Origin of the sequence: Phyllobacterium sophorae, assembly GCF_003010965.1 — a bacterium.
Taxonomy (GTDB): domain Bacteria; phylum Pseudomonadota; class Alphaproteobacteria; order Rhizobiales; family Rhizobiaceae; genus Phyllobacterium; species Phyllobacterium sophorae.
Map to the genome: position 1 here is coordinate 1 of NZ_PGGM01000013.1, position 212,491 is coordinate 212,491.

Annotated in this window: 193 protein-coding genes, 2 tRNA genes, 1 pseudogene and 1 riboswitch; of the genes and pseudogenes, 123 read left to right on the top strand and 73 right to left on the bottom strand. The window is 57.5% G+C overall.

Going from position 1 to position 212,491, the window contains the following annotated elements:
• The first annotated feature begins 337 nt into the window (after positions 1–337).
• The 5 genes from CU103_RS22865 to CU103_RS22885 all read left to right on the top strand — a co-directional run bounded on the left by CU103_RS22865 (position 338) and on the right by CU103_RS22885 (position 5,519).
• Positions 338–1,627, top strand: a complete 1,290-nt coding sequence (locus CU103_RS22865; RefSeq protein ID WP_106666350.1) for an RsmB/NOP family class I SAM-dependent RNA methyltransferase — start codon at positions 338–340, stop codon at positions 1,625–1,627.
• Between the two features lie 41 nt (positions 1,628–1,668).
• Entirely contained in the window at positions 1,669–2,124 is a 456-nt protein-coding gene (locus CU103_RS22870; protein WP_106666351.1) for a TspO/MBR family protein, read from the top strand.
• Position 2,125: 1 nt separating this feature from the next.
• A complete protein-coding gene (locus CU103_RS22875) occupies positions 2,126–2,764 on the top strand; it encodes a 5'-methylthioadenosine/S-adenosylhomocysteine nucleosidase (protein WP_106666352.1) in 639 nt (212 codons plus the stop codon).
• A 127-nt stretch (positions 2,765–2,891) separates the two neighbouring features.
• Complete coding sequence (gene guaA / locus CU103_RS22880) at positions 2,892–4,454, top strand: glutamine-hydrolyzing GMP synthase (RefSeq protein ID WP_106666353.1); 1,563 nt, start codon at positions 2,892–2,894, stop codon at positions 4,452–4,454.
• A gap of 216 nt (positions 4,455–4,670) precedes the next feature.
• Complete coding sequence (locus CU103_RS22885; protein ID WP_106666354.1) at positions 4,671–5,519, top strand: bifunctional allantoicase/(S)-ureidoglycine aminohydrolase; 849 nt, start codon at positions 4,671–4,673, stop codon at positions 5,517–5,519.
• Between the two features lie 16 nt (positions 5,520–5,535).
• Here the strand turns inward: CU103_RS22885 and CU103_RS22890 are convergent, their stop codons facing one another.
• Positions 5,536–6,054, bottom strand: a complete 519-nt coding sequence (locus CU103_RS22890) for a SixA phosphatase family protein (protein ID WP_106666355.1) — start codon at positions 6,052–6,054, stop codon at positions 5,536–5,538.
• Between the two features lie 22 nt (positions 6,055–6,076).
• The gene (locus tag CU103_RS22895) at positions 6,077–6,364 is read right to left on the bottom strand and encodes an acylphosphatase (protein ID WP_106666356.1); all 288 of its coding nucleotides are present in this window, start codon (positions 6,362–6,364) and stop codon (positions 6,077–6,079) included.
• A 190-nt stretch (positions 6,365–6,554) separates the two neighbouring features.
• On the opposite strand from CU103_RS22895, the gene CU103_RS22900 reads away from it, so the two are divergent.
• Both CU103_RS22900 and CU103_RS22905 read left to right on the top strand, forming a co-directional pair.
• Entirely contained in the window at positions 6,555–8,543 is a 1,989-nt protein-coding gene (locus CU103_RS22900; RefSeq protein WP_106666357.1) for a bifunctional 2',3'-cyclic-nucleotide 2'-phosphodiesterase/3'-nucleotidase, read from the top strand.
• Positions 8,544–8,670: 127 nt separating this feature from the next.
• Positions 8,671–9,777 carry a mandelate racemase/muconate lactonizing enzyme family protein gene (locus tag CU103_RS22905; protein ID WP_106666515.1) on the top strand — a complete coding sequence of 369 codons (1,107 nt, stop codon included), beginning with the start codon at positions 8,671–8,673 and terminating at the stop codon, positions 9,775–9,777.
• Between the two features lie 14 nt (positions 9,778–9,791).
• Here CU103_RS22905 and CU103_RS22910 read toward each other — a convergent pair whose 3' ends face one another.
• Genes CU103_RS22910 through CU103_RS22925 form a run of 4 tightly spaced genes read right to left on the bottom strand, consistent with a single transcriptional unit; the run spans position 9,792 to position 13,922 of the window.
• Entirely contained in the window at positions 9,792–10,547 is a 756-nt protein-coding gene (locus CU103_RS22910; protein ID WP_106666358.1) for an ABC transporter ATP-binding protein, read from the bottom strand.
• The gene (locus CU103_RS22915) at positions 10,541–11,611 is read right to left on the bottom strand and encodes a FecCD family ABC transporter permease (RefSeq protein WP_106666359.1); all 1,071 of its coding nucleotides are present in this window, start codon (positions 11,609–11,611) and stop codon (positions 10,541–10,543) included. The genes CU103_RS22910 and CU103_RS22915 overlap by 7 nt, the downstream gene beginning before the upstream one ends.
• Entirely contained in the window at positions 11,608–12,750 is a 1,143-nt protein-coding gene (locus tag CU103_RS22920) for an ABC transporter substrate-binding protein (protein WP_106666516.1), read from the bottom strand. Before CU103_RS22920 ends, CU103_RS22915 begins: the two co-directional genes overlap by 4 nt.
• Before the next feature lie 38 nt (positions 12,751–12,788).
• Complete coding sequence (locus CU103_RS22925; RefSeq protein WP_106666360.1) at positions 12,789–13,922, bottom strand: ABC transporter substrate-binding protein; 1,134 nt, start codon at positions 13,920–13,922, stop codon at positions 12,789–12,791.
• A gap of 107 nt (positions 13,923–14,029) precedes the next feature.
• Between CU103_RS22925 and CU103_RS22930 the strand changes: the two genes are divergently transcribed.
• From CU103_RS22930 to sbmA, 3 genes are all read left to right on the top strand, one after another.
• Entirely contained in the window at positions 14,030–14,839 is an 810-nt protein-coding gene (locus tag CU103_RS22930) for a class I SAM-dependent methyltransferase (RefSeq protein WP_106666361.1), read from the top strand.
• A gap of 131 nt (positions 14,840–14,970) precedes the next feature.
• Positions 14,971–16,143, top strand: a complete 1,173-nt coding sequence (locus CU103_RS22935) for a YbfB/YjiJ family MFS transporter (protein WP_106666362.1) — start codon at positions 14,971–14,973, stop codon at positions 16,141–16,143.
• A gap of 160 nt (positions 16,144–16,303) precedes the next feature.
• Complete coding sequence (gene sbmA / locus CU103_RS22940) at positions 16,304–17,557, top strand: peptide antibiotic transporter SbmA (RefSeq protein ID WP_106666517.1); 1,254 nt, start codon at positions 16,304–16,306, stop codon at positions 17,555–17,557.
• A gap of 22 nt (positions 17,558–17,579) precedes the next feature.
• Here sbmA and CU103_RS22945 read toward each other — a convergent pair whose 3' ends face one another.
• The gene (locus CU103_RS22945) at positions 17,580–18,617 is read right to left on the bottom strand and encodes a polysaccharide deacetylase family protein (RefSeq protein WP_106666363.1); all 1,038 of its coding nucleotides are present in this window, start codon (positions 18,615–18,617) and stop codon (positions 17,580–17,582) included.
• A 147-nt stretch (positions 18,618–18,764) separates the two neighbouring features.
• Between CU103_RS22945 and CU103_RS22950 the strand changes: the two genes are divergently transcribed.
• The 4 genes from CU103_RS22950 (at position 18,765) to CU103_RS22965 (ending at position 23,104) form a co-directional block, all read left to right on the top strand.
• Positions 18,765–19,346 (top strand): NnrU family protein, encoded by a 582-nt coding sequence (locus CU103_RS22950; protein WP_106666364.1) that lies wholly within the window; start codon positions 18,765–18,767, stop codon positions 19,344–19,346.
• A 159-nt stretch (positions 19,347–19,505) separates the two neighbouring features.
• Positions 19,506–20,186, top strand: a complete 681-nt coding sequence (locus CU103_RS22955; RefSeq protein ID WP_106666518.1) for a tetratricopeptide repeat protein — start codon at positions 19,506–19,508, stop codon at positions 20,184–20,186.
• A 22-nt stretch (positions 20,187–20,208) separates the two neighbouring features.
• Positions 20,209–21,678, top strand: a complete 1,470-nt coding sequence (gene der, locus CU103_RS22960; protein WP_106666365.1) for a ribosome biogenesis GTPase Der — start codon at positions 20,209–20,211, stop codon at positions 21,676–21,678.
• A gap of 148 nt (positions 21,679–21,826) precedes the next feature.
• Positions 21,827–23,104, top strand: a complete 1,278-nt coding sequence (locus tag CU103_RS22965) for a cell wall hydrolase (RefSeq protein ID WP_245448958.1) — start codon at positions 21,827–21,829, stop codon at positions 23,102–23,104.
• A gap of 1 nt (position 23,105) precedes the next feature.
• Here CU103_RS22965 and CU103_RS32565 read toward each other — a convergent pair whose 3' ends face one another.
• Genes CU103_RS32565 through CU103_RS22975 form a run of 3 tightly spaced genes read right to left on the bottom strand, consistent with a single transcriptional unit; the run spans position 23,106 to position 24,389 of the window.
• Positions 23,106–23,228: a hypothetical protein gene (locus CU103_RS32565; protein WP_262259950.1), complete on the bottom strand. Its 123-nt coding sequence runs from the start codon at positions 23,226–23,228 to the stop codon at positions 23,106–23,108.
• Complete coding sequence (locus CU103_RS22970; protein ID WP_106666367.1) at positions 23,221–23,757, bottom strand: GFA family protein; 537 nt, start codon at positions 23,755–23,757, stop codon at positions 23,221–23,223. Before CU103_RS22970 ends, CU103_RS32565 begins: the two co-directional genes overlap by 8 nt.
• Positions 23,754–24,389 carry a TetR/AcrR family transcriptional regulator gene (locus CU103_RS22975; protein ID WP_106666368.1) on the bottom strand — a complete coding sequence of 212 codons (636 nt, stop codon included), beginning with the start codon at positions 24,387–24,389 and terminating at the stop codon, positions 23,754–23,756. Before CU103_RS22975 ends, CU103_RS22970 begins: the two co-directional genes overlap by 4 nt.
• A gap of 314 nt (positions 24,390–24,703) precedes the next feature.
• Between CU103_RS22975 and CU103_RS22980 the strand changes: the two genes are divergently transcribed.
• Positions 24,704–25,372 (top strand): response regulator, encoded by a 669-nt coding sequence (locus CU103_RS22980; protein ID WP_106666369.1) that lies wholly within the window; start codon positions 24,704–24,706, stop codon positions 25,370–25,372.
• A gap of 14 nt (positions 25,373–25,386) precedes the next feature.
• Here the strand turns inward: CU103_RS22980 and CU103_RS22985 are convergent, their stop codons facing one another.
• Positions 25,387–26,850, bottom strand: coding sequence for a sensor histidine kinase (locus tag CU103_RS22985; RefSeq protein WP_106666370.1), 1,464 nt, complete (start codon positions 26,848–26,850; stop codon positions 25,387–25,389).
• A gap of 258 nt (positions 26,851–27,108) precedes the next feature.
• On the opposite strand from CU103_RS22985, the gene CU103_RS32570 reads away from it, so the two are divergent.
• The 10 genes from CU103_RS32570 to CU103_RS23035 all read left to right on the top strand — a co-directional run bounded on the left by CU103_RS32570 (position 27,109) and on the right by CU103_RS23035 (position 44,437).
• On the top strand, positions 27,109–34,659 hold the full coding sequence (locus CU103_RS32570; RefSeq protein ID WP_106666371.1) for a peroxidase family protein: 7,551 nt from the start codon (positions 27,109–27,111) through the stop codon (positions 34,657–34,659).
• A 175-nt stretch (positions 34,660–34,834) separates the two neighbouring features.
• Positions 34,835–35,344, top strand: a complete 510-nt coding sequence (locus CU103_RS22995; protein WP_146147845.1) for a 6TM ABC transporter family protein — start codon at positions 34,835–34,837, stop codon at positions 35,342–35,344.
• 72 nt (positions 35,345–35,416) lie between these two features.
• Positions 35,417–37,183 (top strand): type I secretion system permease/ATPase, encoded by a 1,767-nt coding sequence (locus CU103_RS23000; protein ID WP_106666373.1) that lies wholly within the window; start codon positions 35,417–35,419, stop codon positions 37,181–37,183.
• Complete coding sequence (locus CU103_RS23005) at positions 37,180–39,870, top strand: calcium-binding protein (RefSeq protein ID WP_106666374.1); 2,691 nt, start codon at positions 37,180–37,182, stop codon at positions 39,868–39,870. The genes CU103_RS23000 and CU103_RS23005 overlap by 4 nt, the downstream gene beginning before the upstream one ends.
• A 19-nt stretch (positions 39,871–39,889) precedes the next feature.
• The gene (locus CU103_RS23010; RefSeq protein WP_106666375.1) at positions 39,890–41,224 is read left to right on the top strand and encodes an HlyD family type I secretion periplasmic adaptor subunit; all 1,335 of its coding nucleotides are present in this window, start codon (positions 39,890–39,892) and stop codon (positions 41,222–41,224) included.
• A 334-nt stretch (positions 41,225–41,558) separates the two neighbouring features.
• The gene (locus tag CU103_RS23015; protein ID WP_106666519.1) at positions 41,559–41,969 is read left to right on the top strand and encodes an AtpZ/AtpI family protein; all 411 of its coding nucleotides are present in this window, start codon (positions 41,559–41,561) and stop codon (positions 41,967–41,969) included.
• 50 nt (positions 41,970–42,019) lie between these two features.
• Positions 42,020–42,772 carry a F0F1 ATP synthase subunit A gene (locus tag CU103_RS23020; RefSeq protein ID WP_106666376.1) on the top strand — a complete coding sequence of 251 codons (753 nt, stop codon included), beginning with the start codon at positions 42,020–42,022 and terminating at the stop codon, positions 42,770–42,772.
• Positions 42,773–42,890: 118 nt separating this feature from the next.
• The gene (locus CU103_RS23025) at positions 42,891–43,118 is read left to right on the top strand and encodes a F0F1 ATP synthase subunit C (RefSeq protein WP_008125314.1); all 228 of its coding nucleotides are present in this window, start codon (positions 42,891–42,893) and stop codon (positions 43,116–43,118) included.
• Between the two features lie 75 nt (positions 43,119–43,193).
• Positions 43,194–43,841 carry a F0F1 ATP synthase subunit B gene (locus CU103_RS23030; RefSeq protein WP_106666377.1) on the top strand — a complete coding sequence of 216 codons (648 nt, stop codon included), beginning with the start codon at positions 43,194–43,196 and terminating at the stop codon, positions 43,839–43,841.
• Positions 43,842–43,957: 116 nt separating this feature from the next.
• Complete coding sequence (locus tag CU103_RS23035) at positions 43,958–44,437, top strand: F0F1 ATP synthase subunit B (RefSeq protein ID WP_162707117.1); 480 nt, start codon at positions 43,958–43,960, stop codon at positions 44,435–44,437.
• Between the two features lie 215 nt (positions 44,438–44,652).
• Here CU103_RS23035 and CU103_RS23040 read toward each other — a convergent pair whose 3' ends face one another.
• On the bottom strand, positions 44,653–45,312 hold the full coding sequence (locus tag CU103_RS23040; protein ID WP_106666379.1) for a ribonuclease HII: 660 nt from the start codon (positions 45,310–45,312) through the stop codon (positions 44,653–44,655).
• Positions 45,313–45,455: 143 nt separating this feature from the next.
• Entirely contained in the window at positions 45,456–46,613 is a 1,158-nt protein-coding gene (locus CU103_RS23045; protein ID WP_106666380.1) for a PA0069 family radical SAM protein, read from the bottom strand.
• A gap of 106 nt (positions 46,614–46,719) precedes the next feature.
• Between CU103_RS23045 and CU103_RS23050 the strand changes: the two genes are divergently transcribed.
• On the top strand, positions 46,720–47,262 hold the full coding sequence (locus CU103_RS23050; RefSeq protein WP_106666381.1) for a glycosyltransferase: 543 nt from the start codon (positions 46,720–46,722) through the stop codon (positions 47,260–47,262).
• A 5-nt stretch (positions 47,263–47,267) separates the two neighbouring features.
• Here the strand turns inward: CU103_RS23050 and moaB are convergent, their stop codons facing one another.
• The 6 genes from moaB to CU103_RS23080 form a co-directional block, all read right to left on the bottom strand.
• Positions 47,268–47,822: a molybdenum cofactor biosynthesis protein B gene (gene moaB, locus CU103_RS23055; RefSeq protein ID WP_106666382.1), complete on the bottom strand. Its 555-nt coding sequence runs from the start codon at positions 47,820–47,822 to the stop codon at positions 47,268–47,270.
• A gap of 2 nt (positions 47,823–47,824) precedes the next feature.
• Complete coding sequence (locus CU103_RS23060) at positions 47,825–48,709, bottom strand: 4-(cytidine 5'-diphospho)-2-C-methyl-D-erythritol kinase (protein ID WP_106666383.1); 885 nt, start codon at positions 48,707–48,709, stop codon at positions 47,825–47,827.
• A 5-nt stretch (positions 48,710–48,714) separates the two neighbouring features.
• Positions 48,715–48,900 (bottom strand): hypothetical protein, encoded by a 186-nt coding sequence (locus CU103_RS23065; RefSeq protein ID WP_106666384.1) that lies wholly within the window; start codon positions 48,898–48,900, stop codon positions 48,715–48,717.
• A gap of 85 nt (positions 48,901–48,985) precedes the next feature.
• Entirely contained in the window at positions 48,986–49,843 is an 858-nt protein-coding gene (locus CU103_RS23070) for a S49 family peptidase (RefSeq protein ID WP_106666385.1), read from the bottom strand.
• Between the two features lie 73 nt (positions 49,844–49,916).
• Positions 49,917–50,684 (bottom strand): tRNA1(Val) (adenine(37)-N6)-methyltransferase, encoded by a 768-nt coding sequence (locus CU103_RS23075; protein WP_106666386.1) that lies wholly within the window; start codon positions 50,682–50,684, stop codon positions 49,917–49,919.
• A gap of 3 nt (positions 50,685–50,687) precedes the next feature.
• Positions 50,688–50,909 (bottom strand): putative signal transducing protein, encoded by a 222-nt coding sequence (locus tag CU103_RS23080; RefSeq protein ID WP_106666387.1) that lies wholly within the window; start codon positions 50,907–50,909, stop codon positions 50,688–50,690.
• Positions 50,910–51,086: 177 nt separating this feature from the next.
• Here CU103_RS23080 and CU103_RS23085 point away from each other — a divergent pair, with 177 nt between their 5' ends.
• From CU103_RS23085 to glyS, 4 genes are all read left to right on the top strand, one after another.
• The gene (locus CU103_RS23085; RefSeq protein WP_106666388.1) at positions 51,087–52,103 is read left to right on the top strand and encodes a polyprenyl synthetase family protein; all 1,017 of its coding nucleotides are present in this window, start codon (positions 51,087–51,089) and stop codon (positions 52,101–52,103) included.
• A 149-nt stretch (positions 52,104–52,252) separates the two neighbouring features.
• Positions 52,253–54,055: a tetratricopeptide repeat protein gene (locus CU103_RS23090; protein WP_106666520.1), complete on the top strand. Its 1,803-nt coding sequence runs from the start codon at positions 52,253–52,255 to the stop codon at positions 54,053–54,055.
• A gap of 156 nt (positions 54,056–54,211) precedes the next feature.
• Positions 54,212–55,147, top strand: a complete 936-nt coding sequence (locus CU103_RS23095) for a glycine--tRNA ligase subunit alpha (protein WP_410010372.1) — start codon at positions 54,212–54,214, stop codon at positions 55,145–55,147.
• Entirely contained in the window at positions 55,147–57,441 is a 2,295-nt protein-coding gene (gene glyS / locus CU103_RS23100) for a glycine--tRNA ligase subunit beta (RefSeq protein ID WP_106666390.1), read from the top strand. The genes CU103_RS23095 and glyS overlap by 1 nt, the downstream gene beginning before the upstream one ends.
• A gap of 31 nt (positions 57,442–57,472) precedes the next feature.
• On the opposite strand, the gene CU103_RS23105 is transcribed toward glyS, so the two are convergent.
• Positions 57,473–57,859 carry a hypothetical protein gene (locus CU103_RS23105; protein WP_106666391.1) on the bottom strand — a complete coding sequence of 129 codons (387 nt, stop codon included), beginning with the start codon at positions 57,857–57,859 and terminating at the stop codon, positions 57,473–57,475.
• Between the two features lie 169 nt (positions 57,860–58,028).
• On the opposite strand from CU103_RS23105, the gene CU103_RS23110 reads away from it, so the two are divergent.
• The 3 genes from CU103_RS23110 to CU103_RS23120 all read left to right on the top strand — a co-directional run bounded on the left by CU103_RS23110 (position 58,029) and on the right by CU103_RS23120 (position 61,358).
• Positions 58,029–59,018: an L-threonylcarbamoyladenylate synthase gene (locus CU103_RS23110; protein WP_410010304.1), complete on the top strand. Its 990-nt coding sequence runs from the start codon at positions 58,029–58,031 to the stop codon at positions 59,016–59,018.
• Positions 59,015–60,430, top strand: coding sequence for an FAD-binding oxidoreductase (locus CU103_RS23115; protein ID WP_106666393.1), 1,416 nt, complete (start codon positions 59,015–59,017; stop codon positions 60,428–60,430). The genes CU103_RS23110 and CU103_RS23115 overlap by 4 nt, the downstream gene beginning before the upstream one ends.
• A 355-nt stretch (positions 60,431–60,785) precedes the next feature.
• Positions 60,786–61,358, top strand: a complete 573-nt coding sequence (locus CU103_RS23120) for a DUF6101 family protein (RefSeq protein WP_106666394.1) — start codon at positions 60,786–60,788, stop codon at positions 61,356–61,358.
• 669 nt (positions 61,359–62,027) lie between these two features.
• On the opposite strand, the gene ubiA is transcribed toward CU103_RS23120, so the two are convergent.
• Positions 62,028–63,023 carry a 4-hydroxybenzoate octaprenyltransferase gene (gene ubiA / locus CU103_RS23125; RefSeq protein ID WP_106666521.1) on the bottom strand — a complete coding sequence of 332 codons (996 nt, stop codon included), beginning with the start codon at positions 63,021–63,023 and terminating at the stop codon, positions 62,028–62,030.
• Positions 63,024–63,163: 140 nt separating this feature from the next.
• Between ubiA and purD the strand changes: the two genes are divergently transcribed.
• The gene (gene purD, locus CU103_RS23130) at positions 63,164–64,450 is read left to right on the top strand and encodes a phosphoribosylamine--glycine ligase (RefSeq protein ID WP_106666395.1); all 1,287 of its coding nucleotides are present in this window, start codon (positions 63,164–63,166) and stop codon (positions 64,448–64,450) included.
• Here the strand turns inward: purD and CU103_RS23135 are convergent.
• Positions 64,445–65,623, bottom strand: coding sequence for a glycoside hydrolase family 25 protein (locus CU103_RS23135; protein WP_106666396.1), 1,179 nt, complete (start codon positions 65,621–65,623; stop codon positions 64,445–64,447). The genes purD and CU103_RS23135 overlap by 6 nt on opposite strands.
• A 247-nt stretch (positions 65,624–65,870) precedes the next feature.
• Here CU103_RS23135 and CU103_RS23140 point away from each other — a divergent pair, with 247 nt between their 5' ends.
• Both CU103_RS23140 and CU103_RS23145 read left to right on the top strand, forming a co-directional pair.
• Positions 65,871–67,643, top strand: a complete 1,773-nt coding sequence (locus tag CU103_RS23140; RefSeq protein WP_106666397.1) for an acyl-CoA dehydrogenase family protein — start codon at positions 65,871–65,873, stop codon at positions 67,641–67,643.
• Between the two features lie 10 nt (positions 67,644–67,653).
• Positions 67,654–68,406 (top strand): crotonase/enoyl-CoA hydratase family protein, encoded by a 753-nt coding sequence (locus CU103_RS23145; protein ID WP_106666398.1) that lies wholly within the window; start codon positions 67,654–67,656, stop codon positions 68,404–68,406.
• A gap of 6 nt (positions 68,407–68,412) precedes the next feature.
• On the opposite strand, the gene pdxH is transcribed toward CU103_RS23145, so the two are convergent.
• Entirely contained in the window at positions 68,413–69,024 is a 612-nt protein-coding gene (pdxH, locus tag CU103_RS23150) for a pyridoxamine 5'-phosphate oxidase (RefSeq protein WP_106666399.1), read from the bottom strand.
• A gap of 50 nt (positions 69,025–69,074) precedes the next feature.
• Here pdxH and CU103_RS23155 point away from each other — a divergent pair, with 50 nt between their 5' ends.
• The 4 genes from CU103_RS23155 to CU103_RS23170 all read left to right on the top strand — a co-directional run bounded on the left by CU103_RS23155 (position 69,075) and on the right by CU103_RS23170 (position 72,122).
• Positions 69,075–69,545, top strand: coding sequence for an RT0821/Lpp0805 family surface protein (locus tag CU103_RS23155; RefSeq protein ID WP_315975646.1), 471 nt, complete (start codon positions 69,075–69,077; stop codon positions 69,543–69,545).
• Positions 69,546–69,672: 127 nt separating this feature from the next.
• Positions 69,673–70,608: a DnaJ C-terminal domain-containing protein gene (locus CU103_RS23160; protein ID WP_106666401.1), complete on the top strand. Its 936-nt coding sequence runs from the start codon at positions 69,673–69,675 to the stop codon at positions 70,606–70,608.
• A 91-nt stretch (positions 70,609–70,699) separates the two neighbouring features.
• Positions 70,700–71,518, top strand: coding sequence for an enoyl-ACP reductase FabI (gene fabI / locus CU103_RS23165; RefSeq protein ID WP_106666402.1), 819 nt, complete (start codon positions 70,700–70,702; stop codon positions 71,516–71,518).
• 13 nt (positions 71,519–71,531) lie between these two features.
• Complete coding sequence (locus CU103_RS23170; RefSeq protein WP_106666522.1) at positions 71,532–72,122, top strand: histidine phosphatase family protein; 591 nt, start codon at positions 71,532–71,534, stop codon at positions 72,120–72,122.
• Between the two features lie 14 nt (positions 72,123–72,136).
• Here the strand turns inward: CU103_RS23170 and CU103_RS23175 are convergent, their stop codons facing one another.
• Positions 72,137–72,391, bottom strand: coding sequence for a DUF1344 domain-containing protein (locus tag CU103_RS23175; RefSeq protein WP_106666403.1), 255 nt, complete (start codon positions 72,389–72,391; stop codon positions 72,137–72,139).
• 168 nt (positions 72,392–72,559) lie between these two features.
• On the opposite strand from CU103_RS23175, the gene aroC reads away from it, so the two are divergent.
• From aroC to CU103_RS23220, 9 genes are all read left to right on the top strand, one after another.
• Positions 72,560–73,654, top strand: a complete 1,095-nt coding sequence (aroC, locus tag CU103_RS23180; protein WP_106666404.1) for a chorismate synthase — start codon at positions 72,560–72,562, stop codon at positions 73,652–73,654.
• 15 nt (positions 73,655–73,669) lie between these two features.
• The gene (ribB, locus tag CU103_RS23185) at positions 73,670–74,773 is read left to right on the top strand and encodes a 3,4-dihydroxy-2-butanone-4-phosphate synthase (RefSeq protein ID WP_106666405.1); all 1,104 of its coding nucleotides are present in this window, start codon (positions 73,670–73,672) and stop codon (positions 74,771–74,773) included.
• A 123-nt stretch (positions 74,774–74,896) separates the two neighbouring features.
• Complete coding sequence (locus CU103_RS23190; RefSeq protein ID WP_106666406.1) at positions 74,897–76,180, top strand: cystathionine gamma-synthase family protein; 1,284 nt, start codon at positions 74,897–74,899, stop codon at positions 76,178–76,180.
• A gap of 129 nt (positions 76,181–76,309) precedes the next feature.
• Positions 76,310–77,236 carry a histone deacetylase family protein gene (locus CU103_RS23195; protein WP_106666523.1) on the top strand — a complete coding sequence of 309 codons (927 nt, stop codon included), beginning with the start codon at positions 76,310–76,312 and terminating at the stop codon, positions 77,234–77,236.
• A 3-nt stretch (positions 77,237–77,239) separates the two neighbouring features.
• Positions 77,240–77,494 (top strand): exodeoxyribonuclease VII small subunit, encoded by a 255-nt coding sequence (locus tag CU103_RS23200; RefSeq protein WP_106666407.1) that lies wholly within the window; start codon positions 77,240–77,242, stop codon positions 77,492–77,494.
• 72 nt (positions 77,495–77,566) lie between these two features.
• Positions 77,567–78,490 (top strand): pirin family protein, encoded by a 924-nt coding sequence (locus CU103_RS23205; protein WP_106666408.1) that lies wholly within the window; start codon positions 77,567–77,569, stop codon positions 78,488–78,490.
• 94 nt (positions 78,491–78,584) lie between these two features.
• The gene (gene dxs, locus CU103_RS23210) at positions 78,585–80,504 is read left to right on the top strand and encodes a 1-deoxy-D-xylulose-5-phosphate synthase (RefSeq protein WP_106666409.1); all 1,920 of its coding nucleotides are present in this window, start codon (positions 78,585–78,587) and stop codon (positions 80,502–80,504) included.
• Positions 80,505–80,513: 9 nt separating this feature from the next.
• Complete coding sequence (locus CU103_RS23215; protein ID WP_106666410.1) at positions 80,514–81,251, top strand: TlyA family RNA methyltransferase; 738 nt, start codon at positions 80,514–80,516, stop codon at positions 81,249–81,251.
• Positions 81,252–81,279: 28 nt separating this feature from the next.
• Positions 81,280–82,509, top strand: a complete 1,230-nt coding sequence (locus CU103_RS23220; RefSeq protein ID WP_106666411.1) for a class I SAM-dependent RNA methyltransferase — start codon at positions 81,280–81,282, stop codon at positions 82,507–82,509.
• Between the two features lie 4 nt (positions 82,510–82,513).
• Here the strand turns inward: CU103_RS23220 and tldD are convergent, their stop codons facing one another.
• Positions 82,514–83,926 carry a metalloprotease TldD gene (tldD, locus tag CU103_RS23225; RefSeq protein ID WP_106666412.1) on the bottom strand — a complete coding sequence of 471 codons (1,413 nt, stop codon included), beginning with the start codon at positions 83,924–83,926 and terminating at the stop codon, positions 82,514–82,516.
• A gap of 80 nt (positions 83,927–84,006) precedes the next feature.
• Positions 84,007–84,474 carry an invasion associated locus B family protein gene (locus CU103_RS23230; protein ID WP_245448967.1) on the bottom strand — a complete coding sequence of 156 codons (468 nt, stop codon included), beginning with the start codon at positions 84,472–84,474 and terminating at the stop codon, positions 84,007–84,009.
• A gap of 435 nt (positions 84,475–84,909) precedes the next feature.
• Here CU103_RS23230 and coxB point away from each other — a divergent pair, with 435 nt between their 5' ends.
• From coxB to rnhA, 13 genes are all read left to right on the top strand, one after another.
• The gene (gene coxB / locus CU103_RS23235) at positions 84,910–85,755 is read left to right on the top strand and encodes a cytochrome c oxidase subunit II (RefSeq protein ID WP_106666524.1); all 846 of its coding nucleotides are present in this window, start codon (positions 84,910–84,912) and stop codon (positions 85,753–85,755) included.
• Between the two features lie 39 nt (positions 85,756–85,794).
• A complete protein-coding gene (ctaD, locus tag CU103_RS23240) occupies positions 85,795–87,447 on the top strand; it encodes a cytochrome c oxidase subunit I (protein ID WP_106666414.1) in 1,653 nt (550 codons plus the stop codon).
• Positions 87,448–87,533: 86 nt separating this feature from the next.
• Positions 87,534–88,478, top strand: a complete 945-nt coding sequence (gene cyoE, locus CU103_RS23245) for a heme o synthase (RefSeq protein WP_106666525.1) — start codon at positions 87,534–87,536, stop codon at positions 88,476–88,478.
• A gap of 1 nt (position 88,479) precedes the next feature.
• Positions 88,480–88,635, top strand: coding sequence for a hypothetical protein (locus CU103_RS31565; RefSeq protein WP_170117113.1), 156 nt, complete (start codon positions 88,480–88,482; stop codon positions 88,633–88,635).
• A gap of 8 nt (positions 88,636–88,643) precedes the next feature.
• The gene (locus tag CU103_RS23250) at positions 88,644–89,273 is read left to right on the top strand and encodes a cytochrome c oxidase assembly protein (protein ID WP_106666415.1); all 630 of its coding nucleotides are present in this window, start codon (positions 88,644–88,646) and stop codon (positions 89,271–89,273) included.
• A gap of 57 nt (positions 89,274–89,330) precedes the next feature.
• On the top strand, positions 89,331–90,209 hold the full coding sequence (locus CU103_RS23255; RefSeq protein ID WP_106666416.1) for a cytochrome c oxidase subunit 3: 879 nt from the start codon (positions 89,331–89,333) through the stop codon (positions 90,207–90,209).
• Between the two features lie 80 nt (positions 90,210–90,289).
• A complete protein-coding gene (locus CU103_RS23260; RefSeq protein WP_425350641.1) occupies positions 90,290–90,802 on the top strand; it encodes a L,D-transpeptidase family protein in 513 nt (170 codons plus the stop codon).
• A 12-nt stretch (positions 90,803–90,814) separates the two neighbouring features.
• Entirely contained in the window at positions 90,815–91,210 is a 396-nt protein-coding gene (locus CU103_RS23265; protein WP_106666418.1) for a DUF983 domain-containing protein, read from the top strand.
• Positions 91,203–92,003, top strand: coding sequence for an SURF1 family protein (locus CU103_RS23270; RefSeq protein WP_106666419.1), 801 nt, complete (start codon positions 91,203–91,205; stop codon positions 92,001–92,003). The genes CU103_RS23265 and CU103_RS23270 overlap by 8 nt, the downstream gene beginning before the upstream one ends.
• A gap of 48 nt (positions 92,004–92,051) precedes the next feature.
• Positions 92,052–93,053 carry a 4-hydroxy-3-methylbut-2-enyl diphosphate reductase gene (gene ispH, locus CU103_RS23275; RefSeq protein WP_106666420.1) on the top strand — a complete coding sequence of 334 codons (1,002 nt, stop codon included), beginning with the start codon at positions 92,052–92,054 and terminating at the stop codon, positions 93,051–93,053.
• Between the two features lie 42 nt (positions 93,054–93,095).
• On the top strand, positions 93,096–93,248 hold the full coding sequence (locus CU103_RS31570) for a hypothetical protein (RefSeq protein WP_162707194.1): 153 nt from the start codon (positions 93,096–93,098) through the stop codon (positions 93,246–93,248).
• A complete protein-coding gene (locus tag CU103_RS23280) occupies positions 93,249–94,229 on the top strand; it encodes a homoserine kinase (RefSeq protein WP_106666421.1) in 981 nt (326 codons plus the stop codon).
• Positions 94,226–94,681, top strand: a complete 456-nt coding sequence (gene rnhA / locus CU103_RS23285; protein ID WP_106666422.1) for a ribonuclease HI — start codon at positions 94,226–94,228, stop codon at positions 94,679–94,681. Before CU103_RS23280 ends, rnhA begins: the two co-directional genes overlap by 4 nt.
• A 44-nt stretch (positions 94,682–94,725) precedes the next feature.
• On the opposite strand, the gene CU103_RS23290 is transcribed toward rnhA, so the two are convergent.
• Both CU103_RS23290 and CU103_RS23295 read right to left on the bottom strand, forming a co-directional pair.
• Positions 94,726–95,211, bottom strand: a complete 486-nt coding sequence (locus tag CU103_RS23290) for a peroxiredoxin (RefSeq protein ID WP_106666423.1) — start codon at positions 95,209–95,211, stop codon at positions 94,726–94,728.
• 83 nt (positions 95,212–95,294) lie between these two features.
• Positions 95,295–96,092 (bottom strand): protein-disulfide reductase DsbD domain-containing protein, encoded by a 798-nt coding sequence (locus tag CU103_RS23295; protein WP_162707195.1) that lies wholly within the window; start codon positions 96,090–96,092, stop codon positions 95,295–95,297.
• Between the two features lie 172 nt (positions 96,093–96,264).
• Here CU103_RS23295 and CU103_RS23300 point away from each other — a divergent pair, with 172 nt between their 5' ends.
• Positions 96,265–96,867, top strand: a complete 603-nt coding sequence (locus tag CU103_RS23300; RefSeq protein WP_106666526.1) for a YqgE/AlgH family protein — start codon at positions 96,265–96,267, stop codon at positions 96,865–96,867.
• Between the two features lie 14 nt (positions 96,868–96,881).
• On the opposite strand, the gene CU103_RS23305 is transcribed toward CU103_RS23300, so the two are convergent.
• Genes CU103_RS23305 through thrC form a run of 4 tightly spaced genes read right to left on the bottom strand, consistent with a single transcriptional unit; the run spans position 96,882 to position 103,105 of the window.
• Positions 96,882–99,758 carry a putative bifunctional diguanylate cyclase/phosphodiesterase gene (locus tag CU103_RS23305; protein WP_410010373.1) on the bottom strand — a complete coding sequence of 959 codons (2,877 nt, stop codon included), beginning with the start codon at positions 99,756–99,758 and terminating at the stop codon, positions 96,882–96,884.
• A 43-nt stretch (positions 99,759–99,801) separates the two neighbouring features.
• The gene (locus CU103_RS23310; protein WP_106666425.1) at positions 99,802–100,383 is read right to left on the bottom strand and encodes a GNAT family N-acetyltransferase; all 582 of its coding nucleotides are present in this window, start codon (positions 100,381–100,383) and stop codon (positions 99,802–99,804) included.
• 18 nt (positions 100,384–100,401) lie between these two features.
• Positions 100,402–101,697: a M16 family metallopeptidase gene (locus CU103_RS23315; protein WP_106666426.1), complete on the bottom strand. Its 1,296-nt coding sequence runs from the start codon at positions 101,695–101,697 to the stop codon at positions 100,402–100,404.
• Positions 101,698–101,707: 10 nt separating this feature from the next.
• Positions 101,708–103,105: a threonine synthase gene (thrC, locus tag CU103_RS23320; RefSeq protein WP_106666427.1), complete on the bottom strand. Its 1,398-nt coding sequence runs from the start codon at positions 103,103–103,105 to the stop codon at positions 101,708–101,710.
• A gap of 141 nt (positions 103,106–103,246) precedes the next feature.
• Between thrC and CU103_RS23325 the strand changes: the two genes are divergently transcribed.
• Positions 103,247–103,864 (top strand): hypothetical protein, encoded by a 618-nt coding sequence (locus CU103_RS23325; RefSeq protein WP_106666428.1) that lies wholly within the window; start codon positions 103,247–103,249, stop codon positions 103,862–103,864.
• A gap of 43 nt (positions 103,865–103,907) precedes the next feature.
• Here the strand turns inward: CU103_RS23325 and CU103_RS23330 are convergent, their stop codons facing one another.
• On the bottom strand, positions 103,908–104,594 hold the full coding sequence (locus CU103_RS23330; RefSeq protein ID WP_106666429.1) for an HAD family hydrolase: 687 nt from the start codon (positions 104,592–104,594) through the stop codon (positions 103,908–103,910).
• A gap of 209 nt (positions 104,595–104,803) precedes the next feature.
• On the opposite strand from CU103_RS23330, the gene CU103_RS23335 reads away from it, so the two are divergent.
• Positions 104,804–105,937 (top strand): site-specific DNA-methyltransferase, encoded by a 1,134-nt coding sequence (locus CU103_RS23335; protein WP_106666430.1) that lies wholly within the window; start codon positions 104,804–104,806, stop codon positions 105,935–105,937.
• Positions 105,938–106,024: 87 nt separating this feature from the next.
• On the opposite strand, the gene CU103_RS23340 is transcribed toward CU103_RS23335, so the two are convergent.
• Entirely contained in the window at positions 106,025–106,636 is a 612-nt protein-coding gene (locus tag CU103_RS23340; protein WP_106666431.1) for an HAD family hydrolase, read from the bottom strand.
• Positions 106,633–107,712: an A/G-specific adenine glycosylase gene (mutY, locus tag CU103_RS23345; protein ID WP_106666432.1), complete on the bottom strand. Its 1,080-nt coding sequence runs from the start codon at positions 107,710–107,712 to the stop codon at positions 106,633–106,635. Before mutY ends, CU103_RS23340 begins: the two co-directional genes overlap by 4 nt.
• A gap of 86 nt (positions 107,713–107,798) precedes the next feature.
• On the opposite strand from mutY, the gene CU103_RS23350 reads away from it, so the two are divergent.
• The 9 genes from CU103_RS23350 to CU103_RS23390 all read left to right on the top strand — a co-directional run bounded on the left by CU103_RS23350 (position 107,799) and on the right by CU103_RS23390 (position 121,590).
• Positions 107,799–109,109: an O-antigen ligase family protein gene (locus tag CU103_RS23350; protein ID WP_106666433.1), complete on the top strand. Its 1,311-nt coding sequence runs from the start codon at positions 107,799–107,801 to the stop codon at positions 109,107–109,109.
• A 43-nt stretch (positions 109,110–109,152) separates the two neighbouring features.
• Positions 109,153–110,127 (top strand): NAD-dependent epimerase/dehydratase family protein, encoded by a 975-nt coding sequence (locus CU103_RS23355; RefSeq protein WP_106666434.1) that lies wholly within the window; start codon positions 109,153–109,155, stop codon positions 110,125–110,127.
• A 29-nt stretch (positions 110,128–110,156) separates the two neighbouring features.
• A complete protein-coding gene (locus CU103_RS23360; RefSeq protein ID WP_106666435.1) occupies positions 110,157–110,657 on the top strand; it encodes a DUF721 domain-containing protein in 501 nt (166 codons plus the stop codon).
• A gap of 142 nt (positions 110,658–110,799) precedes the next feature.
• Positions 110,800–111,477 carry a DsbA family protein gene (locus CU103_RS23365; protein WP_106666436.1) on the top strand — a complete coding sequence of 226 codons (678 nt, stop codon included), beginning with the start codon at positions 110,800–110,802 and terminating at the stop codon, positions 111,475–111,477.
• 84 nt (positions 111,478–111,561) lie between these two features.
• Complete coding sequence (smc, locus tag CU103_RS23370; RefSeq protein ID WP_106666437.1) at positions 111,562–115,020, top strand: chromosome segregation protein SMC; 3,459 nt, start codon at positions 111,562–111,564, stop codon at positions 115,018–115,020.
• Positions 115,021–115,165: 145 nt separating this feature from the next.
• Entirely contained in the window at positions 115,166–117,829 is a 2,664-nt protein-coding gene (gene ppdK, locus CU103_RS23375) for a pyruvate, phosphate dikinase (protein WP_106666438.1), read from the top strand.
• An 87-nt stretch (positions 117,830–117,916) separates the two neighbouring features.
• Complete coding sequence (locus tag CU103_RS23380) at positions 117,917–118,666, top strand: polysaccharide deacetylase family protein (protein ID WP_106666528.1); 750 nt, start codon at positions 117,917–117,919, stop codon at positions 118,664–118,666.
• 351 nt (positions 118,667–119,017) lie between these two features.
• Entirely contained in the window at positions 119,018–120,043 is a 1,026-nt protein-coding gene (locus CU103_RS32240) for an alpha-glucosidase domain-containing protein (RefSeq protein WP_162707196.1), read from the top strand.
• Positions 120,010–121,590 carry a glycoside hydrolase family 31 protein gene (locus tag CU103_RS23390; protein WP_245448968.1) on the top strand — a complete coding sequence of 527 codons (1,581 nt, stop codon included), beginning with the start codon at positions 120,010–120,012 and terminating at the stop codon, positions 121,588–121,590. Before CU103_RS32240 ends, CU103_RS23390 begins: the two co-directional genes overlap by 34 nt.
• Before the next feature lie 54 nt (positions 121,591–121,644).
• Here CU103_RS23390 and CU103_RS23395 read toward each other — a convergent pair whose 3' ends face one another.
• Both CU103_RS23395 and CU103_RS23400 read right to left on the bottom strand, forming a co-directional pair.
• On the bottom strand, positions 121,645–123,039 hold the full coding sequence (locus CU103_RS23395; protein ID WP_106666440.1) for an aminotransferase: 1,395 nt from the start codon (positions 123,037–123,039) through the stop codon (positions 121,645–121,647).
• Positions 123,040–123,266: 227 nt separating this feature from the next.
• Positions 123,267–123,608, bottom strand: a complete 342-nt coding sequence (locus tag CU103_RS23400; protein WP_146147847.1) for a hypothetical protein — start codon at positions 123,606–123,608, stop codon at positions 123,267–123,269.
• Positions 123,609–123,970: 362 nt separating this feature from the next.
• Here CU103_RS23400 and CU103_RS23405 point away from each other — a divergent pair, with 362 nt between their 5' ends.
• The 5 genes from CU103_RS23405 to CU103_RS23425 all read left to right on the top strand — a co-directional run bounded on the left by CU103_RS23405 (position 123,971) and on the right by CU103_RS23425 (position 128,366).
• Positions 123,971–124,351, top strand: a complete 381-nt coding sequence (locus CU103_RS23405) for a hypothetical protein (RefSeq protein WP_106666442.1) — start codon at positions 123,971–123,973, stop codon at positions 124,349–124,351.
• Positions 124,352–124,461: 110 nt separating this feature from the next.
• On the top strand, positions 124,462–126,885 hold the full coding sequence (locus CU103_RS23410) for a phosphocholine-specific phospholipase C (RefSeq protein ID WP_106666443.1): 2,424 nt from the start codon (positions 124,462–124,464) through the stop codon (positions 126,883–126,885).
• A gap of 81 nt (positions 126,886–126,966) precedes the next feature.
• On the top strand, positions 126,967–127,179 hold the full coding sequence (locus CU103_RS23415) for an AbrB/MazE/SpoVT family DNA-binding domain-containing protein (RefSeq protein WP_099999768.1): 213 nt from the start codon (positions 126,967–126,969) through the stop codon (positions 127,177–127,179).
• Positions 127,179–127,559 carry a type II toxin-antitoxin system VapC family toxin gene (locus CU103_RS23420; RefSeq protein ID WP_106666444.1) on the top strand — a complete coding sequence of 127 codons (381 nt, stop codon included), beginning with the start codon at positions 127,179–127,181 and terminating at the stop codon, positions 127,557–127,559. Before CU103_RS23415 ends, CU103_RS23420 begins: the two co-directional genes overlap by 1 nt.
• A gap of 9 nt (positions 127,560–127,568) precedes the next feature.
• Positions 127,569–128,366: a DUF1499 domain-containing protein gene (locus CU103_RS23425; protein WP_106666445.1), complete on the top strand. Its 798-nt coding sequence runs from the start codon at positions 127,569–127,571 to the stop codon at positions 128,364–128,366.
• Between the two features lie 18 nt (positions 128,367–128,384).
• Here CU103_RS23425 and CU103_RS23430 read toward each other — a convergent pair whose 3' ends face one another.
• Positions 128,385–129,284, bottom strand: coding sequence for an MBL fold metallo-hydrolase (locus CU103_RS23430; protein WP_106666446.1), 900 nt, complete (start codon positions 129,282–129,284; stop codon positions 128,385–128,387).
• Between the two features lie 121 nt (positions 129,285–129,405).
• Here CU103_RS23430 and CU103_RS23435 point away from each other — a divergent pair, with 121 nt between their 5' ends.
• The 8 genes from CU103_RS23435 (at position 129,406) to uraH (ending at position 136,655) form a co-directional block, all read left to right on the top strand.
• Entirely contained in the window at positions 129,406–129,993 is a 588-nt protein-coding gene (locus CU103_RS23435; protein WP_106666447.1) for a biotin transporter BioY, read from the top strand.
• Positions 129,994–130,068: 75 nt separating this feature from the next.
• Positions 130,069–130,299 (top strand): amino acid transporter, encoded by a 231-nt coding sequence (locus CU103_RS23440; RefSeq protein WP_245448959.1) that lies wholly within the window; start codon positions 130,069–130,071, stop codon positions 130,297–130,299.
• Positions 130,300–130,429: 130 nt separating this feature from the next.
• Entirely contained in the window at positions 130,430–131,356 is a 927-nt protein-coding gene (gene puuE / locus CU103_RS23445) for an allantoinase PuuE (RefSeq protein ID WP_425350638.1), read from the top strand.
• Between the two features lie 116 nt (positions 131,357–131,472).
• Positions 131,473–131,982, top strand: coding sequence for an ureidoglycolate lyase (locus CU103_RS23450; RefSeq protein WP_106666449.1), 510 nt, complete (start codon positions 131,473–131,475; stop codon positions 131,980–131,982).
• A gap of 32 nt (positions 131,983–132,014) precedes the next feature.
• Positions 132,015–133,469: a xanthine dehydrogenase small subunit gene (gene xdhA, locus CU103_RS23455; protein ID WP_106666450.1), complete on the top strand. Its 1,455-nt coding sequence runs from the start codon at positions 132,015–132,017 to the stop codon at positions 133,467–133,469.
• Entirely contained in the window at positions 133,466–135,775 is a 2,310-nt protein-coding gene (xdhB, locus tag CU103_RS23460; RefSeq protein WP_106666451.1) for a xanthine dehydrogenase molybdopterin binding subunit, read from the top strand. The genes xdhA and xdhB overlap by 4 nt, the downstream gene beginning before the upstream one ends.
• 12 nt (positions 135,776–135,787) lie before the next feature.
• A complete protein-coding gene (gene uraD, locus CU103_RS23465; protein ID WP_106666452.1) occupies positions 135,788–136,291 on the top strand; it encodes a 2-oxo-4-hydroxy-4-carboxy-5-ureidoimidazoline decarboxylase in 504 nt (167 codons plus the stop codon).
• Positions 136,292–136,301: 10 nt separating this feature from the next.
• Positions 136,302–136,655 (top strand): hydroxyisourate hydrolase, encoded by a 354-nt coding sequence (gene uraH, locus CU103_RS23470; RefSeq protein WP_106666453.1) that lies wholly within the window; start codon positions 136,302–136,304, stop codon positions 136,653–136,655.
• Positions 136,656–136,830: 175 nt separating this feature from the next.
• On the opposite strand, the gene CU103_RS23475 is transcribed toward uraH, so the two are convergent.
• A complete protein-coding gene (locus CU103_RS23475) occupies positions 136,831–138,021 on the bottom strand; it encodes a DUF2793 domain-containing protein (RefSeq protein WP_106666454.1) in 1,191 nt (396 codons plus the stop codon).
• A 421-nt stretch (positions 138,022–138,442) separates the two neighbouring features.
• Here CU103_RS23475 and CU103_RS23480 point away from each other — a divergent pair, with 421 nt between their 5' ends.
• On the top strand, positions 138,443–140,311 hold the full coding sequence (locus tag CU103_RS23480; protein ID WP_106666455.1) for a polysaccharide biosynthesis protein: 1,869 nt from the start codon (positions 138,443–138,445) through the stop codon (positions 140,309–140,311).
• An 81-nt stretch (positions 140,312–140,392) separates the two neighbouring features.
• Positions 140,393–141,274 carry a glycosyltransferase gene (locus tag CU103_RS23485; RefSeq protein WP_245448960.1) on the top strand — a complete coding sequence of 294 codons (882 nt, stop codon included), beginning with the start codon at positions 140,393–140,395 and terminating at the stop codon, positions 141,272–141,274.
• A 1-nt stretch (position 141,275) separates the two neighbouring features.
• On the opposite strand, the gene CU103_RS23490 is transcribed toward CU103_RS23485, so the two are convergent.
• The gene (locus tag CU103_RS23490) at positions 141,276–142,280 is read right to left on the bottom strand and encodes an MraY family glycosyltransferase (RefSeq protein ID WP_106666531.1); all 1,005 of its coding nucleotides are present in this window, start codon (positions 142,278–142,280) and stop codon (positions 141,276–141,278) included.
• Positions 142,281–142,807: 527 nt separating this feature from the next.
• Between CU103_RS23490 and CU103_RS23500 the strand changes: the two genes are divergently transcribed.
• Positions 142,808–142,882: transfer RNA gene (locus CU103_RS23500), tRNA-Gln, on the top strand.
• Between the two features lie 133 nt (positions 142,883–143,015).
• Positions 143,016–143,945: a ribokinase gene (gene rbsK, locus CU103_RS23505; RefSeq protein WP_106666458.1), complete on the top strand. Its 930-nt coding sequence runs from the start codon at positions 143,016–143,018 to the stop codon at positions 143,943–143,945.
• A gap of 18 nt (positions 143,946–143,963) precedes the next feature.
• Here the strand turns inward: rbsK and CU103_RS23510 are convergent, their stop codons facing one another.
• On the bottom strand, positions 143,964–145,892 hold the full coding sequence (locus CU103_RS23510) for an adenylate/guanylate cyclase domain-containing protein (protein ID WP_106666459.1): 1,929 nt from the start codon (positions 145,890–145,892) through the stop codon (positions 143,964–143,966).
• Positions 145,893–146,083: 191 nt separating this feature from the next.
• Positions 146,084–146,317, bottom strand: a complete 234-nt coding sequence (locus tag CU103_RS23515; protein WP_106666460.1) for a hypothetical protein — start codon at positions 146,315–146,317, stop codon at positions 146,084–146,086.
• Here CU103_RS23515 and cysD point away from each other — a divergent pair.
• The 3 genes from cysD (at position 146,316) to cysQ (ending at position 150,189) form a co-directional block, all read left to right on the top strand.
• Entirely contained in the window at positions 146,316–147,221 is a 906-nt protein-coding gene (gene cysD, locus CU103_RS23520) for a sulfate adenylyltransferase subunit CysD (RefSeq protein ID WP_106666461.1), read from the top strand. The genes CU103_RS23515 and cysD overlap by 2 nt on opposite strands.
• A gap of 35 nt (positions 147,222–147,256) precedes the next feature.
• On the top strand, positions 147,257–149,170 hold the full coding sequence (gene nodQ / locus CU103_RS23525; RefSeq protein ID WP_210203829.1) for a bifunctional sulfate adenylyltransferase/adenylyl-sulfate kinase NodQ: 1,914 nt from the start codon (positions 147,257–147,259) through the stop codon (positions 149,168–149,170).
• 215 nt (positions 149,171–149,385) lie between these two features.
• Positions 149,386–150,189 (top strand): 3'(2'),5'-bisphosphate nucleotidase CysQ, encoded by an 804-nt coding sequence (gene cysQ, locus CU103_RS23530; RefSeq protein ID WP_106666463.1) that lies wholly within the window; start codon positions 149,386–149,388, stop codon positions 150,187–150,189.
• Positions 150,190–150,191: 2 nt separating this feature from the next.
• On the opposite strand, the gene CU103_RS23535 is transcribed toward cysQ, so the two are convergent.
• From CU103_RS23535 to CU103_RS23550, 4 genes are all read right to left on the bottom strand, one after another.
• Complete coding sequence (locus CU103_RS23535; RefSeq protein WP_106666464.1) at positions 150,192–151,214, bottom strand: FecCD family ABC transporter permease; 1,023 nt, start codon at positions 151,212–151,214, stop codon at positions 150,192–150,194.
• Between the two features lie 289 nt (positions 151,215–151,503).
• On the bottom strand, positions 151,504–152,451 hold the full coding sequence (locus CU103_RS23540) for an ABC transporter substrate-binding protein (RefSeq protein ID WP_106666465.1): 948 nt from the start codon (positions 152,449–152,451) through the stop codon (positions 151,504–151,506).
• Positions 152,451–153,251, bottom strand: a complete 801-nt coding sequence (locus tag CU103_RS23545) for an ABC transporter ATP-binding protein (protein ID WP_106666466.1) — start codon at positions 153,249–153,251, stop codon at positions 152,451–152,453. The genes CU103_RS23540 and CU103_RS23545 overlap by 1 nt, the downstream gene beginning before the upstream one ends.
• 282 nt (positions 153,252–153,533) lie before the next feature.
• Positions 153,534–153,747: riboswitch (cobalamin riboswitch) on the bottom strand.
• 103 nt (positions 153,748–153,850) lie between these two features.
• Positions 153,851–154,237 carry an endonuclease domain-containing protein gene (locus tag CU103_RS23550; RefSeq protein WP_106666467.1) on the bottom strand — a complete coding sequence of 129 codons (387 nt, stop codon included), beginning with the start codon at positions 154,235–154,237 and terminating at the stop codon, positions 153,851–153,853.
• A gap of 338 nt (positions 154,238–154,575) precedes the next feature.
• On the opposite strand from CU103_RS23550, the gene CU103_RS23555 reads away from it, so the two are divergent.
• The 5 genes from CU103_RS23555 to CU103_RS23575 all read left to right on the top strand — a co-directional run bounded on the left by CU103_RS23555 (position 154,576) and on the right by CU103_RS23575 (position 164,167).
• The gene (locus tag CU103_RS23555) at positions 154,576–157,917 is read left to right on the top strand and encodes a transglutaminase family protein (protein WP_106666468.1); all 3,342 of its coding nucleotides are present in this window, start codon (positions 154,576–154,578) and stop codon (positions 157,915–157,917) included.
• A 14-nt stretch (positions 157,918–157,931) separates the two neighbouring features.
• Complete coding sequence (locus CU103_RS23560; protein WP_106666469.1) at positions 157,932–160,352, top strand: circularly permuted type 2 ATP-grasp protein; 2,421 nt, start codon at positions 157,932–157,934, stop codon at positions 160,350–160,352.
• A 12-nt stretch (positions 160,353–160,364) separates the two neighbouring features.
• Positions 160,365–161,243, top strand: a complete 879-nt coding sequence (locus CU103_RS23565) for a transglutaminase family protein (protein WP_106666470.1) — start codon at positions 160,365–160,367, stop codon at positions 161,241–161,243.
• 181 nt (positions 161,244–161,424) lie between these two features.
• Positions 161,425–162,537 carry a pyridoxamine--pyruvate transaminase gene (ppaT, locus tag CU103_RS23570; protein WP_245448962.1) on the top strand — a complete coding sequence of 371 codons (1,113 nt, stop codon included), beginning with the start codon at positions 161,425–161,427 and terminating at the stop codon, positions 162,535–162,537.
• Positions 162,538–162,610: 73 nt separating this feature from the next.
• The gene (locus tag CU103_RS23575) at positions 162,611–164,167 is read left to right on the top strand and encodes an ABC transporter substrate-binding protein (RefSeq protein ID WP_425350642.1); all 1,557 of its coding nucleotides are present in this window, start codon (positions 162,611–162,613) and stop codon (positions 164,165–164,167) included.
• 18 nt (positions 164,168–164,185) lie between these two features.
• Here CU103_RS23575 and CU103_RS23580 read toward each other — a convergent pair whose 3' ends face one another.
• Both CU103_RS23580 and CU103_RS23585 read right to left on the bottom strand, forming a co-directional pair.
• Positions 164,186–164,590 (bottom strand): type II toxin-antitoxin system VapC family toxin, encoded by a 405-nt coding sequence (locus CU103_RS23580; RefSeq protein WP_106666472.1) that lies wholly within the window; start codon positions 164,588–164,590, stop codon positions 164,186–164,188.
• Entirely contained in the window at positions 164,587–164,847 is a 261-nt protein-coding gene (locus tag CU103_RS23585) for an antitoxin (protein ID WP_106666473.1), read from the bottom strand. The genes CU103_RS23580 and CU103_RS23585 overlap by 4 nt, the downstream gene beginning before the upstream one ends.
• A 131-nt stretch (positions 164,848–164,978) precedes the next feature.
• Here CU103_RS23585 and CU103_RS23590 point away from each other — a divergent pair, with 131 nt between their 5' ends.
• The 4 genes from CU103_RS23590 to CU103_RS23605 are packed head-to-tail and all read left to right on the top strand — an operon-like array spanning position 164,979 to position 168,335.
• Entirely contained in the window at positions 164,979–165,959 is a 981-nt protein-coding gene (locus tag CU103_RS23590) for an ABC transporter permease (RefSeq protein ID WP_106666474.1), read from the top strand.
• Positions 165,956–166,771 (top strand): ABC transporter permease, encoded by an 816-nt coding sequence (locus CU103_RS23595; protein WP_106666475.1) that lies wholly within the window; start codon positions 165,956–165,958, stop codon positions 166,769–166,771. Before CU103_RS23590 ends, CU103_RS23595 begins: the two co-directional genes overlap by 4 nt.
• Positions 166,768–167,568 carry an ABC transporter ATP-binding protein gene (locus CU103_RS23600; RefSeq protein WP_106666476.1) on the top strand — a complete coding sequence of 267 codons (801 nt, stop codon included), beginning with the start codon at positions 166,768–166,770 and terminating at the stop codon, positions 167,566–167,568. The genes CU103_RS23595 and CU103_RS23600 overlap by 4 nt, the downstream gene beginning before the upstream one ends.
• Complete coding sequence (locus tag CU103_RS23605) at positions 167,565–168,335, top strand: ABC transporter ATP-binding protein (RefSeq protein WP_106666477.1); 771 nt, start codon at positions 167,565–167,567, stop codon at positions 168,333–168,335. Before CU103_RS23600 ends, CU103_RS23605 begins: the two co-directional genes overlap by 4 nt.
• Positions 168,336–168,385: 50 nt before the next feature.
• Here CU103_RS23605 and CU103_RS23610 read toward each other — a convergent pair whose 3' ends face one another.
• From CU103_RS23610 to CU103_RS23620, 3 genes are all read right to left on the bottom strand, one after another.
• On the bottom strand, positions 168,386–168,745 hold the full coding sequence (locus tag CU103_RS23610; protein WP_106666478.1) for an SPW repeat protein: 360 nt from the start codon (positions 168,743–168,745) through the stop codon (positions 168,386–168,388).
• Positions 168,746–168,953: 208 nt separating this feature from the next.
• Positions 168,954–170,825 (bottom strand): hypothetical protein, encoded by a 1,872-nt coding sequence (locus CU103_RS23615; protein ID WP_106666479.1) that lies wholly within the window; start codon positions 170,823–170,825, stop codon positions 168,954–168,956.
• A 430-nt stretch (positions 170,826–171,255) separates the two neighbouring features.
• Positions 171,256–171,332: transfer RNA gene (locus tag CU103_RS23620), tRNA-Pro, on the bottom strand.
• A gap of 192 nt (positions 171,333–171,524) precedes the next feature.
• Here CU103_RS23620 and CU103_RS23625 point away from each other — a divergent pair.
• The 3 genes from CU103_RS23625 (at position 171,525) to CU103_RS23635 (ending at position 174,536) form a co-directional block, all read left to right on the top strand.
• A complete protein-coding gene (locus CU103_RS23625; protein ID WP_106666480.1) occupies positions 171,525–173,774 on the top strand; it encodes an AGE family epimerase/isomerase in 2,250 nt (749 codons plus the stop codon).
• Positions 173,775–173,853: 79 nt separating this feature from the next.
• Entirely contained in the window at positions 173,854–174,099 is a 246-nt protein-coding gene (locus CU103_RS23630; protein ID WP_106666481.1) for a type II toxin-antitoxin system VapB family antitoxin, read from the top strand.
• Entirely contained in the window at positions 174,099–174,536 is a 438-nt protein-coding gene (locus CU103_RS23635) for a type II toxin-antitoxin system VapC family toxin (protein WP_106666482.1), read from the top strand. Before CU103_RS23630 ends, CU103_RS23635 begins: the two co-directional genes overlap by 1 nt.
• Positions 174,537–174,548: 12 nt before the next feature.
• Here the strand turns inward: CU103_RS23635 and betB are convergent, their stop codons facing one another.
• The 4 genes from betB to betI all read right to left on the bottom strand — a co-directional run bounded on the left by betB (position 174,549) and on the right by betI (position 180,027).
• Positions 174,549–176,012 (bottom strand): betaine-aldehyde dehydrogenase, encoded by a 1,464-nt coding sequence (gene betB, locus CU103_RS23640; protein WP_106666533.1) that lies wholly within the window; start codon positions 176,010–176,012, stop codon positions 174,549–174,551.
• A 237-nt stretch (positions 176,013–176,249) separates the two neighbouring features.
• Positions 176,250–177,899 (bottom strand): choline dehydrogenase, encoded by a 1,650-nt coding sequence (gene betA / locus CU103_RS23645; protein WP_106666483.1) that lies wholly within the window; start codon positions 177,897–177,899, stop codon positions 176,250–176,252.
• A gap of 14 nt (positions 177,900–177,913) precedes the next feature.
• On the bottom strand, positions 177,914–179,437 hold the full coding sequence (gene betC, locus CU103_RS23650) for a choline-sulfatase (protein ID WP_106666484.1): 1,524 nt from the start codon (positions 179,435–179,437) through the stop codon (positions 177,914–177,916).
• Positions 179,434–180,027, bottom strand: a complete 594-nt coding sequence (gene betI / locus CU103_RS23655) for a transcriptional regulator BetI (RefSeq protein WP_106666485.1) — start codon at positions 180,025–180,027, stop codon at positions 179,434–179,436. The genes betC and betI overlap by 4 nt, the downstream gene beginning before the upstream one ends.
• A gap of 154 nt (positions 180,028–180,181) precedes the next feature.
• On the opposite strand from betI, the gene CU103_RS23660 reads away from it, so the two are divergent.
• Positions 180,182–181,348: an acetyl-CoA acetyltransferase gene (locus CU103_RS23660; RefSeq protein ID WP_106666486.1), complete on the top strand. Its 1,167-nt coding sequence runs from the start codon at positions 180,182–180,184 to the stop codon at positions 181,346–181,348.
• 3 nt (positions 181,349–181,351) lie between these two features.
• On the opposite strand, the gene CU103_RS23665 is transcribed toward CU103_RS23660, so the two are convergent.
• A complete protein-coding gene (locus tag CU103_RS23665) occupies positions 181,352–182,095 on the bottom strand; it encodes a DUF3750 domain-containing protein (protein ID WP_245448969.1) in 744 nt (247 codons plus the stop codon).
• Positions 182,096–182,187: 92 nt separating this feature from the next.
• Here CU103_RS23665 and CU103_RS23670 point away from each other — a divergent pair, with 92 nt between their 5' ends.
• A complete protein-coding gene (locus tag CU103_RS23670) occupies positions 182,188–183,210 on the top strand; it encodes an asparaginase (protein WP_106666534.1) in 1,023 nt (340 codons plus the stop codon).
• Here the strand turns inward: CU103_RS23670 and CU103_RS23675 are convergent.
• Complete coding sequence (locus CU103_RS23675; RefSeq protein ID WP_106666488.1) at positions 183,203–184,552, bottom strand: TIGR03808 family TAT-translocated repetitive protein; 1,350 nt, start codon at positions 184,550–184,552, stop codon at positions 183,203–183,205. The genes CU103_RS23670 and CU103_RS23675 overlap by 8 nt on opposite strands.
• A gap of 132 nt (positions 184,553–184,684) precedes the next feature.
• On the opposite strand from CU103_RS23675, the gene greA reads away from it, so the two are divergent.
• On the top strand, positions 184,685–185,158 hold the full coding sequence (greA, locus tag CU103_RS23680; RefSeq protein WP_106666489.1) for a transcription elongation factor GreA: 474 nt from the start codon (positions 184,685–184,687) through the stop codon (positions 185,156–185,158).
• A gap of 54 nt (positions 185,159–185,212) precedes the next feature.
• On the opposite strand, the gene CU103_RS23685 is transcribed toward greA, so the two are convergent.
• The 5 genes from CU103_RS23685 to CU103_RS23705 form a co-directional block, all read right to left on the bottom strand.
• A complete protein-coding gene (locus tag CU103_RS23685; RefSeq protein ID WP_106666490.1) occupies positions 185,213–185,596 on the bottom strand; it encodes a type II toxin-antitoxin system death-on-curing family toxin in 384 nt (127 codons plus the stop codon).
• A complete protein-coding gene (locus CU103_RS23690) occupies positions 185,593–185,814 on the bottom strand; it encodes an AbrB/MazE/SpoVT family DNA-binding domain-containing protein (RefSeq protein WP_106666491.1) in 222 nt (73 codons plus the stop codon). Before CU103_RS23690 ends, CU103_RS23685 begins: the two co-directional genes overlap by 4 nt.
• Positions 185,815–185,910: 96 nt before the next feature.
• Positions 185,911–186,900, bottom strand: a complete 990-nt coding sequence (locus CU103_RS23695; protein ID WP_106666492.1) for a magnesium transporter CorA family protein — start codon at positions 186,898–186,900, stop codon at positions 185,911–185,913.
• A gap of 1 nt (position 186,901) precedes the next feature.
• A complete protein-coding gene (scpA, locus tag CU103_RS23700) occupies positions 186,902–189,034 on the bottom strand; it encodes a methylmalonyl-CoA mutase (RefSeq protein WP_106666493.1) in 2,133 nt (710 codons plus the stop codon).
• Position 189,035: 1 nt separating this feature from the next.
• Positions 189,036–190,475, bottom strand: a complete 1,440-nt coding sequence (locus CU103_RS23705; RefSeq protein WP_106666494.1) for a methylmalonyl-CoA mutase subunit beta — start codon at positions 190,473–190,475, stop codon at positions 189,036–189,038.
• Between the two features lie 212 nt (positions 190,476–190,687).
• Here CU103_RS23705 and CU103_RS23710 point away from each other — a divergent pair, with 212 nt between their 5' ends.
• Positions 190,688–191,452 (top strand): SDR family oxidoreductase, encoded by a 765-nt coding sequence (locus tag CU103_RS23710; RefSeq protein ID WP_106666495.1) that lies wholly within the window; start codon positions 190,688–190,690, stop codon positions 191,450–191,452.
• Positions 191,453–191,507: 55 nt separating this feature from the next.
• Here the strand turns inward: CU103_RS23710 and CU103_RS23715 are convergent, their stop codons facing one another.
• A complete protein-coding gene (locus CU103_RS23715) occupies positions 191,508–191,873 on the bottom strand; it encodes a DUF2267 domain-containing protein (protein WP_106666496.1) in 366 nt (121 codons plus the stop codon).
• 334 nt (positions 191,874–192,207) lie between these two features.
• On the opposite strand from CU103_RS23715, the gene CU103_RS23725 reads away from it, so the two are divergent.
• Positions 192,208–193,734: a helicase HerA-like C-terminal domain-containing protein gene (locus CU103_RS23725; RefSeq protein WP_106666498.1), complete on the top strand. Its 1,527-nt coding sequence runs from the start codon at positions 192,208–192,210 to the stop codon at positions 193,732–193,734.
• Between the two features lie 8 nt (positions 193,735–193,742).
• Here the strand turns inward: CU103_RS23725 and CU103_RS23730 are convergent, their stop codons facing one another.
• Positions 193,743–194,438 carry a DUF924 family protein gene (locus CU103_RS23730; RefSeq protein WP_245448963.1) on the bottom strand — a complete coding sequence of 232 codons (696 nt, stop codon included), beginning with the start codon at positions 194,436–194,438 and terminating at the stop codon, positions 193,743–193,745.
• An 86-nt stretch (positions 194,439–194,524) separates the two neighbouring features.
• Here CU103_RS23730 and CU103_RS23735 point away from each other — a divergent pair, with 86 nt between their 5' ends.
• Positions 194,525–195,472, top strand: coding sequence for a LysR family transcriptional regulator (locus tag CU103_RS23735; protein WP_106666499.1), 948 nt, complete (start codon positions 194,525–194,527; stop codon positions 195,470–195,472).
• Positions 195,473–195,594: 122 nt separating this feature from the next.
• Here the strand turns inward: CU103_RS23735 and CU103_RS23740 are convergent, their stop codons facing one another.
• Positions 195,595–196,308 carry a L,D-transpeptidase gene (locus CU103_RS23740; protein ID WP_106666500.1) on the bottom strand — a complete coding sequence of 238 codons (714 nt, stop codon included), beginning with the start codon at positions 196,306–196,308 and terminating at the stop codon, positions 195,595–195,597.
• A 423-nt stretch (positions 196,309–196,731) separates the two neighbouring features.
• On the opposite strand from CU103_RS23740, the gene CU103_RS23745 reads away from it, so the two are divergent.
• Together CU103_RS23745 and CU103_RS23750 are read left to right on the top strand one after the other, a co-directional pair.
• On the top strand, positions 196,732–197,610 hold the full coding sequence (locus CU103_RS23745) for a branched-chain amino acid aminotransferase (RefSeq protein ID WP_106666536.1): 879 nt from the start codon (positions 196,732–196,734) through the stop codon (positions 197,608–197,610).
• A 251-nt stretch (positions 197,611–197,861) separates the two neighbouring features.
• The gene (locus CU103_RS23750; protein ID WP_106666501.1) at positions 197,862–198,461 is read left to right on the top strand and encodes a superoxide dismutase; all 600 of its coding nucleotides are present in this window, start codon (positions 197,862–197,864) and stop codon (positions 198,459–198,461) included.
• Positions 198,462–198,554: 93 nt separating this feature from the next.
• Here the strand turns inward: CU103_RS23750 and CU103_RS23755 are convergent, their stop codons facing one another.
• Complete coding sequence (locus CU103_RS23755) at positions 198,555–199,796, bottom strand: ATP-binding protein (protein WP_162707197.1); 1,242 nt, start codon at positions 199,794–199,796, stop codon at positions 198,555–198,557.
• Entirely contained in the window at positions 199,796–200,347 is a 552-nt protein-coding gene (locus CU103_RS23760) for a putative pterin-binding protein (RefSeq protein WP_106666503.1), read from the bottom strand. The genes CU103_RS23755 and CU103_RS23760 overlap by 1 nt, the downstream gene beginning before the upstream one ends.
• Positions 200,348–200,416: 69 nt before the next feature.
• On the opposite strand from CU103_RS23760, the gene CU103_RS23765 reads away from it, so the two are divergent.
• Positions 200,417–201,145 carry a sulfotransferase-like domain-containing protein gene (locus CU103_RS23765; RefSeq protein ID WP_280954622.1) on the top strand — a complete coding sequence of 243 codons (729 nt, stop codon included), beginning with the start codon at positions 200,417–200,419 and terminating at the stop codon, positions 201,143–201,145.
• Between the two features lie 2 nt (positions 201,146–201,147).
• Here CU103_RS23765 and CU103_RS23770 read toward each other — a convergent pair whose 3' ends face one another.
• Positions 201,148–201,792 carry a DNA-binding response regulator gene (locus tag CU103_RS23770; protein WP_106666505.1) on the bottom strand — a complete coding sequence of 215 codons (645 nt, stop codon included), beginning with the start codon at positions 201,790–201,792 and terminating at the stop codon, positions 201,148–201,150.
• Between the two features lie 177 nt (positions 201,793–201,969).
• Between CU103_RS23770 and CU103_RS23775 the strand changes: the two genes are divergently transcribed.
• The 5 genes from CU103_RS23775 (at position 201,970) to CU103_RS23795 (ending at position 206,500) form a co-directional block, all read left to right on the top strand.
• Positions 201,970–202,281, top strand: coding sequence for a hypothetical protein (locus CU103_RS23775; protein ID WP_106666506.1), 312 nt, complete (start codon positions 201,970–201,972; stop codon positions 202,279–202,281).
• Between the two features lie 1,015 nt (positions 202,282–203,296).
• Positions 203,297–203,677: a hypothetical protein gene (locus CU103_RS23780; RefSeq protein WP_106666507.1), complete on the top strand. Its 381-nt coding sequence runs from the start codon at positions 203,297–203,299 to the stop codon at positions 203,675–203,677.
• A gap of 176 nt (positions 203,678–203,853) precedes the next feature.
• Positions 203,854–204,306, top strand: a complete 453-nt coding sequence (locus CU103_RS23785) for a c-type cytochrome (protein WP_106666508.1) — start codon at positions 203,854–203,856, stop codon at positions 204,304–204,306.
• A gap of 147 nt (positions 204,307–204,453) precedes the next feature.
• Positions 204,454–205,383, top strand: coding sequence for a c-type cytochrome (locus CU103_RS23790; RefSeq protein WP_106666537.1), 930 nt, complete (start codon positions 204,454–204,456; stop codon positions 205,381–205,383).
• A gap of 148 nt (positions 205,384–205,531) precedes the next feature.
• Positions 205,532–206,500 (top strand): aliphatic sulfonate ABC transporter substrate-binding protein, encoded by a 969-nt coding sequence (locus tag CU103_RS23795; RefSeq protein ID WP_106666509.1) that lies wholly within the window; start codon positions 205,532–205,534, stop codon positions 206,498–206,500.
• 45 nt (positions 206,501–206,545) lie between these two features.
• On the opposite strand, the gene CU103_RS23800 is transcribed toward CU103_RS23795, so the two are convergent.
• The 3 genes from CU103_RS23800 to msrB all read right to left on the bottom strand — a co-directional run bounded on the left by CU103_RS23800 (position 206,546) and on the right by msrB (position 209,610).
• Positions 206,546–206,884, bottom strand: coding sequence for a metallophosphoesterase (locus CU103_RS23800; RefSeq protein ID WP_106666510.1), 339 nt, complete (start codon positions 206,882–206,884; stop codon positions 206,546–206,548).
• A 115-nt stretch (positions 206,885–206,999) separates the two neighbouring features.
• A complete protein-coding gene (locus tag CU103_RS23805) occupies positions 207,000–209,105 on the bottom strand; it encodes a S9 family peptidase (RefSeq protein ID WP_106666511.1) in 2,106 nt (701 codons plus the stop codon).
• Positions 209,106–209,205: 100 nt separating this feature from the next.
• Positions 209,206–209,610 (bottom strand): peptide-methionine (R)-S-oxide reductase MsrB, encoded by a 405-nt coding sequence (msrB, locus tag CU103_RS23810; protein ID WP_106666512.1) that lies wholly within the window; start codon positions 209,608–209,610, stop codon positions 209,206–209,208.
• A gap of 403 nt (positions 209,611–210,013) precedes the next feature.
• Here msrB and CU103_RS23815 point away from each other — a divergent pair, with 403 nt between their 5' ends.
• On the top strand, positions 210,014–210,445 hold the full coding sequence (locus CU103_RS23815) for a Ros/MucR family transcriptional regulator (RefSeq protein ID WP_106666538.1): 432 nt from the start codon (positions 210,014–210,016) through the stop codon (positions 210,443–210,445).
• 176 nt (positions 210,446–210,621) lie between these two features.
• Here CU103_RS23815 and CU103_RS23820 read toward each other — a convergent pair whose 3' ends face one another.
• Complete coding sequence (locus CU103_RS23820) at positions 210,622–210,909, bottom strand: cytoplasmic protein (RefSeq protein WP_106666513.1); 288 nt, start codon at positions 210,907–210,909, stop codon at positions 210,622–210,624.
• Between the two features lie 197 nt (positions 210,910–211,106).
• On the opposite strand from CU103_RS23820, the gene CU103_RS23825 reads away from it, so the two are divergent.
• Both CU103_RS23825 and CU103_RS23830 read left to right on the top strand, forming a co-directional pair.
• A complete protein-coding gene (locus CU103_RS23825) occupies positions 211,107–211,562 on the top strand; it encodes a helix-turn-helix domain-containing protein (protein WP_245448964.1) in 456 nt (151 codons plus the stop codon).
• Positions 211,559–212,365 (top strand): DUF6456 domain-containing protein, encoded by an 807-nt coding sequence (locus tag CU103_RS23830; RefSeq protein ID WP_106666514.1) that lies wholly within the window; start codon positions 211,559–211,561, stop codon positions 212,363–212,365. The genes CU103_RS23825 and CU103_RS23830 overlap by 4 nt, the downstream gene beginning before the upstream one ends.
• Positions 212,366–212,379: 14 nt before the next feature.
• Here the strand turns inward: CU103_RS23830 and CU103_RS23835 are convergent.
• Positions 212,380–212,491, bottom strand: a pseudogene (locus CU103_RS23835) (IS110 family transposase); the annotation flags it as partial.

The window sequence follows — 212,491 nt, forward strand, 5'->3', positions numbered from 1 at the left end:
TTGTCATCCAGGGCGAGACCCTGGGTATCCGTTCAGGACGATTGGAAAAGATGGGGGCGATCACACTCTAGCTCGGCCCTTCAGACGGCCTGCACATCCACGATCCATCCCCCATCGCCGGACGAGGTGGCAGCCCTCTCCGGCGCTTCTTTCTCTCACAAGAAGCGCGGACAGTCATAAGACAAGCAATTACCCGCCTGTTTCCGGCAACTGCAGCTGCCGATCAGCGCTCAAACTGTCTGAAATGAAAAATAGGAAAGCCGGGGCTCCATGCTCCGGCTTTCTTTTACTGCCGCAGCCATGTATGCGACACTCAAAGAAAAACAAAGGAATGCACATGCGACTTGGTGGACGCCTGCAGGCGGCAATCGAAGTTCTGGACGATATTGAAAACCGCAAGCGGCCGGCCTCCGACGCTTTGAAGGACTGGGGGTTGTCACACCGCTTTGCCGGTGCCGGGGACCGCGCTGTCATTGGCAATATCGTCTATGATGCCCTCAGGCGGAAACTATCGCTGGGCTGGCGCATGGACAGTGACGCCGCGCGGCATATCGCCTTTGGCGTTTTGCTTTCCGATGCGGAACTCAACATTGACGAGGTCGGCACCGCGCTCGATGGCGACAAGTTTGCCCCCGAACCGCTGGAGGCCGGGCGTATGGCCGCATGGCAATCCCGCGACCTCGCTTCTGCACCCGACCATGTCCGCGCCGATGTGCCGGAATGGTGCGTACCGCATTTCCAGGCCATCTTTAACGACAACTGGGTGGAGGAAGCCGCTGCGCTTAGCGACCGGCCGCCCGTCGACCTTCGCGTCAACACGCTGAAGGCTGATCGCGAGAAAGTGCTGAAGGAGCTCGCCCGTGCGGGTGCCAATCCCGCGCCTTTATTGGAAACCGCAGTGCGCGTGCCGCCGCTGCGCGCCATGGGCCGTCATCCCAACGTCCAGGCAGAGCCGGCCTTCCAGCGTGGGCTGTTCGAAGTCCAGGATCTGGGTTCACAACTCGCTGCAAAACTCAGCAACGCCAAGGCTGGCGAACAGGTGCTCGACTATTGCGCCGGGGCTGGAGGCAAAACTCTGGCTCTCGCTGCGGAGATGGGCAACAAGGGCCAGATCCATGCCTATGATGCCGAACGCGCCCGGCTGGCGCCGATCTTCGATCGGCTGAAGCGCGCAGGGGTGCGCAACGCCCAGGCCCACGCCAATGTTGGCGATCTTGCCCCTTTGGAGGGCCAGATGGATCTGGTTCTCGTCGATGCACCTTGCACGGGTTCCGGTACATGGCGGCGCAGGCCCGATGCCAAGTGGCGCCTGAGCGACCAGCAGCTGGAACGCCGCGAGGTGGAACAGCGCGAGGTGCTGGATGCGGCCAAGACCTATGTGAAGGCCGGCGGACGCCTGGTCTATATTACTTGCTCGCTGTTCGCGCCGGAGAATGGCAACCAGGTTGCGGCTTTCCTTGAAGGCAACCCCGAATACAGCGTCCTCGATACGCAACCGCTCTGGGATCAGGCTGTACCTGCAAAGACCGGATTGCAACCCCTGTTCAAGGATGGAACAGCCATTCTTTCACCCTTGTCCACATCCACTGATGGCTTCTTCATTTCAGTTCTCAGACGGGAAAAATAAAGCTACAAATGTGACCGTATCCTTCGCGTGAGAGAGGTCACATGTCCCGTTCCCAGGCGCTTCTATTGTTTCTTGTATTGGTTGTGGGCGGCGGACTTACCATAGGATATCTCACCCTCCCGGGCGAATGGTACGCCGGTCTCGTCAAGCCTTCGTTCAATCCGCCGAACTGGATTTTCGCCCCCGTCTGGACCGTGCTCTATATCCTCATCGCCATTGCCGGTTGGCGAGTCTGGGACCGGGAATTGACAGCACCCCAACAATTCTGGTGGGCGCAGCTTGTACTGAATTTCCTCTGGTCACCCGCCTTCTTCGGGTTCCAGAAGATGGGCCTCGCGCTGGCCGTCATCGTCCTATTGCTTGTCGCGATCGTTGGCTTCATCAGCGTGACCTGGAATTCCGAGCGGGTATCGGCACTGCTGTTTGTGCCCTATCTTCTCTGGGTGGCCTTCGCGACACTACTCAATGCGTCACTCTGGACCCTCAATGCAGGTTGATATGCTCGCTTATTTGACGCCGGTTGCCGGCAAAAAAGTTCTTTTTGCCATGGCTGTCGATGCGGAATATGGTCCGCATCTGCAGCGTCTGTTCACGCCGCTGATCACCGGCGTTGGCCCGGTGGAGGCTGCTGTCAGTGTCTCGGCGACGTTGGCCAGTCTGGCCGCCAACCAATCTCTGCCAGATCTTGTCGTGTCGCTGGGCTCTGCCGGGTCGCGCACTCTGGAACAGGCGGAAATCTATCAGGCGACCTGTGTCTCCTACCGCGACATGGACGCATCGCCGCTTGGCTTCAAGAAAGGGGCAACGCCCTTCCTCGACCTGCCAGTAACAGTCCCGCTACGCCACCGCATTCCGGGCGTAAAGGAAGCGTCGCTGTCAACCGGCGCCAATATCGTTTCCGGCGGGGCCTATGACACGATCGAAGCCGATATGGTCGAGATGGAAACCTTCGCTGTGTTGCGCGCCTGCCAGCGTTTCGAAATTCCGCTCATTGGTCTGCGCGGCATTTCTGACGGATCGGAGGAATTGCGCCATGTCAGCGACTGGACGGAGTATCTGCACGTGATCGATGAAAAGCTGGCACTGGCCGTTGAGGCTATGGGCTCGGCAATTGCGGACAGGGTGTTGATTCTGTGATCCCTACCGCCGTCTTCTGAATCAAATTCGCAATGGCTTCACCCGCCTTGTGAACAAACGGAATCAGTTTTTCAGTCACTTGCGGTAACCCATTGCGCCGACTCGACAATTGCTTTAAAGGCCCGCCATGAACACACCCACTCATCCCGATACAGTCCTCATTGTCGATTTCGGCAGCCAGGTAACGCAGCTGATTGCGCGACGCGTGCGCGAAGCCGGTGTCTATTCCGAGATCGTTCCCTTTCAATCCGCAGATGAAGCTTTCCGCCGCATCAATCCGAAGGCGGTCATCCTTTCCGGCAGTCCACATTCCACGGTCGATATCGGCAGTCCGCGCGCGCCGCAGCAAATCTTCGAAGCCAATATCCCGGTTCTCGGCATCTGCTACGGCGAACAGACGATGTGCGCCCAGCTCGGAGGCAAGGTGGAGGGCGGGCATCACCGCGAATTCGGTCGCGCTTTCCTCGACATTCAGGAAGAATGCGCGCTGTTTGAAGGCGTCTGGGCCAAGGGAACACGCCACCAGGTGTGGATGAGCCACGGCGACCGCGTTGTCGAAATACCCGATGGCTTCAAGGTTGTTGGCACATCGACAGGCGCGCCCTTTGCGGCGATCGCCAACGAAGCCAGGAAATACTACGCCGTGCAATTCCACCCGGAAGTTGTGCATACGCCAGACGGCGCGAAACTCCTTGAGAATTTCGTCCACCGCATCGCCGGCATCAAGGGCGACTGGACCATGCATGCGTACCGCGAACACGCGGTCGATGCTATCCGCAAGCAGGTCGGCGACAAGAAGGTGATCTGTGCGCTGTCCGGCGGCGTCGATTCGTCCGTCGCGGCATTGCTCATCCACGAGGCGGTCGGCGACCAGCTGACCTGCATCCTTGTCGACCATGGCCTGATGCGCAAGAACGAGGCGGCAGACGTCGTCGCCATGTTCCGCGAACATTACAATCTGCCGCTCATTCTTGTGGACGCATCGGAGCGCTTTATCAGCGCGCTCGAAGGCGAATCCGACCCGGAAAAGAAGCGTAAGACGATTGGCAGGCTCTTCATCGAAGTCTTTGAAGAAGAAGCCAAAAAACTTGGCGGCGCTGACTTCCTTGCGCAAGGGACCCTCTATCCCGACGTCATCGAAAGCGTGTCCTTCACAGGCGGTCCTTCGGTGACGATCAAGTCGCACCACAATGTCGGCGGCCTGCCGGATCGCATGAACATGAAGCTGGTCGAGCCGCTGCGCGAACTCTTCAAGGATGAGGTTCGTGTGCTCGGCAAGGAGCTTGGCCTGCCGGATCATTTCATCGGCCGCCATCCCTTCCCTGGTCCCGGTCTTGCCATTCGCTGCCCTGGCGGTATCACCCGCGCAAAACTGGAGATCCTGCGCGAGGCTGATGCGGTCTATCTCGACGAGATTCGCAAGGCTGGCCTTTACGATGTCATTTGGCAGGCCTTCGCCGTGCTGCTGCCGGTGCAGACCGTTGGCGTCATGGGCGATGGCCGCACCTACGAATTCGTTTGCGCCCTGCGCGCCGTTACGTCGGTCGACGGCATGACTGCCGATTTCTACCACTACGACATGAGTTTCCTCGGTCAGGCGGCCACGCGTATCATCAATGAGGTCAAGGGCATAAATCGCGTTGTCTATGATGTCACGTCAAAGCCGCCCGGCACGATCGAGTGGGAATGAGGCTATTGGGCGATGCCGGTCGGGTCCATTCGGCATTCCTCCGCATTGACCAAGTGGAAATGGCATAATCGCACAAGACTTTCAAAATTTTCGAGGGGAATGAATTCGCCATTCTTTGATTATTGAGTAAGGCGCGGTGACAAAAAACTCTCTGCCAGTTGGCAGAGAATATCACTTTGCCGAGGCGAGAATATCACCCCTCTAAAGGAACTGGAAATGGCTGGACGAACATACTTTGCACCTCGCGGCGGTGCACCCGCACAGACGCAACTCTTGACCGATCGCGCGGTGTTCACCGAAGCCTATGCCATCATCCCAAGGGGGGTGATGATGGACATCGTCACCAGCTACCTGCCATTCTGGGACAATACCAGGCTTTGGGTACTCTCCCGTCCGCTGTCTGGTTTCGCAGAGACTTTCTCGCAATACATCATGGAAGTCGCACCGGGGGGCGGCAGCGACAAACCGGAGCCCGACGCTGGCGCGGAAGGCGTCTTGTTTGTGCTTGAAGGTCAGTTGAGCGTTGTTGTTGACGACCAGAAACATGTCATGCAACCCGGCGGCTTCGCTTTCATTCCTCCATCGAGCAAGTGGACGGTCCGCAATGAGGGTGACAGGCCGGTGCGTTTCCATTGGATACGCAAGGCGTACGAATTCGTGGACGGTATTGGCGTACCCGAAGCCTTCTTCGCCGATGAAGCCAATATCACGCCGACAGCAATGCCTGGCACCGACGGGAAGTGGGCGACAACGCGATTTGTCGATCCCGCTGACTTACGCCATGACATGCATGTGACAATCGTTACGTTCGAACCGGGCGCAGTGATCCCGTTTGCGGAAACGCACGTAATGGAGCACGGGCTGTATGTGCTCGAAGGTAAGGCAGTTTACCGCCTCAATCAGGACTGGGTTGAAGTGGAGGCCGGCGATTTCATGTGGCTGCGGGCGTTCTGTCCGCAAGCTTGCTACGCTGGCGGTCCAGGCAAATTCCGTTATCTCCTTTACAAGGATGTTAACCGCCACATGAAATTGAGCCTGTCCGCAGGCGGGCGCTCTGGCCGCTGATTGAAGGCGCTCCGGGTCAGCGGTGACCTATGGAATTCGGCGTGTCGAATCGTTCAAGCCGGCCGAGGCCGCCGGATATTTCGCGCCAGTGTTTGACATCGAAGTCGATTACAACGAGCCCTGCGGTCGGGTATTTTCGCTGCAGCCGCGAAAGATCGGGTTCGCGTCCCTTTCCAATGAGTTGGAGGGCGAGGTCCTGAAGTCCCGGATTGTGTCCGACGAGCAGCAATGCGTGAATACGATCTGGCGTTTGCTTGACAGTATCGAGGATCGCCTGCGCCCGGGCCTCGTAAATGCGCGGCTCGTCCTTATGCACGATATCCTGCCCAAGAGCGGCATGCACCAGTTTCCAGGTCTCCATGGCACGTCGCGCCGTCGAGACCATGGCAAGATCAGGCAATAGCCCTTTTTCCACCATGAATCTCCCCATCAGCGGGCTCATCCTGCGGCCCCGCTCCGCCAGCGGGCGCTCATGATCCTCGACGCCGTCGGGCCAGTCGGATTTGGCATGCCTGAGAAGCATTAATCTGCGCATGGGGACGTTCCTCTGCCTGGACCTAGCTAGTGGTGATCCTGAACGTGCCGGTGCCCTCGGAAACGTCAACGTTTTCAAACGTGACGTTGGCAACCGAGGCTCCAGGAGGTCCCTGCCAGAATCTCTCCAGCATCTTTGAGATAGCTGGCTCGGGTCCTGCGATGAGGGCGCGTACGGTCCCGTCATCCTCATTGCGAACCCAGCCGCCAAGCCCAAGCTTTTCGGCTTCCATGCGGGTCCAGACGCGAAAACTGACACCCTGTACCCTGCCATGGATACGAACCAGCATAGCCTGCTCTTTAGCTTCCATCGCAGCCTCCATTGAGCGCGACCAACCCTAGTGGAGGATACTATCACCGCGTGCGGCGTGCTGGAATGACGGGGTGCATATCACAATTGGCCGCATGTTTCGCGCTGGTCATTTTACGGATGCGCGGCTCGCAAAATCGTCATAGTCTGCCGCGGGTTGAGCAATGCCGAGTTTCCCGAAGGAGTGTTCCATGTCTTCCAATTTCCATTTGCACCCGATTTCGCGCCGCTCCTTGCTCAGTGGCATGGCGGCCGCATCGGCGCTTGTGCTGTTGCATCCGTTTTCCGCGCGCGCGGCGGCCAACCAGGCCCATTTACGGTTGATGGAAACGACGGACATTCACGTCAATGTTTTCCCCTATGACTATTATGCCGACAAGCCGAACGATACGATGGGTCTCGCCCGCACGGCTGCGATCATTGATTCCATCCGCGCCGAGGCCACGAACTCACTGCTCATCGATAATGGCGACTTCCTGCAGGGCAATCCGATGGGCGATTACATGGCCTATCAGCACGGCATGAAGGAGGGCGACGTCCACCCCGTCATCAAGGCGATGAATGTGCTCGGTTACGATGTCGGCACGCTCGGCAATCACGAGTTCAATTATGGCCTCGACTACATGTTCAAAGTGGTCGGTGGATCGAATTTTCCGTATGTCTGCGCCAATCTGACGAAGGGCCAGCTCGCTTCGGATCCGAAGCAGGACGCTCTCTTTTTCAAACCCTATGTCATCATCGAAACACTGATCAAGGACGGCGCAGGCGCGGAAAGCCCGGTCAAGGTCGGCTTTATCGGTTTTGTTCCGCCGCAGATCATGCTGTGGGATATCAAGAACCTTGAGGGCAAGGCTCAGACCCGCGATATCGTCGAAGCTGCCAAAGCGTGGGTCCCGGCCATGAAGGAGGAGGGCGCCGATATTGTCATAGCGCTGTCTCATTCCGGCATCGACGGAGCCGCCCCGTTGGAGCGCATGGAAAATGCCTCGCTCTATCTCGCAGGTGTCGAAGGTATCGATGCGATCTTCACCGGTCACCAGCATCTGGTCTTCCCCGGTCCGAAGAGCTGGGACGGCATCGCCAATACCGATCCGGTGAAGGGCACTCTCGCCGGCAAGCCCGCGGTCATGGCCGGATTCTGGGGATCGCATCTCGGCCTTATCGACCTGTTGCTGGAGAAGGACGGCAATAGCTGGAAGATCGCCGATTTCACGGCGGAAGCCCGTCCGATCTATCACCGCGATGACAAGAAGAAGGTCGTCGCCGATGTTGCCGACAAGCCGGAAGTGATCGAAGCCGCCAAAGCCGAGCATGAGGCAACATTGACCTATGTCCGCACGCCGGTCGGCAAAACATCCGCGCCGCTATATTCCTATTTCGCACTCGTTGCCGATGATCCTTCCGTGCAAATCGTATCCCAGGCGCAAACCTGGTACATCAAGGACATGCTGAAGGATACCGAGCACAAGGACCTCCCGGTGCTTTCCGCGGCGGCGCCCTTCAAAGCCGGCGGCCGGGGCGGGGCGGATTACTATACTGACGTTCCTGCAGGCGATATCGCCATCAAGAATGTCGCTGATCTCTACCTCTATCCCAACACGGTACAGGCGGTCGTCATCACCGGTGAGCAGGTAAGAAACTGGCTGGAAATGTCGGCGGGCATGTTCAATCACATGGAAGCAGGCGCCAAGGATGCTGCTCTCCTGAATAAAGATTTTCCGTCTTACAATTTTGATATCATCGACGGCGTCACTTACCAGATCGATCTCTCGCAGCCGCGCAGGTTTGATAATGACGGACAGGTCATCAATCACGAGGCAAATCGTATCCAGAATCTGCAATTTGAGGGCAAGCCAATTGATTCGGCACAGAAATTCGTGGTTGTCACTAACAATTACCGCGCCGGCGGTGGCGGCAAGTTCCCGGAGATAGCGTCCGACAAGGTGGTCTTCGTAGCGCCGGATACGAACCGCGATGTTATCGTGCGCTATATCGTCGAGGCAGGTACCGTCAATCCATCCGCCGACAGCAACTGGACCTTCAAGCCTTTGCCGGGCACGACGGCGATTTTTGAGAGCGGCCCGAAGGCAAGGCAGTTTCTTGCCGATGTGAAGAGCGTCAGGATCGAGGATGCCGGCGAAGGCTCGGAGGGCTTCGCCTTGTTCAGGCTCGTTCTCTGAAGGCTGCAGTCAGGCTGAATGGCGGCGCAGCACTAAGTGGCCGGGGCCATTTCCGAATTTTCGAACCAGTCGCAGCGTGAGCCCGCTTCGACACCGTTTCTGTTCTCCAGCCTTGGGATTGTCCATCGTGCATATCGAGACCATAAAAGCCTACCGCCTCATGCAGCCATTCGTTGAGGGTCGCTACAACATGTCGAAGGGGCGTGGCGCCGATGGGTTCGACGCGGTCATCGTGTCAGTCACCTCCAACACCGGGCTGACCGGGTGGGGCGAGATGGCACCGCTCGGCAATTTCTATTCCGCCGCCTTTGCGGCAGGAGCTCAGGCCGGTGTCGCCGAAATCGCACCTCACCTTCTCGGGCAAGATCCGCGCGCGCTGACCCGGCTCAACAGGCTGATGGACACCGTGTTCAAGGGGCACCCCTATATCAAGTCGGCACTCGACATGGCTTGCTCGGATCTGACCGCGCGTGCGGCAGGCGTTCCGCTTGTGACAATGTTCGGCGGCCGGGAAAGCGATATGGCAGATCTTTACAGGGTCGTTACACATGGTCCGGTCGAGACGATGGCGGCCAATGCAAAACAAATAGTCTCGGAGGGCTTTCATCGCCTGCAGGTCAAGGTGGGTGGCATCGTTCACGACGATATTGAACGGGTTGCGGCGGTTGCGGCGTCGGTTCCCAAAGGCACGGTGATCTTCTGCGATGCCAACGCCGGATGGTCCGCCTATCAGGCGCGGCAGTTCGTCGATGCCACGCGTGAAATCGATTACACGATGGAGCAGCCCTGCGTATCCATAGATGATTGTCTTTCGGTCCGGCGTTCCCTCGACAAACCGATGGTGCTGGACGAGTCCGTCACATCGCTCGAGGAGATGCTGGACATTCACCGCAGAGGAGCTGCAGACGGGCTGACCCTGAAGATCTCCCGTCTGGGCGGCGTGACGAAGACCCGCCAGATCCGCGATCTTGCGGTCGATCTTGGTTTCATGGTCACCGTTGAGGATACGGGCGGGGCGGAGGTGGACACGGCCGCCATGGCACATCTCTCGCTATCGACGCCCGAGGAACGGCGGCTGCACGCCATTGCCTTCCATGAATGGGTCACGGTCCGCACCGCCAGAAATGCGCCGCCTGTTATTGGCAGCCGAATGGGCATTCCCGATGGTCCGGGTCTTGGTATCGACGTCGATCTGGAGTTGCTCGGCAAGCCCTTTCTTGACGCGAGCTACTGACCAGATACTGGAGCCTAGACAAGCGAGCCGTCGACGATGACGACTGGCCGCCCTTGGGAGCAGTTTTCGATCCGGGCATCAACGCGATAAATGTCACGCAGCAGATCCTGCGTGATCACTTCGCCGGTCGGCCCGCTGGCAATCATTTTCCCATTGGCAATGACGATCGTATTGTCGCAGTAGCGCAACGCATGGTTGAGATCATGCAGTGCAATCATCACCGCCATGTTCGACCGCGACGAGAGGCTCTTCATGAAGCTGAGAACCTCAATCTGGCGGAAAAGGTCCAGAGCGGATGTCGGCTCGTCCATTAGCAGAATTTCAGGCTTCCGGACCAGTGCCTGGGCGATGGATACAAGCTGCCGCTGGCCCCCGGAGAGTTCGCCGAGACTGCGGAAGGCCAGGTCATCGATCCTGAGCGCCCCGAGGATCCGGTCGATATCCTGCAGCTCGCTATCATGGACCTTCCAGCCCGAACCCTGCTTGGATGCGAGCAGAATGGATTCATAAACGGTAAGCACCGCGTTAGCGCCCGTATCCTGCGGCATGTAGCAGATGGTTTCCGCACCTTTGACCGTGTCGGACAGATGGACGATGCCCGGTCCTGCGGCCAGACCCGCAATGCGCTTGAACAGGGTGGATTTTCCTGCAGCGTTGGGCCCGATGACAGCGGTCATGCCACCGCCGGCCAGCAATCCCGTGTTCACATCGGACAGCACCGTATGCTTGCCATATTTGGCTCCGATATTTTCCAGCGCCAAGCTTACCATGAGCGCCTCCGGTGTGTGAAAATGAGGGCGAAGAAGAATGGTACGCCGACCAGCGCCGTTATGACGCCAATGGGAAGGACCGCGCCCGGAATAAGCGTCTTGCTGACGACAGAGGTGGTCGACAGGAGCAGTGCGCCGCAGATAACCGACGCGGGCAGGAAGAAGCGTTGATCCTCGCCGACCAGCATGCGTGCAATATGCGGACCGACGAGACCGACGAAGCCGATCGTGCCAACGAATGAAACGGGAATGGCGGCAAGAAGGCTCACGGTCAGCATGGTCTCAAGCCGCAGGCGGCGGACATTGATGCCAAAACTGGCCGCCTTGTCTTCGCCGAGCCGCAGGGCCGTCAAAGCCCAGGCGCGGCGGGCAAACAACGGAACGGTGACAATCAAGACGGCAGCAGTGACCCAGACCTTCGGCCAAGTCGCTTTGGTGAGGCTCCCCATGGTCCAGAAGACGACGGCGGCAAGTGCCTGTTCGGAGGCAAGATATTCAAGCAGTGACAGCAGTGCGTTGAACGTAAAGACCAGGGCGATGCCGAGCAGGACGATTGTCTCAACTGTCACCCCGCGCATGGTGGAGGCAAAATGGATGAAGAGCGCCGCCAGCATCGCCATGAGGAAGGCGTTGATGGGCACCATGAACTGCGTTGCGACAGGAAAAACCGCGATCCCGCCAACAAGTGCAAGCGCCGCGCCGAAGCCTGCCGCTGCGGAAATGCCCAGGGTAAATGGACTGGCCAGCGGGTTGGCGAGAATGGTCTGCATCTGCGCGCCCGCCACCGAAAGAGAAGCGCCGACCGTCACCGCCATCAGTGCAATCGGCATGCGGATATCCCAGATCACCACGCGGAGCTGATCGCTGACGGTACCCGGTTGAAACAGGGCTTTCAGCACATCGGCAAGGGCATAATTCGCCGGACCAAGCGCCATGTCGATAGCCACCGAAAGGAACAGCGCAATGCACAACCCGGCGATGAGGAGTATCCGGCGCAAGACAAGGGCACGGTAGCGGCCGTGCCCTTCGATACCTGCCATTTTGTCCACGTCAGCGACCATCATTCGCTGCCTTCCGGAAGAGAAACAAAATATCCCGGGCGGTAGGCTATTGGCAAAAAGCGCTCGTGAAATTCCCGGAACGTCTTATCCGGATCGAGATCAGCAAACAGATCGGGGTGGAACCACTTGGCAAATTGCTGGATAGGTATGAACTCATAGGGAACGCCGTAAAACTGGTGCCAGGCGGCGTGCACGTTGCCATTCTTGACCACGGTGAGGCTGGAAAACGCCGGACGTTCCATCAAGTCGTGGAGCTTGCTGCGGGCATTTGCCGGGTCAGCGCCGCGGCCCACATGGACAAACTGGTCGATGTCGGATTCCGCCGCCCAGTTGGCGCCCGTAACAATGACATGGTCCGGATTGCTTACGATGATCTGCTCGGGATTGAGATCGCCAAAGGTGGTGCTGATCACATCGGTGGCAATGTTGTGGCCACCCGCAAGCTCCACCATTTCACCGAAATTGGCCGGCCCGAAGGTTCTGCAGCAGACATTGTCGCCGGAGATTCCAGGGGAGCGTTCGATGAAGACCTTGGGGCGCACAACATTACCCGCTTTGGCGAGACGTTCGGTGACAAGTGCAATCTGGGCGCGGCGATAGGCGATGAATTCCTCTGCCTTCGCCTTCTCTCCGAAGATGCTGCCAAGCAGTTCGATACTCTTTTCGCTGTTCTTCGCCGGATCAACCCGGAAATCGAGGTAAACGATTGCAATGCCTGCTGCTGCGGCCTTTTCCTCGATGCCGGATTCCTGTGCCGATTTTTGCGCTTCGAGATTGAGCGTGAGAACATCCGGGTTGAGGGCGATGGCGGCCTCAAGGCTGAAGGTCCCGCTGGGTATGTAGCCTGTCTGCGGCAGGCTCTCGAGTGCGGGAAAGCGCTCGCGGTAAGCCTCGTAGGAATCAGGATCCTTCTTGATCATGTCATCGCGCCAGCCAACGATCGTATCGAACAGGTGCTCGCCCTTCAGCGCGGCGATCACGTGAATCTGCCGCGCCTCGCCAATAAGGACGCGCTTGGCTGGAAGTTCAAGTTCCACCTGGCGCCCCGTGACGTCGGTAATGGTTGCCTTTTCAGCGACGGCCGGCGTTGCCGCCAGGAGCAAAGCCACGGTAAGCATCAAAATGGCTTTGTTCAAAATCATCATTTGAAAACCCCGTTAGAGAAAAATTTGAAGGTCAACTAGCCGTCGGCGCGCAGCGATACGAAATAGCCACTCTTATAGGGAAGCGGCAGGAAGCGCTCGTGCAACTCCTTGAATGTTGCTTCGGGATCGAGATCCTTGAACAGATCCGGATGCAGCCACTTGGCAATTTCCTGAATGGCGACAAACTGATAGGGATTGTTGTAGAACTGGTGCCAGATTGCGTGGACATTGCCGTCCCGGACGGCTTTGACGCCGGTAAAGGCCGGGCGCTTCGTCAGATTTTCCAGCTTGCGCAGCGCTTCCGTCTCATCGGCGCCGTAGCCGACACCGACCCAATTGCCGCCGGGCACATAGCCCTGCCAGTTGCCGCCGGTAATGATGATCTGATCTGGATTGGACGCGATGATCTGTTCCGGATTCACCGTGCCGAATGTACCGGGAATGATATCCTTCGCCATATTGGTGCCGCCGGCGAATTCGACCATCTTGCCGAAATTCTCATTGCCGAACGACATGCAGCAATCATCGGAATAACCACCTGCCCGCTCAATGAAGACGAGCGGCTTTGCCGGATTCTTCCTGGCAAGAACGTCAGTGACCTTGGCGATGCTGTCGGCGCGGAACTTGATGAACTCCTCGGCCTTGTCTTCCTTGCCGAAAAGTTTGCCAATGATGCGCATGCTCGGCTCGGTGTTTTCCATCGGCTTCTCGCGGAAGTCGACGTAGACCAGCGGAATACCAACCTTGCCGAGTTTTTCGATGTAACCAGCTTCTTCCGTCGCGGTCTTTGCATCGACATTCATGATGATGACGTCCGGCTTCAGCGCCACCGCCTGTTCCACGTCGAACGTTCCATCCTTCATGCCGCCAAAGGTCGGCAGCTTGGCGATGCCGGGATATTTCGCCAGATAGGCCGCGTAACTCTCCGGATCTGCCTTCGGCAAATCGTCGCGCCAGCCGACGATACGCTTGAACGGTTCATCCCGGTCGAGCACGGCGGCGAAATAAATCTGGCGGCCCTCGCCAAGAATCACATGCTCGACAGGTGCATTTATTTCGACATCGCGCCCGGTCACATCCTTGATGGTAATCTTTTCGGCGAACGCGTTGGCGGAAAAGAAAACGCATAGACCCATGGCGGCTAAAGCTGCCTTGTCAAACAACCGCATTCTTCGTAACTCCAGTGGAAAAGCTGGTGCGTTCTATTATTTGATGACTTTATCAGTCAACATTTATCTTTTAGAACGCTTCCAAGTCAATTCATGGGATAGCCACGATGGACAGCCTAGCTGACGGATCGAACTTTAATCTTCGCGACGAAATCAAAGCCTATTGGTCCGAGCGCGCGGCGGCTTTTGATCAGTCGCCAGGACATGAGATTTTCTCCGAGGCGGAGCGCGACGCATGGCATAAACTCATCCTCAGGCATTTGGGGGAGGGCAAGGGGCGTCCCGCGCTTGATCTCGCCAGCGGCACGGGCGTCGTATCGCACCTGATGGATGATCTCGGCTTCAGCGTGACGGGGATTGATTGGGCCGAGCCAATGCTTGAGCTTGCCCGTGCCAAGGCGAAGGCGCGGGGACGAAAGATTACCTTTCGCCTCGGTGACGCCGAGAACACCATGGAACCATCCAACCATTACGATGTCATCATCAACCGGCATCTGGTCTGGACGCTGGTAGACCCGGAGGCGGCTTTCAGCGAATGGCTGCGTGTGCTCAATCCCGGGGGCACATTACTTATCGTTGATGGCGATTTCGTCAATTCAAACCGGCTGGAGCAGCTGATTGTCCGGTTGTCGGGATTTTGCCAGCGCTTCGGACTTGCGAGCGGCGAACCGGCCAGATCCTCCTATGAACTTTTGGAGACGCACCGCAGCATCCTTTCGCGCGTATATTTCTCGCAAGGCGCGCGTGCCGAAGCAGTGGCGGATCTGCTACGCCGCACCGGTTTTGTCGATATCACGATCGATACGAACATGCGTGCGATCCACCGTGCTCAGGCCAGCAATTTCAGCTTGTTCAAGGGATGGGCAAGGGCGGTTCAACATCGCTACGTGATCAGGGCGCGTAAAGCCGCGCATTGACCGCCAGATGCCGTATCGATGGCTCCGGCCGTGCATCACATCCCTGCAGCGCCATAACCGATCACTCAAAGTAATCAGACGATCAAATTAATTGGTTTGTCACAGCACGGCGCGGCGATAATGTCCCGCGCATGAATCCACCCGCATCCTCTCCGGTCCGCTTCGCCCTCGGCGGTCTCGTGGCAATGGCCATCGGCATGGGCATAGGCCGGTTTATCTTCACCCCGATTCTGCCTGGCATGATGAGTGAACTTGGCCTTACGCCAGCTGATGCGGGCATTATCGCCTCGGCCAATTATGTCGGTTATCTTCTCGGCGCCATCGTTGCCGGCTTTGGCTGGGCCTCGGGAATCGAGCGGCCGTTGGTCTATCTTTCACTCGCGCTGAGCGCTGCCCTGTGCTTTGCCATGAGCATCAGTGACGGCGTCGTCATGTTCTCGATTGTCAGGTTTTTTGCCGGCATGGCCAGTGCCTTCATGCTGGTGTTCACCGCGACGATTGTTTTCAGCCACCTGGCCGCGGCCAACCGTCAGGACTTGCAGGCCCTGCATTTCGGCGGCGTCGGCACCGGCATAGCCATTTCCTCGCTGCTCGTCGCCTTCAGTTCCGCCAATGGCTTCGGCTGGCGCGAAGACTGGATCGGCGCGGCAATTCTTTCGCTGTTGGGCCTGCTGGCTGTATTGATGCTGATCCGCCAGGGCCCGGCCCGCAATGGCTCCGCTGTATCGGAGCCGCCCATCGTCTGGACGCCCGCCTTCGTCAAAATCAACATCGCCTATGGCATCTTCGGCTTTGGCTACATAATTACCGCCACATTCATTATCGCCATTGTCCGTTCCAGTCATGGCGGCGCGTGGATGGAAGCGCTGGTGTGGCTGCTGACCGGTGTTTCCGGCGCCATCTCCGTCTGGTTGTGGACGCCATTGCTCCGCCGGGTCGGTCCCTTCGTCGCCCTGGCACTCGGTTGCGCGGTCCAGGCCGTCGGCGTTGCGGCAAGTGTGGTTCTGCCGTCGCCCGTTGGCCCCTTGCTTGGCGGCGTTCTCCTCGGGCTGACCTTCATCGTCATCACGGCCTTCGGGTTTCAGGCCGGGCGTGTCCTTCTGCCGCATTCGCAGCGCCGGGTCATGGCGGTGATGACAGCGGCATTTGGGATCGGCCAGATCATTGGGCCGCTGATCGCCGGCTACCTCGCCAATATTACCGGCAACTTCACTTCCGCCACGCTGGTTGCCGCGGCGGGTCTCGTCGTGGCGGCGCTTTTCGCGTTTGCGGCAAGACGCCAGGGAGAGCGTGAGACAGTTTGAGAATTCAACCTGATGAGGTCAGCTGGTGCGGTTTTTCGAGGGGTCTCTGAAGATTACAGCAATTTAATTGCTGCGGTTCATGCTTTGCCCTATTCGTGCGTTAAGTTCAATTCCGTGCAAGTTTGCATTGCTGGACTTTTCACTCGAGGAACCTACCACCGTGTTTGTCTCATTTTTCCCCAAGCCAAAGCTCTTCTTTATTTCAGCGGTGCTTTGGTCGCTAGCTGCTGTCCTATTCTGGCTTTACGCCGGTGAACAGTTAGGAGCTTATATTGGCCTGCCGCCAGCAGATCCGAATGCTCCACCAATTGTCGGTGTTTCGGTTTTTGCGACAAAAGCGTTTATCTGGCTCTACATATATTTCGGTGTATGTGTCGGGATATTTGCCGCCTTCTGGATGTGGTATGCGCCGCATCGATGGCAGATGTGGTCCATCTGGGGTTCTGCGCTGATCATTTTCACTACCTATTTCGACGTGCAGCTGAATATTGCGTTGAATACCTGGCGTGGTCCATTCTTCGATCTGTTTCAAAAAGCCATAACGACACCCAATTCTGTCGCGGCATCAGAATTGTATTGGATGCAGTGGCTGTTCGCCGGAATCGGCTTCCTCAGTATAATGTTGTTCGTCTTCTCCAACTATTTTATCAGCCACTACGTCTTCCGATGGCGCTCCGCCATGAACGAATACTACATGGATCACTGGAGCCGCTTGCGCCATATCGAGGGAGCGTCTCAGCGCGTTCAAGAAGATACGATGCGATTTTCCACAACCGTTGAAAGTCTTGGCGTCAATCTGATTCAGGCGGCGATGACTCTGATCGCCTTCTTGCCATTGTTGGCCCAACTCTCTCTTCACATAACGTCGTTGCCGATAATTGGACAAATACCTTATTCGCTGGTTGTTCTTGCAATCGGCTGGTCGCTGCTGGGCACCATTCTTCTCGCTGTGGTCGGTATCAAATTGCCCGGTCTGGAGTTCAAGAACCAGCGCGTCGAGGCCGCCTATCGCAAGGAACTCGTATTTGGTGAGGACGACGAGAAGAGGGCGCAGCCACTCACTGTTACCGAATTGTTCCGGAATGTCCGCCGCAACTATTTTCGACTGTATTTTCACTACACTTATTTCAACGTCGCCAGAGGATTATACGGACAGGCTGACGCGATCTTCCTCAACGTCATGCTCATTCCCACGATTGTCACCGGCAAGATTACACTGGGTCTCTGGCAGCAGATTGCGACGGCGTTTGGTCAGGTCAGCAATTCGTTCCAGTATCTTGTCACCTCGTGGTCAACGATCGTCGAGCTGTTGTCCATCTACAAGCGCCTTCGGGCATTCGAGGCAGTGATCTACGACGAACCCTTGCCGGAGATCGACCAGCGTTATCTGCGGACGCAATCTGAAGAGGTTTGATATTCGAGAAAACGAGTGGCGGTTACATGCCGCCGCTCGTTACCGGTTGCTTGAAGTCCGCGCCGGCGACAGGAATCGCGGCGCCCGTTTCCTTCAAATACGCGCTATAGGTCGTGCAGCGCACATCCGGCTTGGTACAGACTTCGGTGGTAAAGCGTTCCAGCGCCCGCCAATAGGCATCGCCATTCATCAGGGTGAAATGCAGGCCGATCTGGAATGGAATGCGCTTGCCCTGGTATTGCCGGTCAAACGCACCCTTGAATGCATCGTAGGCGCGATTCTCGAATTCATTCAGATGATCGGTACGCTCGAAGCCGCCGGAATGGCGAACGAACAGATTGTAGTCCATGGCGATGACCGGCCGGTTTTGCGGACCTTCATTGATGGTCGGCAATCCGAATTGATAGACGCCATTGGCGTAGACGGGCAGGGCAGGGCCTTTTGAAACGCCGCTCCCGTCAAAGACGTAGCCCATGTCCCTGAGAGCGGCGATCAGCGCGGGACTCTCTGAAAGGTAGGGTGCGCGGAAGCCGCGTATTTCCCTGTCCACGAAACTCTTCCAGCCTTCGGGCTCGGGATCGCTGCCATATCTGCTCCAGGCGTCCCGCAATACGTCCTTGTAGGTGGTCAGTTCGCGCTTCCAGTCCGCCTTGGTCCAGGTCTTGCCATCGAAATGGCCGCAGGCATGGCTGGCGATCTCGTTGCCCTCGTTGCGGGCGCGCCAGATGTTGTCCAGCCGCTTGGCGATATCCTCTTTCGATACGGCAAAGCCGATATTCGAGCGGCCCGGCGCCTCCCCCGGTGCCTGATAGCTCTTGCGGTCGCCATGGTCGATCAGGAACACACACGAGAGAAAATAGGTGAACTTCGCATTGGAACGCTCGGCCAGCGACCGGCTTCGATCCCAAAGCGCGTTGCTGCCGGAATTATCGAACGAGATCAGCACATATTGCGGCTTGGCGTCGATAGAGCCACGCAGCTCCGCGCCGCTGTTTGCCAAGGCGGGAACGGACAGGGAGAAAGCGAGGGATGTAGCGAGAACGGTGCATATCGAACGCATGATGATTGAGACGCGGCTCCGGGAGGGAAGCGATGTCGCTACAGGGCAATTGTGGCGATGATCGGACGCGGCGATCCACCGCAAGCGATCAGCTTGGAACTATTCCAGTCTCGCTATAGTCTGCGCCATCATTCGAGGAGAGCGGTCATGCTGGTACTGATTCTTGGGATCATCGTTTTTCTTGGAGTACACTCGGTGCGCATCGTCGCGCCGGAGTGGCGCCTCGCCAAGATAGCTGAATGGGGCGAGGGCAGATGGAAAGGCTTCTATTCGCTGATATCGCTGATCGGTTTTGTGCTCCTCGTCTGGGGTTACGGCATGGCCCGCGTTGACGCGCCGATCATTTACGAGCCACCGGCGTGGATGAAACACATCACCGAACTGCTGATGCTGTTCGCCTTCATCTTCCTCGGCGTCTTCATTGCCAAGCCCGGCAAGATGAAACCGGCGCTCAAGCATCCAATGCTGATCGCCATCAAGACCTGGGCATTGGCGCATCTCCTTGCCAATGGCGACCTTGCCTCGCTCATCCTGTTTCTATCCTTCCTGGCATGGGCCGTCGTCGACCGCATCGCCATCAAGCGGCAGGAGCGGGCGGGCCTCGCGGCGCCCTATATCGTTGCTGGCCCGGTCTCCAACGACATCATCGCGATTGTCGTCGGCCTGGTGCTCTACGCACTCTTCGTGTGGAAATTGCACGTTCTTTTGATCGGCGTCTCGCCGATGTAAGCGAGAAATCAAACGGTATCCGGGTGCTAATTTTCACTTAGGGCTACCATCCTGTAAGTTTTCCGACTAAAAGCGCCTGAACTCCATTGCGCGGGGCGGCTCCAGCTGCGCCGCGTTTTATCAATTGATCCGATGGCGCAAGCCATCCCAAGAGGCATCATGACTGACGACGGCTTTTTCCGTGAGGTAAATGAGGAACTGCGTTCCGACAAGGTGAAGGCGATCTGGACCCGTTACAGCTCGCTGCTCATCGGCGCCGTGGTCGCCATCGTTGTCGGCACCGCCGTCTTCGCCTTCTACGAATATTGGACGGAAAAGCAGGCGTCGCAGTCGGGTGACCAGTTTCTCGCCGCGCTCAATCTCGTCCGCGACGGTAAGAATGACGAAGCGCTGAAGACACTCGACCAGCTTGAAAAGGATGGCTACGGCGCCTATCCGGTGCTGGCCCGCATGCGGGCGGCAGGTGTCATCGCTCAGAAGGGTGATCTGGCCGGCGCAGTCGCCGCTTTCGACAAAGTGTCCGCGGATACTTCGATTCCGCAAGCCATCCGCGATCTTGCCAAGCTTCGTGCTGCCCTTATCCTTGTCGACACCGGCTCCTACGATGATGTGGCCAGCCGGGTTGAGGCGTTGTCCTCCGATAGCAATCCGATGCGGCATTCCGCTCGCGAAGCGCTTGGCCTTGCCGCATGGAAGGCAGGCCGCGGTGCAGACGCAGCCAAGCTGTTCCAGCAGATTTCCGACGATCAGACGGCGCCGGCCAATATTCGCCAGTTTGCCGACACCATGCTCGATATGCTGAAGAGCACCGGCGCCGCCCCCGCTGCGGCTGCTGGCTGAACAGAATAGGAATTTTGAGCCGATGAGCTTTACTCTCGCGATTATCGGCCGTCCGAATGTCGGTAAGTCCACGCTGTTCAACCGGCTCGTCGGTCGCAAGATTGCCCTTGTGGATGACCTTCCGGGCGTGACCCGCGATCGCCGCGTCAATGCCGCCAAACTTTATGACCTCAAGTTCGATGTCATCGATACTGCGGGTCTGGAGGAGGTTGACAGCGAATCTCTTGAAGGCCGTATGCGCGCCCAGACGGAACTGGCAATCGGCGAGGCCGATCTCATCCTCTTCCTCGTCGATGCCAAGGCGGGTATCACCCCGACCGACGTGACCTTCGCCGACCTGGTTCGCCGCTCGGGCAAGCCGGTCATTCTCGTGGCCAACAAGGCCGAAGCACGCGGCGCCGAATCCGGCATGTATGATTCCTATGCGCTTGGTCTCGGCGAACCATGTCCGATCTCTGCGGAGCATGGGCAGGGGTTTCCCGATCTGCGCGATGCGATCGTGGAAATCATGGGCGAGGAACGCGTCTTTCCCGATGAACACGTAAAGCCTGATGCGGACGATACCGTCGCCGTCACCATTCCGGCAACGCCCCGTTCCATGGATGATCTCATCGGCGACGATATCGATGATCCGGATGCCGAGGAAGTCCCGGCCTATGATTCGTCAAAGCCGCTGCGCATCGCCATTGTCGGCCGCCCGAACGCCGGCAAATCGACGCTGGTCAATACGATGGTGGGGGAGGACCGTCTGCTGACGGGGCCGGAAGCCGGCATCACCCGCGATTCCATCTCTGTCGATTGGGAATGGAATGGCCGCAAGATCAAGCTCTTCGACACGGCCGGTCTGCGCCGAAAGTCGCGCGTTCAGGGCAAGCTGGAAAAGCTGTCCGTCGGCGACGCCTTGCGTGCCATCCGCTTTGCCGAAGTGGTCATCATCGTGCTCGATGCCACGATCCCCTTCGAGAAGCAGGATCTGCAGATTGCCGATCTGATCATTCGCGAAGGCCGTGCTCCGATCATCGCCTTCAACAAATGGGACCTCGTCGAAAATCGGCAGATGGTGCTGGCCGATCTGCGCGAAAAGACCGAGCGGCTGCTGCCGCAGATACGCGGCATCCGGGCCGTGCCGATTTCTGGCGAAAGAAACCAGGGCATCGACAAGCTCATGGCCGCTGTCGCTACTACTGACGAGATCTGGAACCGCCGCATTTCCACTGGCCGGTTGAATCGCTGGATGGAAGGCGTGACGACGCACCATCCGCCACCCGCTGTTGCCGGCCGCCGCCTCAAGATCAAATACATCACGCAGGTCAAGACCCGCCCGCCGGGCTTCGTCATCTCCTGCTCGCGTCCCGAAGCTTTTCCGACGTCCTATGTGCGCTATCTTTCCAATGGTCTGCGCGAGACGTTCGACATGCCCGGCGTGCCGATCCGCCTCGTGCTGCGCACCTCCGACAATCCCTTTGCGGGACGTGCCAAGAAGAAGCGCTAGGAGAATTGGTCAGGCGGTGCGGCCACCCCGCAAGGGGAGGTAAGTTGGCATCGCTCCGTTAAACTTCTCCGGACGCCGTTAACTCTCCATCAAGGTTAATGCTTCATTTTTACGACCAGAATTGTTCGGTTGTGAGTGGGGTATCGGCGTGCGTTTCTCTGAGTTTTTGCGGGCATCGGGCTCCCGGCTGAAGAATCGGACAATTCGGCAGTATATGGGGCCGCTAAGGCAATTCCAGGAAAAGTGCCAGGCGGTTTTCCGTCGGGAATTGCGTCGAGAGCAAGTCCGTGGTTCGAAGAAAAGCGCGATTGCTCTCACGGGTGCGGCAATCTTTCTGTTTTCGCCCACTGTCACCGCCTACCAGGATATGGCCAGCCTTTTGTCGGGTTCCGAATCGGGCCAGGGCCGCTGGACCTCCTATCTCGAAAAATCCCCCGCCGGATCGATCCAGAAAGCCAATATGTCGTTCGTCGACGAGAAGGCGATCACCTCGGGCGTGCCTGCCAGCGGCATTGCGGCCCCCGGCATCGGCTCTATCGCCATCAACGGTTCGCAGAAATCGCCGGATGCGACGCCAGATGAAGACCGCATCAACCGCGCGGAAAAACAGGGCCGCATTGTCTCGATAAGCAAGAAGGCTCCGCCCAAGGCCTTCAGCGCCGGCTCGATCCTGCAGCGTTCCAGCATGCTGATCCGGCCGACCCATGGCGTCGAGGTCGAGATGGCATTTGCCAAGCCGAAGATTGCCGGTAAGGAAATCCAGATTGCACTCGCCTTCCACAATCGCGCGCCCGTGAAAACGACCGACGACGTCCCGCCAATGTTGGCGAGTTTGATCAATAACGACCAGCCCGACGTTCTGGCGCTGGGTTATGCGCCGGCCGCCCCGGATTACTCCAAGACGTCGCCGTTCGACACTATCCTGAACGAACCAAAACAGCCGGGCCGGTTCATTCCACAGCTGGGCAAAGGTGATCATGACTGGCTGGCAACGCCATTGCCCGCGATTGTCTTTACCAGGGAAGAACAGAAATGCCTGGCAACAGGCATTTATTTCGAGGCGCGGAGCGAGAGCATCAAGGGACAGGCTGCGGTCGCGCAGGTCATTCTCAATCGTGTCCGCAATCCGGCATATCCGAAGACCATTTGCAAGGTCGTCTATCAGAACAACGACTGGATCAACCGCTGCCAGTTTTCCTTTGCCTGCGAAGGCCGGAAGCTGAATGTAACCGAACCCAAGCAATGGAAAGTCGCGCAGGAAGTTGCCATGGCTGTCACATCAGGGCGCATTTTCCTGCCCGAAATCGGTTCGGCCACGCATTACCATGCGGTTTATGTCCGGGCCAACTGGGCGCATACGATGAAGCGCATCGACAAGATCGGCCAGCACATCTTCTACCGCACCTATGGCGGCGGCTGGATTTAAGTTAGGGCAGGTTGGAGTGTCGCTCTTCCAGCGCTTTGCGTATTGCCAGGTATTTCGTGCGATCGGCCTGCTGAGTCCGGCCAGGGGTATTGGGGTTCTCGATTGCGATCTTGTCGTCAGGCATCAATTTTCCCCGCGACTTCGATTTTCGGATTGCGGAATCCCATGGCGATCCACGCCCCCAGAAGCTTTGCGTAGAATAACACCGTATGGCTCCTCAGATTGGGGATGTCTTCCGGCAGGTTGGGAGCATCGGGCAGGTCGCCTGCCATCGTTCGCATTTCGGCTCTCGGGCGTGCCTCGTCCGGCCAGAGGTGCAGATAGATACTGAGCCAGTGCGCGCCCTTCAGTTCCAGAAAGACCGGCGTATTGCAGCAGGTCGCGACGACGCGCCGTGAACCCGCATCGGCGGACAGCCGGAATTCACGCAAATGATCCGCGCCGGACAGGATCCGAACCCGATCCTTGCGGTATTCTGCGCAAGGCGTCGAGCCATACGCTGTAAGGATGTTCCTTGCGCCGGGGAGCGTCGCGAGACGATCCGCAGCAGCCCTGCAGCTGTTGCACAGGCATTCGGAAACGAGGATTGGTTCTCCCAGCACCTCCAGACGTGTCCGTCCGCAGACGCATCCGATATTCGTGGTTCCGCTCATTTTGCGCCATCCTCCGTGACGTGAAACAATTGCCGGATGTACCGGTCCAGATGATCGAGACTTTCCCGCGCAAGCTCGGGATTGTCCCCTGCCTTAGCCAGGACGAACCCGCCCTGGATGATCGTTTGCGTGTGGCGTGCAAGACTTTCGGCCGTCCAGCCGCCCGTGATGCCGCGTTCCCGTCGCGCAGTTTCAATGTCCTCCTCCAGCGTGGCCGCATGGCCGAAGATGCTGCGGCCACAGGCATCGCGAATGTCAGGGGAGCTTGCGTAGATCTCCTGCGCCATGGTTCCGGCCAGACAGGTGAACTCGGCGATGTCGCCCGTGATGATCGCCTTGCGGAAAGCGACATAGGCGAGAACGCGTTCCAGGGAATCGGCCGGATCGTGATATGGCGCGGCTTCGAAAAAGCCAGTGGTGGTCTCGGCCCAGAACTCGGCCACGGCGACGCCCAGAGCGTCCTTGCTCGGGAAGTGGTGAAAAAAGGCCCCTTTGGTGACGTCGGCTGCATTGCAGATGTCATCGATTGTCGTGGCGGCGAAGCCTTTCGCGCGAATGATATCCCGCGCCGCCTCGAGAAGCCGGATCCTTGCGCTGCCGCGTTCGGGCGATTGTTTGGTAGGTCTCGACATACACAAACATACCATACGGTCGGTATGTGTCAATGGATTGACTCGACTGAGGGGTCAGGGTCCCGTTGAGGGGGCTCGGCGAATGGAATTCGAACCAGCGGGCCCGCAATCTGCCACCAGAGTTTTCGTCTTTTTGCCGGTATCTCGCTTGGCCAATCAACCGATGTAACGTGAGCAATTTTGCCGGGCGCACGTTGGGTCTTTCATAGGAATCAAGACTTAATCCTAATTGGGTACATGGACAGATTGCGAGAACGGGCGCCTAATATGCCAACAAGTGCCGAAAAGGCATGGGGGGTAGGGGGCAAATAACAATGGGTCGAATTTCAGTCGCGCTGGTCGATGATCATCCGCTAATGCTGGCGGGCGTCGTCAATTTATTCGAGACAAATGATGATTTTGTCGTCGTTGGCAAAGGAGCCACGTCTGAGGATGCACTTCACTTAAATAGGAAGCTTCGCCCGGACGTCATGGTCCTGGACCTGTTCATGCCCGGAAATGTTTTTGATGTGATTTCCGAGATCGTGACGAAATCGTCGGGCACGAAGGTCGTAGCTTTTACCGCCATGACCGGAAGCGACCACGCGGTTCGGGCGCTCAATGCCGGCGCAAGCGGCTACATCCTGAAGGGCAGCAGCGCCGAGGAACTTCTTCAAGGCGTACGCGCCGCCCATTGCGGCGAAACCTATATTACGCCAGGCTTTGCATACAAGGTGATCGAGGCGTTGAGAACAGCATCAATGCGGAAGGTTGCGGCAGGGCCGATCAAGCTCAGCATCCGCGAGGAGCAAATCGTCCGTCTGCTGTTGCGGGGGCGAACCAACCGCGAAATAGCGATCGGTCTGGGAATAGGCGAAAAGACAGTCAAGAATTACATGACGATCCTGATGCAGAAACTGCATGCGCGCAATCGCCTGGAAGTGCTCATTGCCGCCCAGAAACTGGAAGTCGACAATCGCGGGGAGCCAATCTCGCGCCATTAGGTCAGACCTCGCCCTCAGACGCTGTTGCTCTCTAACGGCACTGTGACGATAAGTTGCGTTCCGGCACCTGGTTCCTGCTGGACTTGCATCAAGCCGCCGAATGCTTCAATACGATTGCGGATACCCTGAAGCCCCAGCGGGTGCCTGCGCCCCGTCGCTCCCGTGGTTTGCTCCGAGCCCGCACCCGCATCACTGACAATAACCGTAATCGCACTGTCATCGGCCGAAGCAATTACCCGCTGTTCGCGCGCAGCTGCGTGGCGGAAGGCATTGTTCAGTCCCTCCTGAATCACCCGGTAGAGGCAAATTTTCAAAGGGTGAGCGGCGCGTTCGGGAAGGCCGCTGTAGTTCGCTTCGACAGCTGATCCGGTCGCGTACTCGTGACGTTCGACGGCAACGCGCAGTGCCGCTTCCAGTGACAGGTTTTCGATCTCCGGGAGCACGAGACCGGTTGAGAGTTCGCGCAGTTCCGTAAGCACCTGACCGGCCAGACGCGCGGGTTCAAGTTCAGCCGCTTGCGGGGCTGTGTGATGGGGCTCTTGTTCCTTGCCGACAGACCCGCTACCCAGCCGCAAAATCAACAGGCTCAGCAATTGCACCGGCCCGTCGTGTAAATCCGAGCCGATGCGATTCAGCAGCGTCTCGTTGGACTTGCTCGCATCCATTCGGGCTTTGTCGGCAGTTTTGCGAAGTATCCGGTTTTGATCGGCCAGTGCCTGCGCATTCTTCAGCTGGGTTTTCAATGTCATGCGTTGCGTGCTGATTATGCTGCTTGCCCTTCGGACGATCAGAAAAAGCAGACCCATGATCGTTAAAGTTGTGGCACCGACGATTGCCCACGTCTGGCGTTGAGCCTGGCTGCGTTGTGCAACGAATTCTTCCGCGGCCTCGTAGAGTTCGCCGACGGCAATCACATCATACGTCCCGGGCCGGTAGATGGGGGCGTAAATCTCTATGAGCGGCCGGTCGGAGTGGTGCTCGGCGCCGGCTTCATCGTCGTCATGCCCGATTTCCAACTGGGCGACGACCGTTCCGGAAAATGCCTGTTCGATGTCTTTCGAAGGAAGGCGTTTCCCGATCAAGGATTTGTCCGTGCTGTAGAGCACTGTGCCGTCATGGTCCCAGATCCTGAACCCCTCCACGCGCCGCGCGAGATCCGTCCCGATCAGCAGCTCGTCAAGCTCCTGCTGGCGTTTGGCCGAAACGCTGGGCTTGCCATCGACCTCCTCGATATGGCGGGCCAGAAAGCCTTCCATATAGAGTGCTCCGGATTCCGCCCGGCTTCGCAGCTGGTTGGCGGCGATTTGTGAGCTCAGCCATTCACCGAGCACGGCCATTGATCCGCAGACGATAAGCGCTGCCACGATCAGGAATTGAGCAGTCAGGCTGAGGCTTTGCCAGTGTTGAAAGAAACCCGCCCGGTTTGGAGAATTCCTCACTTCGCTAGGGCCATAGGTCGCATCATCGTCCGGGCCCAAAGTCCCACCCTTCTATCGACAAAAGTCTTTGCATTTGACTGGACCTTCCGAACTATCAAGTTCGCCTTTCCCCCTACACCATCCGACCATCGAAACTCGTGTCGAAGTTCTTTTGTTCCAGTTTGTTCCTTTGTTTTGGGAGCGGTCAAGAGAAACCGGATCACGGGACAACGCATGATGCGTCTGCATGGGCAGGCGCAGGCCGGAATCATCGCCTTAAGCCGGCGATTTCTAGTGTGAGCCCAAAGGGAGAATAAAATGGTCACCTATATTCGTTCTGATCTCGATTTCATCCTTGAACAGATCAAGATTGCCGAGGCCCACGCCGCTGGCCAGCCTCTCTATGGGCCGGGTGGCCTTGTGCCCGCATATAATCTTGCCATGGGTCTGCGCACCGTCGATGGCACCTATAATCACCTGCTTCCCGGCCAGGAGGAGTGGGGCGCGGCCGACAACCAGTTTCCGGGGCTCCTCGATCCGAATTACCGGCCGGCGGAAAATGTTCCGCCTGCATTCTTGCCGCCTGGTTCTCCAGCCGTACCCACATCCTATAACCCATCGAACAATCCCGGTTCGATGGTGTTCGATTCAAGCCTGCGCACGATCTCCAATCTTCTGGTCGACCAGACGCTGGGAAATCCGGCCGCGATCCTGACCGCCCTGCAGCGTGCCGGCGCGGTTAACCAGATGGCGGATCTGGCTTCCGTCACGGCCGTCTATGAAACTTTCAAGCCATTCTCCGACGCTGAGTATCAAGCGCGCGTGGTTATGCAGAATGCCAAGAAGGCAGCCGACGAACTCGGCGATGGCGATCCTCTCACGCCTCCAACGGCGGAAGAGCAGGCCGCCCTTGACATCCTGGCCGATGCCACCGCGGCTCATGCAGTTACGGTGACCGCCTTGGAAGGAGCCCGGGCGGTGCGCGATGCGGCCGTCCTGCCGTTCGGCATTGAAATGGACGGCGATAACGTTCACCTCCCCAACATCGCACCCGACGAAGGCCTGTCGGCCTCATTCAACTCCTGGTTCACGTTGTTCGGCCAGTTCTTCGATCACGGGCTCGATCTCGTCAACAAGGGAGGCAGCGGCACGGTGTTCATTCCGTTGCAGCCGGACGACCCCCTCTATGTCGAGGGCAGCCAGACCAACTTCATGGTTTTGACGCGCGCCACTGTTTCCCCCGGCACAGACGGTGTGTTCGGAACGGATGACGACGTGCGTCCTGTCAACACGACAACATCGTTCGTCGACCAGAACCAGACCTACACGTCCCATTCATCTCATCAGGTGTTCCTGCGCCAGTATGTTCTCAACGCCGCTGGGGATCCGGTCGCGACCGGCAAACTCATCGAAGGCGGTGGAGCGGCGGCCGGGGGCATGGCCACTTGGGGCGAGGTCAAGGCGCAGGCCAGGACTCTGCTCGGGATAGACCTGACCGATAGCGACGTGGGCAGCGTGCCCCTGTTGCGGACTGATCAATACGGCAATTTCATTCCCGGTCCCAACGGCTTCCCGCAGTTGATCACCGGGATCGGCGCCGATGGGATTCCCAACACGGCTGACGATATCGTGGTCGAGGGCAATCCCGCCGCCCCGATTTCGACGGTCGGTGCCCTGCGCACCGGGCACGCCTTCCTCGCCGACATCGCCCACGAAGCCGTCCCGATCGGAAAGATCGCCGATGGCGACATCACGATCGGCCTGGCAAATCCGGGCAATGGCGATACCGAATACGACAACGAGCTGCTCGACGCGCATTTCATCGCCGGCGACGGCCGCGTCAATGAAAATATCGGCCTGACCGCCGTCCACCATGTGTTCCACGCCGAGCACAACCGGCTCGTCGACCACGCCAAGGAAGCGGTCCTGGCGACCGGCGATCTGGCCTTCATCAACGAATGGCTGGCCGACGACCTCGCGGCTCTTCCGACTGCGGCGCAAATCCCCAGCCTGGTCTGGGACGGCGAGCGCCTGTTCCAGGCCGCGAAGTTTGGCACAGAGATGCAATACCAGCACCTGGTATTTGAGGAATTCGCCCGCAAGATCCAACCCAATATCAACGTCTTCCTGGTTCCGGACGGCTTTGACACCACGATCGATCCGTCGATCGTCGCCGAGTTTGCCCATGTGGTCTACCGCTTCGGCCACTCCATGCTGACTGAGTCGATTGATCGCTTCGACCCGAGCTTTGCCGAGAACGACATTGGCCTGATCGAAGGCTTTCTCAATCCGGTCCAGTTCGACTCCAATCATACCATCGAGGACGGTATTGCAGCCGGCGCTATCATTCGCGGCATGACCCGGCAGGTCGGCAATGAAATCGACGAATTCGTGACGAGTGCCCTGCGCAACAACCTGCTCGGATTGCCTCTCGACCTTGCGACAATCAACCTTGCCCGTGGCCGCGACACCGGCGTTCCCTCGCTGAATGCTGCCCGCCGTGATTTTTACGAGGCAACCAATCAGGATGTCTTGCTCAAGCCATACGAAAGCTGGGTCGATTTTGCCGGGCACCTCAAACATGAGGCGTCCATCATCAACTTCATCGCTGCCTACGGTACCCACACGCTGATCACCAGCCAGACCACACTCGAGGGCAAGCGCGACGCAGCACTCACCATCATCACCGGCGTCTCGGCGGACGGCGTGATGGCGGTCCCTGCCGACAGGCTCGATTTCCTCAACGCGACCGGCGCCTATGCGGGCGGTGTACTCGGCGGTCTCGAAAACGTCGATCTTTGGATCGGTGGTCTTGCCGAGGAAATCATGCCCTTCGGCGGCATGCTCGGCTCCACGTTCAACTTCGTCTTCGAAGTGCAGATGGAAAAACTGCAGAACGGCGACCGGTTCTACTATCTGCAGCGGCTGGATGGCCTGCACCTGTTCGGCGAAATGGAAAACAATTCCTTCGCTGCCATGATCATGCGCAACACCGATGCAACACATTTGCCGTCGGATGTCTTCTCGACACCCGGCCTCATTCTCGAAGTCGATCAAACCAAGCAGTACAACCCCGAGCTCGGCACGGCGGATCCGCTCGGCACCAGCCTTCTCACACCGCTTGTCCTGCGCGACAACCCGGCAACCGCGGGCGTAGAAGCAAACTACCTGCGCTATACGGGTGACGAGCATGTCCTCCTCGGCGGTACCGAACAGGCGGATACCCTCATTGCAGGCATCGGTGACGACACGTTGTTCGGCGATGGCGGCAATGACAGGCTCGAGGGCGGCTTCGGCAACGACATCATCAATGGTGGTGATGGAGACGACATCATCAAGGACAGCGGCGGCGACGACAACATCAAGGCCGGCGCCGGCAATGACGTGGTCCATGCAGGACCTGGTCTCGATCTGGTGATGGGCAATTCCGGGCAGGATTTCATCTTCCTCGGTACCGACATGGGCTCGGAAGTCTTCGCGGGTGAGGGCAACGACTTCATCTACGGCAACAAGAACGCCGAGCGCATTCTTGGCAACGAAGGCAATGACTGGATCGAGACCGGCACTTTCGACGGTGCCCCGGGCGACAATTTCGACGAAATCTTTGCCCGTGATGCGATCGACGGACACGATGTGTTCCTGGGCGATGGCGGCTTTGACGAGTTCATCGCCGAGGGCGGCGACGACATCATGGTCGGCAGCGCGGGCCGCGGCAAGATGGCCGGCATGTCCGGCTGGGACTGGGCGACCTACAAGGACAACGCTGCAGGCGTCAATGCCGACTTCACGCGCGGAATCGTGTTCGACGAGAATCCGACACCTCCGGCCAATGCTACGCTTGATGCGTACGAATCGGTGGAAGGCCTGTCAGGATCGGCTTTCAATGATCTTTTGACCGGGTCTGATGTCACAGCGGCGGAGCGCCTTCCATTCGATCCTGATCCTGAGATCAGCGGGACGGAAGGATATACCGGCAGCGCACTCGATGCCGAGGGCATTGCTCTTATCGCCGGATTGCAGGCAGTCCTGGGTGCGGGGGTCACCTCTTTCAGTGCCGGTGAGATCATTCTTGGCGGCGATGGCAGCGACACGATCATGGGCCGCGGCGGCGATGATATCATCGACGGCGACAAGTGGCTGAACGTGCGCATCGGCGTGTATGCGGAGAATGATCTCCTGCACACCGGACCGGTCCTCGAATACCACAACAGCATGACGACCCTGGCTGCGAGAATGTTCTCCGGCGAGATCAATCCTGGCCGGCTCGGAATCGTGCGTGAAATCATGACTGCCGACGGCACTGGCGATATCGATATTGCCAGGTACCAGGGCAACCGCACGGAATACACGTTCGGAAGCGATGCAAACGGCAACGTCACTGTCACGCATGCGATCGAGGACTCCCTGGATGGTTCGGATAAATTGCGGAACATCGAACGAGTGCAATTCCTCGACGGCACGGTTGGATTGATTGTCGGCACAGCCGGCAACGATACGCTCAACGGCACCACGGGTGATGACCTCATTCTGGGGCTCGCAGGCAACGATACGTTGAACGGCAATAACGGCAACGATATCCTCGTTGGCGGCACTGGAAACGACAATCTCAATGGTGGTGCCGGGGATGACACCTACTCTTTCGGTCTCTCCGACGGGGCTGACCGGATTGTCGAGACGAGTGGGAATGACCGGATATCGATTGCCGCAGCTGCTTACACTGACCTCAATTTTAACGAGAATATCGTCGGCACAGGAAACGACGATCTGATAATCGCGTTCAACGGTCAGTCTGTCACGGTCGTCGATCATTTCGATACGGCCGGGGAAGCAGTCGAGTTCGTCAACTTCAATGGCGGCTCCTTTAACGGCTACCTGCTTGATGGCGACTATGCCATCAGCACCGACGACAACGGCGACCGTACGGCGGCGGCACTCGTCAATACCGTACTTTCCGGTACGACGGGCGGCGACGATCTGATCGGCAACACCGGCAATGATCTCCTGTTTGGTCATTCCGGCGGCGATGACCTTGACGGCGGTGCCGGCGACGATCTGCTGGTTGGCGGCTTAGGCAACGATCTGCTTGATGGCGGACTGGATGCCGACACAATGGTCGGTGGCGCTGACTCCGACACATACATTGTCGATGACCTCGCCGACGTGGTGGTGGAGGCCCTGAACGCCGGTACGGACACGGTCGAGACCGAGATGGCAGCACTCTCGATCGAACTCATGGCAAACGTTGAGAACCTTGAATATACCGGCCTTGATGCCGATCCGTTCGTCGGCACCGGCAATGCTCTCAACAATACGATTTCGGGCGGTGACCTGGCCGACACACTGAACGGACTTGCCGGCAACGACACATTGAATGGCGGCCTCGGCGAGGACACCCTCAACGGCGGCGATGGCAACGATACGCTCAACGGCGGCGATGACGACGATACGCTTGTCGGTGGTATTGGCACCGATACGCTCAACGGCGGTGCCGGGGCGGACAACATGGCGGGCGGCGCCGACAATGACATCTACGTTGTCGACAATGCGGGTGACGTTGTGAACGAAACCGGCGGAACGGGCGTGGATCGCGTCGAGGCCTCGATCAGCTACACATTGGCTGCTGGTATCGAAAATCTTACCCTGACCGGCGGCAATGCAATCAACGGTACCGGCAATGCCGGCGCCAACGTCATCACCGGCAATACTGGCAACAACCAGCTTTTCGGCGGCGGCGACAACGACACCGTTGACGGCGGCAATGGCAGCGATCTGATCGATGGCGGTGCCGGCAATGATACGCTGAGCGGCGGCATCGGCAACGATACCGACAACATCATCGGTGGCGCGGGGAACGATACGATCAACCTGCTTGCTGTTGATGGCGGCAATGACATCGTCGTCTATAACGCGAGCGGGTTCGGTGACGATATTCTTACTAACTTCGACGCGACGGGCGGCACGGCGACCACACAGGACCGCATCGATCTGAGTGCACTGGGCATCACGGCGGCGAACCTGGCGACGCGGGTGATCGAATCGACAGTCGGTGGAAACACTCTGCTGACCGTCAGGGATGCAAGTCTTGCGACGATCGGTACAATCCAGATCAACGGTATCGCCAATACCGCTATCGACGTTACGGACTATATCCTCGCTAGCGGCGCTGGCCCCGTCGGCGGGGCAACCAATGGGAACAACACGCTGAACGGCACAGCCGGCAACGATACGATCATCGGCCTCCAGGGGAACGATACGATCAGCGGGGCGGCCGGCGATGACACGATCATCTGGAACGCCAACGCAAGTGGACCGACCGATGGCCGCGACGTTGTTGATGGCGGTACCGAAGGCGGTCCCGGCGATACCTTTGTGGTCAACGGAAATGCGAGCGGTGAAACCTATCGCATCTACACGCGGGCGGCTTTTGATGCGGTCCCCGGCAACACTCTCTTCGGTATCAATGGCGCGACGGAGATCATTATCACGCGCAATGGCACCAATGCCGCCTCGATCATCGCAGAGCTGCGGGAAATTGAGGAAATCCGCATCAACAGCGTCGATCCGACAGGACCGAGCGGTGGTGCGGGGGCAGGCGACAGCTTCCTGGCTATCGGCGACTTCTCAGGCACGAGCCTTCGCCTCAATACCATCACCATCGATGGCAATGCGGGCGACGATACGATCGATATCTCGGCTCTGAGTTCGGCTCACCGCATTGTCTTCAAATCCAATGGCGGCAATGACACCATCCTTGGAACTCTTCGTCCTGAGGACGTGATTGAACTGCCAGACGGCAAGACTGCTGCGGACTATACGACTACGACTGAAAATGGTGTGACGACCATGACCAGTGGTGATCATAGCATCACGTTCACCGCGCCCGACGGCTTGCCGGGTATCGGAGAGAACGAAGATCCTCCGGTCGAAGAAGAAGACGACGACGACACACCGCCGCCAGCGCCTGGTACTGGTTCGTCAACAGGGGCACCGGTTGTCGGTACGGCCAACGCCGATGTGCTTCTTGGCACAGCGAACGGTGAGACAATCGTCGCACTTGGCGGCAATGATGTCGCCATGGGCGGAGGCGGAGCAGACGTCATGCGCGGCGATGATGGCGACGACTTCCTCAGTGCGGACAGCGGCAATGACATGGTCTTCGGCGGTGCCGGCAATGACGATGTTCTCGGCGGCGATGGAAACGACATGCTCTATGGTGATGCAGGAGCAGATCGCATCTTTGGCGACGGTGGAAATGACCTGATCAATTCCGGCGCGGGCAATGACACCGCGCAGGGTGGCGAGGGCAACGACACGTTTGTGACGGACGCCGGCGACGGTGACGACACATACTACGGTGACGCAGGCGGCGACACGCTCGACATGGCGGCAATCACTGCCAACCTGACCGTTGATCTTGGTAATGGCTTCTCTGGCCGGGGTAGTGCTTCGAGCAGTCAATCCGGCCACGATACCCTCTGGAACGTCGAAAATGTCGTGACGGGGTCGGGCAATGACACGATTACCGCAAGTGCGGCCGTGAATGTGATGGACGGCGGTGCCGGCAACGACATCTTCCGCTTTGGATCGGCATCAAATGCTGACGGTGACACCATCGTAAGCTTCCAGCCGGGCGACAAGATCGATCTCAGCGGCATCGACGCCAACAATGGTACGGGTGGAAATGAGGCCTTCACGCTCGTCACTGCGTCGGCACTGAGTGGCGCCGCCCAGCTGATCGTGACCCATGAGACGCGTGCCGATGGCGAGTACACAGTCGTTCAAGGCAGCGTTGACGGGGACAGCTCAACAGAACTGCGGCTCAGCATCAAGGGGACGCACAATCTGACCACCTCGGACTTCAATCTGTAGCCCGAGGCGCGGCGAGCCGGGACTTCCGGCTCGCCGCACACCAACAAGAACAAGAGTGGTGATGACAATGCGTTCCCAAATTTTTGTGAGTAGAACTGGCAAGAAACCCGGCCTTCAACCGCGGGACATTTTCAGAACTTGTCGGATGCGGGTTTTGGCCGCCCTTGGTGAACATTTGAACAGCAGGATTGTACCGGCGGCCACGATCGATATGCCGCGACCCGGATTTGCGACCGCCAGGTCGCTGCAGCGGACGCGTGCGGTCGATGCAGCACGTGAGGTGCCGGCTGTTGGAGGATTGAGTGCTCCTTTCGAGCTGCAGTGCCTGCCTCTTTACCTCCTCGCTGTCTATATTTTCTATCCCTATCCAGGCTTGCTCGCTTTCGCCGTTGCGATGGCGGTCCTGACCATCGGAGCGGAACTGATGACGCGACGCCTGGCAAATGCGGCCTATGAAGCGGTTCTTGTCCGTACGGCGATTGCCGATTCCAACGCCCAAAATCAGCAGATGTTGAAAGCAATGGGATTTGCCGGCGCTACCGCTCACTGGTTCGTAACCTACGAGACACGGCAAGACGGAGCCTACACGGTCATTCGCGGGCGCGTCGAAGGCGACAGCAATGCCGAGATGCGCCTCAGCATCAAGGGGACACACAGCCTCAAGGATCTGAATTTGAAATTGTGAACATCGACCACTTCGAGGCGGCGGTGGATGTCCGTGCGCCAAGTAGCTCAACAACAAAAACGGTAGCGAAAAATGCGTTCCAAGACCCCTTTAACCGGCACCAAGCGGAAAAACGCAGAAAAGCTGACACAAGGCTTTCGCGGGATTTTCATTTTTCTCTTCACCACCTCCGGCGTCATCAACATTCTGGCGCTGACCGGTTCTTTTTATATGCTGCAGATCTATGATCGCGCCTTGACCAGCGGCAGTGTTCCGACATTGCTGGCGCTTTCGGCCCTGGCCATCGGGCTTTATCTGTTCCAGGGGCTTTTCGACATTATCCGCTCACAGGTACTGGTGCGCGTAGGAGCGCGTCTTGACAGCAAGATCGCGCCGATGGCGCATCAGGTTGCGATCGATATGCCGCGTTTCGGCTTTTCGACGGCGGAAGCCTTGGAGCGCGGCCGCGATGTGGATACGGTGCGCGGCTTTCTGGGCAGCCAGGGACCGGTTGCCTTGTTTGATCTGCCCTGGATGCCGCTTTATCTCATTTTTGTTTACATGCTGCACCCCTATCTGGGTGCGCTCACCTTTGGCGGCGCGTTCATTCTGTCCATGCTGACAATCGCAACGGAACTGATGACCCGCCGCTTGGCGAGCGCGACCCATCAGGCCGCGATTGCGCGCAATGCCATAGCGGATTCCAATGCCCGCAACGCCGATATCCTGAAGGCGATGGGTTTCGCCGGAAGGGCGGTCGATCGTTTCAATCGCGCCAACCAGGAGCATCTCGAACTTCAGACCCGCACAAACGACATCAGCGGAACATTCGGCGCACTGTCGCGCGTGCTGCGTATGGTTCTGCAATCGGCCGTTCTGGGCCTTGGTGCATGGCTGACGATTCAGGGTGAACTGTCCGCCGGCGCCATCATAGCAGCGTCGGTGGCTTCGGCCCGCGCGCTCGCGCCCGTTGATTTGGCGATTGGCAACTGGAAGAGCGTCGTCGCGGCGCGTACCGCTTTTCAGCGGTTGAAAGAAACCGTCATCGCGCTATCGGGAAGCGAACCGCCAATGGAATTGCCCGCGCCTGCCGGTTCGCTGAAAGTCGAGAAGATTACAGTTGCGGCGCCAGGCTCGGGCCGTGTTCTCTTGAGCGATGTGAGCTTCGAGATCAAGGCTGGCCAGGCTCTCGGAATCATTGGCCCGAGTGGCGGCGGCAAAACGACGCTCGCGCGCGCCCTGACGGGTATCTGGCCGACGCTGCGCGGCAGCGTCAGGCTGGACGATGCGGAACTGACGCAGTGGTCGGACAGCAATCTCGGTCAATATGTCGGCTATCTTCCACAGGATGTGGCCTTGCTTGACGCAACAGTCGAAGAAAATATCTCGCGGCTTGAACCGCAGGTGGACGCGCGCGCGATCGTGGACGCCGCGCAAACGACGGGCATTCATGAAATGATCGTGCGCATGCCGGATGGCTATCGCACGGCTTTGGGGCCGCAGGGCGCGTCGCTTTCGGCCGGTCAGCGTCAGCGCATCGGACTGGCGCGAGCGCTCTACCGCAACCCGTTCATTGTCATCATGGACGAGCCCAACTCGAATCTCGATGGAGAGGGCGAACTGGCGCTCACCGAGACGATCAAATCAATTCGTGCACGCGGTGGCATCGCCATCGTCATCGCGCACCGGCCAAGCGCACTGGCCGCCGTCGATCTGGTTGCCGTTATCCAGAGCGGCAAGATGGTGGCTTTTGGACCAAAGGACGAGATCCTCAAATCGTCCGTCCCCGCAGAACCGGCCAACAGGCCAGCGCCCGCAGCACAACATGCGCCGCGCGTCACATCGAGAGTTTCAGCATGATGATCGAGGTCAAGGGAACCAAATCGGCCAAACCGGATACCGAGGAATCCTTCGAGCGGTATGTCTTCAAGAATCAGGACAAACGGTCGGCAGCGCCGCTTTTCTTCACGGTCTTTCTGACCGGGCTTGCACTCTATCTGAAGAGTGCTTTCCCGCGTTTGGGCAATGCTGTGCCCGAGGAGGACGCCAAACAAAAGCCGTCAGACGATCAAACCGGCTCGCCCGAGGTATTTCAGGTGTTGGCGCGGGACCCGTCCGCCGAAGTCGGTGAAGAAACGAGGCAGGAAAAAGCAGCAACGGGCTCCGGCGAGCAACTGCTCGTTTCCCGGAAGCCGGATGGCTATGCGCTCACTGATTCGCCAGCATTCAACTTTCAAGACCTCAATCTTCCAGCGTCGGCCCTGCTGCGAAATTTCGGCGGCATGTCTTTTACGTTCCACGCGGCAAATGACAATGCCTGGGCTGGCGGCAAGGTCGCAAATTTTGGCGCGGCAAGGGGCGGCGGTGCCAACGCACCAGCGCTTCCGGACAGTAGTAGCGCACCGAACGAAAATGTCGAAGATGACGATACCGGCGAAGACACCGGCAACGTCAAGACCGTCAATCGCGCACCGCGGACCAGCGGCCCGGTCTATTTGCATGATGTCTATGGCTGCGCCATCGCATTGATCGGACTTTCCGATCTGCTGCGCGGCGCCACCGATCCCGATGGCGATCCTCTTCTTGTCCAGAACATCACTGTTTCATCGGGAACGCTGGTGCAGACCGCCGGCGGGTGGAACTTCGATGCGCAAGCACTTGGACCTGTAACGATCACCTATCGGATCACCGACGGCGAATTCTCCGTGGTCCAGACCGCGCAGTTCTCTGTGCTCAGAAATCCGCCGCTCATTGGCACCGCCGGTGACGATCTGCTGGTTGGCACCGAATGCGCCGACGATATCGATGGACGTGAGGGGAATGACAATATCGACAGCCGCAGCGGCAGCGACACGGTAAATGGCGGTGACGGAGACGACCACATCGTCGCCGGTAGCGGCAATGACATCATCATGGCCGGAGCAGGTGATGACATCGTTCTTGGCGGCTTGGGTGACGACCAGATTTGGGGCGGAAGTGGCAATGACCGCCTGTTTGGCGATGAAGGCCGTGATACGATTTCAGGGGAAAGCGGTAACGACGCCATCAGTGGCGGCGCTGGTGATGACCTGCTGTTTGGCGGCGAAGGCGACGATACCGTGGCTGGCGATCTGGGCAATGACCGGATCCACGGCAATGAAGGAAATGACAAGCTCGACGGCGGCGGCGGTGACGACATCGTGCTTGGACAGGCGGGGATCGACATTGTCGACGGCGGTTCGGGGAACGATTTCCTCGCCGGGGGGGACGGCGAAGATGTGGTGAATGGCGGTGAGGGAACGGACATTGTTGCGGGCGACGCGGATCAGGCGGCTGACCGTTATGATGGCGGCAGCCAAACCGACACGCTCGATTATTCGGCAGTATTGCACGGCACGACCATAGATCTCGAGGCCGGTACCGCGAACGGCACGGAAATCGGACACGATACGATTTCGAGCTTTGAAATTCTTATGGCCGGGGCGGGCAATGACGAGGTTCAGGGTAGTGCCGAGGATGAGGAGATCCACGGCAACAGCGGCGATGATCTGATCGCGGGTGCTGGCGGCGATGACAGCCTGTTCGGTGGCGAGGGCAGTGATCATCTGTCGGGCGGCGATGATGCAGACACGGTTGAGGGCGGCGCCGGAAGCGACACCGTCGTCGGGGACCTTGATCAGGCCACCGACAGTTATGATGGCGGCGCAGGCATCGATACACTTGACTATTCAGCAGCCCTCATGGCGGTCGTCATCGACCTTGTTGCCGCAAACGCAAGCGGTGACGAGATCGGCAGCGACAGCATTACCAATTTCGAGGTGATCAAGACCGGCGCGGGGGCCGATGAAATTATCGGCAGTGGCGGCAACGACACGCTGGTCGGCAGCGGGGGAGACGACATTATCACCGGTGGAGGCGGCGCGGATACCCTGTTGGGCGATGCCGGCAACGACGTGATGAGTGATGGCCTCGGCGCGGATGCGGTGCTTGCCGGGGCTGGTGACGATGTCGTTCATGCCGCGGCCGACATGGCCGATGATTGTTATGAGGGTGATACAGGCTTCGATACGCTCGACTATTCGCAATCGGCGCATGGCGTTCTCATCGACCTCAATACCGGTGCAGCGACGGGATTCGATATCGGCCAGGACATCGTTGACGGCTTCGAAAAAGTCGTCTGCGGAGATGGTGCCGACAAGATCACGGCCGGAGCGGAGGCGGTGGTCGTGCAGGGTGGAGGCGGGGCTGACACCTTCGAATTCCAGATTCCGGCCGGAAGCTCCGGCGCCGAGGTCATTCACCAGATCCTTGATTTCATGGTCGGCGACCGGATCGAGATGTCGAAATACCGGATATTCGAAGAAGTGATCGACACCCTGGAAGACCGGTTCGAAGATGTCTACGGCGATCAGGAGAGCGCCGAAGCGCTCCCTATCCGGGTACGCCATGAGGGAACGGACGAGCTGAAGAAAACACTGATCGAGGTCGATATGGATCAGGATCAACACTACGAAATGACCATCAACCTGACCGGGCATCACGTGCTGATGATCGTCGAGAACGCTTGAGTAAGAATGGGAGTGAGAAATGTTCGGCCGAAATCAAAAAAATGAACGCTCGCCGTTATCCGTAGAGACGGATAGTTCCTTCCCGGTTGCTACCCGCGTTTTCGCTGGCGTTACGCTTGGTGTGTTCCTGTTCGTTGGTGCCGGCGGGTGGGCGGCAACTGCACAGCTCACGGGGGCGGTGATCGCACCGGGCATGGTCAAGGTCGATCAGAACATGAAGTCGATCCAGCATCGCGATGGCGGCATCGTCAGCGAGATTGCCGTGAAGGAGGGGGATTTCGTCGAGAAAGGCCAGATCATGTTGCGGCTCGATGATGCGCAGACACGGGCAGAGCTTTCGATTGTCCGCACACAGCTTGTGGAGTTGATGGCAAGGCAGGCCCGCTTGATGGCCGAACGTGACAACCTTGATGCGATTATTCTCTCGCCGGAACTCGCGCCACGGCTTGACGATTTTCAGCATGTGTTCTTTGGCGAAAACCGCCTCTTTGAAGGCAACCGCCAGAATCGCCAGAGCCAGAAGGGACAGCTGGAACTCGGCATCGATCAGCTCGGCGAAGAGATCAGGGGACTTGAGTCGCAGCGCAATTCGAAGGTCGATGAGATCGCCCTCGTCAAGGTCGAGCATGACAAGATCAAGGGTCTGACCGACAAACGATTGATCGAGACTTCACGCAAATACATTATCGATCGTGAGATGGCGAAACTTGTCGGTGAGAAGGGCGAGGTCGAGGCAAGTATTGCCCGCGCAAAAGCCAAGATGAGTGAAATTCGCATCCAGATCATTGCGATCGATGAAACCGCGCGTACGGAAGCGCAGCGCGAACTGAGTTCCATTGAACCGAAGCTCTCCGAGCTGAGGGAGCGCCGCGTGGCGATCGAAGACCGTCTGGCTCGCACGGACATCCGCGCCCCCCTGTCGGGGACCGTCAACGAACTTGCGATCCACACGATCGGCGGGGTCATTTCACCGGCGGAAAAACTGGTGACGCTCGTGCCTGCCGATGCGGCTTTGAAGATCGAGGCCAAATTATCGCCGACGGACATAGACCAGGTTTTCGTCGGACAGCCGGCCAAGCTGCGCTTCTCGGCATTTAACCAGCGCACCACTCCCGAGTTGCATGGCAGCGTCGCTTATGTGTCTGCGGCGACCAGCAGCGATCCTTCCAGCGGTCAGGTCTATTATCTCGCTGACGTTGTTGTGCCTGCCGATGAACTCGAAAAGCTTGGTGACGCCAAGCTGCTTCCGGGGATGCCGGTCGAGGTGTTCGTATCCACCGAGGAACGTACAGCGATGTCATTCCTCTCCAAGCCGCTTGCCGATCAGTTCAATCGGGCATTCCGGGAACAATGATCCGTTCTTGCCGGCACTTCAGCTTGGCTGTACATGCCAACCGGCATGACGACTCCATTCAGATGAAACTCGCTCGCATCTGAAAAGGATTTGCGGGGTGACGCCAAGTGCAATTGCGGTGCCGGCGCCCCGGAATAGTGGAGATTCGAACACGAATCTCCGCAAAAGAGGTGAGACATAAAGTCATATTTGCCTAACTTATTGAATTTTACCATGAAAATTACCTCGGAGAGTCTAAGGTCTGCGCCTTGACTAGCGGGGATCGTAACAATATGTTGCGCGCGACTTCGAAGCGGGGGTGAAGCCTCGCATTCAGCGTGTAAAGGACATGCCATTGGCCACGGGGAAAGATCCCGACAAGTCAGGTTCTGTCGACAAGGCGCAGGGTGCTGGGAAGATACTGACTTCGGACGAGCTGGAAAGCCGCCGCCGTTCTCTGGAAGCAAAGCTTGCTTCCAAGGGCGCTGGCACGAAAGCCAGCTCGGAAGGCAAGGGGACGGAAACCGCCTCCGGTGTCGCGCAGGCCATGAAGCTGTCGAGCGAGTTTATCGCGGGCGTTCTGGTTGGTGCGGGGTTGGGCTGGTTAGCTGACCGATTTTTGGGTACTTCACCTTGGGGGCTTATCATTCTGCTCCTCCTTGGTTTTTGTGCTGGAACGCTCAATATCCTGCGCTCTGCGGGACGTGTGGCGGAAAACCGTGGTCTGACGTCTGTTAAAGATGCAGATCGCGACAAACCGGAATAAGTCTTGGCGGCAAATGCCGTCACGAATGGAACGAGATAGACGAGGTTAGAGTGTCCAACGATCCGATTCATCAATTCCACATCGCGCAATGGGTTCCCCTGCATGTGGGCGGTGTTGATCTGTCCTTTACCAACTCGTCAGCCTTCATGGTTGCAACGGTTGGCGTAGCTTCGGCATTTCTCTATCTGACCTCGTCCAATCGCGGCCTTATCCCGACTCGCCTGCAGTCGGTTTCCGAGATGGCCTATGAGTTCGTCGCATCAACCTTGCGCGAATCGGCCGGCAGTGCCGGGATGAAGTTCTTTCCTTTCGTGTTCTCGCTGTTCATGTTCGTGCTTGTCGCCAACATGCTCGGCATGTTCCCCTACTTCTTTACGGTTACCAGCCAGATCATCGTCACCTTTGCCCTAGCGGTTTTGGTCATAGGAACGGTGCTTGCTTATGGCTTCGCCAAGCACGGCTTCAAATTTCTCGGTGTTTTCGTGCCGTCTGGCGTTCCCGCGCCGCTGCTGCTGCTTGTGGTGCCGATTGAAATCATCTCGTTCCTTTCTCGTCCGATCAGCCTTTCAGTTCGTCTCTTCGCCAACATGCTGGCTGGTCACATCACGCTGAAAGTCTTTGCAGGTTTCGTTGCTTCACTGAGCGCGCTGGGCGCTATCGGTGTCGGCGGCGCGATCCTGCCGCTCGCCATGACGGTCGCGCTGACCGGCCTCGAGTTCCTGGTGGCTTTCCTTCAGGCCTACGTCTTCACGGTACTGACCTGCATGTACCTGAATGACGCGGTGCATCCCGGCGGTCACTAACCAAGAATTGGGTCGTGACCGGGCTTCGGTGAAGACGGTCACGGTTCAGCAAACGTCACCGGCGGGTTTCCGCCAAATGCAAATCTATCAATAACGATTCTATCCAAAGGAGTTTAATATGGATCCGGTAGCAGCAAAGTACATCGGTGCGGGCCTCGCTTGTTTTGGTATGGCCGGTACGGCCCTCGGCCTTGGCAATATTTTCGGAAGCTATCTCTCCGGTGCGTTGCGCAACCCTTCAGCAGCTGACGGCCAGTTCGGCCGCCTGGTATTCGGCTTCGCCGTTACCGAAGCTTTGGGCATCTTCTCGCTGCTCATCGCTCTTCTGCTTCTCTTCGCTGTTTAATTCAAAGAACAGCTAATACTGGCTGCGCCTTGCGCGGCCGGTATATCGTTTAAAGACTACTCAAGGGGACAACGCATGTTTGTGTCATCGGCCCATGCCGCATCCACAACGGAAACAATCGTCGCTCAGAGCGAAACGCCCGCGCATACCGAAACGGTAGCTCCGGGGACGACGCCTGACGCTCACGCCGCCGAGACTCATACCGAAACCGGTGTGGCTCACGAAAAGGCCGTTTTCCCGCCCTTTGACTCCAGCCATTTTGCATCGCAGATCCTTTGGCTGGCCCTGACATTCGCCGTCTTTTACCTGTTTCTGTCGCGTGTGGTTCTGCCGCGCATCGGCGGTATCATCGAGACACGCCGTGATCGTATCGCCACCGATATTGACCAGGCTGCCCGCATGAAGCAGGAGTCGGACGATGCGCTTGCTGCTTACGAGCAGGATCTCGCTGACGCCAAGAAAAAGGCTGGGAGTATTGCCCAGACGGCCCACGACGAAGCCAAGGCCAAGTCCGATGCCGAACAGGCAAAAATTTCGGCGGAGCTGGAAAAGAAGCTGAGCGACGCGGAAGCCAGCATTTCCGCCATCAAGGACAAGGCAATGAAGGAAGTCGGCACGATTGCCGAGGACACCGCTGCCGAGATCGTCAAGAAAATCGTTGGCGGAACTGTCGACAAGGCAAGCATTTCCGCTGCCGTCAAAGCCGTGCGTAGCCGCGCCTAATTGCTGAAAACCGAAATCCGGTCTTTGAAGAAATTATGCGCAAACTATTAGATTCTACTGCAACCTCGATGCGTCCTTTTGGGCGCATGGCGCAGTAAGGGAGAACTACTATGGAATTGGACGCAACATTCTACGCCCTGGTCGGTCTCGTCATCTTCCTCGCACTGGTTGTCTATCTGAAAGTTCCGGGCGTCGTCGGCAAATCGCTCGATGCCCGTGCTGACCGTATCCGCGACGAGCTTGAAGAGGCACGCCGCCTGCGTGAGGAAGCACAATCCCTGCTTGCAGAATACCAGCGCAAGCGCAAGGAAGCCGAGAAAGAGGCCACCGAGATCGTTGCCATAGCGCAGCGTGAAGCCCATGGCATGCTCGAGGAAGCCAAGAAGAAGACCGAGGAATATGTTGCCCGCCGCAACAGGCTCGCCGAGCAGAAGATCGCTCAGGCCGAGGTCGAGGCAGTCAACGAAGTTCGCGCGTCGGCAGTCGATATCGCTGTCGCCGCTGCCAGCCGTATCCTCGCAGACAAAGTCGATGCCAAGACATCGGCTGATCTCTTCAAGTCATCGCTGACTGAAGTGAAATCCCGCCTCAACTAAGAACGGGAATAATCAAGTTGCATGAAGCCGCCGCAAGGCGGCTTTCTTTTTTGGCGTGTCCCAGGCTCGAACTGGATAGGCACTGCGTTTTGCTCGCAATTGTTTGATTCTTGCCCGGGAGCCCGCAAATCCTGCTCCAACAACAGCGATTTTGGCCCACAATTTTCAACCAATGAGTGAAATTTGAAGGTGATGGGTTGAGATGAGCGCTTTGACTATATCTGGCGGTCTTTGAGCGGCGAAAAGCTGAAGCGATGCAGGCCTGCGACCGGGCCATGCAGCTCCATCGCATTGCGGTGGAACTCGGTTCCATAGCCGGCATGCGATTCCAAACCATAAAGAGGAAAGTATTGCCCGGTTTGAGCCATCATCCGGTCGCGAGTGACCTTGGCAAGGATCGACGCCGCAGCGATCGACACCGAACGCTGGTCGCCCTTGATAAGCGCGGTAGCGGGGCAGGGCAGGCCGGGTGCCACATCGCGCCCGTCAATGAGAGCGTGGCCGGGCAAGATAGCCAAACCGCACACAGCCCGGCGCATAGCCTCAAGTGCAGCTTTCAAAATATCAGTTGCATCGATGGCGGGGGCAGAAACGCTGGCGACAGCGCAGGCAAGCGCTGTATCCGTAATGATATCAAAGAGTTCTTCGCGGCGTTGCGCGGTCAGGCGCTTTGAATCGTCAAGCCCCTCCGGGATTTTCTTCGGGTTCAAAATCACCGCCGCGGCCACCACCGGACCCGCAAGCGGCCCGCGGCCGGCCTCGTCGATACCGACGATAAACTCGACGCCGCTGCGCATGAGTTTCCGCTCGCTGGCATAGTCAGGCTTGCCAGGTTCGATGGGAAGAAGCAGAGAATCAGAACGCGATCGAGTCATGTTGCGACGAAACTCGCATTCGTTCTGATTCTCTGCAAGCCCTTAGGTAGCTGATGGGGCGGGGCTACCCAGGGTCACGTCAGGCGGGATGGGCATTCGGCCTGACGGAATTGTGCTGGCTGGAGCGGCGCATGTTCGCCGCTCTAGAACAAGGACAGCTGTTCGTTTCCGGGCGCCGGCGAGAAAAGGTCGGTTCGCAGCCGCCGCTTGCTCAGGTTGAGGCCTAGGCGTTTGGCCGCTATTTCGAACCGCCGTCCGATCTGCCAGGCATAGGGGCCTTCGCCGCGCATGCGTTTGCCCCATTCCGCGTCATAATCCTTGCCGCCGCGCATGGACCGTACGAGCGACAGGACATGGCGATAGCGGTCCGGATAGTTGCGCAACAGCCATTCCTTGAAGATCGGGCTGACTTCCAGCGGGAGTCGCAAGAGCACATATCCTGCTTCCAGCGCTCCCATTGCACGGGCACTGTCGAGCACGCGCTCGATCTCGTGATCGTTGAGCCCTGGAATGACCGGCGCCACCATCACGCTGACTGGAATACCCGCGTCGGACAGGCTGCGAAGTGCCTGCAAACGCCGCGTTGGCGTCGAAGCACGAGGCTCCATCGTACGCGCCAGCTTTCCATCCAGCGTCGTAACTGACAGGGCGACCTTGGCGAGACCTTTTTCTGCCATGCGCCCCAGAATGTCCTGATCGCGCATCACAAGGGCGGATTTGGTAACAATCCCAACGGGATGCTGGTGCGCCTCCAGAACCTGCAAGATATCACGCATGATGCGCCATTTCTTTTCGATTGGCTGATAGGGGTCGGTATTGGTGCCAATTGCAATGGTTTTTGCCGTATAGCCCGGTCGCGACAGTTCCTTGTCCAGCATCTTGGCAGCGTCTGGCTTGGCGAAAAGCTTCGACTCGAAATCCAATCCTGCTGACAAGCCCATATAGCTGTGGGTGGGGCGAGCAAAACAGTAGATGCAGCCGTGCTCACAGCCGCGATAGGGATTGATCGAGCGGTCGAAACCAATATCGGGCGAGTCATTTCTGGTAATGATGGTGCGCGGCTTCTCGATCTGAACTTCGGTTTTGAACGGCGGCAAATCCTCGATCGTTTCCCAGCCATCGTCGTAGACATGACGGCTTTCCGCTTCGAAACGTCCGGACGGATTCATCCCCGCGCCGCGGCCACGCCGGCGTTCCTGGTCGATCCGCAGACCGGCTTCTTCGATCAGGGCATTGGCATGCTGTGCGCGGCCTTGCCCGAAAGCGGCCCTGTCGGCTTGCACCACAATGTTCATTTGCATTCTCCTTGGCAAGAAGCGAAACGAGTCGCTTGTCACGGCCGCAACATGAATACATTCCTATCAAATTTGGAGAACAAAGCAAGAACAATCTGCGCCAAAAGGAGTGATGGAAATTCATTTAATAATACTATATTGGCTCCTGATGATCTCCGTCCTGATTGAAACGCATAATTCGGATGAACTCCTGGCCAGGACGCTTGGCGCTCTTGTCGGCGGCGCCGTCGAAGGCCTCTTGAGCGACGTCGTTATTATCGACCACGGCTCTACTGACCAAACCCACCGTGTTGCGGATCAGGCGGGTTGTATCTTCCTGCAGGATCAGACTCTGATCGACGGGTTCCGGCGGGCTCGGAGTGACTGGTTGCTTTTTATCGAACCCGGAGCAAGGCTGCTCGACGGATGGATGGAACCGGTGGCTGTCCATGTGGAGCGCATGCAGGGCCCTGCGTGCTTCACGCGGTCTCACACGCACCGCCGGCCATTTCTCAACCGGGTGTTCTCACCCAGCAATCCGCTGGCCGAAGGGCTGCTGATTTCAAAGCGCCAGTCGATGGCTTTGTTCAATCCCGGGAAGACGGCGGTTGATCTCGCGCGTGGGCTCGCCATGAAGCGGCTCAGAGCAGAAATTATTCCAGCAGCGCTGAAATAGTAGCTCTAACTCTTGCCGCCACTGCGCTTCAGATGCTCGTCGAGCCGCGGCATGATCTCGACGAAATTGCACGGCATGTGCCGGTAATCCAGCTGGAATTGCAGAATATTATCCCAGGCATCCTTGCAAGCGCCGGGCGAGCCGGGAATCACAAACACAAAAGTCGCGTTCACCACCCCGCCAGTCGCGCGGGACTGAATCGTCGACGTGCCGATCTTGTCATAGGAAATGCGGTGGAACACTTCGGAAAAGCCGTCCATGCGCTTCTCGAAGATCGGTTCCAGTGCTTCAGGCGTGACATCGCGTCCGGTAAAGCCGGTACCGCCGGTGGTGATTACCACGTCGATCTGCGGATCCTTCGACCAGGAAAGCACGCGGTCGCGAATTTTCTCGCGGTCGTCGGTGACGATGGCGCGCTGCGCCAATGTATGGCCAGCGGCGAGGAGACGCTCGGCCAGTATACTGCCCGATTTGTCGTCCTCCAGCGTGCGCGTATCGGATACCGTCAGGAGGGCGATCTTGACCGGCACAAACGGGCGCGTTTCATCGATGCGGGCCAAGTTCAGTCTCCTTCCATGACGCTATTTGTGGCGACGACGAACCAGTCGGGGTTGCTCTGTTTGAGCTTTGCGGCCGCCGCTTCAGCGTCGGCGTCGCTATCATAAATCGCAAAGCACGTGCCACCGGAACCGGACATGCGCACCAGCCGCGGGGTGGTATTTTGCAGCGCGTTCATCGTATCGCCGATTGCCGGTGTCAGCTTTTCAGCCGCTGAAAACAGGTGATTGCCGGTCTCGGCCAGGTAGGTGCAGACATCGCCAACGGTGAAAAGGTCAGGCATTTCGGGCAGGGGAGGATTGTCGCGTCTTTCCAGCACAGCAAATACCTGCGGCGTTGAAATTGATACGCCGCTGTTGGCGAGAACCATGGGCAAGTGCGGAAAAGCAGCCAGGCGCTCGATATCTTCGCCGATTCCCTTGGCGACGAGCGGCCGGCCCTGCAGGCACATTGGGACATCTGCTCCCAGCGGCAACCCGATTTCGGCCAGTTGCGCCACGTCTGCTTCGACGCGCCAAAGCGCCGCCAGAGCACGCAGCGTCGCGGCAGCGTCACTCGACCCGCCGCCAATGCCAGAGGCGATCGGGAGATATTTCTCAAGGTGTATGGCGACCGGTATGGCCTGCTCGGGAAAGCGTCTGCGCAGCGCATTCCTGGCTTGAAGCACCAGGTTGTCTTCATCGTCCGGCAACCTGCTTCCAAACGTCCCGGACATTTCAAATGTATCGGCCGCGGACCGCTTGACGCTCACCCTGTCGCCAAAGCGAGCAAACACCACGAGACTGTCGAGAAGATGATATCCATCGCTCCGCCGTCCGGTCACATGCAGTGCCAGATTGATCTTCGCCGGAGCAATCAGGCTGATCGTGCCATCGAGACTGTCAAGCATTGCAGTCAGTCTTTGCGCAGATGGTATTCACCCGTCTCGGGATCCTGCACCAGTGTGCCCTGTGCACGGTTCTGCACTTCTTTTTCTGCCTCGCGCACGCGCTGCGATACCCGTTGTGCTTCTCGCTTGAAAGAACGATAACCGTAGTACGCCGCGGCACCGACAAGCGCAAAAAAGATTAACTGTGCCATCGTCTATCCCTCGACTACCGGTATTGTTTCCCTAGGCCTACCATATCACGGACCCGGCCTTAGGCCCAAATACTCTATTGCCCGCTCAAAGTCCGAAACGCGACCAGAGCGCGCGTTCTTCTGCGGCTTCGATGAGCCCGTTGGCAAAACCCGAACCAAGCCCGCCTCCATTGATATCCACTGACGAAACCTTGCGCCCGAACAAACCGCGTGGGGCCGAAATCAGCCTCAACCTGGTTTTCGGACCGTATTGCGATTGGAGATAGGAGCGCATGTCGCCAAGACCATCGACAAGCCCGAGTTCCATCCCACGCGTTCCTGTCCAGAACAGGCCGGTAAACAAATCAGGATTGTCGCTGAGCTTCTCACCGCGCCTTTCCTTGACCAGGTTGATGAAGGTCTCGTGAATTTCGAGCTGCAACGCCTTCAGATGCTCGACGTCTTCCTTGTTTTCGGGCCGGAACGGGTCAAGGGTGGCCTTGTTCCTGCCGGCCGTATGCACCCTTCGTTCAACCCCGATTTTCTTGATGAGATCGGTAAAGCCAAAACTGGCCGAAACGACGCCAATGGAACCGACAATGGACGAGGGGTCCGCGATAATCTCATCGCCGGCGACAGCAATCATGTAACCGCCCGATGCCGCGACATCCTCGACGAACATATAGACTTTCTTGTTCTTTTCCGTCGCCAGATCACGAATACGCCGGTAAATCAGCCGCGATTGTACGGGCGATCCACCGGGAGAATTGATGGAAATGGCCACTGCCGGTGCATCCTTCTCTGCGAATGCCTTCTCCAGAACAGCAGCTGTCGACGCGAGTGACAGGTTTTGCCGGAAGGGACCACCGCCCGTCATGATTACGCCCTGCAGACGAACAACAGGTATCTCCTGATAATCGGGACGCCAGCGGCGAGGTAGTAATTTCCGGATGAATCGGACCAAGCGTCTCTCCTTTTGAAGTGGTGCCGTCAGGACCATGTAGGTGGCGTGCGGAAAATCACAATGCTACTACAGTCTAAAAAAGCGAGGTCAATCCATTGTTGATGGCGATTGCCCGCTCGGTAAATCCATTACCCGCCTCATGATGCATGATCAAAGCCGGGTATAGCGACAGGCCCGCACGGCTCCCGCTAACGCCTTTGATAACAATGCGTATGGCAGCGTCTTGCGGCCTTGGCTGTACGGGAACGATGATCAAACCGCCAAAGCGGCCCCGTAGGGCATCAAGCAGATCGGTGATCGACGCAGGTCGGGCAATGATACCGATTGAGCCGCCGGGCTTGACGATGGCAGCCGCAGTCCTGATCCACCGTTCCATCATGCCGTGCGTCATGACATGGGCTTCCGCCTTGACCGGGTCGGGCGTGGAGCGGTCGGTCGGGAGGTTGAATGGCGGATTCATGATGGCAAAATCAAAACTGTTGTCGCTGAGGCCGGTTGCCGTGCGCGACTTGCCGGTCAGCGTGACATCAGCCTCGATGACCTCGGCCCGGCCGCGAAACGCTTTGTTTTCCTCCAATGCCAGCGAACGCCGGGCGAAATCAGCCATGAATTCCGAGCGTTCTATCAATGTTGCCTGTGCGTCCGGACAGCGGGAAAGCACGGCAAGACCTGCGGCGCCGGCGCCGGCGCCAAGATCGGCGACACGGCCTGAAAATTCATTCGGCACGACACTTGCGAGGACCATGGCATCGACGCCCGAGCGATGTCCTTTCGCCGCTGGCTGCAGCAGATGAAACCTGCCGCGATGAAATGCGTCGATCGTAACGTCGGTAGCAAGCATCGGTCAGTCGCGCAGCTCCTGTGCAATGCCCGCATCCTTGAGAAGTTGCCGTGCTTCCTTTTCAAGGTCGCCGTCCACCATGACCCGGCGTGCGAGAACTCCGAGTGAACCTTCAAGAATGCTCATGTTCGAATCCGCAATGAAATGCCCGATCCCGGCTTCCTTCAACAATGATTCCACAAATGAAATCAGTACCGGATCGTTGGTGCGCATTATTTCAATCATGTCATTCCCGTTATGGCATGGTGCAAAACGCCGTGCCTCATTAGATGAAATTCTGATCAGGCCCTTATCACGAATTTGTAACTCGTGCCATTTTTGCGCGCCAATTCGCCGCTTGCGGGTTATAGGCTGTCTAAATAAGGTGTCGCCGCATCATGCCAGAACCGTAGGAGTTTCGTTTTGGGCGTCGTTGTCAGTCTGGAAGATAAGAAAAACAACACAGGATCAGTGCCACCGCTGATCGACCTGACCAAGGCGGATATGGGCCGCGTCAATGAACTTATCCTGTCGAAGGCCGGTTCTGACGTCGAGATGATTCCGGAAGTTGCCAACCATCTGATCTCATCCGGCGGCAAGCGGCTGCGCCCGATGATCACGCTCGCTGCGGCCCGCATGTTCGGTTACCAGGGCGACGGTCACATCAAGCTGGCGACCAGCGTCGAGTTCATGCACACAGCAACGCTTCTGCACGACGACGTGGTCGATGAGAGCGATCTGCGCCGCGGCAAGCGCACGGCGCGCATGATCTGGGGCAATCAGGCCAGCGTTCTCGTTGGGGATTTCCTGCTTGGCCAGGCCTTCAAGATGATGGTCGATGTCGGTTCTCTGGAAGCACTCGATGTGCTTGCGACATCGGCGTCGGTGATTGCCGAGGGCGAGGTGATGCAGCTGGCGGCGGCCAAGAACCTCGAAACAACCGAAGATGAGTACCTTGCGGTGATCAAGGCCAAGACGGCCGCGCTTTTCTCTGCTGCCGCCGAGGTAGGTCCGATTGTCGCATCCGCATCGCGGACCGATCGGCAGGCGCTACGCTCTTATGGCCTCAATCTCGGGCTGGCATTCCAGCTCGTTGATGACGCTCTGGATTACGGTGGCAATGCCAAGGATCTCGGCAAGAATACGGGCGATGATTTCAGGGAAGGCAAGATCACCCTTCCGGTCGTCTTGACCTATCGTCGCGGCACTTCCGAAGAACGGCTTTTCTGGAAGGATGCGCTGGAAAACGGTGCAAATGACGACAAGGGATTGGAAAAAGCCAAAGGATTGATGACGCGTTACGGCGCACTTGGTGATACAATACAGCGCGCGCGGCATTTCGGCGGCATCGCACGGGACGCGTTGGCTCCGCTCGATAAGTCACCGCAAAAAGATGCACTTCTCGAAGTCATCGATTTTTGCATCAGCCGGGTCAATTGATGGTTCGCGAAGACACGCCCTGTATGGTGCGTGGCCCGGTTTCGATCCAATCTTTCAATGAACCTTGAGAGAAAACCGTAAAAAGGCCATGGTTTCCTTGAGGATTCGGGTAATCATGTCAAATTTGGGCAATGAAGAGGGTTTTTGTTATGCAGCGCAGTAAATTGCTTGGCTCGATCATGGGCGCAACACTTGCTGCGTTTACCGTGGGAGCCGCCGCCGCCGAAGCAGCGACAACCAAAGCGCCGGCCTTGAATGCCGGCACTCTCTCTGGCGCTTTTCTTTCTGCGCGAACTGCGGAGCGCGGCAACGATTTTGCCAGCGCGATTTCCTTCTATCGTCAGGCCCTGGCCTATGACCCGAAGAACACGGAGTTGCGACAGAGCCTGTTGCTGGTGCTTTTGACTGACGGTCAGTTCAAGCAGGCATTGCCAATCGCGGAAGAACTTAAGTCGGTTCCGGAAATCGAACGGTTTTCGCGGTTGGCTCTCGGTATCGATGCCCTCAACAGGAAGCAGTACCAGAAGGTTAACACCCTGATGATGCTGTCGCTCCAGTCGGACCTGGATCGCATGATCACGGGACTTATTTCTGCCTGGGCCAAGGCCGGATCCGGCAAGCCGAATGAAGCCTTGTCCATGATTGACAAGTTGCAGGGGCCGGAAGGCTTTACGCTGTTCAAGACCTATAGTTCCGCACTGATTGCCGATATGGCCGGACAGAAAGACAAGGCGGCCGCCTTCTATCAAAGCGCTCTCAATGACAAGGCCAATGTTTCTGCCGCGCCCGACACCTATGAGCGTCTCGTTGAAGCCTATGCTTCCTTCAAGATACGCACCGGTGATCGGACAGGTGCGGAAGCTTTGGTGAAGGAAGCCTCTGATATGCTTTCGGGGCGCATGGTTCTCGTCGAATTCAACAAGCAGATCGCCGGTGCCAAGACCGTCAAACCCTTGATCCAGACACCGCAGCAGGGCGCCGCGGAAGTACTTTATACACTTGCTACCGCAATCAATCGCAATGGTGGAGAAGCCTTCTCGAAGCTTTATCTGCAGATGTCGCTACCCCTGCGTCCCGACCATGATGCAACGCTGTTTCAGCTCGGTGACATCAGCGCGAAATTGGATCAGTCGGACAAGGCAATCGACTATTTTGGCCAGATCTCAGCCGATTCAGCCTATAGCCGCGATGCGCAAATGCAACTCGCGATAAACTTGGCGATCCTGAAGCGCAACGACGAAGCGATCCAGCACCTGAACGGACTACTGGAGAGCAATCCGCAGGACATGCGCACCTATCTGGCGATCGGCAGCATCTACTCGCAGGACAAGGACTACCGCAAAGCGGCTGATACCTATGACAAGGCCGTGGCAGTCCTCAAGCAGCCGGTGCGCAACGACTGGACGATCTTCTATCAGCGTGGCATTGCCTATGAGCGGCTGAAGGAATGGGACAAGGCGGAGCCGAACTTCCTGAAGGCACTGGAACTTTATCCGGACCAGCCCCAGGTGCTCAATTATCTTGGCTATTCCTGGATCGACATGAACACGAAGCTCGAACAGGGGCTGGATCTCATCAAGAAAGCCGTCGATGCCCGCCCTCAGGACGGTTACATCGTCGATTCGCTCGGCTGGGCCTATTATCGCCTGGGCCGTTACGACGATGCCGTCACCCAGCTTGAACAGGCCGTAAAACTGCGGGCGGAAGATGCGACGATCAACGACCATCTCGGCGATGCCTACTGGCGGGCGGGACGCAAGCTGGAGGCGACGTTCCAGTGGGCGCACGCGCGTGACTCCAAGCCTGAGCCTGAAGATCTCGTGAAGATCGAGGAAAAGCTGAAGAACGGCCTGCCCGATGAAAAGGACCCGGGCGTTGCGAAGAACGGCGTCGACGCGCCGAAGCCACCTGTCGAACCGGCGCCGGTGCCAGCTCCCGACAAGAAGGGTTGAGTTCTCCTTTTGCTTGACCGGCTGGAGTGCAGGTCTTAGAGCATGATCCCGAAAAGTTGCATGACTTTTCGGATCAGATCGTGTCCCGAACAAGATATGCACTCCATTCCTTCTCGTCAAAAAGGCCGTCCGGTGTCCGTTCCACTTCCCGATCATATGCAGCCGACCCGCTCGTTTCAGGGGCTCATTCTGACGCTTCATAATTATTGGGCGCAGCATGGCTGCGTGATCCTGCAGCCCTATGACATGGAAGTGGGCGCCGGTACGTTCCATCCCGCAACCACATTGCGTTCGCTCGGTCCCAAACCGTGGAAGGCAGCCTACGTACAGCCCTCACGCCGCCCGAAGGATGGGCGCTACGGCGAAAACCCCAACCGGCTGCAGCATTACTACCAGTACCAGGTCATCATGAAGCCGTCTCCAGCCAATCTTCAGGAGCTTTACCTCGGCTCGCTGCGGACGATCGGTCTCGACCCGTTGATGCACGATATCCGCTTTGTCGAGGACGACTGGGAAAGCCCGACGCTGGGCGCCTGGGGGCTCGGCTGGGAATGCTGGTGCGACGGCATGGAGGTTTCGCAGTTCACCTATTTCCAGCAGGTCTGCGGCATCGAATGCGCCCCTGTTTCCGGCGAACTGACCTATGGTCTGGAACGCCTCGCCATGTATGTTCAGGGCGTCGACAACGTCTATGATCTCAACTTCAATGGCCTTGAAGGCGATGAGAAGGTCACCTATGGCGAGGTATTTCTGCAGGCCGAGCAGGAATATTCGCGGCACAATTTCGAGCACGCCAATACAACGGCATTGCTCCGCCATTTCGAGGATGCGGAAGCCGAATGTGAAGCACTGTTGAAAGCCGGCGCGCCCAAGGAGGGCGACAACAGCCCGATGCACAAGATGGTGCTCCCGGCCTATGATCAATGCATCAAGGCCTCGCACGCCTTCAACCTCCTCGACGCGCGCGGCGTCATCTCGGTGACCGAGCGGCAGAGCTATATCTTGCGGGTACGCAACCTCGCTCGTCAATGTGGCGAGGCCTTCCTTCTGACGGAAGCCGGCGGAGCCAATTTCAGAAGCGAGTCCGTATAATGCCTGATCTTTTGCTTGAACTCCGCTCGGAAGAAATTCCCGCACGCATGCAGCGCAAGGCCGCGGGAGACCTGAAGAGGCTCGTGACCGACGGTCTGGTGGAGGCCGGCCTGACCTACGAGGCTGCAGGCGATTACTGGACGCCGCGCCGCCTCACTCTCGATATTCGTGGCCTTACCGCACGCTCCAAGGATGTGCATGAGGATCGCAAGGGCCCAAGCGTCAACGCGCCAGAACAGGCGATCGCCGGCTTTCTGCGTTCCGCAGGGCTCTCAGATATCTCCGAGGCCCATATTCATACCGATCCGAAGAAGGGCGATTTCTACGTCGCCCATCTGACCAGGCCCGGCCGCGGCGCCGAAGAGATCATCGCCGAGCTGATGCCGAAGATCATTCGCGAGTTTCCCTGGCCGAAGTCCATGCGCTGGGGTGCTGCGTCATCGAAGCCGGGCAGCCTCCGCTGGGTGCGTCCGCTGCAATCCATCGTCTGCACTTTCGGTCCCGAAACTGAAGAGCCGGTTGTCGTCGACTTCGAAATCGACGGCCTCCGCGCCGGCAATGTAACCTATGGCCATCGCTTCCTGAGCGACGGCCAGCCGATCACGGTTCGCCGTTTCGACGATTATGTGGCGAAGCTCGAAAAGGCCAAGGTTGTTCTCGATGCTGATCGCCGCAAGGAAATGATCCTTTCCGATGCCCAAAATATTGCGTTCGCATCCGGACTTGAGCTGGTCGAGGACGAGGGGCTCCTCGAAGAGGTGTCGGGATTGGTCGAGTGGCCTGTGGTGCTGATGGGCGAGTTCGAGGAAGAATTCCTCGCCATCCCTCCGGAAGTCATTCGCTTGACGATCAAGACCAACCAGAAATGTTTTGTCACGCGCAAGCAGGGCGAGAGCGAAAGCCTGTCGAACAGGTTCATTCTCATTTCCAACATCGAAGCAACCGATGGCGGCCGCGAAATCTCCTATGGCAATGGCAAGGTGGTTCGCGCACGCCTGTCCGATGCGCTGTATTTCTGGAATACCGATCAGCACGACCTGCCTGACATGCACACGCTTGCCGCTGCAGGGATCAAGTTTGACCTCGATCTGAAGAAACCGCTGGATCAGCGCATGGCCCGGCTCGATGCCCTGAACGTCACATTCCACGCCAAGCTTGGAACACAAGGTGAGCGCGTCACCCGCATCAGGGCGCTTGCTCGCGACATTGCCCCATTGGTGGGTGCCGATCCTGCTTTGGCCATGCGAGCGGCTGTGCTGGCCAAGGCCGACCTCACGACGGAAATCGTCGGCGAGTTCCCTGAATTGCAGGGTGGCATGGGCCGCAAATATGCGCTGCTGCAGAAAGAACATCCTTCGGTTGCCGCCGCGATAGAGGAACATTACAAGCCGCAGGGTCCGTCCGATTTCGTGCCAACCGATTCGGTCTCGGTCACGGTCGCGCTTGCGGACAAGCTCGATACGCTTGTCGGTTTCTGGGCGATCGACGAAAAGCCCACCGGTTCGAAGGACCCCTTCGCCCTCCGGCGTGCCGCTCTAGGCGTTATTCGTCTGCTGCTTTCGAGCGATTGGAAAATCGAACTTCTGCCTGTTTTCCTTTCGGCCTTCGCACAGTTGCGCGAAGACAATATCGAACAGCGTGTCGAACAGTTCGAAGATCGCCAGGCCGCGCAGCAGTCCGGCGATGTCGATGGTGAGGAAGACGTCATCAACGCGATCTCCAGCTTCGAAAAGCATGTGCGCGACGAGGTGGCACAACGGGCTCGGCCGGTTCTCTTCGACCTGCTGTCCTTCTTCCATGAGCGTCTGAAAGTGCACCTGCGTGATCTTGGTGCCCGTCACGACCTTATCGATGCGGTCCTCACCGACGGCGCGGACAACCTGTTGCTGATCGCACGCCGCGTCGAAGCGCTGGTGGTCTTCCTCAACACCGAAGACGGCAAGAACCTTCTGGCCGGCACCAAGCGTGCCGCCAATATCTTGAGCGCCGAAGAGAAGAAGGGCACGGTCGTATCCGACGCCGTCGCTCCAGCTCTTTTCAGTCTCGATGAGGAAAAGCAACTCTATGCCGCGGTGAATCAAGCTGAGAGCCAGGCAGCGCAAGCGATTCAAAAAGAAGACTTTTCCGGCGCAATGATCGCGCTTAGCGTTTTGCGCGAACCAGTTGATTCATTCTTTGAGAAAGTACTGGTTAATGACGAGAATCCGGACGTTCGCGCCAACCGTTTGGCACTGCTTTCGCGTATTCGTACCGCGACAAATACGGTAGCGGACTTCTCGAAAATCGTTGGATAATAAGAAGATAGGCGCGAAACTTCGCGCCTTGCTATTGTACCCCCGCGCGAAGCGGCGTTGCCGCCACGTCAACAATTACCTTTTCCTGCGGTGGCTGGCCGGCCGGAACCAGTGGCGCGGCATTGGCGGCGATCAGCGAGTCGGAACTGGCGGGAACTTCCTTGCCCTGCAGGCGCGCCATATATTGCCGGGAGCGTTCTCGCCTTGCCGCATAGGCCTTGAGGCGCGCGGCCTCTTCGGCACGCTTGGCCTGACAGGGTGTGCAAATCGGATTGCCCTCCGCATCGAAACTGTCATAGCCGACATAAGAAACGGAATTCGGCCTTGCCGCAGGTCCCATCACCTCGATGGAATCCCCCGCATGGACGGATACCGTAAACAGCGCAATGGCAGTTGCGGCAATGATCTGGCGAAGCATGGCAATCAGTCCCCGTTCGTTTCTTGACCACTCCTAACAGCCATTCATTGCCAAGCCTTATGCCGGATCGATTCAATTTTAAGCATGACCTCATTCAGTGCGTTCATCAGCTGATACTTGCAGCAGGTTACCACCATCGTGTAGGCAGTGCTCACGATCGGAGATTTCCTTGGCCCGGATCATGGGAACAGATGAGCAGGCAGTACGGACGGCAGCCATTGTGCTCGCCGAGGGCAAACTTGTCGCCATTCCAACTGAAACTGTCTACGGCCTTGCTGCGGATGCCACCAATGGCGAAGCAGTCGCCAGCATTTTCGAGGCGAAGGGCAGGCCGCATTTCAATCCGCTGATCTGCCATGTTTCGGATGTCTCCATGGCGGAACGCTATGCGGTCATCGACCCGCAGTCGCGGCGGCTCATCGACGCGTTCTGGCCGGGGCCACTGACGCTCGTGCTGCCTTTGAAGGCAGACACGGCAATCCATCCACTGGTCGCGGCGGGACTTGATACCATAGCGCTGCGCATGCCGCGCGGCGTTGCCGGAAAGATCATCGCTGCCCTCGACCGCCCCTTGGCGGCCCCCAGCGCCAACACATCCGGCAAGATCAGCGGAACGAGTGCGCCTGCCGTCGAGGATGACCTTGGCGCCAGGATTGCCCTGATCCTCGATGCCGGTCCATCCGAGGTGGGGCTGGAGTCCACGATCGTCAAAGTCGATGGCGATGCGGTTCAGCTGCTCCGTCCCGGCGGCCTGGCGGCGGAAGACATAGAAGCCTTCATCGGCAAAAAGCTTGAACGCATAGATCAGCGTTCTGCCATTGAAGCCCCGGGAATGTTGGCCTCGCATTATGCGCCAGCAGCGGGCGTTCGGCTCAATGTGCATGAGGTGCGGGAAGGCGAGGCCTTGCTTGCCTTCGGGCCGGTGCGCGCGAGTGGCGCTGCCCTTGCCGCGGCAAGCCTCAATCTCAGCGAGGCCGGAAATCTGCGCGAAGCTGCCGCCAACCTCTTTGACTACATGAAACGCCTTGATCGCCTCGGCAGTGCTGTGATCGCCGTAGAGCCGATCCCTTTTAACGGACTTGGCGAGGCCATCAATGACCGGCTTGTCCGTGCTGCCGCGCCGCGGATACCCTCGATGACTGTGGAACAGATAAAATGACCCTGACGCCTGACCTTGTTCAACGCTTCATTGCGATTGTCGGTGAAAAGAATGCGCTGCGCGATCCGCGCGATATCGAGCCTTATCTGATCGAGCCGCGCGAGAAATTCGGTGGCAAGACGTCGATGGTTCTGCGGCCGTCCGAAGTTGAAGAGGTCTCGGCAATTCTCAAGCTGGCGACCGCAACCGGAACGGCTATTATTCCCCAAGGCGGCAATACGGGCCTCGTCGGCGGTCAAATGCCGGATGAAAGCGGTCAGCAGGTTATCCTGTCCCTGTCGCGGTTGAACAGGATCCGCTCGATCGATCCGGCCGGTAATCTCGCCATTGTCGAGGCAGGCGTTGTGTTGAAGACGCTGCAGGACGCTGCCGAGAACGAGGGCAGGCTGTTTCCGCTCTCGCTCGGTTCTGAAGGCTCCTGTCAGATTGGCGGCAATCTCTCTTCCAATGCGGGTGGGACTGCGGTTCTCGCCTACGGCAATACGCGTGAGCTTTGCCTCGGCGTCGAGGTTGTTCTGCCGACGGGCGAGATCCTCAACGATCTGCGTTATGTCAAGAAAGACAATACGGGCTATGATCTGAAGGATTTGTTTGTCGGCGCAGAAGGTACGCTTGGGGTAATCACAGCGGCAGTGGTGAAGCTGTTTCCGCTACCGAGAGGAAAAGGCGTCGCCTATGCTGGCCTCGCCAGTCCGGAAGATGCTTTGAAACTCCTTGGACTGGCGCAGGGTCATGCAGGCCCATCGCTTACCGGTTTCGAACTCATGCCGCGTATTGGCGTGGAGTTCTCCGTCGCTCATACGGACGGCGTGCGTGATCCGCTTGATGCCCCGCATCAATGGTATGTTCTCATCGACATTTCCTCGTCACGATCCGCGGAAGATGCACGCGAAACCATTGAAGCAATTCTGATGGAAGCCTACGAGGCGGGACTTGTAGAAGACGCAGCAATCGCTGACAGCACGGCCCAGGAAAAATCGTTCTGGCATATGCGCGAGGCCATGTCGCTTGCGCAAAGACCGGAAGGCGGATCGATCAAGCACGATATTTCCGTGCCGGTCGCAAAGATCCCGGATTTCATCGCAGAAGCCGATGCGGCTGTGCTCGATCTGATCCCCAGTGCGCGCATCGTTTGCTTCGGGCACATGGGCGATGGCAACTTGCACTACAACATCTCCCAGCCGGTCGGCGCCGACAAGGAGGCTTTTCTTGCCCGCTGGGTAGAAATCAACAAGCGGGTACATGACATTGTCCGTTCCTATAAAGGCTCGATCTCGGCCGAGCACGGCATAGGTCAGTTGAAGCGCAAGGAGCTTTCGGAAACCAAATCGCCCGTGGCATTGGATCTGATGCGCCGGATCAAGAAATCCTTCGATCCTGCGGGCATAATGAATCCGGGCAAAGTGCTCTGAAGTTCTCAGAGCACATTTGGAAAATCACTGCGGAGACTGAGATGGAGTGAGTTCCGGGAACCGGAACGCAGCGGTTGCTGTGAGTACCTGGCGCAGAAAATCACGTCAGATGAATGGCGCAGGAGAGTTCCAGGCTCTCAATCTTTTGTTCATGCCTATTACCAAAATCTTGGGGCTGGTTGGGTTTCGATAACCATCCTTTTTGATCAGAAACAGTTAACCCAGTTCGTTAAGCGGGATTGGGAAAGTTGGCGCCTATTGTTTCCCCATACGAGACCAGAAAATGGTCCGCTCTACAGGGAAATACAAAGAGAAGACCGGAAAACCGGCTCTCAGGATCGACAGAAGGCGTCACATGAAGAAAACCGGAGCCAAGCCGGTTTGGGCAGGTCGGGAGTTCCGGCTTGACCCATTCCATCTACCACAGACGGTCACCTATGCCACGCGCGACGATCGCGGCGACATCACCTTCACGCTGCACGAACGGGGTGCTGTGGTGAAGCGGTTGTTGCCGGCGAGCCATCTGCCAGTCTCGCTCGCCTTGCCGGCCTGCGCTTTTTTAGGCGTGACAGCACGGGCCACTGAAGATGACATCGGGGACATCACCGTAACTCTGGAGCTGATGCACACAGACCCGCATCTTTCGGTGCCGCTGCTGGTCGCGCATGACCTCAATGACATTGCGGCCGATTGGCGCGCCTGGTCGTCACTTTTCAAACTGCCGATGATGCTCGTCGAAGAAGACGGTGTTGCGCGGCAGCTCGATCAGAGCATCGGCCCGGTTGCAGTTTCAGCGCCAAAGGAGCGTCGTCAGGGTCGCGAACCGCGCCGCCGCCGTCCTCGCTTTCTTGCCCGCCGCAAGGTTGGCGATCTTGGCCTGCGTCTTGTGATTGGCGGCGAGGAGATTATTGCTCAGGGCGCGAAGTAGCGGTTCTTAACCCGGCAGCGATGTCGCGCTGGCCAAGTGCCAGAAATCGCAAGAGAGGGATCGTTTCGCGATGATCTCGCCGTGGTTGAAAAGCACCTTCCTCTCCGTCATCCTCGGGTCAAGCCCGAGGATGACGGAGAGGGAGACACCCTGCGATTATTGGAGAAGAAGGTGCCTGTCGACCCTTGCACGATCTCACCGCACGCAAAATAATGCTGCTAACTTATCCAACACCTGCAAACCTCGTTTATCCTAACCCCGTCCTTTCCATGGGGAGCTGCTTCCGGAGCCGTTCGAAAGTGGGGGAGGACGGCGTGTCGATGTGCGGGCAACGGACCCGGGCAGCGGCCGACCTGTTCGTCTTCGGAGGTCAATCTGCCTGACACACAGATATTGCCTGCGTTGTTGATGCCGACGCCAATTGTGCGGACACTGCACCGACGGCGACGATGGGCCCGGACTCCAGGCGCTCATCCACTCGCCCCGCGGAACAGGCAGAAGCCGGCCGGCAGGGGGAAAACGTCAGCGGGCGGTCTTCGGATCGCATATACCTTCTACCAAGACGCGCTTCGACGACCGCCCGTCTTCCCTAACCACTCAATGGCCAGACTCAGAGAATGAGGGCGTGGCGGGGGAAAGCCACACCCGGTTCTTTGACATCGCGATGGTCTAGAAGAGTGGCTTGACGACGGTCCACAGCCCGCCAAATACCAGGCCGAGGAAGATCAGCCAGCCGACGATGGTATTCGACTTGAACAGCCGCAGGCATTCGGTCGGGTTGTCAATGTCGAGGGTCATGATCTGCCGGTACATATGCGCGCCGGCAGCCAGCAGCCCGGCAACGGCGGGCATTTGCACTTCGGCAACGGCAAAAGCCCCTAGGAACAGGCCCAGCGCGCCGCCATAGAGAACCACCAGGGCTTCGCGCGTCCGGCTGCCAAATAGTCTGGCTGTCGAATGTACCCCCACCAGTGCGTCGTCCTCCTTGTCCTGATGGGCATAGATCGTGTCATAGCCGATCACCCACAGGATCGATCCCGCATAGAGCAGGACGGCTGGCCAGTCGAGCGAGCCGAAATGTGCGGACCACCCGACAAGCGAACCCCAGGAAAAGGCAAGGCCAAGAACGAGTTGCGGCCAGTTGGTGATTCGCTTCATGAAGGGATAGATGGCGACAATCACCAGCGATCCGATCGCAAGGACAATTGTGAAGAAGTTGAACTGAAGGACAACCGCCAGTCCTGCCAGTGCTTGCAGGACCAGGAAGATCTTGGCTTGCTTGCGGGTCACCTGACCGGAGGGAAGCGGCCGCGAGCGGGTACGCGCGACCTTGTTATCGATATCCTCGTCGGCAAGATCATTATAGGTGCAACCAGCGCCGCGCATGGCTATGGCGCCAATCAGAAACAGGGCCAGATGATAGGGTGAAGGCAGTACCGACCAGAAAGGGTCGCCGACTTTTGCACCTGCGCTCGCCGAAAGCGCAGTCGCCCACCAGCACGGCCACAACAGGAGCCACCAGCCGATGGGCCGGTCCCAGCGTGCCAGCTGCGCATAGGGCCAGAGCCAGTTCGGCAAGGTGCGATAGACCCAATGGCCCGACGGCGCATCGAAAACACGGCCACGGGTTTCCGTTGACTGGATAATGTCTTTTTCTGGTGTCATGGTTTGACCTTGGCCAGCGGCCAACTCCGCAGTCAAGCACTATACGCGGTTTTTCAGGGCAAATTTGCGATTGTAAGCTTGACCCCTTGGCCTCAAGGCCATACCGACACGGCAAATCTTCTCAATGCGGAGCAATCTCGATGAATGTCTTGCTGATAGGTTCCGGTGGCCGTGAACACGCGCTGGCATGGAAGATCGCAGCTTCGCCAGTTCTGACCAAACTCTACTGCGCGCCGGGCAATCCGGGGATTGCGAGCGTTGCCGACTGTGTCGCTCTCGATCCAGCCAAGCACGCGGAGATCGTTGCGTTCTGCAAGCAGAACTCCATCGACTTCGTGGTCGTTGGCCCCGAGGCTCCGCTGGTTGCCGGGATCGCCGATGATCTGCGGGCGGCGGGCATCTCGGTGTTTGGACCATCCAAGGCGGCGGCACGTCTGGAAGGTTCCAAAGGCTTCACCAAGGATCTCTGCGCCCGCTTCAACATACCGACAGGTGCCTACCAGCGCTTCACTCAAGCGGAAGCGGCCAAAGCCTATGTCCGCCAGCAGGGCGCACCGATTGTCGTCAAGGCCGATGGCCTTGCTGCTGGCAAGGGCGTCGTCGTTGCTTTCGAAATTCAGGAAGCACTCGACGCGGTGGACGCATGCTTCGACGGAGCGTTCGGCGGTGCCGGTGCAGAGGTTGTGGTGGAAGAGTATCTGGATGGTGAAGAAGCCAGCTTCTTCTGCCTGTGCGACGGCAAGACGGCACTGCCCTTCGGGACGGCGCAGGATCACAAGCGCGTTGGTGATGGCGATACGGGAGCGAACACCGGGGGCATGGGCGCCTATTCGCCTGCCCCGGTGATGACGCAGGACATTATCGACCGCACCATGCGCGAACTGATCGAGCCGACCGTGCGCGGCATGGCGGAAATCGGCTCGCGCTTCAGTGGTGTGCTGTTTGCCGGTCTGATGATCACCAAGGATGGTCCGAAGCTCATCGAATACAACACGCGCTTCGGCGATCCGGAAACGCAAGTGCTGATGCTGCGCTTGAAGGACGACGTCCTGTTGTTGTTGAAGGCCGCAGCCGACGGTGCGCTGGACCAGATGTCGGTGCGCTGGAACGACAACCCTGCGCTGACCGTGGTCATGGCGGCGAGAGGCTATCCTGCAGCGCCGGAAAAAGGCAGCGTGATCAGGGGCGTCGATGCAGCCGCTGAGAGCGAAGCGGTCGAGATATTCCATGCGGGAACCGCGGAAAACAATGGCGAACTTGTCGCCAATGGCGGCCGCGTGCTGAACGTAACAGCGAGCGGCAAGACTGTGCAGGAAGCCCAAGACGCAGCCTATGCCGCAATTGCCAGGATCGATTGGCCGCAAGGCTTCTACCGGCACGATATTGGCTGGCGAGCGATCGCGCGTGAGAAGGGCGATAGCCTATAGGAATGGCGTCAGGGCAGGGTGGCGGATGAGGTCTGTCACTTCTAAAGTAGAGCCAACTTTCTTCAGACATGCCGGAGACACCGCAAAAATCGGATAGCGGTTGATATGGTCCATCTGGTGGGCGACGGATCGGCTTAACGAAGCAGACAACGCATCCACAGTCAGTGTCTTGGCGCGAAACCGGCTTATTGGCTGCAGCAGCACGGACGCCGTCATCGTCCCATCAACCGCAGCCTTGCCGCCGGAATTGACAGTGAGCAAAGGTCGCGCAGAGGCCACCAATACATTGGGCTGGCTGACCGGTTTTGTATCGGGCTTTGGCAGATCATTGGGCGGTATGGCTTTGACAAGCTCACCGAAGGGCCAGGCTCTCTTCAGTTCCGGCACCGTCATGTCGGCGATATTGACGTCGATGTCGCGGTTTGTCCCGGGCGGGCGGTAGGGACAGCGCTGCTTGTTGCAATTGCTCTGGGATGTGAATTGCCAGAGCGCATAGTCTTGCCAATTGCCCTTGGGGAAATGCGGAGCAATGTCCGATTCATAACGCGCATACCAGAGCGGCAAGCGCGAGAGGATCGGGAATTCGAGTCTGTGATCGGCAATGTACTTCGCCGTAATGCCATTTGTATAAAGAATTGGGTAACGCCCGGCGCGGAATTTGACGTGTTCGGCGAAAATCTCCGCATCGCGGAGGGACATGAATTTCTCGGGGTCGTTGTTCTCGATGTCAATCGCGATCAATTCATCGGCGGTTGGCTCGGTGTAGTCGATAAAGTGATTGGCTTGCTCGATCGGATTCCCGGGACGCCCAAGGTGATAGGCACCCCATTTCAAACCGAGCGCTTTAGCGAGGGCCCGGCGCGTCTGGTACAATTCGCGCGACACCGAATAGTTGCGCCATATGCGCTTGCACAACTCCTGCTGCATCGGATCCCTGATGCGCGTGCAATGGTAATTGGCGGGCATACCATCAGAGCCCTTGTGGATGAAGCCGGCGACCCGTTCGTCCCTGACGATTTCAGCCAGGTTGAAGGAGTTTTGCTCGTATCCGTCGAGAACGATTGCCCGTTCCTTGTTTGACCAGGGCGACTGGAATTCGGACTCCGCAAACGTCGGCCCGCCCGAAAAAAGGGCGGCAACCACCAAAGCAAAAGCACGCACGCCGATCGTCAAATACGGTTTCCCTCACCCTTCGCGGTCAAGTCTCCAGCCCCATAGTACCGGACGATGGTCACTGCATCGCGGTTAATATACCGTTACTCACCGTTAAATGCGGTTTTGAAATGGCAATCGGATACCCATTCTCCACCCCGAAGAATGAATATCTTACGTTTACGTAAAAATACGCTTGCCTTGAGCACCTTCGCAGTTGCAATGTGCGGCCCGCAACAAGCATCACCGCATGAGGAGACTGTGATCCATGTACCGCGCGCCTGTCGAGGAAATCGCCCACACCCTGAAAGTTGCCGGACTGGAAAGGGCCATTGCGCAAGGCCGTTTTGGCGACCTGTCGGACGATCTGGTTGACGCCATCCTTGAAGAAGCCGGAAAGTTTGCCTCGACGCGCGTCGCGCCGTTGCTCGAAATTGGCGACAAACACGGCACGCCGCTCAAGGATGCCGCGGTCACGATGCCGCCGGGCTGGAAAGACGTCTATCACGAATGGAGTTCCAGCGGCTGGAATGCATTGACCGGAAAGGAAGAGTTTGGCGGGCAGGGCCTGCCAATGATGCTGGCCATTGCAACTTTCGAGATGTGGAACTCGGGTTCGATGGCGTTCGGTATCGGTCCGACTCTTACACTCGGTGCCATTGAGGCGCTGGATGCCCACGCGACCGACGAGCTGAAGCGAACCTATCTGCCAAAGCTTGTTTCGGGTGAGTGGATGGGAACGATGAACCTGACAGAGCCGCAGGCGGGTTCCGACGTCGGCGCATTGCGGACCAGAGCAGAGCGGGCCGAGGACGGCACTTACCGGATTTTCGGCAGCAAGATATTTATCACTTACGGCGAGCATGATCTGACGGAGAATATCATTCACATGGTCCTCGCGCGGCTGCCCGACGCTCCTGCCGGTACCAAGGGCATCTCGCTGTTTCTGGTGCCAAAGTTCCTCGTTAATGCAGATGGTTCGCCCGGAGCGCGCAACGACGTCTTTTGCGGCGGCATTGAGCACAAGTTGGGCATTCACGGTTCACCCACCTGCACGATGATCTACGGCGATGGATTTGCGAAGGATCGGGAGCCTGGCGCCGTAGGCTGGCTGATCGGCGAGGAAAACCGTGGTCTTGCCTGCATGTTCACCATGATGAACAACGCGCGTCTCGCCGTTGGCATTCAGGGGGTAGCGGTGGCCGAAGCTGCCTATCAGAAGTCCCTTGCCTTTGCCCAAGAGCGCCGTCAAATGCGCGCGCCAGGCTGGACAGGTGCGGGGATAAGCCCGATCATCGAACATCCAGACGTCCAGCGTAACCTGCTGACGATGAAGGGGCTAACCGGTGCCGCGCGCTCCATAGCCTATGCTTGCGCACACGCACTCGACATGGCGAAGACAGGTAGCGGTGACGATGCCCGTTATTGGACCGATCGTGCCAATCTGCTGACACCCGTTGCCAAGGCGTTCTCGACTGACATCGGCGTGGACGTTGCCTCGATCGGTATCCAGATCCATGGAGGCATGGGGTTCATCGAAGAAACCGGCGCGGCACAGTTTCTCCGCGATGCGCGCATCGCGCCAATCTATGAAGGCACCAACGGCATCCAGGCGATCGACCTCGTCCAGCGCAAATTGCCGCTTGGCGGCGGCGACCATATCAAGGGCTATATCGCCGAACTGCGCATTGTGGCGGATGCTGTTACTGCGTTGAACAGCGCCGACTTCGGAGACACGGGAAAACGCCTTCAGGCGGCTCTCGACGCTCTTGAGTCAACCAGCGCCTGGCTGCAACAGGCAATTGGCAAGGGTGAAATCCGCGAGGCATATGCTGGTGCCACGCCCTATCTGCGCCTCTTTGGCCTGGCGGCCGGCGCCACCTATCTCACGAAAGGGGCACTAGGTGGTGAAAACGCCGGACGCATAGCGCTGGCGCGATTCTTTGCCGAAAATCTCCTGTCCGAAACGAATGGGCTGAAAGATCGCATCATTCACGGCGGGGCCAGCTTGCTTGGCGCTCGTTCCGCTCTCGCGTCATAAAGGGAATTCCATGCCAGACCATATCCAAATCGAGCGCCACGGCGCCGTCCAGACCATTCGCATGAACCGGCCGGACAAGAAGAACGCTCTGACCCGCGCCATGTATGCTGCGATGACCAAGGCGATTGTCGATGGTGATGCCGACGCGGCTGTTCGCGCTCATGTGTTCTTCGGGGTACCCGGGGCATTTTCATCTGGCAACGACCTGCAGGATTTCATGGCCTTTGCCACAACCGGGACTATGGGCAGCGAAGTCATTGACTTCCTCATCGCTCTGGTCAATGCGAAAAAGCCGCTTCTCGCTGGGGTTGACGGCCTTGCAATCGGCGTTGGAACGACGATCCATTTCCACTGCGACCTGACGTTCGCTACGCCGCAATCGTTCTTCAAGGCACCTTTCGTTGATCTCGGATTGGTGCCGGAAGCCGGCTCAAGCTTGCTTGCCCCTGCCTTGATGGGACACCAGCGGGCCTTTGCATTTCTGGCGATGGGCGACGGCTTGAATGCAGTGGAAGCCAGGGAAGCCGGCTTGGTCTACAAGCTGGTCGAAACAGACGAGCTTGAAACCACGGTTTTGAAAGTGGCGACAGAGATTGCAGCCAAACCACCGCAAGCGATGCAGATTTCGCGCGATCTCTTACGCATGCCTCGCGAAGAGGTAGTAGAGCGTATAAATCTGGAAGCAAAGCATTTCGCCGAACGCCTCCAGTCCGAGGAGGCGCGCAACGCCTTGATGGCGTTTCTCACTCGCAAGAGAGATTGATTGGACTCAAGGATAGAGCCGCGTCTTGTCCCAATCGCCTTCGGGCGCGTCGCGACTGAAAACCATCCGGTCATGCAGGCGGAATGGCCGGTCGTGCCAGAATTCGATCGACGTGGGCCGGATCCTGAAACCCGACCAATGCGCCGGCCGCGGAATTTCACCGATCGCATAGCGGGCAGTGTATTCGGCCACGGCTTTTTCCAGCGCAAAGCGGCTTTCAAGTGGACGCGACTGTTTTGAGGCCCAGGCGCCAATTCGGCTCCCCCGGGGCCGGGTGGCGTAATATGCGTCAGCCTCCTCGTCACTGACAACCTCAACCGGACCACGGATGCGGACCTGGCGGCGAAGTGACTTCCAGTGAAAGCACATGGCGGCCTTCATCGACCCAAGGATCTCCTGGCCCTTCTGGCTCTCAAAATTCGTATAGAAAACAAAGCCATTGCTGTCGAATCCTTTAAGGAGAACCATGCGCACGTCTGGCAGCCCATCTTGGTCAACAGTTGCCAGCGCAACGGCGTTGGGATCATTGGGCTCGGTTTTGGTCGCATCGGCGAGCCATTCGTCGAACAGCGCGAATGGCTCGGATTTCTCTGTGAAGTCATCGCTTGTTAACTTCATTTAATCCATAGTCCCATAGTCATTTCGGATTGACCTTGTTAAAGAGAGGTATGTGTTTGGCGTTTTTACGATCTGATAGCAAGAAATTCGGTGCAACAAAACGGCGTTGGTGCAGGCCTTGTTCGGGCTTCGTTGCCGGTGTTGCACTATGCTTGTTGTCTGGTTGCGCCATGAAGGGCTTCAGCATCGACAAAGCGGTTCCGGACCAGGCCACAGTTACGGGATCGGTCGCGCCGGCACAACCTGTTGACAGCAAGGGTTCATCCGACCAAACCACCATACGGAACATCGTTTCGGCGCTCAATTTCACACAATGGGGCAGCAAACCCGTGCCGTGGTCCAATCCTGAAACGGGCAGCCAGGGGACAATCACCGCCATTGCAGAGAAAAAAGACGAGACAGGTCTTTGCCGGGAGTTCCAGACTTCGCGCGAATCATTCGATGGTGTCATGCTCTATAAGGGCGAGACCTGCATGCAGAACGGCGGGCAATGGACCTTGAAATCCTTCGCGCCTATGTAGGCGATTGTAAATCTTGTGCCATTTTTCCGCTTTTTTGCTTCAAATCTCTGGAATTTCTTCCTATTCATGAACATATAGCAGCGGAATAATCCCAAGGTATCTCGCTCAGGCGAGGAAAGGCAGACACATGCGCGATCCCTATACCGTGCTGGGCGTCGCCAAGACGGCGAAGCCCGAAGAAATAAAATCGGCGTTTCGCAAGCTCGCGAAGAAATACCATCCTGACCAGAACCAGGATGATCCAAAGGCGCAGACAAAATTCTCCGAGATAAACCAGGCCTACGAGATCGTCGGCGACAAGGAACGTCGCGGCCAGTTTGACCGGGGGGAGATTGACGCTGAAGGCAAACAGCGCGTCCCGCACGGATTTGAAGGTTTTTCCGGGGCAGGAGGCGATCCATTTGCCGGATTCGGCGGCGCCCGGCAGCGTTCAGGCGGGTTTGATTTCCGCAGCAGTGGAATGGGCGGTAATTCCGGGTTCGGCGCCGAAGATATTTTGAGCAGCCTGTTTGGCGAGACTGCCGGGATGGGCGGCTTAGGTGGTGGCGCGCGCCGCGCCGGACCGCGCAAGGGTGCCGACCTGCAGGCAACGATCGATATTAGTCTCGAACAGGCGGCAGGCGCCGAGAAGGTCGAAGCGGTTTTCCCAAATGGCAAACGCTTGGCAATAAAGCTGCCGGCCCACGTGGAAAATGGTCAAACGATTCGCCTGAAAGGCCAGGGAGAAGAGATTCCAGGTGGCACGCCGGGTGACGCTTTGGTCACAGTCCGCTTCAAACCGCATTCGAAATTCCGCATCGAAGGCAGGGATCTTCACGTTGAACTTCCGGTTTCCCTGCGGGATGCCGCTCTCGGATCACGACAGGAAGTAGAGACGCTAAACGGCCGCGTCGCTGTAAAAGTAGCCCCGTGGACCAGTTCCGACCGTGTTTTACGGCTTCGAGGCAAGGGTTTATCGAAGAAACCAGAGGGCCACGGCGATCTGTTCGTGCACGTCCGCATCATGCTGCCGGAAAACGGCGATCCTGCCCTTGAAGCATTCTTGCGCGACACCAGTCACTGAAAATCCAAAACGACGTTGACAGTGCGCTTGAAGCCCGGCGCGGGCTGTGCGATACCGCACATCAATCATAAGTCTCATGAAGGGTTGGTATATGACCGCCAAAACTGGTTTGATGCAGGGTAAACGCGGCCTCATTATGGGTGTCGCCAATAATCGGTCGATTGCCTGGGGCATTGCCAAGGCAGCTCACGATGCCGGTGCCGAACTTGCATTCACCTATCAGGGCGATGCTTTGAAGAAGCGCGTCGAGCCCCTTGCGCAGGAACTCGGCGCTTATCTTTGTGGCCATTGCGACGTTTCGGATGCGTCAACCATCGATGCCTGCTTCGCCGCGCTTGAAAAGGAATGGGGCAAGCTTGATTTTGTCGTCCACGCCATCGGCTTTTCCGACAAGGATGAGTTGACAGGGCGCTACGTCGATACGTCGGAAGCAAATTTCAGCAAGACCATGCTGATTTCGGTCTACTCCCTTACAGCTGTGGCCAAGCGGGCTGAAAAGCTCATGACGGATGGCGGCTCCATTCTGACGCTGACTTACTACGGCGCGGAAAAAGTCATGCCGAATTACAACGTTATGGGTGTTGCCAAGGCAGCGCTCGAGGCAAGCGTTAAATACCTTGCGGTGGATCTTGGCCCGGACAATATTCGCGTCAACGCGATCTCAGCCGGTCCGATCAAGACGCTTGCCGCCTCGGGCATTGGTGATTTCCGCTACATCCTCAAATGGAACGAATACAATGCGCCGCTGCGCCGTACCGTGACGATCGAGGAAGTTGGAGATGCGGGTCTTTATTTCCTCTCCGACCTGTCCCGCTCTGTCACGGGCGAGATACATCACGCTGATAGTGGTTATCATGTCGTTGGAATGAAAGCGGTCGACGCACCGGATATCTCTGTCGTCAAGGATTAAACCACAAGTGATTTTGCCTGACTCGTTGATCTACTTCTCGCGTCACGGCGAGACGGACTGGAACGTGACAGAGCGAATCCAGGGCCAGGAAGATATCGACATCAATGCGCGCGGCCGTGCGCAAGCGGATCGCAACGGCGATCTGATGAAATCATTGATCGGCGATGGTGCGGGGTTCGATTTCGTTGCCAGCCCATTGCGGCGCACACGCGAAACCATGGAACGGATAAGGACGCGCATGGGAGTCGATCCCATGGCATACCACACAGATCCACGGATTATGGAGGTGAATTTCGGCGACTGGCAGGGCTTCATGATTGAAGACATCGCCGCCAAGACGCCGGAGCTGGTCGAAGAACGGGCGCGGGACAAGTGGAACTTCGTTCCGCCCGGGCCCACGGGAGAGAGTTACGCAATGCTGGGAGTCCGGGTGGCAAGCTGGTTGGCAGAGGTCCGCGGCCCCACTGTGTGTGTAACGCATGGCGGTTGTCTGAGAACTATTTTCCAGCTGGTCAACGGGCTGGATGGCCATGACGCCGCGAACCTCGCTATTACGCAGGATCACATACTCCGTCTTGAAAACGGTCGACTTACCTGGTTGTAACGGACCGGACGTGACTATTCCTGTGTCTCTTCGATGTCAGTGATGAAACGCTCTTTGTTGACGACGTCGAACATCAGCGTCACCTTCATACCCTCTTCGATGACGCTCAGATCAAACTCGCCCGGCAATTTGTAGACCTTGCCATCATCGAGCGTGATCGTCGAATTGTCCGCGTCGATGCTGGTAATCTTTCCTTGCGCATCGTCCGCAAGTGCACCAACCGGAAAAAGCGAAGCGACGAACATGAATGTTGCTACAATGAAGCGCATTTGATTTCCTCTTTAGATCAAATCAGTGTTCCGGTCAGTGCTGCAGTTAGATCGTTCATTTGTGGCAAAACAATTGCTTTTTTCGTCAGGGATGAAGGAATTTCAGCGGCGGGTTTGACCACAGGAGTAAACGCCCATAAAACCCCCTGACAAATGTCGGATAGGTAAATGTCGCACAATACTTTCGGTCATCTTTTTCGCGTCACCACCTGGGGTGAAAGCCACGGAATTGCGCTTGGATGCGTGGTGGACGGTTGCCCGCCGGGCATCGCCTTTTCAGAAGCTGAAATCCAAGCCTATCTCGATAAACGCAAGCCCGGCCAGTCGAAATACACGACGCAGCGGCGCGAGCCCGATCAGGTGCGTGTGCTCTCCGGGGTGATGCTGCAGGATGACGGCGTCACCATGATCTCGACGGGAACACCGATCTCGATGATGATCGAGAATACCGATCAGCGCTCGAAGGATTATGGCGACATTGCCCGCCAGTATCGGCCAGGCCATGCCGATTACACCTATGACGTCAAATATGGTATCCGCGACTATCGCGGTGGCGGCCGTTCGTCTGCACGCGAAACCGCGGCCCGCGTTGCGGCTGGAGCTATCGCACGCAAGATCGTGCCTGGCCTCATTGTGCGCGGCGCGCTGGTGGGGATGGGTATTCACGCCATCGACCGCAGCCGCTGGGATTGGGACGAGGTTGACAACAATCCATTCTTTACGCCGGATGCGGGCTCGGTCGAAACATTTGCATCCTATCTGGACGGCATCCGCAAGGCGGGCTCGTCTATCGGCGCCGTCATCGAAGTTGTTGCGGAAAATGTCCCCGCAGGCCTGGGTGCGCCGGTCTACGGAAAGCTCGACCAGGATATCGCCAGCTATCTCATGTCGATCAACGCCGTGAAGGGCGTGGAGATCGGCGACGGTTTTGATTCGGCCAAACTCACGGGTGAGGAAAATGCCGACGAGATGCGCATGGGTAATGACGGAAAACCGATTTTCCTGTCGAACCACGCTGGTGGTATACTGGGTGGGATTTCCAGTGGTGCACCCGTGGTTGCCCGCTTTGCAGTGAAGCCGACATCGTCGATCCTGACCCCTCGCCGTAGCATCGACGCCGATGGCAACCAGGTGGATGTGATGACCAAGGGCAGGCACGATCCCTGTGTGGGCATTCGCGCGGTACCGATCGGCGAAGCGATGGTTGCTTGCGCCATTGCCGATCATTATCTCAGACATCGCGGCCAGACGGGCCGTATCTAACCAAGGGGCGCTTCCATGGCTTACAATCAAAAACGGGTCGTCGATGCGCTTCGCGCCTTCGAACGTGGCGAGATCGTCGTCGTCATGGATGATGACGGCCGCGAGAACGAAGGCGACCTGATCGTCGCCGCAGTGCACTGCACGCCAGAAAAGATGGCCTTCATTGTGCGCCATACGTCGGGCATCGTTTGTACGCCAATGCCGCGCGATCACGCGCGCCGTCTCAACCTTGCGCCAATGGTGGCGGACAATGATGCCCCGCATTCGACGGCTTTCACCGTGACCGTCGATTACAAGCATGGCACTACGACTGGCATTTCCGCGGATGACCGCACACTGACGGTTCGCAATCTCGCTAATCCCAACGCCGGGGCGACGGATTTCGTTCGTCCCGGCCATATTTTCCCGCTGGTCGCTCGCGAGGGCGGTGTGCTGATGCGTTCCGGCCATACGGAAGCGGCGGTTGACCTGTGCAAGCTCGCAGGGCTCCCTCCGGTGGGCGTGATATGCGAACTGGTCAATGATGACGGTTCGGTAATGCGCGGCCCGCAGGTGGCGAGCTTCGCAGAAAACCACAACCTGCAGCAGGTCACGGTCGCCGATCTCATTGCATACCGCCAGCGCAAGGAAACACTTATCGAGCGTATCGGTGAATATGAAATCGACACCTGTGCCGGCAAGGCCAAGGCGATTACCTATGCTCTTCCCTGGGAGCCAATGCACCACGCCGCTATTGTCTATGGCGACATCCGCGATGGCGAAGATGTTCCGGTGCGCCTGCAGCGCGAGGACATCTTGAGCGACGTTTTCGGTGCCCGGAACACGCTCGACAGCATCATGAAGCGCATTGCCGAGGAAAAGCGCGGCGTGATCGTTTACCTGCGTGAAGGATCAGTGGGCGTTGGCCGCGATGATGACCGCAACCGCACAAACTTGCTGGATCGGGAAGCCCATGCGGAAGCGCGGGTGCGGGAAGAAGAGTGGCGGCAGATTGGTCTGGGCGCGCAGATACTGAAGGACCTTGGCATCACGTCGATCCGGCTGCTTTCGTCACGCGAGCGGCATTATGTCGGCCTGGAGGGCTTCGGTATCCAGATCACCAAGACGGACATTATCTAGACTGCTCTCGTGCGCTGTTTGAACACTCTGAGTCTTGCGAATATCGCTTCGAATTAGCAAGGATTGGTCGCTGCATTTGCTATAATCTCGCTGGTTGAAGCTCATACCAGCGAGGAGACTGCCATGACCGCTCCCCATCCCTCCAAGACACATATCGGCAATCACGAACTGCATCCCGAAACGTTGATGCTCAATTACGGGTTTGATCCGGAATTGTCGGAGGGCGCGGTTAAGCCGCCGGTGTTCCTGACTTCGACGTTTGTGTTCAAATCAGCGGAAGAGGGACGGGACTTCTTCGACTTTGTCTCCGGCCGTCGTGAACCGCCGGCCGGCACAGGAGCGGGGCTGGTCTATTCGCGTTTCAACCACCCCAACAGCGAGATCGTCGAGGATCGGCTTGCGGTCTATGAACGAACGGAAAGTTGTGCGGTGTTTTCCTCGGGCATGTCCGCAATCGCCACGACCTTGTTCGCTTTCGTGCGTCCGGGCGATTCAATCCTGCATTCACAGCCGCTTTATGGCGGTACAGAAACACTTCTCGCCCGGACGTTCCTCAATATGGGCGTCGCCGCGGTGGGCTTCGCCGATGGAGTGAACGAAGAGTCCGTGCAGGCTGCAGCCGAAGAGGCGATGCAAAAGGGTCGTGTCTCGGTGATTCTCATCGAGACGCCTGCCAATCCGACAAACAGTCTCGTCGATGTCGCCATGATCCGGCGGATTGCCGAAGCAATCGCCGAGAAACAGGGGCATCGCCCGGTGATTGCCTGCGACAACACTTTGCTTGGACCAGTATTCCAGCGACCAATCGAGCACGGCGCTGACATATCGCTCTATTCGCTCACCAAGTATGTCGGTGGCCATTCCGATCTTATCGCCGGCGCTGCGCTCGGGTCGAAGGCAGTGATGAAACAGGTCAAGGCGCTGCGTGGCGCAATCGGGACGCAGCTTGATCCGCACTCTTGCTGGATGCTCGGACGATCCCTGGAAACACTTAGCATTCGCATGGAGAAGGCTAACAACAATGCCTTGGTGATCGCCAATTTTCTGCGCGAACACCCGAAATGCGAGAAGATTCACTATCTGCCGTATCACGACGAGTCATCGCCGCTTGGACGCACTTTTGCGGCTCAGTGCACCGGAGCCGGTTCGACCTTCTCCTTCGACATTCGCGGTGGCCAGCCGGCGGCATTCAAATTCCTTAACGCGCTGCAGATATTGAAACTGGCCGTCAGCCTTGGCGGTACGGAATCGCTGGCCAGTCATCCGGCGACGATGACCCATTCCGGCGTGCCTGTGGATGTTCGTCAACGCATCGGCGTACTCGATTCGACGATACGGCTGTCGATCGGTATCGAGCATCCGGACGATCTGATCGCCGATCTGACGCAGGCGCTAAGCGTGGCCTGAGCGGATGATTCTGCAGAGTTGATAAACGCTTCTCACTTCGCTCTTGTATAACAGCAAGGCGCTGGTGCAAATTTGGGCATGGCCGGTGCCGGCCATGCTGATGCCAATTTGCCGCTGCAGAAAGCTCCCATGGTTACCCGACTCTATTCGCATCCGATCTACCTCGAACATCTGACGCCTGTTGGCCATCCGGAGCGCCCGGATCGGTTGCGTGCGCTAAACAAGGTGCTGGAAGATAGCGCTTTCGATGCACTGGATCGGGTTCAGTCACCGATCGGTGACGAGACGGCGATACTTTATGTGCACCCTGAATCGTTCCTTGAGCGGGTGCGTAGTGCGATCCCCGAGGAGGGACTGACTCGCGTTGATTCAGATACGACGGTAAGCCCCAAGAGCTGGGAGGCTGCTTTGACGGCAATAGGTGCAGCCAACGCTGCCGTCGATGACGTACTTACTGGCAAGGCGGACAATGTCTTCGTGGCGTCGCGCCCGCCAGGTCATCACGCGGAACGCAACAAGGCGATGGGTTTTTGCCTATTTAACAATGCTGCCATTGCCGCCCGCCATGCCCAGAAGAACCATGGCATCGAGCGCGTTGCGATCGTTGACTGGGATGTGCATCACGGCAATGGCACGCAGGATATCTTCTGGGACGATCCCTCGGTGCTGTATTGTTCGACACACCAGATGCCGCTTTATCCGGGTACGGGAGCCAAAAGTGAGACCGGTGTCGGTAATATCGTCAATGCACCGCTTAGCCCACAGACGGGCAGCGATCATTTCCGAGAGGCTTTCAACACGCGTATTCTCCCGGCCATTGATGAATTTCGGCCGGAATTGATCATTATTTCAGCGGGCTTCGATGCGCACCACCGCGACCCGTTAGCGGAAATCAATCTGAACGAGGACGATTTCGACTGGGCAACCGGCGCTCTCATGGAAAGAGCTGGGAGCTATGCGTCAAACCGCCTTGTCAGCCTTCTGGAAGGCGGGTACGACCTCAAGGGGATGTCGCTCTCGGCGGGCGCACATATCAAACGCCTGATGGGAGGATGACACATGGCCGACGTACAGAACAATTCCGATATCGCCGCCATGAGCTTCGAACAGGCGCTCGATCAGCTGGAAAAGATCGTCGACGATCTGGAGCGTGGCGATGTGCCACTGGAACAGTCGATTCGCATTTACGAGCGGGGCGAAGCGCTGAAGAAGCATTGCGATACGCTGCTGCGCGCCGCCGAAGACAAGGTGGAAAAGATTCGGCTTGGCCGCAACGGCGAACCTGTCGGTACTGAACCACTCGATCCCGAGTGACACTGCAGCGCGCTATTCAGGACCTTTCTGAAACGCTATGGTGGGAACTCCGACAAACCCGGAGTAGCGTCCATGAGTTTTTACCCCTGCCCAGATCCGAAGCCAGGCGATGCAACAGCCGTCGATGCAATCGAGACGCTGATTATTCCACGTACCAGTGACATTGGCGGACTAGAAGTGCGTCGCGCCTTGCCGAGTGCCAAGCGCCGCCTCGTCGGACCTTTCATTTTCTTCGACCGCATGGGCCCGGCCATCCTTCGCCCGACCGATGCGTTGGATGTACGCCCGCATCCGCATATCGGCCTTTCGACCGTAACCTACCTTTTTGACGGAAACATCCGCCATCGCGACAGCCTCGGGACCGAAATGGTCATCAGGCCCGGCGACGTCAATCTGATGACCGCCGGTCGCGGCATTGTCCATTCGGAACGTTCGCCGGAAGAATTGCGGACGGAACCCTTGCCGATCTCGGGCTTGCAGACCTGGCTGGCCCTGCCGGATCATCTGGAGGAAATCGACCCCGCCTTTGCCAATACAGCAGCCGGTGAACTGCCCATGTTGCGCGAAAACGGTGTGGAAGCGCGCGTCGTCATGGGTAAGTTTCATGGAGCCGGTTCCGTGGTTAAGCAACACGCGGAAACACTTTACGTCGATATCCGGCTGCAACCCGGAAGCCACATACAGATACCGGCCGATGCTGCCGAAGAACGGGCCATCTATACGCTGGATGGATCGGTGCAAATTGCGGGTGAAACGTTCCCGGCAGACCGTCTTTTGGTGTTCCGCGCGCGTGACGAAATCGTCATCCACGCCCCGGAAGGGGCACATTTCATGCTGTTTGGCGGTGCTGCTCTACCTTCCAAACGCTATATCTGGTGGAATTTCGTCTCCTCATCCAAAGAACGGATCGAACAGGCGAAAGAGGAATGGCGTTCCGGCAGATTTGATATCGTACCCGGCGACGAGGAAGAATTCATTCCCTTGCCCGAAAATTGACTTGAGATCCGATGATTCTCTGCTTCTTGCTGGTTTGACGGTTTTCCTTTAGGGACGGCTGGCTAGAATTGAGCTTGGAACTGGAACCTGCGCTTTGGCCAAGAATTTTGAAACACCGCTGCTTGATCGCGTGCAAATCCCTTCGGATCTGCGCCAATTGCCGGAATCCGATCTACCGCAGCTCACGCACGAGTTACGAACGGAATTGATCGATGCGGTGTCGACGACTGGCGGTCATCTTGGCGCCGGACTTGGTGTTGTCGAGCTGACCGTTGCGCTGCACCATGTTTTCGATACGCCACATGACCGCATCATTTGGGATGTCGGCCACCAGGCCTATCCGCACAAGATACTGACCGGGCGGCGTGATCGCATCCGCACGCTGCGGCAGGAAGGCGGGTTGTCCGGTTTCACAAAGCGCAGCGAGAGCGAATACGATCCGTTCGGCGCCGCCCATTCGTCCACATCGATTTCTGCGGGTCTCGGCATGGCTGTCGCCAGCGACCTTTCCGGCACGAAGCGCAATGTCATTTCGGTGATCGGCGATGGCGCGATGTCTGCGGGCATGGCCTATGAGGCGATGAACAATGCCGGCGCACTCGATGCACGCTTAATCGTCATCCTCAATGACAACGACATGTCGATAGCGCCGCCGACCGGCGCGATGAGCGCCTATCTGGCCCGTCTTGTTTCCGGACGCGCCTATCGTTCCTTCCGCGAGACTGCCAAGCAGCTTGCGAAGAAACTTCCGAAATTCCTTCAGGAGAAGGCTCGGCTCTCGGAAGAATATGCGCGCGGCTTCTGGACCGGCGGCACAATGTTCGAGGAGCTCGGTTTCTATTACGTCGGACCGATCGACGGGCATAATCTCGATCACTTGCTGCCCGTGCTGAAGAATGTCCGGGATACGATGGACGGTCCGGTTCTGATCCATGTCGTGACGCAGAAGGGTAAGGGCTACGCCCCTGCCGAAGCGGCGGCGGACAAATATCACGGCGTCAACAAATTCGATGTGATCACAGGCGCCCAGGCGAAGCCGCCCGCCAATGCGCCGAGCTATACGAAGGTCTTCGCCACCAGCCTGATCGAGGAAGCCCGTCACGACGACAGGATCGTTGCGGTCACCGCGGCTATGCCGGGAGGCACTGGCCTGGATCTTTTCGGCGAGGTTTTTCCTGAACGGACTTTCGATGTCGGCATCGCCGAGCAGCATGCCGTGACTTTTGCGGCGGGTCTGGCGAGCGAGGGCTTCAAGCCGTTCGCCGCCATCTATTCGACATTCCTGCAACGCGGCTATGACCAGGTGGTGCACGACGTGTCGCTGCAGAACCTGCCGGTGCGCTTTCCGATAGACCGCGCAGGATTGGTGGGCGCCGATGGCGCGACCCACGCGGGATCGTTCGATACGGGTTTCCTTGCCGCTTTGCCGGGGTTCGTCGTCATGGCAGCATCCGACGAAGCGGAACTGCGCCACATGGTGCGCACCGCGGCGGAATATGATGATGGCCCCATTTCCTTCCGCTATCCTCGGGGGGATGGGGTTGGCGTGGATCTACCGGAACGCGGTCAGATTCTGCTGATCGGCCGGGGACGGATTATCCGCGAGGGTTCGAAAGTGGCGCTGTTATCGTTTGGCACGCGCCTGCAGGAATGCATTGCAGCCGCGGATGAACTTGATGCTGCAGGCCTCTCCACGACGATTGCCGATGCGCGGTTTGCCAAGCCTCTGGATGAAGATCTGATCCGCCGGTTGGCGCGAGAGCACGAGGTGCTTGTCACTGTTGAGGAGGGCGCGATTGGTGGATTTGCCTCGCACGTGCTGCATTTCCTCAGCCGCGATGGACTTCTCGACAATGGTCTTCGTGTTCGCGCCCTGACATTGCCCGATCTCTATCTGGACCATGCCAAGCCGGAAACCATGTATGCGCGTTCTGGCCTGGACAGTGCAGGTATCGTGCAAACGGTATTTAGCGCGCTCGGCCGCGACCACATGATTGCACCCGCCCGTGCGTAAGACGGTTTGATGCGCCTCGATCAGCTTCTTGTTGAAAGAGGTATGTTTGCCAGCCGGTCAAGAGCGCGCGATGCCATTGTGCGTGGCACGGTTCAAGTGGATGGAGCTGTTGTCACCAAACCGGGGATAACAATTCCCCAAACGGTGATAATCAGCGTCGATGATCCAGCAAGCGCCTACGTCTCCCGCGCTGCGCTAAAGCTCATTGCGGGCCTCGAGCATTTTGCGATCAATGCAAAAGGATGCACCGCGCTGGATGTTGGCGCATCGACTGGCGGGTTCACGCAGGTTTTGCTCGAACGCGGAGCGGATCATGTCATCGCCGTCGATGTCGGGCATGATCAGTTGCACGACAGTCTGCGGACTGATGCTCGTGTCAGCAATCTTGAAGCATTGAATGCGCGTGAACTGAAACGCGAACATCTGGGCGGGCGGATAGTTGATCTGGTCGTTTCTGATGTTAGCTTCATTTCGCTCAAGCTTGCCCTGCCGCCTGCACTGGATCTGGCGGAACCGGGGAGTCATTGCGTGCTTCTGGTCAAGCCGCAATTCGAGGCTGGCCGTGGAGCAATCGGCAAGGGTGGCATTTTGCGTGATCCCAAGGATGGTGAACGCGTTGCAAATGATTTAAGGAACTGGCTGGATGGATTGCCGGGCTGGAAAGCCCTCGGACTTTGCCCTTCGCCCATCGAGGGTGGTGATGGCAATCGCGAATTTCTTCTGGCCGGCCTGAAAAGCGAAGCTTGAAAAATAAAAGATTGAAAAGAAAAGATTGATGAGTACGCGCGTGACGATTGAACGAATGGGCGCCGGTGGCGATGGTATTGCCGCGACCTCAGCTGGCAGCGCCTATGTGCCGTTTTCGTTGCCAGGTGAAGTCGCCAATGTCGCGCTGGAACATGGGCGGGCTACACTCATGGCCCTGCTTGAGCCGTCGCCGGAGCGCATTGCCCCCGCTTGCCGGCATTTTGAGGAATGCGGCGGCTGCGCTCTGCAACATTGGCAGGACGGCGCCTATCAGAACTGGAAGCGATCGCTTGTTCAAGATGCGCTGGCGGGCAGGGGACTTGCGTTCACGCTCGATCCTCTCGTCCCGTGCGCACCTCATACGCGCCGCCGCGCGGTGTTTGCCGTACGGACGAGTGAGCATGGCGCGGTTCTCGGTTTCAACCGGCATTTGAGCCACGAACTGATCGATATCTCGGAATGTCCCGTGACAGTTCCCGAAATCGTTTCGCGCCTTGATGATCTTCGCGATCTCGTCGCCGTGTTGGGCGGGGGCATGAAGCCCTTCAAACTGACTGTAACATCGACGGCGTCTGGTCTCGATATTACGGCATCCGGATGCGCTGCGCCCGACGCTGCCAAGCGTCAGGCACTGACCGCGCTGGTAATCAAGAAGGATTTTGCCCGTCTGAGTTTCGAAGGTGAAATTATTGTCGAGCCGAGAAAACCTATAATTCACTTCGGCAAAGTGCCGGTGTTTTTGCCTGCGGGCGGATTTCTTCAGGCAACAGTCGATGCCGAAGAAGCCATGTCTGCTCTGGTGACAGGGCATCTTGCCAAGGCCAGGAAGACGATCGATCTCTTTTGCGGTTCAGGTACATTCGCCTTGAGGATAGCGGAAAAATCCGCTGTCCATGCCGTCGAAAGTGATCAGGCGGCAGTCGCTGCGATTGATCGCAGCGTCCGTTACGTTCAGGGCCTGAAGCCCGTCACTATCGAGCGGCGCGATCTGTTCCGGCGGCCGTTTCTGGCAAGAGAGCTGACGCCGTTCACCGGTCTTGTGTTCGACCCGCCCCGTGCGGGTGCGGAAGCGCAGGCCATTGAAATTGCAAAATCATCGGTATCGAAGGTAGTGGCAGTCTCGTGCAACCCGGTCACCCTGGGGCGCGATCTGAGCATTCTCGTCAAGGGCGGCTACAAGGTCGACCGCGTGGTACCGATCGACCAGTTTCTGTGGTCGTCGCATGTCGAAGCAGTGGCCTTGTTGTCGAAGAAATAGGCGATCAGACCGCGGTGCCCCCAACGGTCATTTGATCCATGCGCAAATGCGGCTGGCCGACGCCGACCGGTACCCATTGGCCACCCTTGCCGCAATTACCGATGCCTGTATCAAGCTGCAGATCATTGCCAATCATGGAAATGCGTTGCATGGCATCGGGGCCGTTGCCGATCAGCATCGCGCCTTTTACCGGAGCGCCAACCTTGCCGTTCTCGATCATATAGGCCTCGGTGCATCCGAAGACGAACTTTCCGGAGGTAATGTCCACTTGGCCACCGCCGAAAGACACAGCGTATATGCCCTTCTTGATCGACGCGATGATCTCCTCGGGGGTCTTGTCCCCGCCGAGCATATAGGTGTTGGTCATGCGTGGCATCGGAGCATGCGCGTAGGATTCGCGCCGTCCGTTGCCGGTAGGCTCCATTCCCATCAGGCGTGCATTCTGACGATCCTGCATATACCCGACCAGAACGCCGTCATCGATCAGCACTGTCTTGTTGGTCGGCATGCCCTCGTCATCGACGGTAAGCGATCCGCGCCGTTCCGAGATTGTGCCATCGTCAACGACGGTAACGCCCTTTGAGGCCACCTTCTGGCCGAGCAGTCCGGCAAAGGCAGACGTCTTCTTGCGGTTGAAATCGCCTTCAAGTCCGTGGCCAACGGCTTCGTGCAACATTACACCCGGCCAGCCGCTCGAGAGCACGATGTCAAATGTTCCGGCGGGTGCAGGAATGGCTTCCAGATTGACCAGAGCCTGCCTCAGTGCTTCGTCGGCAGCATATTGCCATTTATCGGAAGCAATGAATTCGCCAAAGCCCTTGCGACCACCTGCACCGTACGTGCCGCTTTCCTGCCTGTCGCCGTCACCAACAACGACAGATACGTTCAGTCGAACCATCGGGCGAACGTCGCGAACGAAATGGCCGTCGGCACGCAGGATTTCTACCTGCTGCCAGGATGCCGCGAGCGACACGGAAACCTGCCGGACTTTCGGATCCTTGGCACGCAAATAGGCGTCGATTTCCTGCAGAAGCTTCACTTTTGCCTCGAAGCTTGGCGAGCCGAGGGGATTTTCGTCGCTGTACAGGCTGCGATTCGTTCCGGGCGGCGCAGCTGTATATGTTCCGGCATGTCCGGTCCTGACTGCCGAAGCCGCGTCAGAGGCGCGCTTTAGGGCACCAAGGGACAACTCACCGGCGTGGGCATAGCCAACGGCTTCGCCAGCGACAGCGCGGAGACCAAAGCCCTGGTCCTGATTGAAAGAGCCGTTCTTCAGCCGGCCGTTGTCAAACGCAAGACCTTCCGATTCTCTGTATTCGATGAAAAGCTCGCCATCATCGGCACCCTCAAGACTTTGCTTGACGGTATCGAGGATTTTTTCGCGAGGCGCGTCAAAACTGTCGATCAGGCTTTTCATGATAAACGTTCCGGTTCAATTTGCATAAACCGGATGTAGGCCTTCGATCGGCTCACGACAACAGCAATCTTGGTAAAAGCTCAGGGGAGGGCGTCGAAGCCTTCACCAAAGCCATTGAGCTCGACGGGGATACCGATGCCTTCCTCCGGTGTCTGGAACACGATGAATGTTGCAGCCTTGCCAGTTTTGAGTGTCTGGACAAGCTGTTCTTCCAGGATAACCTCGGCATAGCAACCGTCTTCGAAGCAGCGCACAAAATAGGCGCGTCCGATATCCTTGCCATCAACGTTCAAACCCAGGCCGTTCGGAAGAAGAACGCCAAGTGGGGCGAGGACGCGCAGGATCTTGGCTTTATTGTCCGCCGTTTTCAAAACGACGACGGAAAGTCCCATTTCCGGGCGATCGGCTGCAACCACATTCTGAATTAGCGCGCATTGCTCAGATTTGGCGCCCGCTGGCGTGTCGCAAAGGATAGACCATGCCCCGTGCGTGGATTTGACCGTGCCGCTTTGCTGAGCTGCCATCGCAGTGCCTGCAAAGGCATTCATGGACAGGGTGAGCAAACCAACGGCGATGCTACGTAGCGCGAAAGAGAACATGTAGGCTCCAAAACGAATCATCCAGACGTTAAACCGCCACGCCGCGGATGAAAAGAATGCCGCTCAAACACTCCCCAGCATACAGCGGCCCAGCAATCTGTGGTGTAGTGCAAAAATGGCCGGATTGTGAGCCAACCCGCGCCTTACGCAGCAAAATCACCGCGAACGAGAAAAAACACGCTTCATTGTATATACCCATCGTCGAGAAGAGAGAAGCTGCGCGCAAAAATGCCGCATGAGATCACGTTCGCCTTCCTTGCGATGTAAGCTAATGTGTGGTTTGAACGCGGCATATACCCGGGCCTTGTCTACGCCCGGCCTTAACGTATGGAATCAAAGCTTCATTCGGGAGATTTCTAGGTGAAGAAGAATATTGTCACGCTGATGGGTGTCCTGAGTGGCCTGCTCGGTGCCGGATCTGCCTATGCTGCACAGCCGGAACCTTGGCAGATGACCTTCCAGCCCGCTGCCTCCGCTATTATGGAGCAGATCGTTTGGTTCGAACGCTACACGTTGTGGTTCATCATCCCGATTACGCTTTTCGTGATGGTCCTACTGGCCTGGGTCATGATTCGCTATCGCGCCAGTGCCAATCCGGTTCCCTCAAAGACCAGCCACAATACGGCAGTGGAAATCGTCTGGACGGTTGGTCCCGTTGTTATCCTCCTCTTCCTTGCAATCCCATCCTTCCAGCTTCTGACGGCACAATATTCTCCCGAAGAACCCAAGCTGACTGTCAAGGCAACCGGCTATCAGTGGTATTGGGGATATGAGTACCAGGCTGGGGACGCACCCGTTTCGTTCGATTCCGTTTTGCTGAAAGATGCAGACCGTGCTGCCGCTGGCAAAGAAGATCGCAAGGCTTATCCGCGATTGCTGGCTGTCGATAATGAAATGGTCGTACCCGTGAACACGACGGTTCGTCTTCTGGTTACCGGCGCCGACGTGATTCATTCATTCTCGATGCCGGCGTTCGGCGTGAAGATGGATGCCGTCACTGGCCGGAGCAACGAAACCTGGTTCAAGGCAGACAAGGAAGGCATGTACTACGGTCAGTGTTCGCAGATTTGCGGCAAGGACCATGCTTACATGCCGATCGCAATCCACGTCGTTTCTCAGGCTCAGTACGACACTTGGTTCGCTGCAGCCGGCAAAGATCTTCCGGGTGCGTACAAGGCACTGACCGCTAAAATCGACACAGACAAGAACGTAAACGTGGCCGGCAACTAAGCTGGTCGACGCGAATTATTGAGGAACGGGAGCACTTTGATGGCAGGTTCTGCAGCTCACGAAGCCCATGACGCTCATAAGCCAACTGGCTGGACGCGCTGGGTCTATTCGACCAATCACAAGGACATCGGCACACTATATCTGATCTTCGCGATCATTGCCGGTATCATCGGTGGTTGTCTTTCGATCGCCATGCGCGCCGAGCTGCAGCAGCCCGGCATTCAGATTTTCCATGGTCTGGCGTCCATGGTTTACGGCTACGAAGGCGATGCAGCCATCGACGCCGGCAAGCAAATGTACAATGTGTTCTCGACCGCGCATGGCCTCATCATGATCTTCTTCATGGTCATGCCCGCGTTGATTGGTGGTTTTGCCAACTGGATGGTGCCGATCATGATCGGTGCGCCAGACATGGCATTTCCGCGCATGAACAACATTTCGTTCTGGCTGCTTCCTCCGGCTCTTCTCCTGTTGATTCTGTCGATGTTTGTTCCGGGCCCGGCCGGTGGTTTCGGGACAGGCGGCGGCTGGACGATCTATCCACCTTACTCGACGTCGGGTCAGCCAGGTCCGGCGATGGATTTTGCCATCCTCTCGCTGCACATCGCGGGTGCATCTTCGATCCTCGGGGCCATCAACTTTATCACCACGATCTTCAATATGCGTGCGCCGGGCATGACACTGCACAAGATGCCGCTATTTGCCTGGTCGGTACTGATCACTGCCTTCCTTCTGCTTCTGGCTCTGCCGGTTCTGGCTGGCGGCATCACGATGCTTTTGACGGACCGCAACTTCGGGACAACGTTCTTCTCGCCGGAAGGCGGCGGTGATCCGCTGCTGTTCCAGCATTTGTTCTGGTTCTTCGGTCACCCTGAAGTGTACATCATGATCCTGCCCGCATTCGGCATTATCAGCCACATCGTCTCGACCTTCTCGAAAAAGCCGATTTTCGGCTACCTTGGAATGGCCTACGCCATGGTCGCCATCGGTGTCGTCGGGTTCATCGTCTGGGCTCACCACATGTATACGGTTGGTTTGTCACTCGACACGCAGCGTTACTTCGTCTTCGCAACGATGGTCATCGCCGTGCCAACTGGCGTGAAGATCTTTTCGTGGATCGCTACGATGTGGGGCGGTTCCATCGAGTTCAAACCGCCTATGGTTTGGGCGATCGGCTTCATCTTCCTGTTTACCGTGGGTGGTGTGACGGGTGTCCAGCTTGCCAATGCAGGTCTCGACCGGGCCATGCACGACACTTACTATGTTATCGCGCACTTCCATTACGTGCTGTCACTGGGAGCTGTCTTCGGTATTTTCGCGGGCTGGTACTATTGGTTCCCGAAAATGACTGGCTACATGTACAATCACACAATTGCCCATACGCACTTCTGGGTGATGTTCATCGGCGTCAATCTGGTGTTCTTCCCGCAGCATTTCCTTGGACTGGCGGGCATGCCGCGCCGTTACATCGACTATCCGGATGCATTCGCGGGCTGGAACGAGGTTTCGTCCATCGGTTCCTATATTTCCGGTGTAGCGGTCCTTATCTTCCTGTTCGGTGTCTTCGAGGCGTTTGCCAAGAAGCGTGAAGCTGGTGCCAATCCCTGGGGTGCAGGCGCAACCACGCTCGAATGGCAGCTGTCTTCACCGCCGCCGTTCCATCAGTGGGAACAGCTCCCGCGCATCAAGTAGGAAATGTGATGTCCGGACCGTTGAAACCAGTGGCCCGGATATCCGCCAAGACGCAATTGCCGCCTGTAAACGACAAGATTGAACGAATGCCTTTGGTTGAGAAAAACGCGAGCCTGGATACGAGCATTGGCCTCTCCGAAGCCAATGCGTCGGATTATATTGCGTTGCTCAAGCCACGGGTGATGTCGCTTGTCGTGTTCACCGGTTTTGTTGGTTTGATGGCGGCGCCAGGGCAGATCCATCCGGTCCTGGCTGCCATTGCTATCCTCTGCATTGCCGTTGGTGCAGGAGCGTCCGGCGCGCTCAATATGTGGTACGATGCTGACATCGACGCCATTATGAAGCGCACCGCCAAGCGTCCGATTCCTGCAGGACGGATATCGCGCGAAGAAGTTCTGACTTTTGGTCTGTTGCTTTCCGCCTTTTCGGTCGTGACGCTTGGTCTCTTCGTCAACCTTTTGTCCGCCTTTCTGCTGGCCTTCACCATATTCTTCTATGCTGTTGTTTACACGATGTGGTTGAAGCGCTCGACCCCGCAGAACATCGTGATCGGTGGGGCTGCAGGTGCATTCCCTCCTATGATCGGCTGGGCCGCGGTGACCAATTCGGTGAGCATGGAAAGCATCGTGCTTTTCCTGATCATCTTTCTATGGACCCCGCCGCATTTCTGGGCCCTGTCGCTTTTCATGTCGGACGATTATGAAAAGGCGAAAATCCCGATGATGCCGAATGTCATGGGTGAGGCATCGACGAAGTTCCAGATTTTCCTTTATACGCTTCTCGTTGCGCCCGTTGCGGTCCTGCCGTGGATGATGGGCTTTGCCGGTCCCGTATATGGCGTGTTTTCGATAGCAATGGGTGCGGCCTTCCTGGGATACGCCTGGACTGTGTGGCGTGCCCCTGTCGGCGAGGCGATGATGAAGCCGGCGAAGAAGATGTTCGCATTCTCGATCTTCTATCTCTTCAGCCTCTATGCGGTGCTTCTTGGTGAAATTCTCGTGCGTAAAGCACTCTTGGTAGCAGGTGCTTGATATGAGCAATGATCGTGTAACTCTCACCGACAAACAACGGAAGGCGCAGCGCAGCCGTTCGATAGCACTCGCGCTTGCTTTGGCTGCCTTCGTTATTCTCGTCTATGTCGGTACCTGGGCAAAACTCGGTGCCAATATTCTCATCAGGCCGATGTGAGCGGAGAAATGACTGACGATACGCATCAGATCACCGAGAACGCCGTGGTGCCGAAGCGCAAGGTTTCGGATCGCACCATAGCCATCTCGTGCCTCGCATTTTTCTTCGGCATGGTGGGAATGGCGTTCGCCGCCGTCCCCCTCTATGCGATGTTCTGTCAGGTGACCGGTTATGGCGGAACAACCCAGCGTGTCGAACAGATGTCAGACACGATCCTCGACAAGAAGATCACGGTCCGTTTTGATGCCAATACATCCGGGGGCTTACCTTGGCAGTTCGAGCCAGTCCAGCGCGATGTGACGATGAATATCGGCGAGACCAAGCTGATCAAGTACGAAGCCAGGAATATTGCCGAGAAGCCCACGGCCGGTCGTGCGGCCTTCAATGTGACGCCGCAGGCGGCAGGGGCGTATTTCAACAAGGTCGAGTGCTTCTGTTTTACCGATACGGTCCTGAAGCCCGGTGAGGACCTCGAAATGCCGGTGGTATTCTTCGTTGATCCGGATATCGTCAATGCGCCAGAATTGAAGGGCGTCAACACAATCACCCTGTCGTACACGTTCTTCCCAATCGCGATGCCAGCACCGCTTGCTGCCAGTACCGACGTGAAGAAGAACGGCACATCGGGACAGCTTTAAACTGCGCCGGCTGGAAAGCCGGTGTCTAAACCAATAACAGACCTTGCGGGGGTTAGAATGGCCGAAACGCACCAGAAGAACCACGATTATCACATCATTGATCCAAGCCCTTGGCCTTTCCTCGGGTCGGTTGGCGCATTTGTGCTTGCAATCGGCGGCATTGCCTTCATGCGCTATAACAGCGGTGGCGAGCTCGTGCTGTTCAATGCCAACCTCACCAGCCCCTGGATATTCGCGATCGGCTTGGTCATCATTCTCTACACGATGTATGGCTGGTGGTCGGACACGATCAAGGAAAGCAAGGAAGGCCATCACACTCGGGTCGTTTCGCTGCATCTGCGCTATGGCATGATCATGTTCATCGCCTCTGAGGTGATGTTCTTCGTTGCCTGGTTCTGGGCCTTTTTCGACGCCAGTTTGTTCCCGGGAGAAGTCGAGCAGGTTGCTCGTGCGGCATTTACCGGTGGAGTGTGGCCGCCAAAGGGGCTTGAGGTACTCGACCCGCTGCACCTGCCACTCTACAACACGATCATTCTGCTGCTCTCGGGCACAACCGTAACGTGGGCGCATCATGCGCTGCTGCACAACGATCGCAAGGGTCTCATCACGGGCCTCACGCTGACCGTTCTGCTCGGCATACTCTTCTCCTTCGTGCAGGGCTACGAGTATGTGCATGCGCCATTCGCGTTCAAGGATTCGATCTACGGCGCCACGTTCTTCATGGCGACGGGCTTCCACGGTTTCCACGTCATTATCGGCACGATCTTCCTGGCGGTATGCCTGCTACGCTCGATTCGTGGTGACTTTACACCGCAGAAGCATTTTGGCTTTGAAGCCGCGGCCTGGTACTGGCACTTTGTTGACGTTGTCTGGCTGTTCCTGTTCTTCTCGGTCTACGTATGGGCCTCATGGGGCGCCCCAATCGCCGTTGAGTAGCTGAACAGCGCAGAATTCCAAGAGGGCGGCCGCGGAATCACGGCCGCCCTCTTTTTTTGAGCACAATCCTGCGTAATCCATTGGCGATGAGCAAGTTGCCCGCTTTCCGTCCGTTTTTCCCTATTCTCATCACATCGTTTTTTGCGACAACTGTTCAGGCGGGAGAGCGTAAGGTCGATCTCGTACGGGTAGAGAAATCCGAGCGCCGGATGCAGCTTCTTTCCGGCGAAATGTTGATCAAGGAGTACAAAATTGCACTCGGTGCGCGGCCAATTGGCCATAAGCGCTGGGAGGGCGACGAGCGCACGCCAGAGGGACGCTATGTCCTCGATTGGCGCAATCCGAAAAGCATAGCGTACAAGTCGATCCATATTTCCTACCCGAACACCAAGGACACGGCTGCGGCAAAGCTCATGGGTGTTCCACCCGGCGGTGAAATCATGATCCACGGGGCAGCAAATGGTTACGGATGGTGGGGCTGGGTGCTTCAACTTATCGACTGGACAGATGGTTGCATTGCCGTCACTAATTACGAGATGGATGAAATCTGGACCCTCGTTCAAGATGGAACGCCAATCGAGATCAACCCCTGAGTGCATAAATAAATGAATGAAGATAATGCCCTGTATCCCCCGGTGGACCCATTCGCTGCGGGTGTGAAGGCGCGCTGTCCGCGTTGCGGACAGGGGAAATTATTTGACGGTTTCCTGAAACCTGCCGAACGATGCGCGAGCTGTGGGCTCGATTACTCCTTCATCGATACCGGCGAAGGTCCCGCGGTTCTGGTTATGCTATTGATCGGCTTCATTGTTGTCGGTCTTGCCCTCTGGATGGAAGTCACACTCGATCCACCACTATGGCTGCATTTCATCCTTTGGATTCCATTGGCGCTCGTACTTTGCCTGGCGGCCTTGCGCTGGATGAAGGGCTTGCTGATCGCGCTCCAATACAAACACAAGGCTGCTGAAGGACGGCTGGATCGAGCGACCGCACATGAATAATATCGTTACGCCGGCAAGGCACCAAGGGTTCCCATGGATTACGCTCATCCTTGGCGCGATTGTTTTTGCTATCCTGATCGTTCTCGGGACATGGCAGGTGGAGCGCCTGCACTGGAAGGAAGGCCTCCTGGCGGAGATCGAAGCCCGAACCCATGCGACGCCGGCTTCGCTGGCCGAGACGGAAAAAGTGTGGTCCGCCCAAAACGACGTTGATTACAGGCCCGTGACGGTCGCTGGACGTTTGCTCAATGACAGGGAACGGCATTACTTCGCCACCTATGAAGGCTTTTCCGGATTCTACATCTATACGCCGCTGTTGCTCGATGATGGACGCTCGGTTTTCATCAATCGCGGCTTCGTCCCCTATGACAAGAAAAATTCGGTAACACGGCCGGAGGGTGAAATCGAAAGACCCGTGACCATTACTGGCCTTGCCCGCAATCCGCTGGCCTCCAAACCGTCATCGATCGTGCCAGACAATGATCTCGTGACCAATACTTATTACTGGAAGGACTTGCCGGCGATGGCGCGGCAATCGGGCATCGCAGAAGACAAGCTCGTGCCGTTCTTTATAGATGCGGACAAAACAGCCAATCCCGGTGGCTTGCCGATTGGCGGCGTGACGATCATCGATCTGCCGAACAGCCACCTGCAATACGCAGTCACATGGTATGGTCTGGCCGCAACGCTGGTCGCAATTATGGGTATCTCGTTCTGGCGGCGATATAAGCTGACCGCGTCAAACGAACCGGAAGTCGTCGAATCCGACCGTACGGACTTGACTTCCCGCTGATTGCCGCCCAATTCCAAGAAACATTTCAATGCTGCGAGATACGATACGATGGCCGACAAGAAACCACTGACAATCCGCTTGTGCGGGCCGCGCGGATTTTGCGCCGGTGTGGATCGCGCCATTCAGATCGTTGTTCTGGCGCTGAAGAAATATGGAGCACCGGTCTATGTGCGCCATGAGATCGTTCACAATCGTTATGTGGTTGAGGGACTTCAGGCCCGAGGTGCAGTCTTCGTTGAAGAACTCGACGAAATTCCGGCAGAACATCGCAACCAGCCGGTGGTATTTTCCGCTCATGGGGTTCCGAAATCGGTTCCTGCCGATGCAGAGAACAAGAACCTTTTCTATCTCGACGCCACATGCCCTCTCGTGTCCAAAGTCCACAAGCAGGCGATGCGCCACCAGAGGCTTGGCCGCCACGTTATTCTCGTGGGTCATTCAGGCCATCCGGAAGTGATCGGCACCATGGGACAGTTGCCGGAGGGCGCGGTCACGCTCGTTGAAACCATCGAAGATGCCGAGGCTTATGTGCCGCAGGATCCGGATAATCTCGGCTTCGTCACGCAGACGACGCTCTCGGTGGATGACACTGCGGGGATCATCGCTACCCTGCAACGCCGCTTTCCTGCCCTCACGGCGCCCGCCGCCGAGTCCATCTGCTACGCCACCACAAACCGGCAAGATGCCGTGAAAGCAGCAGCACCGGGCTGTGATCTGTTCCTCGTTGTGGGGGCGCCGAATTCATCCAATTCCAAGCGATTGGTGGAAGTCGCGGAGCGTTCGGGTGCAGCGCAGTCGCTGCTGGTTCAGCGCGCTTCTGATATCGATTGGGACTTCATTGGTGACATTGCTGTGGTGGGACTGTCTGCGGGCGCGTCGGCTCCAGAGATCATTGTTGACGAAATCATCCAGTTCTTTTCGGAGCGCTATTCCGTGACCATCGACCTTGCCGAGACTACTATTGAGACAGAGAATTTCCACGTCATGCGTGATCTTCGTGATGTTGAATTGACAAGTGGCGACATGGCCTTCGTCAATGGAAGCCGATAAGGGCCTTTCTGGCCCATCGGCCTATTCTGACGGAGGGATGTTGTGACAGGATCAAGCAAAGATGCGAAGACCCGCACTCTTCGTGCGGGCGAGTGGCTTCGTCCGATGAACGACATCGGCCTCACCTCCTTCCTGGTGGATTGTTTCGCCATCCGGGAAACAGAATACGGCCGATATGGCCGGGAAGGGCTCTGAATGGCTGTTTATACGGACATTAACGAGATCGATCTCGCGCATTTCCTCAAGGATTACGATATTGGCGAATTGCTATCGTATAAGGGCATCGCCGAGGGAGTAGAGAACTCCAACTATTTGCTTCACACAAGCACCGGATCATTCATCCTGACGCTCTATGAGAAGCGGGTAAACAGCAATGATCTGCCGTTCTTTCTTGGTCTTATGCGTCATTTAGCCGGGAAGGGGATCAGCTGCCCTCTGCCTGTCAGTCAGAAATCCGGTTCAAGCATTGGCGAACTTGCCGGACGTCCAGCTGCGATCGTGACCTTTCTTGAGGGCATGTGGATGCGCCGGCCGACAGTCCAGCATTGCTATGCTCTGGGCGAGGCTCTGGCGCGGATGCATGTCGCTGGGGAAGATTTCCCCATGCGGCGCCGAAACGCGCTCTCGGTCGAAGGCTGGCGGCCACTGTGGGAAAATTCGAAGGCTGGTGCAGATAGGGTCGAACCGGGTTTGGCAAGGGAAACCGAAGCGGATCTGGCTTTCTTTGAATCGCATTGGCCATCGCACCTGCCACACGGTGTCATCCATGCAGATCTGTTTCCGGATAATGTCTTCTTTCTCGGAAGCAGGCTTTCAGGGCTGATTGATTTCTATTTTGCTTGCACTGACCTGCTTGCCTACGACGTGGCGGTTTGTCTGAATGCCTGGTGCTTCGAGAAAGACCACTCCTTCAACCTCACCAAGGGTACAGCTTTGCTTCGCGGCTACATTTCCGTTCGCCCGCTATCGGCAGAGGAAGCGGACAATTTGCCTATTCTTGCACGCGGCTCGGCTTTGCGTTTCATGCTGACGCGGCTGTATGACTGGCTGCATACTCCCGAGGGTAGTCTTGTCGTTAAGAAGGACCCGATGGAATATGTCCGCCGGATGCGGTTTCACCGGCAGATCAAGTCGGCAGAAGAATATGGACTGATCCTGGAAAGTCAGCACTCGTGAAGGAAATTCAGGTTTTCACAGACGGCGCTTGTTCCGGCAATCCGGGTCCTGGCGGTTGGGGTGCAGTTCTGCGCTGGAACGGCAATGAAAAAGAACTTTCAGGCGGTGAGGCGGACACGACCAATAATCGCATGGAGTTGATGGCGGCGATTGCGGCTCTCAACGCTCTCAAGGAACCGTGCCAGGTCGATCTCTATACGGATTCCGTCTACGTCCGTGATGGCATTTCCGGCTGGATCGAAGGTTGGAAGCGCAACGGTTGGAAGACGGCCGCCAAGAAGCCGGTGAAGAATGCGGAACTTTGGCAGGCACTCGACGAGGCGCGAAAACGCCACAAGGTCATATGGCACTGGGTCAAGGGCCACGCCGGGCATCCTGAAAATGAACGTGCTGACGAACTGGCTCGGACCGGCATGGCGCCGTTCAAGCGAAAATCATTCTCGCAAGGTTGAAAAAGGGCCGGGATTCCCGCCCTCTTTCTATGGAGATTTTTGTTTCAGAGTTGTTCAAGAATGGTCGCCGCGCTCGAGGTCACTGCCTGACCAGGCGACTCTTCGACGTTAAGCTGTTTTACGACACCGTCTTCAACCAGCATGGAATAGCGCTTGGAACGCACCCCCATGTTTCCGGCACCGAGGTCAATATCGAGACCAACAGCCTTGGTGAATGTAGCATTGCCATCGGAGAGATACTGAATCTTGCCCTCTCCGTTAGTTGCCTTTGCCCAAGCGCCCATGACATGCGGGTCATTGACAGCAACGACAACGATGGAATCGACGCCCTTTGCGAGAATGGCATCGCGGTTTTCAAGATAGCCGGGCAAATGGTTCATGCTGCAGGTTGGTGTGAACGCACCAGGAACGGCAAAGAGAACGACCTTCTTGCCTTTGAACAATGTGTCTGAGCGGACTTCACTGACGCCCTCATCGGATTTCGTCTTGAATGTGGCGTCTGGCAAACGCTCGCCTACCTTGATTGTCATGTATTGGCTCCTTGAGGGGAATTGAAGATTTGCAACCTATCGCAGATAAGATGACCTCTCTGAAAAGTCGAGGATTTTGATACTCATTCCTGCACGTCGATAGTTCCGGATACGGCCTTTTCGCCTTGCACCAGCGTGTAGTGCAATGGAACCAGTTTCTTGTCCTTGCCGGCGACGATCGGGATCGCGAACACGGCGCTGTTTGCTTCGCGGCTTTTTAGTTTTGACATGCCGAAAGTGATGCCCTCATCGCCCGCAACGAAAATGTCGGGTTCCGGATCACCAGAAGGAAGATCGACGGTTATGCGCACGCGATCATCCTTGCGAGCTGCGTTACGTGCTCCGAAGGAGGCGGAGGCTTCTCCCGGCAATTGCTCGAAGGCCTTGGCGACCTGTGTCTTTGTAAGTGGGTCGGAAGGTGTGTTGTCGATGGAGATGTCGAACTCTGCCGTGACAGGGATACAGATCGTCTCACAGATTCCAAGAAAAGCATGACCTTTCAGACGGGCAGGCTTGGCTGAATCGGCAAGGGTAATTGTCACGGGCAGTGCTATCGGCTTCTTGTAGCCAGCCCAATGAGTGTTGCCGTCGTCGAAACGGTGCGGCGCTGGAAACGAAAGCTTGTAGCCCTTGATGTTGCTGCTTTCGGTAAGTTCCAGCTCCGGAGGCACACCCGCATCGCCCGGCTCCCTCCAATAGGTTTTCCAGCCAGGGTCCAGATTGATTTGAATGGCGCCGCGAATTTCGGGCGTTCTCTGGACGGGATTGTCGATGATCAATCGGACGCTGCCACCCGGGGTTTTTGTCCAATTGGAATTCTCCGCATTCGCCGGAGCGGCAAAAACGATCGTCGCAATAAGGAAAAGAAATTCTGTTCTCATCTTTTGACCATTGCAGGCCTTTTGGGCTCTATCAAGGATGACCCTGATTTGGCTCATCATTTCTGTGTGAGGCCGCTTGATGGACAAAAATTTTGGCCAGGATCCGATCGTCGTTTACAATTCGTTACCAGAAACCGTTGTCATTTGCGCAATCCTTGATACCTTTATTCTCATGGAAATTTTCAGAGACGCCAACAAAGAGACTGGTTTTCTGAATGGGCAGTTCCTTCTCGCCATGCCGGGAATGGAAGACAGCCGTTTTGCGCGTTCCGTTATTTATGTTTGCGCGCATTCTGAAAAAGGCGCGATGGGTCTCATCATCAACCGCGCACAGGAAATGGAATTTGCGGACATTCTTGTGCAGCTTGGCGTTCTCGATGAACAGCAGGCAATCATGATGCCCGATCGCACTCGCGATTTTCTGGTCCGCAATGGCGGGCCAGTCGAGATGCGGCGCGGCTTTGTCCTGCACTCCGATGACTATCTGACGGATTCGACGATGCCGGTGGCCGAGGAAATTTGTTTGACAGGAACGGTTGATATTCTACGCGCCATATCCGGCGGACGCGGTCCGCGCAAGGCGCTGATGACCTTGGGCTATTCCGGTTGGGCCTCAGGTCAACTCGAAACCGAGATTGCCAATAACGGCTGGCTTACCTGCCACGCGCCCCATGAAATGCTGTTCGATACGGATATCGAAAGCAAATATGATCGTATCCTCGCCTATATGGGTGTCGATCCATCGCGGCTGGCTACTGTCGCTGGTCACGCCTGATATCCTGATAACCGCTACGATGCTTTCGATTGCTGGAATTGCTCACGCAGCAGTTTCGTCGCAACGTCCAGTGTAAGGGGCGGGCTGAACATGAAGCTCTGTGCAAATTCGCAACCCATTTGGCGAAGTTGCAGTGCATCGCTCTCGTTTTCGATACCTTCCGTGACGACCGACAGGCCAAGATCATGCGCCATACTGATCATGGAACGGAGCAGCGTGACCTTTTGCGGTTGGTCCGCTTTCAGGAACGACCGATCAATCTTGATCATGTCGAACGGGAAGCTGGTCAGGTATGACAGCGAAGAGTAACCGGTACCAAAATCATCCAGGGAAACACCCACACCCATCGCCTTGATGCTGGACAGCACGTAAGCGGACCGCTCCGGATTTTCCATCATCAGCGATTCGGTGAGCTCGAGTTTCAGGCTGCCCGGTAAGATCTGCGTTTGCAGAAGCACAGATCGAACGTCGTCGATCAAGTCCTGCCGGATCAATTGGCTGCTTGAAATATTGACCGAGACGAAAAGTGGTGAGGCACCAAGATTGCGCTGCCAATTCACCATATCTTCCGCCGCCCTCTGCATGGCGAACAGACCGAGCTGGACGATGAGGCCCGAACTCTCCGCTATCGGAATAAACTCGGACGGCGGAATTGAGCCACGGCGCGGATGATCCCAACGCATCAGGGCCTCAAAACCGGCGATACTGTTGTCGTCGAGGCGAACGATCGGCTGATAAGCCATATGAATTTCGCGGCGTTCGAGCGCACGACGCAAATCGGACTCAAGCTGCAGTCTGTCGCTTCCAACCGCTCGGAACGCTGGGCGGAATGGTTCGATGCGGTCGCCGCCGAACCGCTTGGCCTGAAACATTGCTAGTTCGGCGTCTTTCACAAGATCTTCCGGCGAAGCGGCGCTACCACTTGTCCAGGTGATCAGACCGAGTGAAGCGGTCAGGACGATTTCCCGTTTGGCGAAAGCGATTGGTGCACGGATGGCCTGTTTGACCGCATCCGCAAAGGCGGCGATCTTGGCCGGTTCGCTTTCGGAAACGAGTATCAGCCCGAACTGGTCGGCAGAAAGCCGGCTGAGCGTATCTTGCGGCCGCAAAAGGCGGTGCAGACGCCGCGAGATCGTGAGAAGAAACGTGTCGCCTGCAGACATTCCCAAGCCGTCGTTGACCTGCTTGAACCGGTCGATGTCGATAATGAATACGGTAGGCCGGATCTTGCTCTCGGTCTGCGCCATAGTGATGACAGAGCCCAGCCGGTCGAGGAAAAGCTCGCGATTGGGCAGGCCGGTCAAATTATCATGAACCGCATCATGCAGCAGGCGCTCTTCCGCTTTTTTCTGCTCGGTTACATCGATGAGCGTGCCGACACAACGGACGATTTCACCATCCGACCCAATGACCGGACGAGCCTTCAGTGAATACCAATAGTAATGGCCATCATTGGCGCGCAGGCGGAACGTTTGAGAAATGCGGCCGCGCCGGTTCTCAAGAATGACGTCCAGCGTCGTGCGAAAACGGTCGCGGTCGTCGGCATGCAGTGTCGGCAGCCAGTTGCGAACAGCGCCGTGCAGAGAGTTCGCAGACGCGCCAAGGTAATTGGTGAGGTCAGGCGTGGTAACGACCCGATCACGCGGGACATCCCAATCCCAGACAATGTCGCCAGAGCCGATAATGGCCAGCGCTTGGCGTTCGACATCCGAGAATAATCCCTGCTGCAACGCGCCACCGGAAAATGCGTGTTGCATGACCGTGAAACCGATCAAGAGGACGATAAGAACGAGGCCGCCGGCGAGAGCAGGCTGAATGATATCGTTGGCCAGGAGGCCAGAAACTGTCAGCCAGCTACCCATGAGCCATACAAGTAAAAGGATCCAGGTGGGTATCAGCATGATAGCCCGGTCGTAGCTCCGGAACGAAAAGAAGCCGATCAGCACCGTGCCGGAAATGATGGTAAGTGCAAAAGAAAAACGGGCGATCCCGGCCGCAATCGGGGGATCAAAAATGGCAACCCCGGAGACAATGCCAAGACCGAGAATCCATGTCAGTGCGCCGTAGCTGAAATTGTCATGCCAACGGTTGAGATTGAGATAGGTGAAGAGAAAGATCACGAGTGTCGCAGCAAGTGCAACTTCAGTACCCGCTCGCCACATCTGCTCGTTGCCAGGCGTGATCTCGATGAGCTGGTTCCAAAAGCCAAAATCAACGCAGATATAAGCGAGAACAGCCCATGCCAGGGCTGCCGTTGCCGGGAAAAGCGACGTTCCCTTGACGACGAAAAGGATCGTCAGGAACAGGGCAAGCAGGCCCGCAATGCCCAGAAGGATGCCCCGATAAAGCGTATAGGAGTTGACCGTGTCCTTGTAGGCGTTCGGCTCCCACACATAGACTTGCGGAAGATTGGGCGAGGCGAGCTCGGCAACAAGTGTGATTACCGAGCCAGGATTGAGTGTGATCAGGAAGATATCCGCGTCTTCACTTGCCTGGCGGTCCAGCGCAAAACCCTCACTGGGCGTAATTGAGGTTATGCGGGTCGAACCCAGGTCCGGCCAGATGAAGCCCGATCCGACAAGGCGAAAATGTGGTGCGACGATCAGCCGGTCAATTTGCTCATCGGTTGGATTGGCGAGTGCGAACGCCGCCCAATCACCCGTCGCTCGCTTGTCATTGGCCGGGACCTCGATGCGGCGGACAATGCCATCCGTGCCAGGTGCGGTTGAAACCTGGAAGGTTTCACCCTGGTTTCTGTAGACTTCCACGGCTTTTGACAGGTCGAGTGCGGTACTTTCCTTGGTAATTTTGATCGTCTCGAAGGCGTTTGCCGTCGATTGCAGGGAAATCAGCAACAAGACGAGGACAAAAATCCGCGATAAGCCTCTCAGCATATGTCCAGTCAATGGTGCCACCGATACAACCTTTGCTTGATTAGCGCCGCACATCGTCTTCAATGAGGGAGAAGAGCAGATGATCTTGCCACATACCGTTTATCTTGAGGTAAGAGCGTAGCAGTCCTTCCCTCTGAAATCCGGCTTTTTCGAGAAGGCGGATCGATCTTTCATTGCTTGGAATACAGGCCGCTTCCAATCGGTGCAACCGTACCTTAGTGAAAGCATAGGGTATTAGCAGTCCGAGTGCCTCGTTCATATAACCCTGTCCCGCAAAGGGTTCTCCAATCCAGTAGCCGATCATGCCATTCTGGCCAACACCGCGCCTGATGTTCCCCAACGTTATTCCGCCGAGAAGGCGCGAATCCGAATTGCGAAAGAGAAAGAACGGATGGGCCGTACCGGACGCCATTTCTTCATCATAATGGCGAATTCTATGACGGAATGCACCACGTTCGAGATCGTCGGCCGCCCAAAGCGGCTCCCACGGTGTCAAGAATTCGCGGCTTTGAGCGCGAAGACCCGCCCAAGCCCGATAATCCGAAAATTGAGGAGGGCGCAGGTAGAGCCGCTCGCCCTGCAGGGGCGGCGACGCGCTTCTCAGGAATGGCAGGGCGATCATGGCTTTGTGTTGCCGCCGTCAGACCGCGATTTTTCGTGGACTGGACGTTGAAGCCGTCAGCCCATGACGGACATCGGCAAATTTCATTAACGAATCGACCGGACCAACCGCTGCAATTGTCGGCATGGTGTCAAGAAAAAGCCGCCCGGACAGATCGGTCAAACGCTCTATGGTGATCTTCGATAACCGCTCGACAAGCTCCTCGGTCGATACAGCGTGACCGTAGAGAAGCATCTGGCGGGCAATCTGCCCCGCTCTGCTGGCTGCGCTTTCATGCGACATCAACAGGCTGGCGCGATATTGCGCCCGTGCGCGATTCAACTCTTCCTGGCTGATTTTTCGAGCGGCTTCGTGCAACTCGTTGATGATGACCGGAACAAGTTTCTTAAGATGGTTGCGTCCGGTTGCGGCATGGATGCCGAAAATGCCGGTGTCCGAAAAACCCCAATGAAATGCGTAGACGGAATAGCAAAGGCCGCGTTTTTCGCGCACTTCTTGGAAAAGCCGGGAAGACATGCCGCCGCCAAGGATCATTGCCAGCAGCTGCGAGGCATAGAAGTCGCGCACGTGATAGGCGCGCCCTTCAAATCCGATGACGACTTGGGCATCCATCAGTTCGCGTTGTTCGCGGAAATCACCGCCGACATAGTGCGATATATCTGGCTCGGGTGCCGTTGATTTCGAGCGAAATGAGCCGAGACGTTTCTCCACTTCCCTTACGAAGTCATCGTGCTTCACACCGCCGGCCGCAACGACAACCATCCGCTCGGCGCTATACTGCTCGTCCATATAACGGCGTAGGTCTGCAGATGAGAAAGACTGGACAGTTTCGGGCGTTCCAAGAATGGTCCGGCCGATCGTCTGTTGCTGGAAGGCTGCTTCCGTAAACCGGTCAAAGACCACGTCGTCGGGCGTGTCGTGTGCTGCGCCGATCTCCTGCATGATGACGTTTTTTTCACGCTCAAGCTCTTCGGCATCAAACTTTGAACTTGTCATGATATCGGCGAGAATATCAATCGCCAGAGGCATGTCGTCGCGCAACACGCGGGCAAAATAAGACGTGGTTTCGACACTGGTGGCTGCATTGATCTCGCCGCCGACATCTTCGATGTCTGCTGCAATTTGCCAAGCAGACCGATTCTCGGTCCCCTTGAAAGCCATATGTTCGAGAAGATGGGCTATACCGTGCTGGTTGCTCGCCTCATTCCGTGACCCCGCCTTGACCCAGATGCCAAGGGCTACACTCTCCACATGCGGCATTGTCTCTGTCGCAATCGTCAGACCGTTGGAGAGGCGACTGATTTCAACGCCCATTCAATGCTCCTTACCTCGCCGCTCTTGAATGTCGGCTGATATACTCTTCCACATTTTTAAGGTCGTTGGGAAGTACCGTGTACTGTTCTTTTCTTTCCAGGAGGTCGCCAAGCCAAAGCGGGAGGTCCGGATGAATGCCGCTTGCCGCCTTTACTGCATCGGGAAATTTGGCCGGATGAGCCGTCGCAAGCACGACGCTTGCCGCTCCCGGGGAAATCTTTTCCCGGGCAACCTTCAGCCCGATGGCTGAATGCGGATCAAGCAAATAGCCCGACTGTTTCAGGACATCATTAATTGTGTCGGCCGTTTCCACTCTTGTTGAGCGTCCGGCGTCGAATTCAGCGCGGATTTTGGCAAGTGGCACGTCGGCGATCGTAAAACTGCCGGATTGCTTCAGACCGTCCATAAGACGGCGCACCGAGGCGGCGTCGCGTCCGTGCGCCTCAAACAGCAGGCGCTCGAAATTGGATGACACTTGAATATCCATGGACGGCGATGTCGTGTGCAATACACCGCGAGTCTCGTAGTTACCTGTCTCGATGGTGCGGGTCAAAATATCATTGTCATTGGTTGCAATGACCAGGCGGTCGATCGGAAGACCCATGCGTTTTGCAACATGGCCTGCAAAAATATCGCCAAAATTACCGGTGGGAACGGTGAACGATACGGGCCGATCGGGGCTGCCAAGCGCTACCGCTGAAGTGAAATAATAAACGATCTGCGGCATGATCCGTGCCCAATTGATCGAATTGACGCCGGAAAGCGAAAGTGAATCGCGAAATGCGAAATCGTTGAACATGCCTTTGACCAATGACTGGCAGTCGTCAAAGTTGCCTTCGATTGCCAGCGCTTGAACATTCCGGGCTGCCGAGGTGGTCATCTGCCGCTGTTGCACGGGCGATACACGATTGTGCGGAAACAGGATGAAAATATCGGTGCGGTCGCGATTTGCGAATGCTTCGATGGCAGCGCCACCAGTGTCGCCGGATGTGGCACCGACAATCGTCGCGCGCTCATTTCGCTTTGTCAGGATGTAGTCCATCAATCGCGCCAGAAGCTGCATCGCCACGTCCTTGAACGCGAGCGTCGGGCCATGGAAGAGCTCCAGGACGAACTCATTGTGCCCGGTCTGAACAAGAGGACAGACAGCCTCATGGCGGAATGTGCTGTAGGCATCGTGCACCATCCGCTCGAAATCCGCCTGGTCGATGTCGCCGGCAATGAATGGTGTCAGCACACGAATGGCGACCTCAGGGTAGGTCTTGCCGCGCAAGGAGCGGATATCACTGGCGGAAAACTGTGGAAATTCCTGCGGAAGATACAAGCCGCCGTCACGCGCAAGGCCAGCCAGAAGCGCATCCGAAAAGCCCAAAACAGGGGCTTCACCGCGGGTACTAACATATTTCATTTCATTTGCCCTTCTGTACCTTGCCTTCGAACGCAATCACTGCCTCGGCAAAAAGCTGCAAAGCCCGTCGCATTATCTCCGTACCGTTGATATAGAACACGTTCGTTCGTCAAGGTTCGTTCTTCGAGGAAAGTTCAGTTCATGAAGTCAGAAACACAAAAAACTCTGCCCTTCTATCAACTTTGCGCCCCAATTTGTGCATTGATTTTTGCGGCCGGGCTTAGCGGATGCTCTACCAGCGGCAATACCACGGTTGATCCGAACAGTCCAAAAGCTCAAGCCACGGCAGAGGCGCAGAAGCGTATCACTGCGTCGGAATTGCTGGCATTTTGTCCCACGGTCACCATTCGAGAAGGCACGTCGGTCCTGACGAATTACGGAAAGTCTGCCGACAAGACACCCGAAAATCTGATTTATCAGGCATCCATCGCAGATGAAACGCGCTCCTGCCAGCCAGGCGACGGTACTTTGACGATGAATGTAGCCATCGCAGGCAAAATCGTGCCAGGTGCAAAATTCTCTCCCGGAACCATAACAGTTCCGATACGTGTCGCTGTCATCCAAGGAAAGGATGTCCTTTATTCAAAACTGCACAAGCACGCAGTTTCTGCTACCGACAGCAGTGCGGCAACCCAGTTTGTCTTCAACGATCCTAATGTAACCTTCCCAAAGCCGACCACGCAAAACATTCAGGTTTTCATCGGATTCGACGAAGGTCCGGACGTCGCCGGTACAAAGGCAAAGCAAAAGAAACAGTAGAAGAGGGCTGGCGCAATGCCAGCCTTCCTCGTTGCAAGCTCCGTTAGACAGCTTCCGACCATACCGCCATGGCTTCAAGCACTGCTGGCAGGTCGCGATGCCGGCTGATGACGGTTTCCGCGCCCGCATCAGTCAGCTTGTCGGCATGGCCGGGATACGTATGGGCACCACCGGTAAAACCGATGACTCGCATGCCAGCGGTCTTTGCCGCATGAACACCGTGGCTTGAATCCTCGATGACGATGGCGCGCGCGGGATCGACATTGAACTGCTTCGCCGCAAACAGGAAAACATTGGGATCCGGCTTGGGCTTCTGGTTCCCTACTTCGCGGGCAGAGAAAATATGCGGTGCGAAGAGATCGTAGAGGGTGCTCTGCTCAAGCATCATCTTGAGCGACGAGCTAATCGAGTTCGACGCGATGCATTTGGGATACTTCAACGCTGCGATGACCTGTTCCGCGCCCTCGATGACGTTGAGTTCATTGCGCAGCTTGTGATCCATCTGCCGCGCCGATTCTTCGATCAGGGACGCTGAAATCGGAATACCCGATTCTTTTTCCACCTGAAGAAGGATATCGGTCCAGGTCAGGCCGGCAAAGCGTTCCGCAATGGCTTCTGGCTCAATCGGATAGCCGGATTGCGTCAACAGCTGTGACTCAACTTCGGCCGCCAGAATTTCTGAGTCGACGAGCACCCCGTCGCAGTCGAAAATAATGAGCTGTGGTTCCATTGCACTTATACCTGTTCGTGAAAAATTGCCGCAAACGCTGCAGCTATGGGTCAATTGGGGGGATTACCGGCATCGACTACACTCTAATTGCCGTTGCGTCAAAGAAAAGCGGGCGGGCATCAGGATCGATTCATCCGCTCTTAACGCGATATTTACCCTGCGCAGTAACCATAAGGATCAGTAACGCGTCTCCAGTAATCGAGTATCATATGTCTGTTGTCCGTCTCGTGAATGAACTGCCCCAGGCAGCCCCCCAATCTTCCTGGCTCGACACCATTCTCAAAGGCGACTGTGTTGCCGCCCTCAATCGCCTGCCGGATCATTCGATCGATATTATCTTCGCTGACCCGCCTTACAATCTTCAACTCGATGGTGATTTGCATCGGCCGGACCAATCGAAGGTAGATGCTGTCGACGATCATTGGGATCAGTTCGAAAGCTTCCAGGCGTACGATGCCTTCACGCGGGCATGGCTCCTGGCTTGCCGCCGCGTCTTGAAGCCGAATGGCACGATTTGGGTCATCGGCTCCTATCACAATATTTTTCGCGTTGGTGCCACTATGCAGGATCTGGGCTTCTGGATGCTCAACGACATCATCTGGCGCAAGAACAACCCGATGCCGAATTTCCGGGGCCGCCGGTTCCAGAATGCCCATGAGACAATGATATGGGCATCACGCGATCAAAAATCAAAGGGCTACACCTTCAACTATGAGGCGATGAAGGCCGCCAATGACGACCTGCAAATGCGGTCGGACTGGCTCTTTCCCATTTGCACCGGTGCGGAGCGTCTGAAAGATGAGAATGGCGACAAGATCCACCCAACCCAAAAGCCAGAGGCCCTGTTGGCGCGTATTCTCATGGCGTCATCGAAACCAGGCGATATCATTCTCGATCCCTTCTTCGGATCTGGAACCACGGGCGCAGTCGCAAAGAGGCTCGGACGCCATTTTGTCGGGATCGAGCGGGAACAGAAGTACATCGATGCTGCAACGGCTCGCATCGCTTCGGTGGAACCATTAGCTGGAGCCGAGCTTACGGTCATGACTGGCAAGCGCGCCGAGCCGCGTGTTGCCTTCGGCAGTATCGTTGAGTCCGGCATGTTGAAACCTGGCGCTATTCTGAGTGACCTGCGCCAACGTCACGCCGCCATAGTCCGGGCCGACGGAACAGTGACGACAGGTGGCGATGCCGGATCAATTCATCGCATGGGCGCAAAAGTACAAGGTCTGGACGCCTGCAATGGCTGGACCTTCTGGCACTTTGAAGATGCCGGGGTGCTCAAGCCGATTGACGAACTGCGCAAGCAAGTGCGTACCGGCATGGTTTCGGCGGGCGGCTAAGCGATCCGATCGGACGAGGACCTCCAGTGCCGTTCTGATCCCGAAACGCCCAAGGTCAGCCTTGGGCGTTTCGCCGTTAAATGCGGATCAAACCGCAATTCCAAGATTGTTCAGATCGGCTCTCAGCATTTCAGGATTGACGAATTGCACCGACTGCCAGCCGGCGGCCTTGGCGCCAGCGACGTTCTTTGCACTGTCGTCGATAAATAGCGTGGCCGATGGCTCCAGATCGAAAGCGGCGACGTGGTGGTCATAGATAGCTTTGTCTGGCTTGATCAGTCCAATGTCACCCGAAACTGTGACACCACGGCTTTCTGTCAGAAAGGGAAACCGCTCCCAGGCCTCGCGCAACGTGTCAGACGCGAAATTGGTCAGCATCGTCACATCGTGGCGATCGGCGATCAGCTTGCGCATAATCGCTACGCTGCCATCGATTGAATGCGTTATCATCAGATGCCAGTTCTTGCGGAAGGCGCGGATATGATGTTCGCGGTCGGGGAAATCAGCAATCAGAAGTGCTTCGGCTTCCGGCCATTTGCGTCCGCGGTCCTGTTCGATATTCCAGTCATGGGTGCAGATGTTGTCGAAAAACCATTTGCGTTCTGCGTCATCGGGAATGACATTCCGGAATGCTGCGTCCGGGTCGTAATGGATAAGAACCTGCCCGATGTCGAAAACGATATGTTTGACCGATGTCATTCCTCTTTCCTTCTCTTTGCGAACGCGTCCGGAATCGCCGTAGCAATGGCTTTTTTCATAACCGTGGGCAACGCCTCACCGGCTAAATTTTCAACCTTGACCCACCAGCCGTCCGGGGAGGTTGGTTTGTATAGCCCACGCGCCGTGTAGATTTTGAGACGCAGTTCGAAATGCGTGAAAACATGAGTTATGCTACCCGAGGGAGTCCAGCTCGCCGGAAAGGGAGCCGCGCCAATGTCGGTGTCTCCATCAAGCCGAGCAGTCCAGTCCGTCGTGGGTACCTCGGCCATCCCACCGAGCAGGCCACTTTCGGTGCGACTGCGCAGAAGCACCTCGCCGTTATTTGAGATGGCGACAAAGGCAGCGCCCACGCGGACAGGTTTTTCCTTTTTCGGGGCCTTTACCGGGAAGAACTCTGGATCCGTTGTTCGCAGCGCCTCGCAATTATCGTTTAGCGGGCAGACGATGCAGGCTGGTCGCTTAGGAGTGCAGATTGTTGCCCCTAGATCCATCATCGCCTGCGCGAAGTCACCGGAGCGCCTGCCGGGTGTGATCGCCTGCATCCGCACGCGAATTTCGGGTTTGGCGAAGGGCAGGGGTGTTGCCAGCCCGTAAAGCCGGGTAATCACGCGCTCCACGTTACCGTCGACCACCGCGATCGGCAGGTCAAAGGCAATTGACGCAATCGCGGCCGCGGTATAGTCGCCGATACCAGGCAGCGATTTCAGGCTGGCCACATCAGCGGGGAAACGTCCCCCAAATTTCGCGCAAACGATGTCCGCACATTTTTTTAGATTTCGAGCGCGTGAATAATAGCCAAGGCCTGCCCACGCGCGCAGTACATCATCCTGGCTGGCGGCAGCGAGATCAATGACTGTCGGCCACTTCTCTGTAAAAGCCCGGAAATACGGCTTCACCGCTTCGACAGTCGTCTGCTGCAACATTATTTCGGAAAGCCAGATCCGGTAGGGATCCGCTTTGACCCCTGCGAGGTGCTCGCGCGGCGAAATGCGCCATGGTAGAATTCTGTGATGAGAATCATACCAATGGAGTAGTTTGACGGTTATCTGTTGCATCAATTCCAAACTGCGCTACACGAGGGCTATTACGGTTTTTACACAACGGTTGCGAGCGTGACATTCAGAAGTATTCGGAATCATAGATGTTTCCAGATCAATTGACCAAGGCGCTGATGCTGCCGAGTAGAGGGCATTTTATCGGAATCGATCGCAACAACCGCCTATTTACGTTCGTGTTTGCGCTTTTTCCTGGTTTATTGGCAAGTGGAACTTCGGTGACGCTGGTCCTCGCCTTTATCTGGGCGCTCATTTCGCTGGTGACAAAGAGATTCTCCTTCAATTTGACGAGGTCGGACAAAATTGTCGCGTGGTGTATAACGTTCTATGTTTTGGTGACGATTTTCTCGGTCGTGATTCATCCCAATCCGGAAAAAGGTGGGCCATTCCTTATCAAGATGATCCCGTTTCTTGCCGTTTGGGCGATCCTGCCGCGCCTTCGTGCAGGCATTTCGGGGCGATTGATACCGTTCTTGGTTGCGGGCGCCGGTATAGGCATGGTTGGCTCGCTTATATTCAGCATTGTACAAGTCGCATTCTTGTCCTCCAGAGCCGAAGGAGGCGCCGGTAATGCCGCGGTGTTCGGGCTGTTTGCTGTACTATTTGGCAGCATCTCGCTGCTGAACGCACATTCGGACAGCAAAACTGAACGCGTCATTGCAATTACCGGTTTCGCGTGCGGAATGGTCTGCGCTTTCCTCTCGGGTACGCGGTCGGCCTGGCTTGTAATGCCATTTCACTTCATCGTCCTCTATTGGTATTTGCGCGGACAATCGCTGCCGACACTTACAAACGCGGCGAAAGTGGTCGGAACGGTTCTGGTTGTCGCCGTTGTTGCGATAGGCGCAATGAAGATAGCCGAGCGATACCATGCGTTGGAGAGCGATATTGTCCAACTTGATCAGCAGCCTGACAATATTAGCTCGCTGAAAGCACGGCTCTTGCTTTGGTCAGCAGCCAAGAATGCATTTCTGGAATCGCCCTTGATCGGCCAGGGTCCGCAGAACCGTATGTCCCTTGTTTTTAAGACGTTGAATCTGCCAGCCGACAAGCAAATGACGTTCACCCATGTCCATAACGGGTTCTTGAATGCAGCCGTTGATGGCGGCATTCTCGGAATTCTTGGAGTGCTCTCACTTTTGGCTGCCCCGCTAATCGCCGCTCGCAGCAAAGAACCGGGACCGGGACGCGATCTCGCCACGGCAATTTCGCTTCTGCTTGTCACCAGCTATGTAATCACGGGCATGTTCGGGATCATGTTTGGCCACGATGCGACAGACGCTGTTTTTACTTACCTCACGATCATGATTTGCTGGATCGCGGGTAGCTCGCCCTATCTGTCGGTGCGTAAAGTGGCGTATCTGGCGGATGACGACGCGATTGCCCTGAGGGCGTGAAGATAGAAGACCGCCGCGAGCAAAAACAGAGATCAGGTGTCATATGAAGGCCATCGTTACAGGAGCCGCAGGCTTTGTCGGGTTTCACGTCGCTAAGCGGCTTGCCAGCGAAGGTTTTGACATCGTCGCTATCGATAATCTCAACGAATATTATCCCGTAGCACTGAAGGAGACGCGGCTTTCCGCCTTGGATGGCAAGTCGAATATTCGTTTTGTTCGCGCCAATATTGCCAACCCGAATGAACTCGCCGCGGCGATTGCCGGCGACGTGGGTGCCGATATCATCGTGCACCTTGCCGCCCAGGCGGGTGTGCGTTATTCGGTTGAGAACCCGGCAGCCTACGTTGATGCCAATGTCCAGGGTCAGGTCACCGTTTTCGAGCAAGCCCGAAAAATGCCAAAGAGGCCGCCTGTCGTCTATGCCAGTTCATCATCCGTTTATGGCGCGAATACAAAGGTGCCATTTTCGGAAAGCGACCCTGTCGATTGTCCTGTTTCTGTTTATGCTGCGACCAAGCGCTCGGCTGAACTCTTGGCACATTCCTATCGGCACGTTCACAAGGTTGCGTCGACTGGCCTCCGGTTCTTCACGGTCTATGGCCCTTACGGCCGTCCGGACATGGCTCCCTGGTTGTTTACCGATGCCATACTGAAAGGTGAGCCGATCAAGGTCTACAATCATGGCCGCATGGAGCGGGACTTCACGTTCATCGATGACATAGTCAATGGCGTATTTGGCGCGATAAACCGCATACTGACGAATCCCGAGGGGACCGCGCCGGTTTACAACCTTGGCAACAACAAGCCTGTTGCACTGATGCGATTCATAGAAATCATCGAGAAAGCGTGCGGGCGCGAAGCCATCAAACAACTCGCACCAATGCCGCCCGCCGACGTCGAGCGCACCTATGCGGATATTGAATTAGCCGCACGTGATCTTGGTTTTTCACCTGCCACGACCTTGGAAGAGGGGATTCCTTTGTTCGTTAAGTGGTTTCGCGGCTATAATGGGCGCTGACACTTTCTCTGGAACAGGCGCGACAGATCATGAATGATGACCGCAGCAAGAAGGGATTCCGGCCACTTGCGGATCCTGCCGCCGGCATCCTGGATCCCGTGCTGCGCAAGCGGGCTGGTATTACCATCGAACTCGTTCAGGCTTGGGAAGAAGTCGTTGGATCCGCGTTGGGCGGACAGTCGCGGCCTCTCAAATTGCTCTGGCCGCGCCGGGCGCATGAGGACGACCCATTTCAACCAGCCACGCTGGTGATTGCCTGCCAGGGCTTTACAGCCATGCGTATCCAGCACGAAACTGGTGAGATCATAAGCCGCGTCAATTCCTTCCTTGGGTTTGCCGCCGTCGGGCGGATCAAGATCGAGCAGAAGCCTGTAGCACTCCCTGTTGCCAAGAAGCGCGCGTTGCCCCCTGTTGACGCCGAGACAGCGAGCATGATCAGCCGGTCGGTGGAGCAGATCGAAGATGATAGTCTTCGCGAAGCGCTTCAGCGGCTTGGCCAAAGCATCCATGCTGAAAAGATCAAACGCTGATCCTATGGTATGAATTGACGGATGTAAGATCACGAAAAATTCAAAGACAGAATGCAGTCTCTGCCTTAAAGAGACTGGCTTGAGGCTCTAACGAGTCAATAACTTGTAGTTGCATAATCAACACCGGAGACAGGTGATCCTTATGACTGAATTGCTGACCCGCAGAAAAATTCTGACACTTGCCGCCGTTTCGACGGCTGCCCTCGCCATGGCTGCGGGCGATCAGGCCTGGTCGCAGGAAGCCGCGAAGCCGGCGGCACCTCAACCGGCCGGCAAAGTCGATGAGGCGAAGTTGATGGCCGCGGGCTCGCTGAAGGACATGATCCTGGGCAAACCCGAAGCGCCTGTGACAATCGTCGAGTATGCATCGATGACTTGTCCACATTGCGCGCATTTCGCCACGACGACGCTGCCAGTCATCAAGGAAAAATATATCGATACCGGTAAAGCGAAGCTCATTCTGCGCGAATTTCCGTTCGATCCGCGCGCTGCCGCGGCCTTCATGCTGGCACGCTGCGCACCGGAAGAGCGCTACTATCCGTTGGTTGAAGTTCTGTTCAAACAGCAGGAACAGTGGGCCGGAGCGGCAAATGCCGAAGAACCTTTGCTGCAAATCTCCAAATTGGCAGGTTTTACACAGGAGTCCTTCAAGGCTTGCTTGACGAACCAAAAACTTCTGGATGATGTGAATGCAGTACGTGAGCGCGGTGCCAGCGAATTCGGAGTAAACGCAACCCCGACATTCTTTATCAACGGCACTAAATACTCGGGAGCCTTATCGGTTGACGAAATGTCAGCAGTTATCGACGGTCTGCTCTAGTGCCTGCTCAAGTTTCGGCGGGCGCCTAACCGCGCCTGCCATCGAACGACTGGCCCCTACGGCGTTTGGCAGAAAGGGCATCTGATGCGCTTCACCAAACTCCGGCTCCTCGGGTTCAAATCTTTCGTAGAACCGGCGGAATTCGTCATCGAAGGCGGCCTGACCGGTGTGGTCGGCCCCAATGGCTGCGGCAAGTCCAATCTTGTTGAGGCATTGCGCTGGGTCATGGGCGAAAGCTCCTACAAGAACATGCGCGCCTCCGGCATGGATGACGTCATCTTCTCCGGTTCAGGCACGAGACCGTCACGCAACACTGCAGAAGTGACGCTTTTTCTCGACAATCAGGATCGTAGCGCGCCCTCTGCCTTCAACAATGCGGACGAACTTCAGGTTTCGCGGCGTATCGAACGCGAGGCAGGCTCAGTCTATCGCATCAACGGCAAGGATGCCCGGGCGAAGGACGTTCAATTGCTGTTTGCGGACCAATCCACTGGTGCGCGATCACCGTCGATGGTCGGACAGGGCCGTATCGGCGAGCTGATTCAGGCCAAGCCCCAGGCACGTCGTGCACTATTGGAGGAAGCTGCGGGCATATCGGGCCTGCACACGCGCCGCCACGAAGCGGAACTGCGACTGCGGGCGGCTGAACAAAATCTTGAACGTCTTGAGGACGTCGTCGGCGAGCTTGAGACTCAGATAGAGAGTCTGAAGCGCCAATCCCGTCAAGCAAACCGTTTCAAGAGCCTGTCCGCCGATATCCGCCGTTCTGAAGCGATTTTACTGCATTTGAGATGGTCCGTCGCCAAATCGCACGAAGGCGAAGCTCAATCTGCGCTGTCGATTGCAACTTCCGGCGTCGGAGATCGGGCGCAGCTTCAGATGAACGCCGCCAAAGAGCAGGCTATTGGCGCGCATAAATTACCCGATCTGCGTGACGCCGAAGCCAAGGCTGCTGCCGTATTGCAACGGCTGACGATTGCTCGCTCGCAACTCAATGAAGAAGCTGAACGTATTCGTAGCCGTCAAACCGAAATTGAGAAGCGGCTGATTCAGTTTACTGCGGATATTGCGCGCGAAGAGCAGATGGTGCGCGACAACGCAGATGTGCTCGCGCGTCTCGACTCCGAGGAGCGATCGCTCAACGAAGAAAATGCCAATGCCGGTGAGCGCGAAATTAAGACGCGAGCTGAATTCGAACGTGCTGATGCCGAACTGAAGGAAAGTGAAGCCGCACTTGCCAAGGTTACCGCCGAGCGTGCTGAAGCCTCAGCCGAGCGCGCGCAGATAGAGCGAAATTTACGCGAGAGCGCCGAACGACGCGATCGGCTTGTCCGCCAGGTGGGCGATGTCGAGCGTGATCTGTCTGCGGTCGCCGCACAAATCGCCACTTTGGCCGATCCCGTTGAAAAGCAGAGCCTTGTTGACATCGCAGAGGCTGCTCTCGATCAGGCCGAAGAGTCGGCACTTACCGCTGAGGCAGCGGTCGAGGCAGCGCGCCGGATGGAGTTGGAGCTTCGTCAGCCCTTACAGGACGCACGAAGCAATCTGGGACGGGTCGAGACGGAAGCCCGTACACTCGCCAAGATGATCAATATTGGCGGCTCCGACCTTTTCCCGGCGGTCGTTGAGTCCGTGAAAGTCGAAAAAGGCTATGAAATTGCTCTCGGCGCCGCTCTCGGTGAAGATCTCGATGCTCCGATCGACAGAAGTGCTCCAGTTTTCTGGGGTGAAATCAATGGGTCCAGCCAGGACGCGGCTCTCCCTGCGGGCGTTCGATCCCTGGCCGATGTCATGCGCGCGCCGCGTCAGCTGGAGAGGCGTCTTGCCCAGATAGGTATTGTCGATGAGGCCGAGGGGCAACGCCTGCAGTCTGCTCTGATGCCCGGCCAGCGGCTTGTCAGCCGTTCCGGCGCGCTCTGGCGCTGGGATGGGTATACTGCCAGCGCTGATGCTCCTACACCAGCCGCACAGCGCCTTGCCCAGAAAAACCGGCTGGCCGAACTTGATCTCGAGGTGGTCGAGGCAACGAAACGGTTGCGCGAGGCGGAAGCCGGGATTGCTGGTGCCGAAGCGGCGGTACGCCAATCTGTGGAAACGGAGCGGACTGCGCGCGATCACTGGCGCGGTATGCAACGAGCAGTAAGCGATGCCCGCGAGGCTTTGGCCGCAGCCGAACGCGCAGCCGGGCAATTGTCGAGCCGCCGCGCCGCTCTTGATGAGGGCAAGGCTCGACTGGCCGAAACCCTGGAGGACACGCAAGAGCAGTTCGTGGAAGCGGAAACGCGGCTTGCAAATGCCGTCGATCTGCGTGACCTCGATATCCGGCTCGCCAGCCTGACAAGTGAAGTGACGCTGGATCGCGCCGCACTGGCTGAAGCGCGAGCTATCTACGACGGCCTTCGACGTGAGGCGGACAATCGAATGCGGCGGCTGGAAGCGATCGGCCATGAGCGCAAGAGCTGGACTGGCCGCGCTGACAACGCCGATCGTCAGATCAAGTCACTTATAGAGCGGCGTCTGGAGGCGGAACGGGAGGCAGAGCACCTTGCCGATGCTCCGGAAGAGATCGCTGACCGCAATCGGACGTTGCTGTCGCAGTTGTCGGAGGCGGAATCGCTGCGCAAGGATGCCGCTGACAAGCTTGCTGTTGCGGAAGCCAGGCAACAGGAGCTGGACCGGGCTGCAACAGATGCCATTCAGGCTCTTGCGACAGCGCGCGAGGGCCGGGCTCGCGCTGAAGAACGCCTGGCTGCCGCCCAGGAACGTCGCATGGATGCCGAAGCCCGCATTGCGGAGGCCCTGAATTGCCCGCCACATGAGGCCATGAAATTAACCGGACTGGGTCCTGAAGATCCGCTACCGGATGTGGAAGCCACCGAACGCAATCTGGAACGTCTGAAGATCGAGCGCGAGCGTCTTGGCGCTGTGAACCTGCGCGCGGAAGAAGAACAGGAAGAGCTCTCAGATCGGCTCGAAGCGATTGTCAGCGAGCGTGAAGATATCATCGAGGCTGTGAAGAAGCTGCGTCAGGCGATCCAGAGTCTCAACCGCGAGGGCCGTGAACGCCTGCTGGCTGCCTTTGAAGTCGTCAATGTCCAGTTCCAGCGTCTGTTCACCCATCTCTTCGGTGGCGGCACGGCGGAGCTGCAACTGATTGAATCGGATGATCCGCTGGAAGCGGGTTTGGAAATCCTGGCGCGGCCACCGGGCAAGAAACCGCAGACGATGACACTTCTGTCCGGCGGCGAGCAGGCATTGACAGCCATGGCCTTGATCTTTGCAGTGTTCCTGACCAATCCCGCACCGATCTGCGTGCTCGACGAAGTGGATGCGCCACTTGATGATCACAATGTCGAGCGATTCTGCAATCTGATGGACGAGATGGCTTCGTCTACCGATACCCGGTTTGTGGTCATTACCCACAATCCAATCACCATGGCACGAATGAACCGCCTCTTCGGTGTAACCATGGCCGAGCAGGGCGTCAGTCAGCTGGTTTCCGTTGATCTTCAGACCGCTGAACAGCTTCGCGAAGCAAGCTAACCTTCCGAATGACGAAGGATTTCAAAGATTAACGCGGATTTACTCTGCTAATCGATTTGAATGCTGCGTTGCAGCATTTTTCTATGGTGCTTGACGGAATGATCGCGTAGACCTCTCATATGCTCTGGCGGCATGGGAGGCTGCAATGGTGAAATGGGTCTACACATTCGGTGATGGCAAGGCAGAAGGTTCTGCTGGCGATCGCAATCTTTTGGGAGGAAAAGGAGCAAATCTCGCCGAGATGTGCTCCCTCGGGTTGCCCGTTCCGCCTGGCTTTACCATAACGACGGAAGTTTGCAGCAGGTTTTACGAAAACAACCGCCAATATCCCGATACGCTGGAAGGTGATGTAAAAGCGGCACTGACCCACATAGCCAGCGTCACCGGCCGCAACTTCGGGGATAAAAACAAGCCGCTTCTCGTTTCCGTACGCTCCGGTTCTCGTGCCTCCATGCCAGGCATGATGGACACAGTTCTCAACCTCGGCCTCAATGATGAGACGGTTGAGGCAATCGCTCACGAAACGGGTGATGCCAGATTCGCCTATGACAGCTACCGCCGCTTCATCCAGATGTATTCTGATGTTGTGATGGGGCTGGATCATGCGGTGTTTGAAGAAATCCTCGAAGATGCAAAAGCCAATCTGGGCCATGAGGTCGACACAGCTCTAACTGCCGAGGACTGGAAGGGTATCATCGACCTCTATAAGGCCAAGGTCGAAGAGGAACTGGAAGAGCCGTTTCCCCAAGATCCGGAGAGGCAGCTTTGGGGTGCTATTGGCGCAGTCTTTTCCAGCTGGATGAACGCGCGCGCGATCACCTATCGCCGCTTGCACAATATTCCTGAAAGCTGGGGAACAGCCGTCAGCGTTCAGGCGATGGTGTTCGGTAATATGGGCAATCGTTCGGCGACCGGAGTCGCGTTCACGCGCAACCCCTCGACAGGCGAAAAGAAACTCTACGGCGAGTTTCTGGTTAATGCACAGGGTGAGGACGTGGTGGCCGGCATCAGGACACCGCAAAATATTACTGAAGAAGCCCGCATTGCCGCCGGGTCGGACAAACCGTCTCTGGAAAAGGTGATGCCTGACGCATTCGCCGAGTTCTGCGCCGTTTCGGAGCGGCTTGAGAGGCACTATGCCGACATGCAGGATCTCGAATTCACTATCGAGAACGGCAAGCTGTGGATGCTGCAGACGCGCTCAGGCAAGCGGACCGCGAAGGCTGCGTTGCGGATCGCCGTCGAGATGGCAGAAGAAGGGCTGATTTCACGCGAGGAAGCAGTATTGCGCATCGATCCCGCTTCGCTGGATCAACTGCTCCATCCAACCATCGATCCGAGTGCAAAGCGCAATGTCATCGGCAGCGGCCTTCCCGCGTCCCCAGGTGCCGCTACGGGTGAAATTGTTTTCTCCTCGGAGGATGCCGAACAGCTGAAATCGGAAGGGCGCAAGGCCATTCTTGTCCGGATCGAAACCAGTCCCGAAGACATTCATGGCATGCACGCCGCTGAAGCCATCCTGACCACGCGCGGCGGCATGACCAGCCACGCCGCTGTGGTGGCACGGGGCATGGGCAAGCCCTGTGTTTCAGGCGCGGGCTCGCTGCGTGTCGACTATCGCAACGAAACCTTGCTCGCTATGGGCGTTGTCTTGAAAAAGGGTGACATCATCACCATCGATGGCGGTATTGGCCAGGTTTTGAAGGGCGCTGTCCCTATGCTGCAGCCGGAACTTTCCGGCGATTTCGGTAAGATCATGGAATGGGCTGATGGGGCACGGCGCATGAAAGTGCGCGCCAATGCTGAGACGCCCAACGATGCCCGCATGGCTCGCTCATTCGGAGCTGAAGGCATTGGACTTTGCCGCACCGAGCATATGTTCTTCGAGGGCGAGCGCGTCGTTGTCATGCGCGAGATGATCCTGGCCGATAATGAGAAAGGTCGCCGCGCTGCTCTCGACAAGCTCTTGCCGATGCAACGGTCTGACTTCGTTGAATTATTCGAAATCATGAATGGCCTGCCGGTTACGATCCGCCTGCTTGATCCTCCGTTGCACGAATTCCTGCCGAAGACGGAGGAGGAGATCGCTGAAGTTGCCAATGCCATGAATGTGAGTGTGGACAAGCTGCGTGAGCGAACCGAAAGTCTGCATGAAATCAACCCGATGCTTGGACATCGCGGCTGCCGGCTCGCCATTTCCTATCCGGAAATTGCCGAAATGCAGGCGCGGGCGATTTTCGAAGCGGCGGTTGAGGCAGCCAAATCGACCGGTGCGCCGGTCGAACCCGAGATCATGGTACCGCTCGTCGGGCTTCGTGCCGAGCTGGATTTCGTCAAGGCGCGGATCGACGCTGTTGCTGCCGATGTGATGAAAGAGGCGGATATCAAGATCAACTATCTGGTGGGGACTATGATCGAGCTGCCGCGCGCCGCAGTGCGGGCCCATTCGATCGCCGAGGTTGCCGAGTTTTTCTCTTTTGGTACCAATGATTTGACCCAAACCACATTTGGTATATCGCGCGATGATGCCTCGTCGTTCTTGATGACCTATCAAACCAAGGGAATCATCGAACAGGATCCTTTCGTCTCGATCGACGTCGATGGTGTGGGCGAACTGGTGCGCCTCGCGGTGGAAAAGGGCAGGGCGACGCGCCCTGGCATCAAGCTCGGAATTTGCGGCGAACATGGCGGCGATCCGGCGTCAATCCACTTCTGCGAGGAAACGGGGCTGGACTACGTCTCCTGCTCGCCATTCCGGGTTCCGATTGCCCGTCTTGCGGCCGCCCAGGCGTCGGCTAAATCAAAATGAGTTGAAAGGGAAGCGAAAGTCCATCCTGCCACAAATCCGCTTGGTTGCACGTGCCTAGCTCGGCGCGTTCCTCAAGTGATGGCTATGATCTTGCGCAAAATCTCCCTCAGTCTGATCGCTCTCCTTTTTGTTGCGCCGACCGGCGTGTCTGCCAAAGAACACCCGCATTTCGTCGAGCCAAAGCTCTACGTGACCAAGGGTGGCAAGGCCACGCCTCAGGTTGCCTTGACGCTCGATGCCTGCTCGGGCCAGACCGATCTGCGCATCCTCAACGCATTGGTGGATAATCATATTCCGGCGACAATTTTTGTCACCGGTCGCTGGCTCAAGCGCAATGTCGCGGCGCTTGGCGTGATGAAAGCCCATGCCGACCTGTTCGAGCTGGAAAATCATGGACTAAACCATGTCCCTGCTATTGACGACCAGCCGACAATGTTCGGACTGAAAACAGCTGGATCGCAAGCCGCTATCCAATCCGAAATACAGGGCGGCGTAGATGCCCTGCAAACGGCAGCGATAACGAAGCCGGCCTGGTATCGCGATGCGACCGCCCGCTATAGCGACGATGCGATCACGCTGATCCACCAGTTGGGTTATCGCGTGGCAGGCTATTCGCTGAATGCCGATATGGGTGCCTCACTCATGGCCGGCCAGGTGGAAAAGCGCATCACAGCCGCCAAGGACGGCGACGTCATCATTGCCCATGTCAATCAGCCGGGTCGCGTCGCGGGAGAAGGCGTGGTCAAGGGCATTCTGGCACTAAAGCAAAAGGGCTTCCGTTTCGTTCGTCTGGAGGACACTCAGGAGACTGAACGTTCTCCACAACCTGGGGCTTGAGTTCCTCTAAAAGCTGCTTCCTAAGTTTTTATGCGACTATCGAATAATTGACGGAATTTCGAATTCGTGTTTTTTCCCTGCTGCGCTTGGTTGCGCGGCACCTTGGGAGGGGGCTACCAGTATGAAATTCGATAGTTTAGACGACGGTGCGGGCTACAACCTCGCGCAATCGATTTTTTGACGAACAATTTTTTAAGCAAGAACCAACTACCGGCACTATAGGACTGGCGTACGTACAGTGATGGCAAGAGGCCAGCTGTACAGTGGTTGTGCTTGCCTGATGGCATGCAGATATTCCCAGCTGTTTGCCGATTTTATTTTCTTATGACCTGATTTTGAGGAGGAATTATTTTGAACCGCGTTCAACTTTCTATTCTAAGTCTATTGCTATTGCCAGGATTGACCGGTTGCAATGACAGCAATTCTTCGCAGGGCACAGACGGTGGAACCTTTATTGCTGGGCCACCCGGGGAAAAAGGCGAAATTGGAGAAAAAGGCCCAGCCGGAGAGAAGGGCGAGGGAAGGATAGAACCGGCCAATTTGCCAACGGGCGTTACGCTACAATCGGGCGGCTTTGATGTTCAGTTGGAAAAGGATGTGCTTGAAGTTCGCGCTTTCGCGGCAAATATATTGCGCGTCCGTTTCCGGCCGGATGGCATGGCAGCAACGGACGCAACCCGCGTTCTTCCGCAACCGGGGGACGTCGCGCCGGTTGAGCCCGTTGCCGAAATCGATCCAGAGGTTAGAGGAGACGCGGATTCGGTTGAGATCACGACGGGTCAGTTTACCGCCAAGTGGGAAAAACGGACGGAAACGATCCTTCTCAGGGATGCCGCAGGCAAGATTTTGGCGCGTTCCCCCGCCGCCGATCTGCAACTCGGACAAGTGAGCGTAGAACACAATGCTTCCGATGCTCTCTATGGTATTGCAGACGAGGCAAGCATTGGTAATACAGGAATATTGCGCACGGGCCTGCAGGATTTGAAGACGTCCGACCAAGGTCATGCGGGTGCCCCGCTTGTCTGGAGCACAAGCGGCTATGGTGTTCTGGTCGACACGATAGGGTCAGAAACGAGCAATGTCGATCTCTCGGACTCCCGCCGCATTGTTTTTGGGTCCATTTCGAAACCGGACGTTGACTACTATCTGCTGGTTGGCCGTCCTGCTGAAATATTTGGTTCGGTGGCCAGGATCAGCGGCCGCTCACCGCTGTTTCCAAAATGGGCGATGGGCTTCACCAATGGGGCGCAGACAACGCATGGAATGGAGACGACAACAGCGTTGGGCTTAACGAAACGAAGCTTCGTGTCATCATTTCACGATACCGCAGCGAAAACATTCCGATCGACGCCTTCACATTTGATCTGGACTGGATGAACTGGGCTCGAGCCGGCATACCAAACAGCCAGTTTACTTGGAATAGCGAAAAATTTCCTAATGGGGCGAACGGTGGGCTGAAGCGGTGGCTCGATGAGCAGGGAGTTAAGATGACCGCCATCCTGAAGCCCCGCATCCCTGTTGACTCCCAGGAAGGCAGCGAAGCCACAAAGAAGGGCTGGTGGATGCCGAATACAAAGGCAGTGGCGGATTATTTCCTGCCGACCACGGACATGCGGCACGTTGATTTCAGCAAACCGGAGGTGATCAAATGGTATACGGACCATCTTGGCAGCCTGTTCGATTCAGGCATCGCCGGCTGGTGGAATGATGAGTTCGGTTCGAGCGGCGCCACCGATGACGGCAATGAAACCGAAGGTCTGGATGCGCAGCGCGGCATCTATAACTGGCAGCGTACCAACAGGCCGGATACGCGCGTATGGTCGATCAACCGCAACTTCTATCTGGGGTCGCAGCGTTACGCCTATGGCCTCTGGTCAGGTGATATCAGAAACGGCTTTTCCAGCATGGCTGAACAGCGCAATCGAATGCTGGGGGCAGTCAATGCCGGCGCCATGCAATGGACCATGGATACGGGTGGGTTCCAGAACGGAAGCGGGACTTTTGCGGGAGGCGGTACCGGTTATGAGGACTATGCGCGCTGGATGCAGTTTGCCATATGCACGCCGATCTTTCGCGTGTATGGCGAGAACGGGGTGCAACGTCAGCTCTGGTGGTATGGGACTGGCTATGACGCAGCCGTTGAGGCAATCAGGCTGCGCTACAAACTGATCCCCTATATTTACAGCTATGAACACCAGCGCAACAGGACCGGTGTCGGCATTGTTCGCCCGCTTATTTTCGACTGGCCAAACGACCGCAATGTTCGCAACGATTCTCAGTCGTGGCTCTTCGGCGAATGGCTGCTGGCCTCTCCCGTCGTTGAGCAGGGGCAACGCAGCAAGGATATCTATTTGCCGCAAGGGACCTGGACTGAGTGGAATTCCGGCAAATCGCAGACCGGGGGGCAATCCATCGCCTTCAACACCGTGAAATGGGAAAGCAATTTTCCGCTATTCTTCCGTCCGGGGGCGATCGTTCCCATGCTGCGTGAGGATGTCCAATATGTGGGTGAAAAGCCTCTGACGGAGCTGAATATAGAGGTGTTTCCCGATACGAAGCGCACTTCATTCGATTATTACGATGATGATGGCAAGAGCTACGACTACGAGAAAGGGATCTATTTCCTCCAGACATTGTCGGTGCAAAGCAAAGACAAAGAGGTGACATTCGAAACCGCTGCTCCTGATCCCGCCGGCAGTTTCAAGCCGGAATTGGAATACTACACGGTGAAGATTCACGTTCCCAACACCGCAGCCGTCAGTATCAACGATGCGAAACTGGATCCCGCGGCAAACCTGACCTCGCTAACCGGTGCAGCCGAAGGCTGGATCGCCGGTATCGATCCGGATCATGGTAATATTCCGGTGACCTATGTCCGCATCAAAGCCGGAGAGAAACAAAAGATCGTTCTCACCACACAGTGACAAGACCAAAAAAGGGGCGGCTGCGCCGCCCCATTTTCCTTTAACATATTGATACTACTGCGCGCGCAGTCCGTTCTTCGACACATAGGCCTCAGTGTCGGCCAGTGCTTTCTCGAACCGGTTGAACAACTCGTCGAGCTCGTCTTCCGTGATGATCATTGGCGGGCAGAATGCGATCGTATCGCCTAGAGCGCGGAGCACAGCGCCATGTCCTTCGAGGAACTTTGCAAGATTTGCTCCAACGCCATGCGCCGGATCGAAAGGCCGCTTCGTCGATTTGTCAGCAACCATCTCAACCGCGCCAACAAGTCCGCAAGAACGGACCTCGCCCACGAGCGGGTGATCTTTGACTTTGTTCAAGCGGGCCTCGAATAGTGGGGTAAGCCCTCGCACATACTCAACAATATTGCGGCGCTGGTAGATCTCGATTGCCTTCACGCCGAGGGCGCAGCCGACCGGATGACCGCCATAGGTGAAGCCATGGCCGAACGTGCCGAGCTGGGCGCTGTGGTCGACATAGGCCTGATAGACATCCTCCGGAACAAGCACTGCACCGAGTGGCGCATAGGCCGCGGTCAGCTGCTTGGCGGCGGAAATGGTCGTTGGCGTCATGCCGACGGTCTGGCTGCCCCACCAGTTGCCGGTGCGGCCAAAGCCATTGATCACCTCGTCGGAGACGATCAGAATATCATGCTCGCGCAGGATGGGTTCTATCGCCGCAAAATAGCCGGAAGGGGGAACTATGACGCCGCCCGCACCCATCACCGGCTCGGCGATGAAGGCGGCGATCGTCTCCGGTCCCTCGCGTTCGATCATATCTTTCAATGACTTGGCGAGGCGTGTGACGAATTCGGCTTCGCTTTCGCCTTCGAGGCCGAAGCGGTAATGGTGTGGGCAATCCGTATGCAGGATGCCTTCGACCGGCAGGTCCCAACCCTTGTGATTACCGGCGAGGCCGGTCAGCGAGGCTGCCATGACGGTCACGCCGTGATAGGCCTTGATACGGGAGATGATCTTCTTCTTTTTCGGCCGGCCAAGCGCATTGTTATAATACCAGGCGAGCTTGACCTGGGTGTCATTAGCCTCGGAGCCGGACGAGGTATAGAACACTTTCGAAATCGGCACCGGCGCGATTTCCTTAAGCTTTTCAGCGAGTTCGATGGCCGGCTCCATACCCTTGCCCCCGAAGAGATGGTAATAGGGCAGGGTGCGCATCTGCTCGTTGGCCGCCTCGATCATTTCTTCATCGCCGAAGCCGAGGCCCGCACACCACAGCCCCGACATGCCTTCGATATATTCCTTGCCTTGCGTGTCATAGAGATAGACACCTTTGCCGTGTCCCATCACGACGGGCCCGTTTTCCTGAAGCTTGTGGATCGGCGTGTAGGGATGCAGGATTGCGTTGATATCGCGCTGCTGGACATTGGTGAGGGGGTGGCCGTTCGCCATTTTGGAACTCCGGATGTGAAGGGTATGCAACCTTAGCCAGACTTGCCGGCAAGAGCAAAGCTTAGCTGCTGGAAAACACGCCTTGCAACCGAACTAACCCAAAAATCAACTCAAGGTGCAGATTCTTTAGCCAGAATCGACGGTTGTTGGGTAAGAATTGCCCGGTCTTCGGCCATTTCCAGGTATTCTTGGGCAGGAAGTGCCTTGGAACGCATTCAGCCTTTGCGCTAGACCAGCAGTCCTTTCATGACCGCGACAAAATCCGCGCCGAGTTTTTCAAGAAGCGTGGCTTCGTCCTGTTCGGAGGTCACGGTCAAAGTGGTTCCATCATTGCCAAGCAAGACGAACACCACCTGATTCGTCATTCCGTCTGAAACGGAAATGGCGGCGATCCGCTGCTGGTCGCCATCTTCCGGCCCCCTGATATTGAAGATCACTTCGCCATTGACGAGATCGGCGGCTTTCTGCAGCGCACCTTCAAATCCGTCGGCAACGATATCCTGTGCGCCAAGCGCCAGTTCGATCTCTACAACTTCAAGCGAAACCGCTTTGCCAGCATCAGGCATCATCTTCGGCCCCGTCATTCTTCTTTTGCGAAAAGCGGTTTGCGGTCCGCTCCCTGTTTCCTGCCCCTTGGGGTTCATACCCAAATCACGTCTGCGATGATGTCAGCTATGTGACAGCCGATCCACTCATAAAGTGTAAACGGAATAAATCTGCAACCGGATCCCGGCCGCTCACCCGTCAGCGAGCATGTCATCCAGATTTCACACGCGGCGGGTATGCCGAACGCGTGACGATCCGCGATACTGCTGCCGTCCGGGAACAAAGGCCGGAATCTGGCTCGGCCGTCCCACCAGAGCAGATCGAATAGTATATTTGAAATTTCAAGCTGCAGATATTTTTTTATTTATTCCGTTGGAGCAAGGTTTTGAAACATCGTTTTTGCCTGTTACTTCCCCTGATTTTGATTTCTGCCTGTAATGGATCGGACTCCAAGCCGGATGACAGTGTTGCCAGGTCGACTTTCGATGCGGTGACCGCAGAGCTGAAGGAAACCAAAAGTGCGTTGGCCAAAGCGCAGCAGGATAATGCTGATCTTGCCGGTCAGCAGGGGCAAATTCAGACCGCCCTCGACGCAAAATTGGCTGAACAGGAAGAGCTCCTCCAGAGGTTACAGCGGGCCGACCTTACTGAAGCTGAGCGGGATGAGCTTAAACGGCAGTTGGGTAATGTCACAAAAGAGCGCGATCAGCTCATTGCAAATAAAGCCAAGCTTACCGCATTGCTCAAGAGTGCTGTTTGTCAATGATGCAATATTGTTCCGCTGCGTATTGCTGCAAAGAATGAATGCAGCGTTCTCTGAATCAAAATAAGCATCAAACAACATTTCAATAACCGACTTATTTCAGGAAGTTTATTATGGATAGACGCGATTTCATCAAGATGCTGGGTCTTGCGGGCACGAGCGCCGCAGCCTACACCGCCTGCTCAAACTATATGAGCGAAGCGCTTGCTCAATCGACGGTGGTCGACGATCTGTTGGCAGCAGGCGTGGAATGCGAGAAGGGATCGCTTGCTGATATCGAACATGTGGTGATCCTGATGCAGGAAAACCGTTCCTTCGACCATTATTTCGGAACCTTGCGCGGCGTGCGCGGCTTTGGGGATCCGAGGCCGATGAAGAAGCAGGACCGAAAAAGTGTCTTTGACCAGCTGGGTTGGGCGCGGCCTGTGAAGAATGCGGCTGGCAAGTGGGTCATGGAGCTTGACGCACTGAAGGACGGCAAGCCGGATTTCGAGTTTGCAGAGCTGAATGCTGATGGAACTCCAGCATACAACTTTACCGGACAGACGAAATCCGGCAAAGCCAGAAAGCAACAGTGGGTCAAGCCCTATCATTTGCCCAAAATGACCGTCAATGAGCCTGAAGGCGATATCGATCCGAACAGTTCCGGAACGGTCTTCCTGCAGGATCCATGGCACGGGTATCAGGACGGTATTGCTGCGTGGAATGCAGGCAAGAACGACCAGTGGATGCCATTCAGGGACATCGTCTCCATGGCGCACTATACGCAGAATGATATTCCGCTCTATTTCAAGCTGGCGAAGACATTCACGCTTTGCGATGCCTATTTCTGCTCGGTCAATGGTCCGACAGACCCCAATCGCAGTTACTTCTGGACCGGCACCTGCAAGGGCCGGACCTCCAACGGTTTTTTCAGTTCAAAGGACGACGATGTTTCTGACAATGATCCGTCCCGGGCCGACTGGAAGTCTTATCCGGAGAAACTTGAGGACCTTGGCGTCGACTGGAAATTTTACCAGGACGGCTTGACGTGGACGAGCGATCCGTTCGCTGGAAACTACGGCGACAATACGCTTGAGTTCTTCAGACAATACCGCGACCGGACGACATCGATCTACAAGAAGAACCAGTCTGTAAACTCGGTTCTGCGGACCGATGCGAGCAAGCCATCGCAGTTTGAACAGGATATCATCGACAACAAGCTTCCGGCCGTATCCTGGATTGTTCCAGCAGAAGCCTTCACCGAACATCCGAAATATCCGCCGCATTTCGGTGAGTTCTATCTGAACGAGATTTTGCGCGCCTTTCTTGGCAACAGGGAAGTCTGGCACAAGACCGTGTTTATTATTACCTATGATGAGAATGGCGGTTTCTTCGATCATGTGCTCCCGCCTGTGCCACCGTTGACATCGGACAACGGACAGACTTCGCCCGGCATCACCCTGGCGGCCGCGGGTGAGATCAATTCCGAAACGTCAATCGAACAGGCAACCCCCATCGGCATGGGGCCGCGTGTTCCGACGCTGGTTATTTCACCCTGGAGTGCCGGCGGGCGGGTCTGTTCGGAAGTTTTCGATCATACCTCCGTCATCCGCTTTCTCGATAGCTGGCTCACGGCAAAAGAAAAACAGAAAGCGTATACGCCTGCGTCTTCCAGTATCTCGTCCTGGAGGCAGGCCATCGCCGGTGATCTGACCAGTGCATTCGATTTTGACCGCACCAAAATGGGCGCAATGGACGAACTGATCGACGCGATCAAATCCGAAAGAACTTTTGCGGCGAAAGTAAAAGGCAATTCGACAGGTGTCGGTGCTTTCCAGCCGGAATATTCTCATGTCCTGGCCGACCCGGAGGCGAAAAAGCCGGTGCTGGTCAAACAGGACAAGGCGCAATGTGCGCTATTGCCGGTCGGCTATGATTTCCAGGTGTTCTTCAAATATGGAACTCACACCGACGGCAAGACAAGGGTGGAGTGGGTCATCAGAAATTCCGGCCCGCTTGGCGCATCGTTCTATGTCATACCCTATTCGAGGAGCGATGGCCCCTGGTTCTTTAGTGTCGAAGGCACGAAGGTCGGCGGGACGCCGGTCACACTATCAGAGAATAGCTATGCCCAGGTCGCCAATGGCGATTATGCCCATGCCATCCACGGCCCGAATGGTTATCTATTCGAGTTCGCAGGCAATACCCTGGATACGGTCCAGATGCAGCTTCCAAATATTGTCGATGTAAAATCTTTGAATGACGGAGCCACGATCCAGATCGTCTTCGACGAATGGCCGACAGCCAATGGCAAGTTGAAGCTGGTCAGCGCCTATACCGGCGATAAGGCTGTCATCGAAAACGGGACGGCAAGCATCGATGTCGCGACAAAGGACGGCTGGTACGATGTTTCCGTCGCCGATGCGGTTAATAGCAACAGCTTCCTGCGCCGCTATGCGGGTCATCTCGAAAATGGCAAGATCAGCAAGAGCGACCCGGCCATCGGCCTGCAGTATAATGAAACGACGCGGGTTTATGATCCGGTAACGGCGTAGCGATTTCACGCTGGGCTTTGAGAAAGTGTCGAGGCGTGCTATTTTCTTACCGGATTGTTATCGATCGGAGAAGAGTACGACATGCCTGACACTGCAACACTTTCGACGAAGTTCCAGATTTCGATTCCGAAAGCTGTTCGTACTGCACGCAAATGGAAGGCCGGGCAGGAGTTTGTCTTCATACCGAAGGAAACTGGGGTATTGCTCATCCCCGTTCCCGAACAGGCCGACCTCGCGGGGATTGCCAAGGGCGCCACTTCGAAGAACTATCGCGACCGCAAAGACCGGTTCTGATGCGTCTCGTCGATACGTCAGCCTGGATCGAATGGCTGATTGCCTCACCCACCGGAAAAATAATAGCACCTCTCATGCCGGCGCGGGAAGATTGGCTGGTTCCGGCGATTGTAGAGCTCGAACTTGCGAAATGGCTTACCCGGGAGCTAAGTGAGGACAAGACGGATCAGGTTATTGCTTTCACCCAAATGTGCCTTATCGCCCCCCTCGATACGAAGATCGCTCTGGCGGCTGCAGCGATTTGCGTCCAGCAAAAACTTGCGACTGCCGACGCAATTGTTTACGCGACTGCATTGGAATATGACGCAGAACTTTTGACATGCGACGCTCATTTCGACGGCCTGCCCGGCGTCACGTTCATTGCGAAGATCAGCGGCTGAAAGGAACCCATGCGAACGCATTATCGACGCCGCCAATCGATTTCAGCCAAATGGTCGGTACGCTTTGCCTTTCTTTCGGCGATCCTCTTTGTGCTCTCGAGCCTGGGGCATCGATTCGAGCGCATCGAAACACCTGAGTTTCTCTGGCTGCTTGCCATCGTTGCCGGTCTGGCGCTGTTCGCGGTCCTGCTCAGCATCAAGGGCTTCACCAGTGTATGGCGCCGCGGCGATCGCGGTTTTGCGAGCGCGTTCTGGGGTGCAGTGATTGCGCTGCTGGTGCTCGCACCCTTCGTCACCACGCTCTATCAGGCACTGGCGCTTCCAACGATATACGATGTCTCGACCGATGTTACTGACCCGCCTGAACTGTTCGCCGCGGGACAGCGGACAGAGCGGATGAATCCGCTTGTCAATGATGAGGATAGCCGTGGGCTTCAATCCAGTGCCTATCCTCAAGTGACGGGCCGCCGCTATGAGGGTTCGCCCGACCGGATTTTAACCGCGGTGAATACCGTCATCGCCAATAACGGCTGGACGATCATAAGCCAGAGAGGCGAGCCGGGCGAGGACGAGGAAATCCTGCTGGAAGTGGTGGCGCGGACCTGGCTCATGGGCTTCACCAGCGATGTGGTCATCCGCCTCGCCGACGAGGGCGAGACCACCTACGTCGATATGCGCTCGGTTTCCCGCTACGGCATTCACGACCTCGGCGAGAATGCCGACCGCATCACCGCCTTCATGACGGCACTCGATGCGGAAGTGCAGGGCGCCCAGCCGGAGGAAGAAACGACCCAGCCGGCGCAGTGATGCTACCATTGTAAGAAACTACCAATAAACCCCATCAATCGCCGGGTTTCCTTCGGTCTGCACAATTCCGCGGCCGACAAGGTCCTCAAGATGCGCGAGAACCGAGAGAGCGGCAGCGCCATGCAACCGCGGATCGGTTTCCCGGTAGATCACCCTGACCATGGCTGGAATGTTGCGGTCGCCGGCCCGCACACGCTCCAGTATCGCGCGCTCACGCATCTTCCTGTGGGCTTTCAAGCCGCGAACGAAGGTCCTGGGCTTGGTCACCGGGCCGCCATGGCCGGGAAAATAGACGCGGTCGTGCCGCTGCAGCAGGCGGTCGAGCGACGCCATGTAGTCCGACATGGCACCATCGGGCGGGGCGACGATGGATGTGGCCCAGGCCATGACATGATCGGCCGAAAACAGAATTCCGGTGCTCTCCAGTGCGAAAACCACATGGTTTGCGGTGTGGCCGGGTGTGTGAATGACGCGTAGCGCCCAGCCATCGCCCTCGATGAGAGCGTTGTCCGGCACTGCGATATCCGGAACGAATTCCATATCTCCGCTGGCATCCAGCAGGTTGACCTCGCCTATGTGCAGGGCGCGGGCCGGCCGATGCGGGCCCTCCGCGACGATCGTGGCGCCGAGCTCATCCTTCATCACGGTCGCCAGCGGCGAGTGATCGCGGTGGGTGTGACTGACGAAGATGTGGCTGACCGGGCGGCCGGCTATGGCGCGCAGAAGCGTTGCGTGATGCGCCTCGTCGAGGGGCCCGGGATCGATCAGTGCCAGCGTGTCCCGCCCAACCAGATAGGAGTTGGTGCCGTGAAAAGTGAAAGGACTGGGATTGTTGACCGTGATTCGTTGGACATTTGGCGCAATATCAACGAATTCGCCATAGCGCGGCGCAAAACTGCTGTCGAAAACGAGAGACATTAATGGATACTACCTTTGTAGGGCTTTCGACGTATTGCGGTGCGACATAAACCCCAATATACCGTTTTCATGACGTGGCGAAAGCCGCCTTTGGGCGAAGGCCGATCTGGAGGTTAAAGAAATGATTGCAGTTCAAACCCGTTCTCTTGCCGAAGAATTCCAGCCGGAAGGCCAGCTTGCCAAGGCGATCTGGTATGTTTCGCTCGCTCTCGCGGGGACGGCATTGATGACCCTGGCCGCCAAGACCAAGGTCGACATGGTGTTCGTGAACGTGACGATGCAGACTTTCGCCGTCTTCGCCATCTCTGCGGCCTATGGCTCGCGGCTCGCAGTTGCAACCATGGCGCTTTATTTGCTTGAAGGCGCACTCGGCATGCCGGTATTCACCGGAACGCCGGAAAAGGGCATTGGCCTTGCCTATATGGTTGGACCCACGGGCGGCTATCTTCTTTCCTATCTCGCAGCCGCCTGGATTGTTGGCCGTGCGGCCGACAAGGGCTTCGCCCGCAATCCGGTCTTGCTCGGCCTGGCCATGCTTGCCGCTGAAGTGGTCATCCTGGGCATGGGCTTCCTGTGGATGGCCTACCTCCTTGGTTTTGAGAAAGCCTTTACCTTCGGCGTGGGCCCTTTCATCGTTGCCGACATCCTCAAGCTGGCTCTCGCAGCTGCCATTGTTCCGGCGGTGGGATCGGTGTTCAAGCGCCGGTGACACCGGCGCTTCATTTTTGACCGCGCGATTTTATTGAAGTTTTTCCGTAATTTATTGCTTCTACCCGGTGTAATATTGGATATTTTTACCACGGTTCACAATGAGCGGACGAAGCTGACAGCAGCTTGGTTTAATGGGGCCTCTGTTGCGCTCTATGCCGTGGGCGGCTTGGCTCCCATGGCATCAAGTATCTACAATTCAGGCGGGCCGAACCTATTGATTGCAGGCGGCACGGTGATTTGTATTTTGGCTGCGACTGCATTACATTTATTTGCGAGACGGATCTTGAAGGGATTGAAGCCATGAGCTTGGAACAGTTTTTGCTTTTCATGATCATGCCAGTCGGTGGATTGGCGATGGCAGGCTTCATGATGTACATTACACGCAAAGATCGCAGAGACGATAAGCCGAAACACTCGCATTAGTTATTCCAGCCTTGTCCGACTATCCCCGCAATCTCATTGGCTATGGCCGCAATACGCCCGACCCGAAATGGCCGGGCGGCGCCAAGATCGCCGTGCAGTTCGTGGTCAATTATGAAGAGGGCGGCGAGAGCTCGATCCTCGACAATGATCCGGCATCGGAGTGCCTGCTTTCTGAGATCGTCGGGGCCCAGCCCTGGCCCGGCCAGCGCAATCTCAACATGGAATCGATCTACGAATATGGCTCGCGCGCCGGTTTCTGGCGGCTATGGCGCATGTTCACCGCTCGCAAGATGCCTGTCACCGTCTATGGCGTGACGCTCGCCATGGCGCGCAATCCCGAGGCGGTCGCGGCGATGAAAGAGGCGGATTGGGAGATTGCCAGTCATGGGCTGCGCTGGCTGGAATACAAGGATTGCCCGGAAGAACTTGAGCGTCAGCATATCCATCAAGCAGTGCGCCTGCATACGGAGATCACTGGTACGCGGCCGCTGGGCATATATCAAGGCAAGCCTTCGGACAACACGCTGAAGATCGTCATGGAGGAGGGCGGGTTTGTCTATTCCGCCGACAGCTATGCCGACGAACTGCCCTATTGGGTCGAGGGTCCGAAGGGGCCGCATCTGATCGTGCCCTATACGCTCGACGCCAATGACATGCGCTTCGCGACGCCGCAGGGTTTCAACTCCGGCGAACAGTTCTTCACCTATCTGAAAGATACGTTCGACGTGCTCTATCGCGAGGGCAAGCAGGGCGCGCCGAAGATGATGTCGATCGGGCTGCATTGCCGCCTCGCCGGGCGCCCGGGCCGTGCCGCCGCGCTGGAGCGGTTCCTCGATTATGTTCAACACCATGAAGAAGCCTGGATCACGCGCCGCATCGATATTGCAAGGCACTGGCACGACCTGCATCGGCCGGAGACCCCTGCCAATTCACCCTGATGGCCATCTGATGCGACTTTCTGCGCTTCCGGTGCTCACCCATATGTCCGCTGCGCTCCGGTTCTCGAAACCCACACCAGCTGCCTCACCAGGCCGAATTCTCAGAGGTCTCCGATATGAGGATTGCAAGCATTGATGTCCGGCCGCTGACGAAGGCGTTGTTCGCGCCCTACGGCGATGTGATCGAAACCGAAGGTGCCGAACTGCGCCTCATCAACAATGGCACGACGGAACGGTATCACGATCTCGCCAATCTCGATGTTACGGGCGCAGCTGCGCGGGTGCTGGTCAACATCTTCCGGGGCAAGGCTTTTGGGACGCCAATTGATATAACGATGCTGGAACGCCATCCGCTTGGCAGCCAAGCCTTCATGCCGCTGCAGAACCGGCCGTTTCTGGCCGTCGTGGCGGAAGATGAGGAAGGACGGCCCAGACACCCCGTCGCCTTTCTGTGCAAGGGAAATCAGGGCGTCAATTATGGCCGCAATGTCTGGCATCACCCGCTGATTTCACTGGAAGAAACGTCGGATTTTCTCGTGATCGATCGCGGCGGCGAGGGGAATAATCTCGAAGAGTTTTTCTTTGACGATGTGGTCTACAGGATTGACAATCCCCAACCCTCTTGACGCCCGCGCGCAGCCGGTCGAAGCTGCCAGCCATGTCACAAACAATACGTTTTTTTCTCAATGGTCAAAAGCAGGAAGCCTCGGTCCGGCCGGATATGACAGTGCTGGACTGGCTGCGCAGTACGCCGCGTCTGACCGGTACCAAGGAAGGTTGCGCCGAGGGCGATTGCGGGGCTTGCTCGGTGCTGATCGGCGATCCGTGGTTCGCCCCTCGACAAACTCAGGGTGAGGAAACGCACCATGAGGGCGAGGTTCATTACCACGCCGCCAATAGCTGCATTCTCGCCATGGGCCAGATCGACGGCCGTGCGCTGGTGACTGTCGAGGGTCTGAAGGGCGAGCAACTGCACCCGGTGCAGGAGGCGATGGCGGAAAACGGTTCCTCGCAATGCGGCTTCTGCACGCCGGGTATCGTGATTTCGCTGGCTGGTCTTGCGGCGGGCAAAGCCGGGGCCAATGACGACGATATTCACGATGCGCTGGCGGGCAATCTCTGCCGCTGCACCGGCTACCGGCCCATCGTCGAAGCCGGACGCAAGGTGATTCGCGCCGGCGGCGCGAAGATCGCCGGGCCGCAGGTGGCCGCCTTCGCAAAGATCGAACCGCACGCAACGATCTCGGCTTCCGGCGCGACATTCCACCAGCCGGCTTCGCTCAATGTTCTCCTGCAGCTGCGCAAGGAGAGGCCGGAGGCGATCCTGCTCGGCGGCGGCACGGATCTCGGCGTTGCGCTGGCGGATTATCATTCCGGCTGGGACGAGGTGGTCTCGCTTGCCCATGTGAGTGAACTGCGTGCGGTCCGCGAAACGGAAAATCATCTGAGTTTCGGCGCTGCGGTGACGTGGGAAGAAGTGCTGGAACGGGTCGCGGGCTTCTACCCGTCCTTCGCCACGCTCATCCGCCGCTTCGGCTCGACACAGATACGCTCCATGGGAACGATCGGCGGCAATATCGGCACGGCGAGCCCGATTGGCGATGGTCCGCCCGCGCTGATTGCGCTTGGCGCCGAGGTGGAACTTGCATCGTTGAGCGGCCATCGCTTCCTGCCGCTCGAAGACTTCTTCCTCTACTATCGCAAGACAGAATTGCGCCCCGACGAGGTGATCGCATCGGTGTCGATCCCCAAGCCAGGCGAGGGACAGGAGTTCCGCGTCTACAAGATCTCCAAGCGTTACGATCAGGATATCTCGACAGTCTGCGCGGCATTTTCGATTGTCCGCGAGGAGGGGCAGGTGCGCAGCGCCCGCATCGCCTATGGCGGCATGGCAGCGACGCCGCAGCGCGCCGGCCAGGCGGAACAGGCACTGGTCGGCAGCAGCTTTGACCGCAAAGCAATCGACGCCTGCGCTGCTGCGATTACGGCGCAATTCAAGCCGCTCACCGACTGGCGCGGCAGCGCCGATTACCGGCTGAAGGTGGCGGCAAATCTCGCCGAGCGGTTCTGGCGCGATGTGGCTGGCGAGACCGTGGAGGTGATGGCGCTATGAATATCGACGCCAAGGTCGTCCACCGCAGTATCGTCGGCAAAGGCATTGCCCATGACAGCGCCGCGCGCCATGTCTCGGGTGAGGCGAATTACATCGACGACATGCCGGAACTGCCGGGCACACTGCATGCGGCCTTTGTATTGTCGCCGGTCGCCCATGGCACGCTGAAGGGCTTTGACGCATCCGCAGCGCTGGCAGTGCAAGGCGTTGCAGGCGTCTGGTCGGCGAAAGACGTGCCCGGACACAATGAAGTCGGGCCGATTCTTCATGGCGAGACACTCTTCGCCGAAGACATCGTCGATCATGAGGGCCGGGTGATCGCTGTCGTCGCGGCACACGATTTCGAGACGGCCTATCGCGCCGCAAAGCTGGTCAAACTGGATATCGAACCCCTGGAGCCGGTGCTCGATGTGGAAGAAGCGCATCGGCGCAGGAGCTATGTCCTGCCGCCGCAGGAGGTTATCGACGGTGACGTCGATACCGCCCTGGCCAGGGCGCCGCACGTGTTTTCCGGCAAGCTGCGCATGGGCGGGCAGGATCATTTCTACCTGGAAACCCACATCGCCTATGCCATTCCCGGCGAGAACGGCGAAATGCTCGTGCATTCCTCGACGCAGCACCCAACCGAGGTGCAGCACCACGTAGCGGGTATTCTTGGCATCCACGCCAATGCAGTGGAATGCCAGGTGCGCCGCATGGGCGGGGGGTTCGGCGGCAAGGAAAGCCAGCCGACGATCATCGCCGGTGCCGCGGCGCTGATCGCGGCCAAGACCGGCAAGCCTTGCAAGATGAGGCTGAAGCGCCGCGATGATATGGCGGGGACGGGCAAGCGCCACGACTACGTCGCCAATTGGAAGGTCGGGGTGGACAACCGGGGCCGCATTCTCGGCCTCGATGTTGAGTATCTGGCGCGGGCCGGCAATCTGCCGGATCTGACCGGGCCCGTTATCACCCGTACACTCACCCATACCGATAATTCTTACCACATTCCCCATGCGCGCTTCATCGGCCATGCCTGCAAGACCAACACTGTCTCCAACACGGCGTTTCGCGGCTTTGGCGGGCCGCAGGGCATTATCACCATCGAATGCGTTATCGATACGATCGCCCGTGAGTTGAAGCTCGACCCCAACAATGTCCGCGCCATCAACTACTATGGCGAAGATACGGGGGACATGACCCCCTACGGCCAGAAGGTCGAGGACAATCGTCTTGTCGAGGTGACGCAGGCGGTTATGGCTTCGGCTGACTGGCAGCGCCGCCGCGCGACAATCGATGCGCACAATTCAGAAAATCCGGTGATCCGGCGCGGACTGGCGATGATGCCGGTCAAGTTCGGTATCTCGTTCAATCTGACATCGCTCAATCAGGCCGGTGCGCTGGTGCACGTCTATCTGGACGGGTCGATCTTCCTCAATCATGGCGGCACGGAAATGGGGCAGGGCCTTTTCGTCAAGGTTGCGCAGGTCGTTGCCGAGGTGTTTCAGGTAGACCTCGATATGGTGCGTATCTCTTCGACCGCTACCGGCAAGGTACCGAACACCAGTGCGACGGCTGCCTCTACCGGCTCGGACCTGAATGGCATGGCCGCCTTCAAGGCGGCGACGGCCATCAAGGCGCGCATGACGAGGGTAGCGGCCGAGCATTTCGATGTGGAAGAGGACGTGATCGTTTATCGCGAAAGCCGGGTCCACGCCGGTAACGAATCGATTTCGTTCGGTGAACTGGCGAAAATGGCCTGGGCCAAGAGGGTTCAGCTTTCAGAAGCCGGACACTATGCGACGCCGAAAATACACTGGGATGGCAAGACGATGAAGGGCCGGCCCTTCTTCTATTTCAGTTACGGCGCGGCGGTGGCGGAAGTCGCGATCGATACGCTGACCGGCGAAACGCGCTGCCTGCGCGCCGACATTCTGCAGGATGTCGGCTCGCCGCTGAACCCAGCCATCGATCTTGGCCAGATCGAAGGTGCTTTCGTGCAAGGCATGGGGTGGGTGACGTGCGAGGAACTGTGGTGGGACAAGTCCGGGCGCCTGCGGACCGTCGGGCCATCGACTTACAAGATACCGGGATCGCGCGACGTGCCGCCGGAATTCAATGTCCGTATTCTCGACAATATGCCGAACCGGGAGGAGACTGTGTTCCGTTCCAAGGCGATCGGCGAGCCGCCGCTGATGCTGGGCATTTCGGTCTGGCTCGCCATTCGTGACGCCATCGCTTCGATGAGAGGCGGGGTGCCGCAGCTGGACTCCCCGGCAACGCCGGAAAATGTCCTGCGTTCAATAAGGGCAAGCATGAAGAGTTGAGAGGGAGGGACTATGACGCTTGAAAAATTGAACAATTCAAGCACAGAGGAATTTATCGCGGCGCTCGGCAGGATATTCGAACATTCGCCATGGGTGCCAGAAGCAGTGGTGCAGATGCGCCCGTTTTCCAGTGTTGATCGCCTGCATGGAGCAATGGTGGCCGCCGTTGAGAAAGCGGGTCAGGTCGCCCAGCTCCAGCTCATTCGCGCGCATCCGGATCTGGCCGGCAAGGCCGCGCGGCAGGGCAGCCTGACGGCAGAATCCACCAGCGAGCAAAAGGGAGCCGGCCTTGACCGCCTGACGGACAATGAATTCGAGGAATTCCATCGGCTCAACAATGCCTATCAGAGTCGTTTTGGGTTCCCGTTCATTCTGAGCGTGCGCGGCCATGACAAACACTCGATCATGGCAGCATTCCGCCAGCGCCTGAGCCACAATGCCGGGGAAGAGGTGGCAGAGGCACTACGGCAGATTGCTTTGATCGCGCGTTTTCGCCTTCACGATTTAATTGCCTAAGGGGGCTCTTATGGGAAAGTTATCCACGCACGTGCTCGATACCGCGGCGGGCTGCCCCGCTGAGGGCATTGCAATCACCTTGCACCGCATCGAAGAAGGTGGCCGGGTGCTGCTCAAGACACTCGCAACCAATGCGGACGGGCGAACGGACGAGCCTTTGCTTTCGGCCGACGAAATGAAGGTTGGCCGTTATGAACTGATTTTCTTCGTCGAGGATTATTTCAAGCACAGGATGGTTGCTCTTGATACGCCAGCCTTTCTCGACGAGGTTCCCGTCCGCTTTGCCATTTCCGATGTCGAGGCGAACTACCATGTGCCCTTGCTGGTGACGCCGTGGTCTTATTCGACTTACAGGGGGAGTTAGCTTTGAAGGATGCAGAATTGAGCACCGATTATCTCCCCCCTTGCGGGGAGAGAGGGGGAAACGCACCATCAAAATCCCTTCTCTTGGATTTTCTAAGGATTTAGCAAAGCGGCTAAATCCAAGAAAATCCTTTCTCTCCCACAAGGGGGAGAGATAATCGGCACCGTCTATTTCTTTATCCATACACCCCGATCACGCTGAAGCTGCGTTGTTCATCCCCTCTGAAATAGGCGAGGTTGGACGATGATACTGGCGAAGCGTCCTTGCATGCGATGGTCATGTTTGTTGCGTCCTTGGTGCCAAGCAGGAGGCCGTCCTGCATAAAGACGCCGCCCAGAAGTTTCTGCATCATCGGAGAAATATCGACGGCGATATTCTTTTTGACTGGATCGACGATCTGGATCGTATCGCCGGCCGACCACTGCCTGACGTGATCGGCGCTACTGACCTGCAATCCATTCAACGTTGTATCCCATTCGGCCCAGGCCGATTGTGCGGGCGATCTGGTTACATTCCATATCCGGATCATCGCCATGCCCCGCATGGGCGAACCGAAGAACGCCGATACGGCGTCAGTCGTAAAGGTCAGGATATCCGAGGCAACCGATGCGAGCTTGGCGGTTGTGGGATTCTGGCTGCCCGCCGTTTGATAAATGGTGGCTTCCATCTCTGTGGCGGGCACGAAAATCAGGCCGGATTGCTTCTTGCCGGTGGCGGCGTTGGCAATGCCGCCGGGAAACCGCACCGACCCGCTGGCGTTGTCGGCGACCAAGGCATCGTGCCATTGGTCGCCGTCGGCGCTGGTCTTGATTCGAAAGTCGCGGCCCCACATCGTGCCCATTTCCGCGCAACCCTGATAGTTGGACTGAAACAATAGCGATGCGGCCTGATTGTCATCCGCCTTGTTTATCTTCAGCTGATGACTTTGGCCGGCATGATCGAACAGTGAGGCAGGGCTTTTCAGCGCTAGCCGGTTGGTTTCATCGGCTATCGTGTTGATGCCAACGGCTGGAACAGGATTGGTACCCGCCTTTGCTCCACTCCATGCCGCCTGACTGAAGACCGCGAAAGTCCGCTCCTCCATCACCCAGGCATACCAGCCCTCCTGCGGCTCGAAGAACGCCCAGGCTCCATCCTGCCAGGCGGCAACCTGGTTGTCCTTGCCGGACCATTGGCCTGACGCGGCGGATGCAACGATGTAGCGGGCGCCTTCCTGAGGCTCCGCTGGCGGTTCGGCAGCGTTACGGCCGGCCACCGACAGCTGAACCAGAGCATCGAGCGCACGAATGGCTTCGTTATGGGTGACGTGTTTCTGCGCCTGGGACGGCGCTATATAGGGCAGTTTGAGATTTGATGTCTGTTCCATGTGGCTGTCCTTTCAGCTTTGCGCCAAGACAACCAAGATTAATGCCTTTCCATATGTGTTGGATAAACCGCCTGCCGCGGAACCGTCAGGACAACAACCTTGCAAGGCATTTCAGCCAGCTTGATGCAACCCAGCATTCGCTGCCCTGGCAGAAATCAAACCATGACTGGCAGGTATACAGGATCGGCCGCTCCGGCTGAGGCGAGGGCTCGCCCGTAAGCTCGGAGGTGAGGGCCGTGTTCCGGGTCCAATTCACACGTTAAGGAAAGGAGGGCGGGCGTGATCTCGTCCTCTCTCCAATCCGTAACACAACGAGTTTCCTGTTGATTTCCAAGCACGTGGGGGTTGATCACCAGACGAGCATTGCATTTTGATTACCCTATGCTACTGGTCTGGCGTTTGTTTCAAGCACCGAGGATCAATGAAATTGGAAAATTTTCGGCAAAGCATCTCGATGATGCCGCGTCGTTACAAGCAACTGATCCTTGTCGCTTTCGACGTGGTCACGCTGACATTCGCCGTTTGGCTCAGCTATCTGTTGAGATTCAGTGCGTTTTTCATACCGAACAGCGAGCAGGCCCTGTTGATGGTTGCTGCGCCGATGATCGGCCTGCCGGTATTCGTCCGTTTCGGCCTCTATCGTTCGGTAATCCGCTATCTGCCTGACAAGGCAATCTGGACGATGATCCAGGCGGTAACAATATCCGTGATTCTGTGGGTCTGCCTCGCGTTCCTGACGCTGATGACCGGCGCCGAAGGTGTGCCCCGTGCGATTCCATTCCTCTATTGGGTCTTGAGCATCGGCCTTATCTGCGGCAGCAGGTTCGCTGCCAAATGGATATTGTGGAGCTCGCTTCGCCAGCAGCTCATGGAGAGACAATGTCTCATTTTCGGGGCGGGTGATGCGGGCCGCCAATTGGCCAATGCGCTCAGGAGCCAGAACGAGGTTTTTGTGGCCGGCTTTGTCGATGATGACAAAAGCCTTCACGGCATGGATATCCTCGGTATCCGCGTCTACCCGACGTCGCAGCTCGAGACGCTGATCGATAATTTCGGCATAAACGAGATGATCGTGACCACATCTGCCTTAAGCGGCATTCAGCGCCGCAGATTGATTGGCAAGCTGAAGGCTCTCGACGTCAAGGTGCGGATCTTGCCGGCGATTTCCGACCTGACGGCCGGTAAATATCTTGTCAGCCATCTGCGCGATATCGATATTGACGATCTGCTTGGCCGTTCGCCGGTGCCCGCAGACCCAAGCCTGCTCGACAAGACCGTGGAGGACCGGGTCATCCTCGTCACCGGCGCCGGCGGATCGATCGGTTCGGAGCTTTGCCGCACCATCGTCAAGCTTGCTCCGGCCAAGCTGGTGATTTTCGACGTCAACGAGCACGGTATTTACCAGCTTCAACGGGAACTGACGGCAATCAGTGATTGCGTGATCGTGCCCGTCCTCGGTTCGATCAGCGACGCGGCATTGATCAAGTCCGTCCTTGCCGAGCACAAGGTGGAGAACGTCTATCATTGCGCCGCATACAAGCACGTTCCCCTGGTCGAAGAGAATGTTGTTGAGGGCGCTCGCAACAATGTGCTCGGCACGGATGTATTGGCCGGTATGTCCCGCGAAGCTGGCGTTCGCAATTTTGTTCTCATCTCGTCCGACAAGGCAGTCCGGCCGTCGAATGTCATGGGGGCGACGAAGCGGTGGGCTGAGCTGATCGTGCGCTATCATGGCAATATAGCGAGCGAACAAGGCACCGGGCAGATCTTTGCTTCGGTCCGTTTCGGCAATGTGATCGGGTCGAGCGGTTCAGTCGTGCCGTTGTTTCGCGAACAGATCGCGCATGGGGGTCCGTTGACCGTAACGCATGACGACATGACGCGGTATTTCATGTCCGTGCGCGAAGCCGCAGAACTGATCATCCAGGCCGGGGCGCTTTCCGAGGGCGGCGATATTCTGCTGCTTGAGATGGGCGAGGCGGTTCGCATACGCGACCTGGCCGAAAACATGATCCTGTTGGCCGGGCTATCGGTCAAGGATGCCGCACACCCAGAAGGCGACATCGAAATCGTTACCGTGGGAATACGTGATGGCGAAAAGCTGCACGAGGAGCTGTTCTACGATCCCGTTGGCGTTGCACCGACGATCCATTCGAAAATTCTCCGTGCCAGGCGCAGTGTCAATTCCGTCGGTCACTTGCCCGAAGCGGTCGCTGAATTGCGCCGGCTGATCGATGAGCGGGACACGGAAGCGGTTCGCAAGCTGCTGTTCGAGGGCGCGAGCGCTTAGGGGTCAGGACCTCATTCTTGGCCATTTTGACTGTCAAACAATGGCGGCGCCGAGTCGAAGACAAACCAGGGTTGAGCATTGTTGAAACGCACACCATCATCGGGAACGGTTGCCGTCCTCATGGCAACCCGCAATGGCGCGGCGTTTCTGGATGGACAGTTGGCCTCCATTGCAGCCCAGACCTATCCCGACATTGACCTGTGGGTGTCGGACGACGGGTCGAGCGACGAGACAGTCGCCATCCTGAATGATTGGGCGGGGCGCTGGCCCAAGGGGCGGATGCGTATCGTTCAGCAACCGGGTGAAGGCCGGGCGGAGAACTTCAGCTCCCTGATCGTCAGCGCCGAAAACCAGGCTGATTATTACGCCTTTGCGGACCAGGACGGCCTGTGGGAGGCGGAGAAGATCGCCGTTTCCGTTCGCTGGATCGAACAAAACGCTTTTGCCGTGCCTTCGGTGTTCTGCACATCGCCGCAGTGCGGTTGCGAGCCCGATTTCCGCAATGCACTCGTGCAGAACATCGCGGCCGGAAACACGATGCTTTACAACAGGATGGCGCATGATCTTCTGGCGGAATCCTGCCGGAGGACCGGGTTTCATAGCCATGACTGGTGGCTATACCTGATCGTTTCCGGTGCGGGTGGCGTTGTTCATTGCGACCCCCGCCCAATGCAGCGCGAGCGTCAACTGGAGCCTGAAACGGGTTGGCGCACCTGGATTGCCCGGGCGCTGCGACGTCGAGCCGGCCGCTTTGCCGAACAGGCGGATGTCAACCTCCAGGCGCTGGTCCGCAATCGTGATCTGTTGAGCGGCGAAGCCAGAGCGATCTGTGACCTCTACTGGAAGGTGCGATCAGATAATTTCATCAAACGGCTTTACTATTTGCGCAAGTCCGGTGTGTACCGGCAGACGGTGCAGGGCCAAGCAGGGCTTTACCTTGCTGCACTGTTGCGCCGGCTCTGACTCATGCCGGCAACTGCTTCTTGCCGCGAAAACGGTACAGGAGCAGCGCAACGCCAACGAGCGCCATGAGAATGCCGGCAAGACGCACCGGGCCATGCTGCGCCGAGGCAAGCGCACAGGCGCCGAGAACAAGATTGAGCGCTCCAACGCTCAGGATGACTTGCCACACCGTCCAGCCCGAACGTTTGGCCACCTGGTAGGCGTGCCGGGAATGGGCGGCAAGGATGTTCTCGCCTGCAGCAAGCCGCATCAGCAGTGTCGATGTTGCATCGGCGATGAAGAAGAGCGGCAGGATCAGCCCTGCCCAGACCGACATGTCTCGAGCTACGAGGAAGAATGCGAGGCCGCTCAGAAGGCCAACGGGCAGGCTGCCGGAATCGCCCATAAAAACCTTTGCTTTCGGCCGGTTGAAGACGGCGAAACCAGCAAGGCTGCCAGCAATCGACGCAGCGAGATTGCCCGTGCCAAGTGCGGTAAGCCCAAACGCAGAAAAGCCAGCCAGCAGCGCCAGAGGTATGCCGAGACCGGAGACGACCATCAGGTCGAGGCCATCCATGAAGTTGGTCAGATTGATGAAATAGACAAGTGCCAGCACAAGGAGGCCACGCTCCAGAAAAAGCGGCAAAAGGTCGGGCAGCAGGCGGAAATCCGGGCCAAGGCCATAGACGGCAATGGCGGAAGCAAGGAGCTGCGATACGAGCCGGATGCTCTCCGGCAGATGATGGCGGTCGTCGAGGAAACCGGTAATCCACAGCAGAAGGGCGGCAATGGTTGCGGTGACCACAAATTGGCGGTCGAGCCCGTTCTCCGGTGCATAAATCCAGAGAGATATGAGAATCGCTGGGACAATGGCCAGACCACCAAGCTGCCTCGCGGCCTGGGTGTGATTGGAGCGTTCTGTAACCGCCGCGCCAAGGAAATCAGCCGGGAGGAGGCGCATGACGATCGCCAGCAGCACCGCGCTTGCAATGGCGGTGACGAGAAAAGAAGAAATGATTGTAGCCAATGCTGGATCCACGTCCTTATTCCCAGGGCTTGCTCAGAGATGGCACTTAGCACTGTTGGAAAATATCTGAAAAGCGTTATTGTGGACTTGGTCAGGAGGCAGGCTGAAGCCCACCTCCAAACCTAAGACAATGCAAATGAGACCCGTACCTTGAGTGTCCAGCTCGTACGGGTCTTTTGCAATTCCAGGGTGATGCTTAGTGGTAGATACCACATTCGCTTCACTCCAAGTTTTGACAGCATATTGGCCGTATGCCTCAGCCAGGGAGACCCATCCCCCTGATTGCACCGGCTGGCACAGTGCTGCTGCTTCGCCGCCAAAACTCAACTTTGCCCCCAGCCTATCTCTATGCATCTCTGAATAGAATCCCGACTTAAGTCCAATGTCCGGTCCCGGCATTCATGAAAATTATGCGGAAACAATTGTGAAGAGCGACAAACTGGCCGATCATTCGCATTGCGCAAGCTGGAACCAGAGGTTATAAGGCCGCGCTATCACGCGGAAAATTCAAATCGGCGATGATATTTTGGGGCGTAGCCAAGTGGTAAGGCAGCGGTTTTTGGTACCGCCATTCGGAGGTTCGAACCCTCCCGCCCCAGCCAAATCTTTCTCTTCCACGATTTCCGGACTATTGCGCTCAAACGCATTCCACAGCGATGTGACGTGTCAGGCGTTTCTTTCGCGGAAATCATTGATATAGAACATTGCCCAACAGCTTCGAGGAGGAAGACCATCATGGCACATCGTATCGCCGTCGTCGGCAGCAACATGACCGATCTCGTCACATCGATCATCCGCATGCCTGCACCGGGCGAAACGCTGGAAGCACCGTCATTCTTCATGGGGTTCGGCGGAAAGGGCGCCAATCAGGCGGTGGCCGCGGCAAGACTTGGCGCCGACGTGATGATGCTCACCAAGGTCGGTGACGATGTCTTCGGTCAAAGCACGATCAAGAACCTCAAAGACAATGGCGTCGACATCTCCCATGTCGGCATTGTTGCCGGCAAGTCGAGCGGTGTTGCGCCGATCTTTGTCGACGAGAGCGGCGAGAATTCCATCCTCATCATCAAGGGCGCGAACAATGAACTCAAGCCCGCCGATATCGACGCGGCGGCGGAAGATCTGAAGGGCTGCGATCTTATCCTGATGCAATTGGAAGTGCCGCTGGAGACGGTCTACCACACGATTGCCTTTGCCGATCGCCATGGCATCGAGACGATCCTCAATCCGGCGCCAGCCGCGCCCGATCTCGATCCGAAGCAGGTCGTCAAGGCAACGTTCCTCGTTCCCAACGAAACAGAGCTTGCCCTTCTGACCGGCATGCCGACCGGTACCGATGCCGAGATCGAAACGGCGGCTCGCTCGCTGATCGACAAGGGCATACGGACCGTCATCGTCACGCTGGGCTCGCGTGGCGCCCGGCTTATCACTGCAGATATCTCGACGCTCATCGAACCGCTCAGGGTCAAGCCGAAGGACACGACAGGGGCAGGCGATGCATTCATCGGCAGCTTCGCGCGGTATTATGTGGAAAGCCGTGAACTCGAGGCTTCCCTCCGAAAAGCGGCGCTCTATGCGGGCGATTCCATTACACGCGAAGGCACGCAGAAGTCCTATGCGACGGCCAAGGAGTTTGACGGATTCGTTGCGCGCCTTCAGCCATAGAACAGCGCTAAGCTTGTTCTATGGCGTCTTCGGCGACTTGTCCTGGTCCGCACTGCATTCTTCCAGCCGCACAGGCTTGGTGAGTTTCGCCAGCGCTTCCGGCGTGGCGCAGGGCGGGAAACCAGCGAGCCGCATGGTCTCGATATGTCGCTGGTGCTCGGCAGCACTGAAGGCCTGGTCATTGGAAATCGCTTCGATGGTAAGGTCCGGGTAACGCTGGAGGGCTTCCTTGACGGTTGCCTCCGCCTCTGCCTTCCGGCCGAGAACCGCAAGGATGCCGGCGCGTTCGGCCCAAGCGTATTTGCTGTAATTGTCGGGAGTCTGGCGCTCCATCACCTTCAGCGCGTCTTCGTAGCGGCCGGCCATAAAATAGGCATAGCGCAGGCCGCCGCTTGCCCACGGCTTATAGTTGGGGTTGAGCCGAACCGCGCGATCAGCCAGTTCCGCCCCAAGCGCCGGCTCACCGAAAGCGCTCGCCCAGCTAAGATAGTTGGTGAGAACCGTAAAAGAACCAGGATTGAGCCGCAGCGCGATGTCGAGTTCAGTCTTGGCTCGGCCGAACTCCCCGTTATGGGCGAGTATCTCACCGAGCGCGGCACGCGTGGCGTCATCGTTCGGGTCCAGCGCCACGGCGCGTTCAGCCGCTTCCATTGCCGCCCGGTTCGAACCTTCCCAGTCGGCACCATAATTTGCAGCCATACTATACGACTCAGCGAGACTGGACCAAGCCCGGGCGTAGCCCGGGTCGATGGCGACCGCCTTTTTGAGAATTTCGGTCGACTCCGCAACGCTCTCAGCGGTCGGGCTAAGCTGCTTCTCGACTCCCAGAAGGGTGAGTTCGTAGGCTGTCAAACTCTGCGGCTGTTTTCGCCTCGCGACACCGAGGTCAGCGTTCTTGATCGGACCCGTGGTCATTTCGAGCTGACTGGAAATATGATTCGCGATTTCGGTTTGAACAGCGAAAAAGTCTTGCTCGGGTCTGTCCCAACTCTGCGACCAAACGTGCGCGCCAGTCGTCGTGTCGATGAGCTGTGCTGTGGCGCGGATGCGCTCGTCCTGGCGCTGGATCGAGCCTTCCAGCACATAGCGGACTTTCAGATCGCGTCCGATCTGCCGCACGTCCGCCGACTTGCCCTTGTAGAGTTCAGTCGAATTGCGGGCAATCACATCGAACTCGCGCATGCGGGAAAGATCGGTAATGACGTCTTCGGTCAAACCGTCGGCGAGCCGCGCGCTCGCAGCATCGCCGCCGTAGTTGTCAAAAGGCAGGACCGCAATCGACGGCTTGGCGCTGACGATTGCAGCCGGCCAGAATTGCCAAGTGCCTGCCGCGAGAAGGAAGGCAAGAATTGCGGCCAGTATCCCCATCATCGCCGGGCGCGGGAGCATCTTGGCGCGCAGGCGCGGCGCTTTCTTGCCATCGAGCCGCACGCGATAGACGCGCACGGGCCTCGCGATATTTTTCACATGCTGCTCGCCGACGAAATCGAGGGGGAAATCGAGTTTGCCCTGGAGATGGTCGAAGGCTGTGCCCGATATCAGCACGCCCCCTGGCGCGCACAACTGCTCAAGCCGCGCTGCCACATTAACGCCGTCGCCATACACATCGCCTTCCAGCAGCACCACATCGCCCAGGTTCACCCCGATGCGCAGCACCAACCGATCAGGTTCAGCCAATCTGGCATTGCGCGAGCCCATGCCCTTCTGGATCTCAGCGGCGCAGGCGACCGCGTCAACAACGCTGTCGAAGGCGACAAGCGTGCCATCGCCCATCAGCTTAACGGTGCGGCCGTGGTGCCGAGCGATGGCGGGATCGATCAAATCGGCGCGCATGGTTCTTAATCGCGCGATGGTGCCGGCCTCGTCGGCCTCCATCGCTCTCGAATAGCCAACGATATCTGCTGCCAGGATCGCCAGCAGCTTCCGATCAAGCGGGGGAACCTCCATGTCGCACCCCTTCAGAACAAGAGCGTGAGTCTATACCTGTCGAAGTGTCGTGGCCAGCAGAGGCAAACATCACGGAGGAAGCGTTCTTGCTCTTGCCAGACAGCGTCCATTGACAAGACGGTCGATCCTGCTAATCTCTACTAATCGAGTAGTGATAAAGCGCTGGATGAATTTTCCACGGACGGCGGGTTTTAAAAAAGCCCGACGCCGACTTCGTCGTTCAGTGGAATAGCGTTCTGATATTTTGTCTTTCGCGGCAATAAATTGGCGCGGATTTCGCTCGCCTTGTGAAACCATCCTTTTCTTAATGTTTCCCCTTCCACTATGTTGGCCGCACGTACCGGCACGTCGTTTGATGCCGAAAATTTGGATCGATGTTTGTTGCCTGGCTGATACCCTGCAACACAGTGGATAGTGATTTTCATGACCAAGAACCTGACGCATCTGCAGCGTCTTGAAGCCGAAGCAATTCATATTTTCCGTGAGGTCGCGGCGACATTTTCCAATCCGGTGATGCTCTATTCCATCGGCAAGGATTCGTCCGTCATGTTGCATCTGGCGATGAAGGCGTTTTATCCGGCCAAGCCGCCATTTCCGTTCCTGCACGTCGATAGTAAGTGGAAATTCAAGGAGATGATCGCGTTTCGTGATTCAGAAGCTCAGCGTCTCGGCTTCGATCTGCTCGTCCACAGCAACCAGGAAGGCATCGAGCAGGGCATCAGCCCGTTCGAGCATGGTTCCAACACGCACACTCACATCATGAAGACGGTAGCGCTCAGGCAGGCGCTCGACAAATACGGTTTCGATGCGGCATTCGGCGGCGCGCGGCGCGACGAGGAGAAGTCCCGGGCCAAGGAGCGCATTTTCTCGTTCCGCAACGCCCAGCACTCCTGGGATCCGAAAAACCAGCGGCCGGAAATGTGGAAGATCTACAACACGCGCGTCGCCAAAGGCGAATCGATCCGGGTATTTCCGATCTCCAACTGGACCGAACTGGACATCTGGCAGTACATCATGCAGGAGGAAATCCCGATCGTACCCCTGTATTTTTCCGCGTCACGTCCGGTGGTGGAACGGGACGGGATGCTGATCATGCGCGACGATGAGCGGATGAAAATGCTGCCGGGCGAAGTGCTGCAGGAGAAGATGGTACGCTTCCGTACGCTTGGCTGTTATCCGCTGACCGGTGCTGTTGAGTCGGATGCGGCGACATTGCCCGAGATCGTCAGCGAAATGCTGGTTTCCCGCACCTCCGAACGGCAGGGCCGCATGATCGACAAGGACGAGGCCGGTTCGATGGAAAAGAAGAAGCGTGAGGGCTATTTCTGATGTCTAAATTGGCCCAAGTCGAGATTTCACCTGCAATGTCAGCCGCCGAAGAGATCAGCGCCTATATGGCCGAACAGGAGAAGAAATCGCTGCTGCGCTTTCTCACTTGCGGTTCCGTCGATGACGGCAAGTCCACGCTGATCGGCCGGCTGCTCTACGACACCAAGCTGATCTTCGAGGATCAACTGGCGGCGCTCACCAATGACAGCCGCAAGCACGGCACCAATGGCGAGGATATCGATTTCGCCTTGCTCGTCGACGGTCTCGAAGCCGAGCGCGAACAGGGCATCACCATCGATGTCGCCTATCGCTTCTTCTCGACGCCGAAGCGCAAATTCATCGTTGCCGACACGCCGGGGCACGAGCAATATACCCGCAACATGGCCACCGGTGCGTCGACTGCCGATCTCGCGATTGTTCTCGTCGATGCGCGGCAGGGTATCTTGCGCCAGACGCGGCGGCACAGTTTCATCGCGTCGCTGCTCGGCATTCGCAACATTGTGCTTGCCGTCAACAAGATCGATCTGGTCGATTATTCGCAAGACATCTTCGACGCGATTGTCGCGGATTATCAAGCGTTTGCGAGCAAGCTTGGATTCAACACAATACAGGCAATCCCGCTGTCGGCGCGCTTTGGCGACAATGTGATCGGCCCATCTGCCAACCTTCCCTGGTACAAGGGACCGGCACTGCTGCAGCATCTGGAGAACGTGCCGCTGGACAGCGCCGATGCCGCGCGTCCCTTCCGCTTCCCCGTTCAGTTCGTCAACCGGCCCAATCTTGATTTCCGTGGGTTTGCCGGCACGATCGCCTCAGGCACGGTCTCGCCGGGAGACGAGGTTGTCGTCGCAAAATCCGGCAAGTCTTCCCGGGTCAAGCGCATCGTTACATGGGACGGCGATCTCGAAAAGGCCAGCGAAGGTCAGGCGGTCACGATTGTGCTCGATGACGAGATCGAGGTATCGCGCGGCAATATGCTGGTGGCTCCCGAAGCGCGGCCGGAAGTAGCGGACCAGTTTGCCGCCCATCTGGTATGGTTTGCCGAACACGCGCTGATTCCGGGCCGGTCCTATATCCTGCGGACCGAGACCGACCAGGTGACTGCGACCGTCACCGACCTCAAACATCGAATCGATATCAATACGTTTGCCGAGGTTGCGGCCAAATCGCTTGACCTGAATGAAGTGGGCGTCTGCAATATCTCGACGCAGGAGCCCATCGCGTTTGATTCCTACAAGTCGAACCGCTCGACTGGCTCGTTCATCCTGATCGATCGCCTGACCAATGCAACAGTTGGCGCCGGGATGATCGATTTCGCCCTGCGCCGTGCGTCCAATGTGCATTGGCAGGCGCTGGACGTCGACAAGGCATCGCGCGCAGCGCAGAAGGACCAGAAGCCGGCCGTGCTGTGGTTCACCGGGCTTTCCGGATCGGGCAAGTCGACCATCGCTAATCTCGTCGAGAAGCGGCTGTCCTCGCTGGGCAAGCACACTTATATCCTCGATGGCGATAATGTGCGCCACGGCCTTAACCGCGATCTCGGCTTCACCGAAGAAGACCGGGTGGAAAATATTCGCCGCGTCGGCGAAGTGGCGAAGCTGATGGTGGATGCGGGCCTGATCGTGCTGGTCTCGTTCATTTCGCCCTTTGTCACCGAGCGCCGGATGGTGCGCGAATTGCTGAGCGATGGCGAGTTCATGGAAATCTTCGTCGACACGCCGTTCGAGGAATGCGCCCGGCGCGATCCGAAGGGGCTCTATGCCAAGGCACTGCGCGGCGAGATCAAGAATTTCACTGGCGTGGATTCGCCCTACGAGCCCCCGGAAAATCCGGAGCTGCACCTGAAGACTGTGGGCCGGACGACGGAAGAGCTTGCTTCGGAGGTCGAAAAGCTGCTCACTGAACACGGCATCATCTTCAATTACGATCAAAGTTCGTGGTCGATTTAAACGCTGGCTATCTCTCCACTTGCGGGAGAGAAAGGATTTTCCTGGATTTAGCTTCTTTGCTAGATCCTTGGAAAATCCAAGTGAGGGGGTAGTCAGTGAGGCAAATCCCCTCTCTTGCGATTTCTGGCACCTGAGCGAAGGGCTCAAGGTGCTGAAATCGCTTTCTCCCCCACAAGGGGGAGATAAACAGCGCTATAACTGGAAATCCCGTGACGATGCTTTCGCAATTCAATCACTCCGCTCTGCTTCAGATCTTTGAAACCACGGCGATCGCCGCCGGGCTTGAAATCCTGCGCATCTATGAGGAAGGCTGCGACGTTGCGTTGAAGGACGACAAGTCGCCAGTGACGGCAGCAGATCATGCGGCCGAAGCCATGATTGTCGATGCGCTGCGCCGGTTGACGCCGGATATTCCGATCGTCGCGGAAGAGGAGATCTCAGGCGGCCATGTGCCCGGCGATCTCGGCGAGCGCTTTTATCTTGTGGATCCGCTCGACGGCACGCGCGAATTCGTCAATCGCAATGGCGATTTCACCGTCAATATCGCCCTGATCGAAAACGGCGCGCCTGTACTTGGCATCGTCTATGCGCCGGTACGAGGCTGGCTGTTCACTGGCGGTCCCGAGGGCGCCGGGGAAGTGACGGTCGATCACAACGGAACGATCGTATCGCGCAAGGCCATCTCCTGCCGGGTTGCGCCGGTACAGATGATTGCCGTTGCCAGCCGCTCGCACCGCACACCGGAGACGGACGACTATCTGAAGGATTTCAATATAGCCGACTGCGTGTCGGTCGGCTCGTCGATCAAGTTCGGTCTGCTGGCGCGGGGAGAAGCGGATATCTATCCGCGGCTCAGCCGGACGATGGAATGGGATACGGCGGCTGGCGACGCGGTGCTGCGTGCCGCGGGCGGGATAACGCTGACGCTCGACGGCAAGCCGCTCACCTATGGCCGCCGCAACCAGGCAGAGGATGCAGATTTCGCCAACCCCAGCTTCGTGGCACGCGGGAAGCTCTAGAGCTATCCCGTCCGCCTGCGCAGCAATGTCGTCACCACGAAGAAGGCCCCGACGGAGCTAGTGACGATGCCGATCGGCAGTTCCTGCGGTGCAAGCAGAAGCCGTGCAGCAAGATCGCTGAGGAGGATCAGCATTGCACCCAGCAGCGCGCAGGTAACGACGAGTCCCGCATGCAGCTGGCCAGTGAAGCGGCGGGCGATATGCGGGATCATCAGGCCGACAAAGCCGATCACGCCCGCCACCGAAACGAAAATCGCAGTGGAGAACGCGCAGACGATGAACACCGTGTTGCGGGTGCGGGTGACGCGCACGCCGAGACTTTCCGCCGTGTTCTCGCCGGCGAGAAACGCATCGAGATTGCGGTGGTTGGCGAGGGCGTAGACGAGGATGGCGAAGAGGCCGATCATCGCCAGCGGCAGATTATCCCAGCGTGCGAGACCTAATCCGCCAAGTGTCCAGAACAGCACGGAATGGGCGGCGCGCTGATCGCCGGAAAACACCATGTAGTTGGTGAGCGCAGCAAACAGGAACGAGACCGCGAGACCGGCAAGGATCAGACGTTCCGGTCCCTGGCCGTGCACGCGGCGCACCAGCAACAGCACGATGATGGCCGCGAGCATGCCGCCGCTGAAAGCAGCGATCGGCAGGGTCCAGATGCCGAAGCGGTCACCGAATATGCTGATCACCGAGACCGCGCCTGCGGCCGCCCCGGAGGAAAGCCCGAACAGGAAGGGATCGGCGAGATCGTTACGCGTTACCGTCTGCAGCATCGCGCCGATAATGCCGAGCCCCGCACCGGCGCAAATCCCCAGCACCACGCGCGGCAGGCGAAGGTCGACGACGATGCGCTCGATGGGTCCGCTGGTTGTCAGGTCGCTGAATCCGGCCGCATGGGCAAGCGCATTCAATACCGCCGGCAGTGGAATGACCGTCGAACCATAGGCAATGGAGGAGAGGGCGAGGGCGATGACAAGCATCAGCCCTGCAGCAAGCATTATGCGTTGATTGATTCGAGCGGGAAACATTGGAAGGGTTCTCTTAATTCATGGCGTCAGATACCGATTATCTCCCTTGTGGGAAGCACGCTGCCCTTATCTCCCCCCTTGTGGGGGAGAAAGCGATTTCAACATCTTAGCGTCAGATAAGTGTTAGAAATCGCAAGAGAGGGGATTTCGATGGTACGCTTCAAATCCCCTCTCTTGAGTTTTCCAAGGATTTAGCGAAGAGGCTAAATCCAGGAAAACTCTTTCTCTCCCGCAAGGGGAGAGATAAGGCGCCCGGGCCCGCCTTCGGCCACCAGGGGGAGATAATCACTCAGAAGGCTTCCGGATGCATTGCTTTGGCGATTTTCTCGATCGCTTCGATGTTGGCGGGTCCGGGGGTCAGCTCGGCATAGCGCAGGGCAACGAAGCGCTCATTCTTCACCGCGTCGGTCTCCTTCATGGCGGGGTGCGCCTTGAGGAAGTCGAGCAGTTTCCGGTATCCGGCATTATCCTGATAATCGAGCAGGATGAGGAACTGCGGATTGCGGGCGGCGACTGTTTCCCACGAGGTGGTGCCCCAGCTCGTCTCCATGTCGGCCATGATGTTGGTGCCGCCGGCCTCGCTGATCAGCGCCGTGGGCATGGCAAACTTGCCTGCCGTGAACGGCTTGTCCTCACCGGAATCGTAAAGGAAAACACGGGTATCGCCGGTGTTGTTGATTCTCTTTTTGATGTCCGCAAGCTGCGCCTTCCAGCCGGACACCAGTTTCTCGGCTTCCGCATCCTTACCGAAAATCTGGCCGAGTTTCGTTATGTCGCCGTAGAGCAGGTCCATCGAGGCGGCAGGGCGGTTCTTGTCGAGATGCACGCAACTTTCGGTCAGGACCAGCGTCTTGATCCCATGGGGCGCCAGCGTATCGGGCGTGACATCGCCGCCTGGCTTCATGCCGTAATACCAGCCGGCGAAGAAGAAATCCGGGTTGGCTGCGACAAGGTTTTCGAGGGTCGCATATTTGGGGGCGAGCTCCGGAATGGAGCCCTGCTGCTGCTTGAAGGCATCGTCCAGCTTGTACCAGCCGGTAATCCCGGTAACGCCGGCGATCGACGGCTGGAGGCCGAGGGCAAATGCCATCTCGCTCATGTTGATGTCGTGGATGACGGCGCGTTTCGGTGCTGCTTCGAAGGTCAGCGGTTTGCCGCAGCTGTCGACGGTAACGGGAAAGGCCCAGGAAGGTGCGGACAGAAGCGCGAAGGCGAGGGCGAGGACGGCTCTTTTCATCAGATACTCCGTGAGTGGGTAAGTGCGGATTTTTCGGGTGTTTCGAACACCATCAGCTCGCGATCCTGTGATGGATGACGCAGGCGAAGGACATCAAGGTCGAAGACGTCGCTGACGATGCGCGGCGTCAGGGTTTCGTCGGGGGTGCCCGCCGCCACCAGCTGGGCGCTGTGCATGACCGCGACATGGGTGGCGAATGGCGCAACCAGCGGCAGGTCGTGCAGGACAGCGATTGTCGTCACGTCCAGCCCCGCCACCAGCGACAGGAGTTCGCTGCGCGCCTTTGGATCGAGATGATTGGTCGGCTCATCAAGGAACAACACCGCGGGAGCTTGCGCAATCGCCCGCGCCAGTTGCACACGCTGGCGCTCGCCGCCGGAAAGCGATCCAATGGAACGGCGCGAAAACGGTAAAATCCCGGCGCGATGCAGCGCTTCCGCGACGATTTCGCGGTCCCTTGCCCTGGTGAAGGTGCCGATATGGGGAATACGGCCGAGCGAGACGTAGTCTTCGACAAGCAGCTGCAGGTCCGGCGTGTCGGTCTGGCCGACAAAGGCGAACTGCTGCGCGCGTGCAAGCGGCGTCAACCGGCTGATGCTGCTGCCGTTCACATAGACATCGCCTGATGTGGGTTGCAGAAGACCGGCGAGCATACGCAGAAAAGTCGACTTGCCGGCACCATTCGGACCGATGATCGCCAGCCGGGAGCCGCATTCCACTGTCAGGGATGCCGCGTCGACGAGAGTCTGGCCGGAGGTGCGATATGTCACCGCGTCGGCATTGAGGACAAGATGGCTCATGGGCAAAGTTTCCCGCAGATTGTAACGCAACAGGATTCCACTGGCGTAACGGATGCGTACAGTAATGTTATAACGTATGTAAAGGGATTCTGTTTGCCGGTGATCAAGAAATCACTGGATGGAATTGGCAGATGAGGGAGGGTTCGGGTGTTCATGCCTGCCCACTTGTCAGGACAGGAATCAGGAACGCACGCGAGATATAGCCGCTATCCGGCAGCCCCGTACGTCCGGGCCCTCGTCAGCGGTAAACATCGCATCGCTCCCGGCACACCCCGTCCGGTTCGAATTTCAGGTTCGATGGCAGGTCTCCTGGCTCGCGGGTCTCGGCTTCGCCTTGCCTTCCCGGCTCATCACCAGTGGCATAGTTCAGGCGTCGCTCACCGCTTACAGTTGCGGGGGCAGCCACGGTTTCGGTCCCTATTGGGTACGCCTCACCGTGTTCCCTTTTCATCTCCGGCGTTGTCTTGCCGAAGAAACCATCAGTACCGATCAATAGAGGAAAAAATGCTCAAAGCAATCAGTTTCATTTGCCTCGATGGCGCTTATCTCCCCCCTTGCGGGGGAGAAAGCGATTTCAGCATCTTAGCCCTTGCCAAGTGCTAGAAATCGCCCGAGAGGGGAATGTGAACTCCGCTTCGTCGCTTGTTGGCTTCGTGTAGAATCTGCGAACATACCCCGTCCAGATTGCGAATGATCTCATCGTTCCAGAAGCGCAGCGTTTTGAAACTTGATGCGTTCAAACATTTATCGCGTTCCACATCTGAGTTGGACCCTGAATGTTGACTCCCATCCAGTTCTATAATCAGCCTTGATCTGAAGCAGGCGAAATCCACTATGTAGCCGAGAAGCGGCGCTTGCCGTTTGAATTTCAAACCGCCCAATTGATTGTTTCGGATTGCTTGCCACAGGATGTTCTCCGCCAAAGTTGCATCCCTGCGCATTTTCCGCGCGTATGTTCGAATGATTGGAGGTGTGTCTTGACGGATCTCTCAATCCCCTCTCTTGGATTTTCCAAGGATTTAGCAAAGAGGCTAAATCCAGGAAAATCCTTTCTCCCCCACAAAGGGGGAGATAAGCGGTGCCCTTAAGTTATGCGCTAACTGTCGCTCGGTTTAATGCGAGCGGCAACGAATGCAAGGTTGCATTGTTGTGAACAGCATGACGTTGCGGGTTGTGGGTCGACTGGCCGCTGCACGCTTGTAAATGCGGCAAATTCTAATTGTGCTAAAATATTTGGCAGAGCCGCATTTAAAGACGTGAACTGCGCAATAGAGTACGCTAGGTTTCTCGGGAACGCGCATTTAGAAGAACAATTTGAGGCGACATGGCAATTCACGCTGCAGTCTATCATTTGACGCACTACAAATATGACCGTCCCATCATGCTGGGGCCGCAGATCATCCGCCTTCAGCCCGCGCCGCATTCCCGCACGAAAGTGTTGAGCCATTCGCTGAAGGTCAGTCCGGCCAATCATTTCGTCAATCTGCAACAGGATCCCTACGGCAATTTCCTGGCCCGCTTCGTCTTTCCGGAGCCCGTGACGGAGCTGAAGATCGAGGTCGATCTCGTCGCCGATATGACTGTCTACAATCCGTTCGACTTCTTCGTCGAGCCGGTCGCGGAGACCTGGCCCTTTACCTATCCGCAAGACATCAGCGAAGACCTTTCGATTTATCTGAAGCCGGAACCGGCCGGACCGCTGCTGCAAGCGTTTCTCGATACGATCGATCGCACACCAACCAACACCGTGAACTTTGTGGTGGATCTCAATGCGCGCATCCAGCGCGAGGTCGGCTATGTCATCCGCATGGAAACGGGCGTGCAGGAACCCGAGACGACGCTGAACGTGCGTACCGGTTCCTGCCGCGATTCGAGCTGGCTGCTGGTGCAGGCCTTGCGTCATCTCGGGCTCGCCGCGCGATTTGTTTCGGGTTACCTGATCCAGCTGAAGCCTGATCTGGTTTCGCTCGACGGACCTGCCGGTACCGACAAGGATTTCACCGATCTTCACGCCTGGTGCGAGGTCTATCTGCCGGGCGCCGGCTGGATCGGTCTCGATCCGACGTCGGGCCTTTTGACAGGCGAAAGTCATGTGCCGCTTGCCGCTACGCCGCATTATCGTAACGCCGCACCGATTTCCGGCATGGCGGAACCCGCCAATGTCGAATTCGGCTTTGACATGCGTGTCACCCGCGTTTCGGAGCACCCCCGCATCACCAAGCCGTTCTCCGATGAATCCTGGTCCGCGCTGGATGCGCTCGGAGAAAAGGTGGACAGTATTCTGAAGGAGCGGGATGTACGCCTTACCATGGGCGGCGAGCCAACCTTCGTCTCCATCGATGATTTCGAATCCGGCGAATGGAACACGGACGCTGTCGGCCCGACCAAGCGCGACAAGGCCGACAAGCTCATCCGCCGTCTGCGCGAACGTTTCGCACCGGGTGGATTTCTGCATTATGGACAAGGAAAATGGTATCCCGGCGAAAGCCTGCCGCGTTGGACCTTTTCGCTCTATTGGCGCAAGGACGGCAAGCCGATCTGGGTCAATCCGGATCTGATTGCGCCGGAAAACAGCAAGGCGAATGTCAAGCCGGACGATGCCGGAAAGCTTCTCACCGGGATTGCCAGCGTGCTCGGCGTCGAAGACGAGATGGTCACGCCTGCCTATGAGGATCCGGCCGAATGGATCGTCAAGGAAGGCAACCTTCCGGCAAATGTCGATCCGTCCAATTCAAAGCTTAAAGACCCCGAAGAGCGCAGTCGAATTGCCCGCGTCTTCGAGCGCGGTCTGACCGAGCCAACTGGCTTTGTCCTGCCCGTGCAGCGCTGGAACAGCCAGGCAGCCGCCGGCCCGCGCTGGCGCAGTGAAAAGTGGAAGACACGTCGTGGCAAGCTTTTCCTGGTGCCGGGGGATTCGCCTGTTGGCTATCGTCTGCCGCTTGGCTCTCTTCCGCATGTTCCTCCATCGGAATATCCTTTTATCGTCCCGCTCGATCCATCGGTCGACCGCGATGCTCTGCCGGATTCAGTAGCGCAACCGGGAGCTCCGGCCGCGCGGGATGCGCCGCAGGCGGTGGCTTCGTTCACCGCGGCCGAAGGCACTCAACAGGAGCGCGTCGAACAGGAACTCGGTGAAATCGGCGGCGCGGTGCGCACGGCCATCTCGGTCGAGCCGCGTGACGGCCGCCTGAGCGTCTTCATGCCGCCGGTGGAGGCGCTGGAGGATTATCTGGAACTGGTTGGCGCCGCGGAAGCTGCCGCAGCAAAGCTCGGTCTTCCGGTCCATATCGAGGGCTATGGGCCGCCGCAGGATCATCGCATCAATGTCATCCGCGTTGCGCCCGATCCGGGTGTCATCGAGGTGAATATCCATCCAGCCTCCAACTGGCGCGAATGCGTCGAGACGACGACGGCGATCTATGAGGAAGCCCGGCAGACCCGGCTTGGCGCCGACAAGTTCATGATCGACGGCCGCCACACCGGCACCGGCGGCGGCAATCATGTGGTCGTCGGCGGTGAAACGCCGAACAACAGCCCTTTCCTGCGGCGCCCTGATCTTCTGAAGAGCCTCGTGCTGCACTGGCAGCGCCACCCCTCGCTGTCCTACCTGTTTTCGGGCATGTTCATCGGCCCGACCAGCCAGGCGCCGCGTTTTGACGAGGCGCGGCACGACAGTCTTTACGAACTCGAGATCGCCATGGCACAGGTTCCGTTACCAGGCAGGGGTACGCCGCCGCTTCCCTGGCTGGTGGACCGGCTTTTCCGCAATCTGCTGGTCGATGTCACCGGTAATACCCATCGCTCGGAGATTTGCATCGACAAGCTGTTTTCGCCCGACGGTCCGACAGGCCGGCTGGGGCTCGTCGAGTTCCGTGGTTTCGAGATGCCGCCCAATGCACGCATGAGCCTTGCACAGCAGCTGCTCGTTCGCGCATTGATCGCCCGGTTCTGGAACAGCCCGATCGAGGGTAGCTTTGTCCGCTGGGGCACGTCCTTGCACGACCGTTTCATGCTGCCGGCCTTTGTCTGGCAGGACTTTCTCGATGTTTTGGCGGACCTGCGCCAGCACGGTTTCGATTTCCGTCCCGAATGGTTCGAGGCACAGCTGGAATTCCGCTTTCCGTTCTGCGGCGAAATCGAGAATGAGGGCGTCAAACTCGAACTGCGGCAGGCGCTGGAGCCGTGGCATGTCATGGGTGAACAGGGGGCCATCGGCGGCACGGTCCGCTTTGTCGACAGTTCGGTTGAGCGGCTTCAGGTCAAGGTCGAAGGCTTCAATGCCGCGCGCTACAGCGTTGCCTGCAACGGCCGGGAAGTGCCGCTGAAAATGACCGACGTCAATGGAACCGCCGTTGCCGGCGTGCGCTACAAAGCCTGGCAGCCGCGCTCGGGCTTGCATCCGATGATCCCGGTCAACACGCCGCTGGTCTTCGATATTTACGACCAGTGGTCGGGCCGGGCGATTGGCGGTTGCGTCTATCATGTCGCACATCCCGGCGGCCGCAGCTATGATACGTTTCCTGTCAATTCGAACGAGGCCGAGGCGCGCCGCCTGACCCGGTTTGAGCCACGCGGGCATACGGCCGGAGGATATGAGCTCAGGAAAGAAACGCCATCGGCTGAATTTCCGATGACTCTCGATCTGAGAAGGCCGCGCCAGAATTGAGACCGAAAGGAAGCATGACTGCAAGCAAACCAGCACAATCGCTGCCCGGAGCCGGATCAGAAACCCGGCCCGGCCTGCTTGCGAGCTACAGGCCCCTGCCCAATGTCGCCGACGAGATGATCGATCCGTCAGGCGCGGTCCGCCCCGGCTGGGAAACCCTGCTTCACACACTCGACGAGATCGGCCCGGAAAAGCTTGCGACGCGCTTTGCCCGCGCCAATCAGTATTTGCATGATGCTGGCGTGTTTTACCGTGTCTATAACGAGAACGGTACGCAGGAGCGCGAATGGCCGCTCGCCCACATTCCGATTTTGATCAATGAGGATGAATGGCGGTCGATCACCCTTGGCCTGACGCAGCGGGCCGACCTGCTCGAAGACATCGTTGCCGACGTTTACGGCGAGAACAAGCTGATACGGGACGGTTTGCTTCCCCCTGACCTGGTTGCCTCGAATCCGGAATTCCTGCATCCCGTGGCGGGGGTAAAGCCCGCGAGCGGTCATTTCCTGCATTTCTGTGCCTTTGAACTCGGGCGCGGGCCGAATGGTCAATGGTGGGTGCTTGGCGACCGGACGCAGGCGCCGTCCGGTGCAGGTTTCGCGCTGGAGAACCGCGTCGCGACGACCCGCGCGCTGTCGGACATTTCGGGCGCCATGAATGTTCACCGGCTGGCGGGCTTCTTCAAGGATTTCCGCGACAGTTTGCAAGGGCTGATCAATAGTCCGCAAGGGCGCGCCGCGATCCTGACGCCCGGACCGAACAATGAAACCTATTTCGAACACGCCTACATCGCCCGCTACCTCGGCATCATGTTGCTGGAAGGCGATGACCTGACGGTCAGCAAGGGCAAGGTGATGGTGCGGACCGTTTCCGGTCTCAAGCCCGTCGATGTCCTTTGGCGGCGCATGGATGCTGCCTATGTGGACCCGCTGGAACTGAAGACCGATTCATGGATCGGCACGCCGGGCATGGTCGGCGCATTGCGCCGGCGCTCAGTCTCGCTGGTCAATGCGCTCGGATCGGGGATACTCGAAACCCGTGCACTGCTGGCTTTCCTGCCGGCCATTTCGCAGGCGCTGCACAATCGCGAACTCGCATTGCCGAGCATCGCGACCTGGTGGTGCGGGCAAGAGAAGGAGTGCAAGCATGTGATCGACCGGCTCGACCAGATGATGGTCGGTCCAGCAATGTCGACGCGGCTGCCCTTCGAGGATGGCAATGTAACGGTACTTGGTTCCAGCCTCGACGACGTAGCGCGCCAGGGGCTGCTTGCCAGATTGCAGAAGGACGGGCGCGGGCTGGTCGGCCAGGAGGCCATCAAACTCTCGACTACGCCGGTCTATGTCGACGGCAGGCTCGAGCCGCGGCCATTCGTGCTGCGCGTCTTTGCGGCACGGCACAAGGATGGCTGGAGCTTCATGCCGGGAGGATTTGCCCGGGTCGGTTTCACGCTCGATACCGCTGCGATCGCCATGCAGAGGGGCGGACAGGCCGCCGACGTCTGGATCACCTCGAGCGGTCCGGTCGCCAAGGATACGCTTCTGCCACGTGAGGACGATACGTTCCGGCGCAATGTGCCGGGGACGCTGCCAAGCCGCGCTGCCGAAAACCTGATGTGGATGGGCCGCTACATTGAGCGCGCGGAAGGGACGGCGCGTATCCTGCGTGCCTGTCATGCGCGCTATGCCGAGGCGGCCAATATGGAACTGCCGCTGCTGGCGGAAATGCGCGATTACCTGAAGCCGCTGGGCGTCAATCTCGATACCGCCATTCCCAAGGGGCTGCAGCGCTCCATCGATGGCGCGATGCTCAGCGCCGGACGCATTCGCGACAGATTTTCGCCCGATGGCTGGCTGGCCCTGCGCGATCTGTCGAAGACGATCCATCGTTTTCAGGACGTCGTATCACCTGGCGACGACACTACGCGTGCCATGACGATCATCCTGCGCAAGCTCGCCGGTTTCTCCGGTCTCGTGCATGAAAACATGTATCGCTTTACCGGCTGGCGTTTTCTCGAAATCGGCCGCCGGCTCGAGCGCGGCATTCAGATGGCGCGGATCCTGGCGACGTTGTCGCGCCATGATGCGGCGGATGGCGCGCTGGAAATGCTGCTGGAGATCGGCGACAGCGTCATGACTCACCGGCGGCAGTACAGCGTTTATTCCGGCCGGATCAGTGTCCTTGATCTGCTGGCGCTCGATCCGCTCAACCCGCGTTCGATCATCTTCCAGCTCGATGCGCTGAAGACGGAGTTCAGCCTGCTGCCGTCGCGAGAGGCGGGTGCCAACATGCCGGCGTTTTCCAAGAAGGTGTTGCGCCTCCACACGGATCTCGCGATCATGGAGGCAACCGACCTGACGCCGGAAAAACTCGGCACGCTCGCCTTCGAAATCGGCACGCTGTCCGATACGATTTCCGATACCTATTTCGCGTGAGGGTTGCGACGCATGCTTTATAACATCCGTCTTCACCTCCATTACGACTACGAGCGGTCGGCAGCGGGCGGGCGGCATCATATCCGCGTCATGCCCCAGACAATGACGGGTGTCCAGCGCGTGATAGCTTCCAGCCTCTCCTTCGATCCGGTCTCGACAGAGCGGTCGGAATTCACGGACTTCTTTTCGAACACTGTCACCTCGATTGTCTATCGCAATCCGCATGAGACGCTGGACGTGACAATGACCGCCCGTGTCAATGTAACCCGTCCGCCAAACATGCTTGATGTTTCGCCCGATCTCGCCGGCCTGCAACGGGAGATCCGTAGCGTCTGGTCGATTGCAGCCGATGCGCCGCATCACTTCCTGACCAGCAGCGCCCATGCAACGATCGATCCGGAAATCACGGCCTATGCGGCGAAGAGCCTTGCAGGTACACGCACGGTAATGGAAGCGGTCAAACATCTGAACAATCGTATCCATGCTGACTTCACCTATGAATCCGACGTCACCGATGTGAGAACGAATGCGCGCCAGGCGTTCGATCTCCGGGCAGGGGTGTGTCAGGATTTCAGCCATGTCATGATCGCCGGCCTGCGCGGCATCGGCATCCCGGCCGGGTATGTCAGCGGCTTCCTGCGCACCATTCCGCCACCCGGCGAGGAACGGCTCGAGGGCGCTGATGCAATGCATGCCTGGGTTCGCGTGTGGTGCGGACGCGAGGCTGGCTGGCAGGAGTTCGACCCGACCAACGCCATGATTGCCGGCAACGACCATATTACTATCGGCTACGGCCGCGACTATGCGGATGTGTCGCCGATTGTCGGCGTCCTCAAGACCAGCGGCTCGCAGGAGGGCAAGCAGTCGGTCGACGTCATTCCGCTGGAGTGAGGGGTGGAAGAGCGAGGCCGAGCCTCGACGCTTGCCATCTCTCCCGCAAGGGGAGGGATAATCGGCATCAACGTTTCCTGAATTATTGGAATGGTTTTTCTTGGTTTCCGGCAATACGGAGAATAAGGTCTGCATCCTGAGCAGATTATCAAGAATGGGATGAAATTCCGAAGTGCGATCAATGCTTCCCATCCCGCCGCTCATGCTCACCACCGGACCAGTGCCGGCCTATCCCGAAGTGCTCGCCGCGCTTGGCAAGCCGGTGCTCTATGATTATCACCCGGCGTTCCAGACCTACTATGCCGGCGTCGTCGAGAAGCTGCGGCAGGCGTTGAGGACCGACAATGATCCGGTGATCATGCAGGGCGAGGCCATCCTTGGCATCGAGGCTGCGGCCGCGGCACTCATTGCCAGAAACGACGTGGTTCTCAACCTGGTTTCGGGTGTCTATGGCAAGGGTTTCGCTACCTGGGCGGCGCGATATGGGAAGGAAGTCGTTGAACTTGCCGTGCCCTATGACGAGATCATTGACGCTCAAGCGGTGCGCGAGGTCTTGCGCAGGCGTCCTGACATTTCAGTCGTGTCGCTATGTCATCACGATACACCGTCCGGCACGCTCAATCCCTTGCATGAAATCGGGGCGGTTGTCGCCGAGCACGGCGCTTATCTGATCGTCGATGCCGTATCGTCATTCGCCGGCATGGATACGCATCCACAAGATGCACATGCGGACATTTTCATCACCTCGCCTTCGAAATGTCTCGGCAGCACACCCGGTCTCAGTCTCATCGCTGTCACCGAACGCGCCTGGGCGAAGGTCGAGGCCAATCCCGATGCGCCGCGCGGCTCGTTCCTCAGCCTTCTTGCATGGAAGGGGGCGTCGGAGGCCGGCAAGCCTTTCCCGGTAACGCCATCCATCGCCGAAATATACGCACTGGACGCAGCGCTCGATCGCTACACGAGGGAAGGTCCGGCCAATGTATGGATACGCCATGCACAAACGGCCCTGGTCGCACGCCAAGGATTACTCGGGCTTGGCCTCGCACTGTGGCCGAAGCAAGAGGCCTGGTGCGCCCCGACGGCGACTGCCTTTAAAGTACCTGAGGGCATCAGCGACGTAACGCTTCGGGACAGCCTGTTGCAGGACCACGGCATACTGGTCTCGCTTGGGCGCGGCGAGACCGCAGGCAAGATCCTGCGCATCGGCCATATGGGAGCTTCCGCCGAGCCGGCTTTTGCCCGCACCATCATTTCCGCACTGAGCGGTATTCTATCCCGAACCCCTGCCGAATAAGAGGATTGCAACAATGTCCCGTATCCTGTTGAACCGACGCGCTTTTCTCGCCACGACCGCCAGCATCGGGGCGATGACGATCCTGTCTGACCTGAGCTGGGCACAATCGGCAACACCTGCGAAGGGTGGGCGTCTGGTTGTCGCTGGCGATAGTGAGCCCGCCAACCTCAATCCGGCCATCGTTGCCTCGAACGGTGTGTTCTTCGTCGCCAGCAAGGTCATCGAGCCGTTGGCCGAACAATCCTATGACGGCAAGGACGGGCTGTCGCCGCGCCTCGCCACATCCTGGGAAGGGTCCGCTGACGGTTTGACGGTGACGTTCAAGCTGCGCGAGGGTGTGACCTGGCATGATGGCAAGCCGTTCACCTCGGCCGACGTTGCGTTTTCGGCCCTTGAGGTCTGGAAGAAACTGCAAAATCTTGGCCGCGTGGTTTTCAAGAACCTCGAAAGCGTCGAGACGCCGGACGAGCACACCGCGATCTTCAGATTCTCGCAACCGACACCATTCCAGCTCATCCGCAACGCTCTGCCGGTGGTAACCTCGGTCGTGCCGAAGCATGTCTATGAGGGGACGGACATCGCCAAGAATCCGGCCAATCAGCAGCTCGTTGGAACAGGTCCATTCAAGTTCGGCGAGCACAAGCCCGGCGAATATTATCTGCTCAAGCGCAATGACGCCTATTGGCAAAAGGACGAGCCGCTGCTGGATGAGATCGTCTACCAGTTCCTGCCTGACCGCGCTGCAGCGGGCAATGCGCTGGAAGCCGAGCAGATACAGCTTGCGGGTTTCTCCGCCGTCCCGCTTGCCGATCTGGACCGTATATCCAAGGTGCCGGGCCTGAAGGTCTATTCCAATGGCTATGAAGGGCTGACCTATCAGCTGATCGTCGAGATCAATCATCGCCGCAAGGAGCTTGCCGACGTCAAGGTACGGCAGGCGCTTGCCCATGCAATCGATCATGATTTCGTCGTCAAGACCATTTTCCTCGGCTATGCCAAGTCATCGACGGGACCGGTCCCCGCCTACGACAAGACTTTCTATGAGCCGGATGTGACCAAATATGCCTTCGACCCGGCCAAGGCGGAAGCGCTGCTCGATGAAGCCGGCTACAAGCGTGGAGCAGACGGCAAACGCTTCAAGCTGAAGCTTTTGCCCGCGCCATTCTTCAACGAAACCAAGCAGTTAGGCGATTATCTTCGTCAGGCTTTGGCCAAGGTCGGGATCGATGCGCAGGTGGTCAGCAATGATACCCCCGCGCATCTGAAGGCGGTCTATACCGACCATGATTTCGACATCACGGTCGCGACGCCGGTCTATCGCTCCGACCCGGCGATTTCCACCACGATCCTGTTCGAAAGCGGCCTGCCTGCGGGTGTGCCGTTCTCCAACCAGTATGGCTATGCCAATCCGGAAGTGGACAAGCTGATCAAGGAGGCTGCATCAACTGTCGATGCGGAAAAGCGCGCCGGACTCTACAAGGAACTGCAGAAGAAAGCCGCCGACGACCTGCCGCTGATCAATGTCGCCGAGTTTTCCTTCATCACCGTGGCGCGCGACACTGTGCAGAACGTCTCCGACAACCCGCGCTGGGCCGTGTCGAACTGGGCGAATGTGTGGGTGAAGGGGTAGGGGGATATTGTTAGATAGCTAGATGGTCCAGTCTTCGACCTTCAGGCCCTCCACCCTTTGAAACTCGCGAACATTGTTGGTTATGAGAATCAGGTCGCGGGCTTTTGCCTGGCCCGCGATGAGCACATCGTAAGGCCCTATGGGCTGGCCGGCCTGTGCCAGCGTGCTGCGCAGCTCTCCCGATACCCGCGCATCTTCCTGATCAAACTCCAAAATGGGAAAATCGAGAAGAAGCAGACGGAGAGCTTCCAGGTTGAAGGAAATCTTTTGGCTCTTGTAGACACCGAAATAGAGCTCATGCGCGACGACCGAAGGGATACCAATCTCCCCCTCGCGCTTTTCAAGGATGAGGCGGACCAAGCCGTCCGATTTCCGCGAGACCAACTGAATTACAGCATTGGTATCAAGCACATAGCGCATCATTTGAACAACGTGTCCAATTCCGGCCGCTCCTGCGCCGCGGGTTGCTCGCGACCGCCGTCCAGAAAGTCTGGGCTGAAGCCATGATCGAGGGCCGCTTTGAGCGAACTCCATGCCTGCTTGTCGGCCTTGTGGGGACGCAGGATAAGAGCATCGCCCTCGCGCGAAATTTCAACTTCCTCGACATTCAAGCGGAATTCCTTCGGCAGGCGTACAGCCTGCGAATTCCCGGAGTTAAATACTTTTGCAATCTGCGGCATGTTCGTATTCCTCGACAAAAAGTATATACGAGTGTGTATATACCTTTTGGCCGTATAGTACAAACCCGTTTGTTTTCCAGAGCCAATCCCTCTAGACTCCAAACCTGTTCGCCTGACAGCCGGAGCAATTCTTGCCGCCTTTCGTTTCCTTTTTCCTGAGACGCCTTCTTGGTGCGCTTCCGGTTCTTATCGTGGTGCTGGTTGGCAGCTTCCTGCTGCTTGAGGCCGCTTCCGGCGATGCGGTCGATTCCTATGTGGCGCGGTCCGGCGCCATGGATGCCGAGCAAATGGCGCAGTTGCGGCAGGAATGGGGGCTTGATCAGGGGCCGCTCCACCGTTTCAGGGCCTATGCATCGGCGCTGGCGCAAGGCGATCTCGGCTGGTCCACCGCCTTCGAGCGGCCCGTTGGCTCGGTGATTGCCGAGCGCCTGCCGGTCACGCTGCTGCTCATGGGTATTGCCACGGCGCTGGCTTTCTTCCTTGGTTCCCTGCTCGGCGTTCTCGCTGGCGCAAGACCTGGATCGTTTCGCGACCGTTTCCTCTCCATTACATCGCTGGCGCTTTATGCGGTGCCGGGTTTCTGGCTTGGCCTGGTCCTGATCGTGATCTTTGCCGTGGACCTGCGCTGGCTTCCCATCGGCGGTATCGAGACCGTCGCTTCCGGCAAATCCGGCCTGGCGCGTATCGGCGATATCGCCGCCCATCTGGTCTTGCCCGTCGCGTCACTCGCCATGGTCTATATGGCGCTCTACCTGCGGCTGATGCGTGACCGCATGGGCGAAATCTGGCGCGATCCCTTCGTCAGGGCTTTGGAAGCGCGAGGCCTCAGCCGCCGGCGCATCGTCTGGCGCCACGTCGCCCGAAACGCCGTGCTGCCGGTTGTGACCATGCTGGGATTGCAGGCGGCAGCGATGCTGGGCGGCAGTGTCGTGGTGGAAAGCGTCTTCGCCATTCCGGGCTTCGGCCGCCTCGCCGCGGAAGCCGTGGCGCGCCGGGATACGCCGCTGCTGCTCGGTGTGATCCTGTGCAGTGCCGTCACCGTAATCATCGCCAATCTCCTCGTCGATCTTGCCTATGGCAAGCTCGATCCTCGTGTGAGGGCCGGGCGATGATCTTCTGGAGACAGATGAACTTCGAGGGGCGCGCCGGTTTGATTTTGCTCGCGATCCTTGTCCTGATGGCGCTGCTGGCACCCTTGCTTGCGCCCGGCGATCCGCTGGCCATTACCGGCGAGCCGATGCTGCGGCCATTCACATCCGGGACGCACATGCTTGGGACTGACCGGCTCGGCCGCGACGTGCTTGCGGGTCTGTTGCATGGAACGCGCACCACACTGCTTGTTGCTTTCTCTTCGGCGGCAGTCGCGCTGATCGCCGGCAGCATCGTTGGCACGCTCGCGGGTTTCCTCGGAGGCATTGCCGATACGGTGCTGATGCGCATTACCGAGGCTTTTCAGACCGTTCCCGGGTTCCTTCTGGCGCTTGCATCGATCAGCGTGACTGGACCGAGCGTCGCGACACTGATTTTCGCCATCAGCCTTGGCAACTGGACCCAGGCCGCCCGTGTGACCCGCGCCGAGGTCTTGTCCCTGCGCGAGCGTGATTTTGTCGCCGCCGCGCGAACACTCGGCATGCGGCCGCTGGAGATCGCCTTTCGCGAGATATTGCCCAATGCCTTCGGCCCGACAGCTTCGCTTGCCGCCATATCCGTCGCAGCTGCCATTCTGATCGAGGCGGCACTGTCGTTCCTCGGTTTTGGCGACCCGAACCGCGTGACCTGGGGCAGCATGATCGCGGAAGGGCGTGCCGTGTTGCGCGCCGCGCCCTATCTGTCGATCGTTCCGGGATTGGCACTGGTCATTACCGTCCTCGGTATTCACCTGATCGGCCGGGGGCTCTCACGCACCGAGAGGCTGCAGCCATGAGCGAACCTTACCTGCGCATCCGGAACCTCACCGTGGATTATGGCGGGACCGCTGCCCTGCAGGACGTATCGCTGCAGCTTGCCAAGGGCGGAAGGCTGGCGCTCATTGGCGAGAGCGGGTCCGGTAAATCGACGCTTGCCATGGCAATCGCCGGCCTCTTGCCACGGCGGGCACGTTCCGGCGGGACAATCGAGTTTCCCGCCTTGCCGCGCCAGCCAAGCCTTGGCAAGGACATCGGCGTGTTGTTTCAGGACCCTAGCGGCAGTCTTGACCCGGTGATGACGATAGGAGACCAGATTGCCGAAGTGGTGATGACGCATCGGGGCCTGAGCTGGATATCGGCGCGTTTGATGGCCGCCGAATTGCTTGATCGTGTTCATATTCCAAAGCCGCTTTCCCGGCTCAACAGCTATCCGCATGAATTTTCGGGCGGGCAGAAACAGCGCATCGCTCTCGCCGCCGCCCTGGCAGGCAATCCGTCGCTGCTCATTGCTGACGAGCCAACCAGCGCGCTCGATACGGTGGTGCAGAGGCATATCGTCAATCTTCTCGATGAACTGGTGCGGGACAATGGCCTGACCCTGCTGTTCGTCACCCATGATATAGCCCTGGCTTCCGAGCGCGCCGATACGATCGGGGTGCTTTACAAGGGAAAGCTGGTTGAATGCGGGCCCACCGCCGGGGTCCTGGGTGAACCGGAGCATGCCTACACGAAAGCGCTGATCGCCACGCATATTTCACTGGATATGCCGCGCCGGAAGCGGCTCGCCGAAATCAATGCGGATGGCCTGCAATGATGCAGCGCGCGTCCCCCATACTCGAGGTCAGGAACCTTGCCAAACGCTTCGGGGATCACGGTGCGGCCGGGCTCAGGAACGTGGATTTCTCGGTCTCAAACGGGGAAACACTGGCGGTGGTCGGTGCCTCGGGCTCCGGAAAAACGACGCTGGCGCGTCTCGTCATGCGGCTATTACCGCCTGAGGCTGGTTCGATTCATTTCCGCGGGCAGGATATTACTGCGTTACGCGGCGAAGGTTTGCGGCGCCTGCGTCCGCATTTCCAAATGGTGTTCCAGGACCCGCTGGCAGCGTTCAATCCGCGCGCCAGTGTCAGGCGCGTTCTGGAGGATCCGCTGCGGCTGCACGGGCTTGCGGCGAAGGCCGAATACGATACCGTCATCGGCGCGACGCTGGAGCGCGTCGGTCTGAGCGCAGATCTGATAACGCGGCTTCCGCTGGAATTGTCCGGCGGACAACGGCAGCGTGTCGCGATTGCGCGCGCAATTCTGACCAAGCCCGACCTTATCGTGCTCGACGAACCGGTATCGGCCCTTGATGTCTCGGTGCGTGCGCAAATCCTCAATCTGCTGCTCGATCTGCAGGAGGAGACAGGGGTCGCCTACCTCTTCATCTCGCACGATCTTGCCGTCGTCCGCGCCTTTGCGGACAGAATGATCGTGATGGAGGAGGGGCGCATCACCGAAACTGGAATGACCGAACAGGTGCTTGCAAATCCGCAGTCGAATGCGACGCGTATTCTGATCGCCGCCGTTCCGCGGCTATAGGATGGAGCCCGCCGCTTTCCGCGGCGGGCCTTGCAGCAATGGTCCAGAACTCAGGCGTGTGCGTGGGGGTGATGAACGTCCCAGACCGCCCAGGCCGATACGGCGGCGACGAGCAGCCCCAAAACGACGCTAGTCCACATCGCGTTCACATTGGCCGTAAAACCGAGCACCCAAGGGGACGCGACCAGCCAGAGACCAAGGACCAGGTTTGCCCATTCCTCCCATTCGGCGAATGCTGAAATCGCTGCGACCGCCAGAGCACCGAGCGCGATGCCGACGATCCATGCGTTCCAGGTCGGCGTGGTTTCAGCCATAAAGCCGAAGAACCAAGGGGAGATGAACAAGCATACCGCCAGGACCAGATTGGCCCAATCCTGAGGCTTCCTGCCTTCCATCAGAGTGTTTGCCATGACAACCTCCAATTATGAAGCGTAAGCAAAGCACCAATGTTCGCGTGCACTGCACGCTTCAAGATAAAAATAATTGCTGCCGAGGGTCCATTCAAGAGGTTCTGCGTTAGATATTGCGGTGTTTACAATGTCTGACGGCCCAAGGCTTCAACAAATACTGTAGAGGGTGTCAAGGGCGGGCGGCGTTACGCCAACCCGCCCCATCCGGTCATTGGATAAACTGGATTTCGGGTTCTTTCTTCAAATTTGATGGTGGATTGCTGGCGACGAGTGTATGTGCGGCAACGGGCTTGTCTGAATTGTCGATATCCAGCGACCAGACGGTCACATTGCTCCAGGACATGTTATCCAGAATCTCCGGAATGACCCCAATGACTGGCGAAGCGACCGGAACGGCTGTTTTGCCTTTGACAAAGACAGGGACCTCACCCTCGAGAGGTTTTAGATCGGTATCGGCTTTGAATTTGCCCTTCTCGTCAAGGCAGTTGATGACGCCGTTCTTGTCATAGCTTAGTTTCCTGATTTGCGGATTCGTGCTACCCGCAACCAACCTGCCATCATTGCGGATCGCATATTGTATGGTCGGCGTGGTTTTGAAATTGCTCTCCATCAGCGCCTGACTACACGCAATAAGGAAGTCCAGTTTGAACTTGCTCTTGTCGAGTTCATCCCTGCGGGCGCTCGTCTCTACACTGGCATCCATATGATCCAGACAAATATCAATACCAAAGGGCAGACCGTCTATTATGTCGTTTTCGAATTTTCCCGGGAGCACATTACCCTGCGAGTCAAATGACTGCCCTTTGAATGAACTGGTTTTCTTGATGTATAGTTTCAGGCCTCCTTTGGTCGTGTCACACCATGTTACTTCCATATCGACAGCCGGAACTGTCTTGATTTTTCCAGATGTGCAAGCCGGCCCAACCGCAGGAGGACCCGCCATACCACCAATAGTGGTCAGAGATCGATAGTAATCGAGATCCGATACGACTCGCTTGGGCCAGATCATATAAGCCGGCCGCGGATAGTTTTTGTCGTCCGTTGGCAGGTTGTGGATGCAGACAACGCGATTGGTCGGCTCGTATATGGTGCTGCTGAGGCCTGCTGGCGGATTGCCTGCGAGCTTGGTCTCAGGCATTGCCCTGAGCACCGCGATCGTGCCTGGCAACAGGACAATATGGCCGTATTCTTCGATGGGAAAGAGGGATATCAGTGTTCTGACGTTGCGTGTTACCGTATCGAGGATTAAATCCGCAATCGTTTTCGATCCGTCGTTTTCTAGCGTTTTCACCAGTTCGGTTTCATCCAGGAAATCGCCCCACGGCACGTTCCAGAAGAATTCCGGCGCGGTGAAAAAGCTGACATCGAATTTTCTATCGAGCGGAGGATGCGCTTTAAAGGCCTCCGCCATGGCCCGGTACAAAAGCGCGAACTTGTTGTCCAGCGCACGCTTCAGACAGGTCTCGATCCCTTCAAAGGTTTTGGTTTTGGTTATTTTCTTGTTCTTGTCAGCCGGATCTGTAACCGCATAGGTATACAGAACCGAACCTTGCGTGCCCTCCGACACTTCCTTGCGGCCAAGACCCTGCGAGAACGTATTATACTGAAGACTGTATATCCCGACTTTCCCCGGCCAGGAAGACTGCGGCCGGAAAGACGCAATGACAGGTGCTGGTGCATCGGCCGACGATGCATCAGCAATCGAAGTGGCAGGCGTCGATGTGGCAGGCGTTGATACACCGGGCGACGCAGCGTCGCCGGTGTCCGGTTGTCCGCGCTGTGTCTGCTGGGATGCAAGTACGCCTGTATCCCCGGGCGCGCTGAACGGCGGCAGTGGTATTCGCAACCCGTCTGGCGCGGGGATGGGCGGCGAAATCTCGGCCGTCGATGCCGGAGGCTCGAATGTCGATGGAGCATCGGCGTCCGAAATTGCATTGTCGCTGTCATTGCAGCCACCCAGCATCGCGAGAAGCGGCGCGGCCGGCAACCAGGCGCATCCCATCAGCAGCTTGCGGCGCGATTGCGAGATCTGATCGGTGTCCGAAGTGGGCGTGCGGCCCGTTCCAAAGTTTTTCTTCATTAAAATACCCCAGAGAAAATTGTTGCAGACGGTTAAAAACAACCCGTCACAACCATGAAAGCAGGTTTCATGCCAAGTGATCTGCCAAGGGCAACCTGACGTCCGCATTGACATGATTGGGGGAAAGTATCGCCAGTGCAGTGCGCATAGGCGGCTGAACCTACTTATATGCAAGCGATTACTGGGAGTTGAATTGGGTTGCACTATGGTCGCGCGGATGGAGGGTGATTAAATCTTGTGCGTAAAACAGTAATTGCACATTTAACAGGCGTACAACATGGCCCCGCTGTTAGCTTTAATGCACGGTCAGGCGACTCAAGGGGTATCGGCCCGATCCTTTCGGCCGAGAAGACGGAAAGCCTGCATTTGAGCGGGTAGAGCACAATCTGTGGGGTAATAGCGGGCTGGCGCACAAAACCCATGAAAACACTGGTCGGAGTGAGAGGATTCGAACCTCCGACCCCGTCGTCCCGAACGACGTGCGCTACCAGGCTGCGCTACACTCCGAAACCAGTGACGGCCGGTATATAACGTCCGGTTTCCACGCCTGCAAGTCGTTTTCTATGCACTATTTGATTATGCGCGAGAAACACCTTTTGAATCAACCTACTCCCTATTTCCCTCTGTGATCGGCATCCAAATTCCTGTATCGGTTGGCGACACGGGTTACAGTGCGTTGCAAGGGCAGGACCGCAATCAATGACGGCAAAAAAGCAAAAGATCATCAGCTTTGTCATGAGCGGTGGCGTCGGTTCACGGCTTTGGCCCTTGTCCCGTGAGGATTTCCCCAAGCAGTTCCATAATCTTTCCGGACAAGGCTCGATGCTGCTGCGTACCGTCAAGCGCATGGGCGCGCGGGAGGGGGACGTGGCCGTTCCAGTCTATTTGCTGGCATCCGAGCGCCATTCAAACCGCATCAATCAGGATCTCGCCGGCATAGACCTTGCCGGCGGCAGGCCGGTTCTTGAGCCGATGGGCCGTAATACTGCGGCGGCCGTGGTGCTGGCAACGGAGGTAACCTTACGCGAGCACGGCGACGAGCTGGTGCTTGTCGTGCCTTCCGACCATGAGATCACCACCGATCGCGATTTCTGGAACACGGTCGAGGCGGGCGTGGAAGCCGCGCAAGCCGGCCGCATTGTCGTTTTTGGTATTCAGCCCGACCGCCCGGAAACCGGATTTGGCTATATTGAAGTCGGTCCGCAAACCGCGGGCACGCGCGACGTGGTGCGCTTTGTCGAAAAGCCAAACGAAGAGACTGCCAAAGGATATCTCGAATCCGGGCATTTCCTCTGGAATGCCGGGATTTTCCTCTTCCGCGCCAGCGTGATGCGCGATGCCTTCAAGGCGCATGCGGCGGATATCTGGGATAAGGCCGTTGCAGCGCTTGATCAGGCGAATTCCAATATTTCAGGTACCTACCTGCCACATGACCTTTACGCCGCCGTTCCATCAATTTCGGTTGACTATGCGATTATGGAACATGCTTCGGACATCGCGCTCGTACCCGCGACGTTCCGCTGGAATGATCTCGGTTCCTGGCAATCCCTGCTGGAAGTGGGGTCGGTCGACGGCAATGGGAATGTGATCGTGGGCGACGTCGTTGCGATCGATTGCGAGCACAGCTATCTGCGCAGCGACGGACGGTTGCTTTCGGCGGTCGGTTTGCGCGACACGGCCGTAGTGGCGACATCAGACGCAACATTCGTTGCGCCGGTAAGCGAGAGCCAGAATGTTCGCAAGATCGTCGAACAACTGGAAAAGACCGGCCGGCTTGAAACCAAGTTCACTCCTGCTCAGGATCGCCTGCCGCAGGTGGGCGCCTATGGTAACCGTGTCCGTCATTGGCTGTTCGATGAAACGCTGCCGCTCTGGTCCACCGTCGGCGTGGATGACAAACATGGCGGGTTTCATGAAGCAATGTCCTTCGAGGCAACCCCAATCATCCGCCCCAAACGGATGCGGACCATGGCGCGGCAGATTTATGCTTTTGCCGTCGCTTGTGAAATGGGCTGGCAGGGACCAGGGCACGCGCTGATCGACCATGGCATCGATTTCATCACCGCCAATGGGCGCACGGATCGAGGCGGCTGGGTCAGGACCTTCAATCCGGATGGCAGTGTTCTCGACGCCACGGAAGATGCCTATGACCAGTCCTTCGTGCTGCTTGCCCTGGCGCATGCGCACAAGGCGGGGCACAGCAAGGCGCTGGCGCTGGGCACCGAAACCTTTGCGTTTATCGACGAGTATCTGGCGGATGCACGGTTGACGGGGTTCCTGGAGACTCCCGATGACAAGGGGCTGCGCCGGTCAAACCCGCATATGCACCTCCTGGAAGCCTTCCTCGCCTGGTACTCCGCGACCGGCAATCGCGACTATCTGCAGCGGGCGGCACGCATTGTCGACCTGTTCCGCCATCACATGTTCGATCCGGAAACCTGGACCCTCGGCGAATATTTCAGCAGCGACTGGGAACGCGCACCGGGCGAACAGGGCGAGTGGACCGAGCCCGGCCACCACTTCGAATGGGCTTCCCTGCTGGTGAACTTCGCAGCGGCATCCGGTCAGAAAGACGTCACGCGCTTTGCCCGCAAGCTTTATTCATCGGCTATTGCCAACGGTCTGAACCGGGCCACCGGTCTTGCCTACGGCGCCGTCTCGCGCCACGGCCTGCCGCTTGACACGAATTCCCGCAGCTGGCCGCAGACCGAAGCGGTCAAGGCCGCCATGGCGCTTGACGGGAATGGCGGGCCGGACCTCAAGCCGGAAGTGGAGGCCCGCGTCGGCCGGCTCTTCCGCTGGCATATCGAACCGGCGCCGAAGGGGCTTTGGATCGACCTGATCGATGAGACTGGAAGAGCCAAGGCCGAAGATGTTCCGGCCTCGATCTTCTATCACCTTGTCTGCGCGCTGACGCAGTACGTGGATTATGTAGGTAAAGGGAGATAATCAAAGCTCACCTTGCTTTTACGAGAATATACGCTTATGTATATTCGCATATGCATAAAATGAATATGCGAGGCGCGAAATGTCCCTTTATATCAGAGACGATGAAGTCGATGCTCTCGCCAAGCAGGTGCAGCAGGCGATAGCAGCGCCCACCAAGACAGAAGCTGTGCGGATTGCCTTGCAGCATGAACTTGAAAATGCTCGAAAAAGCATACCGTTGTGGGAACGCATAAAGGCCATTCAGGAGGCGGCGCGGCAAATTGGCCCAGACGATCCCAATTTCGATATGAAGGCGTTTACGGATGAAGGGTGGGATGGTCTGTAATGTTTCTGGATGCATCGGCAATTGTTGCTATCGTTGGGGGTGAACCTGAAGCCAGGCATCTGGCCAACAAGATTGAAATGGCCGTCACCCCCATCTGCTATTCGTCGCTTTCGGTATATGAAGCCATAATGAGTTTTGCACGAAAAAAACGTGGTGAAACGCTTGGGGGTCAATTGCCGATTCCTGCACATCTCATTGATCAATCGCAAGAGCTCATCGAAAGGTTTCTCATCGAAGTTGATGCACAAGAAGTGCCGATTGACATGGCCATGCATCGCGTGGCGATCAAGGCCAGCCGGGATTACGGACGTGCGGTGGCACACCCGGCGCGATTGAATTTCGGCGATTGCTTCGCCTATGCATGCGCCAAGGTCCACAATATCCCGCTGCTATATAAGGGAGATGACTTCCCATTGACGGATATTGAATCCGCTTGAAGCCATCAAACCTCAATACGGGCTGTCGACCTTGCCCGTTTCCACATAGACCGACTTGATCTGGCTGTAGTGATAGAGCGCAGCTAAACCGTTCTCGCGGCCGACGCCGGATTGCTTGAAGCCGCCGAACGGCATCTCGACCGGCGCGAGGTTGTAGGTGTTGATCCAGCAGGTGCCGGCCTTGAGCTGGCTGATCACGCGGTGCGCGCGCGACAGGTCCTTCGTGAAAACACCGGCCGACAGGCCGAACTCCGTATCATTGGCGCGGGCGACGACCTCGTCCTCGTCATTGAAATCGAGAACGGCCATGACCGGCCCGAAGATCTCCTCGCGGGCGATGACCATGTTATCGGTCACATTGGTGAAGATCGTCGGCTCGACAAAACAGCCGCCCTCAAACCCCTGCATCTGCGGCACGCCGCCACCGAAATGCAGCGTTGCTCCTTCGGCCTTGCCCTTTTCGATATAGGACACGACCTTGTCGCGCTGGGATGCATTGACCAGCGGTCCGAGATGGATTTCCGGATCAAGCGGATCGCCGAGGCGAATGGCCTTGGTGCGCGTGGTCAGGCGGTCGAGGAACTGGTCCTTGATGCCGCTCTGCACGAAAACGCGCGTGCCATTCGAGCAGACCTGGCCGGTCGAATAGAAATTGCCGAGCAGCGCGCCGCCGACCGCATTTTCCACATCGGCATCGTCGAAGATGATCAAGGGCGACTTGCCGCCCAGCTCCATGGTGGCGTGCTTCATATGCGAGCCGGCCTGTGCCAGCACGCGCTTGCCGGTTGGGACCGATCCGGTCAGCGATACCTTGGCGACCAGCGGGTGATCGACGAGTTGCGAGCCGACATCGCCAAAGCCCTGCAGCACATTGAAAAGGCCGTCTGGCAAGCCCGCTTCCTTGTAGACTTCGGCGAGGGCGAGGGCGGAGAGCGGGGTGTTTTCCGAAGGCTTGAAGATCATGGCATTGCCGGCAGCAAGCGCCGGAGCGGATTTCCAGCCCGCGCCCTGTATAGGGTAGTTCCATGCGCCGATGCCGACGCAGACGCCCAGCGCCTCGCGCCTCGTATAGGCGTAGGAGCCGCCAAGCTCGATCATCTCGCCGTTGAACCCGGCGATGATACCGCCATAAAATTCCAGGGCATCGGCGGCGGAGGCGGGGTCTGCGACCAGCGTTTCCTGAATGGCCTTGCCGGTATCGAGCGTTTCCAGCTCGGCGATTTCGGCATTGCGTGCGCGAAGGATATCGGCGGCACGGCGCAGGATGCGGCCGCGCTCGACTGGCTTGAGCGCTGCCCACGCCGGTTGCGCGGCTGCCGCTGCGTGCACTGCCTGCTCGATCAGAGCGGGCGTGGCACCGAAGAGCCGGGCGATGATCTCGCCGGTCGCCGGGTAGATCACATCAAGCGGCTTGCCTGCCTTGTCCTCGACGAAGCGGCCATTGATGAAATGCGAGGCTGATGGCTGTGCGCGCATGGTGTTCTCCTGAAGTTTGTTCATTTGTATCGTATTTGGCCGCCGCTTATCTCCCCCTTTGTGGGGGAGAAAGGATTTTCTTGAATTTAGCCCTTCGCTAAATTCTTAGAAAATCCCAGAGAGGGGGTAGTCTGTTTGGCAAATCCCCTCTCTTGCGATTTCTAGCACTTAGCAAGGGCTAAGGTGCTGAAATCGCTTTCTCTCCCACAAGGGGAGAGATAACCAGCACCGTTTCACTTATCGATCACTTACCTGCCAGCGCGGATTGATCCAGGGTTCCTGGTTGGAGCGTGGCAGGGGATCGCGGCCAAGGATATGGTCGGAAGCCTTTTCACCGGTCATGATCGACGGCGCGTTGAGATTGCCATTCGTCACCCGCGGGAAGATCGAGCTGTCGGCAACGCGGAGTCCTTCGACACCGATGACGCGGCATTGGGGATCGACCACCGCGGTCCGATCATTCGCCGCACCCATCCTGCAGGTCCCGCAGGGGTGGAAAGCGCTTTCCGCATGTTCGCGCAGGAAGTCATCGATCTCCTCGTCAGTCTGCACATGGCTACCCGGCGAAATCTCGCGGCCGCGATAGGGATCGAGCGCCGCCTGGGCGAAAATCTCGCGCGTCAATCGCACGGCATGGCGGAAATCCACCCAGTCATCGGGATGCGACATGTAATTGAAGAGGATCTTCGGCTTCTCGAAAGGATCGGAAGAGCGGAGCGTGACGCTGCCACGCGATTTCGAACGCATCGGCCCGACATGCGCCTGGAAGCCATGACCCTTCGCCGCCGCCTTGCCATCGTAGCGGATGGCGGCCGGCAGGAAGTGGTACTGGATATCCGGGTAATCGATGCCGGGCTTCGAACGCACGAAAGCGGCGGATTCGAAATGGTTGGTCGCGCCATGGCCGCTCTTGAAGAACAGCCATTCGGCACCGATCAATGCCTTGGAGAAAAGTCCAAGCTTGGAATTCAGCGTGATCGGCTTCAGGCTCTCCTGCTGGATGTAGACCTCCATGTGGTCCTGCAGGTTCTGGCCGACCCCGGGCCGGTCGGCAACGACCGGAATGCCAAGTTCCTTCAGATGCGCGGCGGGGCCAATACCCGACAGCATGAGCAGCTTGGGTGAATTGATGGAGGAGGCAGCGACGATCACTTCACGGCGAGCGCGGATCACTTCCGTCTTGCCGCGCCGGGCAATCTCCACCCCCACGGCGCGTTGATTCTCGATGATCACACGCCGGGCGAAGCCGTTGACGAGATTCACATTTTTACGTTTCAGGGCAGGGCGCAGATAGGCGTTGGCGGTTGACCAGCGGCGCCCCTGATAGATCGTCTGCTCCATGGCGCCGAAGCCCTCCTGCTTCGAGCCGTTGTAATCGTCGGTAACCTCAAATCCGGCTTGCTTTCCCGCGTCGACGAAGGCGTGGAAAAGCGGATTGTCGCGCCGGCCGCGCTGGACATTCAACGGACCGCTCGTTCCGCGCCAGCCGGCTTCGCCGCCGTGCGAATTCTCCATGCGCTTGAAATAGGGCAGCACGTCCGCATAGGACCAGCCCGCCGCGCCGCTTTCCGCCCAATGGTCGAAATCATGCGCGTGACCGCGCACATAGACCATGCCGTTGATCGAGGACGATCCGCCGATTACCTTGCCGCGTGGCGTCACCAGTGTGCGCCCGCCAAGATGCGGTTCCGGCTCAGAGTTGAAGCCCCAGTCATAGGCGCTCATGTTCATCGGGAACGACAAGGCCGCCGGCATCTGGATGAAGGGGCCAATATCTGTGCCGCCAAATTCAATGACGATCACGGAGTACTTGCCGTCCTCCGACAGGCGGTAAGCCATGGCGGAACCGGCCGACCCTGAACCAATGATGACGAAATCTGCTTCCATGGCCGGGCCCTTACTCACTCGCCGCGCGGATAGCGGGCATTCTCTTCCAGGACATTCAAATCCATATGATTGCGCATGTAGCGCTCCGAGGCCTTCTGCAGCGGCTGATAGTCCCAGGGATAGTAGGAGCCGTTGCGCAGCGCCTCATACACAACCCAGCGCCGTGCCTGGCTTTCGCGCACGGCCGCGTCAAACGCCGCCATGTCCCAGCGCTTGCCCGCCCTTGCCTTGAAATCGGCAAGCAGTTTCTCATGCGCGGGATCGCTGGCGAGGTTGGTCAGCTCCCGCGGATCCGATTCAAGATCAAAGAGTTGCGGCGGGTCGATCTCGCAATGCACGAACTTGTATTTGCCGTCCCGCATGCAGACCAGCGGCGCATTCGAGCCTTCCGCTGCATATTCCATCAGGACTGGTCCGGCGCGGTCCTGGCCTTGCATGACGGGCGTGAGGTCTTCACCATCGGTCCACTGCAGGACTTCGGCAATATCGATGCCGCCCAGGGCAGCGAGGGTTGGATTGATGTCGAGCGTCGAAACCGGCTGGCTGATCAATTGTGGCGCGATGCCCTTGCCCGCAATCATCAGCGGTACGCGGACCGAGCCTTCGAAGAAGTTCATCTTGAACCACAGACCGCGCTCACCCAGCATGTCGCCATGGTCTGAGGTGAAGACGATGATCGTGTCTTCCAGCATGCGCGTCGTACGCAACACCTCGAGGATTTCGCCGACCTTGTCGTCGATATATGAGATGTTGGCGAGATAACCCTGCCGTGCTCGCCGCACCTGTTCCGGGGTGATATCGAACTCCCGGTGTTCGCAGGCCTCCATCAGCCGCTGTGAATGCGGGTCCTGTTCCTCGAAGGAAATGCCGCCCACGACCGGATCGAGCGCGGGTGACCCTTCATAGAGGTCCCAGTATTGGCGCCGCGCCACGTAAGGGTCGTGCGGGTGGGTGAAGGACACGGTCAGGCACCAGGGTCGCCGCGACGCATCATCGGACTCCCGCGACAGCTGGTAGAGTTTCTGCCGCGCGTGGAACGCCACTTCGTCATCATATTCCATCTGGTTGGTAATTTCGGCAACGCCAGCGCCGGTGACGGAACCGAGATTGTGGTACCACCAGTCGATGCGCTCGCCCGGCTTGCGATAGTCCGGTGTCCAGCCGAAGTCAGCCGGATAGATGTCGGTCGTCAGGCGCTCTTCGAGACCGTGCAACTGGTCCGGGCCGACGAAATGCATCTTGCCGGAAAGCCCCGTATAGTAGCCAGCCCGGCGCAGATGATGCGCGTAGGTCGGGATGTCGGAAACGAACTCGGCGGCATTGTCATAGACCCGGGTGCGCGACGGCAATTGGCCGGACATGAGGGACGCGCGGGCAGGGGCACAGAGAGGCGAGGCCGTATAGGTGTTGGCAAAGCGGGCCGAACGCTTGGCCAGCGCCTTCAGATGCGGTGCATGGATGAATTCCGCCGGGCCATCCGGGAACAGCGTTCCATTCAGCTGATCAACCATCAGTATGAGGATATTCGGCCTTGTCATTGCGATGCTCCGGCGGCGGCTAGTTTCGTCGTTACATAATCTTCTACGAGCGCTATGGCATTCGCTGCTTCAGGCGCGCCATTGCGCAGCGCATGGCGGATATAGAGCCCGTCAATCATTGCGCCCGCTCCCTCGGCGATCTGCATCGCCGTATCCCGCCTCGTCAGCTGCTGCAGCGCATGCACGAGATTGGAATGCATGCGCCGCGCGTACACGCGTAGCAGGCGGCGCGTATCTTCCGACTTTTGCGCGTGGACGTAGAAAGTCAGCCAGGCGGCAACGGTTTGCGGCGCAAACTGCGAGGCCGAGAAATTGACGGCAATGATCGCCGCGATGCGTGCGGCGGGCGTTGCGGCGGTTTGCAAGGCTGACAGCAGGTCGCGGCCGAGTTCCTTCAAAAGATGTCGCATAGTGGCGAGGATCAGCTGTTCCTTGCCGCCAAAGTAATGATGCGCGAGGGCAGGCGAAACGCCGGCCTCATGGGCAATCTCGGCGACCGTCACATCAAGCGAGCCGCGCTGGCCGATGGTGCGGATAGCAGCATCGATCAACTCCCGCTTGCGCAGTGGTTCCATTCCGACTTTGGGCATGTTGAGAAACCTCGTTTGATCGGCATATTATTATTGATTGACTGATCAATCAATAAAAATCGAAGAGCTATTTCGTCGCGATATTGCGGGCTTTACCTTGAATGGCTGGCGGTTCATGGTTAGGTCAAAGACAAGACATTTGTGGAGGAAAGAGATGACAGCCTGTATCGTTGGATGGTCGCATCTGCCGTTCGGAAAACTCGAAGGCGAAACTGTCGAAAGCCTGATCGTCAAGGCCGCCCTTGGAGCGCTGGACCATGCTGGCATTGGCCCTGAAGACGTTGACGAGATCGTGCTTGGTCATTTCAATGCCGGGTTCTCGCCGCAGGATTTCACTGCCAGCCTTGTGCTTCAGGCAAGTGATGCGTTCCGCTTCAAGCCGGCGACGCGTGTTGAAAACGCGTGCGCGACCGGCTCGGCAGCCGTGCATCAGGGCATCAAGACCATTCGCGCCGGTGCTGCGAAAGTTGTGCTTGTCGTCGGCGTCGAGAAAATGACATCGACGCCCGGTCCGGAAATCGGCAAGAATCTCTTGAAGGCGTCCTACCTGCCGGAAGAGGGCGACATCCCTGCCGGATTTGCCGGAGTGTTCGGCCAGATCGCCGCCGCCTATTTCCAGAAGTATGGCGATCAGTCGGATGCGCTGGCAATGATTGCCGCCAAGAACCACAAGAATGGCGTGGGCAATCCCTATGCGCAGATGCGCAAGGATCTGGGTTACGAATTCTGCCGCCAGGAAAGCGAGAAGAACCCCTTCGTCGCCGGACCATTGAAACGCACGGACTGCTCGCTGGTATCCGATGGCGCCGCCGCGCTGGTGCTGACCGACACGCAGACGGCGCTGAAGATGAAGCGAGCAGTGGCATTTCGCGCCGCGCAGCACGTTCAGGATTTCCTGCCAATCTCCAAGCGCGATATCCTGGCTTTCGAAGGTTGCGCCGAGGGCTGGAAGCGCGCGCTGAATCAGGCGGGCGTGACTATCGACGACCTTTCATTCGTCGAGACCCATGACTGCTTCACCATTGCCGAACTGATCGAGTATGAGGCGATGGGGCTGGCGAAACCGGGTGAGGGCGCCAAGATTGCAATGGAAGGCCAGACCGCCATGGGCGGCCGCCTGCCGGTCAACCCTTCCGGTGGCCTCAAGGCCAAGGGGCATCCGATCGGCGCCAGCGGCGTATCCATGCACGTGCTGTCGTCGATGCAACTGACAGGCGAAGCCGGCGGCATTCAAGTCCCCGATGCAAGACTTGCGGGCATCTTCAACATGGGCGGCGCAGCGGTTGCGAACTACGTGTCGGTGCTTGAGCGGATCAAGTAGGCGCTACCGCCAAATGCCGATCCTGCCGAATCCGGGCACTTTAAGTCCCGGATTCAGAATATCAAACCCGGCAACCAAGCCCATGAAATTAATTTCGAATCCGCTGCGTGCGCCAGCGGCAAAGCCGATATAGCCGAAGAGCGTCGCACGGAAATTCCGCCAGTCATCATCGATGGCAAACAGCCTGCCATCGGTCGGGAAATCACGGCCAACCGCGTTGGATGGCAATACGACGCCGATTTCCGGAACCGAGCGCAGGACGTGTGCGACGAAACTGTTTGAGTTCGGGCCCGGCCATAGCACGTAGCTACCGGGCCTCGCATAGGGGTATTGCCTGATGGCAGCTTCGATCTTCGGGATCAGCCCTCGCGCCCCGGTGCCATGGATCTCATGCACGATGGAAGGTGTATTGGAGTACCATCGCCCATCGGCATCGTAAGCGTTCTTGCGCACCGGCGTACCCCAGCCGACGACGTCATAACGGTCGTAGCTGATTGTTCCGGGACGTTTTACCACCAGCCAGGAATGCAACGAAAGTGCCCCCTTCAAGCCGCCTGTACGGGCGGCCAGAATATAGATTGACGCGTCGCTGGCCTCCAGCCTGGAAGGTAACACGCCGCTGGAGCTCCAATCGGCTGCACGCCAGTTGTCAGCATGATGCTGGGTCATCCACCATCCGGCCGCAGCCAGCGAAGGGACAATGAAGAGCACGAGGATTGCCAGCGCCAGCCGGGTCAACAAACTGATCAAGAAGTTTCTCCATTGGAAAGGCAGGCAGACCATCCTATAAGAGCAGCAATTCCGGCTGATTTCAGCCAAATTCGTGGGAAAAGTTGGGTATCATGAGCAATCCGGTTCTGGTTGAAGTTTTTAGAGGCGAGACGGTCGAAAGCCGTCATCGCGGTTCGGTGATTGTAACGGACGGCGACGGCAAGATCGTCTTCTCGCTCGGCGATATTGAACGCCCGACCTTTCCGCGTTCGGCGATCAAGGCCATCCAGGCGCTGCCGCTGGTCGAAAGCGGCGCGGCGGATGCCTATGGCTTCGGCAATGAGGAACTGGCCATGGCCTGCGCTTCGCACTCAGGCGAGCCCGAGCATGTGCGCAAGGCCGCCGACATGCTGGGCCGTGCCGGCCTCGATGTTTCAGCGCTCGAATGCGGGGCGCACTGGCCATACCAGCAGCCGGTTCTCATAGCGCTTGCACAAAGCGGCGAGACACCGACAGCGCTGCACAATAACTGCTCCGGCAAGCATGCGGGCTTTCTGTGCACGTGCCGGCATCTCGGCATTGAAACGCGGGGCTATTCGGCACTCGGTTCGCCCGAGCAGGATATGGTACGCGATGCGATGGAAGCGGTGACGGGTGCCGCCCATACGCTGGATCATTGTGGCACCGACGGCTGTTCCATTCCGACATATGCCATTCCGCTGAGAAACCTGGCACACGGCTTTGCTCGCATGGCGACTGGTTCCGGGCTCGAGCCCATACGCGCCGCGGCGGCGCGGCGGTTGCTGGATGCCACGATGGCGGCGCCGTTCTATGTGGCAGGCACGCACCGGGCCTGCACGGAACTGATGGAGATGGCGCCGGGGCGGATATTCGTGAAGACGGGGGCGGAAGGCGTTTTTGTCGGGGCGCTGCCGGAACTCGGGCTGGGCATCGCCGTCAAATGCGATGATGGCACGGCACGTGCGTCCGAGGCGATCATTGCGACAGTTCTGGCGCGTATTTTCCGCAACGAGCCGGAGCTGGAATCGAAACTTGACCGGTTTGCCGATCGTGAGATGCGCAACTGGAATGGCATTACCTACGGTGTGATCAGTCCGGCAGAGACGCTGACCGACGCGGACATCAACTGACAACATTCCGCTCAAGGATCAAATTGGGGTAGTCGGACGCGCCTTTCCGGGTCAGATCCTTGACGGTGATATCGGCCCAACTGTGACCGACAATGCCGCCATTCTTGGCGTCTTGGATGATGTTGTCGCTTATGATGGCAGAGCCAGCGCCTTTGACGACGCTGACATATATCCCTTCGCCCGATGCGCGAACAATATTACCGGTGGCGATGACATTGCGCATATAGGTGCCCCAGCCAAGCTGAATGCCATAAAGCGGTGCGCTTTCAATAACGTTGCCTGTGACCGATATATCTGCCTCGACGGCGATGCCGATACCGAAGGTACCCGGATAGGGTCCCCTGGTTGAGAGATTTCTGACGACATTGCCGCTGCACGTACCCATGCGGCCGCCGCTGTCGAAATTGACCATGGATATGCCATTGCTGGCGCCATCGACCAAATTGTTCGCGATCACCGCGCCTTCAAACGCAAATTCGGAATAGATGGCGGTTTCGCCGCTTGCTGTGCAATTGTTGCCGGTGATCTGCAGATTGCTTGCACTGTTGCCGCGGATCGCCGTGAAGGCGCTATCGTTGATGACATTGTTGGACACGATGACATTGTCGGCCCGGAAGACATTGATCGCATTGCCGTTCTGACCCGTACCACCAGCATCCGCCCGGATCTTTTCAACACGGTTTCCCACTATGATCGTACTGTCGCGGCCTTGCTCATAGCGCTGAACGAGAATGCCGCCATTGCCGCAATCACTGATTTCATTTTGCGTGATCCGCAGCCCCGTCGAATCCGCCGCAAAGATAGCGGCGTCGGTGGCGCCGGAAATACGCGTCCGCTCTATCCTTCCACCGCATTTGAAAAGGTCCACGGCATTTTTTCGTGCCCCGATGATCTGGCAGTCGTCAAGCACGAGATAGCCGACATTGCTGAGCTCAACGAGTCCGCGCACGCTCTCACTCAACCACCTGTCGTCACCATCGATAAGCAAACCGCTGAGTTGAACATGATCGGCGCCATTCGCGCTTATCAAGCCATTCCTGCCGCCGAAAACGATACGTGATTTTCCTGACATACCAGCGAGATTGACATAGGCCGGAAACTGGAGGCCGGATGCGATATAAGTCCCCGGCGGAAGGAAAATCTGCTCGCCCGCAGCACTTGCCTTGGTCAGCAGTGCATTGAACTTGGCGGTCTGATCGTCCGGCGATCCGGGCTGCAGGCCGAACTCAACAGCATTTATCATCCCCGTTGCCGCTGCCATTTGCGCCTGCGCGAAACGAGGTAGGGTGCTTCCGCTGGCGAGCCCGGCCAGACCTGCAAGGACAAGACGTCGGTTTATCATTTGATTTATCCGGGATTGCACGAGGGGCAGGCTGGCTGGGTCGGGACCTCTAGTATGCATATTAATACGTACTAGTCCCTAGACCGAAGGATTACACTTGCTGTTGGGGCTAGCAAGACCTACCTTGGACTCATGAGCGGCGCATTTACCAAGCAAGATGACAGCAATTCCTCGATTGACCTCGGGGAACGACCGGTCAGTCCGCATCGTAATCTGGTCACCGAGCATGGACTTGCACTGATCGACGCCGAGATAGCCGCACTGCATGAGGCTTTGGCCAAGGGCAATGCCGAGGCCGATCGCGAGCTGATTGCCCGCGCCTCGCGCGATTTACGCTACTGGACCGCACGGCGGGAAACAGCGGAAATCTCACACCCGGATCCGCACAGCGACGTGGTGCGGTTTGGCATGAGCGTGACGATCACCGACGGCAATGGCAAGACGCAGACCTGGGCAATCGTCGGCGAGGATGAAGTGGATGCCAGTCATGGCAAGATTTCACATGTTTCACCCATGGCGAAGATGATGTTCGGCAAGGCCGTTGGCGATACGTTCGAGCTCAACGATCACGAGTGGGAAATTACTGCGATCAACGCTGCACCTTGAGGTTGAATCCCTCTGGGAGCGCCTGCGCGTAACCGATTCAAATCACAGAATTTTTCAGATCAGTTCGATGTGATCGCGGAAAAATGCCGCCGCACCTGTCTCGTCGATTTCGCCCGAAGCAACGCTCATGACAAACGAGTAGAGTGTGCCATGGTCAGCAGTTGGCATGTAACCGTTGACAACGAGGAAGGCGAGTGCTGAAGCAAGCGCCGCACGCTTGTTTCCATCAACAAAGGGGTGATTTCGTGCAAGCCCGAACATGTAGGCTCCGGCCAGTTCGGCTATATCCGGGTCGCCATAATGAGATTTGTTTTCGGCACGCGCCAATGCCGATTCGAGGGCATTTTCATCCCTCAAGCCGTGAGCACCACCATGGCGATGCAATTGTTCCGCGTGCATTGCTTCTACGGATAAGCGGGAAAGAAATTCCCAACTCATTCAGCGAGCTTTTGAAAAACGGTTTTGTACTTGTCCATCATACTGCGTGCCGCTTTCATCTGACGTTCGAAAGAATCGTCAGTCGGCTTCAGCGTGAACCCGTCGGCGGTGTCGATCACTTCAAGCTGATCGCCTGCTTTCAGATTGTGCCGGTCAAGCACATCCTTGGGCAGGATGACACCTTCCGAATTGCCGATCTTGCGTAGTGTTACCTTCATGGCCGTAACTCCAAAGTTATAACGAGGCTTATAACATTAGCGTCAGGCGCTAATCAAGCAAAGAATTAGCGGGAGTATTTACGATAGGGCCGCTTCTTACAACCAGCCCTTTCTGCGGAAGATCAGCAGCGGGATAACTGCCGAAGCGATCATCAGGCCGATTGCCATCGGGTAGCCCCAGACCTCGTCGAGTTCGGGCATGAAATGGAAGTTCATGCCGTAGATCGATGCAACCAGCGTTGGCGGCATGAAGGCAACGGCCGCAACCGAGAAGATCTTGATGATCGCGTTCTGCTCGATCGAGATCAGGCCGACCACCGTGTCCAGCAGGAACGTGACCTTGTTGGACAGGAAGTCGACATAGGTGCTGAGCGACTGCGTATCGCGCTCCAGCGACTTGATCCAGGCCCGTGCGTCTTTCTTGACGTTCTCGTCGGGAATAGCTGCCGTATAGACGAGCAGGCGACTGACTCCGGCGATACTTTCACGAATCTTGGACAGAAAAGCCCCCTGGATACCGATGTTGTTGAGGCTGTCCCTGAAATTCTTCGTGGTCATCGGCTTGTCGTTCTCGGACCGCCGGAAGATCGCATGGGAATTCACATCGATGTCACCGGCAACGCCCTCAAGAATATCGGCGATGCGATCGGTCACGGCTTCGACAAGGCCAAGCAGGATGGTGATCCCGCTGCACTTGGGTGAAATCAGCCCGTTTCCCGGCTTGGTCGCGCGGCCGATGAACAGGCTGAACGCCTTTGGTTCAGTATAGCGGACGGTTACAAGCCGCTTTCCTATAAGAATGAACGATACCGGCGCGATGCCGTGATGTTTCATTTCAGTGGAATGCAGGATCGAAGCTGTCAGGTATTGCGCGCCGTTCTCCGCATAAAAGCGGCTCGATTCCTCGATCTCGATCATGTCCTCGTGGGTTGGTATGGCGGCGTTGGTCCACGCTTCGGTCTGGACGTCTTCCTCATGCGTCGGATTGATCAGATCGATCCAGACCGCATTCGGCGGCAGCTCCGCGCCGGCCAAGGCGGCGCTTGGCATCAGGAAATCGTCTTCCAGGGTGTAGACATAAATCATTTCAAAGCGAATCCAGCAAAGTATCGATCAGTTTCTCGGCTGCCTCGCCAATGACTGTGCCAGGCGGGAAGATCGCAGTGGCGCCTGCCTTGAGAACTGCGTCGAAATCCTGGGGCGGGATCACACCGCCAACGATGGTGAGAATATCGTCGCGCTCCCGCCGCTTCAGCGCTTCCTTCAGTTCCGGCACGAGCGTCAGATGACCCGCCGCCAGCGAAGAGACACCGACTATGCGCACATTACTGTCGGCAGCAAGTTCCGCGACTTCGTCGGGCGTCTGGAACATGGCACCGACTATGACTTCAAAACCGAGGTCGCCAAAGGCGGTGGCGATGACCTTCTGACCGCGATCATGTCCGTCCTGGCCCATCTTGGCGACGAGTATGCGTGGTTTTTCTCCGGTGCGCTTTTCAAAAGCCGCCGCCTTGGCCTGCACGCGGTCGATAACCTCGCTCTTTCCAACCTCCTTGCGATAGACTCCCGAAATCGTGTGGATCTCGGCAACGTGACGCCCATAGGCCTTTTCCAGCGCCAGCGAGATTTCGCCGACCGTTGCCCGTGCCCGCGCCGCGCGAATAGCGAAGTCGAGCAGGTTGCCGGTTCCTGTCTTCGCTGCCGTGGTCAGTGCTGAAAGCGCCGTATCGACGGCGGCGACATCGCGCGTGCCTTTCAGCTGCTGCAGCTTGGAAAGCTGGCGGGCTCGCACCTCGGCATTGTCGACCTTCAGCACATCGACTTCCATGTCCTCAGCCGGGCGGAAGGAATTGACGCCGATGACCGGTTGCTGGCCGCTGTCGATGCGGGCTTGCGTGCGGGCTGCCGCCGCCTCGATGCGCATCTTCGGGATGCCCTGTTCGATGGCCTTGGCCATGCCTCCCAGCGCTTCTATCTCCTCGATATGGGAGAGGGCGCGTGCCGCAAGATCGTGGGTCAGGCGCTCGACATAGGCCGAACCGCCCCACGGGTCGATGATGCGCGTCGTGCCGGATTCCTTTTGCAGGACCAGCTGCGTGTTGCGGGCGATGCGCGCCGAATGATCGGTCGGCAGCGCCAGCGCCTCGTCGAAGGAGTTGGTGTGCAGTGACTGGGTATGGCCCTGCGTCGACGCCATGGCCTCGATCATGGTGCGCATGACGTTGTTGTATGGGTCTTGTGCTGTGAGCGACCAGCCCGACGTTTGCGAATGGGTGCGCAGCGAAAGCGAACGCTCATCCTTCGGATTGAAGTTCTTTTTCATCAGGGCCGCCCAGAGCAGACGCGCCGCGCGCAGCTTGGCGACTTCCATGAAGAAATTCATGCCGATTGCCCAGAAGAAGGAGAGGCGCGGCGCAAATGTGTCGATGTCCTGACCGGCAGCCACACCGGCCCGCGCATATTCAATGCCGTCGGCGATGGTGTAGGCAAGCTCGAGATCAGCCGTCGCACCTGCCTCCTGCATATGGTAACCGGAAATCGAAATCGAATTGAATTTCGGCATGTTTTCTGACGTGTAGGAAAAGATGTCCGAGACGATGCGCATAGAGGGCTGCGGCGGGTAGATATAGGTGTTGCGCACCATGAACTCTTTCAGAATATCATTCTGAATGGTGCCTGCGAGGTGCTTTTGGGCAACGCCCTGTTCTTCCGCTGCAACGATATAGAGCGCGAGAATAGGCAGCACGGCGCCATTCATGGTCATTGATACGGTCATCTCCCCGAGAGGGATACCGTCGAACAATTGCTGCATATCCAGAATGGAATCGATGGCGACACCCGCCATGCCGACGTCGCCGGCTACGCGCGGATGGTCGCTGTCATATCCGCGATGCGTGGCAAGATCGAACGCCACCGACAGGCCTTTCTGGCCCCCGCCAAGATTGCGGCGATAGAAGGCGTTGGATTCCTCGGCCGTCGAAAATCCGGCATATTGCCGGACCGTCCACGGCTGCTGCACATACATGGTGGGGTAGGGCCCGCGGATGAAAGGCGCGGCGCCTGGAAATGTGTCGAGGTGCTGCAGGCCCCGAAGCGCTGCCTCGCCATAGGCGCGCTTGACCTTGATGCCTTCTGGCGTCTTCCAAATGGCGGCCACGGGCTTGGGAGCCAGCGTCTTTGGCTCTTGCCAATCGAGCTTGGTGAAATCCGGAATTCTCATTTTATTCAGAGGCCTGCAATGTTTCGTCGATGCGCGGAAAGGTTAGCGGTTCGCAATGAACCACGCCGTCGGTCGGCAAGGGCATGTGCGGTGCATCGAGCACGGTGACCGGCCGCTCCTGTTTTGCCGGAAAGAGTGTGGTGCCGATCACCGCCCGTTTACCGGAATTGTATTCTTTCGTGCGCGCATGCCGGGCTTCGACGATGCGCCCTTGAAACTTGCCATCGACCAGGCTCTGCAAAATGCCGCCATCGCGCTCAAGCGCCTGAAACTCTTTCCATGCAGCCTCGCAAAGCTTTTCCGTCAGGCTTTCGACCGCCCCCGAGCCACAGGCCGGATCTGCCACGAACGCCAGATTGCTTTCGTCGGCCAGGACGAGCTGGGTGTTGCGGGCGAGGCGCCGCGCAAACGCGTCCGGCAACCCATGAGCAACCGTATGCGGCAGGATCGCAATCGAATCCGCCCCGCCGACGGCCGCGGCAAAGGCCGCAATCGTCGTGCGCAATATATTTGTCTCTGGATCCAGCTTCGTCATCATCCGGTAGGAAGTTTCCGCATGGATGGTCGCACGCGAAGGGCGGGCGCCGCATGCCTCCTGTAATCTGGCCCATAGCCGCCGCAATGCCCGGACTTTGGCGATGGAAAGGAACTGATCCTGATCGACTGCAAGTGCGAACCCGATGTGCGGGGCAGCATAGACGATAGGCTGGCGCGCCTCTTCAAAAAGGCGGAAGTGACCGGCGGCGATGGACAGCACTGCGCCAAGTTCTTGCGCCTCGGTCGCGCCGGCATTGTGATAGACACGGCCATCCGCCTCGAGCACGATGCCCGGCAGATCGGATGAGAAAAAGCCCGAAAGCGATTGCGGCAGCGAGGCTTTGAGCGCCGCAAGGGTCATGCGCAGGCGTCCGGTTCCCGCGAGAGTGGCGGCGGGATCGATGCCCAACGAGAAGCTGAGCGTCTTTGGATTGACATCGCGTGGCCGCATGTAGTCGACGAACCAGTCGGCACAAGCGCGGCTCTTCGGATGCACATCCATTCGCAAATGGATCATGTCGAGGTGCACGCCATAAAGCACCTTGTCGACAGCCTCGCGTGTCGAGGGCAAGCCGTAGCCGAAGGCGTTGGGCGCCCCTTCAAACACCAGCGCGATGCCGGTGGCGCCGTTTTCGAGGTCTTCCAGCAGCTGCCTGTTGGCTCGAACCGGATCCGGATCGTCGATTCGCTGGACGATATGCCAAGGCTGCGACGGATTCTTTCGCGGTGTCAGTTGCGGTTTGCGGCAGCGCTCATAGAGCGGCTCTATGGCGATATCGTCATCAGATCTGGAAATCAGGGTTTTGTCGAAATCCGCGCCTTTAAGGGCTTTTTGCGCAAGTTTGACCCAAGCCTCCCGGTCAATCGCCGCAAATTCAGTTTCCTTGAGCAGTGACGCGTCCATGCTTTCTCCCCGTCGCCGTATTTTTGCGCCCGACTTTAGGGGGAGTCATGCTGCTTCGCAACAAAGCAAAGTGCCGCTGGCGCAACATATTGAAAACGTGGGCGTTTCTGCGAGGTCTATCGTCAGCGATTCGAGAGTGCAGGTTTCGGGTGGCCGGGCCCAATGAGGTGTGAAATTTCTGTTGTCGAACGGGAACCTGAAAGGCTAAGAAAATGGACATCCTCAAGGAAAAGACCGCGATCGTCACTGGAGCGAGTTCGGGCATTGGCTACGAAACGGCACGGCTTTTTGCCAGCGAAGGCGCAAATGTGATTGTCGGCGCACGGCGTCAAAGCGAGCTCGAAAAACTGGTGACGCTGATTGAGTCAGATGGCGGGAAAGCAGCGGCACTGGCTGGCGATGTCAGGGACGAGGCCTATGCCAAATCGCTGGTGGAACTGGCGGAGAGCCGGTTTGGCGGCCTTGATATCGCCTTCAACAATGCCGGTGCCAATGGCGAAATGGGACCAACATCGGGGGTCTCGATCGAAGGCTGGCGCGAGGCTCTGGACGTCAATCTGACCGGCGCTTTCCTTGGTGCGAAGTATCAGATACCGGCGATGCAAAGGCGAGGTGGCGGATCGCTGATCTTTACCTCGACTTTTGTTGGCCATACGGTGGGAATGCCGGGCACAGCCGCCTATGCCGCGAGCAAGGCGGGAGTGATCGGACTGATGAAGACACTTGCCGCCGAGCTCGGCCCGCAAGGCATCAGAGTCAATGCCATCTTGCCCGGCGGCACAGCGACGGCCATGGCGGAAGCCTGGGTCGATACGCCCGAAAAGCTCGCCTTTGTCGAGGGATTGCATGCACTTAAGCGGCGTGCGGCCCCTGAGGAGATCGCACGCTCGGTGCTCTATCTTGCTTCCGATGCAGCAAGCTTCACGACCGGATCTGCCATGCTGGTCGATGGCGGCGTCTCGATCAACCGGACTTGAAATGCAAAACGCGCGCCGTGAGGCGCGCGCTTTCAATCATGGGGATGTGGTTCGATCAGACGAACTGGCTGAGGCCAGGAATGGAATTCACCACCTCGTCGACCGGACCGGAACCGGCCTTTTCACGAGCAAAAGCAATGGTTTCCTTGGAAATCCCGGTGATTTCGCCCATGCCGAGGCCAATGCCCATCAGCTTGGAACCGAGACCCATGACGCCAGGCATCAGGCCGGAAAGGAGGCCTCCACTGCCTTTTGCTTCGGCGATGGCAGCTTCCGCGCCGGGGAAAGCGGCAATGAGCTGGTCAACCTTGTCTGCAGGAGCTTCTTTCTGCAGGAATGCCAGAATCAGCCCAACGGCCTTGGCGGCAGTAGCCGGATCGGTGCCGACGTTGGCGGAAATGCGCGCGATGAGTTCGTCCATGGATGTAATCTCCCGTCAATCATGAATTACGTTTACGTAATATGCGGGAATATTCTTCCGCACAAGCTCTTGAGTCAATCTCATTTTGTACCTCTCAACCGTGGGCAACCAGAATGCAACGAATGAGTGAAATTCATCGGCCAGATTCGGTGTTTTTTGCGCGGGAACCGCTTCGCTGGCGCCAAAGTCCTGCATTTCGGTTCGAGTTGATCTCAGAATTCCGCCGACCATCCGCAATTTTCCGGACACGTAAAAATCCTAGGCCATTGTCGCCTGAGGATTGGCTGTTTATACCGTGGATAGAGTGACACCGACGGGACGAGGACAAGACGACATGGCCGATGACAGTATTTTCCTTGGTGCAAGCCGAAAGCCCGATGACACTTACCAACAGGCCGAACAGCTGCTGCTGAAATTCGGCAATCGGCACGGTCTGGTGACCGGCGCAACTGGCACGGGCAAGACAGTGACGCTGCAGGTTCTGGCGGAAGGCTTCTCGAAAGCCGGCGTTCCGGTGTTTTGCGCCGACATCAAAGGCGATCTTTCCGGCATCGGCGCCAAGGGCGAGGAGAAGGATTTCCTCACCAAGCGCGCTGCCGACATCAAGCTCGACCCCTATGAGCTCAGCGCCTCGCCGGTGATCTTCTGGGACATTTTCGGCGAGCAGGGCCATCCGATCCGCGCGACCATTTCCGAAATGGGGCCGCTGCTGCTGTCGCGGCTGATGAACCTGACGGAAGCGCAGGAAGGCGTTCTCAACATCGCCTTCAAGATCGCCGATGAGGAGGGGTTGCTGCTTCTTGACATGAAGGACTTGCAATCGCTGCTCGTCAACATTGCAGAGCGCGCCGAAGAAATCTCCGCGCGCTATGGCAATGTCACAAAGCCATCAGTCGGCGCAATCCAGCGTTCATTGCTGGTACTGGAACAGCAGGGCGGTACCAAGTTTTTCGGTGAGCCAGCGCTCAAAATAGCCGACATCATGCGCACGGATACGAATGGCCGCGGCCTGGTCAGCGTACTTGCTGCCGACAAGCTGATGATGAACCCGCGGCTTTATTCGACCTTCCTGCTGTGGCTGCTGTCGGAACTCTTCGAGGAACTGCCGGAAATTGGCGATCCGGAAAAGCCGCGCCTGGTCTTCTTCTTCGATGAGGCGCATCTGCTTTTCAACGAAGCGCCGAAGGCACTGCTTACCCGCGTCGAACAGGTGGTGCGCCTGATCCGCTCCAAAGGCGTTGGCGTATTTTTCATCTCGCAGAATCCGCTGGACGTGCCGGAGACAGTGCTGGCGCAGCTCGGCAACCGGCTGCAGCATGCATTGCGTGCCTATACCCCACGCGAGCAGAATGCAGTGAAGACCGCTGCCGACACCTTCCGCGCCAATCCGGACTTCAACACGTTCGAGGCCATCACCAATCTCGCCACCGGCGAGGCGCTGGTGTCGACGCTGGCTGACAAGGGCGTACCATCGATGGTGCAGCGCACATTGATGCGCCCGCCGGCAGGGCGCATCGGCCCGCTGACCAGCGACGAACGCCAGGGCTTGATCAATGCCAGCCCCGTCGCTGGCCTCTATGACGAGATGATCGATCGCGAATCCGCCTATGAGCTTTTGCAGAAAAAGGCGGCGCAAACCAAAGTCGATACCGCTGCCGAGCAGGCTCAGGAAGCGGACAGCACCAGCGGCTGGAGCCTTCCCGATATACTTGGCGGCGGCAAGCCAGGTCCGCGAGGCGGCCAGCCAAGGGGCCGCCAGACAGTGGCCGAAGCGGCCATGAAGTCGGTTGTGCGTTCAGTGGGAAGTTCGCTGGGGCGGGCGCTGGTGCGCGGGATTTTGGGGAGCCTGTCGCGGCGGTAGTACAAACGCTAGCCCCGGTAGCCGCCCTCATCCAGATATTGCTGCTCTTCGGCAGTCATGGTCCGTCCCAATATCGGGTTGCGATGCGGAAAGCGCCCAAACCGCTTGACGATGTCGCAGTGCCGCCTTGCATGCGAAAGGTTCGGCTCGCCCAGCCGTTTGCAAAGTTCGACCGAAAGCAACTGATCGGCGAGATTTTCTGAGTGACCGAAGGGCAGGTACAGGAAAAGCCGCATGCTGGGATCGACGCCCGTATCGTGACCAGCTGCAATCGCGGCGCTGGCGACCTCTCGCACCAATGGGTCAGTCGCATACATGCGCGGCGTTCCCCGAAAGGCGTTGCGCGGAAACTGGTCAAGGAGAATTGCCAACGCCAGCGCTCCGGCCGGCGTTGAAATCCAATGGGAGAATTCGCCGCGGGCTGCTGCTTTGTGCAGATGGAGGCATCGATCGGTGAACCGGCGGTCAAAATCATCGTCTTTGGCGAACCAAAGGCCGGGACCTGCCGCACGCCAGAATTCGACGACGGATTCACTCTCCGCCAGCGCAACTCTTGCCGGCCCGGCACTGTCTGTGCTGTCGCCGGTCCGTTCATGATCTGGTGCGACAAACGGCAATCCGCCGGCGAGCGAAACGATCTCGAGATAGGTTTCCAAACTGGCGGGCATTTTCAGGCGCGGGGCCCATTCATGCTTCCAGGACATTTCAACCTCCTATGTGCTGGGCATAAATTCGTATCCGCAACATTTCAGATGCGCCGTATTGAATCCAATGATATGATTTCAGCAATATGCTGAATGAAATTAATCTGAACCGCGTAGATCTCAATTTGCTGGTCCTCTTTGCAATCGTCCTGGAGGAGCAGCATGTCGGGCGGGCTGCCGAGAAACTTAATCTTTCGCCCTCAGCTGTCAGTCATGGATTGAAACGGCTCAGGCGACTTCTGAACGATCCGCTCTTTCTCAGGACACCAAAAGGCATGGTGCCCACGGCGCGCGCGATGGAGTTGCGGGAGCCGGTCTCTGACGTTCTCGCACGCATTGGAAATATTGTATCGACAGCCGAGACCTTTGATGCGCGCACATCTCGACGGCGCTTTACGATTGGCGCACCAGATGGTGTTTCTGCGGTACTCCTGCCCCCGTTGCTCAGTGAGCTGCAGAGATCCGCACCGGGTATTGACCTCGGCGCAAGACAACTCTTGCCGCCCAACAGGGCAAGAGGACCCCAACGTGCGTGGGAGCCCGTGCTTGACGAACTGGAAGCTGGAACTCTCGATATTGCAATTGTGCCGTTGGCGACTGTGCCCGCCCGCTTCACCAAGATGCCGCTGTACGAAGAGACCTTCGTGATCGCAACGCGGGCCGGGCATCCCTATTCGCGCGACCCCACTTTGGATCGCTATTGCCACATGCAGCACATCGTTGTGTCGCTCACCGGCGACAGTCACGGGATGTTCGACGACTATCTCGTTGCGCTCGGCCGCTCGCGCAGAGTTGCTTTGACGGTGCCAAACTTCATGCAGGCCATGTCAATGCTGAGCGAAACAGATTTCGTGACGGCCTTGCCGAAACGGCTCGCGGAAACCTATGCCAAACGCTTCGACCTTGAGATTACCCAGTCGCCCGTATCGCGCCCGCCGGACCAGATACTCGCAGTGGCGACCAACGCCGCCCTGATGGACCGGGGAGTGGCCTGGCTATTTGGACTTGTGCAGCAGACATCGCAGATTGCCTGAGCAATGGTTTCGATACTGTTTTCGTGTGATCAGACCAAATCACGCGCAATGCCGAGACCGGTATGCACGGTCTCGCGGCTTCCCGCCCACCACTGGCCTTTCCATGTATGGATCAGGTGTGACTACGTCACCAGCACCGGGGTCTTGTTTGGTACGCGGTCGTAGAGATCGATGATGTCCTGGTTGATCAGGCGGACGCAGCCGGACGAAACCGCCTTGCCGATCGACCACCATTCCGGCGAGCCATGCAGGCGGTAGAGCGTATCGACGCCATCCTTGAAGAGATAAAGCGCGCGGGCGCCGAGCGGATTCTTGAGACCTGGCTGCATCCCGCCATTCCTGGCGCTGAACTTGACCAGCTCCGGCTGGCGGGCGACCATCTCGTCCGGCGGGGTCCAGGTTGGCCAATGGCGCTTCCACTGGACAACAGCCCGTCCGGACCAGGCAAAGCCTTCCTTGCCGATGCCGACGCCGTAGCGGACGGCCTGTCCGCCTTCGCGCACCAGATAGAGAAATTTGTCGTTGGTATCGACGACGATGGTGCCCGGCTGTTCGCCGGTCGGGTCCTGGACGATCTGGCGCAGGTAGCGCTTGTCCATCTTCTCGATAGGGATCGCCGGCAGCTGAAAGCCGTCATCTTCGCGTGCCGAATACATCGCCGCATAGGAGGCGAATGCCGGATCGACATCCATTTGCGGCTGCATCAGCGGATTGCCGTAATCATCGACCTGGATGACGGGCATGTCCTCGCGGATTTGGGCGCAGCCTGCGAGGCCTGCGGCCGCAGTTGCTGTCAACGCAGCAAGAAAGCCGCGGCGGGAAATTGTATTTTGCATTATTGAACCAAATTCGTGGGAAGGACGGGTTGAACAAGCACCGGTGTGGTCGCTGTACTCTAAACGCACAATGAATATGGCGGCTAACCGTTGACAATAGGGCGCAAACAAGGCGACGCGGGGACTGTTGCGCCGCAGCAACAAAAAGCTCTCGCGCAAGCCATTCGCGCGTTCAACTGCGGATAAACACTTCGTGAGAACGCCGGTTATCTCTCCCCTTGTGGGAGAGAAAGGATTTTCCCGGATTTAGCCTCTTCGCTAAATCCTTGGAAAATCCAAGTGAGGGGGTAGTTCAGTGAAGCAAATCCCCTCTCTTGCGATTTCTAGCACTTAGCAAAGAGGCTAAGATGCTGAAATCGCTTTCTCCCCCGCAAGGGGGGAGATAAGGTGGCAAAAATTACCAGCAGGAACGGAATCAACATCATGGCGGTCAATACTCAGGCTCAGACAGTGACTTGGACCTATGTCGATGGCGACTGGTATGAGGGCAACGTGCCCTTGGTGGGTCCGCGCAGCCACGTTATGTGGCTGGGGTCGTCGGTGTTCGACGGCGCCCGCTGGTTCGAGGGTGTTGCGCCCGATCTCGACCGGCATTGCGCCCGCGTCAACGCATCGGCGATTGCGCTCGGCCTCAACCCGACCATGAGCGCCGAGGAAATCGTCGGCCTGACCCATGACGGATTGAAGAAATTCGACGGCGAGACCGCGGTCTATATAAGGCCCATGTATTGGGCCGAACATGGCGGGTACATGGGCGTGCCGGCTGATCCGGACTCGACGCGGTTCTGCCTGTGCCTCTACGAAGCGCCGATGATCGCGCCGACCGGGTTTTCAGTTACCGTCTCGCCGTTTCGCCGCCCGACGTTCGAGACCATGCCGACCAACGCCAAGGCGGGCTGTCTCTATCCCAACAATGGCCGGGCGATCCTGGAGGCAAAGTCGCGCGGCTTCGACAATGCGCTGGTGCTCGACATGCTCGGCAATGTCGCCGAGACCGGAACATCCAATATTTTCCTGGTCAAGGACGGGCATATTTTCACGCCCGCTCCGAACGGGACATTCCTTTCGGGCATCACGCGCAAGCGCACCATCGACGTGCTTGCCGACTATGGTTTCCGCACCACGCAAACGACCTTGAGCGTGCAGGATTTTCTTGGTGCCGACGAGATTTTCTCGACAGGGAACCATTCGAAGGTCGTTCCCGTTACCCGTATTGAAGATCGCGATCTTCAGCCGGGTCCGATCGCCAAAAAGGCGAGGGAGCTTTATTGGGAGTTTGCACACTCGACGCCGAAAATTTAACCCTCAAACCGGATGAGACGGAAATATTGATCCGTTCCGCATTGCTCCCGAAGAAATACGGACCTATGTAACGAACGCAGGTTTTGTCAGGATGACGTCTACGCCATGGCGGCCTGCAAAAGGCGATTTTCTGCGGCCCGGTGCTCATGAACCCAAAAGTTCACTGTGCTCCGGTCCTCGAAAACCACTATTTTCGGCTGCCCTGACCTAAACGCGTTTTCGGCACAGATTATATCGAAGAGGAGACTTCCATGGCTTTCGAACTGCCCGCACTGCCGTATGATTACGATGCGCTCGCCCCCTTTATGTCGCGCGAAACGCTTGAATATCATCATGACAAGCACCACAAGGCTTACGTTGACAACGGCAACAAACTGGCTGCCGAAGCCGGTCTCGAGAACCTTTCGCTCGAAGAGATCGTCAAGCAGTCCTACGGCAAGAATGCCGGCCTCTTCAACAATGCGGGCCAGCATTACAACCATTTGCATTTCTGGCATTGGCTGAAGAAGGGCGGCGGCGGCAAGAAGCTTCCGGGCGCGCTCGAAAAGGCCGTTGACTCGGATCTCGGCGGCTACGACAAGTTCCGCACCGATTTCATCGCTGCCGGCACCACGCAGTTCGGCTCCGGCTGGGCCTGGCTCTCGGTCAAGAACGGCAAGCTCGAAATCTCCAAGACACCGAACGGCGAGAACCCGCTCGTCCATGGCGCAACGCCGATCCTCGGTGTCGATGTCTGGGAACATTCCTATTACATCGATTACCGCAACGCCCGCCCGAAATACCTGGAAGCGTTCGTCGATAACCTGATCAACTGGGACTACGTTCTCGAACTCTACGAAAAAGCCAAATAATCGGCTTCTGGATCAGGAAAGCGGCCCCGTCACAAGCGGGGCCGTTTTTGTATGCCCTACTGCCTCCAGACTGGAGAGCCCTATGGCAGTTGTCTAAATCGTGTAGGTGATGCGGACGCTGGTGCCTATTCCCGCCGCGGACGTTATGTCCAGCTTTCCCGACATGCTCTTCACCAATTCAGCGCAGTTGGTGAGGCCGAGGCCGACATGAACACCGGCTTTGGTGGAGAAAAATGGGTCTCTCGCCTTGGCCAGCAGGTCCGGGCTCATGCCAGTTCCGTTGTCGACGACGGTCAGGATCAGCTGCGAGGGCCGCAGCGACCGTTTTTTGACGGTAGCTCTAATGGAAATCGCCGGATCCTCCCGCGCGGCAACGGCATTGATCGCATTGCCGACGAGTTCGTCGATCAACAGATGAAATTGTGAAGCTGGTACGCAAACCGCACGCGCCTCGGCATCGGCTTCGACGCGGGTATCGTATTTGCAGTTTCTGACGATCTCCTCGATGAGTTTGCCGAGCGGCGCGGGTTTTGATTCGGCGCGCGCATGTCCGATTGTCGTCAGGGCCTCGGTGATCGAATCCAGCTCCAGAATTGTTCGCAAGGCGGCCTCGGTCATTTCCGGCGGCGGAAGTGTTCTCGCATCGAGATAACCAAGAAATAACCGCAACGCGGCGATCCGGGTACGTGTCATGTGAGCAAAGAGCATTGAAAACGATCGGATGTGATGGTCCCTGTCCCTACCCACCTTGTTGTAGTGATAGATGGCAATCGCAGAGAGGATCAGGGCCGAGACTGCGCCGAAGAGCCTCAGTCTGTTATGGGCGGCGTCAGTCTGGATTTGTGCCGCAACCCTCAACCCCTGGCTATTGCCGACGGTCCTGCTTGCCACCTCAACAAGATAGTTGTCGATGGCCGCCATTGAAACTAGGGCGGACCCATAGCCACGTTGCGTTTTTCCGACCGGAATGAGATCGCTGTCGAGCCTGTTGATTGCTGTCTGCAGGCCGAGAATGTTTTGGTTATCCAGGAACACATGCGCATATTCCAAATGCGCCAGAGATTTCAGATTGAACCGCAGCAGCTTGACGTACTGAGACAAATGGAAATTCTGCTCCCCAGTCTTGGCTGCCAGTTCAAGATAGCCCGTTATGCGGGCAACTTGCTCCTTGGATTGGGAAATTCGGGATCTGATTTCCAGCGCCTGGCCATATATAGCCTCCGTTTGCTGCCTGTAGGATTCGGAACGGGATATCGACCAGATGCTGAGACCCAGCGAGACGAAGAGGCCCACGCAGAGCGCAGCCGGAACAAACTGACGAAAAGGGTACCGCATCAGATGGGCCGCACCTTCACCACAAACCATACCCATATGGCATTTCGGCCGGGTACATAATTCCTCGGAAGGTTCTTCAATGGCCAGACCAGATAGAACGGACCACCATCGTCGACCGAGAGGGGGCGATAGGTCTGATTGGCCTCACAAAGACTTCGGCTCCGATCCTCATCCGTACAGCGTTGTTCGATCGCCAGGATTGGAGAATAGGCGTCAATCTCAACCGCACTTATCCTCGAAATGAAATCGTTATACGCAAGAACTTCGAACTCCCTGGCGCCGGCAATGCCGTTCTTTGCCAGGATGTCCTTGAGCAGGGGGCCACGAAATTCTATCGTACCTAAGCCGCTCCACGGCGTAGCAGTCGTCCGCTCCTGCAGAACATATTCTTTGCGCAAGGATTCGATCGTGTACGTTGCGGTCGCTTTGCCGGCAGTGTCTTCTATGGTCAAGGTGTCGGGGTCGGGTGCCTGCGCCTGTGCTTGAACGATCGAGATTGCAGAAGCGAATAATAATAATCTTGGAATAATTAAGAATTTTAATCTAGACAACGTAATCTCCATAGTATATATTAAAAAATATTAAATTAAATCAAAATATTACAAAGTATATTAAAAATTATGTTGTTAAATATATGGTGCACTCCAAGATCGTTGTCGACGGCATTTGAAAAAATGGTGGCAAACAGGGGAGATTTCCTAGTTTTTGGCGAGCCGTATTGCCAAATATACTTAAAATATAGAGAAGCGAATTATTCCAAAATTGCGGCTGTTTCGGAGTTTGAGGTCCTTACCAAAGGTATATTAGCTGCAAGCAAAACAAAAAATGTCTTCGTGAAGGAGATGGCCCATCACGTTATCGATTATATTGATGGCGACCTAATCGAGAATAGCGTTAATACGTTTCTTATCAGGCATCCACAGTTTTCAGTCCCATCTCTATACAAAATCCTCGACAATTATACCGACGAAGAGGCGGGGTTTGAAAAGCAATTGCAGCTTTTCGAATGGGTTAGGGCAAAATCTGGCCGTGTTCCCATTGTCATCGATGGCGAAATCCTAAGACAAAGTCCCGCAACCGTCGTCAAAGGCTATTTCGATGCACTTGGCCTCGATCCGATGCTTGAAGCGCTGAACTGGAATGAGGGGAGCCGTCAGGATTGGGTCAGTAGGGAGGCCTGGCACCGACAGGCGATCAACAGCACAAAGTTTCTGCCTAACTCGACTGCTATCGATCTTGATATGTATCCGGCGCGGGTTCGCGAAACGGTCGAGCGCTTTGCGCCAATCTACGAACACATGCGGAGTTTCTCGATCCATGAAGTTCGTAAAAGAGCCGGAACCCCTTGACATCAAAGCGAATCTGGCAACTGCCCTGATTTCAAAAGTTTGGCCTTTGCGCGTTTATAATAGCGTTCGGCCGATGCTGCATCGATGCTCATATGCTCACCGAGCTGGTCATAGATTTCCTTCCGGCTGACGCCGGCAGGGCGTTGCATCATCCAGGCGAGGACTTCCTGCTCTCTGGGTGACAGGGCGGTATGATAGATTTCCGGGGCGACGCTTGTCTCATGCATGATGCCCACGCAATAGCCATGATCTGAGATGCGCTCCAGGATGGTGGACATTGTTCCAGGTTTCAGGCTGTTCTTGGCGATATAGCCAGCCACTCCCATGGTGCGGCAAGCCTCCCATTCCTTCTCGCTGTCCGAACCGGTTATGACAATGTGGATTGCCGTCGGGGATCGTTCGACGATCGTCTTGATCACTGTCATGCGATCGTTTTCCGACCTTGGATCATAATCAGGCAGACCCGGATCAATCACAACAAGTGCGAAAGGGACTCTACGCAATTGCTCCAATGCCGACGTCATCGTGGCAGTCGCGTGGACTATGGAAAGGGGCAGGGCCGCCTGCATCTCCTGCACGAGCGCCAGCCGCATGAGGTGCTGGTCTTCGACGATCAATATCTCCTGAATCGAATTCGACTTCGTCATATAAAACAGCTGCTTTCAAAATGTGCGATCACCAATGCGGGCACCGTAGTCGAATCGCTCGAAATCAAATAGGGACAAGGTTGTCACTTTTGCGAAGTGTGGAATCCACTTAAATCGATCGTACGAGATGACAACTGCTTTTCAGGCGCCGCAATTTTGAAGCCCAGACCATTTACTATGAACGACAATTTCATGGAGGCCAGAATAGAAACAATTCTATTGATGTTGGCTATAAATTTTCATAAGGAAGCCCGGTGCGAGGTCGAACGGCTTGAACAGGCCCGGGCGAAATTCAAAGCCGCTGGGGTTGAATACCGGCTAATCGATCGGCGTTTGCGCTTTGCAAGGGTTATTGAACGGCAGTCCAGGGATGAATTGCTCCGTTGCCCCGCGAATACTATTCAAGATGTTGCCGCCAAGGCTGTGCATTTACGCCAAGCCTTATTTCATGACCAAACGATTAGCGAAGCGAGTGAGCGCTCTTTATAAATAACTATAGCTATTTTCATACCTATCAAGAATATCTGAAGTTATTCTCATACCTATCCAGGCGGCATTGTCGCTAGTCGTGCACACGGCCCCGTCATACTGGCGGGGCCGTTTTGCATTGATTGCGCCACAGAATTGGCAAGGAAGTATCCCAGCAACAAGCCGAATACCGATTGTCAAATAAGCAATTGCTTGAGTATCAGCGGACGCGCCGGCATTCGCCGTGGAGCGCCAGACCTGCGTGTCGGACGAGCGGCGCATCGCAATCGTTGGGGCGCTAACCCATTAAAATATATATAAAATTTTAGCTGCATCATTAACGCTAATGCCCGGATTGATTCGACAGCGGGCAAAGAAGATGGTGATCTTGGTGCAGGGCAATTCAATGCCCGTGGTCAGCTATGGGCCAAGGGCGATGTTGAATCCGATGCCCTGGATAATCATCAGACTTTAGTATAACGTGTCGGCGTTAACCTATTGAAAGCCTTGCAAAAATGCGAGGCGATCACTGGAGGTGCTATGCGAAAATTTGCCTCGATCCTTTGCGTCTCGATCCTAACCTCAACATCTTTTTGCCCGATTGGTGCGGCTGGCGCTCAGACTTTAAACGTTGGGTTGACGATTATGCCGGCACATAGCCTGGCCCGGCCAGATTCCCTGGCCCGAAAGGCCAATAGCAACACCAACGGCCATACGCGCATCATAGAGTATTTCTCTCCCGATTATGAGGGCAGCCGCCAGAAACTCCGGCAGCAGAACGCTCGTCGAAGTGTTGCTGCTTCAGTGGTTGCACAATCCACGGCGGGCCTGTCATACCGATGATGAAAGGGACCATTTCCACAGCCGTTTTCACGAATGTGAATTGTTTGATTCGATAAGTGATCAGGCAGAGGTCATCCTTTACTCTGCCACATTCGTTGTTCATCCAAGGTTCATGGGATTGGACTTAAGTCTAATCCTCTAGGGACGTTAACGTTGAAAGCCCTTCCCAAGCGGGCATTTCACTGGAGGAACAATGAGAAAGTTGATTTCTGCAATATGCGCCGTCTTGATATCGGTTGGAACCTTCGGTGCGGCCGAAGTTGCAAACGCAGCGCCGCTTACCGTTCAGAAGCCGATTGAAGCGGCCACGAACAATCCAAATGTCGAAAATGTGCGTCATCGCGACCGCTGGGACCGCCGCTGGGACCGGAGACATTACCGCCGGCATCATGGCTGGGATCGGCGGCACTACGGATGGGACCGCCGTTACCATAATCGCAGGTGGGACCGCCGCTGGGATCGCCGCTATTACCGCCGGTGGGATCGTCCACGCTACTATCGCAGCTGGGACGATGGTCCCTACTACAACCGTTATTACCGCAGAAGCGGTGTCAACGTGATACTGGATTTCTGACAATATGAAGAGCCCCGGTCAAATTGACCGGGGCTTTTTTTATGAAACCCGAACACAGCGAACATACGAAAATGTGATCGCCAGGTGCGGGTGCTTTTCGCGATCTTTAATCTAGAGTGCCAGCCGGAAACCCTTGAAGCCAAACCATTTTAGCCACAAGAGTTGGGAGAGACTCCATGAACAGACTGATTTCTTTTGCTGCGGCGCCGTTGCTTGCCATCGCAGTCTTTTCGGCGTCGGCGAATGCCGATCCGATCAAGGACCGGCAGGCGATCATGAAGGATCAGGGAAAGACCGTCGGCAGCATCACACCCATCATCAAAGGTGAAAAGCCCTTCGACGCTGCTGCCGTGATCGCTGCGCTCAAGCACCTCAATGAGGACGCGCAGAAGATCGATCCGGCCACACTGTTTCCAGCTGGCTCGGACAAGGGCGGCGAGACGACCGCTTCGCCAAAGATCTGGGAAGACAATGCCGGCTTCACGGCCGCATTGGCCAAGTACAAGAAGGACGCGGCCGAGGTAGCTGCGGCCGAGCCGAAAGATCTCGAGAGCTTCAAGGTGGCCTTCAACCAGGTGACGGAGAATTGCGCCGCCTGTCACAAGGCCTTCCGCATCAAGAAAGAGTAGCGACCTTTGATAACCTCACCCCGGGGGTCATCTGACGTGATTTTCTGCGCTTCCGGGCTCATGGACTTGATGTCCACTGCGCTCCGGTTCGCGAAAATCACGCCAGCCACCTCATCGGGCTGGCTTCTCAAGAGATCGCTTTCTAACATGATGCGCAAGCTTGGATTGCTCATTATCCTGCTGGCGCTTATTGGCGGGGCCGGGTTCTGGTTCCTGACGGCTCCGTCCCATGTCGATCCGGCGCGCCTCGCGGCGGTGGCCCCGGGTGACCCGCAGCGAGGCATGAGCGTTTTCTGGCAGGGAGGCTGTGCTGCCTGCCATGCCGCACCGGGCGCCAAGGGCGATGCCCGGCTCGTGCTGGCCGGCGGTCTCAATCTCGTCACGCCGTTCGGCACGTTCGTGACGCCGAATATTTCTCCGTCCAAACAGGGCATTGGCGACTGGTCATTCGATGATCTCGCCAATGCCATGCTGGAAGGCGTCTCGCCCGGCGGCAGGCATTATTATCCGGCCTTTCCCTACACGTCCTACGCGCGGATGCAGGTGCAGGATATTGCCGACCTCCATGCTTTCCTGAAAACCCTGCCGCCGTCGGACAATGTCGCCGGGCCGCACAAGCTCGGTTTCCCGTTCAATATCAGGCGCGGGCTGGGATTGTGGAAACGCCTCTATCTGTCTCCAGAACCCGTACTGACGATTGCCGATGCGAGCGACGCGATCAAGCGCGGGCAATATCTGGTGGAAGGCCCCGGCCATTGCGGCGAGTGCCATACGCCGCGCAATGCCATTGGTGGAATGGACAAGACCCAGTGGCTGGCGGGCGCCACGGCAGCGGAAGGCAAGGGCGTGGTTCCGAATATTACCGGCGGCGAGGGCGGCATCGACTCGTGGTCGCAGAAGGACATCGCCTATGCGTTGGAGAGCGGCTTCACGCCGGAGTTCGATTCGCTCGGCAGCTCGATGGCTGACGTTGTCCTCAACACGGCGCACCTCGAATCCGCCGACCGTGATGCAATCGCCGCCTACCTGAAAGCGGTGCCTGCACATCCCAATGGCTATCCCGCACCCGCCAAGTGATTTCGCACACTTCGCCAAAGCAGGCATGATTTTTCCTTTACCGGCAATTGTTCGGCAATTCTGACGTCGATGGTACCGGTCGTTTGCGCCATGCTTTCCGGCAAGGTGCCCCCGGGGTGGCGCCAGGGTCATGGAAAGGGAAGCTCCAATGTTGAACCGCAGACAGACACTCGCTCTCTTGGGCGGCGTTGCCGCCGCCACAGCACTGCCATTCGCCGCCCGCGCGACTTCGCAGCCCCTGAAAACATTGCGCATCGGCTGGCAGAAGAATGGTGTGCTGGCGCTGGCAAAGGGGCAGGGTGCACTGGAGAAGCGCTTCGAACAGCGCGGTATCAGCGTGAGCTGGGCGGAGTTTTCCTCTGGCCCGCCACTCCTGGAAGCGCTCGGTGCCGGTGCCATCGACTTCGGGCCGACCGGCGATGTGCCGCCGCTTTTTGCGCAGGCCGCGGGCGGGAATCTGCTCTATGCCGGAACATACAGGGGCTCACCGGCAGGATCGGCCATACTGGTCCGCAAGGATTCGCCCATCCAGTCGATCGCCGACCTCAAGGGCAAGCGCATCGCCTTCAAGCGAGGATCGAGCGCCCACAATTTCACGGTGAAAGCACTACGTTCGGCCGGGCTTACGGTTGCGGACGTCACCGCGTCCGACCTTTCGCCTTCCGATGCGGCTGCGGCCTTCACCGCCGGCCAGATCGATGCCTGGGCGATCTGGGACCCCTATTTTGCCGTTGCCGAGAAGAGGCCGGAAACGCGGGTCCTGGCAACTGCCGAGGGTATCGTTGAATCATGGTCGTTTTTTCTCAGCAACGGTGACTTCACCGCGGCGCATGGCGATGTGCTGACGGAAGTCTTCGATGAACTGACCATCGTTGGCAGAAGCGCGCAGGAGAATCTCGACGAGACGATCAAGACGCTTTCGAAGATCACTGGCGTGCCGGAGGACATCCAGCGCGTTGCCCTGACGCGCAAGGGTTCAGATCTTGGCAGCGTCGCCGCGATCTCTGACGGCGCCGTCGCCTATCAACAGGCTCTGGCAGACGAGTTCTTCGATCTCAAGATCCTGCCGAAGAAGCTCAATGTCAGCGAAGTTGTCTGGAAGGGCAGGCCCGCTTAAGCAGCCGTCCATCAGGCTGGTCTCTCGAACAGGTCTGTGGCCATCCTACCGCCGTTCGCAGGCGATCGTATTGGATGTCGAGGCGATGTATTTGCTCTGCATCGTGTAAAGCCAGCCCCGGCATTCGTCGAACGAACGGAAGCAGCGATAGGCCGAGACCGGCCAGCGTGAATCGCCGTTGGAAATGATCGGTGAGTCCATGTACCCTTGGAATCGCCCGATGATAACCCCGCTGCCACGTGGCGGCGGGCTGCAGCGCTGACCGGCATATTCGCTGACATTCTTGCGAACTGCGGCCTGCACGTCGCCCGCATCCACGAGCGACAGTACAGGTTGCGCCAGGAAGCCAAGACCAAGCATCAGGACAAATGCGCTTCGTTTCATCTTAAAATCCTCCGTCGGGATCGATTATACTGAAATTGCCGCGCGATTGCGCCTTAATTCCAGCGTTCAGATGCCAGGAACGGAGCCAGACCCGCGCAAGTTTCGGCGCGGTGGATCACATTTGCGTTTTTCCCACCAGTTTCAGCGCATAGGCATAGACGTAGGCGATTTCTTCCAGCCTCGAGAAACGGCCGGAGGCGCCGGCGTGGCCCGCATCCATATTGATGCGGAAGAGCACGGGATTATCATCCGTCTTGAGCTCGCGCAGTTTTGCCACCCATTTTGCCGGTTCCCAATAGGTCACGCGCGGGTCGGTGAGGCCAGCGACGGCAAGGATCGGCGGATAATTTTGTGCGACGACATTGTCGTAGGGCGAATAGGAGGTCATGTAGGCATAATCGGTCGCCGATGTGATCGGATTGCCCCATTCGGTCCATTCCGGAGGCGTGAGCGGCAGCGTGTCGTCGAGCATCGTATTGATGACATCGACGAAGGGCACTTCCGCGATAATGCCGCCAAAATTTTCAGGCGCCATATTGGCGATTGCACCCATCAGCATGCCGCCGGCCGAACCGCCCTGCGCAACGATGCGATCAGGGCTGCTGAAGCCCTGTTCGACGAGATGGCGCGACGCGGCGATGAAATCCGTGAACGTGTTCATCTTTTTCAGGCGCTTGCCGTTCTCATACCAGTCATAGCCCTTGTCCTTGCCGCCGCGAATGTGCGCGATGGCGTAGATGAAACCGCGATCGGCCAGCGACAGGCAATTGGTGTTGAAGCTTGCCGGGATGGTAATGCCATAGGAGCCGTAGCCATAGAGCAGGCAGGGCGCCGAACCATCGATCTTCGTATCGCGGTGATAGACGATGGAAATGGGCACGATCTCGCCGTCAGGAGCGGGTGCGAGCAGGCGGCGCGTTACATAATCGTCGGGATTGTGGCCGGATGGAACTTCCTGGGTTTTCAGGAGCGTGCGTTCACGCGTGCGCATGTTGTAGTCGTAGAGCTGCGTCGGGGTGGTCATCGACGAATAGGAGAAGCGGATGACTTCCGTATCATATTCCGCGCTGCCCTGCAGACCGAGCGCATAGGCCTCCTCATCGAAAGCAATGGAATGCTCTTCGCCGGTCTGACGGTCGCGAATGAAAATGCGCGGCAGGCCGTTCTCGCGCTCGAGCCAGACCAGATGATTCATATAAGCCGAATGTCCGAGCAGCAACCGCCCGGGCTTGTGGGCGACGACCTCGGTCCAGTTAGCCTTTTCTGGCGCTGTGACCGGCGCACTCATGATCTTGAAATCCTTGGCGCCGTCGGCATTGGTGAGGATGTAGAAGACGTCACCGCCTTCGGTCAGGCTGTATTCGATGCCCGTCTGCCGTTCCGCCACAAGTTTCGGCTCGGCGGTGGCATCGTTTGCGGGGAGAAGCCAGATCTCGGACGTTTCGTGGTCGTGCATATCGATGAAGATGAAATCGTTCAGCGTGCTGCCGCCGACGCCGAGGAAGAAGCCCGGGTCCTTTTCCTCGCGGATCAGCCGGTCCTCGCTCTCGGGCCGGCCGAGCTGGTGGTAGAACAGGCGGGACGGCCGGTGGTTGGCATCGACGCGCGTATAGTAAAAGCCGTCCGACTGGGCATTCCAGACGCCGCCGCCGGACGTGTCGCTAACTGTTTCAGCAGTGTCCTGCAATGTTTCGAGATCACGGACCTTGAGCGTGAAGAACTCCGAACCCTTGTCATCGAAACCCCAGATCATCTTGCTGTGATCGGGGGAATGATCGGCGGAGGCAAGGCGGAAATAAGCCTTGCCGTCACCTTCAAGATCGCCATCGAGCAGCATGGTCTCCGGCCCGCCGTCACGCGGCGTACGGAAGAAGCGCGGCTGCTGGCCGCCGGTCTTGTAGGATGTACCGTAGGCAAACGGGCCATCCTTGGCAGGCACGGATGAATCATCCTCCTTGATGCGTCCCTTCATCTCGCTGAAAAGCTTTTCCTGGAGAGGTTTCGTGTCGGCCATGAGCTCCGACTGATAGGTATTTTCCGCTTCGAGGTGCGTGCGGATCGCCGGATCGAGCGTGGAGGGATCGCGAAAAACGTCCTGCCAGTTTTCTGCACGCATCCAGCCATAATTATCAACACGGGTTATGCCGTGGCGGGTATCGGAAACAGGTCTCTTCTCGGACTGCGGAGCAGGGATGCTGGAAAAACGCGACGTGCTGGTCATGGAAAGTCTTTCAATAATTGCGCCGGTGGGTACGAAATATCCGCCCGGCAATCAATCTGATGTGTGTGCAAAGAGAGGTGTAGGGAAAGTTATCGCCCCGTCAATCCCGATCAAAGACCAAGGCGTTGCCATTCATGCAATAACGCAAGCCGGTCGGAGGGGGGCCATCCGGGAAAACATGACCAAGATGCGCATCGCAATCGGCGCATTTGATTTCTGTGCGGAGCATGCCATAGGAGCGATCTTCAACTGCGTTCACTGCATCCGGTTCGACTGGAGCGTAGAAGCTTGGCCAGCCCGTGCCCGACTCGTACTTGGTTTCAGACCGATAGAGCGGACGGTCGCAGCAGACACATTTATAAAGACCTTGCAGCTTGCTATCGAAGTTCGGGCTTGAGAAAGCGCGCTCGGTTCCATGGTTCCGGGTGATTTGATACTGCTCCGGCGTTAGCAGTTCCCGCCACTCGGCATCTGATTTCACGACCTTGAATGTTTTTGTGCTCATTGCAGGCTCCTTTTTTACACTGATGTAGGTTTCAACACTACTTGCCGCAATATCTGTTATTATAGAATGCTTGTGCGCCGAGGGATTGTTCCTCATTTTTGCCATTTTTTGTCTTAGTGGTATGGCGCAAATCGGTATCTGCGCACTCACAAGTTTTCGCACGTGCAGTCGGGCTCTGGCTTTCTTGCGTCTACCCCCGGTCGTCCATGGTTAAACTCTGCTTGCCGGACTATTTGAAATATTTCTTTCGTGAACGAAGTATTGATTTGACAAATTCAATATGTTCCGGAATAGAATGTTACCAAAGGCGTTGGAGACTCCGTGTGTTCTCGACTTTATATTGGTGATTTTAATCTACCTACCCAAATTTCAAATTAGACGAAGGAATTGGACTTAGATGACCATGTTCGACAATTCAAACACAACTGCCAGCGATGTCCTGTTGGAACTCACGGCGGAATTGGTTGCTGCCTATGTGAGCAACAATTCGGTACCGGCCGGTGATCTGCCAGGATTGATTGCTGATGTTCATGCTGCCTTGGGCCGTGTCGGCGCCGGCGGTGAAGCAGTGGTTGCGGTACAGGAAAAACCCAAGCCAGCTATCAATCCGAAGAAGTCTGTTGCGGACGATTACATTGTTTGCCTAGAAGATGGCAAAAAGTTCAAGTCATTGAAGCGCCATCTGATGACACACTATAGCCTGACTCCGGAACAGTATCGTGAAAAGTGGGATCTTGATCCTTCTTATCCGATGGTTGCTCCGAACTATGCCGCTGCCCGCTCGCGCCTGGCAAAGAATATGGGCCTTGGCCGCAAGCGCAAAAAGGCCGCTTAAGTCTCGTAAGGGCTTCTCTGTATTCGACGAAGCGGCGCCGGGAGGCGCCGTTTTGCGTTTGCGGCGGGGGGATCGAAGGGATCATCGCTATGGCGCCGCGACGCCTGGTTCGATGATCCCGGCCGGCTTGTTTCAGCAGTCTGCTTCCCCTTATGTCCAGCTGGTCGAGGTCTCAGTCAGGACGATATCGAGGCTTTGAGGCTCTCAAGTGCCTGCTTCAATCCGATGTGGCGATTGAGATCGTAGCTCCAGTGTCCCTTGAAACCCTTGAGCCGTTCGCGTTCGATCAGGCGTTTGAGGCGCCTGCATATGCGTGATTTGCTCTCATCATCATGCGCAAGGACGGCATCGAGATCTTCGCCGCAAAGGAATTGAAGCGCGATCCGCTGCCTTGCCTGGTTCTGTGCCTCATCCTTCGCCGCAAGAAATGCGCTTTTCTGTTTATTCCATTCAATCGCCGACATGGTTCCATTTCCTTCCTCGTGGATCGAGGCAGTATGGTTGAAGGCGACGCATGTAGGATAAAAGTCCTATATATCTTTTCCGAAGGACAAATTACAATGAAATAACAGCGCCTTAAATGGTGAGTGGCGGAAAACTTATCCACGACCTTGATAGAGAATTTATAAGAAGATATTCCTATCACGGAAGTGGAGCAAGAATGTCCTTGAATTTCCCCCGCCTTATCCGGTCTGCAACCGAAGCCCAGGCAATGATCGACGCGCTTCGGCCGCGGCGGGGCAGGTTCAAGGCGCCTGCACCGGTCCTCGTAGACGAGGACGCGCCGATGGATGAGCGGCTTTTTCAGATCTGCGATGGTGTCGTTGATATACTTTCCACGTTCTTCAATGTCAGCGGACGTGACCTGCGTTCAAATTCACGCTGCGGACGTCCCGTTGCGCGCGTTCGGCAGATTGGCATGTATATCGCCCATGTCACCCTGGCCCTGACCATGAGCGAGGTAGGACGAGCGTTCGGCCGCGACCGGAGCACGGTCAATCATGCCTGCCATCTGATCGAGGATATGCGCGAAGAACTGGAGTTCGACCGGATTATCCAGACGATTGAAAATATTGTCAGGACTGCCTTCGTACGTGATGGGACGGCCCGCCGATGACGGCTTCCCAAAGGAATGGAGCCAATCCGGCCATGACGCGCCTGCTGCGGTTTCTCGCCAAGGGGCCAGTCAGGATTGCGGAACAGGCGAACCGCGAAAAACTGATGCTCGAAAGTGGGGCTTACGGCAGTATTTCCATTGAACGCGTTGCGGTGAAATCCGTAATAAGCGATGGCCTTGGCGTCCTCCGCAATCAAAGCCTGGTGATCAGTGATGCCGGCCGGGCCCATTTGCGCCGCCTTGAATGCGCGGACGATGCGTACGCCGCCCAGCATCGGCATATTTCCACGACCGCGATTGCCCATGAGAATGGTTTAACGCCGGTATGCATCAACAATGCGGAATCGCCATTGGCGATGCTGCGTCGACGCAAGGATGCATCCGGGAGACAGTTGATCAGTGATGATGCTTTCACGGCCGGAGAGCGGCTGCGCTCGGATTATACGCTCGGCAACCTGATGCCGTCGATCGGTGTCGACTGGGACGTGACAGGATCCGGCACGCGCGCCAATGGTGTGCTCGAGATCACCAATGCCGCGCTGGCTGCACGTCAGCGGGTTGAACGGGCGCTGGAGGCGGTTGGACCGGAACTCTCCGGCGTTCTCGTTGATGTCTGCTGCTTCCTGAAAGGGTTGGAGGCGATCGAGCGCGAACGGCAATGGCCGGTACGCTCGGCCAAACTTATCCTCAAAACGGCCCTGGCGGCGCTTGACCGGCACTATAATCCGGCCCCGCCGGCGCGGCGAAAGGCCCGCATCATTCATTGGGGAACGGAGGATTACCGGCCGCAGATTGGAAGCTAGAGTATCCGTTTTGATCAAGTGGCTTTTTGGTTCCATTTTCGGTTGTCGCGCAGGAGCGCGTTGGCGAGGACGATAAGTTTTCGCATGATTGCAGTTATAGCGACCTTTGGCGGTTTTCCAGTCCCG

Excerpts from the sequence above, each read along its gene's own strand:
- CU103_RS22865 (WP_106666350.1), top strand. The coding sequence starts at position 338 with ATGCGACTTGGTGGACGCCTGCAGGCGGCAATCGAAGTTCTGGACGAT.
- CU103_RS22870 (WP_106666351.1), top strand. The coding sequence starts at position 1,669 with ATGTCCCGTTCCCAGGCGCTTCTATTGTTTCTTGTATTGGTTGTGGGC.
- CU103_RS22875 (WP_106666352.1), top strand. The coding sequence starts at position 2,126 with ATGCTCGCTTATTTGACGCCGGTTGCCGGCAAAAAAGTTCTTTTTGCC.
- guaA (WP_106666353.1), top strand. The coding sequence starts at position 2,892 with ATGAACACACCCACTCATCCCGATACAGTCCTCATTGTCGATTTCGGC.
- CU103_RS22885 (WP_106666354.1), top strand. The coding sequence starts at position 4,671 with ATGGCTGGACGAACATACTTTGCACCTCGCGGCGGTGCACCCGCACAG.
- CU103_RS22890 (WP_106666355.1), bottom strand. The coding sequence starts at position 6,054 with ATGCGCAGATTAATGCTTCTCAGGCATGCCAAATCCGACTGGCCCGAC.
- CU103_RS22895 (WP_106666356.1), bottom strand. The coding sequence starts at position 6,364 with ATGGAAGCTAAAGAGCAGGCTATGCTGGTTCGTATCCATGGCAGGGTA.
- CU103_RS22900 (WP_106666357.1), top strand. The coding sequence starts at position 6,555 with ATGTCTTCCAATTTCCATTTGCACCCGATTTCGCGCCGCTCCTTGCTC.
- CU103_RS22910 (WP_106666358.1), bottom strand. The coding sequence starts at position 10,547 with ATGGTAAGCTTGGCGCTGGAAAATATCGGAGCCAAATATGGCAAGCAT.
- CU103_RS22915 (WP_106666359.1), bottom strand. The coding sequence starts at position 11,611 with ATGATGGTCGCTGACGTGGACAAAATGGCAGGTATCGAAGGGCACGGC.
- CU103_RS22920 (WP_106666516.1), bottom strand. The coding sequence starts at position 12,750 with ATGATTTTGAACAAAGCCATTTTGATGCTTACCGTGGCTTTGCTCCTG.
- CU103_RS22925 (WP_106666360.1), bottom strand. The coding sequence starts at position 13,922 with ATGCGGTTGTTTGACAAGGCAGCTTTAGCCGCCATGGGTCTATGCGTT.
- CU103_RS22930 (WP_106666361.1), top strand. The coding sequence starts at position 14,030 with ATGGACAGCCTAGCTGACGGATCGAACTTTAATCTTCGCGACGAAATC.
- CU103_RS22935 (WP_106666362.1), top strand. The coding sequence starts at position 14,971 with ATGAATCCACCCGCATCCTCTCCGGTCCGCTTCGCCCTCGGCGGTCTC.
- CU103_RS22945 (WP_106666363.1), bottom strand. The coding sequence starts at position 18,617 with ATGCGTTCGATATGCACCGTTCTCGCTACATCCCTCGCTTTCTCCCTG.
- CU103_RS22950 (WP_106666364.1), top strand. The coding sequence starts at position 18,765 with ATGCTGGTACTGATTCTTGGGATCATCGTTTTTCTTGGAGTACACTCG.
- CU103_RS22955 (WP_106666518.1), top strand. The coding sequence starts at position 19,506 with ATGACTGACGACGGCTTTTTCCGTGAGGTAAATGAGGAACTGCGTTCC.
- der (WP_106666365.1), top strand. The coding sequence starts at position 20,209 with ATGAGCTTTACTCTCGCGATTATCGGCCGTCCGAATGTCGGTAAGTCC.
- CU103_RS32565 (WP_262259950.1), bottom strand. The coding sequence starts at position 23,228 with ATGCCTGACGACAAGATCGCAATCGAGAACCCCAATACCCCTGGCCGG.
- CU103_RS22970 (WP_106666367.1), bottom strand. The coding sequence starts at position 23,757 with ATGAGCGGAACCACGAATATCGGATGCGTCTGCGGACGGACACGTCTG.
- CU103_RS22975 (WP_106666368.1), bottom strand. The coding sequence starts at position 24,389 with ATGTCGAGACCTACCAAACAATCGCCCGAACGCGGCAGCGCAAGGATC.
- CU103_RS22980 (WP_106666369.1), top strand. The coding sequence starts at position 24,704 with ATGGGTCGAATTTCAGTCGCGCTGGTCGATGATCATCCGCTAATGCTG.
- CU103_RS32570 (WP_106666371.1), top strand. The coding sequence starts at position 27,109 with ATGGTCACCTATATTCGTTCTGATCTCGATTTCATCCTTGAACAGATC.
- CU103_RS23000 (WP_106666373.1), top strand. The coding sequence starts at position 35,417 with ATGCGTTCCAAGACCCCTTTAACCGGCACCAAGCGGAAAAACGCAGAA.
- CU103_RS23005 (WP_106666374.1), top strand. The coding sequence starts at position 37,180 with ATGATGATCGAGGTCAAGGGAACCAAATCGGCCAAACCGGATACCGAG.
- CU103_RS23010 (WP_106666375.1), top strand. The coding sequence starts at position 39,890 with ATGTTCGGCCGAAATCAAAAAAATGAACGCTCGCCGTTATCCGTAGAG.
- CU103_RS23025 (WP_008125314.1), top strand. The coding sequence starts at position 42,891 with ATGGATCCGGTAGCAGCAAAGTACATCGGTGCGGGCCTCGCTTGTTTT.
- CU103_RS23030 (WP_106666377.1), top strand. The coding sequence starts at position 43,194 with ATGTTTGTGTCATCGGCCCATGCCGCATCCACAACGGAAACAATCGTC.
- CU103_RS23040 (WP_106666379.1), bottom strand. The coding sequence starts at position 45,312 with ATGACTCGATCGCGTTCTGATTCTCTGCTTCTTCCCATCGAACCTGGC.
- CU103_RS23045 (WP_106666380.1), bottom strand. The coding sequence starts at position 46,613 with ATGCAAATGAACATTGTGGTGCAAGCCGACAGGGCCGCTTTCGGGCAA.
- CU103_RS23050 (WP_106666381.1), top strand. The coding sequence starts at position 46,720 with ATGGAAATTCATTTAATAATACTATATTGGCTCCTGATGATCTCCGTC.
- CU103_RS23060 (WP_106666383.1), bottom strand. The coding sequence starts at position 48,709 with ATGCTTGACAGTCTCGATGGCACGATCAGCCTGATTGCTCCGGCGAAG.
- CU103_RS23065 (WP_106666384.1), bottom strand. The coding sequence starts at position 48,900 with ATGGCACAGTTAATCTTTTTTGCGCTTGTCGGTGCCGCGGCGTACTAC.
- CU103_RS23075 (WP_106666386.1), bottom strand. The coding sequence starts at position 50,684 with ATGCTTGCTACCGACGTTACGATCGACGCATTTCATCGCGGCAGGTTT.
- CU103_RS23080 (WP_106666387.1), bottom strand. The coding sequence starts at position 50,909 with ATGATTGAAATAATGCGCACCAACGATCCGGTACTGATTTCATTTGTG.
- CU103_RS23090 (WP_106666520.1), top strand. The coding sequence starts at position 52,253 with ATGCAGCGCAGTAAATTGCTTGGCTCGATCATGGGCGCAACACTTGCT.
- CU103_RS23095 (WP_410010372.1), top strand. The coding sequence starts at position 54,212 with ATGCAGCCGACCCGCTCGTTTCAGGGGCTCATTCTGACGCTTCATAAT.
- glyS (WP_106666390.1), top strand. The coding sequence starts at position 55,147 with ATGCCTGATCTTTTGCTTGAACTCCGCTCGGAAGAAATTCCCGCACGC.
- CU103_RS23105 (WP_106666391.1), bottom strand. The coding sequence starts at position 57,859 with ATGCTTCGCCAGATCATTGCCGCAACTGCCATTGCGCTGTTTACGGTA.
- CU103_RS23115 (WP_106666393.1), top strand. The coding sequence starts at position 59,015 with ATGACCCTGACGCCTGACCTTGTTCAACGCTTCATTGCGATTGTCGGT.
- CU103_RS23120 (WP_106666394.1), top strand. The coding sequence starts at position 60,786 with ATGAAGAAAACCGGAGCCAAGCCGGTTTGGGCAGGTCGGGAGTTCCGG.
- ubiA (WP_106666521.1), bottom strand. The coding sequence starts at position 63,023 with ATGACACCAGAAAAAGACATTATCCAGTCAACGGAAACCCGTGGCCGT.
- purD (WP_106666395.1), top strand. The coding sequence starts at position 63,164 with ATGAATGTCTTGCTGATAGGTTCCGGTGGCCGTGAACACGCGCTGGCA.
- CU103_RS23140 (WP_106666397.1), top strand. The coding sequence starts at position 65,871 with ATGTACCGCGCGCCTGTCGAGGAAATCGCCCACACCCTGAAAGTTGCC.
- CU103_RS23145 (WP_106666398.1), top strand. The coding sequence starts at position 67,654 with ATGCCAGACCATATCCAAATCGAGCGCCACGGCGCCGTCCAGACCATT.
- pdxH (WP_106666399.1), bottom strand. The coding sequence starts at position 69,024 with ATGAAGTTAACAAGCGATGACTTCACAGAGAAATCCGAGCCATTCGCG.
- CU103_RS23155 (WP_315975646.1), top strand. The coding sequence starts at position 69,075 with ATGTGTTTGGCGTTTTTACGATCTGATAGCAAGAAATTCGGTGCAACA.
- CU103_RS23160 (WP_106666401.1), top strand. The coding sequence starts at position 69,673 with ATGCGCGATCCCTATACCGTGCTGGGCGTCGCCAAGACGGCGAAGCCC.
- fabI (WP_106666402.1), top strand. The coding sequence starts at position 70,700 with ATGACCGCCAAAACTGGTTTGATGCAGGGTAAACGCGGCCTCATTATG.
- CU103_RS23175 (WP_106666403.1), bottom strand. The coding sequence starts at position 72,391 with ATGCGCTTCATTGTAGCAACATTCATGTTCGTCGCTTCGCTTTTTCCG.
- aroC (WP_106666404.1), top strand. The coding sequence starts at position 72,560 with ATGTCGCACAATACTTTCGGTCATCTTTTTCGCGTCACCACCTGGGGT.
- ribB (WP_106666405.1), top strand. The coding sequence starts at position 73,670 with ATGGCTTACAATCAAAAACGGGTCGTCGATGCGCTTCGCGCCTTCGAA.
- CU103_RS23190 (WP_106666406.1), top strand. The coding sequence starts at position 74,897 with ATGACCGCTCCCCATCCCTCCAAGACACATATCGGCAATCACGAACTG.
- CU103_RS23195 (WP_106666523.1), top strand. The coding sequence starts at position 76,310 with ATGGTTACCCGACTCTATTCGCATCCGATCTACCTCGAACATCTGACG.
- CU103_RS23200 (WP_106666407.1), top strand. The coding sequence starts at position 77,240 with ATGGCCGACGTACAGAACAATTCCGATATCGCCGCCATGAGCTTCGAA.
- CU103_RS23205 (WP_106666408.1), top strand. The coding sequence starts at position 77,567 with ATGAGTTTTTACCCCTGCCCAGATCCGAAGCCAGGCGATGCAACAGCC.
- CU103_RS23215 (WP_106666410.1), top strand. The coding sequence starts at position 80,514 with ATGCGCCTCGATCAGCTTCTTGTTGAAAGAGGTATGTTTGCCAGCCGG.
- CU103_RS23220 (WP_106666411.1), top strand. The coding sequence starts at position 81,280 with ATGAGTACGCGCGTGACGATTGAACGAATGGGCGCCGGTGGCGATGGT.
- tldD (WP_106666412.1), bottom strand. The coding sequence starts at position 83,926 with ATGAAAAGCCTGATCGACAGTTTTGACGCGCCTCGCGAAAAAATCCTC.
- CU103_RS23230 (WP_245448967.1), bottom strand. The coding sequence starts at position 84,474 with ATGAATGCCTTTGCAGGCACTGCGATGGCAGCTCAGCAAAGCGGCACG.
- coxB (WP_106666524.1), top strand. The coding sequence starts at position 84,910 with ATGGGTGTCCTGAGTGGCCTGCTCGGTGCCGGATCTGCCTATGCTGCA.
- ctaD (WP_106666414.1), top strand. The coding sequence starts at position 85,795 with ATGGCAGGTTCTGCAGCTCACGAAGCCCATGACGCTCATAAGCCAACT.
- cyoE (WP_106666525.1), top strand. The coding sequence starts at position 87,534 with ATGCCTTTGGTTGAGAAAAACGCGAGCCTGGATACGAGCATTGGCCTC.
- CU103_RS31565 (WP_170117113.1), top strand. The coding sequence starts at position 88,480 with ATGAGCAATGATCGTGTAACTCTCACCGACAAACAACGGAAGGCGCAG.
- CU103_RS23250 (WP_106666415.1), top strand. The coding sequence starts at position 88,644 with ATGACTGACGATACGCATCAGATCACCGAGAACGCCGTGGTGCCGAAG.
- CU103_RS23255 (WP_106666416.1), top strand. The coding sequence starts at position 89,331 with ATGGCCGAAACGCACCAGAAGAACCACGATTATCACATCATTGATCCA.
- CU103_RS23265 (WP_106666418.1), top strand. The coding sequence starts at position 90,815 with ATGAATGAAGATAATGCCCTGTATCCCCCGGTGGACCCATTCGCTGCG.
- CU103_RS23270 (WP_106666419.1), top strand. The coding sequence starts at position 91,203 with ATGAATAATATCGTTACGCCGGCAAGGCACCAAGGGTTCCCATGGATT.
- ispH (WP_106666420.1), top strand. The coding sequence starts at position 92,052 with ATGGCCGACAAGAAACCACTGACAATCCGCTTGTGCGGGCCGCGCGGA.
- CU103_RS23280 (WP_106666421.1), top strand. The coding sequence starts at position 93,249 with ATGGCTGTTTATACGGACATTAACGAGATCGATCTCGCGCATTTCCTC.
- CU103_RS23290 (WP_106666423.1), bottom strand. The coding sequence starts at position 95,211 with ATGACAATCAAGGTAGGCGAGCGTTTGCCAGACGCCACATTCAAGACG.
- CU103_RS23295 (WP_162707195.1), bottom strand. The coding sequence starts at position 96,092 with ATGAGAACAGAATTTCTTTTCCTTATTGCGACGATCGTTTTTGCCGCT.
- CU103_RS23300 (WP_106666526.1), top strand. The coding sequence starts at position 96,265 with ATGGAAATTTTCAGAGACGCCAACAAAGAGACTGGTTTTCTGAATGGG.
- CU103_RS23310 (WP_106666425.1), bottom strand. The coding sequence starts at position 100,383 with ATGATCGCCCTGCCATTCCTGAGAAGCGCGTCGCCGCCCCTGCAGGGC.
- CU103_RS23315 (WP_106666426.1), bottom strand. The coding sequence starts at position 101,697 with ATGGGCGTTGAAATCAGTCGCCTCTCCAACGGTCTGACGATTGCGACA.
- thrC (WP_106666427.1), bottom strand. The coding sequence starts at position 103,105 with ATGAAATATGTTAGTACCCGCGGTGAAGCCCCTGTTTTGGGCTTTTCG.
- CU103_RS23325 (WP_106666428.1), top strand. The coding sequence starts at position 103,247 with ATGAAGTCAGAAACACAAAAAACTCTGCCCTTCTATCAACTTTGCGCC.
- CU103_RS23330 (WP_106666429.1), bottom strand. The coding sequence starts at position 104,594 with ATGGAACCACAGCTCATTATTTTCGACTGCGACGGGGTGCTCGTCGAC.
- CU103_RS23335 (WP_106666430.1), top strand. The coding sequence starts at position 104,804 with ATGTCTGTTGTCCGTCTCGTGAATGAACTGCCCCAGGCAGCCCCCCAA.
- CU103_RS23340 (WP_106666431.1), bottom strand. The coding sequence starts at position 106,636 with ATGACATCGGTCAAACATATCGTTTTCGACATCGGGCAGGTTCTTATC.
- mutY (WP_106666432.1), bottom strand. The coding sequence starts at position 107,712 with ATGCAACAGATAACCGTCAAACTACTCCATTGGTATGATTCTCATCAC.
- CU103_RS23350 (WP_106666433.1), top strand. The coding sequence starts at position 107,799 with ATGTTTCCAGATCAATTGACCAAGGCGCTGATGCTGCCGAGTAGAGGG.
- CU103_RS23355 (WP_106666434.1), top strand. The coding sequence starts at position 109,153 with ATGAAGGCCATCGTTACAGGAGCCGCAGGCTTTGTCGGGTTTCACGTC.
- CU103_RS23360 (WP_106666435.1), top strand. The coding sequence starts at position 110,157 with ATGAATGATGACCGCAGCAAGAAGGGATTCCGGCCACTTGCGGATCCT.
- CU103_RS23365 (WP_106666436.1), top strand. The coding sequence starts at position 110,800 with ATGACTGAATTGCTGACCCGCAGAAAAATTCTGACACTTGCCGCCGTT.
- smc (WP_106666437.1), top strand. The coding sequence starts at position 111,562 with ATGCGCTTCACCAAACTCCGGCTCCTCGGGTTCAAATCTTTCGTAGAA.
- ppdK (WP_106666438.1), top strand. The coding sequence starts at position 115,166 with ATGGTGAAATGGGTCTACACATTCGGTGATGGCAAGGCAGAAGGTTCT.
- CU103_RS23395 (WP_106666440.1), bottom strand. The coding sequence starts at position 123,039 with ATGGCGAACGGCCACCCCCTCACCAATGTCCAGCAGCGCGATATCAAC.
- CU103_RS23400 (WP_146147847.1), bottom strand. The coding sequence starts at position 123,608 with ATGATGCCTGATGCTGGCAAAGCGGTTTCGCTTGAAGTTGTAGAGATC.
- CU103_RS23410 (WP_106666443.1), top strand. The coding sequence starts at position 124,462 with ATGGATAGACGCGATTTCATCAAGATGCTGGGTCTTGCGGGCACGAGC.
- CU103_RS23415 (WP_099999768.1), top strand. The coding sequence starts at position 126,967 with ATGCCTGACACTGCAACACTTTCGACGAAGTTCCAGATTTCGATTCCG.
- CU103_RS23420 (WP_106666444.1), top strand. The coding sequence starts at position 127,179 with ATGCGTCTCGTCGATACGTCAGCCTGGATCGAATGGCTGATTGCCTCA.
- CU103_RS23425 (WP_106666445.1), top strand. The coding sequence starts at position 127,569 with ATGCGAACGCATTATCGACGCCGCCAATCGATTTCAGCCAAATGGTCG.
- CU103_RS23430 (WP_106666446.1), bottom strand. The coding sequence starts at position 129,284 with ATGTCTCTCGTTTTCGACAGCAGTTTTGCGCCGCGCTATGGCGAATTC.
- CU103_RS23435 (WP_106666447.1), top strand. The coding sequence starts at position 129,406 with ATGATTGCAGTTCAAACCCGTTCTCTTGCCGAAGAATTCCAGCCGGAA.
- CU103_RS23450 (WP_106666449.1), top strand. The coding sequence starts at position 131,473 with ATGAGGATTGCAAGCATTGATGTCCGGCCGCTGACGAAGGCGTTGTTC.
- xdhA (WP_106666450.1), top strand. The coding sequence starts at position 132,015 with ATGTCACAAACAATACGTTTTTTTCTCAATGGTCAAAAGCAGGAAGCC.
- xdhB (WP_106666451.1), top strand. The coding sequence starts at position 133,466 with ATGAATATCGACGCCAAGGTCGTCCACCGCAGTATCGTCGGCAAAGGC.
- uraD (WP_106666452.1), top strand. The coding sequence starts at position 135,788 with ATGACGCTTGAAAAATTGAACAATTCAAGCACAGAGGAATTTATCGCG.
- uraH (WP_106666453.1), top strand. The coding sequence starts at position 136,302 with ATGGGAAAGTTATCCACGCACGTGCTCGATACCGCGGCGGGCTGCCCC.
- CU103_RS23475 (WP_106666454.1), bottom strand. The coding sequence starts at position 138,021 with ATGGAACAGACATCAAATCTCAAACTGCCCTATATAGCGCCGTCCCAG.
- CU103_RS23480 (WP_106666455.1), top strand. The coding sequence starts at position 138,443 with ATGAAATTGGAAAATTTTCGGCAAAGCATCTCGATGATGCCGCGTCGT.
- rbsK (WP_106666458.1), top strand. The coding sequence starts at position 143,016 with ATGGCACATCGTATCGCCGTCGTCGGCAGCAACATGACCGATCTCGTC.
- CU103_RS23510 (WP_106666459.1), bottom strand. The coding sequence starts at position 145,892 with ATGGAGGTTCCCCCGCTTGATCGGAAGCTGCTGGCGATCCTGGCAGCA.
- cysD (WP_106666461.1), top strand. The coding sequence starts at position 146,316 with ATGACCAAGAACCTGACGCATCTGCAGCGTCTTGAAGCCGAAGCAATT.
- CU103_RS23515 (WP_106666460.1), bottom strand. The coding sequence starts at position 146,317 with ATGAAAATCACTATCCACTGTGTTGCAGGGTATCAGCCAGGCAACAAA.
- nodQ (WP_210203829.1), top strand. The coding sequence starts at position 147,257 with ATGTCAGCCGCCGAAGAGATCAGCGCCTATATGGCCGAACAGGAGAAG.
- cysQ (WP_106666463.1), top strand. The coding sequence starts at position 149,386 with ATGCTTTCGCAATTCAATCACTCCGCTCTGCTTCAGATCTTTGAAACC.
- CU103_RS23535 (WP_106666464.1), bottom strand. The coding sequence starts at position 151,214 with ATGTTTCCCGCTCGAATCAATCAACGCATAATGCTTGCTGCAGGGCTG.
- CU103_RS23540 (WP_106666465.1), bottom strand. The coding sequence starts at position 152,451 with ATGAAAAGAGCCGTCCTCGCCCTCGCCTTCGCGCTTCTGTCCGCACCT.
- CU103_RS23545 (WP_106666466.1), bottom strand. The coding sequence starts at position 153,251 with ATGAGCCATCTTGTCCTCAATGCCGACGCGGTGACATATCGCACCTCC.
- CU103_RS23555 (WP_106666468.1), top strand. The coding sequence starts at position 154,576 with ATGGCAATTCACGCTGCAGTCTATCATTTGACGCACTACAAATATGAC.
- CU103_RS23560 (WP_106666469.1), top strand. The coding sequence starts at position 157,932 with ATGACTGCAAGCAAACCAGCACAATCGCTGCCCGGAGCCGGATCAGAA.
- CU103_RS23565 (WP_106666470.1), top strand. The coding sequence starts at position 160,365 with ATGCTTTATAACATCCGTCTTCACCTCCATTACGACTACGAGCGGTCG.
- ppaT (WP_245448962.1), top strand. The coding sequence starts at position 161,425 with ATGCTTCCCATCCCGCCGCTCATGCTCACCACCGGACCAGTGCCGGCC.
- CU103_RS23575 (WP_425350642.1), top strand. The coding sequence starts at position 162,611 with ATGACGATCCTGTCTGACCTGAGCTGGGCACAATCGGCAACACCTGCG.
- CU103_RS23580 (WP_106666472.1), bottom strand. The coding sequence starts at position 164,590 with ATGATGCGCTATGTGCTTGATACCAATGCTGTAATTCAGTTGGTCTCG.
- CU103_RS23585 (WP_106666473.1), bottom strand. The coding sequence starts at position 164,847 with ATGCCGCAGATTGCAAAAGTATTTAACTCCGGGAATTCGCAGGCTGTA.
- CU103_RS23595 (WP_106666475.1), top strand. The coding sequence starts at position 165,956 with ATGATCTTCTGGAGACAGATGAACTTCGAGGGGCGCGCCGGTTTGATT.
- CU103_RS23600 (WP_106666476.1), top strand. The coding sequence starts at position 166,768 with ATGAGCGAACCTTACCTGCGCATCCGGAACCTCACCGTGGATTATGGC.
- CU103_RS23605 (WP_106666477.1), top strand. The coding sequence starts at position 167,565 with ATGATGCAGCGCGCGTCCCCCATACTCGAGGTCAGGAACCTTGCCAAA.
- CU103_RS23610 (WP_106666478.1), bottom strand. The coding sequence starts at position 168,745 with ATGGCAAACACTCTGATGGAAGGCAGGAAGCCTCAGGATTGGGCCAAT.
- CU103_RS23615 (WP_106666479.1), bottom strand. The coding sequence starts at position 170,825 with ATGAAGAAAAACTTTGGAACGGGCCGCACGCCCACTTCGGACACCGAT.
- CU103_RS23625 (WP_106666480.1), top strand. The coding sequence starts at position 171,525 with ATGACGGCAAAAAAGCAAAAGATCATCAGCTTTGTCATGAGCGGTGGC.
- CU103_RS23630 (WP_106666481.1), top strand. The coding sequence starts at position 173,854 with ATGTCCCTTTATATCAGAGACGATGAAGTCGATGCTCTCGCCAAGCAG.
- CU103_RS23635 (WP_106666482.1), top strand. The coding sequence starts at position 174,099 with ATGTTTCTGGATGCATCGGCAATTGTTGCTATCGTTGGGGGTGAACCT.
- betB (WP_106666533.1), bottom strand. The coding sequence starts at position 176,012 with ATGCGCGCACAGCCATCAGCCTCGCATTTCATCAATGGCCGCTTCGTC.
- betA (WP_106666483.1), bottom strand. The coding sequence starts at position 177,899 with ATGGAAGCAGATTTCGTCATCATTGGTTCAGGGTCGGCCGGTTCCGCC.
- betC (WP_106666484.1), bottom strand. The coding sequence starts at position 179,437 with ATGACAAGGCCGAATATCCTCATACTGATGGTTGATCAGCTGAATGGA.
- betI (WP_106666485.1), bottom strand. The coding sequence starts at position 180,027 with ATGCCCAAAGTCGGAATGGAACCACTGCGCAAGCGGGAGTTGATCGAT.
- CU103_RS23660 (WP_106666486.1), top strand. The coding sequence starts at position 180,182 with ATGACAGCCTGTATCGTTGGATGGTCGCATCTGCCGTTCGGAAAACTC.
- CU103_RS23675 (WP_106666488.1), bottom strand. The coding sequence starts at position 184,552 with ATGATAAACCGACGTCTTGTCCTTGCAGGTCTGGCCGGGCTCGCCAGC.
- greA (WP_106666489.1), top strand. The coding sequence starts at position 184,685 with ATGAGCGGCGCATTTACCAAGCAAGATGACAGCAATTCCTCGATTGAC.
- CU103_RS23685 (WP_106666490.1), bottom strand. The coding sequence starts at position 185,596 with ATGAGTTGGGAATTTCTTTCCCGCTTATCCGTAGAAGCAATGCACGCG.
- CU103_RS23690 (WP_106666491.1), bottom strand. The coding sequence starts at position 185,814 with ATGAAGGTAACACTACGCAAGATCGGCAATTCGGAAGGTGTCATCCTG.
- CU103_RS23695 (WP_106666492.1), bottom strand. The coding sequence starts at position 186,900 with ATGATTTATGTCTACACCCTGGAAGACGATTTCCTGATGCCAAGCGCC.
- scpA (WP_106666493.1), bottom strand. The coding sequence starts at position 189,034 with ATGAGAATTCCGGATTTCACCAAGCTCGATTGGCAAGAGCCAAAGACG.
- CU103_RS23705 (WP_106666494.1), bottom strand. The coding sequence starts at position 190,475 with ATGGACGCGTCACTGCTCAAGGAAACTGAATTTGCGGCGATTGACCGG.
- CU103_RS23710 (WP_106666495.1), top strand. The coding sequence starts at position 190,688 with ATGGACATCCTCAAGGAAAAGACCGCGATCGTCACTGGAGCGAGTTCG.
- CU103_RS23715 (WP_106666496.1), bottom strand. The coding sequence starts at position 191,873 with ATGGACGAACTCATCGCGCGCATTTCCGCCAACGTCGGCACCGATCCG.
- CU103_RS23725 (WP_106666498.1), top strand. The coding sequence starts at position 192,208 with ATGGCCGATGACAGTATTTTCCTTGGTGCAAGCCGAAAGCCCGATGAC.
- CU103_RS23730 (WP_245448963.1), bottom strand. The coding sequence starts at position 194,438 with ATGTCCTGGAAGCATGAATGGGCCCCGCGCCTGAAAATGCCCGCCAGT.
- CU103_RS23735 (WP_106666499.1), top strand. The coding sequence starts at position 194,525 with ATGCTGAATGAAATTAATCTGAACCGCGTAGATCTCAATTTGCTGGTC.
- CU103_RS23740 (WP_106666500.1), bottom strand. The coding sequence starts at position 196,308 with ATGCAAAATACAATTTCCCGCCGCGGCTTTCTTGCTGCGTTGACAGCA.
- CU103_RS23745 (WP_106666536.1), top strand. The coding sequence starts at position 196,732 with ATGGCGGTCAATACTCAGGCTCAGACAGTGACTTGGACCTATGTCGAT.
- CU103_RS23750 (WP_106666501.1), top strand. The coding sequence starts at position 197,862 with ATGGCTTTCGAACTGCCCGCACTGCCGTATGATTACGATGCGCTCGCC.
- CU103_RS23755 (WP_162707197.1), bottom strand. The coding sequence starts at position 199,796 with ATGCGGTACCCTTTTCGTCAGTTTGTTCCGGCTGCGCTCTGCGTGGGC.
- CU103_RS23765 (WP_280954622.1), top strand. The coding sequence starts at position 200,417 with ATGTTGTTAAATATATGGTGCACTCCAAGATCGTTGTCGACGGCATTT.
- CU103_RS23770 (WP_106666505.1), bottom strand. The coding sequence starts at position 201,792 with ATGACGAAGTCGAATTCGATTCAGGAGATATTGATCGTCGAAGACCAG.
- CU103_RS23775 (WP_106666506.1), top strand. The coding sequence starts at position 201,970 with ATGAACGACAATTTCATGGAGGCCAGAATAGAAACAATTCTATTGATG.
- CU103_RS23780 (WP_106666507.1), top strand. The coding sequence starts at position 203,297 with ATGAGAAAGTTGATTTCTGCAATATGCGCCGTCTTGATATCGGTTGGA.
- CU103_RS23785 (WP_106666508.1), top strand. The coding sequence starts at position 203,854 with ATGAACAGACTGATTTCTTTTGCTGCGGCGCCGTTGCTTGCCATCGCA.
- CU103_RS23790 (WP_106666537.1), top strand. The coding sequence starts at position 204,454 with ATGATGCGCAAGCTTGGATTGCTCATTATCCTGCTGGCGCTTATTGGC.
- CU103_RS23795 (WP_106666509.1), top strand. The coding sequence starts at position 205,532 with ATGTTGAACCGCAGACAGACACTCGCTCTCTTGGGCGGCGTTGCCGCC.
- CU103_RS23800 (WP_106666510.1), bottom strand. The coding sequence starts at position 206,884 with ATGAAACGAAGCGCATTTGTCCTGATGCTTGGTCTTGGCTTCCTGGCG.
- CU103_RS23805 (WP_106666511.1), bottom strand. The coding sequence starts at position 209,105 with ATGACCAGCACGTCGCGTTTTTCCAGCATCCCTGCTCCGCAGTCCGAG.
- msrB (WP_106666512.1), bottom strand. The coding sequence starts at position 209,610 with ATGAGCACAAAAACATTCAAGGTCGTGAAATCAGATGCCGAGTGGCGG.
- CU103_RS23815 (WP_106666538.1), top strand. The coding sequence starts at position 210,014 with ATGTTCGACAATTCAAACACAACTGCCAGCGATGTCCTGTTGGAACTC.
- CU103_RS23820 (WP_106666513.1), bottom strand. The coding sequence starts at position 210,909 with ATGTCGGCGATTGAATGGAATAAACAGAAAAGCGCATTTCTTGCGGCG.
- CU103_RS23825 (WP_245448964.1), top strand. The coding sequence starts at position 211,107 with ATGTCCTTGAATTTCCCCCGCCTTATCCGGTCTGCAACCGAAGCCCAG.
- CU103_RS23830 (WP_106666514.1), top strand. The coding sequence starts at position 211,559 with ATGACGGCTTCCCAAAGGAATGGAGCCAATCCGGCCATGACGCGCCTG.